Origin of the sequence: Peristeroidobacter agariperforans (assembly GCF_004138335.1) — a bacterium.
In the GTDB taxonomy this organism is placed as follows: Bacteria; Pseudomonadota; Gammaproteobacteria; order Steroidobacterales; family Steroidobacteraceae; genus Steroidobacter; species Steroidobacter agariperforans.
In genome coordinates this window covers 2,762,456-2,993,141 of record NZ_RYFW01000001.1, presented here as the reverse complement: position 1 = coordinate 2,993,141, position 230,686 = coordinate 2,762,456, and the positions used below count along the sequence as shown (strand labels likewise).

The following is a 230,686-nucleotide window of genomic DNA, read 5'->3' as shown; positions in this document are numbered from 1 at the left end:
CCGACTCAGTGCAAAGTGAAGGACGCTGCGCCCGCGACCGCACCTTGATTTTTTCTTTGCAGGATCACGGCCACCGCGCTCGCATCGCGTGGCAGCTCCGCCAGCGGCGTGACCATTCGCTGTGGCCTGCCGTTCCAGGTGCCGAGCTTCTGGAACGAACGCACCACGTTGAAATGCTTGAGCGTGCGATGCGCGTTCTCGCCGCCGTCGATCCGGGCTGTCGCTTCCTTCAAATAGCTGACCAGAAACACGTCCATGGATTCGCGCCAGGCTTCGAGGAAGTAGATGTGCAGACTGTTGCCTTCCTTCGACAGCGACATTCGCAGCGCATCCCGATCGCCGGCAACCGCCTTTTCCACAGCGGTGCGATTCGACCCCACCAGGCTGGTGTCGCCGCTGACGACGATCTGCGGCGTGAAGGCGCCGGATTTCTCGAGGCGCCGTACGTAGCCACGCTGTCGTTGCGTGGCCTCAGGAAGGGAGAACCGATCCTGCCAGCCCCGGTCATCCCAGTAGTCGACGTGATAGGCCAGCGCGATGACGCCGGGACGCCTGGCGAGCTCACCTATTAATACATCCGCCGGCGGACACGAGCTGCAGCCCTGCGACGTAAACAGCTCCACGACGACGGGTTGCGCAATTGCGACCGCCGACACTACGAGGCCGAGCAACACTAGCCACGCTCTAACTATGCTTCTCACGAATCGGATTCCGTGATCCCCTGCCGCTCACTCAACGCTCGATGCGGGCGCCTTGTTGCATACGGCCGCACGGCGGAATCCTGACACGGATCGCAGCCAGAGGCGAACGGTGGATTTGCCCACGATATTGATCAGGAAGGACAGTCCGATGATCCAGATATCGAGCAGCGCGCTCTGCCGCCGCAAATAAAGACGATCCAGGCGCGCGCTGTGTCGGCCACTGCGCCCGCCCCCAATTTGTGCGATCCCCGTGATGCCCGGTTTGCCGGCAAATCGCCAGTTGTGGCGATCAGACGACCAATCGAGCCGCACGATGTCCTCGGCCGTCAGCGGACGCGGGCCGACGATACTCATCTCACCGCGCAAAACATTCACGAACTGCAGCAACTCATCCAATCCAGTGTTGCGAAGCCAGCGGCCAACGCGGGTTACCGCGCCACGCTCCATGGTGCGAAACTTGAGAATGCGAAACGTCCGGCGCGCCAGACCGATTCGGGTTTGGGTGAAGAAGGGCGAATGGCGATCCTCCAACCAGATCGCCAGCGCGATGATTGCAACGGCCGGCGCAAACCCAATGCAAGCCAGGAGCGCGAACGCCACGTCCACGGCGCGTTTGCCCCGGTACGCGGTCATCACACACCAGGGCTCACGTATTGGCTGGCTCGCTGCGCAGTCGGAGCCGCGTCATACAGGGTATTTCGTGCCAATCTCGATCGGAACTTCAAATGGCGCCGTCGCGAGTGCTCGATGAGGGGGCGCCACATCGCGCCCGTCAGTCGATGTTTGATTAGTAGATGCCAGATGCGATTCGAGCGCTTGTACAGATAACTCATGGCCAGATACGACAGCACTGCACGCGGATCTTCCGGCCGACGCCGCCAGATCGAGGCGTGCGAGAACAATCGGTCGTAGCACCACGCGTAACCGCGATCGAGCTCCTCGGCACTCATGTGCTTCGGCTGAAACACGACGTGCGCGGTGTCGTACTTGTCCCAATCCCGATGCAGGATGCGCGCTTCCGTTTCCAGCTGTCGAAAAAAAGGCGTTCCCGGATACGGCGTCAGGATATGAAACGTGGCGCACTCGAGCCGGTTCGCCTCGATCCACTCCACCGTCCGCTCGAACACATCGGGGCGGTCATGATCGAAACCGAGCACGAAGCTGCCGTTGACCTGGATTCCATATCGATGCAGTAACGCGACTCGCCGCGCATAATCGTCCGGCGCCGGCGAGCGTTTGCGCGCATCGCTCAGATTGCCCGCATTGAGCGACTCGAAACCGACGAACACGCCCGTGCAGCCCGCCAGCGCCATCTCCCGAACGAGCGATGGATCGTCTGTCACATCGATGGTGACCGCCGCGCTCCAGATGATTCCAAGCGGCTTCAAGGCGGCGCACAGACGCTTTAGATAATCCGGCCGCGATCCAAGATTGTTGTCGACGAAGACCGTGTACGGCTGACCGTCGGCTGCGATCTCATCGACCACCTGCTCCACATCGCGCATCCGATAAGGCATGTGCAGGCCATCGGTCGCGAGATAACAAAAGCCGCAACGATTGTGACAGCCGCGAGTGGCGATCACGCTGGTCGTCGTGAGAAAGGACTCGCGCGGCAACACGCGACGACGAGGCGCTGGATCGAGGCGATACGCCCGTGCGTAGTTCGCCGTGTAGCGCGGTCGCAAGGCGTCCCGTTCGATATCCTTCAGAATCTGCGGCCAAAGCTGCACACCGTCGCCAATCGCAATGGCATGCGCGTGCGAGGCCGCTTCGTCAGGGCACGACAGCACATGCAAGCCACCAAGAACAACTATCGAGCCTTGCATTCGATACCACCGCGCCAACTCGTAAGCGCGCTTCGCGAATGTGAGATGCACCGTGATCCCAACGACGTGCGGCACCGGCTCGCGCGGCGGCGGGCCCTGGAGCAAATTCTCGTCCCAGTAACGAATCTCCCAATGGTCGGGCGTCGCGCCCGCAATGCTCGTCAGCGCCAAGGTCGGTGTCAGAACGTGTTTGCCGTAACTGGCGCGCGGATCCTTGGCGTAAAACGGATTGATGAGCAGCGCGAAGTTCCGCCGAGGCGTCGCTTTCGTCATCGGCATCGGCAGCTCCGGCGCAATGGCCATTTCCGCCGGCACAGGCGTCGTGCGCATGCGAACTGCTGCAAAGTCAGCCATGTTGAACCCTCACGGAATCCGTCGTGCCGATCGCTCCAAAGCGTCGATCTCTGCGCGAGAACTCGGCCAGCGCCGCTTCGAAGTCTTGCTCATCGAAGTCCGGCCACAATCGCGACACGAAATGCAGCTCTGCGTAGGCACACTCCCATAACATGAAGTCGCTCATGCGCCGCTCGCCGCCGGTGCGAATCAACAAGTCCACTTCGCTGACTGGAATGGCATGGTCGACCGCCGCCAACTGCCGCGCGAAGCGTTGCAGATCGATCGAGACCGGCACGTGCAGTGAGTGACACACCTGCATCAAACTCCACTGCGCGGAGTAGTCGATCGCGATCCGCAAAGTCATTCGAGTGCAATGCTTCGTGGCTTGCTCCGCCTCCTCGATGAGCGAGAGCAGTCGCGGATCGAGGCGGTCGCGCCGCCCGATGACGTTGAGCCGGATCGACTGTTCGACGCAGCGACTGGTCTGATCTTTCAAATAAATGCGGAACAATCGAAACAATCCGCGCACTTCGGGCAGCGGACGTTGCCAGTTCGCCTGCGAGAACGCGTACAGCGTTAGAGCAGCGATGCCGCTGCGCGCTGCCGCTGTGACCACGCGATCGACGGCCTGCGCTCCGGCACGATGCCCCGCGGTTCGCGGCAAGCCGCGCTGAGTTGCCCAGCGCCCATTGCCATCCATGATGATTGCCACATGCATTGTCGAGTACTCTACGTTGCAGAGTGAATGGACCAAAGATCAGCCGCGGGTCGCGCGAATGACCGCCTCCACATGATCGAGGTAACGATTCAGCGCAGCCCTGCCCTGCTCGGTGATCTGATAAGCAGTGCGCGGCCGCCGATCCTCGAACGATTTGGTGCACGTCAGATAGCCCGCATCCTCGAGCTTGCGAGCATGCCCGCCCAGATTGCCGTCGCTGATGTTGAACAGGTTCTTGAGCTCGTTGAACGTCATTTCTTCGCGGACCGCCAGCGCACTCATGATGCCGAGCCGGACGCGCTCATAGATCAGACGCTCGAACTTCGACTCGCCATCGTCGCGGGTCGTCGAGGCCACCGTCGCTAGCTTGCGCTGTTGATGTGCGCTCGCGGTGGCGGGAGTACGCACTTTGACTTTAGTGGCCATGGGCGCCTCGTGCGATCAGAAAGCCGAAAGTGATGTGCAAACCGCCGAAGCCGAGGCCGAGCAGCGGAATCTGCAACTGCGCCGGAGTCACGAGCGCAAGCAGACCCAACGCAACGAAACATCCGCCCATCCACCGCACGATCACCTTGGTGAACACGCCCGCTGAAATCAGCGCACAGCCATACAACAGCAACCAGATTCCCGGCGCAGCGCCGAGGTAGTTCGCTTGCCACAACACGGCGGTCATCACCGCACCGGCGAACAAACTCGGCATCAGCCCCAGCAAAAGCTTGCGCCCTGGCTTACCGCTGCCGATGAACGAAACCAACGACGCCGACCGAGTCATCAACGATGCACCCGCAAGCGCGGCGATAGGAGCAGCGACCAACCAGATAGCGAGCCAATGGGACGCGAGATTCGGAATCAGCGATAACGCCGTCGCAGCCAAACCAACGGCGCCCATGGCGATGCCTGCCGATCCCGGCACCGCCACACTGCCGGCCGCATCCATCGATTCGCGGATATAGCGCAGCGTCGCCATCGCATGGCTATCGAGATTGACGGTTTTAGCTGGCGGCATGGGTGTGCCTCGTGGTGCCAGCCGCCAAGTTACGGGCCGGTCCTCATGCCGTCAAGTACTCTGCGATGCAGAGTTTATGATCGATTGTGGCAGCGTCCGTGCTGGCATTTTGCCGGTCAACCGGGAACAGCGTCGCGAGGAGCCATCCCTGGCTACGCGATCTCTCGACTATTCCAACGCTTCCATCGGGCCGAAGAATTCGAAACGGATGCGCTCGGCCGCGACGCGCAGGTCACGCAGCATCCGGTTGACGTGCACCATGAATGGCTTGGGGCCCAGGAAATAGATATCCGCGTCAGCGGGCGCGTATCGCTGCAGGATCTCGGGGGTCACAAAGCCACGATAGTGAGGCTCGTCGCCGGGCAGCGGCTCGCTATAGATATAAACGTGCCGCAGATTTGGATGTTCGGTCGCCAGCGAGTCGACGCGCTTGCGGAACGCATGGACAGCGCTGTTGAGCGCGGCGTGTACGTACACGACCTGTCGGCCTTCGGCCAATGCGCGATCCAGCATCGGCAACGCCGGCGTTTGGCCGACGCCTGCGGTCAGCAGCACGACCGGCTTGGAATTCTGCGCCAGAGTGAACTCGCCCGCAGGAGCAAACGCGTCGAGCTCGAATCCTTCCTGCACCCGATCGTGCAGATAGTTCGATACCAAGCCGCCGGGCTCGCGCTTCACGGAGATCCGATATGTCTTGCCGTTCGGTGCGTCGGACAGGCTGTAATTGCGCTGAACCGTCGTGCCATCGATGTCCAGCCGGAGTCCCAGATACTGTCCGGGCGTGAAGTCCATCAACGGACCGCTATCGACCGGAGCCAGCCAGAACGAAGTGATGACCTCGCTTTCGAACGCTCGTCGCACCACACGCAGGCGACGCGTGCCACGCCAGCCGCCGGTGAGCTCCGCCTTACGGCGATATTCCTTTTCTTCGGCTGCGATCAACAGATTGGCAAGCTGCCAGTAAGCCGCAGTCCACGCCGCCCCGATCTCGGGCGTAACAGCATCGCCCAACACGCGACCGATGGCTTCGAGCAGGCACTCGCCCACGATCTGATACTGCGGCGGAGTAATGTTCAACGAGACATGTTTCTGCACGATCCGCTCGACGGCGGCGCCCAGCGCACCGAGATTGTCGATGTTGCTGGCGTAGGCGACGACGGCGTTGGCGAGCGCACGCGGCTGCGATCCGCCGTGCTGGTGCGCCTGGTTGAAAACCTCGCGCACTTCGGGATAACGCTCGAACATCAACGGATAGAAGACGCTGGTGATGCGCTCGGCGTGCTGAGCGACTACCGGGGCAGTGGCCTTGATGATGGCGGTCTGGTCTGGCGTAAGCATTGAACCTCTGTCGAATCGACCTCGATGGAACACTTCTGATGGAGCAATGTCCGTGCCAGATCACAACTCATTGATTCGTCGACGCCCGGAGCGATGTCGAGTCAAAATGACACCAGCAGCTCCCGAGTCGGTATGACATCATTCGAGTCATTATGACGACGCCGATGACTGCCGCCTGCGAGCGGGTACTGCGCGAGGCGCTGCAGGGGAATCCCTCCCCACCCTGGCAGCTCTGGCTGGAAGCACTGACCGAAGCCACGCACGCCGATTCGTGCTCGATACTCCAACTTCGCGGCGCCGACCTGGTGCCGCTCGCCGTTCACGGCCTGAGTCCAGATGCGCTGGGCCGTCGTTTTCCAGTGGTCGAGCATCCCCGTCTGCAAGCCATCATGCGCAGCGCCGATGTGCTTCGCTTCCCTGCCACGAGCCCGCTGCCCGATCCATTCGACGGCCTCATTCCCAATGCCGCCGATCGTCTGCACGTGCACGATTGCGCCGGCGTGCCGATCAAAGGCACAAGCGGACCGCTTGGAGTGTTGACCATCGACGCCTTGCGACGAGGCACCTTCAATCAGAAATCGCTCGACGCGCTTCGCACCTGCGCGAATCTCGCCGGCGCGTGTCTCGAAATCATCGAGCGCTTGTCACGCATGCAAGACGCGATGGAGCGGCAGAACCTGGTCAGCAGCGCGCTGCTCGAAGAATTGCGACCGGATCAGCAGTTCATCGGCCGTAGCGCGCCGATTCGCGCGCTGCTCAAGGAAATCGACACCGTCGCGAGCAGCGACCTGACGGTGTTGATCACTGGAGAAACCGGTACCGGCAAGGAGTTGGTGGCACGCGCGATTCACTATGGCTCTCCTCGCAACGACCGGCCGCTGATCTCGGTGAACTGCGCCGCGCTGCCTGAATCGCTGGTGGAAAGCGAGCTGTTCGGCCACGTCGCCGGCGCATTCTCGGGCGCAACGTCGAACCGTCGCGGCAAGTTCGAGATCGCCGACGGCGGCACGCTGTTCCTCGATGAGATCGGCGAGCTGCCGATGACGGTGCAGCCCAAGCTGTTGCGCATATTGCAGAGTGGCGAGATTCAACGCGTCGGCTCGGATGCGAATATCAAAGTGAACGTCCGCATCGTCGCCGCGACCAATCGCGACCTCGCCGAAGAAGTTCGCGCCGGCCGCTTTCGGGCCGATCTGTATCACCGCATCAGCATCTATCCGGTGCAAGTGCCGCCACTGCGACAGCGCGGACGTGACATTTTGCTGCTGGCGGGCAACGCGCTGGAGCGCAATCGTGCGAGCCTGCACCTCAGAGGCTTGCGATTGGCCCCCGCTTCACAGCAGGCGTTGCTGTCAGCGAGCTGGCCCGGCAACGTGCGCGAGCTCGAACACACGATCAGCCGTGCGGCATTGAAGGCAGCTGCGGGTGGCGCCGGCAGCGATCGCATCGTGACGATCGAGCCGCTCCACCTGGATCTCGCCAAACCTCGTCTCGAACAAGCGGCGCTCGTGCCCGAGCAGGAAGAACCCGTCGACACCGGGGGACTCACTCTCGCACAAGCGTCGGCGAAGTTTCAGCGCAGTCTGATCGAGCGGGCCCTCGCCGCTCAGCAAGGAAATTGGGCCGCAGCCGCGCGCGATCTGGGATTGGATCGCGGCAATCTGCGCCGCCTCGCCAAGCGCCTGGGCGTCGGCCACTGAGCATCTCATCCGATTCCAATCGGCGGGCAGCATATTTGACGACCGCCGCGCCGCTCGCGCCTCTATCCTCGAAGCTCGAATTCCGATATCCGCAGGGTGAGCAGTGGCCGTAGTCGAATTAGAAGGCGCGGAAACCGGTCAGAACGCGGTGGCGACGCCGAAATTGACCCAGCCGCAATGATGCGCTGGGGCACGCTGACGCTGCTCGCGCTGGCGGCCTGATCGCGTTTGTCGATCGCATCAACACCTCCTCCGCGCTCGCCGTCGAGCCATTCAAGGACCACTTCGCGCTGTCCAACCCCGACGCTGATCTTCGGCTTTCGCGTGCTGGGCGCGGCGACGGTTCTGTTGGTATTGCGGCCGGAGTGGGCGCCGAAGGTTCCGGACGCTTCTGCCAAGGGCTCAGAGACTACTCCAACTTCAACTCCATCCTGACCTGCTCGGACTGCGTTTTCCCTTCGCTGCGCTCGGCCGTGATGAAGACGCGCTCGGGACTCAGCTCGGTGTTGGCGAGCAGCGTGTCTTGCACGGCGCGGGCGCGCTTCTGAGCGAGCGCCGTCAAGGCCGCATCGTCGGGCTTGAAGCGGTCGAGCAGTGACTGATCGAGGAATTTCAGGCGCGCGTCGACGTCGATGCCCTTCTCGCTCTGCGTCTCGGGCGGATAAGCCGGGGCGGACTTAGCTACTTCCTTGTAGACCTTCTCCAGCACCGCCATTCTCTGACGTTTCGCAGCGTCGTTGTTCGGCGGCTCGGCCGATGTATCGGGCGGCAATTTTTCTTTCAACGCAGCGCGAGCGATCGCTTCACTGTCCTGCGCCGAAACGACAGTCAGCGGCACGCTGAGCTTCAACTGCGGTCGCTCGATCAGGGCGCTGGCGAGCTTGTTCAACTTCTCTGTTTGCGCTACCGGCAGCTCTGCCTTGCCGGCGTCGAAATCCACGAACTGCATTTCTTCACCGCCACCGATCAGAGCACCTAGCGCGGCGAACGGTGCGGTGACGATCTTGGTCAGCAGGTTCAGCACCGCTTTCCAGATAATCGGGCCGAGCCGGAACTCCGGATCGTCGAGCGTGCCGCTCACCGGCAGGTTGAGATCGATGATGCCCTGACGATCCTTCAGCAACGCCACAGCGAGCTTCAACGGAATCGGCGCGGCGTCTTTCGAATCGGTCTTGTCGCCGAACTCCAGGTTGTCGATGACGATGTGATGGGACGCGTCCAGCTTGCGATCCTGCACCAGGTATTTCAGCTCGGTCGACAGCTTGCCCTTGCTGATGTTGTAGCCGGCGAACTTGCCCGAGTAGGGATTGAACGTGGTCAGCTCCATGTTTCGGAAGTTCATCGCGAGGTCCGTGTACACGGCGGCGGACAGCAGATTCACTTCGCCGCCGATGTCGACCGGAGCGTATTTGTCGACCTTGCCGTCGAGCTTCACTTTGGCGCGAGAGCTTGGATCGCTCGAGAGGCCGGTGACGGTGCCGTTGAGCTCCAGAATGCCGGTGGCGAACGAGGGTTCGATGGAGTAGTCGGCGAAGTTGGCGGAGCCGTCGATGAACTGAATCGATTTGATGCGGACGGGGAACATGGGCTCGGACGCCTGCTTGGTGTCGCCGGCTTCCCGCGCGCTCTGAGCTGTCTCTGGCTGCTCGGTTTTGGACGGCTGCGTGTCGGGCGTCGATGTCCCCGGCGGACTCAACACCTTCGTCACATTCAGCGTCGTGTCCTGTGCGATGACCACCTTTCCGTACGGCTGCCTCGCGACGATGCGGTTGATATCGAGCTTGTCCGGGTTCATCGAGAAGTCGATGCCGGTCACGCTGAGGCTGCGCCACTTGACGAAGTCCTCGTTCACCAGCTGATCCGTCGTGCGCAGATCCGCCACTCGAACCTCGCCCTTGAACTTCATCGGCGGCGCCGACTCCGGCTCCGCCGCATAGGAAACATCGCCTTTTGCGCCCAGCCGGCCCGAGTGCAGCGTCATCGCCGTCGCCTCGTTGAGATACGGCTGAATCGCCGGCAACTCGAAGTCTGTCAGCTCGACCGCCAGCTGCGCTGCCAGCGGCTCCAGCTGCACATCGCCTTTGCCGAGCAACTTAGCCTTCTTATCGATCGTGACATCCGCATCGACTTGCACCTTCGCCGACGCATCCGTGCTCCATCCATTGACCGTCAGTGCGATGGGCGAGAGATCGAACTTCGCGACTGGCTCAACGCTGCGATCCTCGGCAACAACGGTGGCCTCGCTCAGCTGAATCGTGTCCGCATGAACACGCCACTCGTCCGACTCACTCTGCGCATCTTCGGGCGCCGAATCTCCCGCTGCCGGCGCGGATGACGTTGCCGGAGTCGCCACTTGCGGGCTCGCACTCGACTCTTCGCCGAACAAGCGCATCAGGCTGATCGACCCATCGGGCTCGACAGCCACGTCGATGTGTGCACCTTTCACATCGATGCGCTTCATGCCGACATCCTGCTTCTCATAAGACAGCGCGATCTCGTGAATATCCACTTCCGGCAATGTCACCGGCGCGCTCTTCGCCTGGCGCTCCTTGACGGAAAGCTCGCGAACCTGCAGCAACGGCAAGGTCGCCTCAAATCCGAGCGCGGGCGTCATGGCCAAACGATAGTTGCCTGCAAGCGTCGCGCTGCCCGAGGCCAACTGAAACGGCAGCATGTCCTTGGCGTACGAATCGACGGTCGCGGCCTTGAGATCCTGCACCCGAAACCGCCCGCTCGATCCCAACGGCTGCACCGTGAACGCACCGACCCACTCCAATCGCTCGCCAGCGAGCGTGGAGCCGGAGAAGTCATAGGCGTTTTCGTAGTTGGCGTCGGTCTTGAAATTCGTAAGCGTGAATTTGATCGGCGCCACGACTGCGGTGAACGGCTGCGTGTGCGTGTTGTCCGTGAAGCCGATGCGACCGTCGCGAATGTCCAGCCTGTCGATGCGCACTCTCGGCAGCGAGGTCGGCTCCTCGGCGCTCTCCGCTTTCGACTCCGGAGCCAGCTTCGCGAGATTCACTGTGCCGTCCTTCGCGACGATCACATCGACGTCGGGCGCGGACAGCTCCACTTCTTTGAGCACGACCGCGCGCTGCCAGATCGAGGCAAGCTCCGCGTTGACATAAAGATGTCTGAAGCCGACGACGGGCGAGCCATCCGCCTCGCGCAAAGCGAGACCCGCGACACTGGCATCGAGAGCAAACGGATTGAAACGGATCTCGCCGACCGAAACTTGCCGGTGCATCTGCTCGGTGGCGTAGCTTTGCAATTGCGCGCGAGCAATTCGTGGGACTGCAAAGAAGCCGAACAGCGTGTAAATCAGCAGCAGCGCCGCGACGACGACGATCGCGACGAGGTGCAGCCGGATTAGCGCGACCAAGGGAGCGGCGAACCGCTTGACTGTGCTCATGGCCGGCATTTTCGCCGACACCGCCATGCAGCCGCCACCTTATCAGGGGCACCGGGTCCCCGGCGCCCCCAAGTCAATACGTCACGGGTGTTCGCTGCCGTGCCCGCTCTACAGCGCCGCGTTCAACAACAGTACGAAAACCAACCCCAGGCTGCCGACCAATGTTTCCATCATGGTCCAGGAACGGAACGTGTCGCGCAGGCTGACCTGGAAGTACTCCTTGAACATCCAGAACGCCGAGTCGTTGACGTGAGAGCACATCAAGCTGCCCGCGCCGACCGCGAGCACCATCAGATTCGCATCGACACCGCTGATCTGGATCAACGGCGCAACGATGCCCGCCGCCGTCAGGCCCGCCACCGTCGCCGAGCCGAGCGCAATCCGGATCGCGAAAGCCACCAGCCAGCCGAGCACCAGCGGATGAATGGGGGCGCTACCGAGCAAACTTCCCAACTCTGTGTTCACGCCGCTGTCGACGAATACCTGCTTCAGCGCGCCAGCGCCGCCGATGATGAGCAGGATGCCGGCGATGTCGCGAATGGCGTGCCCATAGCTTTCCATCAATTGCCAGAGCTTGCGTCCCCTCGAGACGCCGAGCGTGATCGAGCCCACGAACAGCGACACCAGCATCACGAGCATCGGATTGCCGAGGAAATCGATCAGCGTTCGGGTCGAAGCATCGAAGTTTCCGTAGCTGAGCAAGGTCGCGCCGCTGATCAACACCACCGGCAGCAGTGCGCAAGCGAAGCTGTTGAACGTGCCGGGCAACTGGTCATCGGTCAGCGTCGTCGGCTTGAACAGATCCAACGACCCGACCGCGATGCGCTTCAGACTGCGAGCGAACAATGGACCGGCAATGAGCAGCGTCGGCACGCTGATCACGCAACCGTACATCAGTGTCTTGCCCATGTCGGCGCCGAACTGTGCGACCAGCGCGGTCGGCGACGGGTGCGGCGGCAGAAAGCCATGAGCGATCGACAGGCCGGACAACATCGGAATGCCCACCAGCATCGGCGGCAGTTTGGAGCGATAGACCACCGAGAAGACCAGCGGCACCATCAGCACGAAGCCGACGTTGTAGAACAACGGAATGCCGACGATGAAGCCGGTGAGCGCCATCGCCAGCGGCACGCGCGACGGGCCGAACAAATTCATCAGCGCCTCGGCAATGCGCTGCGCGGCGCCGCTGTCTGCGATCAATTTGCCGAACATCGCGCCCAGGCAAATCACGATCGACAGCGAGCCGAGCATGTCGCCGATGCCGCGCTCGATGGTTCTTGGAATTTTCTCGATCGGCAGTCCGAGCACCAGCGCTGCGACCAGCGAGGTGACGATGAACGCCACGAAGGGCTGAACGCGCAGGATCGCGATCAACGCGATCAGCAGCGCGACGGCAAACACAACGCCGAGAATGGTCATGCGCCTGCGGCGCCTGTCTGATCGATGCGCAATGAGCCCCCGTTGCACGCGGCGGCAACCGACGTGCGGATCGATGTTTCTTGCAGGTGTTGGCCAGCGCAGCTGGCCCTTTGTGTACGCATGATGATACCGCTACCAGTCCTAGTCAATCGGTGTTAGCGTGGCTGCGCCGAAGAGCCCGATTCAACGCTACAAAACAAGCTTGGGGGATATGCCATGAGCATGGATCCGCGTGCGTTCCTTGGTGCGTTTGTAATCTTGGCCGTGCCGCTCACCGCGGCGGCACAGACCGAGCCAATCATCGTCGAAGCGGAATCAGCCAGCATCAGCTCTGCCTATAGTGTCGGCGCCACCGAAGGCGCCACCTACGTCACCATCGTCAACGATTCGCCCGGCTTCGGGCCGCCCGCGACCGCCGACGGTGCGCTCACCTACTCCGTCACGTTTCCAGCAGCGGGGAATTATGACTTGTACGCGCGCTTCCGGGTCGGTCCCGGCGGCGGCAGCGACGACAGCTTCTATGTCGGCAACGGCTTTGGCAACAAGGTCGGCACCGGCGAATGGGTGCTGATCAATCAAGTCGACGGCGGCGGCTTCACGGCACCGGCCGACACGGTTCGCAATGGCGGTCCGGCGACCACTGGTGTGTTCAAGTGGTTCAGGATCACGGGCTTCGCCGGGCCCGCGACCTGGTCTGTGCCGGCCGACAATCTCACGCAGACTTTTTCGGTCGGCGGCCGCGAGACCGGCAACTTCATCGACAAGTTCGCGTTCGGCCGGCAAGGCTCGTGGTACACGGTGAACAATCTGGACACCGGCTCCGCCGCGACCGGCACGCCGCCGCCTCCACCTCCGCCACCCTATACGCCGCCTGGTCCGCCGATCGCCACGGGCAAGTCGAAGTTCCTGGGCAGCGCCCACAGTCCGGCGCAGACAGCCAACTTTGCCGCGTATTGGAATCAAGTGACGCCGGAGAACGGCGGTAAGTGGGCCTCGGTGGAAGGCACCCGCGATGTGATGAACTGGACGCAGGCGGATGCGGCTTATCAAATGGCGCGCACCAATGGCTTCATCTTCAAATGGCACGTGCTGTTCTGGGGCAATCAGCAGCCGGAGTGGCTGCAGAATCTGCCGCCGGCCGAGCAACTCGAAGAAATTCGCGAGTGGCTGGCCGCCATTGCCGAGCGCTATCCCGATCTCGAGCAAATCGAAGTCGTGAACGAGCCGTTGCACGATCCGCCGCTCACACCAGCGAACACTCCGCCGGGCCAGTCCTGCGGCGGCTGTGGCAATTATTACGAAGCACTCGGCGGCGCAGGCGCAACCGGCTGGGATTGGATCATCACTGCGTTCACGCTGGCGCGCGAATATTTCCCGAACGCCAAGCTGATGCTCAATGACTACAGCATCGTCAACGATCGGAGCGCGACGGAAACCTACATCGGCATCATCAAGCTGTTGAAGGCCCGCAGATTGATCGATCTGGTCGGCATCCAGGGCCATGCGTTCTCGACCACCGAGGCCGCCCCGATGCCGAACCTGCGCGCCAATCTCGACTATCTGGCGGGCAAGACCCGGCTGCCGATCTACGTGACCGAGCTCGACATCGACGGCAACGACGATCCCGTGCAACTCGCGGGCTACCAGAAAATCTTTCCGGTGTTCTGGGAGCACCCGGCCGTGCGCGGCATTACGTTGTGGGGCTATCGCCCCGGCCACTGGCGAACAGCACAAGGCGCATGGCTGACTTATGAGAACGGCGCCGAACGTCCGGCAATGCAGTGGCTGCAACGTTACGTTCAGAACGAGCGCGCTGAGATTCCGGTTCAGTTCTTCTCGGTCCCCAAGAAGGCGGCCGAGGGAACGGTCGTCGGTACGGCGATAGCGACGGATGCCGACGCGGGCACCACGTTCTCGCAGTGGCAAACGGAACATTGTAGCGCCGCAGGCATATTCGCGATCGACCCGGACACCGGCGCGATCACCGTTGCCGATGCCGCTGCCTTCCGCGCTGTGAAGAAGGGAACAACTCTGAAATTGTTCCTGTCCGTCTGGGATGGCTATCGACGCAGTGAGACCGGTGTAGTCTTCATCGTAGTCAGATAACTGTTGCCCTTGCAGGGCCGGCCGCGCCGGTCGGCCCTGTTTCGTTTCGTGTACAGGAGCCCGTTGTGATCACTCTTCGCGATATGACTATTGCCGCTGTGTCCGTGACCGCGACGATCGGCGTTGCCACACTCGCCACCTCGAATCCCAAAGTCATGAGCTCGACGGCTCTCGACTGGGACGACGTGCCCGTCAACCAAGAGGAAGTCCGCGCCGTCCGTCAATTCTTCCGCGCGCCGACCGCGACGCTCGATGAGCTCGAACTGCACGTCACGACGCTGCCCGCCGGCGCCACCTCGCACGCACCTCACAAGCATCCCAACGAAGAGCTGGTGATCGTGAAGGAAGGCACGGTCGAAGTGCTGGTCGATGGCAAGATGAAGCGCGTCGGCCCGGGCGCCGTCGTCTTCAACGCCTCGAACCAGATGCACTCGCTGCGCAACGTCGGCAACGGCCCGGCGACTTATCACGTGATCAACTGGACGACGGCGGCGACGCCCCGCTGATTACTCACAGCCCGAGCTCGCTCAACCCCGGGTGATCGTCCGGCCGCCGTCCTTGCGGCCAACGATACTTGCGCTCCGATTCGGCGATCGGCAGATCGTTGATGCTGGCGTAACGGCGCTGCATGAGCCCGTTCGCATCGAACTCCCAGTTCTCGTTGCCGTAAGAGCGATACCAGTTGTTGGCATCGTCGCGCCATTCGTAGGCGAAGCGCACGGCGATGCGATTGTCGCCGAACGTCCACAGCTCTTTGATGAGTCGATACTCGAGCTCGCGGCGCCACTTGCGCGTCAGGAACTCGACGATCTGCTCTCGTCCCTGCGGAAACTCGGAACGGTTTCGCCACTGGCTGTCGACCGTGTATGCGAGCGCGACGCGCGCCGGATCGCGGCTGTTCCACGCGTCCTCAGCTAAGCGAACTTTCTGAATCGCGGTCTCGCGAGTGAAGGGCGGCAAAGGGGGACGTGCGTCGCTCATGAGATTGGCCTCCGTTGTCACAAGAAGAATCTACTCACTCGCACACGCGCGCAAGCATCAATCCAAATCACGCATCGCGCGATCCACAACGGCACTGAATAAAGCGGATTCGCGGGGTTGTCACCGGTGTCAGCGTTCAATAGGCTAGTTCTGAAACCGCGTTCAGTTATGAAAACGCGCGTTGTCGCGACAAGAGAATCAAGCTCAGGGGATTGGATGATGCGCAAGGGTTCGAAACGCGGTCTCGCTCATTGGGCCGTTCGTTCGGCGGCGGCAGCTGCTCTCACCACCACAGCCGCCACACAGGTCACCGCTCAGGAAGTCGAAGAAGTCGTCGTCACCGGCTTTCGCCAGAGCTTGAACAAAGCGCTGGACGTGAAGCGCGAAGAAATCGCCGCCGTCGACTCCATCGTTGCCGAAGACATCGCCGACTTTCCCGATTTGAACCTGGCCGAAGCGATTCAGCGCATTCCGGGCGTGACGATCAATCGCGAAGGCGGCCAGGGCCGCACGATCACGGTTCGCGGTCTCGGCGGCGACTTCACGCGCACCAATATCAACGGCATGGAAACTGTGGCCGGCTCCACCGGCAATCGCGGTCGCGGCTTCGACTTCAACGTGTTCGCCTCCGAGCTGTTCCAGAGCATCGTGGTTCGCAAAACGCAGACAGCCGACCTGGACGAAGGCTCGCTCGGCGCCACCGTCGATCTGCAAACCGCGCGGCCCTTCGATTACCAGGGCTTTCGCACGGCGCTGTCCGGCCAGGCGAGCTTCAACGACGTGACCGAAAACACTAACCCACGCGCGGCCGGGCTCATCAGCTGGTCGAACGACGATCGCACCTTCGGCGCCCTCTTCTCCGCGGCGTACAGCGAGCGCAATCCTTTCGATGAAGGCTTCGGCACCACTCGCTGGGGCGACAACGGCCAGGCAATCATCGATCGCACGCCCGGCAGCACTTCGAATCCCACCGGCAACTTCGGCAGCTGTCTGCCTTGTGCGTCACCCGACGAGTTCACTGCCGTGAATGAAGGCTTCCATCCGCGTATTCCGCGATATGCGGAGAGCCTGCTCGAACAGAAGCGCTACGGACTGACTGCCGCGCTTCAATGGGCGCCGACCGAAAAGACGCTGCTCAACTTCGACGCTCTATACGCCTACTACAGCAGCCAGACCGAGAACGCGAACGCCGGCTCCATCTCCTTCAGCCGCACCAATGCGACAGGCATCAACGAGACCGTGGTGCGCGACTACGCGCTGGAAGGCGACAATCTCGTCTACGGCGTGTTCGACAACGTGGATCTGCGCTCCGAGAACGGCTTCGAGCGCCACATCACCAAGTATCACCAGTTCACGCTCAGCGGCACGCACGAGTTCAGCGACACGTTCCGGCTCAGAGCGCTGGTCGGCACGAGCGAGAACGACCTCGACACGCCCTATAACTTCTCGTTCGCTTACGACGCGCTCAACGTCGACGGCTACACCTATGACTTCCGCAACGGCCAGGACCGCATGCCGTACCTGGTTCACGGCATCGACATGACCAATCCGGCGCTGTGGACGCTCACCGAAGCGCGTCGGCGCGAGAGCTCGGTCGTCAACAGCTACGACACCGGCAAATTCTCGCTCGAGTTCGACGTGACCGACGGCCTGACGTTGAAAGGCGGCGCACTGGCCAAGAAGTTCGAAGTCGACATGCAGGACTTCTCTTCGGGCGGAGCGCTGGCGGCGGATCGACGGCTGGTCGGGGTCGGCAGCATCGCTCGCAACCTGCCCGTAGGTCGCGATCTGAACATTCCTGCAGGCTCGGACCGCAACTACATCGTGCCGGACGTGTGGAAATCTGCCGGCTACGTCGGGCTGTTCACCGATCCGACCTACGCACTGACAGTCTCGACCGGCGACACGCGCAACGTCTCCGAAGAGGATGCCAGCGCGTTCCTCGCCGTCGATTTCGAGTACGACGTGTTCGACATGCCACTGCGTGGCACGACCGGCGTTCGCTACGCTCAAACCGAAGTGACTTCCACAGGCATTCTGAACCGCACCGGCGTCGGCAATGAAGTCGTGCGTGTCGACAACGAGTACACGGACACGCTGCCGTCGCTGAACCTGGTGCTCGAGCCCAGTCAGGATTTTCTGGTGCGCTTCGGCGCAGCCAAGGTGATGGCGCGGCCGTCGCTCGGGGATCTGACGCCCGGCGGTACCGTCAACGTGGGCTCGCGCACGGTGAGCTTCGGCAATCCATTGCTCGATCCGTTCCGCGCGACCAACTACGACCTCGGCGCCGAGTGGTACTTCAAGGATGAGGCGTTGCTGGCCCTCGGATTGTTCTACAAGGACATCAAGTCTTTCAGCGTGAAAGAAACCCGCGGCCTGCCGTTCACAGAAACCGGCTTGCCGATCGATCTGCTCGCCGGCATCGATCCGGCGACTGCGTTCGAGGTCACCCGCAATATCAACGGCGAGGGCGGATGGATCCGCGGCCTCGAGTTCCAATATCAGCAGCCGTTCTCGTTTCTGCCGGGCGCCTGGAGCAACTTCGGCTTCATCGGCAACTACACTTACATCGAATCCAGCGTGAAGTACGGCGTGGATCCGAATGGTCACGGAATTCGCAACGACCTGCTCAATCTCTCACGCAACACGTACAACCTGACGTTGTACTATGAAACGCAGAAGTTCAGCGCGCGGGTCTCGTCTGCGTTCCGAGGCAAGTACCTCACCGCCTTCCCGGGCGGCAATGGCACCACCGAGGAAGGCGTGAACGATGCGACCAACATCGACGCGTCCGTCTCGTACAACGTCACCGACACGCTCACGGTGTCGCTGGAAGGCATCAACCTGACGGACGAATACACGGACTCTTATGTCGACCAGGACAACCTCGTGTCCCGCTATCGCCATACTGGTCGGGAATTGTTGCTGGGCGTACGCTGGACGTACTGACCTCGAGGACCCTCATGTTCGCCCGACGTAACGCAGGAGTCATCGCGACGCTCATCTCCAGCGTCGCGATGTTGGCAGGATGCTCTACCGCTTCGGACGCGCCTCAGCGCGCGTTCGATCCGACCATCGCCACGAAAAGCTACTTCTCCAATTGGCCGGAGGGAGCCGATCCCGCGGTCGTCGGCCGCCGGATCGCAAACAACTTCGCCGCGCGCGGTTTCGACTTTCAGGTGAACTCCTTCCACCGCTGGATCATCTATCCAGAGGTCTGCGCCTGGTACGGCGCGTTGCAAGTCGCCCAGATCACCGAAGACCAGAGCTTGCAACGGCAGCTCATCGGCAAGTTCGATCAGTTCCGCACGCCCGAAGGCGCGAGACGGCTCAGCCCGCGCTCGCACGTCGATTACCGCATCACCGGCGTCGTTCCGTTGGAGATCTACCAGATCAATGGCGACCCGTCGTACCTCACGCTCGGCCGCGACTTCGCCGATAAGCAGTGGGAGAACACGACGCCCGATGGCATCACGACCGAGGCGCGCTACTGGTCGGATGACCTTTATATGTTGCCGGTATTGCAGGTGCAGGCGTATCGCGCGACCAAGGATGCAAAGTATCTGGATCGCGTATCCATGACCATGGTCGCGTACCTGGACAAGCTGCAACAGCCGAACGGCTTGTTCCTGCACAGCCCCGACTCTCCTTTCTACTGGGGGCGCGGCAATGGCTGGGTCGCGGCCGGCATGGCTGAAGTGCTGTCGGTGCTGCCGCCAGAACATCCGCACTACAACCGCATCATGCAAGGCTATCGATTGATGATGGCTGGCCTGCTGAAGTATCAGAGCGCGGACGGGTTGTGGCTGCAGCTGATCGATCAGCCGGACTTCTGGCCCGAGACCTCGGGCAGCGCCATGTTTGCCTTCGCGCTGGTCGAAGGCGTGAAGCGCGGCTGGCTCGATGCATCGGCTTACGGTCCGGCCGCTCGCAAAGCCTGGCTCGGTCTCGTTCCCTACGTCGATGCTGCGGCTAACGTTCGCGAGACCGTCGTAGGCACCAACAAGGCTTCGAAAGAAGTCGGACCGGATCTCGAGGTGCAGAAGAAATTCTACTTCGACCGTCCGCGCAAGACCGGCGATCTGCACGGCCAGTCGCCGATGCTGTGGACCGCCGCAGCGCTGCTGCGATGATCGAACGTACTGCGCTGGCGATCGGCATCGCCGTAGCGCTGAGCCTGTCTGCGCAGGCCGCACTCGCAGCGAAGGCAACTATCGTTCTTCACAACGACGCCAGGCTTGCGCGACCGGCGGAAACCATCGTCATCCCATTCACCGAAGTGAAGAAGGCGCTGCCCGACTTGACGTTCGATCAGGTGATCGTTCGCGACGCGAAGGGCGCGGTCATCCCGTCGCAAGTCACGGCGATGAAGCACATCCATCGCGGGCCCGCCGAGTATGACGACCTGATCTTCCAACGTGACTTTCGCGCGAACGAATCGCGCGTGACCGTCACCATCGAATCCGCCTCCAAACCGCAGCCGCCCTTCCCCAGCAAAGTGTGGGCGGGCCACGTGCCGGAACGGTGGGATGACTTTGCGTGGGAAAACGACGTAGTAGCTCATCGCGCCTACGGCCCTGCTCTCGCGCAGCCAGTTGCTGGCAAAGATCAGATGACCAGCAGTGGCATCGATCTGTGGACCAAGAAGGTCCCGTACCTCGTGACGGATCGCTGGTATCGCAAGGGCCATGACGGCTTGCACACGGATACGGGTGAAGGCCTGGATTTCTACGAAGTCGGCCGGGGTCGTGGTGTCGGCGGCGTGGGCATTTGGGATGGCCAGCAGTTGGCAGTCTCGGGCAACTGGCAGACGAACCATGTCTACGCAAATGGTCCCGTGCGCGCGATCTTCGAGCTCACCTACGAACCCTGGGACGCCGGCAACGGTGTGAAGATCACCGAACGTAAGCGCTTCATCGTTGACGCCGGCCAACAGCTCGATGAGGTGCACAGCACGTTCGATTTCACGGGCGACCCGCTGACGGTGGCGATCGGCCTCACCGAGCATCCCGCCGCCGCAAACGTTCAAGTGAGTTCCGACGCACGCAGCAAGCTCATCGCGCTGTGGGAAAAATACCAAGATCACCCATCTCACGATGAGCTCGGCACCGGCGTCGTGTTGGCGCCCGAAGCCGAGTTTGCGGGCTTCGCGCGCACCACTCCGGCCGCGAAAGGTCGGCCCGATAGCTTGGTGCTCGTGAAAGTCAAACCGGGCGAGACCATTCGTTACTTCGTGGGTGGCGCGTGGAGGCCGGCCGGCAAGTTCAAGTCAGCCGCGGATTGGAATACCTATCTCACATCGAAAGCAGCGCGGATCGCCGCGCCGATTCGAGCGGAGATCAATGGCGTGCAAGTGACGCTTGGAGGTAGTTGATGCGATTCAGTTTGAGCGCGGCGCTGGTGCTGTTGCCAGCCGTCCTTTCAGCCACGCTACAGGTTGCCGCGGCCGCCGAGCCGGAGCCTCCCACCGAATGGATCGATCAGGAAACCGGCCATCGTGTGATTCGCCTGTCGAAAGAGCCCGGCACGGCGAGCTTGTATTTTCACCAGAACAGCTACTCGCCCGACGGCAAAAAGCTGGTCGTCACCACCGAGCACGGCATCTCGACCATCGATCTGGCTACGCGCAAGATCGCGGAAGTCGCCAGGGGCGACAACTTGCGCATCATGATGACAGGCCGCAAGAGCGGCAATGTTTACTACACGCGCCAGGACGAGAAGGACAGCAAGGCGCGCTGGGTCTATGCCACTCACATGGACACGCACAAGACGCGCAGGATCGCGAAAATACCCCGCGGCAGCCTGGTGTCCGTGAATGCCGATGAAACCCTGCTGCTCGGCTCCTGGGTCAATGGCGAAGAAATCCAGGTCGGCGAGGCGCCGAAGGAGCCGCAGGTCGGTCCGGACGGCAAGCCCATCACCTATCACCAGGCCCGCGGCCTGCGCATCCGGCAAGTGTTCGAGCAGCGGCTCGAGCGCACCATTTTCACGGTCAACATTGCGACGGGCGAGCTCAAGAACGTTCATACCGCGCGCGACTGGCTGAACCATCTGCAATTCTCGCCCACCGATCCGAACATGATCATGTTCTGCCACGAAGGGCCGTGGCACGAAGTGGATCGTATCTGGACGATTCGCACCGACGGCTCGCAACTCACCAGGATCCATGAGCGCACCATGCACATGGAAATCGCCGGCCACGAGTTCTTCTCGGCGGACGGCAAGACGATCTGGTACGACCTGCAAACGCCGCGCAGCGAAGTGTTCTGGGTCGCTGGCTACAACCTCGAGACCCGACAGCGCACCTGGTACAACCTGACGCGCGATCAGTGGTCCATTCATTTCAACGTGAGCCCCGACGGTACGATGTTCGCGGGCGACGGCGGCGACGAGGCACAGGTCGCCGAGGCGAAGGACGGCAGGTGGATTTATCTGTTCCGTCCCAAGCTCGCGGAGAATCGCGCGACCGGTCCGGTCTCGAAGCAGAACCTGATTCACGCAGGACACTTCGAAGCCGAGAAGCTGGTCAGCATGAAGTCGCACCACTACCGCCTGGAGCCCAACGTCACCTTTACGCCGGATCAGAAGTGGGTGGTGTTCCGCTCCAACATGCACGGTCCGACGCACGTGTATGCGGTAGAGATCGCGAAGGCCGACGGCACGGCGACCACGAGCAGCAACGAAGCAGCTCGCATCGATCGTCGCGCGCTCACGCAACGTCACAACCCGACGCTGACCCAGATCGACCCTTCCGCCCCGCTCATGGTCGGCAACGGCAACATTGCATTCACTGCCGACATCACCGGACTGCAGACTTTCCAGGATCAGTACTCGGCGCTCGTACCGCTGATGACCCAAGCGCAGTGGGCCTGGCACAGCTTTCCGAATCCGCAAGGCTTCAAAGAAGCGGATGGCTTCACGCAGATCGACGTGCGCGGCAAGAAATATCCATACGCATACTATTCGGATTGGCAGGACGCCTCTAAACCCGCCATAGCATGGCTGCGCGAGAACCCGCACCGATTCTCACTCGGCCGACTATCGCTCTATCTAACATCGAGCGACGGCAAGCCGGCAAAATTCACCGAGCTTGCCGAGCCCCGGCAGACCCTGGACCTCTGGAGCGGCTCACTCACGAGCCGCTTCTCGTTTGAGGGCAACGAGATTCAAGTGCAGACACGCGTGCACCCGACGCTCGATATGGTGATGGTCGAGCTCACCTCGCCGCTGCTCGCGACGGGCCGGCTCGGCGTGGATGTGAAATTTCCGGGCGTGTCGGCCAAGCTCAATCCCGATCCGGCGGACTGGAACCATCCTGACAAGCATGAAACGATCGAGCGCGCTCGTGACACACGCCGCCTGAAACTCGACCGCGCCCTCGACGACACTCGCTACTACGTCGCCGCGCAGGCCGACACCGATGTGAAATTCACTCCGTCGGGCCCGCACACCTATCGCGTCCTTCCCACCGGCCGGCCCGATCGATTGACGCTGATGGTTCAGTTTGCTCCCGAGGCGATTCGCGAAACGCTTCCTGACGCAGCGACGGCGAAGAATGACACGACCACGCACTGGAAGAACTATTGGTCCCAGGGCGCGATGGTGGATTTCACAGGCAGCACCGATCCACGCGCGAGCGAGTTGGAGCGTCGTGTCGTGTTGTCGCAATACCTGATGGCGCTGAACGGTGCCGGCACGTTGCCGCCGCAGGAAGAAGGATTGTTCTCCAACAGCTGGAACGGCAAGTTCCACATGGAAATGCATCCTTGGCATTCGGCGCACTTCGCGCTTTGGGGCCGGCCGGAGCTGCTCGAACGCAGCATGTCCTGGTATCTGCAGCACCTGCCCGCGGCGAAGAAGCTCGCTGCCGAGCACGACGTTCGCGGCGCCTGGTGGCCCAAGATGGTCGGCCCCGAAGGTCGCAACAGCCCGAGCAAGGTGTCGCCGTTCATCATGTGGCAACAGCCCCATCCGATTTATCTGGCCGAGCTGCTGTATCGCGCTCAGCCTTCTCGCGACACGCTCGCCAGGTATCAGGAGCTGGTGTTCGCGACGGCGGACCTGCTCGCTTCGTTCCCACATTTCGATGAGCAACGCGGTCAATACGTCATCGGTCCACCGATCATTCCGGCCCAGGAAGTGTGGGCCCCGCTGGCGACGTTCAATCCAACCTTCGAGCTGGAGTACTTTCGGTTCGGGTTGACGACGGCCCAGAAATGGCGCGAGCGGCTGGGCCTGCCGCGCAATGCCGATTGGGACCGCGTGCTCGCGAAGTTGTCGCCGCTGCCGGCGAAGGATGGTTTGTATGTCGCGACGGAGTCATTCCCGTCCCTCTGGGATCAAGCGCGCAGCACGGAGTGTTCGAATGGGCGTACTACGCATGACTGCTTCAATCGGGATCATCCCTCGTTCCTCGGCGCGTTTGGATTGTTGCCAGGAGAGAGCGTGGATCGACCGACGATGAAGCGCACTTTGAACGCGGTCGCAACGTTGTGGGATCTACGACAGACCTGGGGCTGGGATTATCCGCTGATCGCTATGACCGCCGCGCGCTTGCACGAACCCGAGACCGCGATGAGCTTTCTTTTGTTCAACGGGAAGAACAACCAGTACGGATTGAGTGGCATGACGCCACGCGTACACCTCGACGAACACGCCGACAGCTTCGTGCCCACCGCCGATGGTTCAGCGAAACCTGTCGGGCCAGATGGTCCGGGATACACGCGGGCCGCGGAAACTTATTTCCCATCGAACGGCGGATTGCTGCTGGCAGTCGGAATGATGGCCGGTGGCTGGGACGGCTCCACCGGCAACGCGCCCGGATTTCCAAAGCAAGGCTGGGTTGTTCGGGCAGAGGGGCTTCGCCCCTTGCCCTGAATGATCGAGTCCAGACTGGACTGGACAAAACTCATCGAACATAGGACGGATGCGACCGCGTTCGTCCGGGTGCTTGAAAACCAGCACGGACGCGTCGGCACGTCGCCGAGGCGGCGTGCGAACCACCGAGGCCTCTCCTCTCCGGCCTCAACGTCAATGCAGCTAGGGCACGAGACCGTTGAGATACACCTCAATGTTCGAATACCCGCGCTTATCGATGCTAGCGGCATCAGCCGGATCACGCGGATTCAACTTCTGCGCCTTCTCCCAAGCATCCGGCATCCCATCACTGTCCGCGTCCGGCGCGGCTACGCCAGCGCGAAGCTCAGGCCACCCACCTACTTCTTTCTGACTGTTGATCAGCTTCCCAGTCTTGTCGCGCACCGACGCGACGATACGCTCATCAACCGCATCACGCGCCTTCGACGCCCCCGCCGACTCCAGCACACGCTTGTACGCCTGCGGCGCCGTCTCCGTCTTCACCGGCCCAAACTTGAACGGCTGTTCCGCCTTGAAGACGACCGGCTTCTGTGAAGTCACAACCAGCGACCACTGATCCTTCACCAGCTTGCCATCCATGTAGTTGCCCGCGAAGTGCGTCTTACCGCTCGCGTTGCGAATGTACAGCGCGACCGGTCCGCCGGTCGCCGAGCCCTGCTGGTACCAGTTATTGACGAAGTTCGAATGCGTGTTCGCGTTACTGTTCAGGTCCGCACCGGCAGCGAAGCGCGAAGTGTTGTCGGGCCGACCGTAGAACGGATCCATGTTGTAGCCCCGCTCCAACCCCGGCTGCCAGTTATAGAAATCGGTCGTCGCACCCGGCCCCCAGTTGTAGAAAACGTTGTTCCTGAAGTCCATCACGATGCCTTCCGGATCGTCCTTCGCGCCGGCGTAGTTACCGATGCGCGGCATGCGCGCCTCGTGATGCGCCCACAGATTGTGATGGAAGGAATAGCGCGCGCCGTACGAGCCCTGAATCAAGCTGCCATAACCGTGTTGCCCCTTCTCATGGCCGGCATCGTTCAACGACTCGGAGATGATGGACCACTGCACGGTCACATCCGTCAAATGTTTCAAACCCGGCTCGACCCGCTGCGTCACCGACAGCGTCTCATCGTTCGACCAACTCACCGAGCAATGGTCGATGACGATGTTGCGCCCCTGCCCCACGGAAACCGCATCGGCTTCGAGCTTCATCTCATCGCCCATACGCGCACGGATGTAGCGCACGATGACTTCATTCGCACTGATCTGCAGCGGGTAATCACGCACCGTAATGCCGCCGCCCGGCGCGGATTGGCCGGCGATGGTGATGAAATCGTTGCGGATCTGCAGCGGGCTCTTCAGTCGGATCGTGCCATCGACGTCGAATACGACGATGCGCGGCCCTTCCGCTTCCACGGCTTCTCTGAGCGAACCCGCACCAGCATCGTTCAGATTCGTGACTTTGTAGACCTTGCCGCCGCGACCGCCTTTGGTAAAGCGCCCGAAACCTTCCGCGCCCGGGAACGCAACTACCTCCGCCGATTGAACATCCGCCAGCGCGATCCGAGCCGAGGGCAAACACGCAACCGCGACGGCGGCAGCAACGGCAGCACGGACTCTGTTTTCAACTCGACACTTCATCAAAGCCCCCGCACATTCTTGGACTGCTTCAGATCCACCGGCTTGCCGTCGAGCGACAGAATGGTCACGTCCTTGAACGAAAAGTCCTCGGCATTCGCAATGCTGCCAGCCGCCCACGCGTCCAGGTGCAGCCGCTCGAAGCGGAAGTTCTTCAGTGGCTTCTCCGGATACGCCGAGATCTCGAACGCCGTCTTCGCACCCACCGCCTGCACATCGTGCACGTACACATCGCTCAGCTGCGGAATGCCGCGCTCTTTCGGCACGGGGGTCGACAATGTCTTCCAATAACCGGGGTAGTCTTTGATGCCTTCCGGAATCTTGGCGTAGCTGTACGCCGGGTACCAATTCAAGTTCACGCGCATCACGACCGGCACGTCCTGCATGAACACGTCGGAGATTTCGATGCCGGAGATCGAACCGCCGCGCGTCTGAGCCGACTTGAACAGAATGCCCACGGGCGTCGGGTGATACACCTTGATCCCGGAGACTTTGACGTTCCTGAAGCCGCCGGAAGTTTCGCTCCCGAATGTCACGCCAGCAGCCGCATCGCGAATGATGCAATCCCGGATCACCACGTCCTCGGTCGGCCGCGAGACGCGCAAGCCATCGGAGTCGCGTCCCGCCTTCATGCACAACGCATCGTCGTTGCATGTGATGTCGGCCTTCTCGACCAGCACCTGGCGCGAGGAATCGATGTCGATGCCGTCGGTGCTCGGACCGCGTCCACCTTCGTTGTTGCGAATGATGACGTTGTAGACCGTCACATCCTGGGAATAGCAAATGTGCACGGTCCAGAAGCCCGCGCGATACAGCGACAGATTCTCGAGCCGCACGTTCTGTGCTTCGAAGAACTGGATCAGACGCGGACGCCGGCAATCGTAGTCGGCAGCCCAGCGAATGCCCTTCGGATCGTACTGACGGCGCAAATTCCAGTAGCTGTCCCAGAACACCTTGCCGTTGCCGTCGATGATGCCGTCGCCCGTCAGCTTGACGTTCTGCTCTTTGTAAACGTTGATGAGCGCCGCTGGCCACGTCATCTCGATGCCGGCCGCGCGCGTCGGCAGCAAGGGATAGTCTTCGATGTTCTGCGAGCCCTGCAGCCGCACGCCCTGGTCGACCTGGAAGGTCACGCCATTCTTGAGGAACAGCGAGCCGGTCAAGTACACCCCGCCGTCGAAGATCACCGTACCCTGCGTCTTCGCCGCCGCGTCGATCGCCGCTTGAATGGCCTGGGTGTCGAGCGTCGTGCCGTCGCCCCTCGCGCCGAAGTCCTTTGCTTGATACGTGTTTGGCTGCTTCGGGCTCGAGCCGGCGGCGCTGCTGGCCATGGGGACGAGCGAACTCGTTACCCCCGTGAGCACTGGCATTGCAACCGGCGCAGCCGCCAGAGCCTGCAGCAATGAGCGACGCTGTATCGACATAGGACTCAGATCCGGGAGGTGCTTGGGAGGATTGCGAGCGCGGCGGCGAATGCTTCTGGGGGGCTTAACTCATCCACGCGCCGCGCTCGACTTACTTGATGAACGATCGATTGTAGGCCGGCATGCTCGTGGATCAATTTAAAGAGCGTCCCGAGGCATGCACACTTTGGATTGATCGTCGCGTGCCAGCGTCACTGCCATCAGCCCGATGACCACATCGTTGGCGAGCGCCCGAACCGTGAGCGATTTGAGCGTGCGCTGCTCTTCCAGCGGGAAATCCAGAACGGTGGCCGCGCCGCCAGCGACGGGGCCGCCCGCGGCGGTTTGCTCGGACGAGGCCGGGCGCACACGACCCGACTGCAGGTCGATTCGCGTCGCTCGCGTGGCATGCAGTGGGAACTGATAGCCGTCGGTCAGATAGTCCTGATCGATGGGCCACCATGTCGAGGGATTGCGCAACGGAAACCGCGTGGTTGTTCCATCGGTGTAGGCAATCACGATTTCGCCGTTGTCGAGCCGACTCTGCATGTGATTCGTCGAGCCGGCCATGAGCAGGTGCGCGTGCCTCGCTCGGCCGCACAAGGGAATCGCCGCTTCACGCGGGTAATTGTCCCATTGAGAAGTAAAAATGGCATTCGCCGCACCGGGCTGCCCCGGCGTCCTGAAGACGATGCCGTCCGGAAGTACGAACTGATTATTCGACGCCGTCGCGAGTCGGCGCAGGCCGGAGTCGTCGATCTGCGCCATCGCGTTCACGTGTCCTGCCCAGGCACCGATGCCTTGCGCAGGCAAAGCAAGCGATACGTACGGCGAACGCGGTGTCCTGTACTTGCCCTTGCGGAAGATCTCGGTGACGCGATCGTTGAACTTCGCATCCAAGTTGATCGGCTGGAACTGCATCTGCGCCGAACGCTGATATGCCGTCGTCGGCGAGGGTTCCGAGGTGACCGGCACGTCGAGCGACGGCTGCCACCATGTGAACGCACCTTGCTTCGACCGGGTGAACCGATTGCCGGGAGCATCCTTCAGCTGCAGCCTCGCGCCAAACCATTCGATCTGCACGACCGCCGCTTGGTTTGCCTTCAACGGCGTCAGGATCTCGAGCATCGGTCGGCCGACGGATTCCGAATCTGCATGCCACTGAGCTTGCCGACCGTTGACCGTGACACTCGCAACTTTCTCGTGTGTCGCCGGCACTCGCAGCTTCACTGACTTGAACTGGTGTGCGTCGGATGGATCCACCGTCCACCGATCCACCAGGCCCTCACGCGCGAATGCGAGTTTGAGATTGGCATGCGCGAGGCTCGCGCGTTGCCAGTGCGACGGTAGTCCGGGTCGTAGCTCCAGAACGCCGCTCAGTGCGTCCGGCTTGACTCCGAACAGCCCTTCGACGATCGCACGCGCCATCACACCGGAGCCGTCTGCGAAATCGCGCTGAGCTTCGCGGCGATATACGTCGAGGTGATTCATCGAGCCCACGTTGCCCGGCGAGATGCCCATGTACATGCTCGCGAGCAGAGCACTCTTCGCCAGCCGATAAGCCGCATCGGCGCGACCCGCCTGCCAGAAGCCGAGCGCCGTGTGCAGGTTCTCACCCATGACGACGTTGTTGATCGACCAGGAATAAGGCATCCAGTTCGTCGTGGCAAACATTTCATACCGCTGATCGTCGGGCACGCCGCGGCCCGTCACAGGCAGTCGAGGATTGAGTCGCTCGACGGCGCTCGCCATCGACCACGCCTCACTTGGTGTCGGCACGCCGGAATCCATCGTGTGATAGAAGCTCCAGAGCCCGGCGCTCGGATGCACGAGCTGTAAACCCAGAAGATCCTTGTACTCGGCAAATGCTCCCTCCTGGTCCTGCCACAGGTAATGGCGCATGGCACTGCCAATTGCGTCGGCCTCCGCTTCGTATGGCCTCGCATCTTGGCCGAGCAACTTTGCGAGCTTCGCCGCCATTCGGTTGTGATACAGGTTGTACGCGGAGGCATAGGCAACGCCGCCACCGCTGTACTGCAGATCGTCGCTTGCCCAGATCTGCGCGTACGCTTCATACAAAGGCAGATCTCGCTTGTCGGCGAACTGGCGCCGGAACAAACGTTTCTCCCAGGCAAGATGCCGCTCAACGACCGGCCAGGCTCGTCGAGCAAACTCGAGATCGCCCGTCCATGCAAGATGGCGGAACAGGGCGTCGATGAACCCCGCATTCATATCGTAGTGCGCGTTGGCCATATCGCCGTTCGAATGCAGGCCGGCCTCACTACGGGCGAGATTTGCGCTTTCATCCGCCGGTGGCAGCTGGCCCGGAATCGGGTCCGTGTTTTGCCGCCCGAACCAGTGTTCGAAGTTTGCTCGTGCGCGCTCATGCCATCCCAACGCATCTAGCGCATACGGCCCGCGCCAGCCGAGCAACTTTGCGCGCCACGCGATCGCTCCGTGCATGATGGCTTGCTGAGGCTCGTCCCAAACGGCATCGGCTGCCACATTTAGAGCACCGACCGCTGCGTTCAAGAATGGATCGGGCGTATCGATGGTCACGCGCGTGCGCAGAGCTGCGAAGTGCTGACGCGTAGATCGGAAACGCGACGGCAATTCAGCTGCTTTGAATTCCGCGGCGAGCTGAGCGCGGGCGGCTGGAGCATCCGCGTTCTTTCGCTCGGCGGTTACTGAGCTGTAGACATCGAGTTCTTTGGTCGCGTCGGTATCGCTCGCCAGACGCTGGATAGATAAGTATGCCGGCGCTTTCGTGAGCGGCAGAGCACCTACGACCAATGGCTTCGACGCAGCGGTACCTGGCGTGTGATCGCGTACCGCGAACAGCGACTCGATCCGCTCCCAATACTCCGCATCGGCAACGCTCATCCGGCCCGATGGCGAAGCAACGCCGACCAGTGTCGCCGCCTTCGCTTCGAGTCTGAACCGCCCTGGCGGACCTGTTTCGATTCGATTGTCAGCAGCGAACTCTGGCTTCGGCTGAAACCACTCACTGATCGGCATAGGTTCGGTGCCGATGTCACCGTCGCGCTTGCCGCGTTCTCCGTTGACACCGCCAAATGCCCACAGCAGCTCGACTCCGGCCGTTACATTCTCCGGCGTAACTTGCAGGATCAGACCTTCGGTGTCGTGATAGGCGAGCGCGACGATTCTCAACACACCGGCCGCGCCGAGCAGAGGATCGCGAATCTCGTAGAACAACTCGCCAGGGCGATAGCCGCTTGTGATATCGGCTGCCGAGTGCAGCCAGCGCGTTTCGCCTCGCGCGCGCAGCGCCAAACGCAAATTGCCGCCGCGCCCCGGTAGATACAAAACGAACTCCGGCCTGTCGCCACCGTCGAGCCGAAACGCGGTATTGCCACCGTAAAGCGGGCGATTGAACCGTTCGGCCCCGTTATGGATGACGAACGCATCTCCCTGCGGCTGGTACCGCAGGGGGCGTTCGATCAGCGCCTTGGTGTTCGGATGAATCCCACCGACAGCAGACGGCGCCTGCGCATGCGCAACCACAGCGGCACACGCGGCGAGAACTCCTACTGCAATGACCCTCCATCTGTGGATCGACCGACACTCGCCCGACAACGATGACTCTCCAATCAAAAGCTATAGCGAAACCCGGCCGTGTACTGACGCCCGAAGTTGCGGTAGTACTCGTTACGCTCTGCCCGCGTATCGTTGTAGAGGTGCTCGTACGTATCGCCAAGGTTCTGGCCTTCCAACGAAATCTGATAATGACCGCCGAACGAGTAGCTCAGCGAAGCATCGACATACACGCTGCCCTTGGTGGCATCGGCATCCTGACCATTCAAGCCGGGCACGATGCGCAGGTAGTCGTCGCGATACGCGGCTGACACCCGCGCCTCGAATCCTGCCTGACTGTAATAGAGTGTGGCATTCGCCGACTCCTTCGACAGATTGATGAGCGGCAACACCGCCGTTCTTCCCGGCGCGCCTTCGGGCAGCGCCGGATTGACGATGTAGGTGATATCGGAGCTGACGTGCGTGTAGTTGCCGAGCACGCCAAAGTTCTGCAGCCATCCGGGCAGGAAACTCAGCGGCATCTGCACGTTGAACTCGAAGCCCCGCAGTGGACCGCCATCGCTATTCACCGGCCGCGAGAAAACGAAGTCATCGCTCGGCGTGACGCCGGTGCCCGCCAACACTGCCTCCGGGATGCCCAGCGTGTTGAAAGGTTGAGTCGTTCGCAAGGTAGCGATGTAAGTCTTCACGTCCTTATAGAAGAAGCCCAAGGACACGACGGACTCCGGTGCGAAATACCATTCCACACCAACATCGAACGCATCGGCCTCGATGGGATCCAGATTGGGATTGCCCTGGTTCACAGTGCGCGTACCGCCAGCCACGTTCACCGCACCGCCGGGCGTCAACTGTGCCAGTGGCGGACGCGTCATCACGCGAGATGCCGCGAGCCGCAAGAGCACATCGTTGCTCAGTTCAAAGGCCACATTGGCGGCCGGCAGCCAGTCATCGTAGCTGCGCGACACCTGCAGCAGCTGAGTATTGACGCCTGCTTCGGCGAAACCCACGGCGTCCTGATCGGTGCGAACGAACCTGACGCCGATATCGCCGCGCGTCGGCAATCCAAACACCTCGGTGTTGAAATCGCCCTGGATGTAAGCGGCCGAATCCTTCTCGTCGACTGAATAGATATTGCTGCGCGCCGATGCCACATCGCGCCTCAGCGCGAACACACCTGTGTTGCCGTAGATGTCGAAAATATCGATGTAGGCCTGCTCGTCGGGGACGACCCAGGCAGTAGCGGTTTCAGCCGGCACGCCGAAGCCCTCGAATCCCGAGAACCGGTGCACCAGATCGGCCACTGTTACGCCAGCCGGCAGTGCTGGAATATTCCGCTCGTTGGTCATTCGACGCGAGTCCGAGTCGAAGGTGTATTTTCGGACGTTGATACCGCCCTTCAACGTCCAGACCTGCGACAGGTCGAACTCGACGCTCAACGCGCCCTGTCTGAAAGTATTCTCGACACCCTGCGGCCGCAGCCGGATCTCCGGCCCCGTCGCCCCGCCAGTGAATCCAGGCACGGCCGGACCGTAGTAATAGTTGTTCGGATCGGTCGTGTCGAACCCCCACACGATGCGCGGCCGGGTCTGGCTGTCGCGGAAGTCATAAATGAAACCGTCCGTGTTGAGCCGATCCACCTGCAGCGTCGTCTCGCGCGGCTCGTCGAAGTCGGAGTCGGAGCCGCCCAACTGCAGCTGCGCGCGCCATCGGTCGTTGAGCTCTTGTTTGACCGTCAAGCCCGCCTGTTTGAACACCGTGTTGAAGTCGAAGATGGAGTTCTCGGCGCGCAGATCGACGTTGTCGAGCACTGCATAGACCAGGTCGTTGCCGCGGACCTCGGCTTCCCGCACGATGGTTTCAGGCTTGCCTTGCTGGGACTGCGCGCGAAACAGCCCGATGGGCGTCAGCAGATTCTCCTGACGCAATCCTTCGTGACGTGAGTACAACAGATCCAGCGACACCTCCGTCCCCGCTCTCGGCTTCCATTGCAGCGCCGACGTGATGCCGAGCCTTTCATTCTCGACTGCGAACTGCGCGAGGCGCGGAATGCGCGGATGATAGATGGAGGTCGAGCGCAGCTGCTCGTAGCTGATACCCACGGGATACTGGCCGAAGCAAACGCCGGCGGGGTTCGCAGGGTCGCACCAGCCGCCGTTCTCGCTCATGCGATCCCAGTTGAGATTGTGACTGGCCTGACTGATCTTGCGACTCTTCGAATACGCTGCAGAGACCAGTACGCCGAAGGTATCGTCGAAGAATGTGTCGGAGGCAAGCAGCGCAAAGCGCGGATCGGTCTTCTCGCTCAGATCGTTGAAACTCACCTTGGACGAAAACGCGAATTGGGTGCCGGAATTGTCGAACGGCCGCGCAGTCTGCAGATCGACGGTCGCGCCCAGCGAGCCCTCCTCCGTTTCGGCCGACGGCGTCTTGCGCACCGTCAGACTATTGAACAGCTCGGAGGCGAACACGTTGAAATCGAAGCCTCGCGAGCGATTGATGCCTTCGAAACCATTGGATGTGGTCTGCGCCTCCAACCCATTCAAACGAACTCGTGTGTAGTCGGGCCCGAGGCCGCGAACCGAAATGCTCCGCCCTTCGCCGCCGTCGCGAGCGACCACGACACCGGGCAAACGTTGCAGCGATTCCGCGAGATTCGCGTCTGGAAACTTCGCGACGTCCTCGGCCTTGATCACATCCACCACGCCGCTCTGCTCACGCTTCTCTTCCAGCGCGAGCGCCAGACTGCCGCGATAGCCCGTGACGACGACTTCCTCGACCGCCGGCGCGGCCCCGGATGTTTTATCCGCCTGTTGCTGAGGTTCGGCGACCGCGCTCACCGATAGCAGCACCGACACGCTCGCCCATAGTTTCCTTGCCGCCATGTAAATCTTCCTGATTATTGTCGGACGCAGGCAGCCGCATGCACGGCGCGAATCCGTTCATGTTGATCCTCGACTTCGCTCGCTAAAGCGTCGTCCCCCTGCCCAGCGGAACTGCAAAATTCTGCGATTGCCACCGGTGTCAACCGAGCATCGCTCCATCGCCCGGGCACTGTCAAGAGAGCGGCCCGGGTCGTCCGCTTGTAATCTGTCGGCTCTACACTCGGCCGGCACGACAACCAAACGAGCCCACTGTGACCCGGAAGATCCGCCGACAACTCCCCTGGCTCAACGTTCTGCTGTGGCTGGTCGGCTGCACGCTGACGGCGCTGCCGGTGCACGCACAGCCGCTGCGAGTCATGACATTCAACGTTCGTTTGCTCACTCCCAACGATGGAGCAAACAACTGGGACGCCCGACGCGACGTGGTCGTGGCAATGCTTCGTGCCGAAGATCCCGATGTCATCGGCACGCAGGAACTCTTCAAACGCCAGGGCGATGAGATCGTCGAACGTCTGCCTCAGTTTGTCTGGTTCGGCGAAGGCCGCGGCGGCGACCATGTCGACGAACACATGGGCGTGTTCTATCGCAAGGATCGCCTGCGTGTGCGCGAGTCCGGCAACTTCTGGCTCTCGGACACGCCCGATGTTGCCGGTAGCCGCACGTGGGGCAATTTGTATCCGCGCATGGTGACGTGGGCACGCTTCGAGCGCCTCGCCGACGGCGCAACATTCACGCTCTACAACACGCACTTGCCCTATCGCGATAGCGACGAGCCCATTCGCGTTCGATGTGCCGAGCTCATTCGCGATCGCTTGGGGAAGCTGGCAGCGACGGAACCTGTCATTCTCCTCGGGGACTTCAACACGACAGCAGAGAGCCGCGCCTACTCGAGCCTCACGAAGTCGCTGACCGACGCCTGGACCGCAGCCCCAGAACGCAGCGGCCCGCAAGGCACCTTCCACGGCTTCACGGGCAAACCAGAACGACGCATCGACTGGATATTGGTTCGCGGCCTGAAGGTAAACCGGGTGGAGACCGTCACGACGCAACGCGAGGGGCGCTATCCGTCAGATCATTTTCCCCTCATCGCGGAGCTCGACCTGGCCGCGCATTAATTATGTAGCGCACCTGCAGGGATTCCGCCTTTACCCGACTCTAACTCGCCGCTGCACGCCGGAATTCGCCCGCCGGTTCGGGTATGATCGTCTACGGTATTCCATATGGACCGTGTTCCCGCCGCCATGAGCATCGTCGTCCGCACGCTTTCCGATCGCGTGTTCGAAGTCGTCCGTGAGCAGATCCTCAAGGGTCGGCTGCGCAATGGCGAGCCCATCCGGCAGGATGCCTTGGCCACCGAGCTCGGCATCAGCAAGATCCCATTGCGCGAGGCGCTGGCGCGGCTGGAGCAGGAAGGTCTGCTCATCAATCACCCGAATCGGGGTTATTACGTGCAGGCGATGTCGCGCGAGCAGGTCGACGAGATCTACGCGCTGCGGCTGTCAATCGAGCCGCAAGCGGCGGCATATGCATCGAGTGTGGCAACGGACGACGATCGGGCGATTGCGATGCGAGCCTTCACCGCGCTCGATACTGCTGCGCACAGCAACCTGGCCGACGTGGCCGTTCGCAATCGAGAGTTTCACATCGCGCTGGTGGAGCCGGGCCGCCGCCCTCTTACCACGCAGCTGGTCGAACGACTGGAAGTACTGGCCGAGCGCTATGTCATTGCTCATCTCGAGCCGGCCGGCCGCGACGCACGCGCGCACATCGAGCATCAAGCGCTGTTCAACGCCTGGCTCGAACGAGACAAGCGCAAAGTCGAGAAGCTGCTGAAGGAACACATTCAAGGCACGCTCAAGGATCTGCGAGCTCAGCTCAAAGACCCCGACTGAGCCTTACCCTCGCCCTGAACCCGCCTCGACACGGCGCCACGCGCCGGCAAATCGAAACATCGAGATAAGACGGCGCGCTGTCGAAGACAACGCGCCGTCCCTTTCTCAGATCAGAACTCCACCGTCATACCGAAGTACACCAGGCGGCCCATCGGGTCGTAGACACCCGGATAGGTGTTGCCGTTGCCGAACGAGCTGAGCAGGCCCGCGGCGATCACCGGCGGATCCCGATCGAACACGTTGTTGATGCCGGCACGGAACTCGACGGATTCCACCCACTTCCAGGTCGCCGCCAGATCCAGGTAGCTGTAACCCGTGATACGGCGGTTCATCGAGATGTAATCTTCCTGATCATCCAGCAGGAAGTCGTTGCTGGAGAGCCCGACCGAGCCGAAATATCGCCAGTTGGCCGACACGGTGGTCGATTGCTGCGGCGAGGTCCAGGTCATACGGACGTTGTGGCGCCACTTCGGCGAAGGCTGACCGCAGGTCGGACCAAACAAACCGACGCAGTTGTAGCTGTCCAGGCCCGGCAAGGGCTCGGTGCGACGGCTGTTCAACCAGGTGCCGACGAAAGAAATGTCGATCGAGCCCAGCTCAGGAGCGCCCGGCAGGATGTTGCCCAGGTCGAAGTTATAGCCGGACGTGAAGTCCATGCCCGAGGTCTGCAGGTAGCCGGTGTTCTGGTTGGTGGCCGTGAGATAGCCGTTCGTGCCGAACAGCACGCCGGACACCGGATCGCGATGGAACAGGCTGCAGAAGTACGGCGAGCCGCCATCCACACACTCGTTGATGATCGTCGGAGCATCGACCGGGCTGATGTAACCATCCACGAAGATGTCGAAGTAGTCCGCCGAGAACGTGAAGCTCGGCAGGAAGCTCGGCGTGAACACGAAGCCGTATGTGTAGGTATCGGCGATCTCCGGCTGCAGACCGAGGTTGCCGCCGCCGAGCGTCACGCAAGTATCGGCCGGGCACTCGGGAATCAACCCGTACTGAGCCTGTGTGACACCGCTGCGAATACAGTCATCGAGGCTTGCATCGGGGTTGGCTCCGGAGCACGGATCCTGCGCCGCCACGTTGCCGAGCGCCTGCGCGGCGAACAGCTCTGTGATGTTAGGAGCACGCACTGCGCGGTTATAACTGCTACGCAGCTTGAACGAAGACACCGGCGCATAGCGCAGCTCGAACTTGTACGTGTCCGCGGTGAAGCCCGTGCCACCCTGGATCGAATAGTCCGAATAACGATAGCCGAGGTTGACCGCCAGCTCATCGACGAACGGCTTGCTCGAAACCAGCGGCACGTCCGCCTCGATGTACAGCTCTTTGACGTTGAACTCGCCGGCGTTCTCCTTCGTGCCCTTCTGCTGAGCGAGCGCATCGGCCTCGAAGGTCAGGTCTTCAGTGCGGTGTTCCACACCGGTCGCAATCGCCACACCGGCTGACGCGAACGGGCTGCGGATGCCGTACTGATCCAGATCGCCGTTGACGGTCAGGTTGGCGACCTTCTCGGTCTGCACGCCGTGCGTGAAGGTCGGCGTCAGCAGGTAGCCATAGGCTTCGTCGCTGATGCCGAACGCAGAGAACACGTTGGCGGGGACGCAGTCCGGATCGGTGCCATCGACGACCGAGCGACAGGTCGGCACGCCGTTCACATTCACGACCTGCAGCGCCCGGGCGCCCTTGTTCAGATCCAGATCGTTCTTGTAGCTCTCGTCGTAAATGACTCGAGAGAACAGATAGCTCACATCGTAGGTCCAGCCGCTGGCGATGTCGCCTCGCGAACCGAAGTTCATGCGGTAGTCGGTGTGACGCAAATCATCGATACGCGCGCCGCCGGCACCCGCAAAGCGATAGCCGATGAACGTGTTGATGTTGGTCGGCGTGCCCGCCGCCGCTCCGCAAAGGATCGACGCCTGCTGAGCCGACATCAACGGATTGTCACAGTTGATCGGATACACATTGCCCTGGAAGTACGCGCTCGGCGCAGCCTGCGAGTACGTCTGGTCATCCATGAACATCACGCCGCCGTACAGCTTCATGTGATCGCTGTAGTCGTAGTGGGCGAAGCCACCCGCCGTGAGGCGCCGGTCCTGGCGCTGGATGTAGTTGGTCGGCGCGTAGTTGTACAGGAACGAACTGTCGTAAGGCACCCAGGTCTGCTGGCCGTCCTTCGTGTTGTTGAAGCTGCGGCCGTTGTTCGGACCGCCCAGCATCACGAAGCTGCCCCACTGGTTGTTGCTCGATCCGCCGCACACCAGCTCATCGGCGTTTGCGCCGCCGAGGTTCAGGCCGCAGGCCGAAAAGTCACGCGTGTCCTGAGTTACCGGCTCGAGCTTGCGATAGCCGAGATAGAAGGTCGCATTGCCCTTGCCATCCGCGCTGTTCATGCCCATGGCGATGTTGAAATCGGCGCGTCCACCGTCCCACACCGAGGAGTCCGCCAGCTCGTAGTTCGCGTCCCGCACGACCTGGCGCGCGTAAGAGTTGTCGTTGCGATGCCAGGCAGAACCGTACTGCGCGGAGATCCGTACGCCTTCGAGATTCTTGTCCAGCACGAAGTTGACGACGCCCGAGACCGCATCGGATCCGTACACGGCCGATGCGCCGCCGGTCACGACGTCGACGCGCTCGATCAGCGCGCTCGGAATGAAATTCACGTCGTTGCCTTCGACCGGCAGCATTCGCTGGCCGTCGATCAGCACCAGCACGCGCGAGGGGCCGAGATTACGCAGGTTCACACGCGCGGTGCCGTCTGAACCGTTCGAGCCGTTCTCGTTCGAATCCGCAGTGAACTGCGGCATGCGATTGAGCACGCCCTCGACCGTCGAGGTGCCCTGATACTTGAACTCTTCCTGCGGCAGGGCCGTGATCGGGCTCGCCGTTTCCAGATTGGCTCGCTTGATGCGCGTGCCGGTGATGACCACTTCCTCGAGCGGAGCCCCCTCGGCTCCCTGCTCTTGCGCGTGACCGCCAATCGGACCGAACAGTCCAATGGCGCACGCGACGACCGCGGCCTTCCCACTCCGCGACGTCAGTTTCAAACGGTCTGCCGATCCCGGCAAACCAGGTGTTTTGCTACGCATGTCAGCCCCCACGATGTTGTTTTCAGCCAGATGAAGGTTGCCGACATTTAAAACATGTCTGAGTTAATAAATCAAATACGTTATACGATATAACTCCGTGCAATTTACAAGTTGTTGTTTTTATTGGCGCGGCGGAAGCCGACAGCGTAGCGAATCACAGACGTGGGAGCGCGAACAACGACTCAGAGCTGCTGTTTCACCCAGCGCTGCACGTGGCGTTCGAGGATGTCCAGGGGCATCGGGCCGCTGCCGATCACGGCGTCGTGAAACTCACGAATTTCGAAGCGCGCGCCGAGCGCCTGCTCCGCTTCGCTGCGAATTTTTCTGATCCTGATCTCGCCGATCTTGTAAGCCAGCGCCTGGCCCGGCCACGAGATGTAACGTTGAGTCTCCCCAGCCACGGAGCCCGGCGACAACGCGGTGTTGTCTTTCAGGCAAGCGGCGGCTTGCTCGGCGGACCAATGTTTCCAATGGATCCCGACATCCATCACCAGTCGGCAGGCGCGCCACATCTCCATCGAGAGCTGATTGACGCGTTCCTCACGCGTCCGATAAATGCCCATCTCCGCGCCCAGTCGCTCCGCGTAAAGCGCCCAGCCCTCGACAAAGGCCGTCACATCGTCTCGACGCCGAAACTTCGGCAGATCGAGCCGCTCTTGTCCGAGCGCAATCTGCAGATGATGTCCGGGGATTCCTTCGTGCAGCATCCAGGCCGTCAGCCCGTACACCGAACTGCGATAGGCCTGCCGGCCTACGACCACGGCGCCAGCGACACCTTTTTCCGGATCGCCCAGGTTGTAGGCGCCGGAAGCCGCTTCCAATTCCGGGGGCTTGATACGAACGCCCCAAGGCAATCTCGGCAGCGTCTTGAACCAGCGCGGCAGCTCGAGCGCGACACGATTGCCGATGCCCGCCGCCTTGTCGACGTAGCTCTCGATGTCGGGCACATGGCTGCCGGGCCGACGATTCAAGTCGTCCAGATACTCTCGCAAGGTTCCCTGGAAGCCGTCAGCTCGCTGCGCGCTGATCATCTCGGCCCGAATGCGCTCAACCTCCGCGGCACCGATGTCGAACACTTCGTCCGGCGTCAGATCGGTCGTTGTCGAGCGCCTCACCGCGAACTCGTAGTACGCCCTGCCCTCCGGAAGCGTCGACGCGCCGAGCTTCGGGCGCGCCTTGGGCAAGTATTCCTCCTCGAAGAACGTCACGAGCGAGCGCTGAGCCGGCTTGACCGCACGCTCGATGACCGCGAGCGCCTGCGCTCGCAATTCTTTCTGTCGCGCTTCTGGAATGGTTGCCGGCAATGACGCCAGCGGCTTCAACAGCGGACTGTCTGCCGCCGCCTGATCGGCCGCGACTTTCATCGAGCTCAGCGCCGATTCGGCAGTAGAGCGCGGCTGCGTGAATCCCGTGGCGATACCCCGGCGCAGATTCGCAATTTGCCCGTCATAGTAGGACGGCAGCGCTTGCAGCCTGGCGATCCACGCCATCGCGTCAGCATCGCTCGCGATGCGCGTGACCTGCGCCGCATACGTTCCGGCGTTGAAGAAGCCGTCGCCGCTATCGAAAGGCGTTCGATCCTCATCGAAGCGCGCGCCGTCGATCAAGACCTGCAGCCGCCACTGAAGCAGCTCGCGGGTCAGCGCATCTTCTTCGCCTGGCGCATCGACCTTTCCCAGTCGGTCGCGCAGCTCGAGGTATTTTTCCTGTCGTTTCTTGGCGGCCGCGAAACTCACATCCGGCCAGCCCGGGCCTTCGTTGGTATCCGTGGCGCGCGCGAGGGTTTCGTATTCGGCGATGACGTCGTTCAACGTGTCCGCAACGCCAGCTGCCGCCGGCATCGCAGCCAGCAGCGTGCAAGCAATCAGACGCTTCAGCGACAACATCAGGCCGGTACGGCGACTCGCGCCCGCAACCACTGCAACAGCAGATAGATGGCGAAGCCCACCGCGTTCCACAACAGGAAGCGTTGAATCGTCAGGCCCGGCAGGCTCAGGAACAGATAGAAGCAGCCGAGGATCGCCAGCATGCCGACCACATTCGGCGCAGGGCACCGGAACACGCGCGGCGCATCGGGCGCCGACTTACGCAACACCATCATCGACGCCGCGGTCGTTACGAACGCGAGCAGGGTGCCCGCGTTGGCCAACTCGGCGATCTCGTCGAGACGGAAAAAGCCCGCAGTCAGTGCGACGAACACTCCGGTGACGGCGGTAATCAACACCGGCGTGCCAGTGCGAGCCGAGACCGTGCTCAAGCGTTTCGGCAACAGCCCGTCGCGCGCCATCACGAAGAAGATGCGACTCTGGCCGTACATCATCACCAGGATCACCGACGGCAACGCGATGAGCGCCGCCAATCCCACCGCCCACGCGGCGACCGGATGCTCGAGTGTTCGCAAGACATACGCGAGCGGCTCGGCCGACGCGGCCAACTCGGTGTGCTTGACCGCGCCAACGGCAGATACCGCGACCAGCATGTAGATGAGCGTGCAAACAGCCATCGAGCCGACGATGCCAATCTTCAAATCGCGGCCTGGATTTTTGGCCTCCTCCGCAGAGGTGGCGACCGCATCGAATCCGTAGAACGCAAAGAACACGATAGCGGCGGCAGCCATCACGCCCCGCTTCGCTCCACCATCTTCGTGGCTCGCGAAACCATACGGCATGAACGGCTCGAGATTGCCGGCGTTGAACGCGGGCAAAGCGAGCGCAACGAAGCAAGCCAACGCAGTCAGCTTGATGACGACCAAGAGAATATTGAACGTCGCGCTCTCGCGCGTGCCGGCGATCAGCATGCCAGCAATGAGCGCTGCGACCAGCACCGCAGGAAGATTGATGATGCCGCCGGCATGTGGCCCACTTAATAGCGCGGGCGGTAGATGTATGCCCGCAGCTTGCAGCCACCCAACGAGGTAAGCCGACCAGCCAACGGCAACGGTGCTGCAGGCGAGCGAATATTCCAGGATCAAGCTCCAGCCCACGATCCAGGCCAGACGCTCGCCGATGGCAACGTATGTATATGTATAAGCGCCGCCTGCCGCTGGCATGAGCGTCGCCACTTCGGCATACGCGAGCGCGGCGCAGGCACAGACTGCGCCGGCAATCGCGAATGCGAAGATCACTGCGGGCCCGGCTCGGTCGGCGCCTACACCGGTCAGGGTGTAGATGCCGGTGCCGACGATGGCGCCGACGCCGAGTGCGATCAGGTGCGGCCAGCTCAAGGTCTTTGCGAGCCGCTTGCCCTCGTCTATGCCGTGCGAGTGCTGTAGCGACTTACGCTGGCCGAATATTCCCATGCTCGCTCCCCTTCAAGTCGTGCCGGGCGATATCAACGGCTCAGGCGGCCGATGCACGCAATGTGGGCCGGGTGGCGGCCGCGCGTTCGACCATTGCGATCACCTCGCGACGCCGCTCCCCAGCCAACGGCAAGCGTGGCGGACGCACTCGTTCCGAGCCGCGCCCCATGATGGATTCCGCCAGCTTGATCGATTGCACGAGGTCATGCTCGGCATCCAGATGTAACAACGGCATGAACCAGCGATAGATGGCGCGCGCGCGATCCAGATCGCCAGCGTTGACCGCCTCGATCAACTGAGTCGATTCGCGCGGGAACGCGCTCGTGAGTCCGGACACCCAGCCCGTCGCGCCCAGCAGCAAGCCTTCCAGTGCAACGTCGTCCAAACCGGCCATCAGCGTGTAGCGATCGCCGAACGCATTGATGAGATCGGTGAAGCGGCGCGGATCCGGCGCCGATTCCTTGACCGCAACGATGTTGGGCACATCGCGCAGTGCTTCGAGCACCTTGACGCCGATGTTCACTCGATACGCCGGCGGATTGTTGTACAACATGACCGGCAGATCGGTCGCCTGCGCCACCGTGCGGAAGTGCATGACCAGCTCTTCTTCGGTCGGCACATAAACCATCGCGGGCAGCACCATCAGGCCATCGGCACCCGCCTGCTTCGCATCTTTGGCAAAGGCCACGGCGCGGCGCGTATCGAATTCGGAAACGCCGGTTACGACCGGCACGCGGCCAGCGACGACTTCGACGATTGCGCGCAGCAATGTTTGTTTCTCGGCGGCATCGAGCGAGTTGTTCTCGCCGCAGGTGCCCATCGCGATGATGCCGTGGACGCCGTCTTTGATCAGGTTGTCGATGACCCGCTGGCTCTGCGCCAGGTCGATGGACAGGTCCTCCTTGAACTGAGTGGTCGCCGCCGGATAAACGCCCTGCCAAGTCGGTGTCATGATAGCCTCGTCTACTGGAGCTTTAAGTATATCGTATACTATTCGCCCATCGCCAGTGTAATCTGCGGGTCTATGCAAAGGGCAGTAGTTCTAGGTGGCGGCGTCGTCGGTCTGAGCATCGCGACCGGTCTGCAACGCGTGGGCGTCGAGATTACTGTAATCGACGCCGCGCCTGCAGCCGGTGCTGCGTCATGGGGGAACGCCGGACACATCGCGATCGAGCAAGTCGAGCCGCTGGCCTCGTGGCCGGTGTTGCGCTCCGGTCCTCGCAGACTATTCTGTCGAGGCGGCGCACTCGGCCTGCCGCCCTCTCAGATCAAGCGCTGGTTGCCGTTTGCTCTGCGAATGGCGAGCGCGGCACGACGAGTCGATCGCGGACGCGAGGCCCTTCGCTCGCTACTCGCCAACGCGCTGCCTGCCTGGAAATCTTTGAGCGAACAGCTCGGCGTGCCGGACCTGGTGCGCGAGACGGGACATTTTGTCGTCTGGGAATCCGCAGCCAGTGCCGCCGCGGGGCTCGCGGCATGGCGCTCCGCTGACATTGGCAACGCTCGCTTTCATGAATGCGACGCCGATGAAATGCGCCTGCTTGCGGGTCTTATGACACAGGCCCCTGCGGGTGCGATTCGATTCGAGAACACCGCGCAGATCGCAGATTTGCCCAAGCTTGCCGATGCGTTGCGAACGTTCATCACAGCGCGAAACGGCCGCATCGTGAACGCCAAGGTACGCGCCGTCGCTCATCGCGAACGATCGGTCAGCGTGACGCTGGATGACGGCAGCTCAGTCGAAGCTGACTTCGCGGTGATCGCAGCCGGGGTTCGCTCGCGCGAGTTGATTGAGCCCTACTGCAACCCCGTGCCGATCATTGCCGAGCGCGGCTATCACCTGCAGATGACCGAGCATGGCTGGCCCGATCTGCCGCCGGTGGTGTTCGAAGATCGTTCCATGATCGTCACGCGCTTCGATTCCGGCCTGCGTGCGGCGAGCTTCGTGGAATTCAGCGACATCGATGCGCCGCCTGACGATCGCAAGTGGCAGCGTCTGCGCAGTCACGTCGCGGCGCTCGGCCTGCCCTGCGACGCTCCGACTCGCCAGTGGATGGGCGCACGTCCAACGTTGCCGGACTATCTTCCTGCAATCGGGCGGCTGCCGCACGCACCCAACATTCTGTACGGATTCGGCCACCAACATCTCGGCCTGACGCTCGCGGCCATCACCGGCGAACTGATCGCGCAGCTCGCGACGAGCTCGCCGACGGCCGTGAGCTTGAAGCCTTTCGATCTACAACGTTTCTCTTAAGGAGCACCGATGACTCGACCTCCGCTGATCACCGATCGTCGCGCACTGTTGAAGGGCGCCGCGGCCGGTGCGCTCTGCGCCGGACTGCCATGGAGCGCCGCTTTGGCCAGCACTGGCACGCTGCCGGGAACCGCGAAGGCGCTGTCTCTGAGCGATGTGCGCTTGTTGCCCTCGCCGTTCGCCGATGCGGTCGAAGCGAATCGCAAATATCTGCTGGCGCTGGAGCCGGATCGCCTGCTCCACAACTTCCGTAAGTTCGCCGGGCTGACGCCGAAGGGAGAGGTCTACGGCGGCTGGGAAGCAGACACGATCGCAGGTCACAGCCTCGGTCACTATCTCACCGCACTCGCACTGATTTATGCGCAAACGGGCGAGCCCCAAGCCAAGCAGCGCGCCGAATATATCGTCGCCGAGCTGGCCGAAGCTCAGGCCAAGCAAGGCGACGGCTACGTTGCGGGCTTCACCCGCAAGCGCAAGGACGGCACGATCGTCGACGGCAAGGAGATCTTCCCCGAGATCATGCGCGGCGAGATCCGTTCGGCCGGCTTCGATCTCAACGGCTGCTGGGTGCCGCTCTACAACTGGCACAAGCTGTTCGCCGGCTTGATGGACGTGGACACTTACTGCGGTGGCAACAAGCGCGCAATCGAAGTGGCCGTCGGTCTCGGTGGTTACATCGAGAAGGTCTTCAACGCGCTGAATGACGAGCAGGTGCAGACCGTGCTCGACTGCGAGCACGGCGGCATCAACGAAAGCTTCGCCGAGCTCTACACGCGCACCAACGATCGACGCTGGCTGGTGCTGGCGGAGCGTCTCTATCACAAGCGCATTCTCGATCCTCTGACGGCCGAACGCGACGAGCTCGCGCAGCGCCATGCGAACACGCAGATCCCCAAGCTGATCGGTCTCGCGCGTCTGCACGAAATCACCGGCAAGTCGGCGCAGGCGGTAGCGCCGCGCTTCTTCTGGAAGACCGTCACCACCGATCACAGCTACGTGATCGGCGGCAACTCGGATCGCGAATATTTCTCCGAGCCGCGCACGGTCGCAAGACACATCACCGAGCAGACCTGCGAGGCCTGCAACACCTACAACATGCTCAAGCTGACGCGCCATCTGTTTGCGTGGCAGCCGTCGGGCGCGTTGTTCGACTACTACGAGCGCGCGCATCTGAACCACATCCTCGCGCATCAGGATCCAGCAACCGGCATGTTCACCTACATGACCCCGCTGATGTCGGGCATCAAGCGCGAGTTCTCCTCGCCCACCGACAGCTTCTGGTGTTGCGTGGGCTCCGGCATGGAAAGTCATTCCAAGCACGGCGATTCGATCTGGTGGGAGAGCGAGGATACGCTGGTCGTAAACTTGTTCATTCCTTCGCGCGCGACCTGGAAGGCCCGCGACGCGCAGCTGGAACTGACGACTCGATATCCGTACGAGAACACGGTCAACCTCAAAGTGGCTTCATTGCGGAAGCCGCAGCAGTTCGCCGTCGCGCTTCGCGTTCCTGGCTGGGCCAAGGATGCGCAGCTGACCGTCAACGGCAAGCCCGCTGAAACCACGAAGGATGCGGGTTATCTCATCGTTCGCCGTCGCTGGCGCGAAGGAGATACGGTGGCGTTCACGTTGCCGCTGGAACTCCGCCTCGAAGCCGCACCGGGAGATGACAAGACGATCGCTGTGTTGCGCGGACCGATGGTGCTCGCCGCTGATCTCGGTCCCGCGGATCAGCCGTTCGAAGCTGCCGCACCTGCGCTCGTCGGCGCAGACTTGCTCGCAGATTTCAAACCCGTCGAGCCTCAGAATGCGGTGTATCGGGCCAGCACAATTGTTCGTCCCGCCGCGCTCACGTTCTCCCCGTTCTACAAGAACTATCACCGGCGCAGCGCGGTTTACTTCCGACGCTTCACCGATGCCGAGTGGGTCCAGGAAGAACAAGCGTTCAAAGCCGAGCAGGCTCGCCAGAAAGAGCTCGCTGCCCGCTCTGTCGACGTGATGCACCTGGGTGAGATGCAGCCCGAGCGCGATCACCAGCTGACCTCGGATATTTCCTATCCCGTGGTCTATCGCGGTCGCCAGGGACGTGACGCCCGCACCGGCGGCTTCTTCGCGTTCCGCATGAAGGTCAAGCCGGGTCCGCTGATTCTGCAGGCGACTTACTGGGCCGACGAGCGCGCGCGCAAGTTCCACATCCTGGTCGAAGGCCAGCGGATCGCGACGCAGGCGCTGCGTCCGGACAAGCCGGTGTTCTTCGACGTGGATTACGAGATCCCGGAGGCGCTCACCAAGGGCAAGGAAAGTGTGCTGGTGCGCTTCGAGCCCGAGCCCGGCAACACCGCCGGCCCGGTGTTCGGCTGCCGCATCTACACCAAGAACGCCAACATCACGGCGTGATCGATTCGTTCCGGCGCGCTGAAGATCTCAGCGCGCCGGCCGCAGATTCATCGACGTTCTGTTCTCAGCGCATCGGCGCCAGCTGCACCCGCGCTTCGTTCTGGCTGAGCGGAATCACATAACGACCGCGCTGCTTGCTCAGCGTCGCGCTCGGCCGATAGCCGGCGCCTGACTTCGTGCTCTCGACTCGAAGCTGAGCCTTCGATGTGAATTCATCGGCGCGATCCAGATACACGCTCACGCTCCCGCTGCTGCGGTCATAGTCCACGCGCGCGAACTTGCCGGCATCCAGCGTGAGCCAAAGTCCAGCTTCAGCGAGAAACACTCGGGTCCGGAAACCATCACGCGGCACGAAGCTGACGATCGATCCCTGCTCTTGCGTCGATCCGCCGAAGCCGACAGCGCCGAACACGGGATGACGCGCCAGATAGCTGCCAATGCCGTAGGCGTAACCATAGAACGCGGAGCCATAGTCGCCGTTGTAGCCGTCGAACCGGAGCAGATCCGGATTGGAATGAAACGCCGCCGAGCCGAAGCCGTCCTGATCGATGTTCGTCAGCGTGCCCATCAAGCCGCCATATGCGACGCGTAACAAATGAATGTCTCGCGGATCGCGGCGGAAGGAGTCGAGCAGCGGCAGCGCGTTGTTCGCCGAGCCGTAGTGGTGCAGCTGACGTTCCAGCTGCGCAGTCTTGCCGGCGTACATGAAATCCCAATAGCGCCGCGCATTACCGTTGTAGCCCCAGCTGGGAATCGTAGGGTCGTAGCCAAGGATCACTTCGCGGGTCAGGTCGGCCTTCGCCGAATTGCCGAAGTAGCGCATCCACGCATACACCTCGGGCTGACCGGTCGAGTCCCAGGGCATTTCGCTGCCGAACGGATATTCCTCGGCGGCCCAGTGATCGGCCCGCTGACGCATCGCCTGCTCGAGTTGCGACGCTTCGGCCTTCATGCCCTCATCCTGCAGATCGCGCAGGATTTCGATGAACACCTCGCCTTCCATCTGACCGAACTTCGCGTACTCGGGTGCGAGCCGCGGCATCGCGAGCGCCGTTTGATAAGCCCGATCCAGATACCAACGCCAGTCGTGCGCCTTCACCAGCCCGTCGTGATAACGAGCGAGGCGATACAACACCCAATGCGCGGCAGCGACGTGCACGTAGTTGAATGAGCGCACGACGGAATCGGCTTGTGACTTTCGCCACGCCGACCATTTCGTCCAATCGATGGCGGGGTCATAGCGCACGCCCTGCGGAGCCTGCGGCTCGTAGTAGAACAGGCTCTTACGGACGCCGAACTTCTCGGGCCCCTGGTTGACCTGCAAACGACCATCCAGGGTCTCAGTGACGAAGCGCTCGAACTTCTGGATTTCCGACGCATTCGGGGCGCCGAGTTGTTTCATGACGAGCGCGAGCCAGGCGCCAGCACCGCCCTCATCGCTCAAGCCCGCCATCCACACTCGCTGATCCTGCAGCACGACGGCGTTGCGCTCGCGATCGAACGTCATGAACGACGGCCCGCGCTTGAATGGATCCGATGGGTCGTCGTACCAATGCTTCGTAGCAATGAATCGGCCCAGATCGTCGAGCACCGTGGCGCTCGGCTTGGTCACGAAGTAATGAACCGCCTGCCGCGTGCCGTCCGCATAGGTGATCGTCAAGCGAGAACGTCCCCATTGCTTGCCTGTCACTCGATATCTGGACCAGCCGTGCACACCTTCAGCGGCCGCAATCTCCAGCGCACCGCTGGGGTTGGCGATGACGGAACGAATTGCGTGCTGCGAGGACAGCCACAGATCTCCCGTGAGATCGGTCGGCAGCACGTACCCTGGAATGCCCACCGCCACTGGGCGGGCGTTGGCAGTCAACGTGCTCTCGATAGCGCGAATCGACTTCGAAACCAGGAATTGCACGCCGAACGTACGCCTCTCGCCGCGACGAAGCGTGACAGTCGTCGGCTCATTCCACTGCTCGGCGCCCTTCCATTCGCGCTCCGCGAAGCCGCGACTTGCCGCCATCCAGGTGTAGAAGCCTTCGAACGTTTGGCCTCGCTGAGTCGCATCGTTGAGTAGCAGCGCTTTGCCGCTCTCATCTTTCTTGTCGGCGATGGGTCGATACGCTTCGAACGGCGTGCCGCTCTCGCCGGTAACGATCAGAGCTGGGCCCTGGCCATTGAGTCGTGTGACCTGCAGGTATCCAGCATCGAGGCCGATGTAGGGATCCGCGAAGCTGGCTTCGGTGTGCGCCTCCGCCAGCGAGCGTTTCGACAGCACGTTGTCGAACACCATCGCGAGCCCGACGCCGCCGAGCTCGATGTCTCGCGGTCCGGCATTGGTCAGCTCGAAGCGCAACGAGAGATTGCCGTTGTCACCGATCTGCCACCGGCGAACGACGCGCAGGCCGAGCTCGCTTGGCACTCCCAGCGATATTTCAGCAGCAGCCAGAGTCTTCGCATCGCGCGTCAGCTCACGCGCGGGTTCGCGTCGAAAGGCCGTCGAGTAATCCTGCCACTGCGACTCGCCTGCCGCGCGCAGGCGCAGGTCGATATCGCCGAGTTGGTAATAACCATCGCCGCTGCGAGCGGCTTGCAGCTTCGAGGGAGCAAAGTCGAAGCCGTCGCCCTGTTTCGGTTTCAGCGACACCAGCGTCTGCGAAGGCCCGTCGAGCGCGACGTCGAAGTCACGGCTCTGCACTGTGAGTGCCGTGCTTGCCATCGCAAACGGGTGAACGAACAACAACACCGCACCGACACGCAGCGCGGCGCTCACGACATTCCTCATCGCTCAGCCTCGCATGGCATCCATGTTCTTATCGTCGCGGATGCCCCAGCAGAATGGATCATTGGGATCGAGCAGCAACTTCGCATCGGCGGTCACGTGCGCCGTGCCCATGATGGTTGGCGCAATCGTCCCCTTGGCGCGATCGAGCCAGCGATAACGCGCCTTGAAAACGCTGCCGAGCACGCTTTCTTGGGTCCACTCCTCGCCTTCGGCGAGCTTACCGTCAGCAGCAAGACACGCGAGCTTGGCGCTGGTGCCCGTGCCGCAAGGAGAGCGGTCATACGCTTTGCCGGGACAGAGCACGAAGTTCCGACTGCGCGCCGTCGGCGTCGCACCGAGCAGTTCGACGTGATCGATCTCGGGATAGCCCTGCGCGTTCACCGCCTGACGAATGCGCCACGACAGATCGGTGAGCGACTCGACATTCGTCAGTCGGATGGGAATGCGCTCCTGCTCGACCAGGAAGAACCAGTTGCCGCCCCAAGCGACGTCGCCGGTCACCGGACCCACGCCAGAGACATCGACGGTCACAGCGTGCGCCTTGCGATAGCTTGGAACATTCGCAACGGCGACTGATCCGTCGGGCAACAGCTGCGCTTCGACGACGCCAACGGGCGTATCGATCTTCACCGTGCCCGGCTTGAGCATGCCCAGATGCGCCAAGGACACGATCACACCGATGGTGCCGTGCCCGCACATGCCCAGATAGCCGACGTTGTTGAAGAAGATGACGCCGATGTCGCACTCCTCGCGATGAGGCTTGCACAACAGCGCGCCGACGACCGTATCACTGCCACGCGGCTCGTTGACGATCGCGGAACGGAAGGCGTCGAAGCTCTCGCGAAAGCGTCGCAAGCGCAGCTCGAGCGGCCCTTCGCCAAGATCGGGGCCACCTTCGAGCACGAGCCGCGTCGGCTCGCCGCCGGTGTGAGAATCCAGGATTCGGATGCTGTCCATAAGTGCGTCGATCAGTTGCTGTGATCAGCAGGATCGCGCGACGGCGTGGACGGATTCTCGCCGCCATCCGCGATGAACTGCGCCATACGCTGCTCCAGCACCGGCAGCGGCACTGCGCCGAGTGCGAGAATCGCGTCGTGGAACTTGCGCTGATCGAACTTCGGTCCGAGCGCCTGCTCCGCTTCACGACGGTGCCGGCGGATCTGCAGCTCGCCGAGCTTGTAAGCGACCGCCTGACCCGGCCAGGCGATGTAGCGATCGACTTCGGTGGTGATCTCGTGCGTCGACAGCGCGACGTTGTCCTTCATGTATTGAAGCGCCTGATCGCGGGTCCAACCATAGTGATGAATACCGGTGTCGACGACGAGGCGCGCGGCGCGCCACATTTCGTACGTGAGCTGACCGAACTCTTCGTACGGCGTCTCGTAAATGCCCATCACGCGGCCGAGCCATTCGGTGTACAGGCCCCAGCCTTCGCCGTAGCCCGAGAAGTAAACATCGTTGCGGAACTTCGGACGCTCCGGTGCTTCCAGCGCCAGCGCAGCCTGGAAACTGTGGCCGGGCGTGCACTCGTGCAGCACCAGCGACGGCAGCGTATAAAGCGGGCGCGCCGGCAGGTTATATGTATTGAACAGACAGCTCTCCAGGCCGCCGCGACCGCCGGTATAGATCGGCGCCAACGCATCGGGCACGGGCAGAATGCCGTGCCGGAAACGAGGCAACGTGCCGATCGTGTCCTTGAGCTTCAGGTCGGACTTCTTGACGATGTAAGCGGCTTCGGCAATCAGCTGGTGCGGCGTCTTCGCATAGAACTGCGGATCGGTGCGCAGGAATTGATAGAACTCGGGCAACGTGCCCTTGAAGTCCGCCTTTTGCATGGTGACCTGCATCTCTTCCTTGATGCGCGCCACCTCGCTCAACCCGATCTGGTGAATCTCCGGGGCCGTCAGCTTGAGCGTCGTGAACTTCTCGATACGCGCCTGATAGAACTTTGCGCCATCCGGCAGGGCCGATGCGGAGATCGTGGTGCGCGCCTTCGCCAGATATTCTTTGCGAATGAAATCCAGCAGCTTCGTGTACGCCGGCGCGATCTGCTTGGCGATCACGGCCCGGGCTTCGCTGCGCAGACGCTCCTGATCGCCGGTCGCGATGCTCGTCGGCATCTGCGTGAACGGCAGGAACAATGGATTGGTATCGTCGGTGGCGAGATACGGCTCGATCGTCTTATCGCGCCCCAGGACCGAAACTTTCGGCACCGTGAAGCCGCGTTTCAGCCCCGCACGCATGTTGGCGATGTGCTCGTCGAAGTAACGGGGCACGTCCGCGAGGCGGCCGAGGTAGCGCCGATAGGCTTCCTGATCGGGAAACCCTTCGCGCGGCGTGAATTCGGTCCAGAAGAACGAGTCGGCGTTGAACGGGGTCTGGTAGGTCTTGAAGCGCAGGTCGGAAATGCGCTCTTCGAGAATCGTGCGGAATATTTCCGCGTTGATTTTATCTTCGCCCGACAGCGACGCCGTGTCGATCCGACTCACATCTGCGAGCACCGCCTGCAGATGCGCCAGCCGCGCTTGCTGGCTGGCTTCGTCGACGCGCGCCAGATGGTCCGATTCTTCGCCCGGACGCTCGTCGTCGGGCTCCTCGGCCATCTCGTTCTTCCACCATTCCCACTCGGCCTGGTAGGTCGCATTGAGTTTGGCAACCGCGTCCGTCGGCCCGGTCTGGGCCAGGACTCCGGGCGCGCCAAGGAACCAGAGGGCTCCGGCCATCGCAACCATTCCGCGCATGCCGATCGCTCCTCTCTGGCATTTAGTATACGAAATACTATCCAGCCAGGAGGAGCATGGCAAGGCCAGGACAGGCCGCGGGCTAGCTGGCCTCGGCGAGCAGGAAGTAGTCGCGCACCGAGCGGGCGATCTCGGCGATCACTCGCTCGCGCGCTTCCATCGGCTTGTCGCTCTCTTTTATGAAGACGGCGATGACGACCTGGCCCTTGCCATCGGGCAGAGTCATGACGCCGACGTCGTTCACGGTGCCCCCGATGGTGCCGGTCTTGTGAGCGATGACGGTACCCGCGGGCATCCGTCCGGGCAGGCGCCCGGCGCCGGTGTGGCAACGTTGCATGATGTCGATCAGAACCTTGGTGCTCGAAACGCTCAGTGCCTGCTGATTGAAGATCCTGGTCAGCAACTGCCCCATCGCAGCCGGCGTCGACGTATCGCGAACGTCTTTATCGAACGCCGCATTCGGATGGTTGCCGCGCTCCTCGAGTTGCGGATCCTTCTTCACCGCCTCGTCCAGCACCTCGTTGAACGGCCCAGGCGGCAGGTTGAAGAACTCACGTAACAGGCCCGCAGTGTCGCGATCGATGCGCTGTTCTTCGACCCCCTGCCTGCGCACCCACGCCGTCACTGCTTGCGGACCGCCAGCGAGCCGCGTCAGTACATCGGTCGCGGTGTTGTCGCTCAACGTGAGCATCAGCTCCAGCAAGTTGTGGACTGACAGGCTGATGCCCGGATGAATCGCCAGGCTGGCGATGCCGTCGGAGGGCACGATGTCGTTCGGTTGCACGGCGACCAGCTGATCGAGCTTCAACTTGCCGGCATCCACGTTGGCGAGAATCGCTCCGGCGACGGCGATCTTGAAGGTGCTCGCCATCGGGAAGCGCTCGTTCGCGTTCACCATGACGCGCCCGCCTTTGCCATCGAGCTGCCAGGCGGCGACACCGACCTTGCCGCCGATGGGAGCGGATACTCTCGCGATCTCCGCTTCCAGCACTGGCGCGGCGACGACTGTTTGCAGCGATGCCATGACCCACAGCATGAGAGCCAGCTGCCCGCGACGCAATCCGTGTTTCATTTCCCTGCTCCTCTAAGCCGTCGCCACACGCCACAGATCTTCGCCCGAAAGCTTCAGCCGCATGCACCGGCCATTGACGACCTCGCCGAACTGAATCCACTCGGGACTGTGCGGCTGGTCGCGCAGGTTGAAACGATCGCCCGCGGCTTCCAGCGGCATCATGCCGTCGATCCACAGCCGGCCCTTGCGAAGCACGATGCGGATGCTGCCGATCCAGGGATTCTCGTTGCGATAGTGACCGACGTAGCTCTGCCATTCCTTGGGCACGTTGAATTGTTTCTCTCCTTGATACTTCGCGTTCGTATACCAGTCGCCACCCCAGGTCGCTTCGACGACCGCGCTCTTGGGATCTTTCGCATCGGCACGACCGAATACGAGCAGGAACTGACTCTTGCCGCCATCTGCGACGACAAATGCTCCAGGCGCACCGGCCGGTTGCAAAGGCACCTTGCCGCTGGTGCGCACGAGGAACAGTTTGTCGCCGCTCGCCTCGATCTCCAATTTGCCACCACCGCTCTGTTGATAAGAGCCCGCGTAGTCAGCGGCATTGGGCACCTGCAGCGCCGGGTTGGCGGCCGGAACGTTTGGCATTGGCTTCGATGCCTGCTGCTCACGCATGAGTTGCACGGCGAACTGAGTGACAGCCGTCGGACGATATCCCTGCTGAGCGTTGATCGAAGCAAATGCGCCGACGCCGTTGTCGATATCGACCAGCAGCGAAGACATGAAGGACACCATGCCGCCGGTGTGACGCACGACCGTGTGGCCGTCGAGTTTGTCGACGGCGATGCCGTATCCATAGCTCGCGGTCGGACCGAACTCCGGCGCGACGATGTGCGCCTTGGTAAATAGCGCGAACGAATCCTTCGACATCAACCGGCGACCGTTCGGACCTTCGCCGCCGTTCGCGATCATGCGCAGATACGCGCCCATGTCTTTTGCTGTTGCGAGCACGCATCCGGCGCCCCCGGTGTAGATGATGCCGGGAGCTTCCGCCAGGCGCGCATCCCGTGTGCCCGGACGATCGCTCTGAAACGGCTGATAGTTCTTCACGATGCGATCGCGAATATCGTGCGTGATCACCGGCTCCGACCGAGTCATGCCGAGCGGCTCGAAAATGCGCTTGCGAATGATCTCGGGCAGCTCCCGGCCATCGAGCGTCCAGGCCAGGTCCCCCAAGGCCTGGTAACCCATGTTGCAGTAGTGGAAGTGCGCGCCAGGCGCATACGCCGCCCGATGACGCATCGATGGATCCGACGGCAGCAAGGGCGCATTGCCCGGCAAACCTGCGCCGTGCGTCAACAAGTGATGTGTAGTGATCGGCGCGAATGCCGAGTCGATGCGAAACCACGGCAGGTATTCCACGATCGGCTTGTGCAGATCCAGCTTGCCTTCGTCATGGAGCTGCAGCAGGCAGATTGCGACGAACGATTTGCTGATCGAGCCGATCTCGAACAACTCATCGTCCTGCACCGGCGCGCGATGCTCGACATCGCCGAATCCGTAGTGAACGACCCGTCGCAGACCTTTGCGATCGGCGAGCGCCAGCGTCATCCCCGGGGCCTTCATTTCTTCCATGTATTGGCGCGCGTATTCGTCCAGGCGCGCAAAGAGATTCGCATCCGCGCCGGATTTCGTCGTGCCTGACGAATCGGCGACCGCGAAGCGGCCCATCGCGGTCACCCCAGCCAGCAACCCCGTGTGCAACAACATCTCACGGCGACTGATCGACATTGTTTTCTCCTCAGGTACCAGGCTGCTGCAGGTAACGATCGATGAATTCGTGCGTCGTTTCGAACACGCGGCGCCAGCTTCGGTGCAGGATGAAATCGTGCACTTCGTTGGGAATCACCAGCAACTCGGGCTCGACGTTCGTATGCTCGCGCAAGCCGCGAACCAACTCCACACTCTGCGAAAAGAGCACCGCCCGGTCGTCGTCGCCGTGCACGATCAGCACGGGCGTGCGCCAGTCCTTGATCGTGGCCATCGCGGATGACTGGAACGCCACCTCGGCAACTTCGGGGGACGCGCCAGGCGCCGTCAGATCGGCAAGGAACGATTTCCAGTTGTGCACGCCCGCCATGTCGACGCCGACCGCGAAGTCCTGCGGATAGCGTGCGAGCGCCAGCGAGGTCATGATGCCACCGTAGCTCATTCCATAGACGCCGATGCGAGCGGGATCGATGTCGCCGCGACTCTTCAAGTACGCAACCGCCCCGGCGATATCACGAGCCTCACTGCCGCCGCCCGCAGCGAATTCGTCAGGCTCACGGAAGTTCAGGCCGTAGCCCGTGCCGCCGCGGAAGTTCACCGAGAGAACCACATATCCCTTGGAGGCAAGGAACTGGTTCATCGCATACATATGAGTGTAGGCGCCCATCGGGTGCCAGCCGAGCAGCATCTGACGCTGCGGCCCGCCATGGAAGAACAGCACCGCCGGCTGCTTCGCACTCTTCTTGCCGGACGGTTCGAACAGCTGACCGTGCACCGACAAACCGTCGGGGCTCTTGAAGACGACACGCTGCGGGACTACCAGACGATCGCTCGGGAAGGACACCGCCTTGCCGCTCGCGGGTAGCGTCTTGAACGCGCCATCTGCTTGAATCAGCGCCGGCGCCATCGGATTGCGAGCGGTGCTGTGCATGGCGAACAACGAGCCCTGCGGCGTCACCACCGGAAAGTCTTCGATGCTCTCGCCCTTGGTCGCGCGCTGTGGCTTGCCGCCTTTGGCCGAAACGCGCCAGAGATGACGATGATCATCATCCTCGGCATTGGACGAATAAACCACCTCGCGCCCGGTCTGATCCAAGGTCATCGCAAAGACTTCCGCGCCGTCTTGTGACAACGCCACCGGGCGCGCGCCCTTCTGGCTCAGATCCAGCGAATAGAGCCGCAACCAACCGGTTTGCTCCCAAGGAAACAACAGGCGATTGTCCACGGTCCACAACAGGCTCGTGCTGCCCTCGATGGGCTGAAAAATGCTGCCGGGCCCGGCATCGGCGGTCCACACCCTGTTGCCCGTGCCGGTGGCGACTTCGGCAACCCAAATCGACCAGGGCTCGCCCGCACGCTTCGCGAAGAACGCATCGGTCCAGAAAGATTCCCCGAGCGACGGATAACGAACCCACGCGAGCCGCTTGCTGTCGCGAGACCAGCGCAGGCTCATGTCCCAATCGACGCCCGGGCTCATCCATTGAATGTTCCTGGACGCGAGCTCGATGACACCGACGACCGAGAAGTCTTTGCGATTGCTGATGAACGCGAGGCGCTTGCCATCCGGCGACCACGACAGCTCGCTCGCGGCGCCGGCGTCTTGAAGCAACTGAGTCGCAGCGTCGCTGCGGGCCAGATTGCCGATCCAGATCTGCCCGCCGCGCACGAATACGACGTCATCGTTCACGGGCGAGGGCACGGCGTTGCTGCCTTGCCCGAACGAACGAATCTCTCCCGAATCGAGCCGCACCGAAGCGATTTCCATCGCAGTCGGTCCGGACGCGGCGCTCGATGGATTGACCGGGCCGCCACCTTCGAGACTGCCGCCGCGCGAGAATACGAGCATGGAAGCATCGTGCGACCACTGCAGATCGGCGAGCTCGATGCCGTTGTCTCCTTCTTGAAGCGTAAGCGCGCGAACGGCGAACTTTCCGTCGCTGCCGGCCTGTCCCAAATAGATATTCCGAGCGCCGAGGTGATTGGCGATCCACGCAACTTGCTCGGCCTTCGGCGACGCAGTCAACCCATACGGAAACGGCGCGCTCAACAGATCTGCGATGGTGATCGATTTATCGGCAGCCTCGGCTCGAGGACCAGTGACGAACGCGCCGAGCAAAAGACATAGAGACAGCAGCGCCGCGCCATAGCCACGGGCAAGCCAGTGGGATTGCGTCATACGACTCCCGGATTGTTGTATCCCCCGCGAGCCAGTCTAGGGAGCCCCATATTCCTGTCAAGAGAATTTTCTCCATACAGGATAAACTACTCCGAATGGAGACGACCGAGGCGAAATTCTCCCGCGCGCGCCCGAAGCGGAAAAAGCTACGCAGCGCCGACGCGGCGCCTGGCTTTCGCGGAGGACTTCCTGTGCGTGGAAGATTTGAGCGCCTTCGGCTTTTCGGCGTTGCCAGCCACGGCGGTCTTGGTAGTCTTGGGCGCTTCGCCACGCGCCTGAGAAATCAACTCCTGCTGGAGGTTGGCCGCGGCCGAAGCGCAGACCGCGAGAATCGTCGCTTCCGCGAAGCCGCCGGCAACGAGGTAGCCGTGGCCCATCTCGCTGTCCAGATAGGCGTACTCACCCGCACGCAACGTAATGGGATCGTAGAACTCCGAGTGCACCTCGATGGCGCCTTCGAGCACGTACACGAATTCCTCGCCGGCATGACGCAGCAGCTCACCGAATTCCTGCATGGTCCTGGAGCGCACGCGGCTGATGATCGGAATCATGATCTTGCCGCGCAGCTCGGTGCACAGATAGCGATAGTCGTAGTTCTGGGTTTCTACGCTCAGACCGTCGGCAGCGGTTTTACCGACGCTCCGCCGCGCCATGCCCTTGGGCTGCGCAGTGAGCGTCGACGAATTCAAGAAGTCCGACAAGCCCATGCCGAGCTTGTCGCTCAGGTCCACCAGCTTGTCATAGGTCAGCGTGAGATGACCCTTCTCCACCTTGGCCAGCGTCGACAGCGGGATGGCGACGCGCTGGCTCATCTCGGCGAGCGTCCAGCCGTTGCTGTTGCGGATGTGCCTGACGATATTTCCGAGGCTGGGCTTGGCCTTTACCATACAATGCAAATCATAGCGTCAGCGCTGCTTCGGTGCAGCTTGCTCCGCGTTCTCGAGGATCACACATGACTTTCACGATCACACCGCACGCTTCGCCCGTCAGCACGCAGGCCAGAGAGAAAACCCTCGAAGATCCCGGCTTCGGTCGCGTCTTCACCGATCATATGGTGACGCTGCGCTGGAGCACGGACCGCGGCTGGCACGACGGCAAAGTCACGGCACGCGCGCCGCTCGCGATCGACCCGGCCTGCGCAGTCCTGCACTACGCACAGGAAATCTTCGAAGGCATGAAAGCGTATCGCACGGCCCAAGGCGAAATCGTGCTATTTCGTCCCGAAATGAATGCGACCCGCTTCGCTCGCTCGGCAGAGCGCCTGGCGATGCCCGTCCTGCCGGAGTCGATGTTCATCCAGGCGGTCGAAGAGCTGGTGAAGATCGACAAGCACTGGGTGCCGAGCGGCGCGGGCAGCTTGTACTTGCGCCCCTTCATGTTCGCGAGCGAAGCGTTCCTCGGCGTGCGTCCGGCGCAGGAGTACATCTTCTGCGTGATCGCCTGCCCCGTCGGTCCGTATTTCAAGGGCGGCGACAAGCCGCTGAAACTCTGGGTCTCGGACCAATACACTCGCGCGGCTCCCGGTGGCACCGGAGCCGCGAAGTGCGGCGGCAATTATGCGGCCAGCCTCATCGCTCAAGCCGAAGCGACCGAGCACAGTTGCGATCAGGTCGTGTTCCTCGACGCGGCCGAGCATCGCTGGATCGAAGAGCTGGGCGGCATGAACCTGTTCTTCGTGATGAACGACGGCTCGATCGTCACGCCGCCGCTCACCGGCACCATCCTCCCGGGCATCACTCGCACCAGCATCATCGATATCGCGCGCGAGCTGGGAATGAAGGTTTCGGAAGCGCCCTATGCGTTGGAGCAATGGCGCGCGGATGCTCAGAGTGGAAAGCTCAGCGAAGCGTTTGCGTGCGGCACGGCTGCAGTGATTGCGAGCATCGGAGAGATCGTCAGCTCCTCCGGTTCGTTCCGACTCAACAAAGCGCACGAGTCGCCCGTCGCGAAGCAGCTCAAGGAGCAGTTGGTCGGCATTCAGCGCGGCAGCATTGCCGACTCACGCGGGTGGGTTCGCAAGGTCTGAACCAGACTGCATCGGTTGTGTCACTCGGCTGCACGGCAGAGTCCGTGCAGTCGATTAGATTGTTTCTTGAGTTATTCGAACACGACCATACCGAAACTCGCCACGCCGGCGCCGGCTCCGGGAGCGGACGGCTGTCCCATGTTCGGTCCGGTTTGCTCGATGACCAAGGTCGACCCGTTGATCGGCGCGGCCGGATCGAACGTGCCTGCCGGCTTGTTACTTCCCACGAACAGAAATTTTCCCGATGCATCGCTCGCCAGCGAACGAAGCGGCGCTTGCACGAGCACTGGCGTTCCGAGGTTGCTCAGGGCGCCGGTGGTCTGATCGATCGCAAACGTGTCGATGTGGTTGTCCGATGGCCGGTAGTTGAAGGTACCCAGCAAGTAAGCGTATCGACCGGAGGGATCGATGAGCATGTTACTGCCGCTGCTGGTCACGGTCCGATTGATGTTCAGTGGCGTCACCGTTCCCGTCCCCGGGTCGATGGAATAGGGGTAAAGCGTCGTCTCCTGCGTATAGGACACGTTCACAACGTAACGCAGGTACAGGAACCGGCCCGTGGGATCGATAGTCAGCCCCCAGCGGGTTGATGCATCCGCGATCAGCCCCCCCGAATCGGCCAGCGCAATCGTTGTGCCCGCCGTGAGCGCACCGGTGGCGCCGTCGATGGAATAGACCCACAGCTCCGCCGGCGTGAGCGGCTTGGCCCCCGAATAGCTCAGCAAGTAAAGGAACTCTCCGTCCGGCGTGATGGCGATGTGCTGGATGGCGCTCGAGCCAGAATAAGGCGCCGTTGCCACGATAGTTTGCGAAGACAACTCGCCTCCGGAGCCGATGCTGAACATCGCGATCGTGCCCGAGGAGTGACTGACAGCATAAAGGAAGTCTTCCGACGGTGTGAGCGCGAGCTGGCCCGCGATGCTACCGCCCGTGGACACAGGTGCGCCCAGAGAGCTCAAGGCCCCTGTGCTCGCGTCCACCGAGAATGAATAGACCGATGTAAAGTCGCTCGCGTACAGCGCTCTTTTGTTCCGCGCCACCGCTAAATTTCCCGTCGTAGTGCTGACGGTCGCAGCCGTCCCCATCGGCAGCAAAGCACCGCTAGCTGGATGAATGCCGAATTGAAGGAGCCGCTGGTTACCGCCAGGGGCATAGACGAAGCCGGGCACGACCGCGCAATCGATCCTGACACTGGTGATGTCCGTAGTCGTGCCGGATCCAGTGGCGTTACGAGCCGAACATACCTCGCGATGAGCGCCCGTCTGCGAGGCGACCGTCACGCTGTATAGTTCTCCGCTCAGCAGCGGAAACGGAAACACGAAGCTGCCGTCGCCGGCGATCGACAGGTCCTGATCGCCATTGAGTCGCAGGACCAGCCCCGTTCCAGTCAGTCCGGATACCGACCCGCCGACCGAGTACCTGTCCGTCGTGCAATTCACTGAAACGTCCGGAGCGACTCCGCCGATGACGCCGGACGAATTCGTCGCAACGCATGTCTGCCGCGGACCCGCCGGCTGCGAAACGATCGTCACCGAATAATTGGAACCGCTCGCCAGAAGCGAAGGAAACGCAAAAGCGCCGTTCGCGCTGACCGGCAGGTCGGTGCCATTCAAGCGCAACGCCAGCCCCGAGCCGACCAGTCCCGTGACCGTGCCGCCTACGGCATAGGTGGTCGTGGTGCAGCTCACTGAAACGTTGCTGATGACGCTGCCCGCGACGGTGCCGGAGGAGTTCGCGACGGCGCAATTCTGATGTGGTGTGCTCGGCTGCGTCTTCACCGTCACCGCGTAGCTGAGGCCGCTCGCGAGCGCATCGGGGAACTTAAAGTTACCGCTGACGCCGACCGCCAGTTCCATATCGTCATTGAGCGAGAGCACCAGGCCAGAGCCCGTCAGGCCGCTGACGGCACCGCCGACGTTATAGGTGTTGGTCGAACAACTCACCGCAACGTTGCCGATATCGCTGCTGATGGAACCCGAGGCAGCCGTGGCAACGCACGTCTGATGCGGGTTGACGGGTTGACTCTTCACCGCCACCGAGTAGCTGGCGCCACTCTCGAGCTCATTGGAGAATGTGAAGTTGCCACTGCCGCTGACGGCGAGGTCGGTGCCGCCATTTAGCGTGAGCACGAGGCCAGAACCCGTTAGACCGCTGACAGCCCCGCCGACGCTGTACGTTGCCGGCGATGGCGGTGGTGGTGGTGGTGGCGGTGGCGCTGGTGCTTCGCTATCCCCGCCTCCTCCGCCGCCGCATCCATACAAAGAAACCAACGCCGCTGTGAAAGCGACCCACCGTACGAGCATCTGCATTTTTTGGAAAGATCCGTTGTCCCAAGGCGGCCCGATTCTATCCCCGGCCCGGCATGCTCATGGTAGACATTTCAAAATCAACAAAGCGTGAGCCGGCGAGATTCTGTCAAGTGCCCACCACTGGATATCCCGCCTCGCGCCAGGCTTTCATTCCGCCATCCAACGCGACTGCGCCTTTGAATCCCATCTGTCGCAGCGTTGCGGTCGCCAGCGTCGATACTCTGCCGAATTCACAATAGACCAGGATCCTGCGCGTGGGATCCGGCAGCTCCTGATTCACCCGCAATTCCAACTGCCCGCGAGGCAGATGTTGTGCGCCTTGAATGTGACCTTCCATGAAAGCGTCCCGCTCGCGCACGTCGAGCACGAGGAAATCGCAACGGTTGGATTCGATGCATCCCTTCAGCTCGGCAAGCGACATGAACGGTACGATCGCGGCCGCTTCGGCCAGCATCTGCGCAACCGTCTTGCCGCCCGTCATGTTCGTGCGCAGCGCTTCCGTGATGTGCGTGGGCATCGTCAAGTTGAGGTTCTGCATCATCTCGACGAACGCCCCGCGATCACGTTGCTGAAGCCGCGGATTCTCGGCCAGCTCCTGGCCGATGGTGGTATGCGTGCGGCCTTTGTACTCGTGCGCCGGAAATACTTTCGTCGCCGCGTCCAGTCTCAATAATCCGTTGAAGAGACTGTCGTAGAGCGCGCTCGCATCGCCACTGGGCAAGTCGGTTCGGCCGGTCGCGCCGATGAGCAACGTGTCGCCCGTAAAGACGCGATCCTCCACCGTCAAACACATTGAATCGCGCGTGTGCCCGGGCGTGTGCATCGCCTGCAGCCGAAGCTTGCCGACCACCAGCAACTCGCCACTCTGCAATCGCAGGTCGACGAACGGCGCCGGACTCGATCCGTGCATCACCACCGGCACATTGAGTTGCTTCGCCAGCTGTTGCGTGGCAGAGAAATGATCGGCGTGGGTGTGAGTATCGACCAGATATTTGATCCGCAATCCATCGCGCGCCGCCAGCGCGACATAGCGATCCGCCTGGCTCAACTCAGGATCGATCAACGCTGCCGCGCAAGTCTCCTCGCAACCGATGAGATAGGAACGACAACCCCCAGACGCCACGGTTTCGAACAACATGACACGCTCCAGGCCGACGGGCACTGGCGTTCATCGTAGTAGCAGGCTGGCGAGCGCCGCAATAGCGGGGAACGGCGACCGCTTCAGCGCCTGAGGGCCGCGCCGCTGACGCCTTTCAATGAGAAGTCAGTTGAGGTTGCAGCGGTGTCGCAATCGCCTGCCGCGTCAACCAACTCGCCAGGATCGCGAAATACTCGACGGCTTGCGGTGCCTGCTCACTGATGCGCTCAGGGTCCATCTGGACTTGCGGCGGCACTGATACTTGCATCGAGTGATCGGCGCCGGCAATCACCACGACGTCGAGCTTCGGATACTCGGCTCGCAGCCGTTCCACCGAAACGGCGACCGGCACGACCGGATCGGCGGCCCCGTAAATCACCAGTGCCGGAACCTTGACGTCTGCCATCGTTCGCAAGGGATCGAACTCGATCTCCTTGCGCCAGCGTGAGACCGCGCGGTCCGTCACCGTCTGGCCCATGTAGAGGAGCTTGAACCAGGGCTTGATCTTGGCTGCGTCGACCAGGCGCTGCGCCGTCGCGCGATCGCCCGAACCGCGCATGTAGTCGTCGACTGCCTTACGTGTTGCGATCATTTGATCGATGTCGGCTTGGGGGTAGCCGTTCACGCGCATGACGTTGATGGAGCGGAACATCATCTGTACGTCGGGGCTCACGAGCGGAGCCGACGCGGCAATGATGAAGGCCGGCTCGGGGCTGCGCGACGCGGCCAGGAGCGCAAGCCATCCACCCTGGCTCAACCCCCAGATACCGACACGCCGAGGATCGATACGAGCATCGGACTTCAGCATTCGTATGGCTGCAATCGCATCATCGGCGAGCAACGTATAGTCGCTGGTCTGCAGATCCCCGCCCGATTTGCCGCTGCCGCGACGGTCATAGATGAAGACGGCAATGCCGAGCGCCGGCAGCATCTCTTTCAAATGCTGGTAAAGCGGCAAGTCGCGCAGCGGGAAGGCGGCTGCATGCGTTACCACGATGGCCGACTGCGGCTTGCGGCTGCGAGCCAAATAGAGCGTGCCGCTGAGTTTGGTGGGACCATTCTCGAAAGTCTTTTCTTCTTCCACCACGCTCACTGTGGCTGGCGCGCTCCAAGGTACGGCGGGGTCACTGGTCGCGTCCTGCGCATACGAGCCGGCGCTCAACGCCAATCCCAACAAGTACATTGCCGCCGCCATGGCCCGCGTGGCGGACTCGGGATGATGTTGCTTCATTGACGGGCTATCTCCATCGCCGCACATTTACCCGCCCACAATACATCGGTTGCTGGTTTCCTGGCCGCCGCGGAACTAAGATCGCGCACGCTGCGACAGGGATGAGGGAAATAATGTCAAACCGCACTGGCGGACTTATGGGAATCGTTGCGATCACGCTCTCGATGCTGACGGGATGCGCATCCAACGTTACGCAAGTACGCACCCGCAGCGCCCTGGATCTGGGTTGCGATGCTTCGGATATCGACGTGCAATTGATCGAAAGGCGGTACGTCGGAGTCACTCGCTACGAGGCGACAGGATGCGGCATCACCCGCCCCTACGAATGCCGCGCACGTTTTTATTTCCTGGGCCTGCCCATGGGCGAGAGAACCTGCAAGCGGCCCGGGTCGCCCGGGCCGGTTGGCTCACCGCGCGGGGTATCGTTCTAGACAGCCGCAGATGCAGTCCTCCGCTGGGCGCCATTCCTTTCTGCGGCGAATCGCCTTGAACCTCACAAATGATGCATCAGGCTGCGGATTCGCTCTCTGCGTTCAACGCATCCAGGTAGCGTGCATAGGCAAACACTGACCTCGCGCCCTCCCCGTCGTCTCCCGCACGATGCCGAGCTTTTCCAGCTCGCGTAGTGCCTGGGTCACAGTGGGCGTAGTCAGCGCGGTGGCTTCAGTCAGCGCGGCAATCGTTGCAAGCGGCTTCGCCTGCAAGGCTTCCTGGATCAGCAGCGCCGTCGGCGCCTGGCGCCCGATACCCTTCAACTCGCGCACCGCGTTCAACTCCGCATAGTACTGCTGGCGATGCTGCTGCGAGCGTAATGAGCAAACGACCGATGCGTCCGTTGCCGTCAAGGAAAGGATGAATTGTTTCGAACTGCACGTGCGCCAGCGCTGCCTTCACTATCGCGGACACATTTGAATGCAGAAAGCGCGCCCGGTCGAGCGCATCACGAACGGTTCCCTCCAGATGCAGCGGCGGTTCGGCGGAAGCGGCGCAGGAACAAACGCGCGGACGCTCTCGCTTCCAGCGACACTGACTGCGTATTGGCCGACTTCGATGCGCCTCATAGGGCTCCCTTATTAAGGCCGGCCGCTTAAATAGTTGAAAAGTTTAATCTTTTTTCCGCCTTGAAAGGCGGGAACAGCTCGACGCGGAATCGGTTGCAATAGGACCTCGCCTTTGCAGTCCGCGGCCTAGACGCCTCGCGGAAACGGGTGGTTCACCACTCCCCTGCGCACGAATCGACTGCCCCACGATACCCGCATAGTCACCGGACAACTCGTCGTGCGGAGCGGTCATGAAGAAAAGTGCCGGGAAACCCAACGGAAATGCGCATCCCTCCAACAGTCATGGCACGCCGGAAGTCCTGCCGCGTCCCGACTTTCACTTCAAAGGCGAGGTCGGTCGCACTTATCTCGATTCCGATCCGGCCAGGTTTCCCCAACCAGTGCGGGCGCCGGCCAGTGCGCCCAATATCCTGCTGATCCTGATCGACGACTGCGGCTTCGGTCAGTACAGCACGTTCGGCGGCGGCATCCCGTCGCCGACGATGGATAGGCTGGCCACGGAAGGGCTGCGCTACAACCGCTTCCATACCACCGCGCTGTGCAGCCCGACGCGCGCGGCGTTGATCACGGGCCGCAATCATCATTCGACGTCGTTTGCCGGCATCACCGAGGTCGCGACCGGTTACGACGGTTACACCTGCATCTTGCCTCGCAGCTGCGGGACCATCGGCGAAGTGCTCCGACAGAACGGTTACATGACGGCGTGGATCGGCAAGAATCACAACACGCCGCCGTGGGAGACGAGCGCAGTCGGGCCGTTCGATCGTTGGGCCAACGGGCTGGGCTTCGATTATTTCTATGGGTTCAATGCCGGCGACATGAATCACTGGAATCCGGTGTTGTTCGAGAATCGGAACCTGGTGGCCGCTTCGCGCGATCCGAACTATCACCTGACCACCGATCTTGCCGACAAATCGATTGCGTGGGTGCGCCACGCGAAGGCCATTGCGCCCGATAAACCGTTCTTCTTATATGTCGCCACCGGTGCGACGCATGCGCCTCACCAGACGCCGCAGGAATGGATCGACAAGTTCAAGGGTAAGTTCGACGACGGTTGGGATGCCTACCGGCAACAGACCATCGCGCGACAAAAGAAACTCGGCGTCGTTCCCGAGAACACCGAGCTGACGGAGCGCTCGAAAGGCCTGCCCGCCTGGGACTCGCTCAATGCCGATCAGAAGCGCCTCTATGCGCGAATGATGGAAGTGTTCGCCGGCTACGCCGCGCAATGCGACTACGAACTCGGGCGCATCGTCGAGGCCGTCAAGCAGCTGCCCGATGCCGACAACACACTCATCATCTACATCGCGGGCGACAACGGCGCGAGCGCCGAAGGCGGCCTCGAAGGCTCGCTGTGCGAGAACATGTTTTTCAACGGTTTCCTGGAAAAGTGGCAGGACAATATCAAGGCCATCGACGAGCTCGGCGGCCCGAAGCACTTCAATCATTTTCCGTCCGCCTGGGCGCATGCCATGAACACGCCGTTCCAGTGGACCAAGCAGGTCGCGAGTCATTTCGGCGGCACCCGCAATCCGATGATCATCTCGTGGCCCGCACGCATCAAGGACAAAGGCGGGCTGCGCGATCAGTTCATTCACACCATCGACATCGTTCCGACACTCTACGAGCTGTGCCATGTCACGCCGCCGACCGATCTGAACGGCGTCAAACAAAAGCCCATCGAAGGCGTGAGCTTCGCCGCCACGCTCGACGATGCGCAGGCCAAGAGCGCCCGCAAAACGCAGTATTTCGAGCTGGCGTGCAATCGCGGCCTGTATCACGAAGGCTGGATGGCTTCGTCGCCTTCATTCGTTCCCTGGGATCCGAATCGGCAGGAATGGGATCCGGACAAAGCGCCCTGGGAGCTCTACAACGTCGACGAGGATTTCTCGCAGGCTCACGACCTCGCCCAGCAATATCCCGAGAAGCTTCGGCAATTGCAGGATCTGTGGTGGGTCGAAGCCTCGAAGTACAACGTCCTGCCGCTGGACTGGCGCGGCACGGTTCGCATGAACGCGGAATTGATGGGACGCCCTAGCTTGATTCGTGGGCGTAACTCCATCACTTACTATCCCGGCACCGTCGGCTTGCCCGACGCCGCGTCACCGCCGATGTGCAACAAGTCATGGAAGATCACGGCGGAGATCGAAACAACGGACGACAAAGCCGAGGGCATGATCATCACCCACGGCGGGCTCGAAGGCGGCTACGGCCTGTATCTCAAACAAGGCAAGCCGACGTTTGTTTACAACTTCCTGAGCGTCGAACGCACGACGTTCGAGGCGAAGGAACCTTTGTCCGCGGGCAAGAGCACGCTGGTCGTCGAGTTCAAATATGACGGCGGCGGCTTCGGCAAAGGCGGCGAGATCACGATGAGTGCGAACCAGAACACCATCGCGAGCGGCCGCCTGGCACGCACCATCCCGATTCAGTTGTCGCTCGGCGAGGGCATCGATGTCGGCATGGACATGGGGTCGCCCATCGACTTCACGTATCAACTGCCTTTCGCCTTCACCGGCAAGATCTCGCACGTGACTATCGATCTGGGGCCGCTCGAGGCCGGCGAGAAGGCAGCTGCCGAGGCGGGTTGAGCACGCGGACGTTTCAGCGCTTCAGGATGAACTCCCGGTCCACCGTCTTGCCCACCGGAAAACCGTATTCGCCGACCTTGCTGAACCCATAGCGCTCATAGAAACGCTGCGCGCCGTAGTTCTCGGACCAGACGCCGATATAGAGAGGTGCGCGGCCCTGCGAGGCCAGCCACTCGAGGCCCAGATCCATCAAGCGTCGGCCGAGACGAAGATTGTGGAACTCGGCAAGCACATACAGCTGCTGTATTTCGCCCGACTGCGCTTCCAGGTTCTCGACCGGAAGTTTGCAGGCGCCGACCACGATGAAACCGATCTTGCGTCCGCTCGGGTGCTCGACGACGAACACGCCACGATTGGGATCGCCGAGCGTGCGGGCCCAGCTTTGTGGCGTGTGGCTTCTGGTGAGGAACTCCTGCAGATCTTCGGGCGGATACAAGTGCCCGAATGTTTCCGTGAACGTCGCCCCTCCCAACTCGGCCATTACTACGGCGTCTTCGGGAGTGGCTCTGCGGATGGACGGGGTATCGGAACTGATGGACATGGTCGTCAATGGCAACGGAACTGGCGCTAACTATGCCACGCCCCCCGTCCCCTGGGGCCGTCAAAGCGGGTTTCTGTCAATTCATGCCATCTGCAGCCTTCTGCGCACAAGCGCCTGCTCGGCGTGAGTCGGGGCCGCTCCGAGCGCACGCGTTAAATGCATGATCGCTCGCTCGCGATCTCCGCGGCGGCGATAAAGCTCGCCGAGCGTCGCGTCCCACAGGTAATAACCGAGCAGCCAGGTCGGAGGATTGATCGCTTCGAGCAAGGCGAGCCCCGCATCGGGGCCCTGCCACTCGGCCATCGCGATCGCTCGGTTCAATGTGTTGATGGGCGAGGGACTGATGCCGTCGAGCATTCGATACAGACGCGCAATCTCTTCCCATCGGGTCTCCCGATAAGACGGCGCCAGGCAATGCTCGGCAGCAATGGCAGCTTCGGCGTGATATCGAGAGAAGACATCGCCGCGAGCCGCACGATGCAGGTAAGAAACTCCGATGCGAATGAGCTCGCCATCCCATAACGAGCGATCTTGCTCCTCCAACAGAAGCAGCCCGCCGGCCCCATCGACGCGCGATTCGAAACGCGCGGCGTCCATATACATGAGTGCGAGCAACGCAGCGGTCTCAGGCACAGCGCCTATCGGATGCGCGTCGAGCAGCCTCCCCAGACGAATCGCTTCCTCGCACAGCTCGTGACGTATCACTTCGTCCGGTTGCGCCGAGCTATAACCTTCGGTGAACAGCAAATAGAGAATCTCGAGAACTGCGGGCAAGCGCGTCGCAAGCTCATCGATACCGGGCGTTTCCAACTCTTCGACATGTTCGCGCAGCGCCGCGCGCGCCCGCTGCAGCCGTTTGTAAATCGCTTCATGACTTTGGAACAGGCGAAGCGCGATCTCCTCGGTGCTGAACCCGCAAAGGATTTTTAGCGCAAACACGATCTGCGATTCGCGCGGGATCGCGGGATTCGCGCAAACGAACAGCATGCGAAGCTGGTCATCCCTGACCTCGTGTTCCAGAAAAACAGGCTCCTCGGCCCCAGCCTCTGCGGCCGCTTGTTCGGTGCTGTCGATCGAGGCATCGGTGCGCTTCTCACGTCGAAGCGCACCGAGCATCTCATTCACTGCCACACGATAGAGCCATGCGCCCTTGTCGTCCGGCTGGCCGCGCTCGGCCCATAACTGCACCGCGCGGAGCAGCGCCGTCTGCACGGCATCCTCACAAAGCTCCACCCGGTGCACGCCGAATCGACGCGACAGAACCGAGACCAACCGTCCGGACTCGTGCCGGAAGTAGTGCTCAGGAAGCGCAGCCGTCGAATCGATCACGTGCTCAACGCCAACCGAGCTCGCGGATCTCGACGCTTGCCCCAGGCACTTGGTTGATCGGGCATTCCTTCGCGATCTCGATGGCTTGCGCGAGCGAGCCGGTCTCGACGAAGGCGTAGCTGCCCATCACTTCCTTGGCTTCGATATAGGGCCCATCCGTCACGTTGCCGCCGCGAACGACCGCGCCACCGGCCTTCAAGCCCTCGCCCGGAATGACTTCCTTCTCGAACCTGGCGCGCCAGGCGGCCCAGGCCTTGTACTGGGCCTGCATTGCCTCGGGTGACGCCGGCTCCGGCGCGCCGCTGGCGGGAAATCGATACAGAAACAGAAACTTGGTTTTGGTCGTGGACATGGTTTCTCCGGGTCTGCCCGCCGACTTGACGGGCTTGCCTACCTGAGATGCTCGAGCCAGGCCTGATTGGACACGCGCCGGGAAGAAATGTGCGCAGCAGTCGGGATCCGCCTATGAGCCTCTATTTCTCGTTGGCGCACAACTTGGGCCAGGCGCTCTTCGGCAGACTCTCGCTGAATGCCGTGCCCCGGCAGTACTCCACGCTCAAACCGGAGGGTTCCGAGATCAGCGCGCCAGCAAACGGGCCGCCGACGAAGATGCTCGTGTAACGCCCGGTCTCCACGTCGCGTAACGTTCTCCAGCCAAGCACATCGACGTCGTTTCTAACCTGGACGGCATTGAAATCCGTCAGGTCCTTGGCCATCAACTCAACCACCTTGGCAGTGCCGAGCTTCAGCGCGTCGTGCAGCCTGGCTCCACCGTTGGCCAGCCAGGCCTCCATGAGCGGTGCGCGCCATTCCTCCAGGGTCGTGCCATTTTTCGCGTCGCGCAGCTCGATGGTCTGCTGAGCTCGCTCCTCTTTCGTGAGCTGGCGTCCCTGGTACTTCGCCTTCACGGCCTCGACGTCGGCCTTGATCTCCTCAGGCGTCTTGATGTGAGGCGCCGGCAGCAAGTCGCTCACGTAATCGAACCGGTTTCGATACACCCGGCCGACCAGCGGCGACTTGGGATTCGCGACCTGTTCCGCCGCGCTGAATTCGTACACCAGCGCTGTGACCTGCAGCCCCCGATAATCGGTGATCAGCGAGGAGTGCAGCTCGACGATGAGCGAAGGATCCTCGAAGACGGTTGCAGTCCGGGGCGAACCGTCGGCGAGTTGCTTGATCACCGCCGGGCTCGCGAACAGAGTGTGCGTGCTCAGAACTTCCGCGAGCACCTTCTCGAGCTCGCGTTGCGTAACTTCACGATCGTAAAGCGGCGCGAGTTTCTCCGCGTCGCCCTGTGCCAGGGCCGGCGTGCCCGAATTGGCGAGTTGCTCCATTCCCTTGGCGATCACAAAACCGGAAAGTCCACCGACCATTGAGCCGACTCTGCCCCAGGTAGCCGACGGCCCCCACCAGTGTTGTACGCCAAAGCCCTGCTCGCCGACGCGGGCATACACGACCGGCTGCTTCGACTGGACGCTGGCCTTCATGACCTCCTTGTACGGCAAGGTCACTTTCAAGGGCGAACTCGCCAAGGACGTGACCGGTGCGAGGAAGGCTGCAAGCAATACCGCGAGGTGAGGTTTCATACGCCGCATTCTAGCGAGCCACTGAATGCTACGTGCCAACGTGCGTCACCAAGCCGCGCATCGAGTTGGACTTCGGTCGCTGATTTAACAGTTGACTCGTCTGCGGAGACTGCTGCTGCCCTCGATCCAGCTGTGAAATGAACCCACGAAAGCCGAAAGTGAGCTACGCACGCGCTCATCCGTCAAAGCGCCGTCACTATCGAACGCATTGGCCGCCTCGCGCACATACATTTGCGGCTGTGGCATCACGATGGCGCCGCAGGCCGCGAGGGTGTGCCGAAGCGATGCTTGAGCGAGGCGAGTTCCCCACGGCCCGGCGCTCGCCCCGAGAATCGCGGTGGGCTTGCCGTCAAGCAGGTCGGGCTCGCTTCGCGACAGCCAATCGATTGCGTTTTTCAGCACTCCCGGCACTCCCTGGTTGTATTCAGGCGTGGCGATCAACAAAGCATCCGACTGCACGAGCGCAGCCGCCAGCCTCACGACGCCGTCCGGCGGATCGTGTGCTTCGATATCTTCATTGAACAACGGCACCGACGCCAGGTCGTCGTAGATTCGAATCGCAAGCGTTGGCCGTGCGTGCAACTCTGCGGCCGCCAGCAGTTGTTTGTTATAGGACCGTCGACGAAGACTTCCAGCCAGCGCCAGTACGACCGGCCTCATGGCGACGTCGACCACTTTTTCTCTTGCTGAGTTGGGCAAGCTCCACATCCTCAAACCCTCCGCTTTCGACTCAAGTGCTCAATAACTCGGCGGCGATGCCCACTGCTGAAAGCACGAGAACCGGGCCGAGGATTCGATCGATGACGCGACGCGCCGCGGGGCGAGCAAAAAAATGCGTAGCTGCCGTACCCGCCAACGCCCACAGCATCAAGCAAGCGCCGGTCACCGCTACCATCAGCAGAGCCAGCAGCGCCAGGCTTCTCTCCCGAGGCATCGCCGCAACTGCGGTGGCAACCAAGATCCATGCCTTGGGATTCAACAGCTGAAAGGCGGCAATACCCAAAGGGTTCGACGGAACCGCAGCGTCCGCCGCAGCTGTCTGCTCTCGCGTTAGCAGCGCAACGCCCATCCACGCAAGGTATGCGGCGCAGAAAATGTGCAGAACGAGCGTAAGTGCGGGCGCCACCGACGTTGCGAGTCCGAACCCGAACCAGGTGAAGATGAGCAGCACCATCGAGCCGCAAACAACACCAAGTACGGCGCGTATCGCCGGCGCCATGCCGCGTGCACCGGCTTGCATGACAATGATGTTGTTGGGACCCGGTGTGATCGCCGCAGCGAATAGCACGCCGATCACTGGCAGTAGGGAGCTCATAGGCCCCTAGTATGAGGAGCGCGGCCCGCGTACCCTGTTGCAAAACTCGATGCAGATGGTTTCTTTTTTAGACCATGCGAAAGCTTCCACTCTCCGCCCTGCGCGCCTTCGCTCATGTTTTTGAAACGGGAGGTGTGCGCCCTGCCGCTCGCGTATTGCAAGTCACTCACTCGGCAATCAGCAGACAGGTACACGAGCTCGAAGCGTGGCTCGGTGTCGCGCTCATCGAGAAGCCCGGACGACAACGTCGCTTTGCACTGACGATTCAAGGACAGGCGCTCGGTAAAGCGCTCATCTCCGGACTGAACGATCTTGAGCGCGCGGTCGAGAGCGTCCGCGAGCTGCGGGCTCCGAACTCCATCGTGATCACGACGACCCCGTCGCTCGCCGCGCGGTGGCTGATGCCGCGTCTGCCTGTGCTTGCAAAAGCTCATCCTTCGATCGAACTGTCGATCGTGACTGAGCCGTCGGTGAAAGATCTCGCCGCGCAAGGCGCAGACCTGGCGCTTCGCATGGGCAGCGGCCCGTGGCCGGATGGGATCTGCGAACCGCTGATGGATGAGCTGCTGTATCCGGTTGCAACCCGCAGCTATTGGAAAAGCATTGGAGAGCGCACACCGGTGCGGGCGCTGGCAAAAGCCAGGCTGCTGCACGATCGCGATCCCGATAGCGGATGGGATCGCTGGTTCGACGTCTATCCGGCGAAGAACATCGACCTGCGGGTCGGACCGCGCTTCACCTCATCCGATCTGGTATTGCAGGCGGCAGCGCAGGGGCTCGGCGTCGCACTGGCGAGAGGATCCTTGGCAGAAATGGATGTGTCGCGCGGACTACTCTTTCGGCCCTTTAACGACGCCCATGTTCAGATAGCGAACGCCTACTGGCTCGTCCGGCGTCGAGACGATGCTGCTGGCCGACCCGCGCTGCTTGCGGTCGTCGAATGGCTCAAGTCTGGTGCGGCGAAGAGCGCTATTTAGGCGCCGGCAGACGAGCTATATAGGCTTGCGCCTGCCCGGGCTGCTGAAATTCAACCCAGCGCAAGTGCGGGTAGTGGTTGCTGGCGCGCAGACCGGTAAACTCCTCGCGCCGGCGGCGATGGGTAGTGATGACCCACCAGAGAATCGATTCTCGCGAGAAGAACGATCGTCGGATCGACTCACGATTGCCATTCCACAACTCTTCTCCGGTGACGGCGCGACGCATCGTTCTTCGCAATGCCCTCGCGAAGGTCACTGCGAATCCGTAGTTCAGCCAGATCACCATCGTGGCGCGCGACCAGAGTGCGTCACGAACCGTTCCATAGTTGCCAACGACGATCCAGCCCTCGCCGCGCGTGCTCTCGAGGACGCGTTGTCGGAAGCTCTCGGGCCCCGCAGGCGTCCAGCCGGGCTCCCAGTACAAAGCGTCGAGCTCAACGATGGGCAGTTCGATTTTAGACGCCAGCGAGCGTGCGAACGTCGACTTCCCCGTGCAGCTCGTCCCGATAACGAGGATCCTTTCCCCGATCGAAGCGCTCGCAGTGCTCAAGGCGTTGCAAGCTCTACCAGCTTTGCGATCGTATTCATGTTCCGTGCGGTGCCGGCATTCGCAACCGGAATCTTCAACTTGGAATGCGCCATGTTTGCGCCGTAGTACACATAAATTTCCCGCTTGCCCAAACGGACCTCTTCGTCCTGTGCACCCTTAACCGTGCGCAACGTATCCTGCGGCGGCGGATCGTCGAGAAAGCAGGCCACGGTTCGATTGGGCTCAAGCTTCTCGAATGGATTGGATGCGAGCACCTGCTGCATCTCCTTCGCCGTGCGCACCAGTACGCCAACGTCCTTACCGGCGTACTCACGCAACGCCGCCTCCAGCGCGGCCTTCACAGGGCCTTCGCGCTTCGTGCTTTCGAAGATCACATTGCCACTTGCGATATATGTGCGCACGTTCGCAAACCCCTGCTGCTCGCAAAGGCGCTTGAGATCCTGCATGGGCAGCTTTCCAGTGCCACCCACGTTCACGGCGCGCAGCAGAGCGATAAAGGTAGTCATGTTCCTTGCCCAGCCTTCTGTACGTCGTAACGCAATTCAGCCATGCCCGAGCCGATCTGACGAACGGACGCCAGGCGCAAAACCGGACTGAGCAGCCGGCGGGGTAATAGCGGCTTGCCGGCGCCCAGCGTGCACGAGCCGATCTGGATGATGAGTTGATCCAGCAGGCCGCAATCGTAGAACTGGCCGACCAGATCTCCGCCCCCGACCAGCCAGATGTTACTGGCGCCAGCCGCCGCTCTCATCTCGGCATGAGCCTGTCGAACATCTCCGCTGACGAAGCGAATGTCGGCTCCGGCGATTGCAGGAAGCTTGCGAGTGGAGAATATCCATGCGGGCTGCGTGTAGGGCCACGCAGAACCTGACTGCGCGGCCACACTTTCTGCGTTCCTGAGCATCCATTCATAAGTGGCCGAGCCCATCGCCAACGCACCTACGCTAGAAATGAACTCGGGATAGCTGGTGTCATTCAAGTTCCCGAGCGAGAACAGCCAGTCCAACGAGTCGTCCTCGGTCGCAATGAAGCCATCGAGGCTGGCTGCTGCGTAGTAAATGGTTTTCATGTTTTACTGCCGCTCAAATGAAGGATCGTGCGGACGAATAAACTCCGCCTGCGCATGATAGCGCCAGGTCGCTGACACGCCGTGTCATGGAATCGAATTGCCGTAGCGACGAAGTCGCCCTAGCCCAGCTCTCCCCACGCCTGTCGAAACTCCCGATGCGCCCGTAGCACGTCGTCGTCAGCTTCACTCGCGAGCTGCGCTTCCCGGAACCCGGACGCGATCGAGGCAACACGCACCTCCCGCCCCTCGACACTAAACCGAACGCGCCACTCTTTCACCGCTAGTTGCATTCCATCATCGAGCCGACGAATGCGCCGATACGGGTGCGGCTCCGGGCCGAGCGCCAGGGTGGAGCGAATTCGCTCGTCGATACCAAGACCGGTCCGCGTCTCGATCCAATGGGCTTGCTCCGCCGCCCTCGGCGTGAATGTCACTGCGTAGGCAGCGACGGGATCGGCTGGCTGGTCATCGAGCCAGCCATTGCCCGCATCTGGGTGCGAGTCGGTGTAGGCAACGTAGGGTTTGAGATCGAGCACCGGCGTGCCGTCGAGAATATCGGCGTCCAGGATGTGGACATTCAAACCCTCGATCTTCTCCAATCTGACGACGGACAGGCCGATGGGATTGGGTCGATGCGGCGAGCGCGTGGCAAACACGCCCTTGCGGCCCGAAGTGCTTCGCGGCGGCAGCACCTTGGGGCGCCAGCCGGGATTGTGGTGAAACCAGAAAATCACCCAGATCAATTTCCAGCGCGACAGATCTTCGAGCGCGTGCTCGAAGTTGCGACCGGGAAATAACTCGATGTGCGCACTCGCCCCCTGCGCCGCCCGCGGCTGCCGTGCCGCCTCGACTTTGGTGGCCAGTGAAGTGCGAACGATTCCGATGGGCTCGACGACGAGGCGCGAGAGATCTTTATCAAGGTCGGACGACATGGGCGCAGGATACGCCAATGCGTCGTCCGAATGACCGGCAGTCACGTCAGATCGAATTCAAGAACCCGCCATCGACCGCAATCGCCTGGCCGGTGATGTACGAGGCGCGCTCGGATGCAAGGAACGCCGCAAGCGCTGCGAACTCCTCCGGCCGGCCGATTCGCCCGACCGGGATCTTGGGCCCCATGGTCGCGTCGTCCACGCCGAGCTCCGTCAGCCGCTCGGTGGCGGTGTAACCGGGCAACAGTGCATTCATCGTGATCCCGTCTTTCGCGATATCGCGGCTGACAGAATTGATCAAGCCGAGCAACCCGGCGCGCAAGCTGTTTGAAATCACCAAACCTGGCTGCGGTTCGCGCGCGGAGATCGAGGTGATCGCGAGGATGCGACCCCATTTGCGTTGACGCATGTGAGGCAGCACTGCGAGCACGCTTTCCACCGTGCTCATCCACAAGTTGTCGAAACCCTTTTGCCAGTCGGCAGCGGACATGCGCTCGAAGGAGCCAGCCGGCGGGCCGCCGGTGTTGGTGACGAGAATATCGATGGGTGCGCCAAGCGCCTTCGTGGCCTGTGCCACCAGCGCCTCAGAGTTGCCAGGAGAAGAAACATCGCCGGCAATGCCGATGGCTCCGATCTCCGCCGCCGTTGCCGCGATTCGATCCGGATCGCGAGAAACGATCGCAACCTGTACGCCCTCTGCAATCAGCTCACGCGCGACTGCTCTGCCAAGCCCTTTGGACGCGCCGAATACCAGCGCGCGACGTCCGGAAATCTTCAGATCCATAACAAGCTCCAGCGGGAATCAAACGCGAGGATCCGGCGCGACGTGATCGGCTCGGCCTTCCTGAAGAATCATTCGACCGTTCGTCGTGGCCGCGCGCCGGAATTCGGATAGGCGTTGATACTCGGGATCGTTGTACCAGGCTTCGGCCGAAGCGCGGTCTGGAAACTCCAGAATGACCATGCGCTCCGAGAATGCCGCGCCTTCGGACGTCGTCACCTCGTCGCCTCGCGTCAAAAATCGACCGCCATATTTTTGCAGCGTCTTGGGCGTGTGGTCCGAGTACTTTCGAAAGGTCACCGGATCGTGGACCTGCATCGTGCATATCATGTAGGCAGCCATACGCTCTCCTCGAATCCCAAACGCAGTGTACTGCCGCGGACGCAGAAATTTTTCCTAAATGGCCTGTGCTAGGATCCAAAACCCCGAGTGTCGAGGCACAACAATGCACGCCGACCAGGTTCGCGCCATCGTCGATCGATTCGAAGCCGATGTGAAGAATCGCGCCCGCTTCCAGCTCTACCGAATCGACGGCCGCCCGGCGACGCTCGAGGATGCCTATGCCATTCAATCTGAGATCCTGGCGCGTGCGCTGCGTTCCGGCAGCGACAGCGTCGCGGGGTACAAGGTCGGCCTGACCACCGCGAAGATGCAAACATTCTGCGGCGTCGCCGAGCCGATCGGCGGCCGCATCCTGAAGAGCAACGTTCGCGCGAGCGGCGCCAAGATCCGGAAGTCGGAGTTCCATCGGCTGGGCATCGAAAGCGAGCTCGCATTGCGCGTCGGCAAGGCAGTGCCCTCCGATGCCAACGCCGAGGATTTGATCGCGTGTGTCGACGCCATTGCGGCCGCGTTCGAAGTCATCGACGATCGCGACGCCGACTATGACCATCTCGAGGCAAGCTCGATCGCGGCGGAGAACAGCTGGAACAGAGGCATCGTGCTCGGCGAGGCCGCATCGCCCTCCGCTTTCGGCGATCTCCGGGGCTTGCCAGGCCGATTGCTGGTCAATGGCGAGCCGGTGGCCACCGGCTCCAGCGACGATGTGATGAATGGTCCGCTCTGGGTGCTCGCCTGGGTGGCTCGCTTCGCCGAGCAAGCTGGAACGCCGCTGCAGCCCGCTCAGTGGATCATGACCGGCTCCATCATCCCGACCAAATTCGCCGTCGCAGGCGACGCCTACTCGTTCGAACTCGGCACGCTGCCGCCCGTGACGGTGACGATCGGCTGATACAACGCTGCGCTACTTGCCGTTGAGACTGAAGCGCCCCGGGCCGAGCAGCGCCAGCGCGATGGCCGTGAATAGAAACATTCCTTGCAGCTCGAGCGCCCAGCCACCGGTCTTGCCGATGACGGTCAATTCGGCTTGGTGCACCAGGGCGATGGCAAACAACATATTGATTGCTATCAAGCCCGCGCCGATGCGGCAGTACCAGCCGAGCAGCACCAGGATCGGCGCCAGCACCTCGCCCACGTACACGCCATAGGTGACAAAAGCCGGGAGACCGGCTGCAGTGACCGCGCCCGACAGGCCGCCGACACCGCCTTTGATTTTGGCGATGCCGTGCAACAGGATCAGGATGCCCAGCGCCAGCCGCAGAATCAGTTTGCCGGTATTGTCGTTCATAGGAACTCCCGTATTCCGCTTCGGCCCATTGTAGCCCGCGAGCAATGGCTGCTGCGACACTCGGTCGGCGGCGGGAGACAGGATGTCGCATCTTGACGGCATCGGCCAAGCGCGGCTGGCAGCACCTTGCTACAACCTGGACGCGACGAGCTTGTCTTGAGTTTTCGTCTGAAAATCGCTGGCGTCGTGCCGCTCGTGCAACTGATTGGCGGGATCGCCGCTCGTGCGATTCACCATGCGGCCGCGAACGACGGCGGGGCGAGCCAGCAACGTGTCGGCCCAACGGAGCACGTTCTTGTACTCGTGCACGGACAGGAACTCGCCTGCGTTGTACAGCCAGCCTTTGACCATTCCGCCGTACCACGGGAACACGGCGATGTCGGCGATCGTGTATTCGTCGCCGGCGAGATACGCGCTCTGCGCCAGTCGCTTATCGAGCACATCGAGCTGGCGCTTGGTCTCCATGGCGTAGCGATCGATCGCATACTCGATTTTCGCCGGCGCATACGCGTAGAAATGCCCGAACCCGCCGCCGAGGAACGGCGCGCTGCCCATCTGCCAGAACAGCCACGAGAGACACTCGGCCCGGGCTTGCGGCTGAGAGGGCAGGAACGCACCGAATTTTTCGGCGAGGTAGACCAGAATCGCGCCGGACTCGAACACACGTATCGGCTGCGCGCCCGAACGATCCACCAGCGCGGGAATCTTCGAGTTGGGATTGATTTCCACGAACCCGCTGCCGAACTGATCTCCTGCGCCGATGCGAATCAACCACGCATCGTACTCGGCGCCGCTGTGTCCCAGCGCGAGCAGCTCTTCCAACAGAATCGTGACTTTCTGGCCGTTCGGCGTGCCCTGCGAATACAGCTGCAGCGGATGGCGCCCGACCGGCAGCACCTTCTCGTGCGTGGCACCCGCGACCGGCCGATTGATATTCGAGAACTGGCCCCCGTTCGGCTTGCTCCACGCCCAGACTTTCGGGGGCGTGTAGTCGGCAATCGCGTAGTCAGTCATGGGGCACCTTCATCAGCTTGCGCAATCCACAGGCTGAAGAATGAAAGAGCGGGCGCCGCGTTCCAAGCACGGCAATTCAGTCGTGCCGGTCAGGCAAGGATCCCCCTCCTTCCCGGTTAGGCACGAATCTGGCGCCCGCCGAGGCGCCCAGCCACGGACAGTCGGAGTGGTCTAATTCGGCAACAGCGTCCCCGTATCCGCGACCGCAAGCCACTTGCCGTGACGATAGGTGTAGGTCACGCCGGTGAGAGCGCGCTGGTGGTAGCCGTTCGAGGGAATGTCGTAGGTCGTTTCATAGAGGATGAACGCTGTCTTGCAGCCATCGACGACGCGATATTTCTCGGTCCAGGCCCACACGGCCTCACGGTTCTCGAAGTGTGAACGCAAGGCCTCCATGACCGCATCGATGCCGTAGCGGGCGGCGCCGCTGGCGAAGACCGTTACGGTGTCGGAGATGTGCCCTGCCCTGAATGTTTCAGCGTCGTAGTCGCGGAAGGATTCCATGTCGACTCGCTGTGCACGCTCGAATTGACGAGCGCAGCCCGCTGCGACCGCGGGTGCATCGAGTTGTTCGGGTGCGGATCCGTTGTTCGCGGCCCAGGCGCCGACGCCGACCGCGATCAAGCCGAGTGCCAGATAACTGCCGTTGGCTCGCATGCTCTGCTCCTGAAAAAGTGCCCGAGACGTTGTATGTCATCGGGCACTCGGAACTCGCACACGAAGCGATGCTCGGCGATACAAAGCGCTCAGTTTTCTACCACAGGTACTTGGCCTGGAAGTTGATCTCGCTGCCCTCGATCGGACGCGCCAGCAACACGCCGCCGGTGCCTGCCGCTGCGCCGAAGATGCGTGAATTGGTTTCGGTGATGCCGAGCTCATCCGATATGTTGGTGCCGCGCACGGCGAACTGCCAGTTCTCGCCGACGTTCGCGATCACGGCGAAGTCCCAGGTGTAGTACGAGCCCAGTTCTTGCAGTCCGGATTGATCCTGAGTGCGGTCGCCGATGTGGGTGTAGGTCACCTGCGCATCGATGCCGCCCCAGTCGAAGGGGAAGTGATAGCTCGGGGTGAGCATATACCGCAGCTTGGGCTGACGTTGCAGTTGCTGGCCTTCGATCCGCGCGCAGCCGTTGCCGGTCACGACGTTTGTGAAAGGGACGCAAGCGTCGTAGTCCGTGTACTCGCCATCGAGATAGTTCGCCACGGCCTGGAACCTGAAGTTCTCCCACAGCGTGAGCGCGCCGATGAAGTTCAAGCCCTTGGACTCCGAGCCGTAATACAGCCTCGCGCCGGTCGGTGCGCCCAACCGGTCCGTTTGTTGATACTGCAGACCGGTGAAGTCGCGGTAGTAGCCGCTGATGTCCGCATAGATGAATTCGTTCTGGAATTTGAAGCCGATCTCATAGTTGCGCACCACCTGGATGGGCGGCGTGTTGCCAGTGGTACTGCCGCGGATGCCGTTGTCGAAATCGGCAAAGTGCCCGCCACGATTCGCGCGCACATACGACGACATCGTATCGGTGAAGCTGTAATTCGCGCCCACCGTCCACGAGGTGAAGTCCTCGTCGTAATCCGTGATCGCCAGCGTACCGTTACACTGAGGCACGGCATTGTCATAGATCGTCAGCGGATTGCCGTCGAGGTTCACGTTGGTCCGGTTGCACACGCGATTGGTGGCGTCCTGGTTCTCGAAGCGCACCGACGCGTCCAGCAACCACTTGTCGATGCGCCATGAATCGGACAGGTAGATCGCGCGGTTGAACGCATGACCGCGTTGGGCGATGTTGAAACCGCCATAGTCCAGGAAGCCTTGATCGTCGGTCAGTTGAAACGTCTGACCGCCCGAAACGTAGCTCACCGCGATCGGCCGCGCGTTCGGTTCATTCGTCATCAACATGCCAAGGCCGCCCTGGGCCCATTCGTCATCCATCTCGTAGTAGGCCAGATACAGGCCCACCGTCAGCGTGTTGTCCTGGAAAATTTCCTTGCTCAGGCGAAAGTCATTGTTGATGTTCTGCAGTTCCTTGTGAACGAACCACCAGCCTTGATTGATGACATCCTGGGTGGGCGCAACCGCGCCGCCGCCCACGAAGGTCGCGGTCGCCGATCCCGCCGGCAGCAGGAAGCCGTCGAGAGTGGTGGGCACGGTATACAACTTGTCCGCCAGCAGCGCAGGATTGCTGCGCGAGAACAGCGCATTCGTATCCACGTCGCCGGCATTGGCGAGGAACTTGTTGCTGATCGACCAGCCGTTGTCGAACTCATGATCGTAGTTCGCACCCACGAACCACATGTCCGCGCCGCGGCCATCGGCTAGATCGGCAGTCGTGCCGCCGTTCGGATAGCCGGGCAGGCGCACGTGCCGGATCGCTTCACTGTAAAAAGTATCCGTGAGCGGATCGAAGCCCGGATACGCGTGGAAGTTATCGGTGCCGGTCTGGATCACCGGAATCGGCGTGATGAACTGATTCTTGTCGTTCAGATAGCGCGCATACAGGATCAGCTCACCCTTCTCGAACTCGCGCTTCAAGGTGGCGGTCAGTTGTCCACCTTCGTCCGCGGTGAACTCCGGATCGCGCACGCCATCGGAAGTTCGATAGAAGCCACCGACGCTGCCGTACCAGCCTTCGCCTACTTTGAAACCCGTGAAGCCATCGAAACGCCAGAGATTCTCATCGCCATAGGTCAGGCCGAGGCTTCCGGAGGGCTCGTCGGTGCCAGTCTTCAACAGAAAGTTCGCCGTCGCGCCCATCTGGCCGCCGGCGAACACCACCGAAGGTCCGCCTTGCAGGATTTCCACGGCGCGCACCGTGTCGTCGAGACGAATGATGCTGGTCGTTTCGAAGAACGACAGAGTCGGCATGCCATACAGCGGCGAGCCCATCAGCAACGTCGTGAAGAACGGCGCGTCGCCGCCGCTCGGAAAGCCCGCGATCGCGATGTTTGCGCCAGTCTGACCGCCTGAGCTTTCCGGCCACATGCCCGGCGATATCTTCAACAAGTCCGCGGTGCTTTTCGGATTCGACTGGCGAATCTGTTCCTCATTCGCGGTGACAATGTTGTAACTGGCTTCGAGTTTCTTCACGCCACCCAGCGCGCTGCCTGTAACAACTACAGTTTCGAGACCGGACGGCGGCGCTTCCGGCGCCGCCGGTGCTTGTTGTGCCTGAACGAGAACGGGTGTGAACACCGTGGCCACGGTGACCCAACCGGCCCGTCGACGGTAGCAATTCCTGCTCATGATCCCCCCTTCGATTGGCGCGCGTGTAGCGGCGGCGATACGTGTAAACGAGTGATTGACAATGTGGTTTTGTCTATCACCAACAAATGTTGTTGGAAATAGCGTTGTCAACGCACTACGAATGACTACGCGCCAGAGGCGACCGCGGTTTCGGTGGCATCGGCCAGTTTCAAACTCACAGAGAACGTAGCCCCTGCGCCGGGCGTGGCTTCGGCCCACACTTCTCCTTCCATTCGTTGCACGGCCTTGCGGACCAGCGCCAGACCGATGCCGGTGCCCTCATAGCCAGAGGCGTGCAGCCGATTGAAGATCTCGAAGATCTTGTCGCGATAGGCAACGTCGAAGCCGATGCCGTTGTCGCGCACCTTCAGCAGATAGCGGCCGTATTCGATGCTCGATTCGATGCCGATGCGCGGCTGCCCGGTCTCCCGGGAGAACTTCAGCGCGTTCTCGATGAGATTGGTGAGAGCGATCCGCAGTCCTTCGCTGTCCGCCATGACCGGCCGTGAGTCGAGTTCGACATGGACTTGCGCGCCAGCCTCCTTGATCTCCTCCTTCATCGAGTCGAGCAGCCCCCGGACGAAAGCTCGGCAGTCGATGGGCTGCAAGCGCTGCTCGCGATGCTCCAGTCGAGAGTAGTCGAGCAGATCGTCGATCAACGCGGACATGCGCATCGCGCCCTGACGAGCGCGGTCGATATAGCCGTGCTCGATATCGCTCAACTTGCTCGACGCGCTTTCGTCCAGCAATGCACAGAAGCCATTGATCGCCCGCAGGGGCGCTTTCAAGTCGTGCGCCACTGCATGGGCGAAGTTGCGCGACTCACGATATGCATCGGACAGCTCGCGGGTACGTTGGGCCACGCGGCATTCGAGCACATCGGCCAGCTCCCGGTAGCGGCGCTCACTGTCACGCAACGATTGCTCCAGCTCCTTGAAGGGAGTGATATCGACCAGCGAGCCCAGGGCGCGCACCGGCCGCCCTTGCGAATCCAACAACGCCGAGCCTCGTGACAGCACCCAGCGATACGAGCCGTCGTGGTGACGCAAGCGATGTTCCAAGACGAACTCGCGTTCCGGGTGGCGAATGAACTCGTCCAGTTTGGCCATGGCCCTGGCCTCGTCGTCGGGATGCACTCGCTCGCGCCAGGCCTCGAACGTATCCGGCAGCTCGTCCTCGCCGAGCTGCTGCTTCCAGTGCGGGGAGTAGCGAACTGAGTTCGATGAGGGATTCCACTCCCAAAGTCCGACGCTGCCGGCGCGTGCGGTCATGTCAATTACCCGCTCGAGCTCGCTGCGTTGACTGTCGAGATCGTGCAGTCGCTCGTGGGCTCGCCTCAAGGCATTTGCCGAGCTCTCGAGAGCGAACCGCAGCTGTTGTCCTCGCCAATACAGCCAGCCCTCGCGCGAGGCCAGAACGATCGCGAATGCAATGAGCACAACCGTGCGCAAATAGACCGAGCTCTCGCTCGTTTCCCCCGCGAACCAGGTCGCGGACACGGCCACACAAAACAACAGGATCGAGGGCACGAGCGCTTCGATCCAGCCCTGGCTCTGGCGGATCGCCAGCGATCCCATGTGGCCGTTCGCCTTGGATGTCACCTGCGCCTCTGCGCCCCATTGATGAAGCGCAAATGCCAGCACCCAGCCGACGTTGAAGAGCTTCGTCGTGTCGTAGCTCTCTCCGATCAGCTCGCGGGTGTACAGAATTCCCGTGACCATGTGCGCGCCCAGTGAGAGCGTCACCAGCCCGTAGGCCAGCAGGCGATCGCCCCATCGATAGGACCACAGGAAATACACGGCCACGATGAATGCGATCGCAATCGTTGCGTTCTCGATGACCACGATCAACGCATCGCCGATGGGGCCGGGCATCTGCTCGAACGGCCCTGCCAGGGTCGTGACCAGGACGGCCGCGAGACTGCAAAGAATCAAACCCAGATTGGCCACGCGTAGCCAGGTCATCCGTCGCTCCTCCTGCGTGGCGCGCAGGGCGAACAACCCGACCAGCATTACCGGGCCGAACAACAGATAACCGATATCGGCGTAGCTCGGAAAGGGCACTCGCTGCCCGAGATACAACTCGAAGACATTCCAGACGATCTGGCCCAGCAGCCACGCGACGCACGCGAACGCGAAGATCAGCCACGCCACCCGATCGCGTCCGTGCAAGGAAAACGCCGCGCGAAAACTGCTGAACGCGGCCAGCGCTGCAGCGATGGTCCAGACGACGTCATTCACCAAGGTCGTTGTTTTGTCGCTGGCCTGGCCGCTCGCGATGAAAGCCGTGTGCAATATCAGGGCAATAGCCCAGATTTTCACGAGCGGCCTGACACCCTTGGAGCTGCTGTCGTGCTCAATCGATTCCGACGCGGCGGCCGCGTCTGGAAACTTACCCTCACCCGCTACCATTGATGCCAGCTTGCGTTGACGAGTGGCGTACAAGAGTAATCGTCGCGCTCGCCCCCGGTTCCCTGCAGCGCGTTAATCACGATTGTGCTTAGCAGCAGCGTGGCGGACGGACGCCCGCCCGCCAGGCACTGCTCCTATTTATTCTTCCTCGGGCTCCTGGATCGGCGGCAGGTTCGCACTGATGTCCGAGACGGTGTCCTCGCCGGCGATGGCGCAGATCGGGTGCGAGAAATCGTTCGCCAGGCTCGGCTCGGTCACCAGACCGATGTAGTTGATGTTGTCGTCGCCCTGCGCACTGACGCCGGCGGGCACGAAATCCAGATTCAATGTGTGCCGGGTTCGCCACGCGATATTGTGATCGGCGCACGAAGTATCGCCGCTCACGCCGATCGCTCCGATCAACTGCTGATTCTGGTCGTAGAGCGCGAGGCCGCCGCCGAACACATTCACACCGCCGATGCGGGAGCCGACCATCGGATCGTTCGCCAGACCGAAACGCGACGCGTTGCCTTGATAGGCGACCAGCGTGTCGACGGGGTTGCTGTGCTGTAGGCCGTACAGCGAACCGCCGGGCTGCACCGCTGCGTACAGATTCGCTGTGGACAGCGCCAGCGTCGGCAGACTGAAAGCGTTCGCGGTGTTTGCTTTCTGCGCGGAGATGACTCTGCTGCCGGGCCACTGCGAGCCGCGATCGTCGCCGGTGAACGCGACCGCACACACGATGCCGTCCCGACTGACAACCGTGCCCCACATGTCGAGGTTGAAACCACCATTGGCTTGTTCGCGCGCCGCCGTCAATGCCGTTTTCAACTGGGAATACGCTGGCAAAGCCGCACAGGCGCTGCCCTGTCCCTCGCCCTGGGCGACAGCCGTCGTTGTAACTACAGTCAAAGCAGTCAGGCACGATGTCCGTAGAAGAATCGTGTTCATGGCAGGCTCCTGTTGTTGCTGCGGAGTGATGGGACGATCGATCACGCAGAAAGGACGTGAGCGGCGTGGCTGCTACGCTCCGGGTAATCCTGCTGACAAACTCCCAAGGTGCGCCCTGCACATGAACTGAGCGGGCCGAAGAATCACGCTCGGCGATGACCGCCGCCTCTTATACGCCTGGCACTCGCAACAAAACAAACGCGCGTCGACTCGCAATGCCGCTTGTTTACTACGTAAAACGGGAAGGCGTTGAAGTTGTTCTAGGCTAATCCGGTCGTCGTCGCAGCGGCACGAATCGCACCGGCGCCACGACGGTCGAAGTAACCTTACCGACCGCATTCTTTTCCAGCACGCGCAACTGCTGTATGGCGGCGACCGGACCGACGGGCACGACCATTCGGCCGCCGGGCTTGAGTTGTTCGATCAACGGCTGCGGTATGTGATCTGGCGCCGCCGTGATGACGATGACGTCGAACGGCGCATGCTCCGCCCAACCGGCATAACCATCGCCGGCTCGAACAGTAACGTTGTCGTAACCGAGTCTGCGCAGGACTTCGCTGGCTCTTTGCGCGAGCGTGCTTTCGATCTCGATGGAATAAACGTGCTCGACGAGCTCTGCGAGCACCGCCGCTTGATAGCCCGACCCGGTGCCGACCTCGAGCACGCGGTGGTTCCTGGCAGGCCGCGCCAGTTCGGTCATCAGCGCCACGATGTAGGGCTGGGAGATCGTCTGGCCTTCGCCGATGGGCAACGGCGTGTCGTGATAGGCCGAGCGTTTCTCGCTGTCCGGCACGAACTCGTGCCGGGGCACTTTGCGCATCGCTGCCAGCACACGCTCATCGCTAACACCGCGCTCCGCGATTTGCCGACTCACCATCTGGGCCCGCGCGGAAGCATAGTCGTCCGAACCCGAGCCAGCGGCGCCCGCTTCGGGAGCACAGAGTAAAGAGAACATGATGGCTCGAGAGAGCAGGCCGCAAGGCATGCGCGTGAACCTCCGCAGCCGATCATATCGACCCCGGCAGCACGAAGACACCCGCTAAATTCGGACAACTATCGGGGCGGTGCAGGAACGTATTTGCCGCTTACAGGATCGATCAGCTGGCCTCGGTCGCGCAGACGCGCCGCCAGCATTTCATAGGGAAGGTCCTGCACGCGAATTCCCTGCTCGATCGCCAACACCGCCGCCTCGCCCACGGATTGACCCAGGATCATGAAAACCGGCTCCATGCGGATCGAGCCATAAGCGATGTGAGAAGCGGACACGGCAACCGGCACGAACAGATTGGTGGCTTCGGCGGCGCGCGGCACGATGGCGTCGTAACTGATCTCGTAGGTGCGATCGAGGTGGATCTGCACATCGCCTTCGTTGCGCGCAAAGCCGTCCGCATTCACGTAGCGCTGCACGTTGTGCGAATCCATCGTGTACGAGCCGAGCCCGACGGAACGCGGCGTCGGCAGTTGACCTTCCAGGTGCCGCTCGGTCATGACGAAGTCGGACACCATGCGTCGCGCTTCCCGCACATACATTTCGCGCGGCCAATGACCGTTGTCGACGAACTCATCCGCGCACAATCCCCACTCCGACATCGACTGGCGCACATCGGCGGGCACGCGCGGATCGTTCTGCATGAACCAGATCAAGCCCGACTGATAGTTCCTGTGCGCCTCGAAAATCTGGCGGCGTCGTTCGTAGTCGGCAGTCGGATAGTCGTAATTGCCGCCGATGAAATCGGTCGAGATCGCGCCGTAATTGTTGACGTCGGTCTTGTGATTTGGAATCGGGTCGAACTTGCGGAACCTGTGCCGCCAGCCGGCATCGAGATAGCGGCCCAGCAGTTCATATGTCCAGGCGTCGTAGTCCGGCGGCTTCGGCACGGGCGCGCGGTTCGCCGGATCCTTCGTCATGCACAGGCGGAAGTTATACGCTTGAATGCGCTTGTCGCCTGCGCCCTGCTCGCCTGGCGGACCAGACTCGATCAGAGGCACGAGGCCACTGGAGCGATCGCCGGGCTTCACGTACGGATCGATGTTCAACTCGAAATTGTGTTGCTCGGCGTTCGCCGTCTGCACGCCGTTGTAGTCCTCGCCATACATGGCGTTGCCTTCGCGGCCGGTCGTAAAGGTCACGCCAGCCATCGCCATCAAATCGCCCTCGTAGGTTGCATCGACGAACATGCGACCGTTGTAGCGCGCACCGTCGAGCATTTGGATGGAGACGATCTGCCGGTCACGCTTTTCGATGGCAGCGGGATCGAGGCGCAGCTTCGCGTTGAACACAGGTTTGACGCCCGCGTCCTTCAGCCATCGCAAGTAGATCGTCTCGGCGACGTGCGGCTCGAACACCCACATCGCATCTTCCTCGCCTTCGGTTTTGGATTGCGAGGTGGCGACGCCCTTGAAGCCGACGCCTTGGTAGTGCGCCTTCACGTCTTGATAGAAACGTCGCGCCATGCCGCCAATCGCGGCGTGATTTCCCGTGTCCGCCCAGCCCAGGCCGTTGGTCGTCATCCCGCCCACGTGCCCCTCGGGGCAAAGCAGGACAACACTGCGGTCGCGCGACTTGGCAGTGATTGCAGCTGTGAGACCGGCGGGCGTGCAGCCGTAGATGACGAGGTCCGTCCCGGCCGAAGCCGCGACCGGCACGCTGGCATCGCCATGCCCGCCTGAGCCAGCGCAACCGGCAATGCAAGCCAGGGACGCAACGCCGACAACGAACCGGGCAGCTGGATAGTGAGCCATTTGTATCTTGGAGTCAGCGGGCAAGGAACAGGGTTACATCAGAACGTAGCCGCCACGCCGAAGTAGATGCGGCGGTCGTCGAGGTACGAGCTGTACAACCGGCCGGGGTTGGTGCGATAGAAACTGTTGATCTCGCGTGTGAGATTCACACCTTCGAACGTCAGCTGGAAATTGTCGTTGATCCTGAACGACGCCGACGCGTCGACCTGCCCGCGGGCATCGGCGTAGTTGCTGCCGCCGGAGGCAATCGAGCCGCCGTTGGTCATGTACTCGCTGCGGTAGTTGTACGCGACGCGTCCGCTGAACGGGCCCTTCTCGTAGTACACGACAGCGTTCGCGCTGTGCTCGGACGAGTTTGGAATGGGCAGCGTCTGCCCGGTCAGCTCGTCCTTCTCCGGCGTCTCGCTATCGGCATACGTGTAAGTGAACGCGTAACCGAAACCATCGAAGGGCTGCGGCAGCATGGTCAGCGCGTGCTGATAGTTGACCTCGACGCCTTGAATCTTGCCGTCCTTGCCATTCACCGGCCGGCCAATGATGTACGTGTACGCCGCCGGTCCCGTGAGCGTGTTGTTCGGCGCTTCCGGATGTTCCTCGACGACTTCCACCGAGGTCGTGAACGCGGACACGTCTTTATAGAATGCGCCGACCGCAATGAGGCTGGCCGGCGCGAAGTACCACTCGACCGTGGTATCGAACTGCGTGGCGCGGAACGGATCGAGATCCGGGTTGCCCGAGAAGCCCGTCATCGAAACCGGCTGCAGCGAGATGCCCACGCCCGTGCTGGTGAGATCCGGACGCGCCACCACCTTGGCCGCGGCGAATCGCAATCTCAGATCGTCGCGCAGGTCGAAGATGAGATTGAGGTTGGGCAAGGTATCCGAGAACGATTTGCCTGCGCGCGCCTCGATCGCTTGATTGCCGACGATGGTGTAGCCGAACGATTCGCGGTCCACGTTCACCTGGCGCACGCCGAGATCGCCCGTCATCGGCACGCCAAACACATCGCTGCCGAATCTCACCATCGCAAAGAATGCGTCAGTGGTCTGCTCCACCTGGTTGATGGTGGCCTTGGCGCCCGGAGTGTCGAACGAAATCGGCGTCGCGCCGAGCGCGCTGCGGATCTGGTTGAAATCGGCCGACCCTGTGAGCACGCGCCGTGGAAAGCTGCCGCTTTCACCAGGAAACATTCCACCGATGACGCCCGAGTAGTTCAGCCCCGGCACCTCGGTCGCGAGCAACGGGCTGCCCGGCGTCGGATCGTGGCTGGACAGCGCCGGATAGCTCGAGAGCGGATTGCCGCCGAACACTTCGATGTTTTCGGTGCGCGCGCCGACCTTCACGGACTTGAAGAACCCATCGAGCTCATACTCGACATCGAAGTCGGCGTCGTGACCTTTGTTCTCGGCAACATAGTCGACATCGAACGTCGTATAGATCTCGTACTGCGACGGATCGTAGATGTCGTAGTTCGCGTCGAAGCCGTAATTCGGCGAGACGTTCGAGCCGGCGGCGTCGTAGGAAACACTGGCGAGGTTGCCCGCGCGCTGGCGAGCCACGAGCACGTTATCGTTGCCCGAATTGTTGTTGCCGCCGTCACCGCCAAGACCTGCACCGTCGCCTTCGCTCACCGAGGCGTTGAAGTTCGCGGTCCAACGATCCTTGGCCCAGTGGACATTGCCGCTCAGATACTCGTTGTCGGAGTACGAATCGCCGCCGTAAATCAGCGGACGCACGGTGACGCCGGAGAAGTTGCCGGAGACCAGCGTGCCGCTCGCATCGATGACGCCGTTGGTAATGTTGTTGGTGAGAATGGCCTGCTGCGTCGAGCGGAGCCGATCGGTTTCGCGGCGCGACTTCACGCCTTCGAGCGTGAATGTCAGCTCGTCAATCGGACGCCACTGCGCCGACGCGTTCACCGAGTAGCGCTCGTCCTCGTAGGTATTCGCCCAGCTCATCAGGCGCAGGGGCCGGAAGAACGTGTCGTTGACACCATCACCCGTCGCATCGACGTTGGACACTCGAGTCCAGCTGCCGGATTGATAGACATCGCTCGCGCCCGTCGAATTGGAATACGAGCCGCTGAGCAACACGCCGAACTTGCGATCCGCGAATGTGTGCGCGACGAAGCCCGATACCTTCTCTCCCCACTCTTCGGCGCGATCGGCGTACGAGCTCTGCAGTCGGCCGGAGATGACCGAATCGGCCAGGTCCAGCGGCCGCTTGGTGCGCAGGTTGATGACCGCACCCAGCCAGCCTTCGACCAGATCCGCCGACGGCGCCTTGATCACGTCGACACCCGCCAGCAGCTCCGGCGAAACGTCCGACAGATTGGGATCGCCGTTGCGAGCGCTGCCGATGAAGCTCTTGCCGTTGAGCAACAGTTTGTTGAGGCCGAGTCCGCGCACCGTGATGGACTTGCCTTCGCCTTCGACCCGCGTCACCTGCACGCCGGGAATCCGGCTCAACGTCTCGGCGATGTTTTGATCGGGCAGCTTGCCGATATCTTCGGCCGAGATCGAATCCATGATGCGCGTGGCTTCGCGCTTCACTTCGATGGCGTCGGCAATGGATTTTCTGATGCCGACGACAGTGATCGATTCGAGCACAGGTTCCGACGTCGACGCGCTTTCCTGGCCGCCGCCATATCCGCCGCTATCTTCGGCGGGCTGTTCTTGCGCACGCTCCGAAGGTGCCGAGGACGACTGCTGCGCACTCGCGAGCACCAGCACGACATCGGAAGAAGTGCGCTCGTGACGCAACCCTGTTCCCGATAACAGATATTCCAGCGCCTGGTCGGCCGTCATCGAGCCGCGGACGCTGGGCGCCTTGCGATCAGCAACGACGGTGGGATCGAACACCAGTTCCGTTTGAGTTTGCCGGCCGAGCGCCGTCAGCGATTGCGCGAGGTTGCCGCTCTCGATCTCGATCGCTGTTTGCTCGCTCACTTGAGCGAAAGCATTGCTGGCCAGCGCGAGCGCGCAGACGCCACCGGTGGCCCATTGAACCTTGTGCACTCTTCCCCCTTCGCTGCTGACGGCCATACGGCTCTATATTCCAAAGAACGCGTAACGCTGGAAAAACCGCCAGCGTTGTCAGCGGGGAACCAGGGCGAACCGGTCGGCGCCGCGATACTCGATCATGACCGGGTGCAAACTGGTCACGGCTTCCAGGAACTTGCGCTGGCTGTTGGTGCGAAACACGCCCGAGATCGGCAGCGTCGCGATCTTCGGATCCTCGATGCTGATGGTCTGCGCGGAATAACGATTGAACTCCGCGACTGCATCGGCGAGCGACGTGTTGTCGAACTCGATGAGCCCGTCGCGCCATTTCAGCAAACGTTGTTGATCTTCCGCGGCGGCACGTACGACTTCCTCGTCGGTCGCCACCAGCGCCTCCCCGGGATTGAGATGAACGCTTTCCCTGGAATCGCGAGCCGGCGGCGACGCGGACCCGGCGGGCTCGGCATTCTCGACGACGACGTGGCCTTCGACCAGTTGCACCTCGACCCGTCCCTGATCGAGCCGGACGTCGAAGGCGGTGCCCACCGCGACTATCTGCTTGCCGCCCGCCACGACGACGAACGGTCGCGACGAATCCTTCGCGACATTGAAAAATGCCTGGCCGCGCAGGACTTCGACCGTTCGCCGGCGACCATCGAAAACGACATCGAGGTCGGTCTCCGTATTGAGCGTGAGCGCCGAGCCGTCCGGCAATGTGACATCGAGTTTCTCGCCGCGCCGGGTGACGTAGTCCGCCGCGCCCTTCTCATAGAGTGAAGCAGCGGGGGCGTCGTCGCGAAGGACAAACGTCCCTACGCCTGCCATCAGCAACACCAGTGCCGCCGCAGCCGCTCTCAATCCGAACCATGAGCGTTCCGATTGATAACGCAGCGCCGCCCGACGAAGCGCATCCAACGATGCATCTTCGGGCGAGGCATCGAAGACATGCATCGCCGCGAGCGCACGCTCGTAAGCCGCGGCATGCTCCGGAGATCGGGCGCGCCAGGCTTCGAAGGCACGACGCTCTTCGTCGGAGACATTGTCGCGATCGAGGCGCACGACCCAGCGTGCGGCCGCTTCGGCGGAAGAAAGATCTGCAGGGACGGGACGAGCGCGCATCATGACTTCCCGTTCAGACGCAAATCGAGATGAGCCACGGCGCGGGCCATGTGCTTCTCGACCGTACTCATCGGCATTTGCAAACGTTTTGCGATGTCGGCGTAACGCATGCCCTCGAGCCGTCGCAGAAGGAAGATCGTGCGCGTGACCTCCGGCAGTTCGAGCACCGCCGCCGTCGCGCTCGCCAGGCTCTGCTTGCCTGCGAGATCGCGCTCGGGTGTGGCATCGTCCTCGAGGTTCGGCAGCTCGACCTCGATCTGCTCGTGCGCGGACGACTGCCGCACCTGGCGCTTGCGCAGCCAGTCGTTGAGCACGCTCTGCGCGGTCTGGAAGACGTAACCGGCAACGATCTGCGAACCGTCGGCCTGCACTTTGCGCACCAGGCGCACGAACACGTCCTGAACCAGGTCCTCGATGTCGTGCTGTTCCTTGACGCGTTTACTGAAAAAACGCCGCAGCGCCGGGCGAAACTGCCTCGACAACAGCGCTATTTGTTCCGCCTCCGCGCGCTCGCCGCGGCGTGCCTGTCCCGGCGCATCCATCTCGACCCGACTCTCCAACTCGACCGGCGTAGCCCGCCATAATAGATAAGAACGCACGCCGCTCGAAAACCCGCCGCCAATCTGCTATCAAGTGCGCCAAATTCTCCGGCTGCCTAACACGGCAAGATAACTCTCAGCGGGAGCTGCGCGAAACCGGGGAGCGCGCGCAAACGGAATTCATTATGCGATCGATCCGGTCGGGAGCCTGCGTGTTGCTGTGGTTGGTGGCCTGTGCCGCCCACGGCGGGGTCAACAGTTGGTCTGCGCGCGGGCCGTCTGGCGGCTCCATCTACCGGCTCGCCATGCATCCTTCGCAGCCGGATCTCGCGTTCGCAGTAGGGGGCACCGCCGCGCTTTACAGAACAACCGACGGGGGCAGCAGCTGGAGCCAGTTGTTCCAACTCGACCCGTTCTTTGCCAACTACGGCCCGATTCAGTTCGATCCTGCCAATCCGAACCGGATCTACGCCATAGCGGGGGACTCCGGCCTGTGGCGCTCGACCGATGCCGGCGCCACGTTCGTGAATATCAGTCCATACGCGCCTGAAGGCATCAACTACGCAGCTGGTCTGGCGATTTCCGCCGATGGCAATACCATCTATTACTCGACCGACGCACAGCAGTTCTTCCGCAGCACCGATGGCGGCGCGAACTTTTCGGAGCGCCCCGCCATGCCGGCACGCGGTACCAGGCTGGTCGTGGATCCAGCCAACAGCTCGGTCGTCTATGCCGGGTGGTTCAGCACACTGTTGAAAACCCAGAATGGCGGCGATACCTGGCTCACGCTGACGCTGCCCAACGGCAGCAGCGACTTCGCGGTGACTCCGGGTTCACCCAATATTTTGTGGGCAAACACGCCCGGGGGCGTGTATTCCAAGCCGGATGACGGCTCTGCATGGCCGTCGAGCCCCACCCTGCCCGGATACGCCGTACATTCGGATCCCGCCGTTCCATCCACTCTGTACGCCAGCCCGATCAATGGCATCGGCGTCGTGCGCCGCTATTCGGCGGGCAGCTGGACAGATGTTGGCGACTTGCCGGCCCGCATGTATTCCGTCGCCATTTCGGCCAGCAACCCTCAGGTGGTGCTCGCGGGCACAGGGATCGGAGTGTTTCGAACCGCCAATGCAGGCGCTACCTGGACGCGCTCGGACGACGGGCTCAGCGCAGCCCATGTGCGCCACCTGGCCACCGGTGGCGGTCGAGTCTATGCGTCCACGGGAAGAGTCGAGATCGGCATCGGCGATGCGGACGAGGGCCCCCTGCAACGATCGATTGTGACCGCTCCGGGCCTGACGATCAGCTCGCTCGCCGCGCATCCCACGGATCCAAACATCATCCTGGCCGGCACGGCCAGGGGCGTGCGCTACTCCAACAACGGTGGCGCTTCGTGGAACGTGGGCCCTGCCAACCTTGCGCTGACCCGGATCGATGCGCTCGCGTTCGATCCGCAGGATCCGCAGAACATTTATCTGGCCCTGTCTCCGCAAGGGACCTCTGAGGCAATCATCCAGCGCAGCACCGATGGCGGCGCCACGTTCACACCGGTCGGTGGGAGTGGGCTGAACGACATTGAAGCCACGCACCTGCTGGTCGATCCACACAACTCCGCACGAATGCTGCTCACGTCGTTGAAAATAGGCGGCAACAACAACGGCGTCTTCCGCTCGGTCGACGGCGGCGCTACCTGGAACAGAGTCCTGCCCCACAACGCGCCCTTCGACATTGCGATCGATCCGGCCGATTCCAGCCGCATGTATTCGGTGTCCGCCAGCACTCTGAATGTCAGCAACAATGGCGGGGCCAGCTTCGCGCCGCTGCCTTCTTTCGTGGGCTCCATTTATGGCAGCCCCCTCGCGATCGCGCTGGACCCGGCGGCGCCTGATGTCATGTACGTCCTGAGCTCGGGCGTCGCCGGAGATTTGTTGCTTCGCTCTGTCGATGCGGGCGCCTCGTGGGAGCGCATGCCCACCCCGCATCTGTTCCCGTGGTGGTCATCGCGCATGCTGACAATCAATGCCGCCGCACCAACCACGATAATTGTCGCCACCGGCGACGCCGGCTTGCACTCTTTTGAAACCGCACCGGATCTGGAAGTCAGCATCCACGACCACACCGACAATCGCGCCAACGGCGCCCCGAATCGCTTCGACGTGCGCGTTCATAACATCGGTCCGCTGGCGGCGACCGGAGTCGCGCTGGATATCCAGGCGCCGGCCGGCGCGAGCGCTGTGTCGGCGGAATTGCCCGGCGGCACGTGCACGACCGCCGCAACGACGGTGCGTTGTTCGCTGCCATTCGTGAAACTGGACGCCGATGCAACGGCGCGAGTCACTTACACATTGCCTGCAGCGGCCCAATTGAACGTGCAAGCAAATGTGACTGCGCGTGAGCGCGATACGGTTGCTGGGAATAACACTGCGACTGACCCCGTGATTGCCCCCCCGCCCGGCTCCGGCGGAGGTGGCGATAACGGTGGTGGTGGCAGTGGTGGCGGTGGTAGCAGTAGTGGTGGCAGCAGTAGCGGCGGCGGCAGTAGCGGCGGCGGCGGCGGCATGTCACTTCATTTCATGCTCTGCCTTGCGTTGCTGGCTTTGATCGCGCCGCCTCGGCGGCGCTCGCCACGCTGAATCAGGAGGCGTCGATCTCGATCGTGTTGCCGGCCACGACGCGATCTTCTTCGCATTTGACTTTATCAATCGGCGTCAATGTCACCTTACCCGACGCGCGCACGGTGGCGACGCGCGATTGATCGAGCTGGTACTCGCTGTGGAACTCGACCGCGTTCTCGGGAACCACTTCCCACTGGACGCTGTGCGCCACTTCGGGCTCGACTTCGACCGGCGGCCGATACACCCAGCACTGGCCGGGCCTGAGCTCGCTGCGCGAAACCTTCTTCCACTGCCCGGTGGTGCGGCGCTCGACATGTAACACCACCTGCCCGCCCGGTTGCACCTTCATGGGCGATGCCGTTGCTTTCAACTCGACCGTTTGCTGTCCCTCGAGGACATAGACGGTTGGGCCGCGTTGTTCGCCGCAGCCGGCGGCCAGGGCGAGGATGCCGGGAACGAGCAGGATGAATACGGATCGCATGGTGGCTTCTTTACCTCGCCGCTATGGTGACGGAATCATCCGCGGCAGGCCAGCTTGACACTGCCCTTTCACCGATGGCCGTGATACTTCCGGGCCTGCGCCGTATATACCTTTCATGGTCTCGCAACAGATGGACATGGCCAACGCCCGCTCCCGGGAGCCGGCGGACAAAGTGGACTGGGACGCGGTGTACGCGGATCAGCTGCCACGCATTTACAACTATTTCCGGTTCAGGCTGGGTGGCGGAGCCGAGGTCGAGGACCTGACCGCACGTACCTTCGAGAAGGCCTGGTCGGCCCGCGCCCGCTATCGTCGCGACCTGGCCGGATTCTCGACGTGGCTGTTCCGCATCGCCCAGAACGTGGGCATCGACTACTTGCGCTCCCGCCGCCCGCACGCGCCGCTGGATGCCGCCGTCGATCTTGCCGCCGAGATCACGCCGGAACTGGAGGCCGTGCGAGATTCCGATTTGTCACGACTGGGCCGGCTCACCGCCCGACTCCCCGAACGCGAGCAAGAGCTGATCGCACTGAAGTATGGCGCCGCTCTCAACAATCGCGAGATCGCGCGCCTCACCGGGTTGAGCGAATCGAACGTCGGTACCTCGTTGTATCGAATCGTTCAGACGCTGCGTTCGCAATGGTGATGACAGGAAGCAGCGATGAATGACGAATTCTTGAAAGCACTTCGACGCGACCCGCCGCCTCAGTTCGCGCGTCGGCTCAAGCAGCAGCTGCAGGCGCAGGACGCACGAGCAAAGCGGCGCTCCTGGTCGCTGCGGACCCGCGCCCTGGTGTTTCTCATCGTGGGGTCGGCGTTCGCCGGCGGAATGTTAGTTCTTGAAAAGCATTCCTCCGAGCGTGCAGAACCCGCGCAGTCGCAAGCGCAGATCGCCGCTGCAAAGTCGGACCCGGCCGCGTATCGACCGCGATCGCTCGGCCCGGGGTTCGTGCCCGAAGGAAACGACGCGGCCCCGCTTGGCATCGACAACGCACACGAACCGGCAGGCTCGCCCGCAAACACCGGCTTCCCCGCTCAGTCGGGACCGGCAGCAGCAGGTTCCGCCGCGGCTGTACCGAGCCCCTCGGAGCAGACGATGCAGGGCGGGCTGATTCGATCGCAACAGGCAGCGCGTATTGCAGTGTCGCCGCTCACGGATGCGCTGGTACGAAGCGTTATAAACCGTCAGCCACCCCGCAAATCCGGCGCCACGCCCCGTGTAGAGACGATCGAAGCAGACGCGGCTCTTGCAGCGCTGTGCGCACCTGGCAACGCTCGGCAGTTCGATATGGTGGTAGCGTCCCGGCGCATTGCTCATGCTGAATTTGCGACCTGCCGTCGCAATGGCATCGACAGAATTATCGAGTCGAAACTCGGCTATCAGGCGCTGGTACTCACGAGCGGTCGCGACAGCACGCCAATGAAGTTGTCAGCCAGCGATGTGTATCTTGCGGCCGCGAAACGCATCCCCGATCCCCTCGAGCCGGCGCGCTTCATCGACAACTCGAACGTCACCTGGGACCAGGTCGATTTCAAACTCGAGTACCGCCCCATCGCGCTGTTTGGACCCGCTCGCGCCACTCCCCTGCACCAGCTGTTCGCAACGGCGCTGCTCGAGCCTGGCTGCAACGCGCAGCGATCTATCGAAAGGCTGCGCATCGCCAACCCGACCCTGCACGCGGAGCTCTGCCACACGGTGCGTGGCGATCGTCTCTACTCGGAAGTCGAACAAACCGCATCGCTGATTCCACAGAACCTTTGGGCCGACCCGAATGCCTTCGTGCTCGTGGACTACGAGTTCTATCGCGAGAACCGAGACCAACTCTCCGCCAGCGCCCTCGAAGGCCCGGAGCCCTCCACCGCGGCGTTTGCAGACGGCAGTTATCCGCTCGCCCGGCCGATTTATCTGTATGTGGACCTGACACACCTCACTCGCGTGACTGAAGCCTATGACGTCATGCGCGAGCTGCAGTCACTGGAGCGTTTCGCTCGCGGCGGCTCCGGGTTCGTCGGCCTCGAGGAGCATGAAGCGAAGGCACAGCGGTCCCGCCCCTGGCAGACACTTTCCGAGTCCGACCTCATCCCTGAAAGGAGTGTTCCCCGATGAAGTCCCGTTTCCGCATCTTCTCGCACGCGTGCGCTGTTCTCGCGCTGCTGCTCGCACCTCACGCGCAAGCGCAAAGCTCGCCCTCCACCAGCAAAGATGCCGTTCCCATTGCACAAGTGATCGCGGGCACGGCCAAGAAAACCGGCAAGAAGTTTCTTGTCGACCCACGCGTTGCCGGCGACGTGACCGTGATCGGCCTCGATCCCGATGGCCTCGACTATCCCACGCTGCTGTCCGTGCTACAGGTGCACGGATTCACCGCGGTCGACGACGGCAAATATGTCCGTGTCGTGCCTGACGCGAGCGCGCGCCAACTGGCCATTCCCATGCTGACCAACGATGGCTCTTACGCCAGCGCCGAATACGTCACCCGGGTCTTCTCCATCAAGAACGTATCGGCGGCGATGCTGGTCCCCATTCTGCGCCCCTTGCTGCCCCAACAAGCCCATCTGGTAGCCTTGCCCTGCAAGAACAATCTGCTGCTCGTGGACACCTACGCCAACGTGAAGCGCCTGGAAAAAATCGTGACCGCGCTCGATACCGGGGAGCCTTACACGCCCGAGAAATGCGCTTCGCCCGCCACCAAGTCAAACTGAACTGGCGTGTAAGAAAACCCGGGCAGCGCGTACTAACTGTGCATGGACGGACTTTCACCCGATAGGCCCTGGGACGCGCTGCCTCGATCTGCCGAAACCGCCGACGCCGCGGATCGGTTGTTTGCTCGCGCCGTGGCCGAGTTCGGGCCAGCCATTGCACGCATCGCCTACGCGAACGAAGCCAATCGCGAGCTGCGCGCGGATCTCCAACAAGAGATCTATTTTGAACTGTGGCGAAGCTTTGCGATTTTCGATGGCCGCTGCTCGCTCGGCACCTGGGTGTATCGGGTGGCGCACAACATGGCGGCCCGGCACGTCACTCGACGCCAGCGCCTGAGCCATCGCGAGCTGTGCAACCTGGAAGAAATCATCGAGCCCATCGATCCTCACGATGCGGCTCGTCAGCTCGACGATGAACAGCGGCTCGGGCTGCTGAACACGCTGATCGGCCAGCTCAAACCGCTCGATCGCCAGATCGTGCTGCTGTATCTGGATGACCTGGACACCGCACAGATCAGCGAGGTGACCGGCCTGTCCATGAGCCACGTCGGCGTCAAGATCCATCGAGCCAAACGCCTGCTCGTACAGTTGTACGAGGGACATCAGTCATGACCGAGCACAACGACGCTCCCATCAAAGCTCTCTGGCGCGCGCAATCCACGGGGGTACCCGCGATGTCTGTTTCCTATGTTCGCCATCGCACTGGCGAGTTGCACCGAGCCTTTCGCATCCGTAACTGGCTGGAACAAGGCGCGGGCCTGCTGGCGCTGGCCGGGTGCTCGGTAGTGATCCTCTTGGCGCCCCATCCCTGGGTCAAATCGGCGGCGGCGCTGTTATTGATCGGCGCCGCTTACGGCATGTGGCAGTGGCGCCGGCGGACTGCCCCGTTCAGGACCGACCCGTCCGAATCCAGTGCAGCCAGCCTGTCGTTTTATAAGCGCGAGCTGGAGCGCAAGCGCGATATCCATCGAACGCTATGGCGTTGGTACGTGCTGCCTATGGCGCCCGGAGTCATCGCCATGCTCGGCTGGAACTTCTTCGGCGATCCGCAGACTCGAGGAACATCGGCGCCGTGGGGCGTACTCGGCATGCTGGTCGCATGGCTCGTCGTTTCCATGATCTACGAGCGATACAAGGCGGCGCAGTGCCAGCGGGAGATCGACGCTCTGTCGGCGTTGGGGGAACCGGAGCGCTGATTCGGCGCTTCTTGTAAGATCGGCCCATCCTGGCCTGTGGGGACCGTCCATGAAATATTCAGCGCTGCTTCTGACGTTGATGCTGGCGGGGTGCGTAGCGCAGCCGACGGTCAAGTCATGGATGGATCCCAAGTCATCCGTCACGATCACCGCCCAGACCGAACCGCTCGTGCTCATTCGAGCTGAACCAGCACCGAGTCTGAACGCGCGGGACTACGCCCAGCTGACCGCGATCGAAGTAAATCGCATGGGCGAGCGCAAGCTCTACCTGGTCGCCATTCTGTGGGGCGCGACCGAACCGTGGTCCGACCCGGCTGGCGCATTCCAACAGGCGTTCAAACAGATCGAAGTGAACCTGGGCGATCGCACCGTCGCCCTCACGCGCCACCCCGGCGAAGTCTCGGAGCTGGGCATCAGCCAGGCGCTGCCCTTGCCGATTCCCGGATCGAGTCCCATCTATTTCCCGATCAGCCGCGACGAGCTGCGCGCCATCTCCCACTCGACTCGCATCGAGCTCACTGCCAGCGGCAATCCCGAGGCGCCGCGACGCTACGAAGAATGGCAGGACGGCCGCCGCAGCCTCAATGACTTTCTCGGTCAGCTCCCGGAAGGGAGCCGGCCGCAATCCTGACTTGGACGCGCTGGCCCCGGTCTGCAACATCCTCGCGGCATACCTCGCTCCCTGGTGGATTGCAGGAGGCTGGGCACTCGACCTGCATCGAGGCGCGAGCCATCGCGCTCATCAGGACATCGACGTAGCAGTGCTGCGGCGGGATCAGCAAAGCCTTCGGCAATTTCTATCCGGCTGGTCTGTACACAAGATGGTCGATGGACAACAGCAGCCTTGGACGGAGCCTGAAGAGCTCGCGCTGCCGATTCACGAAGTACACGCGGAGCGTAACGGGACACGACTGGAATTGCTGTTGAACGAAGCGTCCCAGACTCACTGGCAGTTCCGCCGCAACCCTTCCATCTCGCTGCCGCTGTCGGCGATGAGTCGCCGAACGACGCGCGGCATCCCCTATCTCTGCCCGCAGGTAGTACTGCTCTACAAAGCAAAGAATCCGCGCACGAAGGATCAGGACGACTTCGAACAAACCTTGCCGACACTACCTCCGGCGGACCGCCTTTGGCTGGCGCAAGCCCTCGAGGTTTGCCACCCCGGGCACGCCTGGCTCCGCAGCCTCTAGCGCTGGATGCCGGGCACGCGAATGGCGCGCTCGTCGCCGATGTCCAGCGGGATGAGCCCGAACTGACGGCGCCACGGCGAAGTCACGTCGTTGCCGAACATCGTCGACCAGTAGCGACCTTCCTTGTCTCGGAACGGCGTGCCGTGCCCCGCGTGCGGAGCGCCGAGCCTGCGCTTGGTGTAGGGACCGAATAGAGACTTCGAGCTGCCGTACATCATGTCGTAGGTTCCATGGGTGCGCAGCGGACCATTCCACTCGGCGCCGGTCACGAAATAGGTGTCGCCAATCTTGATGAGTGCGTTGCCTTCGTAGCCGATGTGCTCGCCGTCGGTATCGACGAGCCGACGCACCGGTCCGTCGAATGCGTCGCGCTTGGCATTCAGCTTGCCGAGATTGCCGCCGCCCCACAGCAGATAAAGATCGCCGCCATCTTCGAACAGGAACCCGTCGATGCCCTGCACGAAGTTTTCGCGCGCGACGTTTTCATACGGGCCTTCCGCTTTGCCCGTCTTGGAGCGATAGATCCAGGTCTTGCCGCCGACGTCACGTTCCATGATGGAGAACGCGATGTAGTAGGTCTGATCGCTGTCCACCCAGGTGATTTCTGGCGCCCACAGCTCTGCAGTGTTCTTGAACGTGCGCCCCAGACCTTTCCAATTGAAGACTGTCGCGCCCTTCTCCCAGGTCTTCAGATCCTGCGAACGGAACAACGTAATGCCGCCGTTGGGATATGCGTAGCCGAATCCGCCTTGCGTGCCGACCAGATAGTATTGACCGTCGCCGCCGAGCGCGACGGACGGATCGCGCATCATCTCACTGGTGAGCAGCGGACGCGCAGACGCGACGGCACTGTTCTCGGTGAGAATGTTTGCTGACTGTCGCAGACGCCCATCCGGCGAGCGCTCGAGCGGCACCAGGCCGACCTGCTCGCAGAACAACGAGAAGTCGTCTTCACATTTCGGGTTGTAGCTCGCGTACAGCGCGCCCTGATCATCCCGCACGATCGAGGATTGACCAGCGTGAGGAACTGCGAGATAGCGCAGGGAGAACGGACCATACGGCGTCGGCGCTTCGGCCATGAACACATCGTCGGTCGGGCTGCGCATCCGTCCCGTGACTTCGTTGGCCAGCAGCACATAGCGGCCGTTGTCCTTGAACATCGCAGCCCCCGCCGAGCCAACGCGCGTTCGCACCGGCCAATCCTTGCCCGGCGGCGGATTGGTCGCAAGCAGCGCTGGATCCGGCTTCAGGAAACGCGGCGTCTCGGCCAGGCGCTGCATGTCCGTCTGCAGCCGCGCGATCATGCCTGCACCCCAGAGCAGATACGCCGAGCCATCGTCATCGATGAACAACGAGGCGTCGGCAGCATTCTTGACGAGACAGGGCGAACCGACGTAAGGCTCGGCTGGCTTTGCCGCCGATCCACGCGCCACGCGAGCGCAGCCCGCCGCATCCGTATAGGTGAGATAAAGCGAGTCACCGTGAACTGCAATGTCCGGCGCCGTGACTCGCTCGCCCTTCGCATGAACGATGCCGAGCGAGCGCCAGCTACGTCGATCCCTCGACGTCCAAAGTTGAATGCCATCGCGTGGCAACGCACGCAGCACCGTGCCCGTCAAAAACCACTCGTTGTTCGAGGAGCGGGCAATCGACGCATCCAGCAACGCGCGCGAAGCGAACAAGGATTCGACTGGCCGCGCGTTCGCCGACGGCATCACCGTCGCGTTCTTATCCTGGGACGGGTGATCGAGAAAGATATCGTCGGCGGGCGGTCTGCGCTTCGTCTGACCGAGTGCGGTCGACGCGCACAGCGCCAACATCACCGCCAGCGCTGCAGCTCGCTGTCCCACTCGAGGTGTCATCAGGGCTCGCTTCGTTGACGTGCGTGAACGGACGTAGACCATTCGTTCCAAAGCTTCGCCATCGTCGCCGCGCGCTTTGGCTCTGCTTTGATCAGATCGCGCGTTTCGGTGCGATCCGTCTTCAGATGGTAGAGCGACCACGGCGCATAAACCTTCGACTTCGGTCCCGGCGCTCGCGCCACCAGTTTCCAGTCGTCGAGAATCACGGCCCGTGAGCCTTCGTGCTCGAAGAACAGCGGCTTGCCACGTGACGTCTTCTTGCCGGCCAATGCTGACGCCAGCGAGATACCATCGATCGGCGGCTGACCCTCGGTGCGTGGCTGCACGCCGGCCAGCTCAAAGAACGTCGGCGCGATGTCCATGATGTGACCGAGCGTGTCCACTCGGGTGCCTGGCTTCAGCTTGAGGCCCTTCGGCCAGCTGACGATGAACGGCGTATGCACGCCACCATCGTATGCTTCGGCTTTCCAATAGCGCCACGGCGTGTTGGCCGCATTCGCCCAGTACGCGCCGATGCCGGCCATGCTGGTCTCCGATCCCAAGGCCGGTTGATCGGCGCCATAGTGAATCTTTCTGCCGTCACGCGTTTCGCTCTGACGATCGTAGCCGGGCTGATAGCCCTGAGTGCCCGTCATCGTTTCCGGCGAAGCGCCGTTGTCCGCGAGGAACACGACCACTGTGTTCTCATATTGGCCGGTGCGTTTCAGCGCATCGATGACTCGTCCGATGCCCTGGTCCATGACATCGATCATGGCCGCGTGCACAGGCATCTTCGCGGCTGCTTGCGCGCGCTCAGCCTGGCTCAGTTGAGCCCACGGCTTCTCAGGATTCTGCGCCCAATCACCGGACAGTTGCGCCTTCGGCGCGGTCTTTGGATCGATGAGGCCGAGCTTCACCTGCCTGGCGTAACGCGCCTCGTGCAATTGTTCCCAGCCCCCGTCGTACCGGCCGCGATACTTCGCGATGGCCTGCTCGGGTGCGTGCAACGGCCAGTGCGGCGCGGTGTAGGCGAGATACATGAAGAACGGACGCTCGTCCTTGGCGAACGACTCGATATCGCTCACGGCGCGATCGCTCAGCGCGTCGGTGAGATAAAAATCTTTCGGCACGGTGCGCACCGGCTCGAAGCCTTCGACCAGCGAGAACGGATCGAAATAGCTGGAGACGCCCCAGATCAAACCATAGTGAGTTTCGAAGCCACGCGCCGCCGGATAGGTCGAGCGATCGCCGAAGTCACGCTCGAGGTAGGCCTGGTGATTGATCCACTTCAAATGCTCCGCCGGATCGGCGAGCGGTGTGGCGCGGGTGAGATGCCACTTGCCGACCATCGCGGTCCGGTAGTGAGCATCTTTGAGCTCCTGCGCCACCGTGCGCACGTCGACCGACATGCTGCCGCCGTTCTCGCCCATGCCCACGCGATGCGCATAGCGTCCGGTGAGCAGGTTGGCGCGAGAAGGCGAGCAGCGAGCCGAGTTGTAGAAGTTCGTGAACTGCAGCCCGCCCGACGCGAGACGGTCGATGTTGGGAGTATCGATCTCGCCGCCATAGGCGCCGACATCGGAATAGCCGAGGTCGTCGGCCATGATGATCAGAAAGTTCGGACGCTCATCGGCGGCCGGCGCCGCCGATGAGGTCTGTGCCCAAAGCGCGGCGCCGATTGCCAGCGCCGCTCCAACCTGCTTGAGCAAGCTCTTCACTGCCATCGCTTACATCCGGACTCGGACGCCGAGCGTGTAGATCGTGTCGTCGTACCGGAAGTCGCGATTGAGCCAATCGAGGTCGAAGTAGCTCTTGTACTGGTTGCGCAGGATGTTGCTGCCGCCGACATCGACTCGGATGGCGTCCGTGATGTCGTAGCCGATGCTGAAGTCCAGACGGCCACCCGGCCGCACATAGTTCAGCGCCGTCGGGATGTACTCCAGATCATTCACGCGATCCGCTTCGATCGGACGGGCGATGTTGGTACCCGTCATATCCGCATCGTAGTAACGCGAACGTGCCGTGTACACCAGACGCCCCGACACGCCGAACTTGTCGTACAGCAAGCCGACGGTGAAGTTGTCCTTGGACACGCCCTGCAGCGGGAAGCCTGCCAGCACATCGTCACCCTTCACTTCGGTGTCCGCATACGTGTAGTTCGCGAACGCACCGAAGCCGGACCAGGCTCCGGGCAGGAAGTCGAAGAACGTTTGGCCGCTCACCTCGATACCCTGCAACGTGGCGGCGCCGACGTTACGCGGACGGCTGATGTTGTAGTCGATGCCATCGATCGTTTCCGTGTTCGGGGCGGTGATCACGCGATCCTTGAGATCGCGGTAGTACACCGCGGCCGACACCATGCTCGGCCCGAAGTAATACTCGAGCGTTGCATCGTAGCTGTCCGAGATCTGCGACTTCAGATTCGGGTTGCCTGCGTTGCCGGAGTTGATCACGGAAGGATTGGTCGCAACGATGTAGTTGAGACCGGGATTCAGCGCGGTGAACTCCGGACGGCGCATCGTCTTCGCGTACGACACGCGAGCCTGCAGGCCGTTGTTGAAGTCGATGCGAGCGCTCGCGTTCGGCAGAACCTCCGTGTCGGTCGTGTCCGCAATGCGCGGAATCACCACGCCGCTCACCACACCGGCGCCCTCGATGTGCCGCTCGGTGCGCGTCGGACGCGCGCCGATCAGACCATCGATGGTCAGACCACCGACCGGGACCGAATAATCCAACTGGAAGTAAGCTGCGTAGGTGTCTTCGGACGCATCGAAGCGACGCTGCGGCTGGAACGCCGGATTGCCCGTCGGGGCACCATAGATCTGGCGCAGGACATCGCGACCCGCCGCCGAGCGCAGGTAATCCGGATTCGGCGTGAGGACCGACGCGCCGTTGTTGATGCGATCGATACCGGGCGAGCGCACCAGGAAGTCAGCCGGCAGCGGCAGACCGTCCAGCGACGTGACCAGGTCGCCGCCAGGCGCCCCCACATTGAGCTGCGCCTGTTCGAACAGCGCGCTGCGATCGGCGTAACGAACGCCAGCCTCGATGGCGCGGATGAAGCCGAACGCGCCATCGAGCTCGTGACGAAAATCGAGCCGCGTCTGCCACAACTCGCCGGTGGATTCTTCGAAGTTCTGGTTCAAGCCATTGCGCAGGAACCAGCCGCCTTCCGTGCCGAGCGGATTGCCGGGGTGCCAGGTCATGCCGCCCTCGTTCACATCGGTGTCGATGTCGACGGTGATGTGTTTGCCGATGTCGACGATGACGTTGGAAAACTCCCGCTCGGACTTCTGGTACGCGGTATCGAACTTCACGCTGGTCGGGCCGTTGTTCCACTTGAAGCCGATCGCGCCGAGATAGTTATCGACGTCCTGCTGCTTGGCCTGCGTGCTCGTCAAACCGCGAACGTTGGAGAAACGCGCGGACTCCATATTGCACAGCGTGTCCGTCGTGAAATTGGGGTCGGGATTGCCCTCTGCGTCCTTCCTACCGAGGTCGTTCAGATTGGGATTGAATCCACCCGGCGTCACGCGCGACAGGAAGCAGCGACTCTCATCGACCTCCAGGCTCTCCAGCTGCGTCTCGGCGAAGAAGAACGGCGTCGCGACGAATGCCGACTGTTGCTCGTCGCGGTAACCCGCATAGAGGCCGTCCATGTAGACCTCGAGGTTGTCGGTGGCCTGCCACTGAATGGCGAGGTTCGCCTGCGGACGCTCGTACCAACCGTAGTCGTTCAAGCCGCCGAATGTATTCGGCGCCAGCACGCCAGTTTCTCCGTGCGGCGCGCCGACCAGGCTGCGGCGCTCGGCGACGAACGAGATCGGCCGATCGAAATCGTTCTTGTACCAGGTCACGTTGAGCAGCGCGCCGATTTCGCCGTTGCCGACATCCCAGCGATCGGTCGCGAGGAAGCCGAACTGCGGGTTCACTTCATCGACGTTGTCGGGATAGTTCGCGCGCGCCGTGGTAACGAACGTGCGTTCATTGAAGTTGAACGGCTTGTGCAGACGCAGATCGGTCACGCCGGCGATGCCGCCTTCGATCAGGTTCGAGGTGCTGCTCTTGATCACGTCGACGCGCGACAGCGCTTCGGCCGGCAGATCCTGCACGGCGAAGCCGCGGCCGGTTGTCGAGAAGATCTCGCGACCGTCCAGCGTCGTCAGAATATCGCCCAGGCCACGGATCAAAACGCCCGTGATTTCGTTATTGGAACCGACGGTGACCTGCACGCCCGGCACGCGCTGAAGCGCCGCCGCGGTGGTCGCGTCCGGGAACTTGCCGATGTCCTCGGCGACGATGGAATCGAGGACCTGCGCCGATTCCCGCTTGATCTCCGCGGCACGCTCGAGGCTCTGACGGATGCCGGTGACGACAACTTCTTCGAGTTGCTCGGCGCCCGCGGCCGGCGCGGCTTCCTGCGCAAATGCAGCGCTCGCCGAGCCGAGCAGCGTCACCGCCGACATCGAATACAGGAATGAATTTCTGAGCCTCATGCTGCCTTTAACCCCCAAAGGACGACGTGATGGCGCGCTCGATGCGCGTATGGCCGGATACTGAAACACACAGCCTAAAATCTGACAAGTATTATTTGTCTTATAAATCCGTTCGAGCTAGTCTTTGCCCGTACTGACGGGGGAACTGCCATGATTGCACTGAAGATTTTTCGACGGCTCCTGTTGGCAGCGACGCTGTTCGCGGCCGCCGCGTTGGCGCGTCAACCGGATCCGCCGGGCCAGGTGCGTCCCGGTGACAAGCCGGTCAACGAGGCCTATCTGTTCGCGCACATGACGCACGCCGACTACGGTCGCCTCTACTACAGCGTCAGTCTGGATGGCCTGCACTGGTATCGCTTGAACGACGGCAAGCGCATCACCGATGACTATCGCGGCCATCCCGATATCGCGCGCGGCCCCGACGGCACTTACTACATCGCGGGCAACGAAAGCGATTCATCGCCGACCATCAACATCTGGTCCTCGCGCGACCTGATCGAATGGCAACGTTTCAGCACCTACACGCCCGACTTGAAAGCAACGCCCGGCTACTCGCAGGCGCTGCAGAGAATCGGCGCGCCGAAGATCTACTACGACGAGCCTTCGAAGCAGTTCGTGATGACGTGGCACACGCCGCATCTGGAAGGCACGCCGGAGGATGCCGAGCGGTACTGGGCGAGCCAGCGCACGCTGTATGTGACTTCCAAGGACATGAAACAATTCTCGGCGCCGCCGCAGCGCTTGCTGCCATGGGAGATGGGCACGATCGACGTGTTCCTGAGAAAGGCCGAAGGCAAGTACTGGGCGATCATCAAGGACGAAACCTATCCGACGCTCGACTGGGTCACCGGCAAGACCATCCGCATCGCCAGCTCCGACAACCTGCTCGGTCCCTACGAAAACCTGAGCCCGCCGCTCAGCCCGAATTTCCGTGAAGCGCCGATGCTGATCCCCTCGCCGAACGGCGAGATCTGGTACCTCTACTACGAGCAGTATCCGGGCGTGTCCTACGGCCTCTCGGTCGCCGACAAGCTCTCCGGCCCGTGGTATCAGATCTCCGGCTACACGTTCTTTTCGACCTGGGACAAGTACAGCCTGCCGCCGAAGGTCCGCCATGGCGCCATGATCACGATCTCGCGCAAGCAATATGACGCGCTGGTCGAGCGCTTCGGCATCGAGCAGCCCGCGCCGCAGCCGACCGCGAAACAGTGAGGCTCGCGGGGCCCAACCTGAACGGGAGCTGATCAGGCTGGGCCCCGACCTTGATTCTGTGCGCAAAAAACCCGCCCCGGGGGCTGTCAAGCGGGTTGGCCCTGCCCGCGCTCTGCCCTACGATTCGCCCCCATGAGCTTGCGACTTTGCCGATGGCTTTCGACCCTTGCGGTTCTCTCGGTCACCTCCGCCCACGCGGCCACGAACGCCCCGTTCGACCTGCGCGGGCCGACGCTCGAAGTCACTGTTTCCCGGGATAAAACCACGCTGCCGATCGCCCAGGTGCCGCACCTGGCCGAGGGCGACAAGCTGTGGATCAAGGCCGATTTTCCGCAGACGCAGTCCGAGCACTATCTGCTGGTGCTCAGCTTCCTGCGCGGCCCGACCAATCCGCCGCCGAAGGATTGGTTCTTCAGATGCGAGACGTGGAAAAAAGCCTGCGCGAAAGGGCTCACCGTCAGCGTTCCCGAGGGCGCGCAACAGGCCCTCATCTTCCTCGCGCCCGAAGACGGCGGCGATTTCAAGACACTGGTCAACGCGGTTCGCGGCCGGCCCGGCGCGTTCGTGCGCTCGACGCAGGATCTGAACCAGGCAACGCTCGATCGCTCGCGGCTGGAGCGTTATCTCACTTCGATCCGCCATCTGAACGCCGCGAATCCGGCGGTGCTCAAAGACACTACGCCGCTGCTGGCGCGCAGTCTCGGCATTCGGGTCGATGAGAAATGTCTCGACCGCCTCCCGCAGCTGCAGGCGCCCTGCCTCATGGAGGGACAGGAAACATTGATCCTCAACGACGGCCACAGCATGTCCATCGTCGAGGCGCTCACGACCGGTCCGGCGAGCGACCTGGTAATGGCGGCCAGCCACACGCCACAAGCGGACTATGGCTACTACAGCCCGTATATTTCTTCGCTGCTGGACCTGGGGCGGCTGTTCGACTCGTTCCGCGTCGCCAACTATCAATACATTCCTGCGCTCGCCACCGCGGTGGACAAAGAGCTCACGCTGACGCTCAACACGCCACCGTCATTTCAGAATCCAAAGTCCGTGCTCGTCGCAGCATTGCCCGCCGTGGAAGATGCTCTGCCGCCGCCGCTGCACGCAGTGAGCCCGAAAGATATTTATTGTGCGCGCAAGGACCGGCTCGTGCTTCCAGTCGAAGGTGCGCCGCTCGTGTTCGCAACCGAATACGCGCACAACACGGTCCTCCGCGTCACCGGCAAGAATGGCGAAGTGATCGAACTGCCCGCGACCGCGGACGCCACTCAAGGCGGCTTCCTCATCGATACCTCTTCGCTCGGTGCCGCGACTCTCACCGACCGCTTCCGAGGCTCGTTGCACGGCTACTGGGGTTTCGACAAATTCGACGGCCCGGGCTTTCAGCTGGTCAACACGCACTCGCAAACCTGGACTCCCGCTTCGCAGGACGACAGCTCGCTGATCGTCGGCCGCGCCAACACCATTCACCTGCAAGCGGGCAGCGTCGCGTGCATCGATCGCATCATGGTGAAAGATCCCACCGGCAAGGAGCTGCGGGTGGACTGGTCGCCGGTCAAGGCGAACGAGGTCGAGATCACCCTACCCTTGCAGCAGGCGCAGCCCGGCGCGTTGACGCTGTTCGTCAAACAATTCGGCTCGAGCGAGCCGCATCCGGTCGAGCTGCGCGCCTATCCCGAAGCCGGACGTTTCGAAAGTTTCACTCTGCACGAAGGCGAATCGCACGGCGTGCTCAAAGGCAGCCGGCTCAGCGACGTGGCCAGCCTGTCGTTGAAGGGGCTCGAGTTCGTTCCTTCGACTGCCATCGACAATCCGCAGAGCGATCAGCTGCAGCTGGAAGTGAAGCTTGCCGAAGGAACTGACGCATCGAACGCGCCGGCGCCGAGCTTGCAGCAAGGTGAGACTGCGAAAGGAAAGGTCACCCTTCACGATGGCCGCAGCTACCCAGTGAACGTCGCAGTAGCCGCGCCACGGCCGCGGGTCGAACTGGTCGGTAAGAGTGTGCAAGTCGCCTCGGGTGGCAACACGAGCAACATCCAGCTCGCGAGCGAGAACCAATTGCCGCAAGACGCGCAGCTCATCTTCTCGGTGCGCGCGAAGTCGCCGGCCATCTTCAGCCGTGAAGCAAACATTGAAGTCGCCAGCGCCGATGAAGCGCTCTCGACCACGCTGAGCTTCGCCAACCGCACCCTCACGCTGGCCGACAGCAAGGTTGCGATCGCAACGTTCGATCCCACCAAGGCCTTCGGGTTCTCCGCGTTCGGACCATTGAAGTTCCGGGTCGTGAACAAAGGTGTCGCGGGCGACTGGCAGCCGCTCGTGACGTTGGTGCGACTGCCTGTGCTGAAGGAACTGGAATGTCCCGCGGATACGACGCAGTCCTGCAAGCTCACCGGCGCCAATCTGTTCCTGGTCGATTCGATCGCCAGCACGCCCGAGTTCAAAGAGCCGGTCGCCGTACCCGTCGGCTTTCCCGGCCGCGCCCTGCCCGTGCCGCGTCCGAGCAAAGACGGGCTGTATCTGAAACTTCGCGACGATCCGAGCGTCATCAACGTCGCTGCTTTGGTTGCCGAAGAGCCGCCTGCTCCGCCGCCGGCGGAGGTCGCTCCTGCTCCGACGTCAGCAGCCGCGCCGGCGGATCAATCCGTGACGGCAGCGAATCCCGCGCCGATTTCCAATCCCTAGAGTCGAAACGACGCAGGAAACCGCCCTCTATGCACCTGCTTGGGCAGCGCCGCGGCCGCGAATAAGTCGAGGAACAACTCACCCTCAGAAGCCCTTACTCGGAGATATGCAACCCTCCACCTGGGCGCTGGTTCCTCTCAAGTCAAGCGAGCGCGCCAAGTCGCGCCTTGCCGGCACGCTTGATGCCGAGCAGCGCCAGCGCCTGTTCTTCGCAATGGCGCGACGAGTAATCCTCGCTTTGCGCGAAAGCCGGAATATCGATGCTGTTGCCGTAGTCACATCCAGTCTCGAAGTGCGCGCCTTCGCCGAGTCGTTGAATGCACTACCGGTCGTGCAGCAGGAGGACGCAGGCATGTCGCCAGCGATCGAAGCGGCCCTGCGAATCCTGAATGGGATGCACCCCGAACGCGTATTGATCGTGGCTGGCGATCTACCCCTGGTCTGCGCCAGCGCAGTTGATGAGATTTTCACCGGCCAGGTTTGTCGCGAGCACGTGGTTGTTGTACCGGATCGTCATCGCGATGGCACAAACGCTTTGCTCTGCTCCCCGCCGCAAGCGATTGCGCCCTGCTTCGGTTCTTCGAGTTTCAGGCGGCATTTGGCCGCCGCCCGCGCCGCGAATCTTGCCACGCGAGTCGCAGAGATCGAGCGACTTGCTCTCGACCTGGATTGCGCCGACGACTTGGAGCATCTGCGAAGCCGCGCAGGAGCACAGCCCTGGGGCCTCTCGATGTCATCTGGGCCAGCCGGCGACACTTTCAGCGGCGCAGCACCTCGCGGGTGATGCGATGAATCTTCTGTCATGCGACGCTCGCCCAAGCTCGGAGCAATGCTACGAGGTGCTGGGGCACTTGGACTGGCGCGAACTCGCACCGCTCGCCAGCAAGCTTCGCAAGCAAGGCTGGGGAACATGCGTCAGCTATTCACGGAAGGTCTTCGTGCCGCTGACACAACTGTGTCGCGACGTGTGCCACTACTGTGCGTTTGCCAAAACTCCCAGTCGTCTGACGAAGCCCTATCTCAGTCCTGACGACGTCCTGCGAATTGCCCGAGACGGGGCGGCACTCGGTTGCAAGGAACTGCTATTCACGCTGGGCGATCGGCCGGAGCTGCGCTATGCGCAGGCGCGCGCAGCCCTGGCGGAGCTCGGCTTTCCATCCACACTTGCTTATCTCGAACACGTCTCGGCGCGAGCCCTGCGCGAGACCGGGCTGCTCCCTCATCTCAATCCAGGGCTGATGGCCGCGGCAGATCTAGCTCGGCTCAGACACGTCGCCCCATCCATGGGCATCATGCTGGAGTCCGCCTCGGAGCGCTTGTGCCAGCGTGGCGGCCCGCACTTCGGCTCGCCCGACAAAGAGCCGTCGAAAAGATTGGCAACGCTCAGTCAAGCTGGCGAAGCTCGTATTCCGATGACTAGTGGCATTCTCATCGGAATCGGTGAAACGCGGCGTGAGCGCATCCATGCGTTGCTCGCGCTGCGCGACTTGTCCGACCGATATGGACACATACAAGAAATCATCATCCAGAACTTCCGTTCCAAACCGGGCACGAAAATGCAACAGGCGCCGGAGCCTTCCAGCAATGAATTGTGCTGGACCATAGCCGCGGCGCGCTGGATATTCGGCCCGCAAATGTCGATCCAGGCGCCGCCCAACTTGTACCGAGGCGACCTCGCGGATCTCATCGCCGCAGGCTGCAACGACTGGGGCGGTGTATCGCCGCTCACTCCGGATCACGTCAATCCTGAAGCGCCCTGGCCCCATCTGCAGCAACTCGCTGCACACACGGCTCGTGCCGGCTGCGAGCTTGTCGAACGGCTTACAATCTATCCGAGATACGTGCAAGCTCGACATGAATGGCTCGCCGACGAACTGCATGCGGCGGTGTTGAGGCTGTCCGATGGCGGAGGATGGGCACGCGTCGGGCGGTGGTGTGCCGGCGCCGCCACAGCCCTACATGAAGACGATCTACGCGACGTGCCGTCGTCAGGACCAGGCACACGATCACGAATAGCTGATCTGGTACAGCGAGCCCGGTTTGGCCATGAGCTCGAAGAAAGCGAGATTGCCGAGTTGTTCACGGCCCGAGGCTCTGACTTCGTGGGCATCTGCCGTGCGGCCGACGAGCTGCGCCACGATGTGGTCGGCAACACCGTGACGTATGTCGTAGCTCGCAATATCAACTACACGAACATTTGTATGTACAAGTGTCGGTTCTGCGCCTTCTCCAAGGGGCGCACGCACCGGCAGCTTCGTGGTCCTGCCTACCTGATCGACCTCGATGAAATCAGCTGCCGCGTGCAAGAAGCCTGGCAGCGCGGCGGCACCGAAGTGTGCATGCAAGGGGGAATCCATCCTTCGTTCACCGGGCACACCTATCTCGAGATCTGCCGCGCGGCGAAACAGGCGCAACCGGAAATTCACATTCATGCGTTCTCGCCGCTGGAGGTCAGTCACGGCGCGCGAACCCTGGGCATCTCGATTCCAGAATTTCTTTCGGAACTCAGGCGTGCGGGCCTGGGGTCCCTGCCAGGAACAGCTGCCGAGATCCTGGATGACGATATCCGCCGCTTCCTCGCGCCCGACAAGCTCAACACACAAGAATGGCTGGATGTGGTCGCTCACGCCCATCGAGCAGGACTGCCGACCACGGCGACGATCATGTTTGGACACATCGAAGGATACGAGCACTGGGCGAGACACCTGCTGCTGTTGCGGCGATTGCAACAGCGAACTGGCGGGCTTACCGAGTTCGTGCCGCTACCGTTCGTGCACATGGCAGCGCCCATGTACCTTCGCGGTCGGGCCCGCAAGGGCCCGACACTCAGAGAAGCCTTGCTGATGCACGCAGTGAGTCGCCTGGCGCTACATCCGCTCGTCCGCAATGTGCAGGCATCTTGGGTGAAACTCGGGCCGAGGTGGGCGCAGCGATGCCTCGAAGCGGGAGCCAACGACCTCGGCGGCACACTCATGAACGAATCGATCAGCCGCGCTGCCGGCGGTGAGCACGGACAGGAGCTCGAGCCCGGGCGAATGCAGCAAATCAGCACAGAGTTGGGACGCCCCAGCCGGCAGCGAACTACGCTCTACGGCCGGGCCTGCGCTGAGCAGATTGCGCGAGCGCAGTCCTCGCGCGCTGATGCACTCCGCGGGGCGACCCGCTTGGCTTGCAATGTGAATGCGCAACCTTGAGTGGAAACGACATTTTTTCGCCGGGTGCTCGCCACACACCGCTACCAATTGCGCCCGGGCGGTTCCCTCGCCATTCTTGCCGGTGACGCTGTCGTCCTGTTGACCGAAGATTCCGCCGATGTTACTCACCGCCACGCAGCAAGCCATTGCAGATTCCGTCCGCGAGTTCGCCCAGGAGCGTATTCGCCCGAATGCCTTGAGCTACGAAACCGCCCGAGCTTATCCATCCGAGTTGTTCCAGGAGCTCGCCGAGCTGGGCTTGATGGGCATGACCGCGCCCGAGGATAAAGGCGGCGCCGGCGCCGACTATGTGTCGTATGCGCTCGCGCTGATGGAAATCGCCGCCGCCGATGGCGCGTTATCCACCATCCTGTCGATTCAAAACAGCCTGATCGTTTCTGCCTTGCTGAAGGATGGCAACTCCGAACAGCAGAATCGCTTCCTGCCCGAGCTGCTCAGCGGCCGCATGATCGGCGCTTTCGCGTTGACCGAAGCGGATGCCGGCTCGGACGCGTCTGCTCTTCGCACGCGCGCGACCAGGACTGCCGATGGCTATGTGATCAACGGCAGCAAACAATTCATCAGCTCGGGAAAGATCGGCGGACTGGCGCTGGTGTTCGCGGTCACCGATCCGGATGCGGGCAAGAAAGGCATCTCCGCGTTCCTGGTGCCGACCGATCGTCCGGGTTACGTGGTCGACAAGGTCGAGCACAAACTGGGGCAACTCGCCTCGGACACCTGCAGCCTGCGCTTCGACGATCTGCACATCGAAAGCTCTCTGCGACTCGGCGCCGAAGGCCAGGGCTATAGGATTGCCTTGTCGAATCTGGAGGCGGGCCGCATCGGCATCTCTTCGCAATGTATCGGCATGGCGCAGGCCGCGCTGGACATCGCGATCGGCTATGCGAAAGAACGTCGCTCGATGGGCAAGGCGATCATCGAGCATCAGGCCGTGGGCTTCCGGCTCGCCGATCTCGCGGCAAAGCTCGAAGCTGCTCGCCAGCTCGTCCTGCACGCTGCAAGCATCAAAGACACCGGTGCTCCATGCTTGAAAGAAGCATCGATGGCCAAGCTCGTTGCCTCCGAAACCGCCGAAGCCGTGTGCTCCGGCGCCATCCAGACGCTCGGCGGCTATGGCTACCTCGAAGAGTTCGGCCTGGCCAAGATCTACCGCGACGTGCGCGTGTGCCAGATCTACGAAGGCACGTCCGACATCCAACGCATGGTCATCGCGCGCTCGCTTTAGAGCGCCAGCTCCAATGGGCGCGGCAGCCCGGATACGGCCGATTCCCGGGCCTGTACACCTTGGCCACGCACGGTGATAACGTAACGGGCGATCGCGGGCATTTCGATCCGGGCGAAACCAGGGGGCACACGTGCGCAGCTACGGCACTTTGGCACTGACACGGAAGGATCGGGTACTGACCATTACTTTGAGTCGTCCCGCGTTCCTCAACGCGGTCAATCTGGAGATGCACGACGAACTGGCGGACGCATTCGACTTTGCGCGCGCCGACGAGCAATCCGACATTGTCGTGCTCACCGGCGCTGGTCGCGCCTTCTGCGCGGGCGGTGATATACAGGATCTTGCGCGCAATATCGCCGACCCTGCGCTGTTCGACCACGAGACGCGCATCGCGAAACGCATCGTGTTGTCCATGTTGGATCTGGACAAGCCGCTGATTTGCCGAATGAATGGTAATGCCATCGGCCTCGGCGCGACGCTGGCACTTTTGTGCGATGTGATCTATGCGATCGACGGTTCGAAAATCGGCGATCCGCATATCTGCGTCGGTTTAGTGGCCGCAGACGGTGGCGCCGTACTCTGGACTCACCGTATCGGGCTGGGGCGGGCCAAGGAATATTTGCTGACAGGTGAGCCGCTCGCTGCAAAGCACGCTGAGCAAATCGGACTGGTCAATCACTGCGTATGTCCCAGCCAGCTGGATGACGCCGTCACAGCGTATTGCAATCGGCTGAAACACGGCTCGATGCAGGCGATTCGCTGGACCAAAGTATTGATGAACGTCGAGTTGAAACGCGCAGTGCTGGCAGTTATGGATGCAGGGACAACATACGAATCGACCACGGCGCGCTCCGCCGACCACCGCGAAGCGGTCAATGCCATGCAGGAAAAGCGCCGACCGGTGTTCTGCACAGACAGCGCCAAGGCCTGACCCTGCAGGTTACTTGCGCTTTTTGCCGCCGACCTTGGCGCAGGTCGGCTAATTTTTCCGGGCGCAGCGCCCCCCTGGAGCGACACTAGCGCGCTTCAAAGCGCTTCGACGATGGTGACGTTCGCGATGCCACCGCCCTCGCACATGGCCTGCAGCCCGTAGCGCTTGCCGCGCTTGCGCAGAGCGTGGACGAGCGTCGCCATCAGCTTGGCGCCCGTTGCCCCGAGCGGATGACCCAGCGCGATTGCGCCGCCGTTGACATTCATCCGGTCCGGATCCGCGCCGGTGGCTTTCAACCATGCCAACACCACCGAAGCGAACGCTTCGTTGATTTCAAACAAGTCGATATCGCCGGTGCGCAGGCCGGCTCGCTGCAACGCGCGCTTGGTCGCAGGAATCGGCTCTTCCAGCATGATCACCGGATCGCCGGCGGTGACGGTGAGATTGTGAATTCGCGCGAGCGGCTTCAAGTTATGAGTCTTCAAGCCGCGTTCGTTGAAAACGAGCACCGCGGACGCGCCGTCGCAAACCTGGCTCGAGTTCGCCGCGCTCAACACCCCGCCTTCCTGCAGAAGTTTCACCGAGCTGATTGCCTCGATGCTCGCATCGAAGCGCACGCCTTCGTCCGCAGTGTGCAAGCTTCCGTCCGCGACTTTCAGCGGCACGATCTCGTCCTTGAACGCGTCGGCTCGAATCGCGGCGATGGCACGCTGATGACTGCTCAGTGCATATTGATCCAGCTGCTCGCGACTGAAGCCATATTTCTCGGCGAGCATCTGCGCCCCCGTGAACTGACTGAACTGCTGCACGCCATAACGCTTGCGAATGCGCTCACTCCAAGGGCCCGTGCCCACGCCCGCTGTCTCGGCCAACGCAACTGGCGAACCCATCGGCACGCGGCTCATGCTTTCAACGCCCGCAGCAATCACTACGTCTTGCGTACCGGACATCACAGCCTGCGCGGCGAAATGCACCGCTTGCTGCGAAGAGCCGCACTGACGGTCGATGGAAACGGCGGGCACGCTGTCCGGCAGCTTGGAAGCCAGCACGACGTTTCGACCGACGTGAAAGCTCTGTTCGCCCACCTGACTGACACAACCCACGATCACGTCCTCGACAGCGCGCGGATCGATGCCAGTGCGATCGACCAGCGCGTTGAGAACTTCACCGCCCATATCGGCGGGATGCCAGGTGGAGAGCTTGCCATTGCGCCGGCCACCGGCCGTGCGCACCGCCGCTACGATATATGCTTCGCCCATAGTGCTTCTCTCATTGACTGCTAACTGAGTTTCAATCGGCAAGCACAGCATCTGTCGCGAGACGATTCTCTCGCAGTGTACGGAATGCCATGCTCTGGACTAGAATTTTCGACATTGAATCACAGGTGTTCGATGAGCCCCACCGAGCCGATGAATTCGTCTGATCCGACGAAGCGCACAGCCACGAACGGCCCACTGCAGGGCGTGCGTGTGCTGGAGTTCGCCGGCCTGGGCCCGGCGCCCTTCTGCGGCATGTTGCTCTCCGATCTCGGCGCACAAGTCATCCGCATCTCGCGGCCCGGTGCACCGGCTCAACCCTTCGACGCGATTCTCGATCGCGGCCGCGTCACGCTCACTGTCGATCTGAAACAAAGCGTCGGGGTCGAGACGTGCCGAGCACTCGCCAAGAGCGCGGATGTCCTGATCGAAGGCTTCCGCCCCGGTGTGCTGGAAAAGCTCGGCCTGGGACCGGACACGCTGCTCAAAGACAATCCCAAGCTGGTTTATGGACGCATGACGGGCTGGGGACAATACGGGCCGAACGCGCACACTGCGGGCCATGACATCAACTACATCGCACTGTCCGGCGCATTGCACTCGATCGGCGACGCTGCGAAGCCGACGCCCCCGCTGAACCTCGTCGGTGACTTCGGTGGCGGCGCTCTGTATCTCGCGATGGGCGTTCTCGCAGCGCTGCTGAATGCGCGCAGCACAGGCGTCGGGCAAGTTGTCGATTGCGCAATGACCGACGGCGCCGCGTCGTTGATGAGCATGATGTTCGCCATGCGAGCCAGTGGCGATTGGCGCGAGCAGCGGCATGCGAATCTGCTCGACGGCGGCGCGCCGTTCTACGACACCTATCGCTGCGCCGACGACAAATGGATCTGCGTCGGAGCGCTGGAAATCCAGTTCTTCACGGTACTGCTCGACAAACTTGGAATTCCGGTGAGCGATTATCCCAATCATTGGGATCCCGCTTGCTGGCCGGGCATGCGCGCGCGCTTCGAGAACGTTTTTCAAACCCAGACGCAGGCTCACTGGTGCGAGCTGCTGGCGAACAGCGATGCGTGCTTCGCGCCGGTGCTGCCCATGAGCGAAGCCATCAACCATCCGCATAACGTCGCGCGAGGCACCTTCACCACCCATTCCGGAATCGTTCAACCTGCGCCGGCGCCGCGCTTCTCGCACACACCGACGACGATTCAGGACAGTGCCCGAGTCGACGTGAATACGCTGCGCGCGTGGCGAGTGCCAAACACTCTCATCGACCAGCTTCTGCCTTCGCGCGGTTTCACCTGATCGCTTCCGGTGGGTTCGGCGATGAGCGCGGCCTGGTCGCGGCGCTGAGCCTGGGCGCCGATGGAATCAACATGGGCACCCGCTTCTGTGCAATCGTCGAAGCGCCGACTGCCGCGTTTCCGCGGCTAGTTACGAAGCGCGATTCAGCGCGACACGGCCGTGCTCGACGAGGAAACTGCTCGAGATCGTCGAGTGGCCGCCCCGCTCCGAAACCTTATCCATCGTCCATACATCGGTTCGCCACGAGTCACGGCCGATGTCGAAGACTTGATAGCCACGGCGTCCGTCGTGGAGCTGGCAATGAGGATTGTCAGCCGGCGTGTCCTTCCAGCCTTTGCTCAGCGGCTCGCCGTCACCACCCGAGCTGATCGACGTGCACACGAACTCCGTTGCGGCAGCCGGCCCCTCCAGCGCACCTTCACGCACCGGCACGACACCCGCGTGATGCTTGTGGACATCGCCGGTCGCGATCACAACGTTCTTCAAATCGCGTTCGACGATCTGCGCGACCAAACGTTCGCGAGCCTGCGGGTAGCCGCTCCACGAATCGACATTGGTGCGTCCAGCGTCACGGCTCGCGGGATAGTTGAAAGGCATGACCATCACCTGCTGTGCCAGCAGGTTCCAACGCACTGACGAGCTCAGTCCGGCGGCCAGCCACTGTTCCTGCTGCGAGCCCAGCATGGTCACCGGCCCGACTGTCTGCGTCCTGCAGCCTTTCGGGGGCTTGTTCGTCTGTGGCAAGCCGCCGTGACGGTATTGCCGCGTGTCCAGCACCTGCACCCGCAACAGATCGCCGTAGTCGAAGCGACGATACATTCTCATTCCAGCGCCGGTCGGATACTGAGCCTGACGCACGGGCATATGCTCGTACCAAGCCTGCATCGCCACCGCACGCCGCAGCTGGAAGACCTCCGCGGGCGAGCCGTCTTGATCGCATTCGCCAAACCAGTTGTTGTCGACTTCGTGGTCGTCGTAAGACACGAGGAACAGCGCGGCCGCGTGCGCAAACTGCAGATCGGGGTCGAGCTTGTATTGAGCGTAGCGTCGGCGATAGTCATCGAGCGAATAGATCTCATCGCCCACGTGCGAACGAACGCAGTTCTTCAGCCTGGTGCAGTCTCGCGGCCGGCCTTCATAGATGTAATCGCCGTAATGAAAGATTGCATCGAGCTCCGACACTTCGCCGAGCCGTCGATATGCAGTGTAAAAGCCCTCTTCGTAGTGTTGACAGCCTGCCACGCCGATACGCAGGCGATCGACTGCGACTCCTGCAGGCGTCGCGGTCCGGGCCGTGCCAATAGGGCTCATTTCGCCGTTCGCGCGGAAGCGATACCAGTAGCGCCAGCCCGGCTTCAGTCCTTTTGCCTCGACATGCACCGAATGCCCAAGCTCCGGCCGAGCTTCGGCGACGCCGGATTTCACGATCCGAGTGAAGCGCTCGTCCTCGGCGACTTCCCAGTCGACGGACACGACACGCATGGGCATGCCACCGTGTGGCTCGAGAGGCGCTGGCGCGAGCCGCGTCCACAACACGAAGCCGTCGGGCCAGGGATCGCCAGATGCAACACCGAGCGAGAAGGGATATTCGCTCGACGGACTGCTGGCCCAGGCGCGTTGACCAAGCCCCGACAGCAGCAGGCCGCTGGAAGCCGCGAGCTTGAGAACCTCCCGGCGTGCAATCGTTCGATGGATCATGGCTTGTAGATGATGTTGAAGTAGAACGTCAGGCCTTTCTTCATCTCGGCGCGACGCATGCTGAGATCTTCGCCATAGCCCAGGTTCAGATTGTCGTCGAGCAGGTTCACGGCGCTCAGCTTGACGATCCAATCGTCGAGCACGCGATAACGAACCGTGAAATCCAATTGTCCCCGCTCTTGCGGGCCACGATGCAGCCAGGGGCTGGCGCCAATGCCGTCGTAGTACTCATCGCCGTAGTTGTACGCGACGCGCACTTCGCCGCCGCGCGGCAGCTGATAGAACAGCGCGCCGTTGGCGAGCCAATCGCGCTGGAACAGCAGACGATCGACATGCAAGGGCGCACCGTCCACGATGTAATCCATCTCGCCCCACATGCGGGACACATTGATCGACGCCCCCAGCTTGCCGGCAAGGAAACCGGGCATGCCGGGCAGGCTGTTTTCGATGTACTGGAACTCCAGGCCGCGCAGCTTCGACTCGTTGGCATTCATCGGCGTGCTGACGACGTACGTGAATCCATCGATGAGCTGCTCCTCCTTCAACTCATAGATGTCGTCCTTGATCTTCTTCATGAAGCCGCCGAGGCTGACCATGCCGCTGCCGTTTTCCGTGTAGTACTCGAGCGCCAGGTCGATGTTGTCGGCGATGCGTGGAGCGAGCGTCGGGTTGCCACGGCCGATGGTGAACGATGTGTCGTTGCGAGTCTCCGCCTGCGCGATATCCTCCGGCGCTGGGCGACCCAGCGTGCGGCTGTAGCCCGCCTTCAAGCGCCACTGATCGCTCAGGTCGTGCAGCACATTGAGGGACGGCAACAGATAGGCATAGTCGCCCGAGTAGTGTTGGAAGGCGTTCTGGAACACGCCGCCCAGGCTCACCGGCACGTCCGCTTGGTAATCCGCCGAGTCCGCGCGCAAGCCTGCGATCACGCGCGTGCTCTCGGTCGCATACGTGCCCGAGACATAACCATAGGTCACCGTCTCATCGTATGAGTAGTCCGAGCTCAGCGAGCTCGACGCCGACGTCGCGGTGTTGACAGTCTGATGCGGTCGAACGTAAGCGTTGTAAGCATCATAGTCGACCCACAGCACCGGATAGCCCCACATCCACGGTGTGTAGTGCGGATCGTAGGCCGCGAGTGCGAGCGAAGACTTGTCGACGTTGTACGTTATGTTCGTGAGGTCTCGCTCCATGTTGAAGTCACGCAGACCGAGACCAGCCTTCAAGCCCCAGCCGAGACTATCCGGGTCGAAGTTCAACGAGTAATCGAGACGCGCTTCGGCCGACTCGCCCTTGGCGCTCGTGGTGATGTCGGTCGCCTGATACAACGAATAGTTGCCCGGCACCATCAAAGCCTGCGGATCGGACAGCGTAAACGACACCGAATCGCCGGAGGTATCGTAGCTCACGAAAGAATTCGTGGGCTTGTATTGGTAGCTGACCAGGTTTTCCGGATTGTCGAAGGTGTTGTCGTTATAGCCCGTCCGGAACTCCAGCCGCGACTCGTTCTGGAACTCGTAGCGGGATTTGAAGATGATGCCGCGGCTCTCCGTCTCGAAGCGGTCGTACCAGAATATGGCGCGCGCATCTGGAATACGCAGCGTGCCGGTGTGCTGCGTCTGGTCGCTCAATCCGGTAAAGGCGCGCAGCGTCGGGCCGTTCGTCGTCTGATCTTCCTTCTGCCGATAGTCATACAGCATCAGCGAGCTGTACCACGACGAGGACGGCGAGAACTCGAGCAGCGCCGAGCCGCCGTAGTTCTCCACGAAACTGGTGAAGTCATAGCTGACGAACGCCTGTGGCGCGGCGTCGTAGCCGTTGTAGTCAGGGCTGATTGGCGTCGTGGCGGCGCCCATGGCCGTGTAATACGTGCGGCCGTTCGGATTGCGCTTGGTTTCGTCATAGGTGCGCTGCTGGTACACGCTGCTGATGACGACGCCGAACTGATCGTTCGAACCGAGCCGCCTCGACCACAGCTGCTTGATGCCGCCGCCCCACGGCGTATCGTCGTAGCCGCCGGGGCTATTGCCACCGGGAACTTTGTCGTAAGTGCTGTAGCTGGCGAACGTGTCGACGTAGAACTTGTCGTCACCGTCGAACGCACTGTAAGGCACGATGTTGATGATGCCGCCGATGGCGCCCGAATCCAGATCGGCGGTGAACGTCTTGAATACTTCAGTAGTGCGCGCCGCCTGGCTCGGAATGAGCGCCAGGTCGATACGGCGCTGGCCGGAGCCTTGGTTGGCCACCGAGATCATGCCGATACCGTCCACCGACACGTAGTTCAGATCGGGCGTGATGCCGCGCACGGCGACGTATTGGCTTTCCTGCTCACCGTACAACACCTGCATCGTGCTCACGCCGGACACGCGACTGAGCGCATCTGCAAGCGACTTGTCGGCCAGGTCGCCGGTGTCGTCCTGAGTCAGCGTGTCGACGATGGTCAGCGAGTTGCGCCGATTCGCGACGGCTTCCTGATTTTGCAGGGCTGTGCCAGTGACAACGACCTCCTCCACCTCGCTCGCCGCGGACGACGTAGCCGCCGCGGCATCCGCCGCAAGCGCCACTCGCAGCATCTCCTTCCGACGCACAATCAAAGCGCGAGAAGACGTCGTTACGACTTCCAACGGCGTGCCGGCAATGAGCATCTGCACTGCTTGCAAGGCGCTCATCTCGCCGTTCAGCGCCGGCGCCTGCTGCCCAGCCACGTCTGTCGGGCTGAACAGAATGTCTACGCCGCTCTGCTGAGCGATGGCGTTCAGCGCCGAGTCGAGTGCCTGAATCGACGTCGAGATGCTGATCGCTTCCGTCTGCGCCTGAGAGGGAGCCGAAAGACCGATGGCAATGGCCGCGACGAGCGCGGGCAGGCCGGAGCGATAAAGAGACAGCTGCATGATGTTCCGAAGTTGGCTGGCCGTGCTGGCCGGTCACGCACTCGACGACGCCGCGTGCGAATTCCTCAGAGGAGTTTCATGAATGTTTTATGACGCCGACCCGCGGGGGGTCAGATGCAGGATCTCGTCGCTCGCTTCGACCTCCAGAGGCAGCATCGCTTTCAATGCTTCGGCGAACGCCGCGTTGTCGCCGACACGGAACGTGCCGCTGATTCGCAAGTCGACCGTGCCCGCATCTTCAAGGGTGAGCCGCTGACGGTCGTAACGGTTCATGATCTGAACGGCCGCGGCCAGACTGTCGTTGTTGAAGATCGCTCGCCCATCCTGCCACGCTGTCAGGCGCTCCACTTCCGTTGCTGGCATCGGCGCTACGCTGGTCGATGTCTCGTCGAACAGATGCCCGGTTGCCAAGGTCTTGATCTGACTTTCGCTCTGGCGCACGGCGCCGGCGCCCGACAGCATCAGGATGCGAGCGGCGCTGCCCTCGCCCGTTTCGATCTCGAAGGTCCCACGCTCGATGCTCAGATGGCAGTTGCCGGCGCGCACCACGAGCGAACCTGTCGTCCGAGCTTGAAGATCGAAGTGGGCACGGCCGCGTTCGAGCGTTGCTTCACATCCGGTGTCTCGATTGCGCACACGCAGTTCCGAGTCCGCATCCAGCAAGACTTTCGACCGGTCGGCGAGCACGAGCGAGCGAAGCTCGCCGACGTCGGTTCGATAAACCTCAGCACCGGCGCTTTGCGCAAAGAATCCGCCAGCAACTGCGGTCAGCGTTGCGCCACCACCGAGAAGCAAGCGTCTGCGTGTAACTTGCATCGGCCGAGGCGCGTGGACCGGAACACGCGCGCCGACCAACTCCCACACTGCTGTCAGTTCTTCGAACACCGTCGCATGTTTCGGATCGACTCGCAGCCACTGTCTGAACCGCACACGTTCGCGCTCATCGCAATCGTCGGCGTGCAACCGGGCCAGCCAGCGAGCGGCCTCCCGTTCGAGCCAGGCTAGTGCGACGCGTTCGATGATGTTTCTCACCACCATCAGAATGCCTTGCTCGCGCGCAGCAACCCCAGCGCGGCCTTCGCTACGTGCTTCTCAACGGCGCTTTCGCTTATGCCCAAGCGTTCGGCGATCTCGCGGTAACGCAATCCATCCAGCCGATGCATCAGCAGAATCTGCCGCGTGCGTGGATGCAGGCGGGACAGCGTGGCTTGCACGGCGCTGAGACGTTGCCGCACATCGAGCATTTCCTCGGGCGTGGGACCTGCATCGGCGATCGCGTTCAAGTCCTCGTCGCCGCTGACGTTGCGGCGACGCTGGCGGCGATGGTCGTCGCGCGCCAGATTGACGGCGATGCGCACCACGAACGCTTCGAAGTTGCGGATGGACGAGCCGCCGTGCTCGGACATGCGAACATAGGCATCGTTCAAGTAATCGCTCGCATCCTGCGGCCGGCCGGACAACGTGGCGATCTGCCGCAACAGGCGGCTCCACACGGCCCGGTCCTTCGCTACGCCAGGCTTCTCGGAAAACATCGCTTCGCCACGAACCCCAATTGCCACTACACCCACGTTGCGGGCGCGCCAGAGTAAGTCAGGCGTTTGACGGTTTCGTGACGGTTGCGCGGCAATCCGGGAACAATTGCCCACACCACGAATTGAACGCGCTAGAGCGTCGCTCTATTCCAACGACAGCCCCGCTCCGCATCTTCAGGACGGTGCGCATGACGATGACGGACGCCCTGCATCTATTCCTTGGCCACAGCGCCTGCGGGCAGGCCGTTCGACGCTTGGACTGGGCCCGCACTCCGCTCGGACCGATCGATGGCTGGTCGCACTCCCTGCGCACCGTGGTCGGCGCCATTCTCGATTCCGCGTTCCCGCAGTGTCTGTTGTGGGGTCCACAACACATCACGATTCACAACGATGCTTTTTTGCCGATCCTCGGCAACAAGCCGCCTGCGATCGGGCAACCCTTCGAGGTGGTGTGGGCGGAAGCGTGGCACATGATCGAGCCCCTCGTGGAGCGCGCATATGGAGGCGAGCCTACGTTCATCGAGGATTATCCGCTCGTCATCCACCGCGGCGGCCGTCTGGAGCAGGCATACTTCACGTTCTGCTACAGCCCGATCCGCGACGACGATGGTCGCATCGCCGGCATGCTGGACACGGTGATCGAAACGACGTCGAAGGTGCAAGCGCAACAACAGGCGAGATTGATCAACGCGGAACTGGCCCATCGCATCCAGAACACGCTCGCCATCGTCAACTCCATCTTCGATCAAACGTTCCGTGCAGCAACCTCGCTCGATGAAGCGCGCGTCACCTTCGCTCGCCGCCTCAAAGCGCTCGGTCAGGCTCACATCGTACTGACGCAGTCGAGCTGGATCAGCGCGCCGATGGCGGCGATCATAGAAGGCGCGCTGCTTCCACACAGCACCGCGCCGGGTGAAATATGCGCACAGGGGCCGCCGGTGAATCTGTCGGCGCGCCAGGCGCTCTCGCTGAGCATGGCGATACACGAGCTCGCCACCAACTCGATGAAGTATGGCGCGTTGTCCATGGCCGGCGGCGAAGTCACGGTGCGCTGGCGGCTCGAGCCGATCAACGGCGACCAATGTTTGCGGCTGCGCTGGACCGAATCGGGCGGACCTCGAGTTGCGCCTCCTGAGCGCCGCGGCTTCGGCTCGCGGCTGATCGAACAAGTGCTGGCCGATGACTTTGGCGGCAAAGTCAGCCTGTGCTACGCGCCGGAGGGCTTGCGTTTCGAGCTGGCCACCAAACTCAGCAACCTGCCCGATCAAGGGGCGCGCATCGGCGTGTAGAAGTCAGCAACAACCATTCTCGCGGGAACGTAATGCCGCGCCGCGTGTTTGCTTTACACGAGCTGGATTCGAGCATTACTGGATGGCCAAGAAGACCGCGAAGAAGACCGACGAGACGCCAACGCCGCTGCTTGCCCATGGCGGCAAGGTGTTGAGCCTGGTGACCGTAGATGCTTACAACGCGGAGATGCGCAGCCCCGAGGGTTTCCTCGGCGATCGCGCCAGTCGCCGCGCCTTCCAGGCCATCCTGGACGATTGGCGCGATCGAGTCAGCCGCGCTGGGGACGATCCGCTGGGCGACGCGCCTAGCGAACAAATCGGTAAGAAACAACTCGACAAACTACTGGTCGAGGGCGACGCCGAAGCCGCCGGCGTGATTCACGGCGCGATCGAGGAATTCGCGCAGGAATTCGCTCAGGTCATCCGGCGCTTCCTGAAACTGAAGGACTGGAAAGACACCGAAGCCCTGGTGATCGGCGGCGGCTTCCGCACCAGTCGCATCGGCGAGCTGGCGATCGGTCGCACCTCGGTGCTGCTCAAGGCCGACGGCATCGATCTGGACATCAAGCCGATTCGCAATCACTCCGACCATGCGGGATTGATCGGCTGCATCCAGCTGGTGCCGTCATGGATCCTGACGGGGCATGACAGCATCCTCGCCGTCGATATCGGCGGCACGAATATCCGCGCCGGAATCGTCGAGCTTCGACGCAGGAAGAGCGCGGACCTTTCACAGGCCGCGGTCAAGCACTTCGAGCTCTGGCGTCACCGCGACGACGAGCCGGAGCGCGAAGACGCCGTCCAGCGCCTGATCGATATGTTGATCGGGCTGATCAAGCGGGCCGAGAAAGAAGGGGCGAATCTGGCGCCGTTCATCGGCATCGGCTGCCCGGGCGTGATTGACGCGGATGGCTCGATCGAGCGCGGCGGCCAGAACTTGCCGGGCGATTGGGAGCACAAGAGTTTCAACCTGCCGGAGAAACTGTGCGCCGCCATTCCCAAGATCGGCGATCACGAAACCGTCATCGTGATGCACAACGACGCGGTCGTGCAGGGACTCAGCGAGGTGCCGATGATGCGCGAGTACGAGCACTGGGGCGCGCTCACGATCGGCACCGGGCTGGGAAACGCCCGGTTTACCAATCGGTTCAGTGAGGATGAGAAGCAAGAAGAAGAGGACGAATCTGAGGACAACGAATAACGCAGCAGCAGCTTATTTTGAGCTGCGCTATGAGCCGTTCAGTAGCTCCTTCGCCGCTCTCTGTCCGGTGCTTAGTGCGCCGCCCACGCTCGAGGACTCCTCTACATCCAGCGCCTCGCCCGCGAAAAACAAGGTTTGCTCCACCGATTTCGCCAACTGCTTTTTAGCCGGGCCGCCGCCGACGCCTGAGTAACTGTAAGCACCGCTCGAATACGGATCGCTCTGCCAATCGTGCCAATAGACCGCTTCGAGCATCTTCCGATAATCGCGCCGCTTGCCGAATATCTCCGTCACACTCGACAACGCCGCCCGCAGAACTTCGTCCGTACTTCGCGAAAGGAGCTGCGCTGCTTTCGGCCCACCACTCCACGCCGTGATTACCGGCGCTCGCACCGGCAGCGTCGTCCAGAACGTCGGGAACGGTGCGCCCTGCGCATGGAAGAACGCGACATCACGATGCCGGCCTTCGTCGATCTCCGACCAGAACGGTCTGGAGAAACACAGCACCAACTTCACCACCGGCCCCATCAACAACCGCGACAGCGGCACCTGCCGCCGCGGCAACGTGGGGGTAAACAGAACACTTCCGGGCGTCATTGCCGGCAGCTGCAACACCGATAGCGGCAACGTGATGATCGCTCGAGCCGCGCGGACAGCGCCGGGCTCTCCATGCCGACTGTACGAAACGTTGACCTCGCCACGTCGCCAGCGCACCTCATGGACCGCACATTCCAACTGCACACACGTCTTCGCAGGATCGAGACTACCGGCCAGCGAATCCATCAACGCGCCATAGCCTCGCTGCGGCCGGAACGTCGGCGCATCCGCTGCACTTCCGCCGGCCCATTCCTTCAATATTTCGATGGCGCTCGCCCGGGTCGAGTCGGCAGCGTCGAACCCTTCCACCAGCATGGTGGCAAACGCCCGGACCGTCGGCGACAACTGCCGTCGATGTTTCTCCAGGAACTCGGCGAACGGCAGATCGACGCGCGGCTTGGGAATGCGCTCCAGCCGCTGCTTCATGGTTTCGAATAAATCTTCGCTGCGTTTCATCCGACCGGGCTGCGGCACGCGATAGCGCGTCTGCACGGTGTCGACCGCGACGTCACCGGCCAAGCGCAACTGCTCGAAGATTGCCGGCGATTCTCCATGGATGAATTCGGCGCCGAGCTCCAGCGGAATCGCCGCGCCGCGCGGACGCACGGTGAGAATGCGACCGCCGATGCGATCGCGCGCTTCGAGAACGCAAACGGATTTGCCGTTGCGACTGAGATGCGCAGCCGCTGCCAGGCCCGCTGCACCCGCTCCTACGACGATGACGTCGTATTCGTCCTTCGCTCTACTCATGCAACCGCTTCAAGGGCTGTTCTGCCGGCCCGCCCAGCACTTCGCCGGTCGGGCGGAAGCGCGAGCCATGGCAAGGACAATCCCAAGTGCGGTCTGCACTGTTCCATTTGACCAGACATTTCAGGTGCGTGCATTGAGGCGCCAACAACGTCAACTGGCCCGAGTCGTCGCGATACGCGGCGACTTTCTTGCTTTGATAGCTGACGATCCGGCCTTCGCCCCTGCCCACCTGGTCGGGCGAATCGAGCTCGGGCCGTCGCAACCGGTCACGCACGAAATAATAGGGGAAGTCGGCATTCTCTTGCACGTACCGCCATGCGCCGCCATGGAATGGCGAGCGTCCGACGGCGAGCAGGCTGCGCCACGGGTTGTCGCGGCCGAGGAATCGATCCCGCGCCATTAGCGCGCTCAGCGTGCCGAGCGTCCAACCGTTGCCACTGAAGCCGGTCGCAACGAACTCCCGTTCCTCGTTCTCGCCGATGAAAGGCATGCCATCATCTGTTTCGACGACTTGACCCAGCCAGCGCCGCTCGACCTGCGCCTGCGGCAGCACCTCACGCAAGCGCGCGGTCAATCGGTCGAACACACGCTCGGGATCGTCTTCCTGCCCGGTCTTGACGTCCTGGCCGCCGAAGATTGCGTACTGATGATCGTCGCGCTGCTCGATGCGCAGGTACTCATACGGATCGCCGGTATCCCAATACACGCCCTCGGGCACCGCACCGTCTGGCACGCGAGCACCGAGCACATAACTCGTATAGAGCGCGAGCTTGGTTTGAAACAGGGTCGCGGTCACCGCACCCTTCTTGCCCATCCGGGGATTGTGAGTGGCGATGACCAGATACTTGCAACGGATCTTGTGTCCGTTCGCGTGCGCCGTCATCGGGTCGCCGTCATCCACCGACTCGAACGCGGTGTTCTCGAACACCAGGCCGCCTTGCTGCTGGATCACAGTCAACAGGCCTGCGAGATACCGACGCGGATGAAACTTCGCCTGCTGCGCAAAGCGCACGCCAGGCATGTTGCTGTAAGCGGTGCGGTCGGCAAAAGTGGCGTCGATGCCGAATGACTGCGCCAGCTCGGCGTCCTTGCGCAGCCCCTCGACATCCTTGGGATCCAATGGCTGACCGATGCGAGCGTGCAAATATCCCGGCACGCGCACGAACTCGGCGTCACTGCCGATCTCCTCGGTGATGCGCTCGATGGCATCGATCGCGACGATACCGCCTTCCCAGAACTTACGCGCCGCTTCCACCCCAAATTTACCTGCCAGGTGATGCAGACGTTCGTCAGTTACGTAGGTGAGATGTGCAGTCGTGCGCGCCGAGTCCGCACTGGCGACTTTTTCGCGCTCGATCAACGCGACGCGAACGCCTTCCTGGCCCAGGAGATAGGCCGTCGTGATACCTGTGACGCCCGCCCCGACGATCAGCACGTCGACATCGATGTCCCGCTGTAGCGCCGGAAATTCCGGCAGCGTGACGTTCATCCAGAGCGACTGATGCGTGGGGGCCGATGACATAGCTCAGGAACGTGCCTGTTTTCGGCAAGTTCCGCGCCGCCGGGCGGCCGTGCGGCATTCACGCACATACAACATCGCAACTCTGTCACCGCTGTAGTGCGCATTGCTTTTAGCAATGCAACTGCAAGGCAAATCAACGTGCAACATGAACTATTGACGCGCATGCGCGCTGTCGCCGCAAGCACGGGTGGTCGAGCGGCACTCATGCTCCGGTCAGGGACAATGACATCAGGGAGCGTGTCGACATGGAAAGTCTGTTTGTGAGAACCGGCCCGTTGCTGGCGCTGACCAGCTACCCGCAGTGGCTGCAGGAAATCGTTTCGGAATGCGATGACGCGCGACACACCGTGATCGCTCACGAGATCTTTCAGCAGATGCACGCCGGCGTGTTGCCGGCGACGGCGATGCGATGCTTCCTCGCCAGTTTCTGGCCGGTCATCGAGCAGTTCCCGCAGTACATGGCGATGAATCTGCTCAAGGTGCAGTACGGCCTCGGCGCGGGACATGCGATGGCGAGGAAATATCTGATCCGAAATATTCGCGTGGAGCAGAATCACGTCGAATACTGGATCGACTGGTCGCAGGGCCACGGCCTGACGCGCGACAACCTGCTCTCGGGCTGGCGTTCCGATTCAGCCGATGCGCTCAGCCACTGGTGCTGGCACACCTGCGAGCGCGACCCGCTGGCCATTGCGATGGCGGCGACGAACTATGCGATCGAAGGCGCGACGGGCGAGTGGGCCGCATTCGTGTGCGGCTCGTCAGCGTACGAAAATGGGTTTCCGGACGACGTGCGCAAGCAGGCGATGAAATGGCTGCGCGTTCACGCGCACTACGACGACACTCATCCGTGGGAAGCGCTCGAGATCATCGCCACCCTGCTCGGCCACCAGCCGCAAGCACGCGACATCGCGAACGTCAGATCGGCGATCGTGAAGAGCTACCACTATATGAGCGCGGCGTTCGACGATTGCCTGACCGAAGACAAAAGGAGAGCGCCGAGGCGGCAGCACCGCCCCGGCGTTCCGGCTTTACAGCTAGCTGAAGACCTCAGTTAGGCGGCTTTGACGCCCGACTCGATCTTCGGCGCATCGGCCTTCGGCAAGCTGAGATCGCCCTTGATGTCGATCCGACGCGGCTTCATCGCCTCGGGGATCTCACGCTTCAGGTCGATGGTCAGCAAACCATTGGCGAGATTGGCGCCAGCGACGCGAACATGATCCGCGAGCTCGAAGCGACGCTGGAACGAACGCCCGGCGATGCCACGGTGCAGATACTGAGTGTCCTCGCTCGCAGCCTTCTCGCCGCTCACCAGCAGCAGGTTGCGCTCCTGGGTGACGTTCAGCTCGCTCTCACCGAAGCCGGCCACGGCGAGCGTGACGCGGTACTGGTCCTCACCGGTCTTGACGATGTCATACGGAGGCCAGTTATCGATCGTAGAAACGCGCTGAGCGTTGTCGAGCAGATCGAAAATGCGGTCGAAACCGACGGTGGAACGGAACAGAGGGGAAAAATCGAATGCAGTTCTCATAGCCATATCCTCAATGAGCGAAATGGAAAACATTTCACGGCCCCGAGTAGCTCAGCGGCCGCGCGAGAGCTATTTAGGGGCGCTCAAATGGGGTTCAAGGGCTATTTTTCGCGGTGTTTTTTGGGGTGTGGGGTCGTGGTCCTCGGAGCCGGCCGGAGCGTCGGCGGTTCGCGCCGCCTCGAGGGGTCGGTGGTCCTTCCGGCGACGCGGACCACCGACGCCTCCGGCAACAACGTGGAGCTACAACTTCCCGCCGACAAAGACCGCCGGATTCTCAGCTGCGCCGCCAGGTAGTCGTCCCGTCCGGCTTGTCTTCCAAAACAATGCCCGCATCAGACAATTGCTGCCTGATCCGATCCGCCTCTTTGAAGTTCCGTCCGGCGCGCGCAGCCTTGCGATCAGCGATGAGTTGCTCGATGTCAGCGTCGCCGAGCGACGAGGCACCGACGCCCTTCTGCAGAAACTCTTCTGGCGCGAGCCGCAACAGCCCAAGCACGCCGGCCAACTTCTTCAGCTCAGCGGCAAGCGAGCTCGCGACAGCGGCGTCGCCGGAGCTCTTCGCCCGGTTGATCTCCGTCGCCAATGTTTGTAACGCGGCAATCGCGTCGGGCGTGTTGAAGTCGTCATCCATTGCCGCTTCGAAGCGCCTCGTCGCCTCGCTCGGCTCGAAGCCAGCAGCCGGCGTCACATCGCGTAGCGCCGTATAGAGCCGACCCAGCGCCGCATCCGCCTGCTCGATCTGCACCAGCGAATAATTGATCGGGCCCCGATACTGGCTCGATACGAGGAAGAACCGCAGCACTTCCGGATCGCGCAGCTTGCCCGAGTCGAGCACATCTCGAATGCGGAAGAAATTGTTGAGCGACTTCGACATCTTCTCGTCGTCGACGTTCACGAAGCCGTTGTGCATCCAGAACGTCGCAAACGTATCGCCCGTCGCCGCGCACGACTGCGCGATCTCGTTTTCGTGGTGCGGGAACTTCAAGTCCATGCCGCCGCCGTGGATGTCGAAGTGCGAGCCGAGCAGATCGAGCGACATTGCCGAGCACTCGATGTGCCAGCCCGGCCGGCCATCGCCCCACGGCGAGGGCCAGAACGGCTCGCCCGGCTTGGCGCGCTTCCATAAAACGAAGTCCGCCGGATCGTGCTTCGCCTCGTCGACCGCCACGCGCGCACCCGCTCGCATATCCTCCAGGTCACGACCCGACAGCTTTCCATACGGCGCAAATTTCGACACCGAATACAGAACGTCACCATTGCTTGCGAGGTACGCGTACCCCTTGTCGATGAGCTGCTGCGTCATCGCGATGATGCCCGCGATGTGCTCCGTAGCCTTCGGCTCGTGCGTCGGGCGCAGAATGCCGAGGCGGTCGTAGTCCTCGTGCATGTATTTGGTGAAGCGGTCCGTCAGCGACTGAATCGACTCACCGTTCTCCGCCGCCCGCTTGATGATCTTGTCGTCGATGTCCGTGATGTTACGAACGAAGACCACCTGGTAGCCGCGGTACTCGAGGTACCGGCGCACGATGTCGAAGGCGACCTTGGAGCGCGCATGGCCGATGTGGCAGAAGTCATAAACCGTATCGCCGCACACATACATGCGAACGACGTTCGGCTGGTGAGTGTGGAGCTCGTCCTTGCGACCGGTCAGTGAGTTGAATATCTGCATAGCCTGATTCTGTCAGACCGCGAGCCGGCGGGCATGCTCGAGACGCGCCTGCACCTCGGCGAACGGCAGCAATGACAGCATGGGGGCCAGTTCCGGCCCGTGGGTGAAGCCCGTCAACGCGGCGCGTAACGGCATGAACAACGCCGGGCCTTTCTTGCCGGCGGCCTGCCCCAGCGCTTTCACGGCCTGTTTGAATTCCGAGCCCGGGTGGCCGATGACCTTCAGCGCCTCGGTGAAAAAGCCCTCGCCCGCTTCGCGGATCGCCGCATGAGCGGCGGGCTCGAATTCGTCGAGCTTGCCGAAAACGACTTTCGCCCAGGTCCGGGCGTCCGACGGCAGCTCGATGTTCGCTCGCACGACGCTGACGAACTGCGCCTGCTGCTGCGGGTCCAGTCCCGGCGGCAACTCGGCTGCAATCCAGTTCACGAATTCTTCCGTCGACAGGTGCGCGACCGTTTCTTTCTGCCAGTGGCGCAGCTGCGCCTCGTCGAACTTGGCGGCGGCGCGGCCCAGGCGGTTCAGGTCGAAGTCCGCGATCAGTGCGGCATCGTCCAGCCAGCCATCGCTCACGCAGGAATGCCCCAGTCGCACCAGATGATTGCGCAGCGCGCCCGGCAAATACCCGTGCTCGCGCAGGTCTCGCAAGCTCGTGTCGCCATGACGCTTGGACAGCGGCGCGCCATCCATGCCGAGCAAGAGTGCGACGTGCGCGTACTGAGGAATTCGCAGGTTCAGCGCCTGCAGAATCAGGATCTGACGCGGTGTGTTGGTCATGTGATCGTCGCCACGCAGCACCAGTGTCACGCCCATCAACGCATCGTCCACCGCATTCGAGAAAAAGAACGCGGTGCTGCCGTCGGTGCGGCGAATGATGAAGTCGCCGATGTCGTCGCTGTTGAAACGCTGCTCGCCGTGGACCACATCCACGAACGACACCACCTGCCCCTCCGGCACGCGAAAGCGCAGCGCTGCGGGCAAGCCTCGAGCCAAACGTTCGCTGCGCTCCTCGGTCGTGAGGTTCCGGCAGGTGCCCGCATAACGCGGCGGCTGACCGGCACCGAGCTGGCGCTTGCGAGAAATACTCAGCTCGGCGGGCGTGCAGAAACACGGATACGTCAGCCCCGCCGCGTCCAGCCGCGACAGATACTCGTCATATATGGAGCGGCGCTGCTGCTGGCGGTAGCTCGCGTGCGGGCCGCCAATGTCCGGTCCTTCGTCCCAGTCCATGCCCAGCCATTTCAGGTCGGCAAACAGCGCGACCATGAATTCTTCGCTGGAGCGCGCCTCGTCGGTATCCTCGACGCGCAGGATGAAGCGCCCGCCGGCCTTGCGGGCCGCGAGATAACTCAGCAGCGCGGTGCGTGCATTGCCTAAGTGCAGGTACCCAGTAGGACTGGGGGCGAAGCGCGTGACGAGCGGATCAGGGGTATCTGAAGCCATCGAATCCGAGGACATTTAAGGACTTGCGTCCATGTAGCCGCGCATTCTATACGGCCGCCGCGGTCAGTGCTGTAAGACCGGGTTTTGATAAGATCGCCGGCCTTATCCCTACGGCGGTCACTATGCGCATTCCTGGATTTGCTCGCCTCCTCGCCCTGTCGGCGGCCCTGCTGTTCGGTTTCTCCTCGCTGGCTCTGGCCCAATCTGCGCCGCGCGTCCGGGTCGAGACGTCCCTGGGCAACTTCGTCATCGAGTTGGATCCGCAGCGCGCGCCGCTGACGGTGGCCTCGTTCCTCGAATACGTGAAAGCCGGCCACTACACCGACACGGTGTTCCATCGGGTGATCGGTAATTTCGTGGTCCAGGGTGGCGGTTACGACGCCAAATATGTCGAAAAGCCCACTCGCCCCGGCACGCCCAACGAGTCCGGCAACGGCCTGTCGAACCGTCGCGGCACAGTCGGCCTCGCGCGCACGGGCGAACCTCACAGCGGCACGGCTCAGTTCTATGTGAACCTGGCCGATAACGCGGCGCTCGATCCGCAGCCCAGCCGCTGGGGTTACACCGTGTTCGGGCACGTCGTCGACGGCATGAACGTGGTCGATGACATTGGCGCCGTGGCGACTGGCACTCTCGGACCGTTCGATCGCGACGCGCCGCTGCAGCCGATCATGATCAAGCGAGTCGAAGTGTTGCAATGAGCGCTGGCGCGCCGACGCTGTTCATTTCCGATCTGCACCTGGATGGCGAGCGGCCCGACATCACGGCGCAATTCCTTTGCTTCCTCGAACACGAGGCCCGGCGCGCGGCTGGGCTGTACATCCTGGGCGATCTGTTCGAGGCCTGGATTGGCGATGACGATCCGGACCCGGATAAACAACGCGTCGTTGCCGCGCTGAAGTCACTGACTAGCAGCGGGGTGCCGGTCTATTTCATCCACGGCAATCGTGATTTTCTGATCGGGCGCCGCTTCGCCAGGGAAACCGGCGTGAAGCTGCTACCGGATGGCACGATGATCGAGCTGTACGGCAAGCGCGTCCTGCTCATGCACGGCGATACGCTGTGTATCGACGATCCGGACTATCAGCGGCTGCGGCGGATCGTTCGAAATCCGCTCGTGCAGTTTGTCTTGCGATGTTTGTCGCTGGGGCAGAGGCAGAAGCTGGCGGCGAAGATGCGGGCGGGCAGCAAGAAGCACATCGAGTCGATGGATCGGACGCAGCCGCAGATCATGGACGTGAATCAAGGGGCGGTGTGTCGCACGTTCGAGCAGGAACGTGCGGATGTGATCGTGCACGGGCACACGCACCGGCCGGCGATTCACGATGTTACGGTCGGCGGCCATGTCGCCAAGCGCATTGTGCTGGGCGATTGGTATGAGCAAGGGAGCGTGCTCAGGTGGAATGAGCAGGGGTTCGAGCTGGCGGGATTGGGACGCTGACGTCGGCGCGCTTCGGATACAGCAGTTTGTTCTTTGCCTGCGTCGCTGGTCCGATCCGGAGTAGGAATATCAGAGGTTCGGTGGGCTGCGTCGCGGGAGCGCCGCCGCAAGGTCGGTGTAGATGCGGGCTCTTCTTCCCTTGCTGAACTTCTTGTCCGTTTGCAGCGCTTGCTTTACTCAGGTTGCGGGCAGGCCGGAGTGGAAGCGGAACTGCGGGTCCGGCGATGTTGCGAGCTCAGCTTCAATAGTTGCCAGTTGCTGCAGGCGAGCGCGCCAGTCGATGTCGTTGGCTCGTTGTTCTGCGAGGCGCAGATACAAACTTTGATGCCTCGCCTCTGAAACAGCGAGACCTGTATAGAAGCCACGCAGCGGCTCGGACAACATCGGCCCCAGTCCTTCGAAGCGCTCGCAGGAGCGGGCTTCGATGAGCGCACCACACAACAACAAATCCAGCAACCTCGCCGGCTCGGCGCGACTGATGGCCGATCGCAAACCTTCTGCGTAACGTGACGGCTGCATGCGTGCGAACGGAACATTCAGCTCTTGCATCAGCTTCTGCACCTGCTCGAAGTGGCGCAGCTCTTCGCGGGCCAAGCGAGACAGCTTGTCTGTCAGCGCCATGTCTTCGGGATAGGAGAAGATCAAGCTCAGCGCGGTGGACGCAGCCTTCTTCTCACAATTGGCATGATCGACCAGCAGCTCGCGCCAGCGCTCGCACGCAACCTCGAACCAACGAGCCGGAGTCGCAGCCAGCAGGACGCCAGCAAAGCGCGTCGGCGCGCCAGATACGCCGGTCTCATCGTGAGCCGCACTATCGGCTGCACGCAACGCTTCTTCGCCACCGTTACGCGCAGCCACAATCTTGTTATCTCTGGTCGCGGCGTTCATGCGTGCGCAGCCTCGAGCTGCTGTATCTCAGCCAACAACTCGCGCGCAGACGCAAACCGCTCCGCCGGCTCGGTGGCCAGCAGCTTGCTCAGCAGCGGCTGATAAATACCAAGCTCCCCGCTCAGTTCGGGGCGCGGCGCATTGCCGTGGAGATAGATCACACCCATCGGCGTCGGCGCGAGGAACGGTTTCTTGCCCGTCAGCATCTCGTAGAAAATCACGCCCAGACTATACAGGTCGCTGCGCTCGTCCAGCGACTGGCCGTGGCCCTGCTCCGGGCTCATGTAGTACGGCGTGCCGAAGATTTCGCCCGTGCCCGTCATCTCCACATTGACCTCGGTGTGTTTGGCGAGCCCGAAGTCGATGATGGCGAGCGAGCCGTCGGCGCGCTCCATGATGTTGCCCGGCTTCAGATCCCGGTGCAGCACACCGACCTCGTGCACCACCTGCAACGCCGCCGCCATTTCCGACAGATACTGCAGCGCCTGCCGCGGCTCGATGCCTTTCGCGATGTGCCCACGCAAATCGCCGCGTTGGAAATATTCCATGGCGATGTAGGCGTGATCGTCGGAAATGCCCAGGTCGTAGATGCGCACCACGTTGGGATGGCGGATCTTCGAGATCAGCTCGTATTCCTGCAGGAAACGCGAGAACTGCATGTGCTGATCGCCCGTTTCCGGCGCATCGCGCAGCACCTTCAACACGACCAGCTCGCCGGCACGCTCGCTCTCGGCGAGATAAACCATCGACGTGCCGCCGATGGCGAGCTCGCGAATGAAACGATGGCCGAGAATGCTCACCGGCCCGAAGCGCGACAGCTGCTGAGCCTGCGCGCTGGTACGCCTCAACGCCAGCTCCTGGCGACGACGCTGAACGGCATCGCGGAGTGAGTTCGCCAATAGTCGATGATCGATGCGCTCACGCACGACACATTCGACAGCGCCTCGTTCGACAACGCGCCCAGCGAGCGCAGGATCGTCGCCTGGCGCGAGATAGATCACGGGCGGAAAACCGGGACGATAGAGGAAGTTCTCCAACCACTCCTCGCCTCGCCCACGCTCGCTGCGGCCGTCGAGCAATACGGCGTCATAACCCACGGCCGTGAACCCCGAGTGCAAGCGCCCGGAAATGAGCGGCGCGTGAATGCGGCACTCGGCATCCGACCAGACGATGGAAATGTGGTGCTCGAGCGCGCGCGCCAGCTCGATGTGATCGGTGACGATCATGAGACGCGGCGCCAGCGTAGCGGACGCCGCTGCGAGCGGTCGGGAGGCCGGGCCGGCAGGCAGAGCCATGATGTCAGCTCACATTGCCGGCCAGTCGATCACACTGCGCGGATGGCTTTCAGCGAAGGCGACGCACGACGCTTTGCCTTGGCCTGATCCGAACGCTCGTCTTCCAGGCGCTGCAGATACGCCGGCGTGATGTCGCCCGTGACGTACTCGCCCGAGAAGCACGAAGTATCGAACTGCTCGATGTGAGAGTCGTGGTGCAAGCATGCGCGTACCAGGTCGTCGAGGTCCTGATAGATCAGCTTGTCGGCGCCGATGGACTTGGCGACTTCCTCTTCGGTCTTGTTGCTGGCGACCAGCTCGGAGGCGGTCGGCATGTCGATGCCATAGACGTTGGCGTGGCGCACCGGCGGGGCGGCCGACGCGAAATACACGCGGCGAGCACCGGCCTCGCGCGCCAGATCGATGATCTGCGCGGACGTCGTGCCTCGCACGATGGAGTCGTCGATCAGCAGCACATTCTTGCCGCGGAACTCGAGGTCGATGACGTTCAACTTGGAACGCACGGACTTCTTACGCTGCTCCTGTCCCGGCATGATGAACGTACGGCCGATGTAGCGATTCTTCACGAAGCCTTCGCGGTACTTCACGCCGAGCAATTGCGCGACCTGCACGGCTGCCGTGCGGCTCGTGTCCGGAATCGGGATGACCACGTCGATGTCGTGATCCGCCCAGACACGCTTGATCTTCTCCGCGAGCAGATCGCCCATGCGCAGCCGCGCTTTGTGCACGGAGATATTGTCCATCTTCGAATCGGGCCGCGCGAAGTAAACGTATTCGAAAATGCACGGCGTATGTTTCGCCGCCGGCGCGCACTGCTGCGAGTACAAGCGACCGTGCTCATCGATGAACACCGCCTCGCCCGGATTCACATCGCGCTCCAGCGTGAAGCCCAGCATGTCGAGCGCCACGCTCTCGGACGCCAGCATGTACTCAGGGCCCTGCGCGGAATCGCGCTTGCCGAGCACCAGCGGACGAATGCCGTGCGGATCGCGGAAGCCGAGCAGGCCGTGACCGACGATCATCGTGACTACAGCGAAACCGCCACGTACGCGGCGATAAACAGCGCTGAGGGCGGAGAAAATGTCCGCAGCCGAAGCACGCGGCGTGCGCACACGCGACAACTCGCTCGCGAGCACATTGAGCAGGACTTCGGAGTCCGAGGTGGTATTCAGGTGACGCAGATCTTCACGCGTCAGGACTTCGGCGAGCTCCGCGGTGTTGGTGAGATTGCCGTTGTGGCCGAGGCAGATGCCGTAGGGAGAATTGACGAAGAACGGTTGCGCTTCGGAGGCGCTATCGCAGCCCGCAGTGGGATAGCGCACGTGGCCGATGCCGACGTTGCCTTTCAGTTTCAGCATGTGCTGTTCCTGGAAGACATCGCGCACCAGGCCGGTCTTCTTGCGCATGAACAGCTCGCCGTCGTGGTACGTCATGATGCCCGCGGCATCCTGACCACGGTGCTGCAAGACCGTGAGCGCGTCGTAGATCTGTTGATTGACCGGACTGTGTCCGACGATGCCAACGATGCCACACATGCTCAGACTCCTGCTTTGCTCAACGCGGAACCCTTCTGAGCCTGCTTATCGAGCACGCTCATGCCGGTCTCCGCAAACGACTGCAGCCAACCCGCCGCTTCCGATGCGTATGGGATCAGCTGCGAGCTTTTCCACCAGCTGGTGCTGGTGAGCTGCACGAACTGTCCCAACAACACGAACACCGCGACGACCACCGCGCCGCGCACGAAGCCGGTGACCAGCCCGAGCAGGCGGTCCACCATGATGCTCAGGCCCGAATGCCTCAGCAGGTAACTGAGCAGGCCCGCCACGATCCAGCCAACGATCAACACTGCGAGCACGATCAGCGTGCGCGCGGCCCAGGTGCTTACCGGTGGATCGCCGACCCTGCCGGCGAGCAGCGGCTCCACCATCGGAGCATAACGCCAGGCGAGCCACAGACCGCCCAGCCAGGCGATCACGCCAATGGCTTCTCGGACGAATCCGCGGATGAACCCCAATAACATCGAAAGAAACAGCACGCCGAGAATCAGGTAGTCAGCACCATTCATAAGCGCAACAACGATTTACGGCCTCGCGACCTGGGGCGCGCGGATTCTATCAGCGCGGCGCAGTTTGGAAACAACGGCCTGCGCACAATCACAAGAGCGGTCCCGCCGGATGACCGCAGCCGTGCTCATTTCACGCGCACAGCCTTCCCGGCCGTTTTTCCTCACGGATGCGCCACCACGGCGGCGCTCGGTATGGAAGCTCTTACCACCTTCAATACCGCGTCGGCGCTGGCGCGATCCTTGGTGGGGCCGATACGGACTCGGTAAAGCGTCTTGCCGCCCGTAGTTACCGGCATGACGAATGCGCTTTGACCCTTGCCGCGCCATTCATTCATGACCCGTTCCGCCGTCGCCTCGCTGGCATAACTTGCCAATTGGACCGCCCAGCCTTTGCCCGTGGGAACGGCCGACTTGGGGGCGACCGGGGCAGAAGCAACGGCTCGCGGCTCCGGTTTGGGCGATTCAGGTTTTGGCTCAGGTTTCGGCGGCGTCTCGCGCGGCGCCGGCTTCGGGGTTTCGGCGGGTGCAGGTGTTATCTGCGCAGACGGTTCAGGGGAAGCCTGAGTCACGGCTGGCGGCTCCGCAGGCAGTTGCGCGGGCATTTCAACCGGCGGTGTTTCTTCAGGCGGTGGCGCGCGGTTGTCCGTTTGCTCGACCGGCGTCGGCGGCTGCGAGCCGGGGGCCTTGTTCAGATCGATGGTGTAGGTCTTGATCGCGGCCTCGCCGCTGCCCTCACCCTCTGACGCCGCCTGCGCCGGTTGCTCGGCGGAATCGCGGCCGGGTCCCGAGAGCATCTCGGGAATCAGGATGATGGCCGCGGCCATCAACACAGCCGCGCCGATCAAGCGTTCTTTAACAGGGCGTTCCACGGCGCGAAGTATAAAAGGCGCGGCGTGCGAACGACACGGCCAACTACATTTAAGTCAACGCCTGAACGTCAACTTCTCGCTTGCAACCATTCCAGCGCCGGGCCGACGGTGAGAAACGAGCCGAATACGACGATGCGATCGCCGGCGCTCGCCATCGTCTGCGCGACTTCGCAGCCTTCTGCGACAGTTGCGGCGGTCTTCGCAATTCTCGCGCCCGTATTGGCAAGTCGCGACGCCAAGTCGTCGACCGGCACCGACCGAGCGCTTTGCAGCCCCACGATGACCCACGCATCGAACGAATCGCGCAGCGTGGTCGCAATGCCTTCGATGTCCTTGTCGCCGAGAATGCCGCACACGGCGATGGTTCGTCCGCTCGAGGGCCGCGATGCGAGTTGCCCGGCGAGCGCCTGTGCCGCGGCGGGATTGTGTGCGACATCGAGAATCCACTCGACATCCGCTGGCTCGCGCCTGCGCACCACTTGAAAGCGACCGGGCAGTGTCACTTTCTGCAGACCCGTCTCGATCGCTTCGCGCGTGATCGGCAGCTGCGACGATAAGCATTCCATCGCGCACAACACGGCAGCCGCGTTGTCGAACTGCAGCTCGCCGTGAAGCGCGGGTCGTGGGAGCTTGCTGTAACTCGAGTGCCGGCCGCGCCAGAACCAGCCTTCGCCCTCAGGCCGCCAGTTGAAGTCCCGACCGAGGCGGTACAACGGTGTGCCGAGATCGCCCGCGACCGCATCGATGGACGCCGGCATGTCGCGCGAGCCGAAGATCGCGGGCTTTCCCGCACGGAAAATGCCAGCCTTCTCGCGACCGATGCTTTCCACATCCGAGCCCAGCCAGTCGCAATGATCGAGCGCAATCGAGGTGACGATGGCTACGTCGGCATCGACCGCGTTGACGCTGTCGAGACGTCCGCCGAGCCCCACTTCGAGCACCATCGCATCGACACGCTCGGTTTCGAACACCAGCAGTGCGGCGAGGGTGTTGAATTCGAAGAAGGTAAGCGTGTCGCTGCCGCGCGCCGCATCGATGCGCTCGAACGCGGCGACCAGCGACTCATCGGACGCCTCGCGCCCGTCGATGACGATGCGCTCGTTGTAGCGAATCAGATGCGGCGAGGTGAACGTGCCGACGCGATAGCCGGCGGCACGAAGAATCTGCGAGGTGAGCGCGACCGTGGAGCCTTTGCCGTTGGTGCCTGCGACCGTGATTACCGGGCAGGACGGCTGCCGCCACTGCAGCCGCTGCAACGTGCGGTGCATGCGCTCCAGACCGAGGTCGATAGCGCTCGGGTGCAGCGTTTCCTGCCAGCGCAGCCAATCGGCCAAGGATCTCATTGCGGAACTGCCACCGTGCCAACGGAAAATATCGGCGGCATCCGGTGACGCCGCCGATCGGAATCAAACGATGCTCAGGCAGCGACCTTGGGCTGCGGTGCGGGCTTGTGCAAGAAGATGGTCAGCAGACCGGCGATGCGCTCACGCATGTCGCGACGGTCGACGATCATGTCCAGCGCGCCATGCTCGAGCAGGAACTCGCTGCGTTGGAAACCTTCCGGCAGCGTCTCGCGCACGGTTTGTTGAATGACGCGCGCACCGGCAAAACCGATCAGCGCCTTGGGCTCGCCGATGTTCACATCGCCGAGCATCGCGAGGCTGGCGGAAACGCCACCGGTCGTCGGGTCCGTCAGCACGGAGATGTACGGCAAGCGCTCCTTCGCCATGCGCGCCAGCGCGGAGCTGGTCTTCGCCATCTGCAGCAGCGACAACAGGGCTTCCTGCATACGCGCGCCGCCGCTGGCCGAGAAACAAATGAGCGGCTTGCGATGCTCGAGACAATGCTCGGCCGCGCGCACGAAACGTTCGCCGACAACGGAGCCCATCGAGCCGCCGAGGAACGAGAACTCGAACGCGCACGCCACCACGGGCTCGCCCATCAACGTGCCGGTCATGACGATCAGCGCGTCCTTCTCCTGCGTGGTCTTCTGCGCGGCCTGCACGCGGTCGCGGTACTTCTTGGTGTCGCGGAATTTGAGCGGATCTTCCGGCTCGATGTTGTCGGCCAGCTCCACCTGCCCTTCCGGATCGAGGAACGCTTCCAGGCGATCGCGCGCGCCAATGCGCATGTGATGACCGCATTTCGGACAAACGTGGAGATTGCGCTCCAGCTCGGCGCGGTACAGGACCGCGTCGCAGGCGGAGCACTTCATCCACAGGCCTTCGGGGACGGAGCGCGTACGGCGCTCGGTCTTGATCCGCGAAGGCATGATCTTTTCGAACCAGGTCATGGTGACAGCCTGAATTTAGAGGGGTGCATCTATACTTGGTCCGGAACCTGCCGGCAAGTTGCCGGAGAACTCGCCGATCGACTGCCAACCCTCAAAGTCGGCAACTTCGTTTATCGGAGCATCCAGCTGCAGCGGCAAACCGGCTGAGGTCAGGGAACTCGACTGCTCCCAGCTTCCGTAGGCGCCAAAACACTGAATTCCGGCTCACTGGGCAGATTCAAGGCCGGGGCATACCGGATGCCCGCCAGGTACAGCCCGTTCGGCACGGCGGTGACGCCGCCCAGCTTCCGATCCTTGTACGCCAGAACCTGCGCGGTCCAGTCCAACGGCCGCTCGCCGGTGCCGATCGCCATCAGCACGCCCGCGATGTTCCGCACCATGTGGTGCAGGAAGGCGTTCGCGCAGACCGTCAGAACGACCAGTTCGCCATGCCGCGTCACTGCGATTTCATGCAGGTTGCGCATCGGCGTCCGCGCCTGGCACTGCGCGGCGCGAAACGAAGAGAAATCGTGCTCGCCGACCAGGTATTGAGCGGCCTCGTGCATCCGCCGCTCGTCCAGCGGCTCGCGGATCCAGGCCACTCGCTCGGCGTTCAGCGCCGGCCGCGGCACGCGGTTCAGAATCACGTATCGATAGCGACGCGCCACTGCTGAGTATCGGGCGTGGAATCCTTCCGGTACTTCGCGCGCCCAGAGGACGCTGACCGTCTTCGGCATGTTCGAGACAGCGCCCAGCATCCAGGAGCGCTCGGTGCGCTCGGCCGGCGTATCGAAATGAACGACTTGCATCGCCGCGTGCACGCCGGCATCGGTGCGGCCGGCCGCAACCACTTCCACCGGATGATCGGCAACCACAGACAAGCCCTTCTCCACCACGGACTGGACACCGCAGGCGTGCTCCTGCGATTGCCAGCCGGCGAAGCTGCTACCGTCATATTCGATGCCGAGGGCGATTCGGGGCATTCAGGAAAGTCGTGTCAGCCGCGAGAAAGCGGCTCGGAAGGCGAAGGATAGCGAAATCAACACCGGCCCCACGAGCGGGGGCCGGTGTCGTACGGTCGACTAGCGGATCGAGTCCATCAGCCGCTGGGCTTCCTGCTTCTGGCTCGGATTACCTTCCGAGAGCACCTCATCGAGGATGCTGCGGGCGCCGTCCGGGTCGCCCATGTCCATGTAGGCGCGAGCCAGGTCGAGCTTGGTGCCGACTTCGCTCATGGTCACCGGCTCGAGCTCGGACAGCTCCATTTCCGTGGTCAGCGCGTGGGTGGCCTGACGCTGCGTGGGCTCGTGATCGTCGCCGCCGAGCGGGTCGCCCACGTCGAGATCGAGACCGCCGCCGCGCGACACTTCCCGCGTGCGCTCGTCGTTGCCGAACACGTCGCTCGAGAAAATATCCTCGTCCTTGCGCACATCACGCACGGTATCGGAGCCCGGACGCGCATCGCTCAGATCCTCCAGATCCAGGTCGATGTCGGTCATCGCCAGCGGCTTCTTCAGCGACGCCGTCGAGTCGATGTCGGGGCGCGGATGCTCGGCGGTGTCGCCACCGGCGCCGCTCAGATCCACTTGATCGATATAGATCGTGCCGGTGCTCTCGATGTCGCCATCGAAGCGCTCCGCGACTCGCGGCGCTTCCATGGTGCGATCGAAGCTGCTCAGCGACGGCGCCAGCTGCGTCATCTCGTCGTCGCGCAACGGACGCACGTCTTCGATCGTGTCCTTGTCGAGGGAATGCGTGTCTTCCAGCGCGCGGCCTTGGTCGAGCGAATCGGCATCCAGGCCCAGATCGTCGATCGACAGCTCGGCGGTATCGCCGGTGCTGGAGCCCTTGTTGGACAGCGCAAGGTCGATCTTCTCGCGCACGGTCTGCGCGCTGCGATCGATCATCGGCGATTCGATGGTCGGCGTTTCCTGCGTGCGGGCCAGCGCGTCGATTTCACGCGTGCGCTGTTCCTGCGTGTCGTCGTCGTTCGGCTCATCGAGCAGGAAGTCCAGCTCGCTGGCGACCTGCGTGGCGTCGTTCGGGCCACGGCGCTCGCCGCTTGCGAACTCCAGATCCAGGCCCTGGCGCTCTTCGCCATTCGGCTCGGCGAACAGATCGACATCGACGCGGTTCTCGCCGCCTTCGAGGTTCACGTCGACCAGATCGACCGGGCTGGCCTCGCCCTGGAACATCTCGTTCTCGGCGGCGATCTGCTTGCCCATGATCGCGACCTTGTCCCACTCGCCGGGCGCCGCTTCGGCACGCGACTCGTACAGATCGCGCGCGGTGTCGAGGAACAGATCCTTGTTGCCCCAGACGAAGTAGATCTCGAGCAGCTTCAACTTCAGGTCGCGGCGCGCCGGCTCGCGATCGATGGCGATCTTCACCAGATCTGCGGCCTGGTCGTACAGACCGTACGCCATGTGGAAGTCGGCCTCGGCGAGCGCGTCCTGCTGATCGAAGCGGACCGCGGACTCGCTGCTCATCGTGTCTTCGACAGCACGAGCAGCGGCCGGAGCCGCGGCAGCCGCAGGCTCGAAGCCACGACCCGGCTCGCGACGTGTGGTCGGAGCGGGCGCGTCGAAGTCCAGATCCTCGTCGAGGTTGGTCTTCACCAGACCAGCGTCGTCCTCGCCTTCCACGAGGAACGCATCGGCGCGACCACCTTTGCTCGACGGCGCGAGCGCACGGGCCGGACGCTCCGACGGCGGCTCGAAGGCGAGCGGCGAATCCAACGAATCGAGCGATTCCTCTTCGGCCTCACGACGGCGGCGCATGAAGAACAAGCCGCCCACGATGGCCAGGCCGAGCACGACCAGCGCCCACGCGTATTCGCCGATACGTTCTGCCAGCGTCGGCTCGGGAGCAGCCGGAGCCTCAGCGCGCGGCGCTTGCGGCGCCGGTTCCGCGGCAGCAGCCGGCTCTTCAGCAGTCGGGGTCGGCTCTTCGGCGGGCGTCGGTGCCTGAGCTTCCGTCGGCGGCGTCTGCTCGACCGGCGGCTGCTCGGCAGGCGTCGGCTCGACATTGCGTTGAGCCTGGGCCAAGCCAGGGTTTTCGACTTCGAGACGACGATCCGAGGCTGCCGGCGCGCCCGGAGCGGCCGACTGCGACGGCTGCTGTTGAGCCTGCGTCTGCGAGCTCGGCGCCGGCGTCGGCGGAGTCGGGGTTTCTTGCGGCGTCACCAGGCGCAGGCGATCGGCTTCGGGCGTGGTGTCGGCGACAACGCCGCCGCTCCACTCCGCCGTCTGCCGCGCCACTTCGGCGGAGGCCTCGTCGGTGGAGATCGCTTCGATCTCGGCCAATTCAGGAATGCGCAGCACGCTGCCGGCGCGCAGACGATTGATGTTGTTGCCGCTGAACGCGTCTGGGTTCGCGCGGAACAACGCGATCATCGTGCGGTTGTTGACGCGACGGTTGCCGGGATTCGCGGCGGCCGCGATCTTCGACAACGTGTCGTTGCGCTGAACGGTGTATTCGCTACCCGGCGATGCAATGACCTGCTGATCGCCCGATGGTTCTTCGGTGCGCTGAGCCGTTGGCTCAGGCGTGCGCTCGGGAGCCGGCGTCGTGGCGCGCGGCGTCGGCGCAGGAGCTTGTTCGGGTGCGGGAGTCGGAGCACGCTCGATGCGACCTTCCGCGGTGGTCGCCGACTGCGGCGTCGTGACCGGAGCAGGCGCCTGGTTCTGCGATGGCATGAACACCGGCGGATCGAGCAGTACGGTGTACTCGCGAACCAGCCGACCTCGGGCCCAGCTCGCCTCGACCAGCAATGTCACATACGGCTCGGTAACCGATCGATTCGAGGTGACCTTGATGGCGGCCTTGCCGTCGCGGTTGCGGCTGACCGAGAAGTCGAAGTTGCTCAGGTACGCGGGACGGTCGATGCCATAGCGGGAGAACACGTCGTTGCTAGCGAGCGTGACCTTCAGGCTGCCCAGTTCCTCCGCGGTCGGAGCCAGCAGCTCGATTTCCGCATCGAAAGGCTGATTCAGGGCGGAATTGAGGCGGATCTCCCCCAGACCCAGCGCATACAGCGTCGCAGGGGACAGCAGGGCGCCCGTCAGCAGCAGGCGCGGCAGGTGTCTTCTCATCAGCACTCCCGGTACGTGTCCCGAAGCATCCTTTAGCTATTTTAGGGAGCTTGCCCCAAGACGTTATGCAACGACCTTATGACAAGCGCCCTTGCTACAGATGACTAGCACGCCGCGCCTCGAAGACCATGAAAAGCTCATGTGCTTCTTGACCTTAGGCGTGCAACTATAGCTTACAAATACTCTTTCACCAAAATCTCGGCGATTTGGACGCTATTTAACGCTGCTCCCTTGCGAACGTTATCGGACACAATCCACAGATTTAGACCCCGGTCGTGACTGATGTCCTCCCGGATGCGTCCCACGAACACCGGATCGGTCCCGGCGGCCTCGGTGACGGGTGTTGGATACCCGCCCGGCTTGCGCTCGTCCATCAGCACCACCCCAGGCGCCTTGCTCAGCAATTCCCTGGCTTCGCCCTCGGTCAGCTTCCGCTTGGTCTCGATGCTGACCGCTTCGGAGTGGCCGACGAACACGCCCACCCGCACCGCCGTGGCATTCACCTTGATGCTCTTGTCTTCGAGGATCTTCTGGGTCTCCCAGAACATCTTCATCTCTTCTTTGGTGTAGCCGTTGTCCAGGAACACGTCGATCTGCGGCACGCAGTTGAACGCGATCTGCTTGGCAATCACTTTCGGGGTCACGGCGCCGCCCTTGAGCAGGGTCTCGGTCTGGCCCTGCAGCTCGTCGATGGCCTTCTGGCCGCCGCCCGATACCGACTGATAGGTCGCCACATTGATGCGCTCGATGCCGGCGGCATCGTGCAACGGCTTCAGCGCCACCAGCATCTGCATGGTCGAGCAGTTCGGGTTGGCGATGATGTTGTGCTTCTTGTAGCCCGCGATCGCGTGCGGATTCACCTCGGTGACCACCAGCGGGATGTCATCCTGATAGCGGAACTGCGAGGTGTTATCGACCACGACGCAGCCGGCCTGGCCGGCGCGCACGGCATGCACCTTGGAAACACTGGCGCCCGCCGAGAACAGCCCGACCTGCGCCTTGCTGAAGTCGAATGTTTCGACGTCCAGCACTGGAATGTCTTTGCCTTTGAAGCGAATGGTTTTGCCGACGGATTTGGCGCTCGCCAGGGGATACAGCTCGCCCACGGGAAAATTGCGCTGTTCCAGAATCGACAGCATGTTGCTGCCGACCAGACCAGTCGCACCCAAAACCGCCACATTCCAACGCTTGCTCATGACTCCAGACTCAGTTGCTCGCCAATGCTGCCATCCCGCCCCATGCCGAATGGCCAGTATTACGTTCAGTAAATAGGGCCGCGCACACTACCTCAATCGCCGCCCGGAAGCAGCGTCCCGAGCGCGAATTTGGAGCGCACGTCGGCATTCTGCGCGCGCTGTCGGAGGTAATGATCGATGAGCACCAGCGCCAGCATGGCCTCGGCGATGGGCGTGGCACGCAGTCCTACACACGGGTCGTGGCGCCCGGTCGTGACCACCTCGACCGGATTGCCATCCACATCGATCGAGCGCCCCGGCACGATGATGCTGGACGTGGGCTTGAGCGCGATGCTCACCAGGATGTCCTGGCCCGAGGAGATGCCGCCCAACACGCCGCCGGCATTGTTGGAGAGAAAGCCCTGCGGCGTGATCTCGTCGCGATGCTCGCTGCCCTTCTGGCTCACGCTCGCAAAGCCGGCGCCGATCTCCACGCCCTTCACCGCGTTGATGCTCATCATGGCGAAGGCGATCTCGGCGTCCAGGCGGTCGAATACCGGCTCGCCGAGCCCCGCCGGCACACCGCTCGCGATCACGTTGACTCGCGCGCCGACGGAATCGCCTTCGCGACGCAGGGCGACCATGTACTCCTCCAGCTCTTCCAACCGCGACGGGTCGGGGCTGAAGAACGGATTGTCGTAAACCGTCGCCAACGACTTCGGCTCGAGCACCAGCGGTCCGAGCTGCGCGAGGTATCCCTGAATGCTCACACCGAGGCGCTCGCGCAGATATTTGCGAGCAATCGCGCCGGCGGCGACACGCATGACCGTCTCGCGGGCCGAGGAGCGTCCGCCGCCGCGATAGTCACGAAAACCGTATTTCTGCTGATAGGTGTAGTCCGCGTGCCCGGGGCGGAAACGATCTTTGATCTTTTCGTAGTCGCGCGAGCGCTGATCGGCGTTCTCGATCAGCAGCCCGATCGGCGTGCCGGTGGTGCGGCCTTCGAACACGCCGGACAGGATCTTCACCTGATCCGGCTCCTTGCGCTGGCTGGTGTGACGCGAGGTGCCGGTGCGGCGTCGCTCCAACTCCGGCTGAATGTCGGCTTCCGACAATTCCAGTCCCGGCGGGCAGCCATCGACGATGCAACCGAGCGCGGGCCCGTGGCTTTCGCCGAAAGTGGTGACAGTGAAGAGCTTGCCTAAGGTGTTGCCGGACATGGGAAGCGCGCGCGTTCGTCAAATTTGAGCAAGCCGTGATTCTACCCACAGACCGCACCGGCCCGCGCTGCGCCCTGCGCGCGATTTACAGACTTTTTTATGACTTTGCGACGAGTTGTTCTCTGGTAAGCAGGAAGACCCCGCCGCCGCCGCGCTCGAATTCGAGCCAGGTGAACGGCATTCGAGGCCGCGCTTCGACCAGCACATCCTCGGTATTGCCCACTTCGACGATCAATATTCCGTGCGGCTGCAGGTGCGCCGCCGCCTGATCGATGATCCGGTGCACGATGTCGAGCCCGTCGCGCCCGCCGTGCAAGCCCATCGCCGGCTCGCGGCGATATTCCTCGGGCAAGCCCGCCAGCTCTTCGTCGCCCACATACGGCGGATTGGAAACGATCACGTCGTAGCGCTCGCCCTTCAACCCGTCGAACACGTCCGACTTCACCGCCCGCACGCGCTCCTGAACGGCATGACGCTCGATGTTCTTGCGCGTCACCGTGAGCGCCTCGGGCGACAGATCTGCCGCGTCGACCTTGGCCTTGGGAAATTCCAGCGCGCTCGCGATTGCGATACAGCCCGAGCCCGTACCGATATCCAGAATACGGCGGACCTTGCCGGGATCGATCCAGGGACGAAAGCGCGCTTGGATCAGCTCCGCGATCGGCGAGCGCGGCACCAGCACACGATCGTCGACATAGAACTCATGGCCCGCGAACCACATGCGATGCGTGAGATAAGCGGCCGGTACGCGCTCGCGAATGCGCCGCTCGATCAGGCCCAGGGCCTTGGTTCGCTGCGCAGCTTTGAGCGTCTGGCCGTACACTTCTTCGGCTTCGTCGTGCCGCAGTCCGGCCGCGAAAAACACCAGCTCGGCGGCCTCGTCGACGGCATTGTCGGTGCCGTGCCCGAACCAAAGCTCGGCGTGCGCAAAGCGTTCGGCGGCGAAGCTGATCAGCTGTGCAACTGTTGCAGGCTCCGGCGCGCCGGCGACCGGCGAGGTCGCTTTCGATCGTGCCGGGACGGCGCGCAGTTTCGGGGTGGACTTCCTGGAGGCGGATTTCTTGGCGGGCATGCGATACTTCGCACCACGAGGAGACAAATGAGTCGAGCAAAATCGATAGGACTCGCGGCGTTGGTCGCTATTGTAGCGATAGCGGCAGGCATGCTGTTGTCGCGCGCGCTGCTGGATCGCTCCGGGGGACCGACCCTGGCCAAGGCCACGTTGATCGATCCGGCCCGGCCGCTGCCGCCGATGGCGTTCGTCGATCAGAACGGTCAGTCGTTCGGGCCGGAGCAGCTGCGCGGCCACTGGAGCATTTTGTTTTTCGGCTTCACCTACTGCCCCGACATCTGTCCAACGACGCTCGCGCTGCTGGCCCAGGTCGAAAAGAAGCTCACCGATCTGCCGGCTGAGCAGCGGCCGCACATCGTGCTCGTGTCCGTCGATGCCAAGCGCGACACGCCCGAGAGACTGGCGCAGTACGTGAAATCGTTCAGCCCGACGTTCACCGGCATCACCGCCGGCGACCAGGCGGCCGTTGAAGAATTCGCGCTCAAGTTGGGCGTGCCGGTGGCGATCTCGGAGCAGCCCGGCGGCAATTACACCGTCGATCATTCCGCGGCGATTTTCGTGGTCGATCCGAACGGCGCACTACGAGCCTTGTCCTCGACGCCGCACGAAGTGTCCATCATTGCCGAAGACTACCGCAGCATCGTCGCCGCCCAGCCAGTCTCATGACAGAAGTCCCCGCCGTCAGTACTGGCGACCGGCTGTTCGCCGCGCTTCAGTACGTCCTGCCCAAACATCTGATGTCACGCGCGATCTATGCGATCACGCGCAGCCAGTCGACGTTCGTCAAGAACACGTTCCTGCGCATCTTCCTGAACCTGTTCGATATCAACATGGCCGAGGCGGCGCAGCCCGATCCATTTGCTTATCGCACGTTCAACGATTTCTTCACTCGCGCGCTCAAGCCCGGCGCCCGCCCGATCGCCATCGAGCAGGAATTCATCGTCAGTCCGGTCGATGGCACGGTGAGCCAGGTCGGCGAGCTGCTGAACGAATCGATCCTGCAGGCCAAGGGCCAGCACTACACGCTGCAGGAACTGCTGGCCGGCGATGAGGAATCCATCACGACCTATCGCAACGGCAGCTTTGCGTGCATCTATCTCGCGCCGTACAACTATCATCGCATTCACATGCCGTACGCGGGCGAGGCCGTCAAGAACATCTACGTGCCGGGCGAATTGTTCAGCGTGAACGCATCGACCGCGCGCGCGGTGCCCCGAGTGTTCGCTCGTAACGAGCGTCTGATCTGTGAGTTCACGACGCCGGTCGGTCGAGTCGCCGTCATTCTGGTCGGCGCGCTGCACGTCGGCAGCATCGAGACCGTGCACTGTGGGGAAGTGAATCCGCCGCCGCGACGAAACAAACGTCCGGAGATCGTCGCCAAGGGTGTCGGCCGCGAGTTCGACAAAGGCGAAGAGCTCGGCCGCTTCAACATGGGCTCGACCGTCGTGCTGCTGTTCGAGCGCGGCCGGATCCACTGGGATTCGTCGCTGCACCCGAACACGACCGTGCAGCTCGGCCGCCCCATTGCTCGAGTCCTGCAATGAACAAGCACTGGCGTCCGACCGCGGCCATTGCGACGCTCGAAATTCGCGCCTCGATGCTGCGAGCCGCGCGCGAATACTTCACGGCCACTCGTGCGCTAGAAGTGGACACGCCGACAATCAGCTCAGCTGCCGTCACAGATGTGCATCTGGCCAGCGTCGCCGCAACCACCATCGGCCGCCAGACCTTCCTGCAGACATCGCCCGAGTACGCGATGAAACGCCTGCTCGCCGCGGGCTGCGGCGACATCTGGCAGATCTGCAAGGTGTATCGCGACGGCGAGAGCGGCCGCTCGCACAATCCCGAGTTCACCATGATCGAGTGGTATCGGCTCGGCATGGACCATCACGCCTTGATGTCGGATGTCGAGCGCTTGATCGGTACGATGCTGCCGCCGTCGCGCGCGTTCGATCGGTCCGAACGGCTCACCTATCGGGAAGCGGTGCATTTGCACGCTGGCATCGATCCGTTCGACGATCCGCTCGCGGTGCTGATCGCACGGCTGGAAAGCGCCGAAATCGAAGTGCCGCGCGATGTGAAGAACGATCGCGACGCGTGCCTGGACCTGATCATGGGCATCCTGGTCGGGCCGCAGCTCGGTCACGATCGTTTGACCTTTATTTACGACTATCCCGCTTCGCAAGCGGCGCTTGCGCAAATTCGCGGACCCGTCGCCTCCCGTTTCGAGGCATATATGGACGGGCTCGAGCTGTGCAATGGCTTTCACGAGCTGGCGAATGCAGCCGAGCAGCGCACCCGGTTCGAACGCGATCTCGCCGAGCGCGCCAAACGCGGCCTGCCGCCGATGCCGATCGATGAACGTTTCCTCGCGGCGCTCGAACACGGGCTGCCGGAGTGTTCCGGCGTCGCCTTGGGCTTCGACCGCCTGGTGATGTGCGCGACCGGCGCCAAACATATCGACGCCGTGCTCGCGTTCCCGTTCGATCGGGCCTGATCAGCGGTCGACCAGCTTCATGAACGTGTCGTTATAGCGCGGACCTGCGACCTGTTCGCCGCCGAGGGCGTCGAGCTGCTGCATCTCCTGCGGCGAGAGCGAGATCGACGCGGCGGCCACGTTCTCTTCGAGATATTTGCGACGCTTCGTGCCCGGGATGGGAACGATGTCGTTGCCTTTCTGCAGCACCCAGGCGAGCGCCACCTGTGCTGCGGTCACGCCCTTCTTCCGGGCAGCCGCCTTCACTTCTTCGACGAGGTGCAGATTGCGATCGTAGTTCTCGCCCTGAAAGCGCGGATCGCGACGACGGAAATCGCCTTCGATCGTCGTCTCCAAACGCGGCGCGTTGCCCGTGAGGAAGCCGCGGCCCAGCGGACAATACGGCACCAGACCGATGCCCAACTCGCGGATCAACGGAATGATCTCTGGCTCGAGGTTGCGCTCCCACAGCGAATATTCACTCTGCAGCGCCGAGATCGGATGCACCGCGTGCGCGCGACGGATATTCGCTGCGCCCGCCTCGGACAAGCCCAGGTAACGCACCTTGCCCTGTTTCACCAGTTCCGCCATCGCACCGACCGTCTCCTCGATCGGCACGGCCGGATCGACGCGGTGCTGATAAAACAAATCGATGTAATCGGTGCCGAGGCGTTGCAGACTTTCGTTCGCGACCTTGAAGACATTTTCCGGACGGCTGTTGACGGCGCCGAGGCGATCCTTCGCGGTCAAATCGAAACCGAACTTGGTCGCGATCACAGCCTGCTGGCGCTTGCCCTCGAGCGCTTTGCCGAGCAGCTCTTCGTTGATGTACGGCCCATACACTTCGGCCGTATCGAAAAAATTCACGCCCAGCTCGAGGGCGCGGTGAATGGTCGCGATGGACTCGGCGTCGTCGCTCGCGCCGTAGACCTGAGCCATGCCCATGCAGCCCAGACCGAGCGCGGACACCGTCAGACCTTGAGAACCCAATTTACGTTGTTGCATGGTGGTGACCTCGATACTCAACGAATCATCGCTGAGCATTATTGCCGATGGGCTGCGGCACAGGGTGCCCGAAGCCGCACGATGATTGCCTGAAAGCGCAACTCGACGCAGCCCGCGACAACTCGCTCGAGCTTACGGGGCGACAGACTGAGTTAAGTCCAGGGCCCGCAACTGACGTTGTACTGCTGCCAGTGCAGGATGCGCCGGCGGCATGATCTTTCTACGCAAAGTCTCGGCCTCGTCGAGCAACACTCGTGCGCCGTCACCGTCACCGGCGTTCGAGCGAATCTCAGCCAATGTGCAGAGTGCTTCGGCCAGTCGTACTGGTTCGTCCTGCTTGCGCAGGCTCGCAACAGCGTCTTCGAGATCCTTGCTCGCTTCCGTGGTTTTTCCGCTGGCGAGATTCAAGCGACCCCGTTCGATAGTAATCATCACGTGACGCCGATCCTTCTGATCGAAGCGCTGAGCCGCAATCGTTTCCGCTTCCGCCAGCGCGACGCGCGCTTCCGCAAATCTTTCTAGTTCGCGCAGGGCTCCCGATTTCTCGAGCAACGAGCTGACCAGCTGTGGACTACCCGGCCCGACCGCATCACGCTTCAGCGCAACCGCCCGATCTGCCTGCTCCAACGCACGCGCGAAATCGCCTGCCTCGCGGTAGACGCCCGCGAGATTGTGGTGCGAGATGGCGAGGTCGAGCTGATCCGGCTCGCGACCCGAATGGTAAATGCGCAGTGCCTCCAGCAGCGCGTTCTCGGCGCCGTCGTAGTCAGCCTTCGCTCGCAACAGCGTCGCGAGATTGTTCTGCGCACGCGCTACCAGGAAATGATTCTTGCCGAGCATCTCGGTCTGCCGCTGGACGAAGCGACGAAACAACGGCTCGGCCTCCTCGAGTTTGAACTGCCGACGCAGGATGTGAGCCAGCGTATTCAGGCCATTGGCGTACAGGTCATGACCTTCATAGACCGCGCCTTCGAGCAGCGGCAAGGCTTCGCGCGCGTAGCGCTCGGCATTCGCGTAATCACCCGACTCGCCGTACGTAAACGCAAGACCTTGCAACACGTTGCCAAGCGTTGCGCGCTCAGACTCGGGCAGCGCTCGCGCGCCCTCCTCGGCTCGCAAGTGATATTTGATCGCGTCCTGAAAGCGCTGTTCGGCGCGCAGGTTCGCCGCGATGGAGTGCAGCAAGCGAGCCCATTCGGCATCGTGCTCCAGACCCAGGCGAATTCGGATCAGCTCGGCTTCACCAAAGGCCTGCTCGGCGAGCGTGAACTTCGACATCGAGTGATGCACATGGCCGAGCGCTTCCAACGCTCGCGCCAACTCGACATCGGTCTCGCCGAACAGCTCCCGCGCGACACTGACTTGCCGCTCCATCAAGCCCAGCGCTTCCGGCATCAATCCCAAGCCGCTGTACGACTGCCCCATCTTGCGCATGAGCGCCAGCCGCAGTCGCGGCTCGTTCGTGAGATCCCGATCGACGCGAGCGGCGGCGGCGTCGAGCGCATCGCGCGCTGTGACTTCAGCGCCGCGCGTTTCGTTCGGATTGGCCCGACGGAACACGTCGATCATGAATTCGGCGACAGTGTCGGCGGCCTTGCGCTCGCGTTGCGCGATATCGCGCTCTTCTGAAAGCCGCTCGGTGTAGAAAGCAATGACAGTGGCGAACATCAACACCGACGCCGCCGCGCCGCTGACGGCCCAGACGTTTCGACGCAAGAACTTGCGGGTGCGATACGTCCAGGTGTCCGGCCGGGCGTGCACCGGCCTGCCATTGAGATAATTCTGAATATCCGCCGCGAGCGCTGCCGCGGACGCATATCGGCGGTTCGGATCGCGGTGCATGGCTTTGAGTACGATGTTGTCGAGATCGCCACGCAATTCAGCAGCGAGTCCGCGTCTGTCCGGCTCGGTGCGAATCCGTGCACTCGGCGGTGCGGGGCTGGTGAGCCCGACGATTCGCGTGATCTCGCTCAACGACAGGTTTGCGAACTCGAACGGGCGCTTGCCACTCAACAGCTCATACATCAACACGCCCAGCGCATAGATGTCGGATGTCGTGCCCACCGGTTGGCCGAGCAACTGCTCGGGGCTGGCGTGATCCGGCGTCAACACGCGGTCGATCTGTTGGGTCATCGAATGATCGGCGCCCTGATCCGCGCTCAGCAGCTTGGCGACACCGAAATCCAGCAGCTTCACAACGCCTTCATCGGTCACCAGGATGTTCGACGGCTTCAGGTCGCGATGGATCACCAGGTTCTGGTGCGCGTACTGCACGCTCGCGCAGACCTGCTGCATCAACTTGAGCTTGGCTTCGGTGCTGAGCCTGCCGAGCTTGCAGTAATGATCGATGCGCGTGCCAGCGATGTGCTCCATCACCAGATACGGCGTGCCGTTCGGCATCTGCCCGCCATCGAGCAGGCGTGCGATGTTCTCGTGCGAAAGGCGAGCGAGAATCTGGCGCTCTGCGCGAAAGCGCCCGGCGAGATCCGTGACAGCGGGACACCACTCGACGACCTTCAACGCCACCGACTGTTGATACTCTTCATCGGCGCGCTCGGCGAAATACACCGACCCCATGCCGCCGCGTCCGAGCAGGCGCACAATCCGATAGCGCCCGATGATCTCTCCAGGCGGCAGATCGCGTCGCACGATTCCGGCGGAATCCGGATGATCTATTGTGGGATCGAGGGCCGCGCTGGGCGGCGCAGGCTCGGGGCTGACTCCCGGCTCCATAGTTCGTCCGCTGATGTTTGTTACTGAGCCTCGCGCAGCGTACACGCGTGGACTGCTTTGCTGAAGAAGCAGGATCACACTGCGGAGTACAATGGGCTCACTTGTAATCTTCGAGCCGCGCCATGCACGAGAGCCACATCGACCCGACCCAACCAAAGTCAGTGCTTTATCGGCAACTAGTCGAGGAGCTGCGCGGTTTGATCGCCGGCGAGCCGGATTGGATTGCGAATCTGGCCAACAGCGCCGCGTTGATCTATCACTCGCTGCCGGATTTGAACTGGGCGGGTTTCTATCTGCTCAAGGACGGCGAGCTGGTGGTCGGTCCATTTCAGGGAAAACCCGCGTGCGTGCGCATCGCGATGGGGAAAGGCGTGTGCGGAACCGCCGCGGCTCAACGCAAGACGCAGGTCGTCCGCGACGTGCACGAGTTCCCTGGCCACATTGCGTGTGATTCAGCGTCGAATTCGGAAATCGTCGTGCCGATGATTCGCAACGGCGAGTTGCTCGGCGTGCTCGACCTCGACAGCCCGAGCCTGGCGCGATTCGATCAGGAAGATCGACAGGGACTGGAAGCTTTCGTGGCGGCGCTGCTCGCCGCCACGTGATCTTTGCTTTCGGCGGGAAACTGCTGACGCTTAGGTGGGCGCCTTGGCGCGAGCGATGTACTCGCCGGTGCGGGTGTCGACGCGGATGTACTCGCCTTCGTCGATGAACAACGGGACGCGCACCGTGGCGCCGGTCTCCAGCTTGGCGGGCTTGCCGCCGCCGGTTGCGGTGTCACCGCGCAGGCCCGGGTCGGTTTGGACAATTTTCAGCTCGACGTGAGCCGGCGGCGTCACGTTGAGCGGCTCGCCGTTCCACAGCATGACGGTGCAGTTCATGCCGTCCTTCAGCCAGATCGCGCCGTCGCCCAGCGCTTCCTTGCCGGCGGTGTACTGCTCGAACGACTCCGGATTCATGAAGGTCCAGAACTCGCCGTCCGTGTAGAGATATTGCATTTCGGTTTCGACCACGTCCGCGGCCTCGGCGGTGTCGCCGGACTTGAACGTGCGCTCGGTCACCTTGCCGTTCTTCAGATTGCGCACTTTGACGCGATTGAACGCCTGGCCCTTGCCGGGCTTGACCATCTCGTTCTCGACGATGGAGTACGGGACACCCTCGAGCAAGATCTTGACGCCCGACTTGAATTCATTGGTTGAGTAACTGGCCATTGGGCACCGCGGCTGAAAGTCTGCGAAAATGGACCGGCCCCGTGATCCAACGGGGTCCCCGGCAAAGGGCGCAGATGATAGCCGCAACCTCCTACGCAAACCAGTTGGCCCATTCGGCCGACCCCATTCCGTTCGCTTCCGCGGCCCGAAAAGGGTCGGATGGACCCGGCTGGCAGCAATTGCTGGCGGACGCGGTGACCGATCCTCAGGAGCTGTGCACCCTGCTGGAGCTCGATCCGGCGCTGGTCCTGCCCGCGGTGGACGCCGCGAAAGACTTCGCTCTGCGCGTGCCCCGCAGCTATGTGGCCCGCATGCGCAAGGGCGATCCGAACGATCCGTTGCTGCTGCAAATCCTGCCGGTTGGCGCGGAAACCGAGGTCGTCGAGGGCTTCGTCACCGACCCGGTCGGCGACATGGACCGCCGTGCCGCTCAGGGATTACTGCATAAATACCGGGGCCGGGCGCTGCTCGTGGCCACCGGCGCCTGCGCCGTGCATTGCCGCTACTGTTTTCGCCGACATTTCCCCTATGGCGAAGAGTCAGCCTTACAACAGGGCTGGCTCGGCGCCATCGAGCACCTGCGCGCCGACCCGACCATCAGCGAGGTGATCCTGAGCGGCGGCGACCCCTGGAGCCTGAGCGATCGCAGGCTCAAGCAACTGACCGATGCGCTTCAGGCAATCCCTCATATCCGCCGCCTGCGCGTCCATACCCGCTACCCCATCGTGCTGCCAGAACGCGTCGATTACGGCTTGCTCGACTGGCTGCAGGGGCTACGGCTGCAGAAAGTAGTGGTCATGCACGCCAATCACGCCCGAGAAATCGACGCCTCGGTCCGTGACGCCTGCGCGAAATTGTCGGCGGCCGGAGTCACACTCCTGAACCAGTCGGTGCTGCTCCAAGGGGTGAACGACAACGTCGACACCCTGGCCGAATTAAGTGAAGCGCTATTCGAGACGCACGTCCTTCCTTATTACCTCCATGTATTGGACAAGGTGCGGGGCGCCGCGCATTTCGACCTGCCCGAAGCCCGGGCGCTACAGCTTCACCGGGAGCTGACGACACAGCTCCCCGGGTATCTCGTGCCGAAGCTGGTGCGGGAGGTCGCCGGCGCTGCCGCGAAGACCGCGGTGGTAGGCCCTGAAGCGAAGTTTTTGTTGGAGCAGAACGTTGGCCGAATCTAGCGCCGTGCCGATGATCGTCCTGACCCGTCATCAGGACAACGTCGAGGCGATCAACAGCAACCTGCGTAATGCCGGCATGGCCGTGCGTTGCAATTGGATCAAGGAGCTGACCGACCTCGGCGAAGCCTTGCAGCAGATCAATGCGCACATGCTGGTCGCGTTCGTCGGGCCGGACCCGGCCGACATGACCAAAGTCATGACGGTGGCCAAACAGTACGGCGCCGATGTGCCGGTGCTGTTCGCGCGCGATCAGGTCGACGAGGAGATCATCTCCAACGCCATGCAACAGGGCGCGCGCGACGTCGTCACGTTGATGAATCCCAGTCGCTTGCGGGGCGTCGTCGCCCGCGAGCTCGAAGCGAATCGCCAGGCCCGCGCGCTCAACAGCACCATCAGCTCGGCGCGTGAGTATCGCGATCAATTGAAATCTTTCATGGCCGGCTCCGCCGACGCCATTGCCCACGTGCAGGAAGGCATCATCGTCGACGCCAATCCGGCATGGCTGGATCTGTATGGATTCAAAGATGCCGATGCGCTGGTCGGCACGCCGTTGATGGATGCGTTCGAAGCCGAAGTGCACGCTGCGCTCAAGGGAGCGCTGGTCGCCTGCCTGCAAGGCAAATGGTCCAATCACACGCTCAAAGCGAATGCGCTGTTGAACGATGGCTCGAGTGTGCCGCTGGAAATGGAGCTGTCGCGCACGGAGTTCGAAGGCGAACCGGCCGTGCGCCTGTGTTTCGCTGCGCGCAAACGTGAGTCCGGCAATCTCAACGATCAGCTCACCGAAGCGCTGGAGCGCGACGCCAGCACCGGCGCCTTGCAGCGCAAGTTCTTCATCGAGCATCTGAAGAAAGCGCTGGCGCAGCCCATCAAGGCGGGCGTGCGCGAGCTGGTTGCGATTCAAGCCGACAAGCTCGACGCCATCGCCGAGGACATCGGCCCGCTGGTCGTCGAAGATTTCATTGCCCAGTTCGCCGGCCTGGTCTCCGAGACGCGTCAGGCGTCCGATCTGGTGGGCCGCTTCGGCGACGGCACGTTGGTGTTGCTGATGGAGCGCGGCACCGCCCGCGACGTCGAAGTGTGGGCAACGAACCTGATCCGCAAAGTCGGCACGCAGGTGTTCCGTCTCGGTGAGAAACAAATCTCCTGCACCTGCAGCGTCGGCGTCGGCCTGATCGATGCCCGCTCGCCCAACGCCAGCAGCGCGATCGCCGATGCGCTGTCCGCTCGCCGTGCTGCCGAAACTGCCGGCGGCGCGCGAGTGAACATCGTCGATCATCGCGAGGAAGACACCAAACGCGAAGCGGCAGACGAGCTGTGGGTCAAGCGCATCCGCGCCGCGCTCATGGAAAATCGCTTCCGCCTGATGCAACAGCCCATCGCCAGCCTGCTCGGCGAAGACAAGGGCATGTTCGACGTGCTGGTGCGCATGGTCGATGAGCAAGGCGAAGAGCTGCTGCCCGGCGAATTCATGGCCGCCGCCGAACGCAACGATTTAATGAAGAACATCGATCGCTGGGTCATCGGCGCATCCATGACCTTCATTGCCAGCCGCCCGGTAAAACAGTTGTTCGTGCGCCTGTCGAAAGACTCGGTGCGCGACAAGTCGCTGCTGCAGTGGCTGTTGAATCAGCTCAAGTCATCGCGCATCGAACCGGGCCGCCTCGCCTTCCAGGTCAGCGAGCAGATCGCGACCGAATATCTGGCCGACACCAGCGAACTGGCGAACGGCCTGCGCAAGATCGGCTACCGCTTCGCCATCGAACACTTCGGCACCGGCCGCGATCCGCAACGACTGATCGCGCATCTGCCCATCGACTATCTCAAGGTCGACGGCACGCTGATGCAAGGTCTCGCCGTGGATCAAGCATTGCAGGGCCGCGTGCGCGAACTGGTCGATCAGGCCAAGGGCCGAAACATCGGCACGATTGCGGAGCGCGTGGAAGATGCGAACACGATGGCCGTGCTGTGGCAGCTCGGCATCGAGTTCATTCAGGGCTACTTCGTGAACGAGCCCGAGCAGGTGGTGATGGGCTAAGGATGGGCAGCTTGAGCGCGCTGCCGCCGGATGATCGAAGGACAGCCTTCGTTCCTTGATTTGCACGCGATATAGTCAGCGCTCGCGGCGACACTTCTCACATTACTTGCCGCAGACGAACACGCAGAAGGTTTTGACATGGACCTGTTCAAGATCACCGCTGCGCGCGCGGCAATCCTATCGTTCGTCCTCCTGCTCTCTGCCTGCGGTGGCGGTGGCGGTGACGGTGGGGGTGGCGGTGGCGGGACCCCGGCACCCGCGCCCTCAGGTCTGAGTTACAGCCCTCCGCCAGGTTTGCGGATGAACACGCCGATGAATTCGCTCTCGCCCTCCGTGAGCGGGACGGTCACCTCGTACAGCGTGAACCCGTCGCTACCCCCGGGCCTGAACCTGAACGCGACCACGGGCGTGATCTCCGGCACGCCCACTGAGCCCGTGGCGCAGACGAACTACACCATCACAGCGCGCAACGCCTCAGGCACATCGACGTTTGTATTGTCGTTGCGGGTATTCACCCTCGCTGTGCAGACCGACAATATCGTTCGTCTGGCCGCCAACGGAGTGTCGATCAACCCTGGCGTCATCGTCCGACCGATCAACATCGATGTGGGCATCCTGACCGCCCGTGCGGTGGACACGGCTGGCTTCATTCTGCCGGAGGTACAGGTGATTGCTGGTGACGATGGCCGCTACACGCTGCTATTGACCAGCAACCCGAGCGTCTCGCCCGGTTCGTTTTCGGGCGCGGTGACGTTGAATTTATGCCGCGACACCGCTTGCACCACCCCGCTGGAAGAGCCGTCCGTGTCGGTGCCATTCGAAGTGCGCGTGCTCGGCTCGAACTCCGAGTGGCCGGGAGATCACACCACCACGCTGACGGCGTGGGAAGGCGTGAGCGACTGGGCCATGTTCCAAGGAAATGCCTCTCACACCGGCTTCGTACCGGCGACGGTGGATCCGGACGCGGTGACGCCGCGATGGCGATCTGCGGGATATCAGGTGCCGAGCACGTGGACGCCCTATCGAGCGAATCTCGCCACCGCGGACGGCTTGTTCTACGCAGTGACTTCGAACTACATGGACGGCGGCGTGCTCTATGCGAAACGAGAGCATGACGGCAGCGAGGTGTGGCGCCGTGCTTTCGCCGATCCGGCGAATCCGCCGGCGGTCAAGAACGGCGCCGTGTATCTGGCAACCGGTCACCAGGAATACACCCAGATGTTCGGCCTTGCCGCGAACGACGGCTCGGTCCTGTTCAGCGCGCCGATGACGTCACAATGGGAGACATACTTCGCGCCCACCATCGGCCCGAACGGCATGGTGTACGCGAACGGTGGCACCTACGGCGGAATGTACGCTTTCAACCCCGCGGGCAACCAATTGTTCTTCGTCTACCAGGCCCAGGTTTCGAACTGGAGCCCGGCAGTCGATGCGAACTACGCCTACTCGTACACCGGCGGCGTGCTGCGAGTCCATGACGTGCTCACCGGCTCTCTGGCTCGCGAAATCGTCGACCCGATGTACATGGAGCACGTTGGGGAACATCTGGGCTCGCCAGTGCTCGGCAGCGACGGTTCGATCACCGTGGCTCACTACTCTCGCGCCGTGCTCGCTTCCTCGACGGGCAACTCTCTGATCAATTTTCGCGTCAGCGATGGCACGATCGCCTGGCGCAGCACTGGGGCGTATCCGACGACGCCTGGCTACCGCGCAGGCGTCGTTTACGCAACCAACAATATGCCCTTCCGGCTGGAGGCCCGTGCCGAAAGCGACGGTGACTTGCTGTGGGAATGGTCGCCCTCGACCGCAGTCGGTGACACCGCCTTCGTCAGCGAGGTCATCGTTACCAACAACCTGGCGTTCGTCAGTACGGATCGCGCCACCTACGCGGTCGATCTCGAGACACACCGGCCCGTGTTCAGCTATCCCGCCGCCGGGAAACTGGCGCTCTCCGCCAATGGTGTGTTGTATATCCAGAACGCCGACTTCCTCACCGCCTTGAACTTGAAGTGACGCAAGCGGCGCTGGAAGTCGTCGATCCTACGCTGGCTCGACGTCCAGCTTATCCACCTTTCTCCAGCCGCGCGGCAACACCGCGCCGCGCTGAGCACGCTCGCCCTTGTATTCCTTGAGGTCGGCGTACTTGATGGTCATCTTGCGCTCGCCGGAATAGACCACCAGGTTCTGCGTCGAGGTGATGACCGCGATGGCGGTCATGGTCTCGTCGCCCTTGCCGGAAACACCGAAGATCTTGTTGCCCTTGCCCTTCGGCAGCTCGGGCAGATCCTTCACCGGGAACACCAGCATCTTGCCTTCGCTGCTGGTCGCGCAAATCAACGCTTTTTCATCGGCTGGCACGAGCGCCGGCGCGAGCGCCTTGCTGCCATCGGGCACCTTGAGCACCGCCTTGCCGGCTTTGTTACGAGAGTGCAGCTCGCCGAGATTCACGACGAAGCCATAACCCGCGTCCGAAGCCAGCACGCACTTCTCTTCCGCTTCGCCGATGAGCACGCCCGAGAACGTCGCACCTTCCGGCGGATCGAGCCGGCCGGACAACGGCTCGCCGTTACCACGCGCCGACGGTAACGAATGCGCGATCAACGTGTACGTGCGGCCGGTGCTATCCAGGAACACTGCCTGCTGCGTGTTCTTGCCCCTCGCAGCGGCGAGGAACGCGTCGCCGGTCTTGTACGAAATCGACGTCGGATCGATTTCGTGGCCCTTCGCGGCGCGCACCCAGCCACGCTCGGACAGGATCACCGTCGTCGGCTCGGTCGTCACCAGCTCGGTCTCGTCGATCGCAACGGCGGCCGCGCGCTCGACGATCTTGGTGCGACGGTCGTCGCCGAATTCCTTCGCGGCTGCTTCCAACTCGTCGCGCACCAGCTTCTTCAGCTTGGCCTTGCTGCCGAGCAGCTTATCGAGCCGGTCCTGCTCCGCCGCCAATTCGTCCTGCTCGCCGCGGATCTTCATTTCTTCCAGCTTGGCGAGGTGGCGCAGACGCGTGTCGAGAATCGCATCGGCCTGGATCTCGGTGATCTTGAAGCGCTTCATCAAGACCGGCTTCGGCTCGTCCTCGCGACGAATGATGCGGATCACTTCGTCGAGATTCAGAAACGCGACCAGCAAGCCTTCCAAGATATGCAGGCGCGACTTCACCTTCTCCAGGCGCCACTGCAAGCGGCGCGTGACGGTGTCGATGCGGTACTTGAGCCATTCCTCGAGCAGATCCTTCAACCCCATCACCCGCGGCTTGCCGTCGAGGCCGATGATGTTCAGGTTGACGCGATAGGTGCGCTCGAGATCGGTGGTCGCGAACAGGTGATTCATCACCTGCACCAGGTCCACCCGGTTCGACTTCGGCACGATCACGATGCGCGTCGGGTGCTCATGGTCGGACTCGTCGCGAATGTTCTCGACCATCGGCAGCTTCTTGGCGGTGATCTGCGCCGCGACCTGCTCCTGGATCTTCGAGCCCGAGACCTGGTAGGGCAGCTCGGTGATGACGATCTCGCCATCTTCCAGCTCATAAGTCGCACGCGCGCGGAATGTGCCGTTGCCAGTCTCGTAGATTTGTTTCAGATCGGCTTTGGGCGAAATGATCTCGGCGCCGGTCGGAAAGTCCGGGCCCTTCACATCCTTCATCAGCTCGCGCAGCGGCGTGTCCGGATCTTCGAGCAACTTGATGCAGGCATTCACGACTTCGCGCAGGTTGTGCGGCGGAATGTCGGTGGCCATGCCGACCGCGATGCCGGTCGCGCCATTCAACAAGATGTTCGGCACGCGCGCGGGCAACAATCGCGGCTCTTCCATCGTGCCGTCGAAATTCGGGACCCACTCGACCGTGCCCTGTCCCAGCTCGGACAGCAGCAGCTCGGAATATCGGGTCAGGCGCGCTTCGGTGTACCGATAGGCGGCGAACGACTTCGGATCGTCGGAGGAGCCGAAGTTGCCCTGTCCATCCACCAAGGGATAGCGGTAGGAGAAGGGTTGCGCCATCAGCACCATCGCCTCATAGCAGGCAGAGTCGCCATGAGGGTGGTACTTGCCGATCACGTCGCCGATCGCACGCGCCGCTTTCTTGTGTTTCGCGGCCTGCCACGAGCCCTGCTCGCTCATGACGTAAACGATGCGACGCTGCACCGGCTTCAAGCCGTCGCCGATGTGGGGCAATGCGCGGTCGAGAATGACGTACATCGAATAGTCGAGATACGCCTTCTCGGTGAACGTGCGGAGCGGCTGGCGCTCGACGCCTTCGAAGTTCAAAGGAGGTTGCGTGGGCATATGTCCAAACTATGTTTTATTGAATGACGGGCAAGCGCGCGGATCAGGGCACGACTTCGGCAAGGTTGCCCTTCGTCTCCAGCCATTCGCGGCGGTCGCTTGCGCGCTTTTTCGCCAGCAGCATGTCCATCGTCGAGTCGGCCTCGTCCTTGGCATCGACGGTGAGCTGCACCAGCCGGCGCGTTTCCGGCGCCATCGTTGTTTCGCGCAACTGCAGAGCGCTCATTTCACCGAGACCTTTGAATCGAGTCACCGTCGGCTTGCCGCGCGGATGCTCGGCCGCGAGCCGATCGATCACGCCCTGACGCTCGGCGTCGTCGAGCGCGTAGTACACCTGTTTGCCCAGGTCGATGCGATACAACGGCGGCATCGCGACGTACACGTGCCCCGCCAGCACCAGCGGGCGGAAGTGACGCAGGAACAGCGCGCACAGCAGCGTGGCGATGTGCTGACCGTCGGAGTCGGCGTCCGCGAGGATGCAAACCTTGTGATAGCGCAGGCCGTCGAGCTTGTCCGAACCCGGATCGACGCCCAGCGCGATGGCGATGTGGTGCACTTCCTGAGACGAAAGCACGTCGCTGGCATCGACTTCCCAGGTGTTCAGGATTTTGCCGCGCAAGGGCATGACAGCCTGGAACTCGCGATCGCGCGCCTGCTTGGCCGAGCCGCCTGCGGAATCACCTTCGACCAGAAACAATTCGCCGCGCTCGGGCTGCTCCGAAGAACAGTCCGCGAGCTTGCCCGGCAACGCCGGCCCGGAGGTCACGCGCTTACGCGCGACGGCCTTGGAAGCTTTCAAGCGAGTCTGGGCACTCTGGATTGCCAGCTGTGCAATCTTCTCGCCCGATTCCGGATGCTGGTTCAGCCAATGGCCGAACTGATCCTTGACGATGCCGGACACGAATGCGGCCGCCTCGCGTGAGGACAGACGCTCCTTGGTCTGGCCGGCGAACTGCGCCTCTTTCATCTTCATCGACAGCACGTAAGTGACGCCGTCCCAGACGTCTTCGGGCGCCAGCTTCAAGCCCTTGGGCAGCAGGTTGCGGAACTCGCAGAACTCGCGGATGGCGTCGGTGAGGCCGACGCGCAGGCCGTTGACGTGCGTGCCGCCCTGCTCGGTCGGAATGAGGTTGACGTAGCTTTCTTCGATGCGCGTGCCTTCATCGACGCGCCAGCCCAACGCCCATTCGACGGCTTCCTTCTCGCCCTCGATGCTGCCGACGAACAATTCCTGCGGCAGCCACTCGCCCTGGCCGAGCGATTCGGTCAGGTACTCCTTCAGGCCGCCTGAGTACTGCCACTCTTCCTTCTCGCCGCCTTCGACTTCCAGCGTGACGTGCAGGCCGGGACACAACACCGCCTTGGCCTTGAGCACGTGCTTCAGTTTCGGAACCGAGAACACCGCGGAGTCGAAATAGCTGGCGTCCGGCCAGAAGCGCACGCGCGTGCCCGTGTTGCGACCGCCGACATCGCCGACGACTTTGAGCTTGGAGGTCGCCTTACCGGAGGCGAAACCGATGTGGTACTCCTTGCCGCCGCGCTTGACCCACGTCTCCAGCTTCTTGGAGAGCGCGTTCACGACCGACACGCCGACGCCGTGCAAGCCGCCGGCGAACTTGTAGTTCTGGTCGTTGAACTTACCGCCCGCGTGCAGCTTGGTCAGGATCAGCTCGACGCCGCTGACCTTCTCCTTCGGATGGATGTCGACCGGCATGCCGCGACCGTCGTCGGCGACCTCCAGCGAGCCATCCTTGTACACCTTGACGTCGATGCGCTTGGCATGGCCGGACATGGCTTCATCGACGGAGTTGTCGATGACTTCATGGGCGAGATGGTTGGGGCGACTCGTGTCCGTGTACATGCCGGGACGCCGGCGTACGGGGTCGAGACCGCTGAGAACTTCAATGTCGGACGCGTTATACGATTGTGCCATCGGGTAACGAGCTGATTTCGTTAGGGGCGGAAATTGGAGGCGGCGGATCATAGCACGCAGGGTCGGCTGTACATCCACCCAGCGTTTTTCTTCAGGGTCGGCGGGGTGCGACGGTGCTTCGCCCCATCGGAGGGCCCAGTGGTCCGCGTCGCCGGGAGCGACCTACCTCCTTCCGGCACCAGGCGCCCGCCGGAGCGCAGCGCGCTCCTCGCGTCACGTCCATGATGAGCCCTGCTGTTTCGGGCCCGTCCCTGTGTCCGAAAAGCTGCCGGAAGGAGGTAGGTCGCTCCCGTCGTCGCCGCAAACGTCAGCTGCACATTCGCGCGTGACTCTCGAGTTAAGCCAGGTCCCGAGCCAGCGAATCGCGCTGAGCCGAACTTAGCTGAACTTCAAAGGTGTACTGCGGATGATCGATGCCGACTTTGACTGGAGAGCCGGACTTAACTTTGGAAGCCATCTCCGCACTCAGCTCGAACCGGAGGAAGTGGACCGACGAGGTCTTCTCGTCGTTCTCGCGCTCGAGGTCTTCATCCGCGATCGCAAATGAGCGATCCAGGCCCTCGACCTGAACCCAGCACCGATCCTCAATCCCCTTCATTACGGCGAGCCGCTGCTTGCGCTCTTCCGGATCCGGAAACTCGATCAGAAACGTCACCTTCCAGTTCGAGCCATCCGGGATCAGCGGGTTGTAAGCATCCAGCTCATCCTGAATGCCAGCCGCCTCGAAGATGCGCTCGACGCGCAGCATCTCCTGCACTTGATACTGAATGGTGAGCCGGTCCTCGAACGCCCAAGTCACATTCGGCCCGATGGCAATCAACCGATTGCGCTTGTGATCGAGCACGCGGTCGCGAAAATCCTTCCTTGCCGTCGAGTACTGTTCGAGGCTCATCAAATCGGCGCGGCTCAAGCGGCCGCGCTGCACGGAATCAGATCCCATAGGCCCTCCGCAACAGAGTGAGGGGATGTACTGGCGGCGTGGCCGTGCCCGCGTCTGCGCCGGGGAGACCGGACTCGATCTGGTGGCCGGCCATCGGACAGTCGCTGGAGTAATAGTCGGCGCCCGAGTCGCTGACGCGCCGGATCACCGGCTTGCCGATCTTCATCGACACGTCGCGATATTCCTTTTTCACCCCGTACGTGCCGTTGTGCCCCGAGCAGCGCTCGATCGCCTCGACCTGCGTCTCTGGCACCAGCATGAGCACATCGCGCGTCTTCAACCCGAGATTCTGCACGCGCAAGTGACACGGCACGTGATAACTGATCTTGCCGAGCTTGTGCGGGAAGTCGGTGCTCAGCAGGTTCTCTCGGTAGCGGGCCCACAGATATTCGAAGGGATCGAACATCGCGTCGCGCACTTTGATGACTTCCGGATCATCCGGAAACATCAGCGGCAGCTCCTGCTTGAACATCAGCGTGCAGGAAGGCACGGGCGTGACGATGTCCCAGCCCTGGTCCACCAATTTCGCCAGTTCCGGAATGTTCTCGTTCTTCAGCTGTTCTATGGCTTTCAGATCGCCCAGCTCGAGCTTCGGCATGCCACAACATTTCTCGCGGCCGGCGAGCCGGACCGGGATGCCGTTGTGCTCGAAGATTGCGGTCAGATCTTCGCCGAGCTGCGGCTCGTTGCGATTGCCGTAACAGGTAGCAAACAACACCACTTTGCCGCGGGTGTCACCGGCCGGCTTCGGGTCGAACGTCGGATGTTCATTCGCCGCGTGGCGTTTGCGATAGGTGTTGCTGTGATATTCCGGCACCGGCGCCTTCGGATGCACGCCGAGCGTCTTATCCAGCATCTTGCGACCGAATTCGGTCTTGTTGATGGCGTTGACCGCCTCGGCCACCACCGGAATGCCGGCGATGCTGCCGACCAGATCGGTCGAGCTCAGAATCTTGTCGCGCGCCGTGATTGGCTTGGAGCCTTCAGGCGCATTGTTGAACTTGAATGCCTTGGCTCTGAGCATCAAGTGCGGGAAGTCGACGTTCCAGGGGTGCGGCGGCACGTACGGACACTTGGTCATGTAGCACATGTCGCACAGGTAACAATGGTCGACCACGTCCCAATAGACCTTCTTGTCGACGCCATCGACTTCACCGGTCGAAGACTCATCGACCGCGTCGAACAAGGTGGGAAACGAATTGCACAGGCTGAAGCAGCGCCGACAGCCGTGGCAGATATCGAAGACGCGCTCCAGTTCTTTGAACAGCGAGGCCTCGTTGCCGAACTCAGGATCCTTCCAGGCGATCGGATGGCGCGTCGGCGCTTCGAGGCTGCCTTCGCGGGCGGCCGTTGTGTTTTTTGGTTCGGACACGCAGTTACCTGGCGACTGGCTGGGACTGAGTGAAGCAAATGAAACGCGTGAAATGAATGATCCGTAAAGCCAACGGCCGGCAGAGTTCTCCCTGCCGGCCGGCTTTATTGAATCAACCGCACTCGCGCTCGGGCGACTACAGCGTGTCGAGCGCCTTCTGGAAGCGATTGGCGTGCGAGCGCTCGGCCTTGGCCAGCGTCTCGAACCAGTCGGCGATTTCCTCGAAGCCTTCGTCGCGGGCCTGCTTGGCCATGCCCGGGTACATGTCGGTGTACTCGTGCGTCTCGCCGGCGATTGCCGCCTTCAGATTCGCACCAGTCGGCCCGATCGGCAGGCCCGTGGCCGGATCGCCCACCGCCTCGAGATATTCCAGGTGGCCGTGCGCATGGCCGGTCTCACCTTCGGCAGTCGAGCGGAATACCGCGGCAACATCGTTGAAGCCTTCGACGTCCGCCTTGGCTGCGAAATAAAGATAGCGACGGTTTGCCTGGGATTCGCCCGCAAACGCGTCCTTCAGATTCTTTTCGGTGCTCGTACCTTTCAGACTCTTCATTGCAGCTCACCTCAATTGCCGGCGGGTAGGAAGTGGCGAAACTCGTTGTCGGTAGGGTTCTGACCTGCGTCTTCAACGAGGGTCACTGAACAAGCTCCATTAGACATAGTCTAATCAATGTCAATCTAGTCCTGGCTGCTCGCGGAGTCAACGCCGCGAGCACGGTCGGGAGCAACTGTCGCAGCCGACCAAGAAGCTATAAGCTTGCCGCGCCGCCAATGACGCCCACGCCCATCGTGACCAGCAAAACCACTCCCGCCGAAACCGCCGTCGAGCCTACCGCCGACTTCGAACGCTCGCTTGCCGAGCTCGAAGCCATCGTCGACAAGCTCGAGCACGGCGATCTGTCGCTGGATGACTCGCTGCGTCACTTCGAGCGCGGCGTACAACTGACGCGCTCGTGCCAGAGTGCTCTCAAGCAGGCCGAGCAGAAAGTGGAGATTCTCCTTCGACGCAGCGGCGCCGAGGGCGAGTTCGCGGCAGCCCCGTTCGATACGGACACGGACGACGAGCGTTAACCGCATGGCGGTCCAATCCAGCGCAATCCAGCCCTCGCCCACCGCGGGCCGGCACCCCGATTTCGCCGCTCAGCTCCAACAATGGCAGGCCCGCATCGAGCGTGAACTGTCGGCCCGGCTGCCGGCGGTCGATGTTCAACCGAACCGTCTGCACGCAGCGATCCGCTACAGCGTGCTCGGCGGCGGCAAACGCGTGCGCCCGGCGCTCGTCTATGCGACCGGCGCGGCAATCGGCGTTCCCGAATCGATACTCGACGGCGCTGCGTGTGCGGTCGAATTGATCCATGCCTATTCGCTGGTCCATGACGACCTGCCCGCCATGGACAACGACGACCTGCGCCGCGGGCGACCGACATGTCACAAACAGTTCGATGAAGCGACGGCGATCCTGGTGGGCGACTCGCTGCAATGTCTGGCGTTCGAGTTGCTCGCCGAGGGTCCCGGCTTGCCGGCCGATCCCAGCGTGCGACTGAAGCTGGTTCGCTTGCTCGCAATCGCCAGCGGCACCGGTGGCATGGCGGGCGGACAGGCGCTCGATCTAGCCGCGATCGGTCGCAAGCTCTCGCTGGCCGAAGTCGAGGAAATGCACGTCCGCAAAACCGGCGCGCTGATCCATGCCTGCGTGATGATGGGCGCGGCTTGCGCTCCACAGCTCCCCGAAAACATCACGCGCGCCTTGGATGAATATGCTCGCGCCATCGGCCTGGCATTTCAGATTCAGGACGATCTGCTGGACGTCGAAGGCGATGTCGCCGTCATTGGCAAAGCCACCGGCGCGGATCGCGCGCTCGACAAACCAACCTATCCCTCTGTCGCCGGCGTCGAACCGTCACGTCAACGCATGCACGAGCTGCACACTCGAGCGCTGTCGGCACTGGCCAGGCTGGATGCCGCCGGCCTGCAGAGCGCGCCGCTCGCCGCGATGTCGGACTGGCTGGTCCTGCGGAAATACTGATCTTGGGCGCCACAATTCATCCATCGCCTGCCCCGACTGCGCCAGCAATCGCCCACCCTGTTTCCTGTAGACTTCGCCGGCCATGAATTCAGCCACGCCTCACCCGTTGCTGGCAGCGATCGGCTCACCGGCCGATCTGCGCAAGCTTGCGGCCAGCGAACTGCCGCAGGTCGCCACGGAGCTGCGCCAATATCTGATCGATACCGTCAGCCAGATGGGCGGCCATTTCGCCGCCGGCCTCGGCACGGTCGAGCTCACGGTCGCTCTGCATTATGTATTCGATACGCCGAACGACCGGCTGGTATGGGACGTGGGTCATCAGGCCTATCCGCACAAGGTGCTGACGGGCCGTCGCGATCAGCTGCACACCATCAAACAAAAAGACGGCCTCGCGCCGTTCCCAACCCGCAGCGAAAGTGAATACGACACATTCGGCGTCGGGCATTCCAGCACCTCGATCAGCGCTGCGCTCGGTATGGCCATCGGCGCCGCTGCGAAGAAAGAAGATCGCCGCGTCGTTGCCGTGATCGGCGATGGCGCGATGAGCGCCGGCATGGCGTTCGAAGCGCTCAATCATGCCGGCAGCCTCGATGTCGACATGCTCGTCATCCTGAACGACAACGACATGTCGATCTCGGAGAACGTCGGCGCGTTCTCGAATTACTTCGCGCGCGTGCTGTCCGGCAAGTTGTATGCAACGCTGCGTGAAGGCAGCAAGAAAGTGCTGAGCCGCATGCCGACCGTGTGGGAGCTGGCACGCCGCTCCGAAGAGCACATGAAAGGCATGGTGTTGCCGGGCACGATCTTCGAGGAAATGGGCTTCAACTACATCGGGCCCATCGACGGCCACGATGTGAACGCGCTGGTCGCGACGCTGCGCAACCTGCGTGGTCTGAAAGGTCCGCAGTTCCTGCACGTGATCACACGCAAGGGCAAAGGCTATGCGCCTGCCGAAGCCGATCCGATCAAATGGCACGGCCCGGGTCCGTTCGATCCCAAGAGCGGCGTGATCTTCAAAGAGAAGGCCAGCGGCCCGAGCTACTCTCAAGTGTTCGGCCAGTGGCTGTGCGATATGGCGGCGGCCGATCCGAAAGTGGTCGCGATCACGCCGGCGATGCGCGAGGGCTCCGGCCTGGTCGAATATTCCAAACGTTTCGCCGCGCGTTACTTCGACGTCGCGATTGCCGAACAGCATGCGGTGACGCTGGCTGCGGGCATGGCGTGCGAAGGGCTGCGGCCGGTGGTCGCGATCTATTCGACATTTCTGCAGCGTGCGTACGATCAATTGATTCACGACGTAGCGATTCAAAACCTGCCCGTGACATTTGCGATCGATCGCGCCGGCCTGGTCGGCGGCGACGGCGCCACGCACCAGGGCAGCTATGACCTGTCGTTCATGCGCTGTATTCCGAACCTGATCGTGATGGCGCCGGCCGACGAGAATGAATGCCGTCAGATGCTGTACACCGCCGTGCAGTCGAATGTCCCGGCCGCGGTTCGCTATCCGCGCGGCCAGGGAACGGGCGCGGCAATCGAACAGACCATGCGTGCCCTGCCGATCGGCAAGGCTCAGATCCGCCGCGAGGGCCGCAGTGGGCTGGCGATCTTCGCCGTCGGCGCCATGGTCCCGCTCTGCGAACGGATTGCCGAGAAGATCGACGCGACCGTCGTGAACCTGCGCTTCATCAAACCGCTGGATGAGGAGCTGATCGTGCGAGTCGCGGCCAATCACCGCGCGATCGTGACAGTTGAAGAGAATGTCGTGGCGGGCGGCGCCGGCTCGGCCATTACCGAATGCCTGGCCGCGCACGGCCATATCCCACCGACCCTCAATCTGGGCATCCCGGACCGCTTCATGGAGCACGGCTCCCGCGAGGACTGCCTGGCAGCAGCCGGGCTGGACCTGGCGTCGGTGGAAAGCGCCATCACCCGCTGGTGGCACGGGGAGAAGCGGTTGGCGGTTGGCGGTTAGCGGTTGGTGAAGACTCCGGAATCTCCGAACTAACCGCCAACCGCGAACCGCCATCCGCTAACCGCTTCATTTTCGGCATTTCAGTATTTCCAGGGCGGGGGAACGGCATTCCCGCCCCTTGATCTATACTGCGGCCGACCAAATCGATGAGCCCTTAGGCCGGTGCTCCGGCCCGGTCCGGAAATCCTGTATGTCGACATTGCCCAAAAGCGTCGCCTCGCCGCCCCCAACCTCCATCGAGGACGTGCAGGCCCGCGCCGATTCCCGCCGCATTCCGATCAACAAGGTCGGCATCAAGGACGTCTATCACCCGGTGCGGGTGAAGGACCGCTCCGCGGGCGAACAGCACACGATCGCGAACTTCAACATGTACGTGGCCCTGCCCCACAACTTCAAGGGCACGCACATGTCACGCTTCGTCGAGCTGCTCCACGGCAACGAACGTGAAATCTCCGTCGAATCGTTCCGCGACATCCTCGCCCAGATGACCGAGAAGCTGAACGCGCAGACCGGTCACATCGAAATGGAATTTCCGTTCTTCGTGATGAAGAAGGCGCCGGTGTCGGGGGTCGAGAGCCTGATGAACTATCAGGCATCCTTGATCGGCGAGCTGCACAACGGCGTGTCCGAGCTGTGGCTCAAGGTCGTCGTGGCCGCCACCAGTCTCTGTCCCTGCTCCAAAGACATTTCCAAGTACGGCGCCCACAACCAGCGCTCGCACATCACCATCAAGGCCAAGGTCGATGGTCACATGTGGCTGGAAGAACTGATCGACATCGCCGAGTCGGAAGCCTCGTGCGAGGTCTACGGCATCTTGAAGCGCGCCGACGAAAAGCACGTCACCGAACGCGCCTACGAGAATCCCAAGTTCGTCGAAGACATCGTGCGCGACGTCGCCGTCCGCATGAACAACGAAGACCGCGTGCGCGCCTATGTCGTCGAAGCGGAGAACTTCGAGTCCATCCACAATCACTCGGCATACGCGCTGATCGAAAAAGACAAGGACGAAGTGGTCGGCCTGTAACGCGCCACTGGACGTTAGCGCCTTGTAAGCCGTTTCCTCACAGGGCATAAACCCTGGATGGACATCTCAGCGCTTCAGAGCCGCCTGCCTGCCATCCGCAAGTGGATCGATACCACGGTCGAGGAGTATCGCCCGACGGCGCGGCCGCTGATCTCGCTGGGGTTCTCGAGGCTTGCGCATTACTTCGATACCGAGACGCTGAAGCGAGCGTCGGTGGTCGAGGTGGATGCGGTGCCGAAGCCGCCGCTCACTGCGCTTGGGCTGCACCAGTTCTCCGAGTTCGAACAGATGAATGGCGCCGGCGTGACGTATGGCGACATCTATTTCGTCGAAAGGTCACGAGCGAGGGATGAGTCGTTGCACTTCCATGAGCTCGTGCACACGATCCAGTGGCAGCTCCTGGGGACCGAACGTTTCATCCTTGCGTACGCGCTCGGCCATCTGGCCGGCGGTGGCTACGAGAACAATCCCCTGGAAGAAGTGGCCCACACGCTCGAAGGGATGTTTGCTCGCGAGCCTCGGCTGTTCCGGGCGGAACCCATCGTCAGCCAGCATCTGGAGCGCGTCGTGCCTTCGTTGATGAAGGCCGCGGGGCTGTAGATGAATCAGCTGGCGCTTTGCAGTCGGCTGATCAAGCTGCGCAAGAACACCTTGTTGAAGCGCAGCTGACACGCCGCCGAGCTCTGCTCCAGCAGCGTCGAGCTCACTTTCATCAGTGTCACACCGCTCAGCGCCTTGATCGTCGCGAGACGCTTGGCGCCGCGCACATAGCTGGTCTCGCCGAAACAATCGCCCGCTTCGAGCTGGCCGACGAGATTGCCGGCGCGCATCACGGCGACGCTGCCGGAAACGATGACGTAGAAGCGATCGTCCATCTCGCCTTCCTTGACGATCTCCTCGCCCTGGTCGTAGTCCTGCCATGTGCTCGCGCGCAGCACTTCGAGAATCTCGGACTGCGAGAAATCATGGAAGAACTTGAGCGTACGCAGAATCGAAAACTGTTCCTGACGATCCAGCTTCGACGTGCCATCGCGCAGCGCCTGGTGGACGCGAGTGAGATCGGCCGCCAGCTCCAGACCGTTGCGATAACGCTTGGCCGGATCCTTCTGCAGCGCCTTGGCGACCGAAGTCTCCAGCACTTCCGGAATGTCCGGGCGCAACGCGTGAATCGGCTGCGCGGTGGCGTAAACGATCTGGTGCAACAGCTTGGAAAGATTGCCGCCGCGGAACGGACGAAAGCCCGTCAACATTTCGTACAGCACCGCGCCGAGCGAATACAGATCGGAACGGTTGGTGATCTCCAACGACTGCACCTGCTCGGGCGACATATACGACGGACTGCCCGCGATGCCTTCGATGCGCGAGATATCGGAATCGGCGACCAGTGCGATGCCGAAGTCGATGATGCGCACGTCGTTGGCCTGCGTGAGCATGATATTCGACGGCTTGATGTCGCGATGAATGACGCCGCGGCTGTGGGCGTAGTGCAGCGCCTTGGCGCACTTGTACATGATCTCCGCCACGTCATCGACGGGCAGCAGATTGTCCGGTTTGCAGTAAGCCGACAGCGTGCGCGCGCCGTGCACGTGCTCGGTGACGATATAGTAGTGGCCGTTTTCCTCGCCGGCGTCGAAGATGGGCAGGATGTTCGGATGCTGGAGCATACCGACCATGTGCGCTTCGGAAAGGAACATCTTGCGCGTGACGCGCGCGCGATCCTCGTCGTGCGACTCGAGGTTGTAGACCTTGATCGCCACGTCGCGACGGTAGTAAGGATCGTGAGAAAGGTAGACGACGCCGGTGCTGCCGCGACCGACTTCCTTGACGATGACATATTTCCCGATCTTCTCGGGAATGCGCTGTTCGCGTGTGGCGCTGCGCTGTGCCATCAGACTGCCCATCTCACTGCTCGGGCTCACTTCGGGCTCACTGACTTGTTCGTCGTTACTACACAGCCCCCCAAGGGCGCCGTGTATCAAAGGATGTGTCGAATACCTAGCAGGATCGCTGCTGCGAAAATGCCTGCAATAACGTCATCAAGCATAATTCCCAGCCCCCCGGAGAGACTGTGATCAGCCTCGCGGATCGGCCAGGGTTTCCAGATATCGAACAGCCGGAACAAAGCGAAACCGGCCACCACCCAGGACGTCTTGGCCGGCACCGTCAACATCGTGACGGCGAAGCCGGTGATCTCATCCCACACGATACCAGGATGATCGTGCACGCCGAGCCGCTTCGCGCTCTCGCCGCACACGTAGATACCGAAGATAGCGGCCAGGATGGCAAAAGCTAGATGCACGGCGAATCCAAACTGCATCACAAAAAGCACGATTGGGATTGCGATCAGCGTGCCCGCCGTGCCCGGCGCGATCGGCACAAGGCCGCTGCCGAAGCCAAATGCGAAGAGATGCACGGGGTGGCGCATCAGCGCCGGATCCGCCGTCCACTTCAGCTCCGCAGAGGCCTGGGTCATGGATCAACCGCCCGTATCGCCCGAGGCGAAATGGTCATACCCGGCTCGCTTGATTCTGAACGGCTGGCCGTTGCGCAAGCACACGACGTCCGTATCGCCCGTAATGACGCCAATTTGCGTCACTCGTTGCTGAAGCTGCAGCGTGCTCAACACGGCGGCGGCCCGCTCGGCCGGCAAAGTGAACAGCAACTCATAGTCGTCGCCGCCGGCGAGGGCGTACTGCAATCCATCGTCTGCTTCGAACAACTCGCGCATGGCCGCGGACTCAGGCAATAGATCGACATTCAGCTGCGCCCCCACTCCACTCGCAGCACATAGTTTCTTCAGATCGGTCAGCAGGCCATCGGAAACATCCATGGCCGCTGTTGCTACGGTTCGCAACTGCCGGCCCAATTCGATTCGCGGCCGTGGCCGTAGGAAACGATGAGTGAGAAACGCTGCGGATTCGCCGCCCAGGATGCGTCGCTGAATCACCCCGAGACCGGCAGCCGCCTCGCCCGGGATTCCTGAAACAAACAACAGATCACCGGGCTTCGCGCCCGACCGCGTGAGCCATGCCTGGGATTCCACCCAGCCACCGACCTGCACGGTGATCACCAACGGCCCGCGCACGGTGTCGCCGCCAACCAGCGCGACGTTGTATTCATCTGCCAGCTCGAACAGACCGGTCGCGAAACCGGTGAGCCACTGTTCATTGGCACGAGGCAGAGACAAGGACAGCGTCATCCAGGCGGGCTCGGCCCCCATCGCGGCGAGGTCGCTCAGGTTCACGGCGAGCGCGCGATAACCCACGTCGGCGGCATCGCTGTCGGCCAGAAAATGAACGCCCTCGACGATGGTGTCCATCGCAACCACGAGCTTGCGGCCCGCGTGCGTATCGAGCACGGCCGCATCGTCGCCGACACCGAGCAAGACGTCGCCTCGCCCGCTGCTGCGCGCAAAATAACGAGCGATAATGTCGAACTCTCCGAGGCCCATACCGAAAGAGTAGCCTCAGTTCGAAGTGGCGGCTATTGCCGTTCGGCGGCGCGGATCTCGCGCGCGGCGCGATCGAGCACGGCGTTGATGTACTTGTGCGCATCGGTGGCGCCGAAGCGCTTGCACAGGTCGACGCCCTCGTTGATCACCACCCGATAAGGAATATCCAGGCGCCGCTGCAACTCATACATGCCGATCATCAGGATCGCGGCTTCGACCGGGTCGAGCTGCTCCAGCGGGCGATCGACGAACGGCTTCAACGCGGTCGTGATCTCTTCATGCCGCGCAATCGTCTGCGTGACGAGCTCGACGAAATGATCCTCGTCGACGCCCGCCGAATCCTCGCTTTCCAGATACTGCTGCTTGATCTCGACGGCGTCCTGCTGCGTCAGCTGCCATTGATACAGCGCCTGCATCGCCAGCTTGCGGGCGAGCGAGCGCGCGCGAGAGCCAGTGCCACGAGCGATTTGTTTGGGTGCCTCGTCAGTCATCAAGCTTCGATCTTACGTAACAGATTGGCGAGCTCGATCGCGGTCACGGCCGCATCGCTACCCTTGTTACCTGCCTTGGTTCCGGCGCGCTCCACGGCCTGCTCGATCGTGTCGGTCGTGAGCACGCCGAACGAGACGGGAATGCCGGTGTCGTTTGCTACCCGGGCGAGGCCGCCAGCGCATTCACCTGCGACATAATCGAAGTGCGCAGTAGCGCCCTTGATCACGGCGCCGAGCGCGATGATGGCGTCATAGCGCTTGCTCAGCGCCAGCTTGCGGGCCACGACCGGCAGGTCGAACGCACCCGGCGCGCGCACGATCTCGATCTGCTTGTCGCTGGCGCCATGGCGACGCAACGAGTCGACCGCGCCCTTCACCAGCTGATCGACGATGAACTCGTTGAAGCGCGATGCCAGGATGGCAAAGCGCAGCTCGCGACACTGCAGGTCGCCCTCGAGGGTCTTGATGGAATCCATGGAATACACGCGGACGGCGCCGGAGATGGGGGGCGAAGTATACGGAAATAGGCCATCCGGGCCTAGGATGCGCTAGGCCCCTCTTTCGCGGATGGCGGTCGGGCGTCGCCTGCTAGTCGTGGACGTACTCGACCACTTCCAGGTCGAAACCCGACAAGCCCTGCATCTGCTTCGGCGCCGACAGCACCCGCATCCGGCTCACGCCCAGATCGCGCAGGATCTGGGCGCCAATGCCGTAGGTTCGCAGCACTTCGGGGCCGACACGACGCGGCGCGCTGGCCGGGTCGGCGTGGTTGATAGCCTGCACGGCGTCCATCAGGTCGCGAGCCGTTTCGTCGGGCCGCAAGATGACGATCACGCCGTTGCCTTCCTTCGCGACGCGGGCCATGGCCGAGCGCAGCGGCCAGCCGAGCGCCGGATCGTGGATGCCCACCACATCGCCCAGCGTGTTCTTCAAGTGCACGCGCACCAGCGGCGGCTTGCCGTTGGACAACTCCCCCGCCACCAGCGCCAGGTGCACGGTGCGATTCACGTGATCTTCGTAGCAGAACATGCGGAACGGACCGAACTCGGTCTGCACCTGCTGCTCGGCGATGCGCTCCACCGAACGTTCCTTCTCCAGCCGGTAGCGGATCAAGTCGGCGATGGTGCCGATCTTGAGATTGTGTTGCTGGGCGAACTTCTCCAGATCCGGACGACGCGCCATGGTGCCGTCGTCATTCAAGATCTCGACAATGGCGGCCGCCGGCTCCAGACCCGCCAGGCGCGTGAGATCGCAGCCCGCTTCGGTGTGACCGGCGCGCGTGAGCACGCCGCCGAGCTGCGCCATGATGGGAAAGATATGACCCGGCTGACGCAGATCTTCCGGCTTCGCGTCCTTGCGCACGGCCGCGCGAATCGTCGCAGCCCGATCGTGCGCCGAAATGCCGGTAGTCACGCCTTCAGCCGCTTCGATGGACAACGTGAAATTGGTGCGATGATCGATGTGCGTCTCGCTCACCATCAGCGGCAGGCGCAGTTGTTTGCAGCGCTCGCGAGTCAGCGTGAGACAGATCAGGCCGCGCGCGTAACGCACCATGAAATTCACATCTTCGGGACGGACGAACTCGCCCGCCATCACGAGGTCGCCCTCGTTCTCGCGGTCCTCATCGTCCATGATGATGACCATCTTGCCGGCACGGATGTCGGCCAGGATCTCATCGATAGTGTTCAGCTTCATGCGACTCTCAAGCAGGAGCGTTCAATCGTTCAAGGTAGCGCGCGATGATATCCACTTCGAGATTCACGCGCGTGCCGGCGCGGTACTCGTTCAACGTGGTGACTTCGAGCGTATGCGGAATCAGGTTGACGGAGAATTTCGCGCCGTCGACGTCGTTCACCGTGAGGCTGACGCCGTCGACGCAAACGGAACCTTTGCGAGCGATGTAACGAGCGAGCTGCTTCGGCACTTCGAATTGCACGCGGATCGAGCGCGCATCGTTGAGGCGTTCGGTGACGCTGGCGATGCCGTCGACATGACCCGTCACATAGTGGCCGCCGAGCGGCTGCCCGGCGCACAGCGCCTTTTCCAGATTGAGTTTCTGGCCGGGGCGCCATTGACCGAGCGTCGTTACGTTCAATGTTTCCAAAGAAGCGTCGGCCGCAAACGCATGGCCTTCGATGCGCGTCACGGTCAAACAGCAGCCGCTGCAACTGATGCTATCGCCGATGGCAACGGACTTCAGATCCAGCCCGGCCGCGCCGATGAGCAATTCAACATCGCCACCCCGCGACGTGACCGCTCGCACTTCGCCAACAGATTGCACTATTCCGGTAAACATCTCGGGAAACCGCTTGTAAACAGCCACTCGCGCACTTTGCAGCAGACTGGACTACTCCGCGCAACATTTCGAGCAGTGGCTGATAAAAAATGACTATCAGGCTGGCGAGCGCCGCCGCAGCGTCAGTCGCACGTCGTCTCCAATCCGCTCGACGGAATGCATTGTATATCGTTGCGCCTGGTCCAGCGCCTGGAGTGCCGCCAGATTCGCCATCGGTCGCGCGTCGGGGCCGAGCAGTACGGGCGCGATGTAGGCGATTATCTCGTCGGCCAGGCCGAGTTGCAGAATTCGCCCGACCAGCGTCGGCCCGGCCTCGACCAGCACGTCGTTACACATCCGGCGCCCCAGCTCGGCCAGTACGAAATCGAGGTCGATGCGGCCCTCGGCGTCCGACTCCGCCACAACCAATTCAGCGCCCGCGTCGCGCAAGTGATCGGCAGCGTTTGCCTGACTGCCGCCGGCCGCGGTAAACACCAGTGTCTCGCCCGCCAACTTCAACATCGCCGCGCCACGCGGCATGCGCAATTTGCTGTCGAGGACGACTCGCAACGGCTGGCGACCGAGCATCTCGATCGACGGGTCTCTCACATTCAACTGCGGATCATCGGCCAGCACCGTCTCGATGCCGGTCAGCACCGCGCTCATTCGCGAACGCAACCGCTGCACATCGGCGCGTGCCGCCGCGCCAGTGATCCATTTGCTCTGGCCGTTTGCGAGCGCGATGCGACCATCCAGACTGATCGCGGATTTCACGATCACCCGCGGCCGGCCCGTGATCATGCGTGTCTCGAAACCCAGGTTCAGCTCGCGAGCTGCCTCCGCAAGCAAGCCAACCTGCACATCGATGCCGGCCGCCTGCAGCTGACGTACGCCGTCGCCACTGACTTTCGGATTTGCATCGAGCACACCGATGACGACACGACGCACTCCGGCGCGAATCAGCGCATCCGTACACGGCGGAGTGCGCCCCTGATACGAATGCGGCTCGAGCGTGACATACACCGTCGCGCCCTTCGTCTCGGCGCCCGCCGCCTGTAACGCCAATGGCTCGGCGTGAGGCTCGCCCCACTTGCGATGCCAGCCCTCGCCGACGATGCGCTCGCCTTGGGCGAGGATACAACCGACGCAGGGATTGGGCTGAGTCGTGTGACGACCGAGCGCCGCGAGCTCGATCGCCCGCTGCATCATTCGTTCGTCGAAAGCGGAAAACACGGCTATTTCTTCTTGGCGTCGCCGCCCGCCCACAGCGGCAGCTGCCCTTCGGTGTCGCGAACGCGGGCACGCATGCGCTCGATCTCTTCGCGAAACGCGTCCACGTCCTGAAAGCTGCGATACACGGAAGCAAACCGCACGTACGCGACTTCATCCAGCGAGTGCAGCTCTTCCATGGCCATCTCGCCAATCTGTCGAGCGGCCACTTCACGCTCGCCGAGCGCACGCAGTTTGTGACAGATGTGCACCACGGCAGCATCCAGCGCCTCGCTCGACACCGGCCGTTTTTCCAGGGCCTTGAGCAGGCTGTTGCGCAGCTTCTGCTCATCGAACGGCGCGCGACTGCCGTCGCTCTTGATGATGCGAGGCATGACCAGCTCGGCGGTCTCGAAGGTCGTGAAGCGCTCGCCGCACTTCAAACATTCGCGGCGACGGCGAATCTGCTGTCCTTCGCCCGCCAGCCGCGAATCGATGACCTTTGTTTCTTCGTGATTACAAAACGGACAGTGCATATGCCGAAGAAACCGCCGAGCTGTTCTTTGTTACTTCGCCTGCGAGTACACCGGGAACTTGCGGCAGATCTCTTCGACCTTGGCCCGGGTCCGGTTGACGGCGGCCTCGCTGCCATTCTCGTCGAGGATGTCGGCGATCCAGTTCGCCACTTCGGTCACTTCCGCTTCCTTGAAGCCGCGCGTGGTCGAGGCCGGCGTGCCGATGCGCAGACCGCTGGTCACGAACGGCGAGCGCGGATCGTTCGGCACGGCGTTCTTGTTCACGGTGATATGAGCACGGCCCAACGCCGCGTCCGCATCCTTACCCGTGATGTCACGGCCGATCAGATCCAGCAGGAACAAATGATTGTCCGTGCCGCCGGACACCACCTTGTAGTTGCGCTTGATGAAAGCAGCAGCCATGGCGCGCGCGTTGGCGACGACCTGCTTCTGGTAAGTGGCGAACTCGGGCTGCAACGCTTCCAGCAGCGCCACTGCCTTCGCGGCGATCACGTGCATCAGCGGGCCGCCCTGCGTGCCCGGGAACACCAGCGAGTTGAGCTTCTTCTGAATCTCTTCGTTTTCGCGAGCGAGGATCAAACCACCGCGCGGACCGCGCAAAGTCTTGTGCGTGGTCGTGGTCGTCACGTCAGCGATGCCCACCGGGCTCGGATACACGCCAGCCGCGACCAAGCCTGCGATGTGCGCCATGTCGACGAGGAAATAAGCGCCGACGCCGTCAGCGATCTTGCGGAAACGCTCCCAATCGATGACGCGCGAGTAGGCGGAAAAGCCGGCGATGACCAGGCGCGGACGATGTTCCTGCGCCAGACGCTCGACCTGGTCGTAGTCGATTTCACCGGTCGCGGGATTCAGACCGTACTGCACGGCCTTGAACAGCTTGCCGGAGAAATTGACCTTGGCGCCGTGCGTGAGGTGGCCGCCGTGATCCAGGCTCATGCCGAGGATGGTGTCGCCCGGGTTGATCAGCGCCAGATAGGCCGCGGCATTGGCCTGCGAGCCGGAATGCGGCTGCACGTTGGCATAAGCGGCGCCGAACAGTTTCTTGGCGCGATCGATGGCCAGTTGCTCGGCCACATCCACGTGCTCGCAGCCGCCGTAATAGCGCTTGCCCGGGTACCCTTCGGCGTACTTGTTCGTGAGCACCGAGCCTTGCGCCTCGAGGACGCGGGGGCTGGCGTAATTCTCGGACGCGATCAGCTCGATGTGGGCTTCCTGGCGGGCGCGCTCGGCGTTGAGCGCGGCCTGCAACTCCGGGTCGAAACCGGCGATGTTGGCGTTGGCGGGGAACATGGATACCTCGGCAGTGGGGGCGCCGATTGTACGGGAAAGCGGCTGGCGGTTGGCGCCTACGACGCTTCCCGATGGGCCGCTTCGAACTGTTCTTCGCTGTCCAGGAAGGACTCGACGACGCGGGTCCAGGCCCGGGCCAGATTGCGGCGGTTATAGCCCCCGCCGCCCATGGCGACGACCCGGCCGTGGCCGAGCTCGTCGGCGATGGCGCACAACCGGGCCGCGGCATGCGCATGAGCCGCCTCGCTGAAGCGCAGATGGGTGATCGGATCCCCGGCCAGGCTGTCGGCGCCGCATTGGAGCAGGATGAATTCAGGCCGGCCGGCCAGCAGATACTCTTCGACGCGCGCCCAGGCCTGGTGATATTCGTCGTCGTCCGCGCCCGGCGGCAACGGCAGGTTGAGCTTGGTGCCGCGAGCCTGCCCCGCCCCGGTTTCGTTCGCATGGCCCGTGCCGGGATAGAGATACCGGCCGTCTTCGTGCAGGTCCGCGAACAGCAGCTCCGGATCGTCCTCGAACGCATAGAACACGCCGTCGCCGTGGTGGGCGTCGATATCCACATAGGCGATGCGTTTGAGCTGGTGGCGCTGTCGCAGGTAGTGAACAGCCACACCGCAGTCGTTGAAAACGCAGAAGCCCGCGGCCCGCTCGGGCGCCGCGTGGTGCAAACCTGCGATGGGAATGAAGGCACGCCGGGCCTTGCCGGCCATGACGGCCTCGACTGCGGTCAGGGTGCCGCCGACGACACTGCTGGCAGCTTCGTAAACGCCTCGGAATGCCGGGGTATCGCCCGCGTCGAGGTAACCATGACCGGTCACCGAGCGTTCACGCACCAGATCGACATAGGCCGGCGCGTGAAACCATTCGAGCTCTTCGCGGGTGGCAGGCCGGGCGCTGGCCCGCAGGACCCGACCGTCCATGCCGCAGTTGTGCAGCTCTCGCATGAACGCTTCGTGCCGATCGGTCCCGAACGGGTGGCCGTCGCCGAAACCATAGCGGGCGATTTCGTCGCCGGAGACGAGCAGGACGCTACGGCTGGCCTCAGTCACGGCGAATTCCCCGAGCAAACATCGAATCCACGCTAAGGCCAATGATGCCGCACTCTACCCGGAACGTCGCAGCCATAGCCATAGCGTAGCCATAGCGGCGCGGGGCAAATTATTGCTTCGGCGGCTTGGTTCTTCGGATTGCGGCCTGCATCAGCACGATGGCGGTGATGGGCGCGGTGAATACCACGAACAGGGTAATCAACAGTTCATGAATGACCGGCCGGTGCGCCACGGCAGAAGCGATCAGCATCGATGCCACCAGCACGCAGCCCACGCCGAGCGTGTTGCCCATGGAAACACTGTGGATGCGCATGAAAAAGTTTGGCATCCGCAGCAGCCCGATTGAGCCCACCAGCGTCAGCAGCCCGCCGACGATGAGCAGCACCGTGGCCGGCAGAGCGATCCAGGCAGGGATTTCCGGCATCATGGCTCGATCACCTCGCCCCGATATAGAAACATTGCCAGCGACGCCGAGCCGACGAAGCCGAACAGCGCAATCAGCATGGCGACCTCGAAGTGCACGAACGACGCCCAGCGCACGCCGAACAGCAACAGCGTCAACATGCCGTTGATATAGAGCGTGTCGAGCGCGAGCACCCGATCCTGCGCCGTCGGTCCTCGCATCACCGCGATGGCGGCATTCACCATCGCCAGTGCGAAACACAACTGCGCGAACCACACCGCCGCATGCAGTACGGTGTTCATTCGAAAATCTCCAGTAGCGGCCGCTCGTAGCGTTGCTTGATCGTGCGGATCCATGCTTCCGGATCCTGCAGATCCAGAATGTGCAATCTCAACATCGATGAATCGTCCGCCAATCCCGACCAGACCGTGCCTGGCGTGGCCGTGACGATCATGGCGAGCACCGCAAGGCCGTGCGGATCGCGCATATCCAGAGGAATGTCGAGAAAGCCGCTTCTCACTTCGCGACCGTGAGTGAGGCCGAGCACGATCCGGCCGACCGCGATGTTGGATTTGACGATGTCCACCAGCACCTTGAACAGCAAGCCGAACCCGACGTGCACGCGCCGAAAGCGCGGCGTGACAGGTCGCAGGTTCTGAAAGCTGAGCACCATGCCGAAGCCCAACACCAGGCCCAGCGCAACGTTGCCCCAGCTCAGCGATTCGGTGAGCACCAGCCACAACACCGCCAGCCCGAGCGGCAACAGCACAGGAATGCGCTTCACGGCGACACCTCCCTGGTGGGCAGAACCGCGTGAATATAAGCGTTCGGCTCGTGCAGCCACTCCGCCGCGGAGTCGAGATAGTTCATCACCGGGCCGGCAGCGATGGTCATCGTCACGCACAGCAGGATCAGAAATGCGACCGGCATGGCCTCGATGAAGCGCAGTCGCGGCGTCGTACGTCCCGTCGACCAAAAGCTGCGCATGCCACGCTTGGTCAACGCGATCAGCCCCGCGAACCCCGCCGCCAGCAAAGAAACAATCAACAACCACGCATCCAGGGAAGATTGATCCATGGCCGCGCCGAGCAGCGCCGAGATTATCGAAAACTTGGCCATGAAGCCCACCAACGGCGGCATACCGGTCGTGAGAAGCGTACAGCTCACGAACGCCATGCCCAGGAACGCCAGCGCCGCCGGAATCGCGACGCCGACCTCGTCGAGCTCGTTGTCACCGACCTCATGAGGCTCACCCGCCATGAAGGCCGTGTAAGTCGTCGGTTGCGGGGCCCTTGTCTCTTCAGTGACTGAGTTGACCCGCAGCCGTTCGGTCATACCGGCGATGAGAAAGAACGCTGTCCCCGCAGGCACCGACGCAATCAGATACAACAGCACCGGCGCGGTCGCCGAGGTAACACCGAGCGCGATGACTGCCAGCAATGTTCCGGAAGAAGCAATCACGGAGAACGCAACCAGCCGAGTCAGCTGTCGCGCCGCGAGCATACCGACGATGCCGAACCACATCGTCGCCACCGTTCCGTAAAACAGCCACGGACCGGCAAATGGCGCCGGCGCCTCGGGGATCGCCAGCAGCGAGCCCATGCGCAACAGCGCGTAGACGCCGACCTTGGTCATGATCGCGAACATCGCCGCGACCGGCGGACTGGCGGCGGTATAAGTCTTCGGCAACCAGAAGTTGAGCGGCCAGATGCCAGCCTTGATCAGAAACGCGATACCGAGGATGCCGACGCCGGCCTCGAACAAACTGCGACGCTCCGGCGCCATCGCGGCCCATTGCACGCCCAGATCGGCCATGTTCAACGTGCCAGCGACACCGTAGATCAGCGCCACGCCGATCAGGAATATCAGCGAGCCCGCCAGGTTCACCGCGACATAGTGCAGGCCGGCCTTCACACGCACCGCGTTCGAGCCGTGCAACAACAGGCCGTAAGACGCCGACAGCAGGATCTCGAAGAACACGAACAGGTTGAACAGATCGCCGGTGAGAAACGCGCCGTTCAGTCCCATCAACAGGAACTGCAGCATCGAGTGGTAGTGCACTCCGACACGATCCCAATGCGCCAGCGAATAAACGTGTACGGGCAGCGCGATTGCGGCGTTCAGCGCCAGCATCAACGCCGATAGGCGATCGACGACCAGCACGATGCCGTACGGCGCGACCCACCCGCCGAGTACATAGACCTCAACGCCGTGCTCGAGCAACCCGGGCTGCGGATCGATCAGCCGGTGCAGCAGGTACGCAGCGATCGCCACTTGGGCAAGCGTAGACAGCAGTGCGATCGACGAGCGCAACACCGTGCGCTGCTGCGGCAGGAACAACAGCAACGCGCCACTGATGAGCGGCAGCACGATGGGCAACACTGGCAAATGGCGAAGCAGAGTGCTCACTCGTCCTTCTCCACGCCGTCGACATGATCCGTGCCGGTGAAGCCGCGCGAGGCGATCAACATCACCAGGAACAACGCCGTGGTCGCAAACCCGATCACGATGGCCGTCAACACCAGCGCCTGCGGGATGGGATCGTCATAGAGCGACGCATCGGCCACCACGTTGGGATCGATCAGCGGCGGCCGATCCAGCGTCAGCCGGCCCATCGCGAAAATAAACAGGTTGGTCGCATAGGACAGCAGCGCGAGGCCGAGAATCACCTGGAAGGTACGCGGCCGCAGTAGCAGCCACACGCCGCACGCACAGAAAATCCCAACCGCGAGGGAATAAATCAGCTCCATCAGCGAACCATCCTCACGCTGGTCAACTCCTCGGCTTCCGCCACCCGTCGATGACTGCGCAACGACTGGTGCGCCAGCGCGATCAACATCAGCGTCGTGGTGCCCACGACGAGCAAATAAACGCCCAGATCGAACACCAGCACGCTCGACAGGTGCAACTTGCCCAGCAACGGTAGCTTGGGCTCCCAAACGATCGCGGACATGTAGGGCAGCGAGGCGAACCAGGCCAGACAACCTGCGCCGGCCGCACACAGCAGGCCTCCACCGATCCAGTATTGAGGATGAATGCGCAGGCGCGACTCCACCCACAACGTTCCGTTCACCAGGTACTGCGCGATGAATCCCGTCGCCATCACCAAGCCGCCGACGAAACCGCCGCCCGGCGCGTTGTGACCTCGTAACAGAAAGAACACCGAGACCACGCCAGCCATCGGCAACAACAGTCGCCCGATGATGGCCGGTACGAGCATCACCCCCTTGGGCACGGCATCGCGCGGGTCAGGCAGCTCACGGCCAGGATCCCGCTTCTGCCCTGACGAAGCCATGACTTCTGGCGCGGGACGGAATCGACGCAGCAGCTTGTAGATCGTGAGCGCGACGATGCCGACCACGGTGATCTCGCCGAACGTATCGAAGCCACGGAAGTCCACCAGAATGACGTTGACGATGTTGTGCCCGCCTCCGCCCGGCAGCGCGTTCTTCACGATGAAATCCCGGATGCCCGGCCCGGCCGGTTGAGTCAGCACCACGTAAGCGAGCACAGCCATACCGACGCCGGCGACGATCGCAAGCGTGGCATCGCGAACGCGACGAGCACGCGCACGCGCCGTATCGCGGTTCTTCAGATCCATCGCCAACCGCTTCGGCATCCAGCGCAATCCGAGCAGCAGCAATACTGTCGTCACGACTTCCACGCTCACTTGAGTCAGCGCCAGATCAGGCGCGGAGAACCACGCGAACGTGAGCGATGTGACCAAACCCGCGCAGCCGACCATGATCAGCGCGGCGAGGCGATGGAACTTAGCCTGCAATGCCGCGCCGATCGCGCAAGCACCACCCACTACCCACAACAACGCAAACGCTGGATCGATTTGCGCCAGGTCGGTGGTGAGATCGAGGTTCAACCGCCCCAGCGTCGCGACTGCAGCGGCTGTGATGACGGCAACGACGATCAACGCCAGCTGCGTCTGCAATCGAGTGGACGAGATGCCGTTCACCAACCGGGTCGCGCCGCGGATCAGTCGCACCTGCAAGACCGAGAATGCACGCTTGCCGTCGAAGCGACGGAACAGCGGTTTCAACACGCCTTCGGGATGACCGAGATGGGTCATCCACGCATGAATCGCCAGGCCGCCGATGAATGCCGCCGCGCTCATCAGCAACGGCATGTTCAACCCGTGCCACACCTTGAGGCTGTACACCGGCATGCGGCCGTCACTTAGAATGGCTCGGGTCGCAAGATCCAGCACCGGACCGATCGTCCGGCCCGGCAACACGCCCACCAGCAAACAGAGCAACACCAGGGTGGCGCTCGGCAGCAGCATCCATCGCGTCGGCTCATGCGGCGTGCGCGGCAGCTCACCGGGGGCGGTGCCAAGGAAGACCTGACGAATCAGACGCGCCGAGTAGGCGACGCTGAACATGCCGGCCAGGATTGCAGTCGCGGGCAACAAGATACGCAACCACAGCGCTTCGCCCGCGAACATGGTTTCAGCGAAGAACATTTCCTTCGACAAGAATCCGTTCAGCAGCGGCACACCGGCCATGGCTGCCGCGGCGACCATCGCCAGCGTCGCGGTAATCGGCATCGCGTGATACAGGCCGCCGAGGCGTTTCAAATCGCGCGTGCCGGTCTCGTGATCCACGATGCCTGCCGCCATGAACAACGACGCCTTGAAAGTCGCGTGGTTGAGCATGTGGAACACCGCCGCCACCAGCGCGAGCGTGCTGTTCATGCCGAGCAGCAGCGTGATGAGCCCCAGGTGACTGATGGTGGAATACGCCAGCACGCCCTTCATGTCGCGCTGAAAAGTAGCGGCATAGGCACCGACCAGCAGCGAAGCGAGGCCGGCGCTGCAGACGATCGCAAACCAAAGATCCGTGCCCGACAGCACCGGCCACAGTCGGGCCAGCAGGAACACGCCGGCTTTGACCATGGTCGCCGAGTGCAGGTACGACGACACCGGCGTCGGCGCAGCCATCGCGCGAGGCAACCAGAAGTGGAACGGAAACTGCGCGCTCTTGGTGAAGGCGCCGAGCAGCACCATGGTCAACAACCATGGATAGAGCGAGTGCGCCCGGATCGTATCCGCCGCCGCAAGCACCCGATCCAGGTCATAACTGCCCGCGATGTGCCCCATCATCAGCACGCCGGCGAGCAAACACATGCCGCCCGCGGCAGTTACTGTCAGCGCCATACGCGCACCGGCCCTCGCGTCAGTGCGGTGATACCAATAAGCAATCAGCACGAACGAGGTGAAGCTGGTCAACTCCCAGAACATCACCAGCTGAATCAGGTTGCCCGACAGCACCACGCCGAGCATCGAGCCCATGAAGGCCAGCAGGAACGAGAAAAAGCGCGGCACCGGATCGGCCGGCGACATGTAGTAGCGCGCATAGACGACCACCAGCGCGCCGATCACGGTCACCAGCATGGCGAACATCCATGCGTAGCCGTCGAGGCGCAGCCCGAAGGTGAGGCCATATTGCGGCAGCCAGTCGACGGCGACCTGCACTACCCTGCCGGCGAGCATGTCCGGATAGTACGTCGCCAGGATGGCCGCGCAGGAAATCGCGACCGCCCCGGCAAGCCATGCTTCCACGTTACGGGCGGTGGCTCGCAGAAGTCCTGCGCCCAACGCGCCGACAAACGGTAAGAGAAGTACGAGGTATAGCGTCATCGGGCCCAATGCTGCACGACTCGGCCCGATGTCGGTAGTATCATTCTGCCCCCTTGCGCGTTTCCGCGCCCGTATCGACCGAGCCCTGCAGAGAGCTTATGGCCCAATTCATCTACACCATGAACCGCGTCTCCAAGGTGGTGCCGCCCAAGCGCATCATCCTGCGGGACATCTCCCTGTCATTTTTTCCGGGCGCCAAGATCGGCGTGCTCGGCTTGAACGGCTCGGGCAAATCCTCGCTCCTGCGCATCATGGCGGGCGAGGACAAAGAGATCGACGGCGAAGCCCGCCCGCAGCCGGGCATCAAGATCGGCTTCTTGAAGCAGGAGCCGGGGCTGGATCCGAACAAGGATGTGCGCGGCAACGTGCTCGAAGGCGTCGGCGACGTGCAGTCGCTGATCGACCGCTTCAACGCCGTCAGCGACAAGTTCGCCGATCCCGATCTCGATCCGGACGAAATGAACAAGCTGCTCGAGGAGCAGGCCAAGCTGCAGGATGCCATCGACGCCAAAGGCGGCTGGGAGCTGGAGCGCACGCTCGAAGTCGCTGCCGACGCCCTGCGCCTGCCGCCCTGGGACGCGGACGTGACCAAGATCTCCGGCGGCGAGCGCCGGCGCGTCGCGCTGTGCCGTTTGCTGCTGTCGAAGCCCGACATGCTGTTGCTCGACGAGCCTACCAACCATCTCGACGCCGAATCGGTCGCGTGGCTGGAACGCTTCCTCGAGCAATATCCCGGCACCGTCATCGCGGTGACCCACGATCGTTACTTCCTCGACAACGCCGCCGGCTGGATCCTCGAGCTCGATCGCGGTCACGGCATTCCCTGGCAGGGCAACTATTCCTCGTGGCTCGACCAGAAGGAAAAGCGCCTCGCCGTGGAAGAGAAGCAACAGGAAGGTCTGCGCAAGACCCTGGAACGCGAACTGGAGTGGGTGCGCTCGAATCCGAAGGCGCGCCAGGCCAAGAGCAAGGCCCGCATGCAGCGCTTCGAAGAGCTGTCTTCGCAGGAATTCCAGAAGCGCAACGAGACCAACGAAATCTACATCCCGCCCGGCCCGCGCCTGGGCGAGCTGGTGATCGAAGCGAAGAACGTGAAGAAGAGCTTCGGCGACCGCCTGCTGTTCGACAACCTGAGCTTCAACCTGCCGGCTGGCGGCATCGTCGGCGTCATCGGCCCGAACGGCGCCGGTAAAACCACCCTGTTCCGCATGATCACCGGCCAGGAAAAACCAGATAGCGGCGAGATCCGCATCGGTCCGTCGGTGCAGCTGGCTTACGTCGATCAATCGCGCCAGTCGCTGACCGACAGCAACACGGTGTGGCAGGAGATCTCGGGCGGCCTCGACATGATCAAGGTCGGCAACTACGAAACCGCGTCGCGCGGCTACGTCGGTCGCTTCAACTTCCGCGGCACGCAGCAACAGCAGTTGATCGGCGAGCTGTCGGGCGGCGAGCGCAATCGCGTGCATCTGGCGAAAGTGCTGAAGAGCGGCGGCAACGTCCTGATGCTCGACGAGCCCACCAACGACCTCGACGTGGAAACCTTGCGCGCGCTCGAAGAAGCGCTGCTGGGCTTCCCGGGCTGCGCCATCGTGATCTCGCACGATCGCTGGTTCCTGGACCGCATCGCCACGCACATCCTGGCCTTCGAAGGCAACTCCGAAGTGGTCTGGTTCGAAGGCAATTACGCGGAATACGTCGAAGACTTCAAACGTCGCAAGGGCGATGATGCGGACCGTCCGCATCGCATCCGCTACAAGAAGCTCGACGCGTAAGGAGTTACCAAGATGGCGCAGACAAGGACGGCTAACGCGTGATCTCGAACGCAGTCATTCTGGTCATCGCCATCTTCGGACTGTTGCTGCTGATACTCGCGTGTCAGCGGCTGTTCCGCGCCCGCTTCCTCGCCGCTGGCGGCAGCGCCTTCACTGGAGCGCTGCTGCTAGCCATCGCCGCTTTGTTGTTCGTCGTGTCCTCGAATCTGCACACCTACGCGCGTTTGACGTTCGAGCGTCCGGTTGCCGAGATCGTGTTCCAACAGCGCGCACCGCAGTCGTTCAACGCCACGCTCACGCAGGTGCCGAACGGCGAGATTCAAATGTTTGTTCTGGCCGGCGACGAGTGGCAGCTCGACGCGCGCGTGCTGAAGTGGAAAGGCTGGGCGAACTTGTTCGGCCTGGATGCGCAGTATCGTTTGGAGCGCGTCAGCGGCCGCTATCGCGACATCACACAGGAACGCACTGCCGAGCGCACGGTGTATCCGCTCGCTGAAAATCCCGGCTTGGATTTGTGGCAGATCACGCTCGACAGGCCCGATCGCCTGCCCTTCGTGGACGCCGTCTACGGCAATGCTGCTTATATGCCGATGTCCGACGGCGCCCGTTACGAGATTTCGATCACCCAGACGGGCTTGATCGCCCGTCCGGTGAATGCAGCGGCCCAGCAGGCCGCCGGCAGCTGGCAATAACCTTCCTTTAGTGCGTTAGCTTTCCGAGCACCGAGCTCAGATCGCTCTGTGAGGGCAGCTTGCCGTCGGGAGTGAGCTTGTCGATGACTTGCGGCAACATGCCCGCGAGCTGATTGGACGCGTCCGATTCGCTGAGCCCGGCGCGTGCGCCGAGGTCAGCGACGTTGCCCGATCCGAGCACCTGCTTCACTTGATCGCCGGTGATGGGCAGGTTCTGGCCGGTCCCGACCCAGGACTGCAATACGTTATCGAGTCCGGCGCCGTGAAAACCTTTGGTGATGTTGCTCATCGCGCCGGGTGTGCCGAGCATGCCGATCACTTGTTGCAACAGACCCGAGTTCACACCCGAGCCCTGAGCACCGGCCTGTCCCTGTCCGAGCATGCCGCCGACCGCACCGCTGATTTGATCCAGCAAACCCATAGCCGAACCCTCCAGGTTGGGAAGAGGGTCGGACTATATGCCCGCGATGCTAGCGGCCCATCCGCAGATGGTGCATCAACCGACCCACACGCGGGCGTTCCGGAAGATGCGCATCCACGGGCTGTCCTCGCTCCATCCATCCGGATGCCACGAGTTCTGGAACGTGCGATACACGCGCTCCGGATGCGGCATCAGCAACGTCACGCGCCCGTCCGGCGTCGTGATGCCGGTGAGACCGCGCGGCGAGCCGTTGGGATTTGCGGGATAACGTTCGGTCGCATTGCCGTGGTTGTCGACGAAGCGCAGCGACATGAGGTTTGCGCCGATCAGCGCATCGATATTGCCGCGACCTGCGAAGTCCGCATAACCCTCACCGTGCGCGACGGCGATCGGCATGCGAGAGCCTTCCATGCCGGCGAAGAACAGCGACGGCGATTTCACCACCTCGACCAGCGACAGGCGGCCCTCGAACTGTTCGGAGCGATTGCGCACGAACTTCGGCCAGTGTTCCGTGCCCGGAATCAGCTCGCGCAGCGCCGCCATCATCTGACAGCCGTTGCAAACACCGAGCGAGAATGTTTCCGACCGATGGAAGAACCTGGTGAACGAATCGCGCAGCTGCGAGTGGAACAGAATGGACTTCGCCCAGCCCTCGCCGGCGCCGAGCACGTCACCGTAAGAGAAGCCGCCGCAGATGACCATGCCGCGGAACTCGTTCAGATCGAAGCGGCCCGCGACCAGGTCGGTCATGTGAACGTCGAACGGTGAGAATCCGGCGCGATGGAACGCAGCCGCCATCTCGACGTGGCTGTTCACGCCCTGCTCGCGCAGGATCGCAACTTTTGGCCGCGCGCCCTTGGCGATGAACGGCGCGGCAACGTCCTGATTCAGGTCGAAGCTGAGCTTGACGTTCAAGCCAGGATTGTTCGGATCGGTGACCGTCTCGAACTGTTCCTGCGCGCCGCGCGGGTTATCGCGCAGCTGCGTCATACGGAAGCTGGTTTCAGACCACGCGCGATGCAGATCGGTTCGCGACTCATCCAACAGCGACTCGCCGCCGGACCGGATGCGCAGACGATCTTCTTGCGTCACCTTGCCGATGACGCGACTCATCGTCGCGAGCCCGTGACGATCGAGGGCGCCAAGCACGGACTTCACGTCGCTGGAACGAACCTGCAGCACCGCGCCCAACTCTTCGCTGAACAACGCGGCGTTCGGATCGCGGACTTCCACGCCCAGATCGACGTCCATGCCGCAGTGACCGGCAAAAGCCATCTCGGCGAGCGTTGCAAACAAACCGCCGTCAGAGCGGTCGTGATACGCGACGATCGAACCCGCAGCGCGCAGCTCGACGATCGCGGCGAAGAAATTCGCGAGCACCTTCGGATCGTCACAATCCGGCGCTTCGTGACCGAGCCTGCCGAACACCTGCGCGAGACACGAGCCACCGAGCCGATCGCGCCCTGCGCCCAGATCGATCAACACGAGCGCGCTGTCGATCTCCGGCCGCAGTTGCGGCGTGAGCGTGCGGCTGACATCGCGCACCGGCGCGAATGCCGAAACAATCAACGACAGCGGCGCGACCATGCGGCGAGCGCCCTTCTCGCCCTGCCAGGTCGTCTTCATCGACAGCGAGTCCTTGCCGACCGGAATCGTAATTCCCAACGCCGGGCAGAATTCTTCGCCGACGGCCTTCACCGTCGCATACAGATCCGCATCTTCACCGGGCTCGCCGCACGCGGCCATCCAGTTTGCAGACAAACGGACCTGATCGAGCGCGGCCACATCGGCCGCAGCAATGTTTGTAACGGCCTCGGCGACCGCCATCCGCCCCGACGCGGGAGCGTTCAGCAGCGCAAGCGGTGTGCGCTCGCCCATTGCCATCGCTTCACCCGTTGCCGATGTGTAATCGCTGATCGTCACGGCCACGTCGCTGACTGGCACCTGCCACGGACCGACCATCGGATCGCGACTGATCAAACCGCCGACGGTGCGGTCGCCAATCGTGATCAGGAATGTTTTGTCGGCAATCGGCGGGAAGCGCAGCAACCGATAAGCGGCGTCGCGCACATCGAGTTTGGAGCCGGTGAAGTCGTCACCGAGCGGCGGCAGTTGCTTCACATCGCGCGTCATCTTCGGCGGCTTGCCGAGCATGACGTTGAGCGGCAGATCCACCGGCGGATCCTTGAGCAACGGATCGCCGACCTTCAGCCAGCCGTCGTCGGTGATGTCGCCGACCACCGAGAACGGGCAGCGCTCGCGCTCGCACAGCTCGGCGAAACGTTTCACATCTTTGGCATCGATCAGCAGCACGTAGCGCTCTTGCGCTTCGTTACACCAGATCTCGACCGGCGACATGCCCGGCTCGACCGAGGGCACGGTGCGCAGATCGATGCGACCGCCGCGACCTTCGCTGTGTGCGATCGACTCGGGGATGGCATTGGATATACCACCCGCGCCGACGTCGTGAATCAGCAGGATGGGATTGTCCTTGCCCATCGCCCAGCACTGGTCGATGACTTCCTGCGCGCGACGCTGGATTTCCGGGTTGCCTCGCTGCACGGAGGCGAAGTCCAGATCTTCCGTACTCGCACCGCTGCCGACGGACGAAGCGGCGCCGCCGCCCAGACCGATGAGCATCGCCGGCCCGCCAAGCACGACGATCTTCGCGCCCGCAGGAATTTCCGACTTCTCGACGTGCATGCGACGCACGTTGCCGACGCCGCCCGCGATCATGATGGGCTTGTGATAGCCACGCAGCGTCGCTCGCGAGCCGGACTTGTCAGCCGCGGCTTCGAGCTCGAACGTGCGGAAGTAACCGAGAATGTTCGGCCGGCCGAACTCGTTGTTGAAGGCGGCCGCGCCGAGCGGGCCTTCGACCATGATGTCGAGCGCCGACGCGATGCGCCCCGGCTTGCCGAAATCGTTTTCCCACGGCTGTTCGAAACCGGGAATGCGCAAGTGAGAAACCGAGAATCCCGCGAGGCCCGCCTTGGGTTTGCCGCCGCGACCGGTCGCGCCTTCGTCACGAATCTCACCGCCCGAGCCGGTCGCCGCGCCCGGGAATGGCGAGATCGCGGTCGGATGGTTGTGAGTCTCCACCTTCATCAGGATGTCGATGGGCTCGTCGTTGAACGCGTACGCGTGCTGATTCACGTCGGCGAACCAGCGCCGGCCAACGGGTCCCTCGATCACCGCCGCGTTGTCACGATAGGCAGAGAGCACGCCTCGCGAGTTCTTCGCGTAGGTGTTCTTGATCATGGCGAACAGCGACTTGGGTTGACGCTCGCCATCGATGATCCAGTCGGCGTTGAAGATCTTGTGCCGGCAGTGCTCGGAATTCGCCTGCGCGAACATCATCAATTCAACGTCGGTGGGATCGCGATTCAGCTTCTTGAAATTGTCGGCGAGATAGTCGATCTCGTCGGCCGACAAGGCCAGGCCGAGCGATTCGTTCGCTTCGACCAGCGCGTCACGGCCACGAGCCAACAGCGGCACGGTGTTCAACCGGCGCGGCGACTGGTGATCGAACAACTGCGCCGCGTCGTCATAGGAGAACACCGCCGCTTCGGTCATCCGGTCATAGAGCGCCGGCGCCATGGCCTCGAGCTCGGCCTTCGACAGCGGCTGCGAGCCGCGCACGAAATAAGCGATGCCGCGCTCGATACGCTCGACGGCCTCCAGGCCGCAGACCTGCGCGATATCGGTGGCCTTGCTCGACCAGGGTGAAATCGTGCCCGGACGCGGGATGACGACGATCAGTTGATCGCTGGCACCCGGCGCCGAGCTCGGCTGGGTCGAGCCGTACGTCAGCAGCGCCTCCAGAACGCGCCGTTCTTCAGCGCTAAGTTCCCGTCGCACTTGAACAAAGTGCGTAAAGCGCGTGGTCAGCGATTCGACCGAGGGGACTCGCGAACGAAGGGCGGCAAGCAGGCGAGCGGAACGGAAATCGGACAGTGCAGGCGCGCCAGACAGTGTCAGCATGCGGTGCGGAGGGGGCAGCGGAACGGGCGCGAATCATACAGGAAAACGGGCCCACCCTGGTGCCCGAAACCGGGCAGACCGCTGCGCTTACTTCTTGTCGCCGGGCGTGTACACGGGCATCGGGAACGGGGTGACGTTCGAGCCCTCGAAATTGCTGATCTTGCTCACGCCCTGCTGCCGCACCTCGTCGATGCGCAGCACCGAGTGCATGGGCAAATAGGTGCGTTTTACGCCCTCGAATTCGGCCTTTACCTTTTCTTCCGTAGGGTCGACCACTACGGCCGAACGCTCGCCGAACACCAGCTCCTCGACCTCCACGAAGCCGAACAACGAGCCGTGGCTGACCTTGCGGGCGTAGATCTCGTAGACCTTGCCCTGGTTGACAAACACGACCTTGAAAATGTGACTGGCTGCCATCTTGCTCTTGGGCCTCGTTGGTAGGCTGCGGGTCCAGGCTATGTAACATTCCTGATCACATTCCTGACGCCACCGCGATCGCTACCGCGTAAGCAATCTCCTGAATTCTCGGTCCATGGCACTGAAACTCCGCATCATCAGCGATCACTACAAGGCGCTCGGCAAGCGCAGCTCGCGCCTGTTCGGCGTCACCGGCGGGCGGATCGGCCGCGCCGCGGACAACGACTGGATCCTGCCGGACCCCGATCGCTACATCTCCAGCCACCACTGCAAGGTGGAGTTTCGTGCCGGTCAATGGATGCTGGAGGATACCAGCACCAACGGAGTCTTCATCAACGGCTCCGATGTGCCCGCCTCGGTCGCGGGCGCCTATGCTCTCAAAGACGGCGATCGGCTGCGGCTCGGCGACTATGAAATCATTGTCAGCGTGGACGAGCGCCAGGACTTCCCCTCGGATGCCAGCGGCCAGATGCCCGCGCCCGCCCGCTCCTCTTCTGGTTCGCGCCGCAGATCGCCCGCGCCGGAGATGGACCTTGGCGAAGAGCTGGACATCACCGACCTGTTGACCGACGCGGCCATCAAGCCGGCCCCTGTGCCAAGCCCTGCCGCCGCCACGGTCAGTGCCGGCAACTCGAGCCCCAGCATGTTCGATCTCAACAAGGCGTTGGGCATCGACCTGCAGTCGACCCGGCCGGGTGTTCCGAACAACAACACCGTGCCCGGCAAGCCCGCGCGCAGTGGCTTTGCTTCGCTGTTGGATGCGCCCGAGGAAATCGAGCAGCGCACCGTCGTGCCCAATGGTAAGCCCGACGACTGGCAGATGCAGACCAAGCCGTACGATCGAAAGTCGTTGCAGGCGTTGACCAATCCCGCGTCGCTAGCTCGTCCGGCCGAGAAGCCCGCTGCTGCGCCGACGCCGGAGCCCCGCACCGGCCGCCGCGCAACCGATGCAGTGCTCGAGCCGGCCAATGGCGTCGAAGCGTTCTGCCGGGGCGCCGGCATCGATCCGGCGTCGATTCCGCTGGAAACCCAGCACGCGCTGCTGCAACTCGCCGGTCAAATGACTCGCGAGGTCGTGCTCGGTTTGATGGATGTGCTCAAGGGTCGCGCCGATCAGAAGAATCGTCTGCGCCTCAGCCAGACGACGATTCAGCCGGCGGACAACAATCCGCTGAAATTCTCGCCGAGCGTCGATGAAGCTTTGGTGAAGCTGTTCGACGGCCATAACAACACGCGTTATCTCGGGCCGGTAGACGCGATCCGCGATTCGTTCGCGGATCTGCGCGCCCACCAGCAATCGTTGTCTGCGGCCATCCAGGCGGCAATCGACGAAGTGATGAATCGCATCGAGCCGGGCGAGCTGCAGGAAAAGTTCGATCGCGGCTTGAAGCGCGGCGCGCTGCTCGGCGCGGCCAACAAGATGAAGTACTGGGACCTCTACACCGAGTTCTATCAGGTACTCAATCAGCGCAACGAGCAGAACCTGCCGACGCTGTTCGCCGAAGAGCTGGCACGCACCTACGCCGAGAAGGCGCAGCAGAAGAAGCGCTGATTCGCAGCTCGACACAAGTCACGCCTTTTGGCGAGCGTATCGAAAGGACCTTGGCCGCTTTCGATCCTTGGATCATTCAGCGCCTCGGCGTCAGCATGCTGTTCGGATTCGTTGGCGCGACGACGGTGCTGGTCGCGCTCGTCGCCGACGCACCTGCCTCACGCTGTGCCGCCGGACCCGAGTCGGTCGCCACCCAGTCCAGAATATCGATGTAGCCGCGGATGTTCTCCACGAAGCGCACCGGCTCCCAGCCTCTCGCATAGCCGCGCTTCACTCGCGAATACCATTTCTCCTGCGTCAGCAGCGGCAAATGCTCGCGCACGTCGTTCCATGCATCCGGATTCTTGCCGTGCATCTGCGTCAGGATGCGCGCATCTTCGAGATGGCCGACGCCGACGTTATAGGCGGCCAGCGTAAACCAGGTTCGATCCGGCTCCAGGATTCGCTTGGGAATCTGGTCGCGCAGCCAGGCGAAATATTTCGCCCCTCCGAAAATACTGTCGCGCGGATCCAATCGATCGTCGATGTTCAGTGACTGCGCGGTTTCTTCGGTGAGCATCATCAAACCGCGCACGCCGGTGTGAGAAGTCGCGGCCGGATCCCAATGTGACTCCTGATAACCCACAGCCGCCAGCAGCCGCCAATCGATACCGACCTCGCCAGCCGCCTCCTTGAACCAGTGACGGTACTGCGGCAAGCGCGATTCGATATGTTCCATGAACACGCGCGCCTGGATGTAGTCGAACCGGTCCGTCGCTCCATAATAAGTATCGAGAATGGAAGCGAGCCGCCCTTCGGCGCGCGCGGATGAGAAGAACGCGGTGACGCGCTTGAGCAAAGTCGAATCGCGCGAATCGACGGCCCACGCCAGCGCCTTGCCCCCGGACAAATCGAAGGCGATCCGAATTTCAGGATGGAACGCGCGACCGATGGCGAATTCGTTCGAATCCGCGACCGTGTAATCGAACTCGCGCCGGGACAATCGATACAACAACTCTTCCGTTTCGACGGCGGGATTCTCGACCCACGACAGATTGGCGTAGTGAACGCGAAGTTGTTCGAGCGTGGCGGCGTGCGCGGTCCCGGCGACGACTTCGATGTGACCGTCGTAGGTTTGGTCGAGCCGTCGCGGTCGCGGATCGCCTTGCCGGAAAATCAGATGCTCGCGCACCTGCTGATAGGGCGGACCGAAGCCCGTTTGCGGCGGCAAGCGCAGGCCACGCGTCAGACCGGCCGCGGCGATGTGAGCCCGGCGTGACTCGAGCTCGCGCATCGCGTCGGCGACGTTGGGCACGGAATAGATGAAGAGCTTGACGCCCAGCTCGGCGGCAAAGCGCGCGGCCAGATCGAATTCGGGCCCCTGCGGACCATCCGCGCCGAGGTAATAGGCGCTCGGCAGGTTGCGGGTCACGACGCGCAGCTCCCCACTGCGCAATATCTGCTCCATGACGCTCGGCGGCTGGGAACACGTGCCCAGCAGCAGCATCGCGATGATGGCGAGGGTGATCTTCAACCCCGCTCCTTAATGGCAACCCGCAAGGCCCGGCATTGGACCCGAAAGCGGCCTCCGGGGCAATGTCGGCAGCTCCTGCACGTCCATGTGCCCGCTGCATCAGGGCCTCCCTGCCCAAGTCAGCTCCTGCACGTCCATGTGCCCGCTGCATCAGGGCCTCCCTGCCCAAGTCAGCTGGCTACTGTGAGCGAAGTCCCCAATCCCTCGATGAGGGTTTCCCCGCGTGCGTCCCGTGGCAGACTCAGCTCATGCAAACACTCGAAGATCTGGCCCGGGCGCTGGCCAGCGGCGCCCTGCGTGCCCGGCAACTCGTCGACGAAGCGCTCGACCGGATCGCCGATCCGGACGGCGAAGGCTCGCGCGCCTTCATGACCGTCGCTTCGCAAACCGCCCGAGCCCAGGCGGACGAGGTGGACCGGAAGCGAGCGGCCGGGGTAGCCCTGCCCGAGTTCGCCGGCATTCCGATCGCGATCAAAGATCTGTTCGATGTGGCCGGTGAGGTCACCCGCGCCGGCTCTCGCATTCTGGCGAACGAGCCACCGGCGCTGCGCGATGCTCCCGTCATCGCTCGACTGCGCGCCGCCGGTTTCATATTTATCGGTCGCAATACCATGACCGAGTTTGCGTTCTCCGGCTTGGGACTGAATCCCCACTACGGCACACCCGCGAGTCCGTTCGATCGCGCCACCGGCCGAATTCCAGGCGGCTCTACGTCGGGCGGCGCGGTCGCGGTTGCGGACGGCATGGCGGCGGCGAGCTTGGGCACGGACACCGGCGGCTCGTGTCGAATTCCCGCCGCGTTCTGCGGCATCGTCGGTTTCAAACCGACAGCACATCGAGTGCCGCGCGATGGCGTAACACCGCTGGCGCATTCGCTGGATTCGATTGGACCGCTCGCAAACAGCGTTTCTTGCTGTGTGACGCTCGATGCCCTCGTGAGAGGAGTCACGCCGCGACCAGTCGCTTCTGCTTCGCTTAGTGATATTCGACTGCTGCTGCCAACATCCCTCGCGCTGAATGATCTGGACGAACATGTGACCAAAGCGTTCGAACGCGGTGTCGATGAGCTGGCGCGTGCGGGCGTTTCGATTTCGCAGCAGCCGTTGCCCGAGCTGATGCGCATTCCAGAGATAAACTCACGGGGCGGGATCGCGACGGCCGAAGCTTATGCGTGGCATCGACCGCTCCTCGAACGCTTCCGCGATCGATACGACCCGCGAGTCGCGAACCGGATTCTCAAAGCCGCCGACTTCACCGACCAATACGTGCGCGAGATGCACGATGCCCGAGCGGAAGTCATTGCCGGTTTCGAGCGAGCCGCCGGCGACGTGGATGCCCTGGTGTTGCCGACCACGCCGATCATTCCGCCGCCGTTCGCAGCTTTTGCGCACGATGCTGACTATGCGCGGCTGAATGTGCTCGTACTTCGCAACCCATCGCTGGCAAACTTCCTCGATGGTTGTGCGATCTCTCTGCCGATCCATCGCCAAGGCGAGCCGCCCGTCGGCTTGATGCTGATCGGACGGCGCGGGACCGATGAACGTCTACTGGCCATCGCGCAAGGCATCGAGGGCGCCCTCGATCGGCGGCGACTCTGCTAAGGTTGAGCTCACTACACATAGGACAGGGGCGTCGGCATGAGATCTATCAGCTGGACGGTCACATTGGCAATGTTTGCACTGGCCGGCTGCGGTTCCGATGTGCCCCCTGCGCCTCCCCCTGACGCGGCCGCCGCCGCACAACAAGCCACAGCATTCGTCGAAGCCATCAAGCCACGGCGTGAAGGCAGGCCCGTCATCGCCGTCGTTGCGCGGAACGAAGGCACTGAAACCACGGACTTTCTGCTGACTCATGCAGTCCTACAGCGCGCCGGCATCGCCGATGTGCACGCCGTCGCCGTGCGCTCCGGCCGCGTCTCGTTATATCCAGCGTTTGAGATCGAAGTCGCTCAAGACCTCGCCAGCTTCGACCAGGCCTATCCCAACGGCGCCGACTACGTGATCGTGCCGGCCATGAACGAGCCGAGGATGGATGCAACCAACGGCGGCGCGATCCTGACCTGGCTGAAACAACAATCGGAGCGCGGCGCACGCATCATTGGCGTCTGCGTCGGCGGGCTCGTCGTGGGAAACGCCGGGCTGCTGGATGATCGTCGCTTCACGACGCACTGGTATTACCTCGACGAATTGCGCGAGAACCATCCGACAGCCGTGTATGTTCCTCATCAGCGATATGTGATCGAGGACAACATTGCCACCACCACCGGCATCACTGCTTCGGTGCCAACGATGCTCTCGCTGGTCGAAGCGATCGGCGGACGCGAGAAAGCACAGGCGCTCGCGACCGAGTTCGGCGTGGAGTCATGGACACCCGTGCACGACAGCTCGCTCTTCGGCCTCAACTTCTCACGCGGGCTGAGCTTTATCCTCAACAAGATGGCGTTCTGGCGCGACGAACCGATGCGCGTCGATGTCGCGAACGGCATGGACGACATCACCCTCGCGTTCACCGCCGACGCCTGGTCTCGCACCGGCCATATCACAGTACAGGCCGCCGCACCGGCGCCGGTGCAACTTCGCAGCGGCATCACCCTCCTCCCGAGCGCCGCCACCACTGATGATGCCGCTGCCCTGCCGCTCGCTCCCGAGCTCAAGCCGATGGAACAACTCGACCGCACGCTCTGCGAGATCGGCTCGCGCTTCGGCACGTCGCGCCGGGAGTGGGTGATGATGGAGCTGGAATATCCCGGCCAGCCGGCGTGCGACGCAAAGCTCTGAAGCTCAATCCAACGTCGTTCGCAAATCCAGCAGCGCCTGATCGAACCGATCGACGCGAATGAACCCTAGGCGGGGAAACTCGAGATCCAGGATCAAATAGATGGACGAGCTCAAGATGGCCGCGAACGCCACCACGTGCAGCCGGCTTTGCGAGGCCGCCTTGGCCATGCTGAAGCCGGCTAACAACGAACTCACCAACACCAGCAATCCCAGCATCAGATAGACCGCGAGCGGCGGATGCTGGCGGGTTGCCAGTATTCGCGTTTGTGCGATATCGAACATCGAATTGACGGCGGGCACGATGCTTGCCACCAATGCCAATTGGGTCTCGGCCTTCAGTGCCGCAGACATGCGGGACCACAACGCGGCCTGCGCATCCTGCGTTCGCTGCAGAGCCTCCCGCACCGCCGATTCATCCGTTACGTTTGCGTAAGTTGCGATGCGCGCGTCGACGTACTGGCGCATCAGCACTCTCAGGTCGTCACGAGCATCAGGTTGCAGCAGATCGAGCCGGAGGTAGGCCGTTCCGATCGCGTTGACTTCTTCCACGATGAGATCGCGTCGATGGTCGAACCGCGCCGCGGCGCCTGTGAACGTGAATGCGAGCAATAGCCCCATCAAGCCGAACACAGCGCCGTCCACGGCGCCCAGCCCAGCGCCGGCGTCGGCATCGCGCAACCGTTCACGCCCGATATGCCAACCGACTCGGAGACAGACGAGCGTGCCGATGAAGAGCGCCAGCGCGAACAGCGCGGATTGCAGAACTAGCATGCGCGCCTGTTGGAGCCGTTGGACTTGGTCATGACTGGTCACGCGCAACGGAGTTGAGGCGAGTAAATGCTCCGGTCGGCTGTCCGAGCATCGTCGCCACGGGCACAGCTTGTGCCTGCATTCCTTAGCTGTGCCCATTGCGCGTATGTGCGCTATCACATCGCCATTCCAGACTGACAATTCAACAGCAGGAGTTCCCCATGGCATACGCCGGCAGCACGGCCCGCTACACCTTCGAGCGCGGCTTTCCCACGCTCGACACCGTGAAACAAGCCTATGACGATGCGGATCTCGAGCGCGCGATTCAGGCCTACAAGTTTTTCTATCCGACCGTCTCGGGTGCGGCCATCGTTCGAGGCAATGAGCAGATCGGCATCGTCACCAACAAGGTCTTTGGCATTCTCGACTGCGCGCCCGAGCAGTTGGTTTACACGGCGAACTCGGATACGCCCTACGGTCCGCTGCTGCTCGATCTGAGCATCGGCCCGCTGGTGGTCGAGCTGGCGCCCGGACCGTTGATCGTTTGCTCCATGGACGTGAACCAACGCTGGGTCGCGGACATGGGTTTGCCGGGCCCCGATGCCGGCAATGGCGGCAAACATTTGCTGATCGGGCCGGACTACGACGGCGCCGTGCCCGCAAGCGGCTACTACGTGCACCGTGCGAGCAGCAATCGCCAGATCGTCGGCGTGCGCTCGCTGCCCGTCGAAGGCGACGTGAAAGGGGCGAAGGAACGAATCAAGACAGTAAAGGTATATCCACTGAATTCGACAACGCCGTGGCAGCAGCCGCAGTGGCTCGATGTCACCGGCAAGACGCAGGACACCACGCCGCTCGATTGGGAAGACAACATCCAATTCTGGGAAGTGCTGCACCAGACGCTCGACACCGAGCCCCTGTTCGAGGGCTATCACAACGAATATGGCGAGCTCGCCGCGCTCGGCATCGAAAAAGGCAAACCGTTCAAGCCCGACGGACGCATGAAATCGATTCTCGAGGAGGCGGCGCGCACGGCCAACTCGCAGATGCGCGTGCAGGCGTTCGGGGATCGTCGGCCGGACCGGCTGCCGTGGCCGGATCGCAAATGGCAGTGGGTGAGCTTGCGTTACGAGGATGGCGACTTCAACACGCACGACCGGCTGGACCTCGAGGCCCGTGAGAAATGGTTCTATCAAGCGATCGGCGCCTCGCCCGCGATGTTTCGACGGGACCCGCAAGCCGGTTCGTTATATTGGCTGGCTCAGAGCGATCAGGCTGGCGCCTATCTCGATGGCGGCAGCACGTACAAACTCAGCGTTCCTCTGCCGGTCCCTGGCAAGCTGTTCTGGTCGGTCACCGTCTACGATACGGACACTCGCTCACAGATCCAGACCGAGCAGCAGAAAGCCGCGCTGCGCTCGCTGTTCGAGCTGACGGACGCTACAGGGAAAAGCGTAGATCTTTATTTCGGTCCGAACGCACCCAAGGGTCAGGAAAAACGCTGGATCAAGACCCTGCCCGGCAAAGGCTGGTTCGCCTATTTCCGCATCTACGGCCCGCAGCGAGCCGCATTCGACGGCACGTGGCGACCAGGCGACTTCGAAAAAGCGCGCTGAGCAAGTCGACGAACCCGTACCGCTTAGATCGTTCCGGACTGAGCACATTCGCCCCGCCGGCCGGGATGCGAATTACTGCTCGTGCGGAATCAAATAAGTGCGCGGCAGCTCATGTTTCCGCAGGTCGGTCGCGATTAAGGTAGCGCCCCTTTCGAAATCCACCTGTAGAGCTGTCATGAAGTCACATTTCATTTTGATTACTGCGATCCTGGCCGCGACGGCGGGCTTCGGCGTTTCCAGCAATGCGATTGCGGATTCGTCTGATGCCCGGGCGAGTGCAACGCTGGGCGATCACCCTGCCGTGGTCGTCGCGCGCACTCAGGCCAAGCGCGGCATCGATCCGAACACATTCATCGTCGCGCATCCAGCCCGCCTGCAGCTGCTCGCTGCTTCGCCGACTGCCAAGGCTTCGACGCAGACCGCGAGCGCGGGTCGCTAACGGTTCATTCGTTCCGCAGCGATGTGATGGGCCGCGCTCGCGCCATGAGCAGCGAATGGCCCAGCACAGTCGCGATCGCCACACTGACGATGAGCACGCAGGCGCCGGCGAACATCCAGGGCTCGAGGTCGATCCGATCTTCGAAGCCCTCGAGCCAGCGCCTCATCAGCGGCAAGGCAATCAAGCAGCCGATGATGCCGGCAGCGGCAGCGAGCTTGGTGAACTGCCACAGGATCAAACGCACGATCGCCGACGTGCCGGCGCCAAAGGCCTTGCGAACGCCGATCTCCAGGCGCCGTTCCTCCGCGGCCGAGGACGCAAGCCCCAGCAAGCCGACAATCGCCAGACTCACCGCGAGCACCGCGAATGCACCGAAGATCCAGCGCTGCCGGACGATCGAGCGGTGCATGAACTCGATGGACTCACTGAGAAACTGACGGTTGATCGGTCTTGGGTCGCCGAGGCGCCGCCACAGATCGTCGATCCGATCGAGCGTCTCCGGCAGCTGCTCGCCCTGGAGGCGCACACACAACAGTTGAGCGCGGGATGGTTCCGCCACGTACACCGTCGAGTACATGGGCTCGGCGAAACGTCCGAGGCGAAAGTCATCCACGACGCCGATGATTTCCATCGGCGAACCCGAGCCGGGGAAAGGATCGCGCCCGATCGCAGCCTCGGCGGACTCGAATCCGAACTCACGCACCGCTGTAGCACTGATGACAACCCGTCGCAGCGCCGTCGAATCGCCGTCGGTGATATCGCCGGGCTGATCGGCCCGAAAGAAACGACCGGCGAGCGGACGAAAGCCAAAGAGCTCGAGAAAGCCCGCATCGATTCGCGCCACTTCGAACGACCGCCGCGTACCGTCTGCCCGTTTAGCGGCCGCATTGTTAGTCACAACGTTGATCGGCGCCGACTGCGTGCACGCCGCGCCGACGACGCCCGGCAGCATGCGCAACTCATCGACGAAGGCCCGCCGGCAGGTGGCATGATGGATGAGCAGCATGTGCTCGCCGTCGAAGCGCTGTGTCTTTTTCAGCAAATGATCGATCTGCTGGCCGGCGACGATGACCGAGACGACGAGCGAGGCCAGCATTGCAAACTGGAAGATCACCAGCGCCTGACGCACTCCCCGGCTCTGCCCGGTACGACTGCGGCCGCCATTGAGGATCGACGCGGGATTCAAGCGTGACAGCAGCACTGCCGGATAAAAGCCGGACAGCAGCGCAGCAAGTAAGGTGATTACCACGACCGCCCCTACCAGCGTCGGGTTTCGCCAATACTCAAAGGTCATCGGCACATCCAGCAAAGTGCGAGCCACAGGCAGCGCCAGCTCGCACAACGACAAAGCAATCAGCATACCGACTGCACTCAAGATCAACGCTTCACCCATGAACTGCGCGACCAGGCTGCCACGACCGGCGCCGGCGGCTTTGCGCACACCCACCTCAGTACTGCGATGGATGGATCGCGCGGTGGTGAGATTGACGAAGTTCATGCACGAGATCAGCAGCACGAGCCCGGCAAGCAAAGGCATCGCATACACCACTGCTTGCCGATCCCGCGAGTAGACCAGTTGGTCGAGCGGAACAGCCCGCAGCTGCACCTTTACCGAGGATCCTTTGAGACCGTAGCGGCTCACTCCGGCATTGAGCTGCTCTATCGTCACCGCTGGCTCGGTGCGCACGAAGCTGAAAGTGCTCCATTCGCCGCGCGCCAGACTCATGGGAGAATGTGCAGCGCTCCCGGCGCCGAACATTCCGATGACGCCATCGCCGGTGATGCGAGTGTTTGCCGGAAGATCTTCGAGCACCGCGCGCACCACCATCGGATGCTTGCGATCGATCTCGAGCGTCTTGCCTACGGCATCCTCGGTACCGAAATATTTGCGCGCCAACGTTCGAGTCAGCACCACCGAGTCCGGCCGGTCGAGCGCGTGCTGCAAATCTCCCGAATATACGGGCATCGGCAAAACGCGAAACAAGTTGCTATCGGCCCAACCTATTTCCTCGAAGCCCTCGACGTCGCCATGTCGCACGACCGGACGCCGTTTCGCGATACGCGTCGCTTCAATCACGCCGTGCACGTTCGCTTCGGTCCAGGGCGCAACGTCCAGCGGCGTCGTCTCCAGATCGAGGGGCGCCAGGCCGGGCAACGTATAAGACAGCGAAATGCCATAGACCTGCCGATGGCCGGCGATCCAGCGATTATAGGAATGCAGGTGATCGAGATAGGCCACGGCCAGAAAGGTGGCCGCGAGCCCTACGGCAATACAGGCAATGCTCACCATGGCGTAGAAGCGATTGCGCCTCAGATTGCGCAGCGCCGCGGCCAGGAAGTTACGAAGCATGCGTGCGACCTACGCGGCCAGCAACGTCTCGCTCACCACCCGCCCATCGAGAAATTTGATCGTGCGCTTTGCATGAGCGGCGTGCGCAAGCGAGTGCGTCACCATCACCACCGTCGTGCCGGCCTGGTTGATCTCACCGAGCATGGTCATCACCTCCGCGCCATTCTCCGTATCGAGATTGCCGGTGGGCTCGTCGGCGAGAATCAATTTGGGATTTGCTACCAGAGCGCGCGCAATCGCCACGCGCTGCTGCTGACCTCCGGAAAGCTGATGCGGCAGATGCCTCGCGCGATGACTCAGCCCCACACGATCGAGCGCAGCCGCAATTCGCTTGACGCGCTCGCCGCGGCTCATGCCCTGATACAGCAAGGACACTTCGACGTTCTCGGTGACGTTCAGATCGTCGATGAGGTTGAAGCTTTGAAACACAAAGCCGATGCCGCTCCGGCGTCGCTGCGTCAGCTGCTTCTCCGAGTGACGCGCCACTTCCTCGCCGAAGAACCAATACGAGCCGCTGGTGGGACTGTCGAGCAGCCCGAGAATATTCAACAGCGAGGATTTGCCGCAGCCCGACGGCCCCATGATGGCGACGAACTCGCCGGCCTGGATCTCCAACGACACATCGCTCAAGGCGCGTGTTTCCACTTCGTCCGTGCGATACGTCTTGCAAACGTTGTCCAGCTTCAGCATGCGTGCTCCTACTACGCCGACACCTACCGCACCAGCTCGATGCGATCGATGCGTGCGAAACCGCTGTAATTTGAAGTGATGACCTGTTCGCCAGCGACCAGGCCGCTCAGGATCTCGATCTGCTCGGCATTGCGCCTGCCGGTTTTGATCCGTCGCCGCTGCGCCTCGCCGAGCTCGCCGTCGAGCACGAAGACCCAATCGCCTCCGGTCTCCGCGAGGAAGGCGCCGGCGGGCAACACCAATGCGGGCGTGTCGTTGCCGAGCGCCAGTTTGCCTTGCAGCCCCTGTCCCGCGAGCAAACCACGCGGCGGCTCCCCCTCGAATGCCAATTCAACTTTGAACGTCCCCTCCGTGACCTGCGGAAGGACGCGCTTCACTCGTACGGTCACCTGCTGCTCATCGAACTCGATCGTCCCCGTCTGATCGACGCGCAGCCGGCCGAGATAATACTCGTCGATGTCTGCAGAGAGCTTGTAGCCAGTGTCCGGCGTGATTTCGCCCAAGCGAGCACCACGCGCCGGATTCTCGCCGACCTTCAAATCGATTGCCGTCATCAGTCCGTCCACTGGCGCACGCACCGTGAGCTGATCCAATTTGTGCCGAGTGATTTCGATGTCCTGCTGCAATTTGCTCAGTTGCGCAGCGATCTGCGGCAGCTGCTGGACGCGCAGTTGATTCTGCTGCTCGTTGCTACGGGCCTGCAAAGGCCGCAGCTTGCGCATGAAGCCGAGCTCGTCGCTCACCGTATCGCTGGCCTCCCGCGGGAGCATGCCGCTGTTCGTCAACGCCTGCCGTCGTTCCAGGGCGCGCGTCAGCCTCGCGATATCGTAATCGATTGATGCAAGCGCCTTGTCGTTGCTCAGCCGGTTCTGTTCCAGCTGGGTCTGATACGCCTGCAGCTGGGTGATCGATTCCACCAGCCGCGCCTCACGATCCAGCACATCCAGCTCGAGCTGCGTATTGGTCAGCTCCACCAATGGCTGCCCGGCGGTCACAACATCTCCTGGTTCCACCAGCACGCGCTCGACACGCCCGCCCTCCAACGCGTCCAAATAGATTACGTCACGCGGCACGACCTTGCTTCGCAGGGGTACGAAGTCGCGAAACATATCCTGCGCTACCGTCGAGATCTCCACATTGACCGCGGGCACCCGCAGAGTCCGCTGCGCCCCGCCGAACCAAGCGCTCAGCATGAATGCAACGAGCACACCGGCCGCGGGAATCGCGATGAGCCGTAGGGTCCTCGGTTTGCGCCACCAAGGCCGCACGATCGCAATATCCATCGCCGCCGTCATGCCAACCTCCGCGCTCAGTGTACGAAACCCACACCGGAGTACAAACATTCGGCTGAACAACGATTTGTGTTGCTTTCGCGCGGCTCGGGCCGGCCCAGGGTGTCCGGAATCGGACAACCGCGGGCCGCTTGTCGAGGCCGCATGCGACGGACTACGCTTCGTGCATGAACAACGATGGCATCGTGCTGATCGTCGAGGACGATGTAGATGTATTGCGAGCCGCACGGCTGGCTTTGCAGCCCCATGTGCAGCGTATCGAGACCGCCACGTCTGCCGACGGGCTACGCGACACTTTGACTGCCACACCCTACGACGCCGTTCTGCTCGATATGAATTTCACTCGAGGCGCGCGCAATGGCGCTGAGGGACTGGATGCATTGGCGATCATCCGGGAAGCCGACCCGACCCTGGCGGTCGTGCTAATGACGGCCTACGGCGGCGTAGCACTGGCGGTCGATTCGCTCAAGCGCGGCGCCGCCGATTTCGTCCTCAAGCCCTGGCGCAACGAAGCTCTGGTCGAAGCCGTGCTCGGGGGGATGGATCTCACCCGCTCCCGACGTGGCAGCGAAGCGCGGGATCTCGAAACCATCGAACGCCAGGCGATCGAAAAGGCGCTGGCTCGCCATGCCGGCAATATTTCTCTCACCGCCTCGGCACTGGGCCTGAGTCGCCCGGCACTGTATCGACGCATGTCGAAGCATGGACTCTAGAGCGACGCGCTCGAGCGGTCTCGCGTTCGGCCTGGCGGCTCGTGCGATCGCTATCGGCGGGCTGACCTGGCTCGCTGCGTTTCTCCTGATGCGGACACAGTTCTACGCGACCCTGACGATCGTCATCGCCGTGCTGCTGCTGATCAGCTTCGAGTTCGTGCGCGCAGTGAAACGGAGTGTCGATGCGCCCGCCGGCGTTTCCACCGAGAGAAGCGACAGCCATGCACAGCACCGGCGGGTCGAATATTTGCAAACACTGCTCGATACCGTCGCCGCGGCACTGATCATCGTCGATTCGAATGGCGGCATTCGACGCTTGAATCGCGCGGCCCACAGCTTGCTCCGGGGAACCGCCACCCACCTGCGCGACATTGCGGAATTCGACGCCGCCGCCGTGCAGACGTTGCTGTCGCTCGTACCTGGAGCACGACAGATCGTGCAGTTCACCGATGGTCGGCATCTGTTGTGCACGGCTGCACAATTCTCGGCGCCGGGCTCCGCACCCGAACGGCTGATTTCTCTGCAACGTGTCGCCGGCGAGCTCGATGCGGTCGAGGTGAAGGCGTGGCAAGACATGGCGCGCGTGATCGCGCATGAAATGATGAACTCGCTGACGCCCATCGCCTCGCTCTCGGAAAGTCTCGAGACGCAACTTCGAGATCAGACCACCGCTGGCACGAGCGATGTGGCGAAATCGATCGACGCGATCCGACGCCGCAGCCTCGGCCTGATGAGCTTCATCGAGCGCTACCGACGCGTGGCCGACCTGCCGCCGCCGGTGATTGAACCCATCTCCGCCGCAACCTTGATCGATGACATCCGCAAGCTCGTGAACGCCGAGGCCGAGCGGCACAACATTCGATTGCTCACCCGAGTGGCGCCACCCGACGCCACCTTCCCGGCCGATGCCGCACTGTTGGAACACTCCATCCTCAACCTGCTGCAAAACGCTCTGGAAGCGACCGAACACACTACCGATGCGAAGGTGATGCTGGAGTGCACGGTGGAAGCCAGCCAGGTCACCATCACCGTCACCGACAATGGCCTCGGCTTGCCTCAGCGCGAGCGCGACCGGATTCTTTTGCCCTTCTATTCCACGAAGCCCGAGGGCTCGGGCATCGGCCTCGCCCTGGTCCGCCAAGTGGCGCTAGCGCACCAGGGAAGACTGGAGATCCGAAGCAACGAGCCTCGCGGAGCGATCGTGTGCATCGTGCTGCCGATGCCGTCGAGCTGACCTGGGGCCGAAAAAAGCCGCTGCGGCAAGGCCGCAGCGGCACAGGTTTCCAACTCTCGCAGGAGATGTATTGGAAATTCTCAGATCGGCGGGGATTACTGGAATGAATACCTGAGCCCCACGCCGAAAGCGCGGCCGATCGCGCCCTGCTGGTGGAACACCGGGTTGTAGTTCAAGCCGCCATACGTGTACGGATCAAACGGCGGTTTCTCATCGAGCAGATTCTTGACGCTCGCGTTGAACTCCCACGCCTTGCCGTACAGATAAGTGGCGCGCAGATCGACGGTCGTGAACGAATCGACTTTGCAGTTGTTGGGAACCGTGCCGTCGGGGTTGTAGACGCCGCAGACTTTTCCGTTCGGATCGGCCACTACATAGGCGCCTTCGCCAGTGGTCGTCACATACGTGCCGTCTTCGTTATCGACCAGCGTCTCGCCCTTGTGATCGATCATCTCCATGCTGCTGACGTAGCTGACGGCGCCGGTGATAGACAAATCGCCGTAGTCCCACGTGATTTGCAGACGCCCGCGATCCGCTGGCGTGCCGCCGGCCGCGCTCAGCACATATGGCCCGTGCGTGCCGGCGTATTCGAGCGTGCGTCCGCCGGCATCGCGCTCGAAGTTCAGTACGTGCGTCCACACGAGCGCCGCCGTCAGTGCACCAGCGCCGCCGAGCTCGAAGCGCTGGCGCACGTCGAAGTCGAGGCCGTCGGTGACGGTTTGGTTCGCGTTGACGTAAGGCGCCGAGATCGTCGCGAGATCGCCGAACTCGTCGTAATAGAGCACCGAGTTCGGCAACAGACCCGGTAGCTGAGAGTTCGGCTCGCCATTGGTGGGCAGGTCGCCGACGACGAGCGCCTGATCCGCTGAGACGATTTCGTTCTCGCGATCGATTCGATAGTAGTCGACGGACAGACTCGTCCCTTGCAGCGGCTCATAAACGACGCCCAGCGTGTATGCCTTCGCTTCCTCGGGTTGCAGATCCGGATTGCCGATGGTGAGGATGCCGATGTTCGTGAACCCGAAAGATGCGCTGTTGCCGCTCTCGGCCGGGCCGGGTGCGCGAAAGGCTTCCTGATACGTGCCGCGCACGAGCAGCTGCGACACCGGCTTCAACGTCACCCCGAGCTTCGGCGTGGTCGATGAACCATAGTCATCGTAGTGGTCGTAGCGCAACGCCGCGTTGAGTCCGAGCCAGGAAGTTACCGGCGCATCGACTTCGGCATACCCTGCGTACACCTTGCGCTCTTTCGAATACGCCGAATAGCCGAGTCCGACGATGTCGCCAACGTCGGTGAAGGGCAGCGGCGGAGTGTCGACTTCCTCGCGACGCCATTCGCTGCCGAACGCCACGCCGAGCGCGCCGCCCGGCAGATCGAGCAGCGAGCCCGAAATGCGCGCATCCATCATCAACACCGAGCTCGTCGGCTCGCGCTCGAGCGTGGGTGATATCGCGCCGAGCAGCGCCTTCGAGTTGAGCGAGGGATCGATGCGGAATTCGCCGGAGTTGATTGCCGCCTGCAGCAACGAATGACGCACGTAACCGGTGCGCGTATCGGTCAGTTTGCTGTCGATGTAGCCGGCGCCGACGTCCCACTCCCACGCCTCGCTCAACTCGCCCTTGAGTCCCACGATGCCGCGGAACACTTCGGACTCCGTCTCGCCGTTGCGGCCGCCGAGACGCGTTGTCAGCAGACTCAGTGTGCGATTCACGCCCGTCGGATTGTCAGGATGTGCGGCGGGCAGCGTCGTGGTGTGGACGACCGGGCTGGCCGGATCCGCGGGGTTGAACACGCCGCTGTCGTTCACACTGCCAGGCGTGCCGATAGCCGTCACGCGCGAAGTGAAGTATCCGAGCTCGGCATAGCCTTCGAGCGAATCGCTGAAGCGTACGCTGCCTCGCGCGAGTGCGTTCAAGCGCTCGACCTCCGGTGCGATCTGGATGTAGTCGATCGTATCGAACACGCACATGCCGGTAGCGCTCGAAGTCTCGGGGCACGGCAGCAGGTTGATACGTTGCTCGAGGGTGCCGCCGGGAACACGGACCGAACCGTACGGCGTAGTGCCGCTGAACGCCGGAACGCCGGGTGAGAAATTACCGAAGCCGGCCGCCGGAGCGCCGTTGCGATTGTCGAAAAAGCCGAAACGGCGCAGATCGTGCGTCCCGAGGAAGCCGCCGCGATCGCCTTGCGCGATCTCACCTTCCCGCAGTCCCTCGACCGCGAAATATGTGCTGTAACGATCGCCGGTCGCGCCGCCCATGACCGAAAGCCGATAGCTTTCGCCATCGCCTCGTTGCGTGATGCCGCTCTCGCCGGAGATCGCGAGGCCGTCGAACTTCTCGCGCAGGATGATGTTCACGACGCCGGCAACGGCGTCAGACCCATAGATCGCCGAGCCGCCGTCCTTGAGCACTTCGATGCGCTCGACGGCATCGAACGGAATCGAGTTCAGGTCGACGAACGTGCGGACGCCGTCGTCGGCCAGTCCATAGGACGCCATGCGCCGACCGTTGAGGAGCACCAGCGTCGAGTTCACGCCCAGTCCGCGCAGGGAAATTGCAGAAGAGCCGACGGCGAAGCCGCCAGTCGCCGCCGTCGGAATCGAGCCCTGGTTGTCCGCCTGAATCACGGTTCGGACGACATCCGCGATGTTCGTCGCGCCCGTGCGCTCGATGTCCGCGCGGTCGACAATCTGCACTGGCGAGGCCGTTTCGTCATTGACGCGTCGGATGCGCGAGCCGGTGACGACGATCTCCTGCATCGATGGGTCCTGCGCGTGCACAGGTGTCGTAGTCGCGGCGCCGGCGCCAGCTAGCAACGCGCACTGAATCGCGAGTATCAGCGGACGAGATTTTGTATACATGCTGCTCCCCTATTTGCGTGGCTGATACACAGGTCAGCGCAAGTGGAGCGCAAATCGGCTCATGCAAATTTTTTTGTTCCTGCATGAGCCGATTTGTCCATGATTTGCGCTTACGTCGGGCCGGCGATCGGCGCCGAGCACCCTCGGGCGCGTCCGTGGCATACTTTCAACGGCTCACTTCTGGCTGGATGCCCGATGCCCACTTCCGCACTCAGCGTGACTCAATTGCTCGCGCACTGGCGCGGCGGCGACGCCGCCGCACTCTCGCAGTTGATGACGCTGCTCTATCAGGAACTGCGCTCTATGGCGCATGAGCATGTACGCCGCGAGCGGCGCGATCACACGCTGCAGGGGACTGCGCTCGTGAACGAAGCGTTCGTGCGGCTGATCAACCTGGAATCGGTGAGCGTGAAAGACCGTGCGCATTTCTTCGCCGTCGCGTCCACAGTCATGCGCCGCATTCTCGTCGACTACGCACGCGCGCGCCTGAGCGCAAAGCGTGGCGGGGAAGCGCAACGGATCTCGAGCGATGCAATCGAAGACGCGAGGCACTCGCAACGCCCGCATGACGAAGCGCAGCCATCCGCAGCTGACGATGACGTGCCGCTGATCGATGCGCGCGCAAGCGAGGAGATCAGCGCACTGGACGATCTGTTGTCACGGCTTGCGATCCTCGACGAGCGCCAGGCACGAGTCGTGGAAATGCGTTACTTCGGCGGTCTCACCGTAGAACAGACTGCCCAAGCGCTGAGCATTTCCGAAGCTACGGTCAAGCGCGAATGGGTGGCGGCTCGCGCGTGGCTGCGGCGCGAACTGGCGCGCGCAGAGCAATGACACCCGATCGCTGGAGTCGTGTGAAAGATCTGCTGTGCGAGGCGCTCGAGCAGGAGCAGCACGCGCGCGAAGCATGGCTTGAACAGGCCTGCGCGGATGATGAAGAACTCCATCGCGAGCTACGCTCGCTGATCGCGGCACACGAAGGACCACCGAGCTTCATCGACTCCCCTGCGATCGAACATGCGCCACTCGCATCACTGGCGCCGCTGGTGCGACCGCAGTGGATCGGACGGACCGTCGGGCGCTATCGCATTCTGGAGGAGATCGGCCGAGGCGGCATGAGCGTCGTATTCCGCGCGGCGCGCAGCGAAGAACAGTTCGAACACGAAGTCGCCATCAAGCTGCTCCACCCGAGCCACGATAACGACATTCTCATGCGACGCTTTCGCGCCGAGCGCCAGATGCTCGCGCGCCTGAGCCACCCGAACATCGCTCATCTTCTGGATGGTGGGACAACCGAGGAAGGCGTGCCCTATCTCGTGATGGAGTACGTCCGCGGCGAGCCTGTCGATGTGTATTGCAAGCGCCGCCAACTCGATCTCGCCGCGCGATTGCGGCTGTTTCACACGCTGTGCGACGCCGTGCATTACGTGCATCGCCACCTCATGGTTCACGGCGACCTCAAGTGCAGCAACGTGCTGGTAAACGAGGACGGCGTCGTCAAGCTGCTCGACTTCGGCATCGCTCGCTTGCTCGATCCGACAGACGGCTACGCGCACGCACACACCACGCGAACGGTGGCGCTCACGCCGGAATCCGCCAGTCCCGAGCAGATCCGCGGCGAGCCGCTGACCACCGCAAGCGACGTCTACGCGCTCGGCGTGCTGCTGTATCGATTGTTGACCGGCGAGCCCGTGTATCGACCGCTCTCCCACGCCTACTACGATGTGGCGCGCCTCATCTGCGAACGGACGCCACGCCGTCCGAGCATCGTCGTTCAAGAAGTCGCGAATGCGCCCGCCACGACCGCACAGCTGCGCGGCGATCTCGACACCATCATTCTCAAAGCGCTGGAGAAGGACCCCGAGCGTCGTTACGCCTCGGTGGAACAGCTGTCACAGGATATTGCCTGGCATCTGAGCGGCTTTCCGGTCCTCGCCGCACCCGACAGCGTCCGCTATCGACTGCGCAAGTTCGTCGGGCGCAATCGCACGCTCGCAGCCGCCGCAGTGATGCTCACGCTCTCGCTGATCGCAGGCATCGTCGCGACCGCCTGGCAGGCGCACCGTGCCGAACGCGAGCGTCAGCGCGCCGAGCGTCACTTCGATGACGTACGCAGCCTTGCGCAGACGTTCATGGTGGACGTGCACGATTCCATCACTTCGCTGCCCGGAACGTTGCCGGCGCGCGAAAGGATCATCAGTCACTCGCTGCGCTACCTCGACGCGCTCGCGCAGGAGAACACCAGCGATCCGGAAGTGAAACGCGATCTGGCGCGGGCCTACGAGCGCGTCGGCGACTTGCAGAGCGACTTCCTCGCCTCGAATCTACAGAACAATGAAACCGCGCTCGCCAGCTATCGCAAGTCATCGGAGCTGCTCACTTCGCTATGGGAGCAGGGAGCACGCGACCATGCACTGCTGCGCGAACGACTGGTGGTGAACCTCAAGCTCGCGCAGTACAGCCAGTCCAATCGGTTGATGGATGATGCCTCACGCTATGCGTCCGAAGCGCTGGCGCTCGCCAGCGCACTGACGAAGCAAGCTGGCGCAACTGCAGATGATTCTCGCCTGCTAGCGAACGTATATGTCGTGCAAGGCGCGCTGCGAGCGATGACCGGCGCGCTCGATGAAGGCATCGAACAAATAAATCGCGGCGTGAGCATGTTCGAACAAATCATCAGGGACGGCGATACGGGCGTCAAAGTTCGCCGCAATCTTGCGGGCGCCCACAGCCGCAGCGGCGACCTGTTGGCGAACATCGGCGGCCAGTATGAGCCGGCCTATGCTTTCCATGTGCGCGCGCTGGAGATCTACGAATCGCTGTCGCGCGATCATCCGCTCGATGCCGAGTTGCGCAAGGAGGCGGCGTACGTGCTGATGGATGTCGGCGAAGCGGCGGCGCATACCGGTCGCGCGCAGGAGGGTTTGCGCAAGCGGCAGGAGGCCGTCGATCGTCTGCGCGCGCTGTCGGATGCGGATCCTGAACGTGAAGAGCTGCGCTTCACGCTCGGGTGGGCACTGGGAGACCTCGCCGATTCGTTGAACGATCACCACCGCACCGCAGATGCCGCTCGCCGTCTCCAGGAAGCCCAATCGCTGCTCCGCGCCCTTTCGGGTGCGCGCGCCGATCGTCTCAACACCACACAGTTCCTCATCGCGATGAACGATATGAAACTTGGCCAGTTGCTGATATCGCAGGCCGACGACGCGAGCGGCGCTCGAGAGAAAACTCTGCTGCGCGAGGCGTGTTCGTTGTTGAACAAATCGGAGCAGGTGTTCGTCGCTGCGAACAGCGATGCAGTGCTCGCCGCCGAAGCTGCTCAGCACCTGCGATCGGTGCAAACGGCGTTACAAAGGTGCGCGAGCACGCCATTGGAGCGAGTCACATCCGCAAGCTCCAGCTCGATTCCGTAGCACAGCAGGGAATGAAGAGGCAAATCGGTGCAATGGATATGCGTCGCACCCAGGCCCCTAGCTTTCGGCGTCATCCCATACTGAAAAACTGAAAGCCCCGCCGTAACAAAACTCAGTGAATTCATCGAATGTACCCGCCAACAGCTCGACGGATCGTGCTGCGACAATCGCCGCGAGGTGCGGCGATGCCTTTGCTGCCTCGAGCGCACGCGCCCACGCCACGGCGTCTTGCTCATCCACCAGCTTATGATCCTGCGAGCCGCCCGGCCGGTAGTTGCGGCGGGCCGCCACTTGCACGCCGCTGTTGGCCGGCCTGACGTAAGTGGTTCCGGCGGGCTGCCAACCGAACGCGTGACCGATCTCCCATAGCAGCTCCCAGATCGGCAGCGGGCAGGAGAATCGGTTCCGTCCCTTGGGAACCCGCGCCTCTCGAAACATTTCCACTCTTGGGTTCAAGTGCGGATCCAAATGAGTTGGCATAGACCGGCGTTGCGGCCTCTGGCAAAACCTGCAGCCGCAGAGCAGGGTTCCATATGAGACAACCCGCCGCAAATCGCACTACACAGATAGCCCTGAAAACCCACGATCGCGAATCGTGGGTCGACCTAGCCGGGCCTTGATCGATTCGGCGCGGGCGTTCCGCGTCTGACCGTTTCCGCGAGCGGTGGTTTCGTCCCGGTTTCCTCGGCGCCATCCTCGTCCTGGTCCGTTTCGACCTGATCTGCCTCCGTGCCTCGTCCTGGGCACCAGCAAGGAGTGACCTTGCCTTCCTTGCGGCGCGCTTCTAGGCCAGGCGCGCCCTTCGACGCACTAGTAACAGCAAAATCAGCCCCGCAGCGCCGATGATCAACGGCATCGGCCTGCGACCGAGCTCGGTGCACATCGACGCCCAGTTCGCTGCCACACGTAACCGAGTTTGTTGGCCGCGATCGAACCGTTGGTCACTTGCACGCGGCGTCTGTGGTGATTGCATGCGGGCTCTCCTGTGGTGATGTGCTCGCCCGCGAACAACTAAGTTCAGGAACACTTCGCAAACGTTATTCGCCAGAAATGGTTCCCGGAAGGGTTCCGGTAGCTCACTCGCACAGGATCTTATTGGCCGCTGGAAAGTTATCGAAACACCCTTCCAACGGATCTAGCCATGATCGGCATGCATGTTCCTAAAGTCGTCTTCAAGACGCGCGTTCGCGACGCAACCATGGACGCCTCGAACCCCTACCGATGGCAAGATCTCCCCAGCGAGGTAGTCTTCGCGGGCAAGCGCGTCGCCGTATTCTCCCTACCCGGCGCGTTCACTCCAGTGTGCTCTACCCGCCAATGCCCCGCGTACGAAGAACTCCATGACGAACTGCGCGCTCTCGGCCTCGATGAGGTGTACTGCGTCAGCGTCAATGACGCATTCGTGATGTTCCAGTGGGCGAAGCATCTATCGATCACCAAGACGCGTTTGCTGCCGGACGGTTCGGGTCATTTCACCCGCCGCATGGGCATGCTGGTCAACAAGGAGCACCTCGGCTTCGGATATCGCAGCTGGCGCTACTCGATGGTGGTGGCCGATTCGGTGATCGAGCAGTTCTTTTGCGAACCGGGCATCAATGACACGGGAAGCGACGACGATCCCTACACCGTGACCTCACCTGAGGTCATGATCGAGTACCTGCGGTCGCGGGCCTGACCTTTCGCCGCCCTACTGCACTCGACTGCACTCGGCGCATATGTACGCTAGCGCACCGAGCCGCGCTCAGCACCGGCGCATCCTCACCACACTGGCAAGAATCTGAGGATCAAGGCATGGGCCGCGACGAGATGGCGTATCGGCGAGCGGGCGAAAACGAGCAGGTGCACACGGGCACACTGAAGGTCGTCCTCGTAGCCCATCAGACTGCGTCGACGAAGCGCGCGCTCTGGCAGCTCGCGAACACTTTGGTGCCGTATTTTCTCTTGTGGTATGCGATGTACTGGGCAATGGCAGTGTCTTTGTGGCTCACCGTTCCCCTTGCAGTCCTGTCCGGCGCGCTCCTCGTGCGCATCTTCATCATCTTTCATGACTGCTCGCATGGCTCTTATCTCCGCTCCCGACGTGCGAACGATATCGTCGGATGCATCACCGGCGCGTTGACCTTCAGCCCGTACCAGCACTGGCGCTGGGAGCACGCCATCCATCACGGCACTGCCGGCAATCTCGACAGACGCGGAACCGGAGACATATGGACCATGACGGTTGAGGAATATCTCAGCGCGTCGCGCTGGCGACGGTTGCACTACCGGCTGGTGCGCAATCCGCTGGTGCTGTTCGTGCTGGCTCCCTTGTTCGTCTTCGTGTTCAAGCAGCGCTTCGCGTCGGCGAAGGCCGAGCTGCGACAACGCCGATCCGTACGGCGGTTGAATGTGACGCTCCTGGCCAGCACGATCCTGCTGAGCTGGATATACGGTGTGGCCTCATATCTGCTGATTCAGTCGATCGCGATGACCATTGCCGGCGCAACCGGCCTGTGGCTGTTCTATGTCCAGCATCAGTTCAAGGGGGTGTACTGGGAACGCAACGACAAGTGGAGTTACACGGCAGCGGCGCTGCGTGGCAGCTCCTACTACAAGCTGCCGAAAGTACTGCAGTGGATCTCAGGAAACATCGGCTTTCATCATATCCACCATCTCAGCCCGCGTATTCCCAACTACAACTTGCAGAAGTGCCATGACAGCGACCCGCGGTTCTCAGAGGCGACATCGATCTCGCTGCGCTCCAGTCTGCAATCCCTGAAATTCCGCTTCTGGGATGAGCAAGGCAAAGAGCTCGTCGGCTTTGCACACCTGCGCAAGCTCGAGACGGAGCGGCGCGCGAACCTTGCAAGATCTGATCGCACCATCGCCCGCTATGTCGAGCTTGGCCTGGAGCGCTCGCCACATGGCTGAACCCCTGCACTCGCCCGTGCGACCATCGCAACCATGAGATGTCCCTCGGCGAAGAAATGCACAGACTCGGCCCGCGACCGCGGCCAGGCAGAGTGAAGCGATGGCAGCCACGTGGCCGCCATGCCTTCCATCGCAATGATGGTTCCGTTACGCAGATGGTTCCGTTACGCACGTTTGCGAGCCGCTTTGGATCGTGAGACCGGCTGCGCGACCGCGCTTTGCAGTTCTTCCGCCTCGGCTTCAGCTGCACCTTCGTCATCCGAGTCCATGGCGCTGTCGTCGTCCGCTGCTTCGACTGCCGATTCCGCCAGCAACTCAGCTTTGCGCTCGGCGAGCTGCGTGCCCATCTCGTCCAGATCGAGATCCGAGCCCTCCAGCAACGGAAACAGTTCGTCCTCTTCCTCCTGCACGTGATGCTTGACGTATTCGGCCAGCACTTTGACCGTCGCCTTGTAGGATTCGTCGCTGACATCCATGGCTTCGATCTTGGCGATCAGATCCTTGGCGGAGGCATGTTCGACTTCCGCTTCGTTCACCAGGTCGACGTCCTCTGCCTCGAGAGCGCCCTTCGCCGCCGGGTAGAGAATCTCCTCTTCGATCTGCGCGTGCACGGTGAGCTTCTGGCAGATTTCTCGGGCGAGCACCTCCTGTTCGGCGGGCTCGGCGGCGGCGAACTCATCGAACAACAATGTCACTTCCTGATGTTCGCTCTTCAGCAGTTCGATGGCGTTGGCCATCTCTGACTCATCTGTTACTTTCGATTTGACCACGGGCTGGCTCCTGGAGGACTGGCTGGCCCATAGAAAGCCGAGCGCTCAAAAGTAGTTCCTCGATGCGATTGGCGAACAGAAATAAAGCCGCGCCCCTTGAACGAAACGTGCTCGGACGCCTACAGCGAAGCGCGCCGCGCGCAGCAATGCGTCTCACACGGATCGTCTCCAGTTGGAATAACCGAGGGGTTCTCGGACCTTTCAGGATTCGATGACAGAGGAACGCTCCGGGCCACCCCGCGTTAGGAAGCGTGGACGTTCCGGACAAAGCCTTGGTCATTGGTGCCTCGACTGGAGGCCTCGAAGCGCTGCGCCCGATTGTGCGAGAACTGCCGGCACGAACCAGCGCCGCGATATTCATCGTGCTGCACGTAGGGTCACACAAGAGCGATCTGCCACGCCTGTTGTCGCATCGAAGTCAATTGCCAGCAGTCCACCCGCGCTCGGGCGAGCCAGTTGAAGCCGGCAGGATCTACGTAGCCCCGCCTGACCATCATATGATCGTGGACTCCGGGCGCATTGTTTTGACAAGAGGGCCTCGGGAGAATCGCGCCCGCCCGGCCATCGATCCTTTGTTTCGCAGTGCCGCGCGCGCCTATGGCGAATCAGCCATAGGCGTAATCCTCACAGGCGCGCTCAACGATGGCACGGCCGGCCTGTTCGAGATCAAAGCTCGTGGGGGTACGACGGTTGTTCAAGATCCGCGCGACGCTCTATGCGCAGACATGCCTCAAAGCGCACTGACCCACGTCGAGATCGATCACATCGCCCCAGCCTCGTCCCTTGGCGCGTTGCTCGCTGATTTGCTTACGCGGCAGCCAGTGACTTCACGACCCATCCCATCACCTGAGGAACAGGAGATGACTACCGAATTCAAACTCGCCCGCCCACGGGCCATGACCTGCCCGGACTGCGGTGGCGCGCTCAGTCAATCGCAGGCAGGACAGTTAACCCGATTCACGTGCCACATCGGACACGCATACACGGCTGAAGTGATGCTTGCAGCTCAGTTCGTCGTAATGGAGCAGTTCATCGAGACTGCGCTGCGTGCGCTCAATGAACGCGCGGCGCTGTGTCACTTTATGGGCCAGAAGGCGGACGATAAGCAACAATGCCGGTGGCTGGCCGCGCACGACGAGGCGTTGAGCCGGACCGCAGTGTTGAAGCAGCTGCTGGAAAGTGAGTGGCTACAGCCAAGCGCCCAGGCTTGCGAAGCGGATAGTTGACGATTGCCGGTACCTCCACTGCCCATGGAAAATGCATGAATCCTCCCAAGCCGGTGAGCAGCGAGAACACTCAGATTCTCCCCACCGAGGAGACTCTCCCAGCGCAGATGGACGGAGAAGCGCAAGAGGACTCCCGCTCCGGGCACCTCATTGCCGGCATCGGTGCGTCTGCAGGAGGCCTGGAGGCGTTCAAAGCGTTTTTCTCAGCGATGCCTCCCGATACGGGCATCGCTTTCGTGCTGGTCCAGCACCTGGATCCCGAGTACCACAGCACGCTTGCGGAGATCCTCGCCGACTTCACATCGATGCCTGTCTATCGGGCAGCGGACGGCACTGTAGCCGAGCCAAATACCGTCTCCGTCATTCCGCCCAATTCGATGTTGAGAATCTCCGGCGGTGTGCTGCGAGTCGCCAAGCTGGAAACGATGGCCGCTCGACGTTCCACAGTCGATATCTTCCTGACTTCGCTGGCGGAAGATCAGGCCGAGAACGCCATCGGCATCATTCTGTCCGGATACGGCAGTGATGGCACCGCTGGCGTTGCCGCGATCAAAGAACGCGGCGGCTTCACCATCAGCGAAGCAGAGTTCGATCACTATGCAAAGCTCGGCATGCCGCGTAGCGCGGCTGCCGGCGGATTCGTCGATCGCGTGCTGAAGGTCGAAGAGATGCCCGCGGCGCTCGTCGAGCTTGCGCGGCTGAAGGCGTCGTTGCCGGTTGCTCACCTGGCGGAAGCCAAGCCCGATGTTGGGCGCCAGCTGAATACCATCTGCGCAATCCTCCATAGCCGCCTGGGACGCGACTTCAGCGAATACAAAGTCAACACATTGGTCCGCAGAGTGCGGCGGCGCATGCAGGTCCTGCGCGTGGCAGACGTGGGTGAGTACATCGAGCTGCTCCGGGCACGCCCCGACGAACCGGAACTGCTGTTCCGGGAATTCCTGATCGGAGTGACGCGATTCTTCCGCGACCCTTCGATGTTCGAGTCGCTCACCGCGACCGTGATCAGAACGCTGGTCGCGGATCATTCCGTCAGCGGCATACCGATCCGAATCTGGGTCGCCGGATGTGCAACCGGCGAGGAGGCCTACTCGCTTGCCATATTGTTCAGCGAGGAGATGCTACGCGCCGAGTCGCGCGTGACTGCCACAATCTTTGCAACGGATATCGACGAACGCTCCATCACCTTTGCGCGCGCTGGTCTTTATACCGAGGCCATCGAATCGGATGTAACGACGGAGCGCCTGCGCAGATACTTTATTCGTGACGGTGCACGCTATTGCGTTTCGAAACAGATACGCGACATGTGCGTGTTCTCGGTGCACGACCTGGTAAAAGATCCGCCGTTCTCGAAGCTCAATTTGGTATCGTGCCGAAACCTGCTGATCTACTTCGGCACCCGCCTGCAGCGGCGCGTGATCGCGACGTTCCACTACGCGTTGCGACCGCACGGCATCCTGTGGTTCGGCCCCTCCGAGGCCGTGGTGAGCAGCGAACGTTTGTTCACGGTCATCGACAAGCGCAGCCGGCTGTTCCGCAGACTGGATGTCGCAGGTGAAGTGCAAGTGCCCGCGCTGCGTTCGCGGCCTACCTCGTCCGTAGCGGCTCGCCCGCCCGAGGTCGATGAACTGGATCGCGAGCTCGTACGGATCATGGACCCCCATACGCCTGCTCACATCCTGGTGGATGCGCACCTGGAGATTCACAAGTTTTCCGGTCCGATCGCCAGATTCCTGGAGCCGGTGAGCGGCGAGGCAAAGCTCAACATCGCCAAATTGCTCCATCGTGCACTCCGCCCATCCGCCGCAACGCTGGTGCGAAGAGCCATCGAGAGCCAGCGCGTTGCCCACGATCGTGTCAACATCGTGATCGCAGGTTCGACCCTGGCGCTCGATCTCATCGCAGAGCCAGTCGCGGTGCTCATCGGCGCAGAGCAGTACGCAGTCCTGATCTTTCGCGAGCGTGGAACTGCGGCCCCGCCCCCTGCTGCGCAGAGCGGCGATGCCAATGCGAACGAACTGGACACACAGCGCGAGCTCATTGCCGCACGCGAGAAGCTGCAGACGATCACGGAAGAGCTGGCGAATGCGAACGAAGAGCTGCAGAGCTCCAACGAGGAATTTCAGTCGGTCAACGAAGAACTGCACTCCACTGTCGAGGAACTGGAAACTTCGAAGGAAGAGCTCCAGTCGATCAACGAGGAGCTGCACACAGTCAATGCCGAACTGAGCAGCCGCGCGGAAAGCCTGCAACGCTCCAACAGCGACCTCAACAATCTTTTCGAGAGCACGTCGGTCGCGACGCTGTTTCTGGACAGCGACCTGAGGATCCGGCGATTCACGCCGACGGTCGGCGAGATTTTCAACATCCGCGACGGCGACGAGGAGCGGCTGATCACCGACTTCGCTTGCAAACTCACCGGTGAGCCCATCGTCGAGACCGCGAGCACCGTGCTGCGCACCTTGATCCCCGTCGAGCGCGAGATCGATTCCGAGGGCGCAAACCAAACCTTCCTGGTTCGCATCACACCGTACCGAGCCACGAGTACCGTGATCGATGGCGTAGTGATCACGATGGTGGACATCTCGGAGCGCAAGCGACTCGAGCGAGACCGGGCTCACCTGGCAGCCATCGTCGAGTCCTCCGAAGACGCGATCCTGAGCCAGGACCTGCAGGGAACCATTACCAGCTGGAATCGCGGCGCCCAAACCATCTTTGGCTACAGCGAAGCGGAGATGCTGGGCAAGCCGATGACCAAACTGCTGGCCAAAAATCAGATAGACGACTGGCCGAAGTATCTTCGACTTCTGCAAGAAGGCGAGTCGATCTCGGATCTGGATGTGAGCCGCACCACCAAGGACCAGAAGACGGTGCATGTCTCGCTCAAGATTTCGCCCATTCGCAATGAGCAGGGGTCGATCGTTGGAGCGTCAGCCGTCGCGCGTAACATAACTGAGCGCAAGGCAGCGGAGGAACGCCTGGGGCTGTTGATGGCTGAATTGGACCATCGAGTCAGAAACATTCTCGCCGTGGTGCGCTCGGTCGTTGGGCAAACGTTGAAGGCCCGGGACGCACCCGATGCCACTTGCCAGGATGTCGAGGGGAGGATTTCGGCGATCGCGCGTGCGCAGAGCTTGGTGACTCGCCACGGCGGGTTTGAAGGCTCGCTCAAGAGCCTCATCGAGACTGAGCTGGCTCCTTTTCGAACCGAATCCAACGTTCTGATCACTTCGGACTTGAGTAAAGAAGTATGGTTGTGTTCGGACGCGAGCTTGACGCTGGGCCTTGCCCTGCACGAGCTCGCAACCAACGCCGCGAAGTATGGCGCGCTCTCGGCGCCAGGCGGACAGCTCGAAGTGATCTGGCGCGTTGCGACCATGGAGCAGCAGACGCAGGTTGAAATCCAGTGGATCGAACGTGGTGGCCCCCCGGTCGCCGTACCCTCGCGACGCGGTTTCGGCACGGTCCTCATCGAGCGCAGCCTGGTACATCGGTTAGCTGCCGTCGTGCAGCGAAACTTCCTCGAGACGGGCATGCATTGCCTCATCAGGTTTGCCCTTGCAGCCGATCTCGGACGCGTGGCCCCAGTCAACTCACAGGCTCGAGAGATATCATGACTCGGCACAAGATCCTGGTAGTGGAAGACGAGCCCATCCTCGCCTTCGATATCGAGACTACGTTGGAAGACATGGGCCATGAGACAGTCGGGCCGGTCGGTCGGCTGTCCGAAGCGGCCGCGCTGATCGACGAGAAGCAATTTGATTGCGCCATCCTTGACGTAAATATTCTCGGCGGACACATCACGTCCCTTGCAGAATCGCTGCTCGATCGCGGCGTGCCAATCTTGCTCGCAACCGGCTACGACAACTTTGCGCTGTCGGAACGCTTGATGCAGTTGCCTCGATTACACAAGCCGTACAGCTCGGAGGAGCTGCAAACTGAAGTGCGCCGCCTGTGTGATCGAACTGAGGCCAGAGCTGCTGAATGACTTCAGGGCTCTGGCATGAAGGTCCCGCGCGACAGTCCTGCTAGCCGCTGCGTCCGGTGCGATTGGCCAGGCGAACGATGGCCTCGGATATCGTGCGCAGTTGCGTTTGCAGATCCTGCAACGTATCAGCAATCCTTTCGAGCGCGATGGTCCGTCTCTCTTGCTGGGCAACTTCTAGCGAATGATCGGCCCCATTTTCGGGTTGGACGTTGCTATCCATCGTGCGCCTCCAGCCAGAGTTTTCCGATCAACAATAGCGGTATCACTACGGTCCAAGTGTCGGGCGTCTGATTGCGCCATGGGACTGGCTGCAGAGTCTAGTTGCAGCAGTTCAGCCGCGGCAGCCCAGCTCGCTCCCGCTCGACCGTTAAAGCAAGGGACTCGTGGCGAGCCCCTCCGAGTGCCGGGTCAACTGCTCCGATCAGTGCTTCGCATGCGCCTGTCGCTTGAGGTCGCGTGCCTGGTCGTGACCCGTCTTCACCGAAGCATAAGCTTGCACGACCGCATCGCGCACGGCGGCAGACAGTTCTTCATCTT

The 230,686-nt window shown here is 62.4% G+C and carries 179 protein-coding genes and 4 pseudogenes (1 of these 183 only partly in view); 66 read left to right on the top strand and 117 right to left on the bottom strand.

Going from position 1 to position 230,686, the window contains the following annotated elements:
- Positions 1-5 precede the first annotated feature (5 nt).
- The 7 genes from EK373_RS12970 to hmpA all read right to left on the bottom strand — a co-directional run bounded on the left by EK373_RS12970 (position 6) and on the right by hmpA (position 5,925).
- Positions 6-701 carry a DUF1223 domain-containing protein gene (locus EK373_RS12970; RefSeq protein ID WP_157994345.1) on the bottom strand — a complete coding sequence of 232 codons (696 nt, stop codon included), beginning with the start codon at positions 699-701 and terminating at the stop codon, positions 6-8.
- Between the two features lie 27 nt (positions 702-728).
- Positions 729-1,307 carry a sugar transferase gene (locus EK373_RS12965; RefSeq protein ID WP_198683258.1) on the bottom strand — a complete coding sequence of 193 codons (579 nt, stop codon included), beginning with the start codon at positions 1,305-1,307 and terminating at the stop codon, positions 729-731.
- A gap of 26 nt (positions 1,308-1,333) precedes the next feature.
- The gene (locus EK373_RS12960) at positions 1,334-2,857 is read right to left on the bottom strand and encodes a B12-binding domain-containing radical SAM protein (protein WP_157994344.1); all 1,524 of its coding nucleotides are present in this window, start codon (positions 2,855-2,857) and stop codon (positions 1,334-1,336) included.
- Between the two features lie 16 nt (positions 2,858-2,873).
- Positions 2,874-3,581 (bottom strand): polyprenyl diphosphate synthase, encoded by a 708-nt coding sequence (uppS, locus tag EK373_RS12955; RefSeq protein WP_129643048.1) that lies wholly within the window; start codon positions 3,579-3,581, stop codon positions 2,874-2,876.
- Positions 3,582-3,620: 39 nt separating this feature from the next.
- Positions 3,621-4,007 carry a winged helix-turn-helix domain-containing protein gene (locus tag EK373_RS12950; RefSeq protein WP_129643047.1) on the bottom strand — a complete coding sequence of 129 codons (387 nt, stop codon included), beginning with the start codon at positions 4,005-4,007 and terminating at the stop codon, positions 3,621-3,623.
- Positions 3,997-4,587 carry a hypothetical protein gene (locus tag EK373_RS12945; protein ID WP_129643046.1) on the bottom strand — a complete coding sequence of 197 codons (591 nt, stop codon included), beginning with the start codon at positions 4,585-4,587 and terminating at the stop codon, positions 3,997-3,999. The genes EK373_RS12950 and EK373_RS12945 overlap by 11 nt, the downstream gene beginning before the upstream one ends.
- A gap of 168 nt (positions 4,588-4,755) precedes the next feature.
- Positions 4,756-5,925, bottom strand: coding sequence for an NO-inducible flavohemoprotein (gene hmpA / locus EK373_RS12940; RefSeq protein WP_129643045.1), 1,170 nt, complete (start codon positions 5,923-5,925; stop codon positions 4,756-4,758).
- Positions 5,926-6,077: 152 nt separating this feature from the next.
- Here hmpA and norR point away from each other — a divergent pair, with 152 nt between their 5' ends.
- Positions 6,078-7,625 carry a nitric oxide reductase transcriptional regulator NorR gene (gene norR / locus EK373_RS12935; RefSeq protein ID WP_129643044.1) on the top strand — a complete coding sequence of 516 codons (1,548 nt, stop codon included), beginning with the start codon at positions 6,078-6,080 and terminating at the stop codon, positions 7,623-7,625.
- Positions 7,626-8,034: 409 nt separating this feature from the next.
- Here norR and EK373_RS12925 read toward each other — a convergent pair whose 3' ends face one another.
- Positions 8,035-11,037 (bottom strand): DUF748 domain-containing protein, encoded by a 3,003-nt coding sequence (locus EK373_RS12925; RefSeq protein WP_198683257.1) that lies wholly within the window; start codon positions 11,035-11,037, stop codon positions 8,035-8,037.
- Positions 11,038-11,145: 108 nt separating this feature from the next.
- Complete coding sequence (locus EK373_RS12920) at positions 11,146-12,456, bottom strand: gluconate:H+ symporter (protein ID WP_129643041.1); 1,311 nt, start codon at positions 12,454-12,456, stop codon at positions 11,146-11,148.
- Between the two features lie 216 nt (positions 12,457-12,672).
- Between EK373_RS12920 and EK373_RS12915 the strand changes: the two genes are divergently transcribed.
- Together EK373_RS12915 and EK373_RS12910 are read left to right on the top strand one after the other, a co-directional pair.
- Complete coding sequence (locus tag EK373_RS12915; RefSeq protein WP_129643040.1) at positions 12,673-14,562, top strand: endo-1,4-beta-xylanase; 1,890 nt, start codon at positions 12,673-12,675, stop codon at positions 14,560-14,562.
- Positions 14,563-14,627: 65 nt separating this feature from the next.
- On the top strand, positions 14,628-15,068 hold the full coding sequence (locus EK373_RS12910) for a cupin domain-containing protein (RefSeq protein ID WP_198683256.1): 441 nt from the start codon (positions 14,628-14,630) through the stop codon (positions 15,066-15,068).
- A gap of 4 nt (positions 15,069-15,072) precedes the next feature.
- Here the strand turns inward: EK373_RS12910 and EK373_RS12905 are convergent, their stop codons facing one another.
- The gene (locus EK373_RS12905; RefSeq protein ID WP_129643039.1) at positions 15,073-15,543 is read right to left on the bottom strand and encodes a nuclear transport factor 2 family protein; all 471 of its coding nucleotides are present in this window, start codon (positions 15,541-15,543) and stop codon (positions 15,073-15,075) included.
- Between the two features lie 219 nt (positions 15,544-15,762).
- Here EK373_RS12905 and EK373_RS12900 point away from each other — a divergent pair, with 219 nt between their 5' ends.
- From EK373_RS12900 to EK373_RS33345, 4 genes are read left to right on the top strand one after another with little or no spacing between them, the layout of a single operon-like run.
- Positions 15,763-18,492, top strand: a complete 2,730-nt coding sequence (locus EK373_RS12900) for a TonB-dependent receptor (RefSeq protein ID WP_157994343.1) — start codon at positions 15,763-15,765, stop codon at positions 18,490-18,492.
- Positions 18,493-18,506: 14 nt separating this feature from the next.
- Positions 18,507-19,676 carry a glycoside hydrolase family 88/105 protein gene (locus EK373_RS12895; protein WP_129643037.1) on the top strand — a complete coding sequence of 390 codons (1,170 nt, stop codon included), beginning with the start codon at positions 18,507-18,509 and terminating at the stop codon, positions 19,674-19,676.
- The gene (locus EK373_RS12890; RefSeq protein ID WP_129643036.1) at positions 19,673-20,917 is read left to right on the top strand and encodes a DUF4861 family protein; all 1,245 of its coding nucleotides are present in this window, start codon (positions 19,673-19,675) and stop codon (positions 20,915-20,917) included. Before EK373_RS12895 ends, EK373_RS12890 begins: the two co-directional genes overlap by 4 nt.
- A complete protein-coding gene (locus EK373_RS33345) occupies positions 20,917-24,420 on the top strand; it encodes an oligogalacturonate lyase family protein (RefSeq protein WP_198683255.1) in 3,504 nt (1,167 codons plus the stop codon). Before EK373_RS12890 ends, EK373_RS33345 begins: the two co-directional genes overlap by 1 nt.
- A gap of 162 nt (positions 24,421-24,582) precedes the next feature.
- Here EK373_RS33345 and EK373_RS12880 read toward each other — a convergent pair whose 3' ends face one another.
- The 4 genes from EK373_RS12880 to EK373_RS12865 all read right to left on the bottom strand — a co-directional run bounded on the left by EK373_RS12880 (position 24,583) and on the right by EK373_RS12865 (position 33,883).
- Positions 24,583-26,046 (bottom strand): pectate lyase family protein, encoded by a 1,464-nt coding sequence (locus EK373_RS12880; RefSeq protein WP_129643035.1) that lies wholly within the window; start codon positions 26,044-26,046, stop codon positions 24,583-24,585.
- Positions 26,046-27,374, bottom strand: coding sequence for a glycoside hydrolase family 28 protein (locus EK373_RS12875; RefSeq protein WP_198683254.1), 1,329 nt, complete (start codon positions 27,372-27,374; stop codon positions 26,046-26,048). The genes EK373_RS12880 and EK373_RS12875 overlap by 1 nt, the downstream gene beginning before the upstream one ends.
- A gap of 231 nt (positions 27,375-27,605) precedes the next feature.
- Positions 27,606-30,971: a DUF4450 domain-containing protein gene (locus tag EK373_RS12870; protein ID WP_198683253.1), complete on the bottom strand. Its 3,366-nt coding sequence runs from the start codon at positions 30,969-30,971 to the stop codon at positions 27,606-27,608.
- 86 nt (positions 30,972-31,057) lie between these two features.
- Positions 31,058-33,883 (bottom strand): TonB-dependent receptor, encoded by a 2,826-nt coding sequence (locus EK373_RS12865; protein WP_129643034.1) that lies wholly within the window; start codon positions 33,881-33,883, stop codon positions 31,058-31,060.
- 251 nt (positions 33,884-34,134) lie between these two features.
- Here EK373_RS12865 and EK373_RS12860 point away from each other — a divergent pair, with 251 nt between their 5' ends.
- Both EK373_RS12860 and EK373_RS12855 read left to right on the top strand, forming a co-directional pair.
- Positions 34,135-34,998 (top strand): endonuclease/exonuclease/phosphatase family protein, encoded by an 864-nt coding sequence (locus EK373_RS12860; RefSeq protein ID WP_198683252.1) that lies wholly within the window; start codon positions 34,135-34,137, stop codon positions 34,996-34,998.
- A gap of 105 nt (positions 34,999-35,103) precedes the next feature.
- Positions 35,104-35,775: a GntR family transcriptional regulator gene (locus EK373_RS12855; RefSeq protein WP_198683251.1), complete on the top strand. Its 672-nt coding sequence runs from the start codon at positions 35,104-35,106 to the stop codon at positions 35,773-35,775.
- A gap of 110 nt (positions 35,776-35,885) precedes the next feature.
- Here EK373_RS12855 and EK373_RS12850 read toward each other — a convergent pair whose 3' ends face one another.
- The 4 genes from EK373_RS12850 to EK373_RS12835 all read right to left on the bottom strand — a co-directional run bounded on the left by EK373_RS12850 (position 35,886) and on the right by EK373_RS12835 (position 43,111).
- Positions 35,886-38,861: a TonB-dependent receptor plug domain-containing protein gene (locus EK373_RS12850; protein WP_129643033.1), complete on the bottom strand. Its 2,976-nt coding sequence runs from the start codon at positions 38,859-38,861 to the stop codon at positions 35,886-35,888.
- 182 nt (positions 38,862-39,043) lie between these two features.
- Positions 39,044-40,747 (bottom strand): DUF885 domain-containing protein, encoded by a 1,704-nt coding sequence (locus tag EK373_RS12845; RefSeq protein ID WP_129643032.1) that lies wholly within the window; start codon positions 40,745-40,747, stop codon positions 39,044-39,046.
- On the bottom strand, positions 40,747-42,159 hold the full coding sequence (locus EK373_RS12840; RefSeq protein ID WP_129643031.1) for an amino acid permease: 1,413 nt from the start codon (positions 42,157-42,159) through the stop codon (positions 40,747-40,749). The genes EK373_RS12845 and EK373_RS12840 overlap by 1 nt, the downstream gene beginning before the upstream one ends.
- Before the next feature lie 40 nt (positions 42,160-42,199).
- Entirely contained in the window at positions 42,200-43,111 is a 912-nt protein-coding gene (locus EK373_RS12835) for a dihydrodipicolinate synthase family protein (protein ID WP_129643030.1), read from the bottom strand.
- A 72-nt stretch (positions 43,112-43,183) separates the two neighbouring features.
- On the opposite strand from EK373_RS12835, the gene EK373_RS12830 reads away from it, so the two are divergent.
- Positions 43,184-44,413 carry an NAD(P)/FAD-dependent oxidoreductase gene (locus tag EK373_RS12830; RefSeq protein ID WP_129643029.1) on the top strand — a complete coding sequence of 410 codons (1,230 nt, stop codon included), beginning with the start codon at positions 43,184-43,186 and terminating at the stop codon, positions 44,411-44,413.
- A gap of 9 nt (positions 44,414-44,422) precedes the next feature.
- Positions 44,423-46,807: a beta-L-arabinofuranosidase domain-containing protein gene (locus EK373_RS12825; RefSeq protein ID WP_129643028.1), complete on the top strand. Its 2,385-nt coding sequence runs from the start codon at positions 44,423-44,425 to the stop codon at positions 46,805-46,807.
- A gap of 64 nt (positions 46,808-46,871) precedes the next feature.
- On the opposite strand, the gene EK373_RS12820 is transcribed toward EK373_RS12825, so the two are convergent.
- From EK373_RS12820 to EK373_RS12790, 7 genes are all read right to left on the bottom strand, one after another.
- The gene (locus EK373_RS12820) at positions 46,872-49,574 is read right to left on the bottom strand and encodes a DUF5695 domain-containing protein (RefSeq protein ID WP_198683250.1); all 2,703 of its coding nucleotides are present in this window, start codon (positions 49,572-49,574) and stop codon (positions 46,872-46,874) included.
- A gap of 15 nt (positions 49,575-49,589) precedes the next feature.
- Complete coding sequence (locus EK373_RS12815) at positions 49,590-50,543, bottom strand: proline racemase family protein (protein WP_129643026.1); 954 nt, start codon at positions 50,541-50,543, stop codon at positions 49,590-49,592.
- Positions 50,544-50,554: 11 nt separating this feature from the next.
- A complete protein-coding gene (locus tag EK373_RS12810) occupies positions 50,555-52,327 on the bottom strand; it encodes a DUF885 domain-containing protein (protein WP_129643025.1) in 1,773 nt (590 codons plus the stop codon).
- Between the two features lie 82 nt (positions 52,328-52,409).
- Positions 52,410-53,399, bottom strand: coding sequence for a class A beta-lactamase (bla, locus tag EK373_RS12805; RefSeq protein WP_129643024.1), 990 nt, complete (start codon positions 53,397-53,399; stop codon positions 52,410-52,412).
- Positions 53,400-53,411: 12 nt separating this feature from the next.
- Positions 53,412-55,133, bottom strand: coding sequence for a serine hydrolase domain-containing protein (locus tag EK373_RS12800; RefSeq protein ID WP_129643023.1), 1,722 nt, complete (start codon positions 55,131-55,133; stop codon positions 53,412-53,414).
- Positions 55,134-55,143: 10 nt separating this feature from the next.
- Positions 55,144-57,288 carry a S9 family peptidase gene (locus tag EK373_RS12795; RefSeq protein ID WP_129643022.1) on the bottom strand — a complete coding sequence of 715 codons (2,145 nt, stop codon included), beginning with the start codon at positions 57,286-57,288 and terminating at the stop codon, positions 55,144-55,146.
- 146 nt (positions 57,289-57,434) lie between these two features.
- Entirely contained in the window at positions 57,435-58,175 is a 741-nt protein-coding gene (locus EK373_RS12790; protein WP_129643021.1) for a helix-turn-helix domain-containing protein, read from the bottom strand.
- Positions 58,176-58,240: 65 nt separating this feature from the next.
- On the opposite strand from EK373_RS12790, the gene EK373_RS12785 reads away from it, so the two are divergent.
- Entirely contained in the window at positions 58,241-59,314 is a 1,074-nt protein-coding gene (locus tag EK373_RS12785; protein WP_129643020.1) for a branched-chain amino acid aminotransferase, read from the top strand.
- Positions 59,315-59,385: 71 nt separating this feature from the next.
- Here EK373_RS12785 and EK373_RS12780 read toward each other — a convergent pair whose 3' ends face one another.
- From EK373_RS12780 to EK373_RS12770, 3 genes are all read right to left on the bottom strand, one after another.
- Entirely contained in the window at positions 59,386-61,443 is a 2,058-nt protein-coding gene (locus EK373_RS12780; RefSeq protein WP_129643019.1) for a lactonase family protein, read from the bottom strand.
- A gap of 286 nt (positions 61,444-61,729) precedes the next feature.
- The gene (locus EK373_RS12775; protein WP_129643018.1) at positions 61,730-62,761 is read right to left on the bottom strand and encodes an MBL fold metallo-hydrolase; all 1,032 of its coding nucleotides are present in this window, start codon (positions 62,759-62,761) and stop codon (positions 61,730-61,732) included.
- Between the two features lie 115 nt (positions 62,762-62,876).
- Positions 62,877-63,992, bottom strand: coding sequence for an alpha/beta hydrolase family protein (locus EK373_RS12770; protein WP_157994342.1), 1,116 nt, complete (start codon positions 63,990-63,992; stop codon positions 62,877-62,879).
- Between the two features lie 113 nt (positions 63,993-64,105).
- Between EK373_RS12770 and EK373_RS12765 the strand changes: the two genes are divergently transcribed.
- Positions 64,106-64,423, top strand: a complete 318-nt coding sequence (locus tag EK373_RS12765) for a hypothetical protein (RefSeq protein ID WP_129643016.1) — start codon at positions 64,106-64,108, stop codon at positions 64,421-64,423.
- Positions 64,424-64,525: 102 nt separating this feature from the next.
- On the opposite strand, the gene EK373_RS33715 is transcribed toward EK373_RS12765, so the two are convergent.
- Positions 64,526-64,837, bottom strand: coding sequence for a winged helix-turn-helix domain-containing protein (locus EK373_RS33715; protein ID WP_269813493.1), 312 nt, complete (start codon positions 64,835-64,837; stop codon positions 64,526-64,528).
- A 19-nt stretch (positions 64,838-64,856) separates the two neighbouring features.
- Positions 64,857-64,952 (bottom strand): annotated as a pseudogene (locus EK373_RS34250) (hypothetical protein); the annotation flags it as partial.
- A gap of 331 nt (positions 64,953-65,283) precedes the next feature.
- Here EK373_RS34250 and EK373_RS12755 point away from each other — a divergent pair.
- The gene (locus EK373_RS12755) at positions 65,284-67,644 is read left to right on the top strand and encodes an arylsulfatase (protein ID WP_129643014.1); all 2,361 of its coding nucleotides are present in this window, start codon (positions 65,284-65,286) and stop codon (positions 67,642-67,644) included.
- Between the two features lie 13 nt (positions 67,645-67,657).
- Here the strand turns inward: EK373_RS12755 and EK373_RS12750 are convergent, their stop codons facing one another.
- The 6 genes from EK373_RS12750 to EK373_RS12725 all read right to left on the bottom strand — a co-directional run bounded on the left by EK373_RS12750 (position 67,658) and on the right by EK373_RS12725 (position 72,415).
- Positions 67,658-68,185, bottom strand: coding sequence for a GNAT family N-acetyltransferase (locus EK373_RS12750; RefSeq protein WP_129643013.1), 528 nt, complete (start codon positions 68,183-68,185; stop codon positions 67,658-67,660).
- Positions 68,186-68,266: 81 nt separating this feature from the next.
- Positions 68,267-69,514 (bottom strand): RNA polymerase sigma factor, encoded by a 1,248-nt coding sequence (locus EK373_RS12745; protein WP_157994340.1) that lies wholly within the window; start codon positions 69,512-69,514, stop codon positions 68,267-68,269.
- A 4-nt stretch (positions 69,515-69,518) separates the two neighbouring features.
- Positions 69,519-69,866, bottom strand: a complete 348-nt coding sequence (locus EK373_RS12740) for a YciI family protein (RefSeq protein ID WP_129643011.1) — start codon at positions 69,864-69,866, stop codon at positions 69,519-69,521.
- 121 nt (positions 69,867-69,987) lie between these two features.
- Complete coding sequence (locus EK373_RS12735) at positions 69,988-71,100, bottom strand: hypothetical protein (protein WP_129643010.1); 1,113 nt, start codon at positions 71,098-71,100, stop codon at positions 69,988-69,990.
- 84 nt (positions 71,101-71,184) lie between these two features.
- The gene (locus EK373_RS12730; RefSeq protein ID WP_198683249.1) at positions 71,185-71,799 is read right to left on the bottom strand and encodes an NADPH-dependent FMN reductase; all 615 of its coding nucleotides are present in this window, start codon (positions 71,797-71,799) and stop codon (positions 71,185-71,187) included.
- Between the two features lie 31 nt (positions 71,800-71,830).
- The gene (locus tag EK373_RS12725) at positions 71,831-72,415 is read right to left on the bottom strand and encodes a LysE family translocator (RefSeq protein WP_129643009.1); all 585 of its coding nucleotides are present in this window, start codon (positions 72,413-72,415) and stop codon (positions 71,831-71,833) included.
- A gap of 74 nt (positions 72,416-72,489) precedes the next feature.
- On the opposite strand from EK373_RS12725, the pseudogene EK373_RS34245 reads away from it, so the two are divergent.
- Both EK373_RS34245 and EK373_RS12720 read left to right on the top strand, forming a co-directional pair.
- Positions 72,490-72,678: pseudogene (locus EK373_RS34245) on the top strand (helix-turn-helix domain-containing protein); the annotation flags it as partial.
- Positions 72,679-72,777: 99 nt separating this feature from the next.
- Positions 72,778-73,392, top strand: a complete 615-nt coding sequence (locus EK373_RS12720; RefSeq protein ID WP_232831081.1) for a LysR substrate-binding domain-containing protein — start codon at positions 72,778-72,780, stop codon at positions 73,390-73,392.
- On the opposite strand, the gene EK373_RS12715 is transcribed toward EK373_RS12720, so the two are convergent.
- The 6 genes from EK373_RS12715 to EK373_RS12690 all read right to left on the bottom strand — a co-directional run bounded on the left by EK373_RS12715 (position 73,385) and on the right by EK373_RS12690 (position 77,066).
- Entirely contained in the window at positions 73,385-73,942 is a 558-nt protein-coding gene (locus EK373_RS12715; protein WP_198683248.1) for a P-loop NTPase family protein, read from the bottom strand. The genes EK373_RS12720 and EK373_RS12715 overlap by 8 nt on opposite strands.
- Positions 73,939-74,448 (bottom strand): DUF1697 domain-containing protein, encoded by a 510-nt coding sequence (locus EK373_RS12710; protein WP_129643007.1) that lies wholly within the window; start codon positions 74,446-74,448, stop codon positions 73,939-73,941. The genes EK373_RS12715 and EK373_RS12710 overlap by 4 nt, the downstream gene beginning before the upstream one ends.
- Positions 74,445-75,011 carry a dihydrofolate reductase family protein gene (locus EK373_RS12705; RefSeq protein ID WP_129643006.1) on the bottom strand — a complete coding sequence of 189 codons (567 nt, stop codon included), beginning with the start codon at positions 75,009-75,011 and terminating at the stop codon, positions 74,445-74,447. Before EK373_RS12705 ends, EK373_RS12710 begins: the two co-directional genes overlap by 4 nt.
- Before the next feature lie 119 nt (positions 75,012-75,130).
- Positions 75,131-75,943 (bottom strand): tRNA (N6-threonylcarbamoyladenosine(37)-N6)-methyltransferase TrmO, encoded by an 813-nt coding sequence (gene tsaA / locus EK373_RS12700; RefSeq protein ID WP_129643005.1) that lies wholly within the window; start codon positions 75,941-75,943, stop codon positions 75,131-75,133.
- Between the two features lie 46 nt (positions 75,944-75,989).
- On the bottom strand, positions 75,990-76,727 hold the full coding sequence (locus EK373_RS12695; RefSeq protein ID WP_129643004.1) for an SDR family oxidoreductase: 738 nt from the start codon (positions 76,725-76,727) through the stop codon (positions 75,990-75,992).
- An 18-nt stretch (positions 76,728-76,745) separates the two neighbouring features.
- A complete protein-coding gene (locus EK373_RS12690; RefSeq protein ID WP_129643003.1) occupies positions 76,746-77,066 on the bottom strand; it encodes a DUF1330 domain-containing protein in 321 nt (106 codons plus the stop codon).
- Positions 77,067-77,169: 103 nt separating this feature from the next.
- Between EK373_RS12690 and EK373_RS12685 the strand changes: the two genes are divergently transcribed.
- Positions 77,170-77,955 carry a 2-keto-4-pentenoate hydratase gene (locus EK373_RS12685; RefSeq protein ID WP_157994339.1) on the top strand — a complete coding sequence of 262 codons (786 nt, stop codon included), beginning with the start codon at positions 77,170-77,172 and terminating at the stop codon, positions 77,953-77,955.
- A 12-nt stretch (positions 77,956-77,967) separates the two neighbouring features.
- Here EK373_RS12685 and EK373_RS12680 read toward each other — a convergent pair whose 3' ends face one another.
- From EK373_RS12680 to EK373_RS12630, 11 genes are all read right to left on the bottom strand, one after another.
- Complete coding sequence (locus EK373_RS12680) at positions 77,968-78,351, bottom strand: DoxX family protein (RefSeq protein WP_129643001.1); 384 nt, start codon at positions 78,349-78,351, stop codon at positions 77,968-77,970.
- A 129-nt stretch (positions 78,352-78,480) separates the two neighbouring features.
- Entirely contained in the window at positions 78,481-79,365 is an 885-nt protein-coding gene (gene yghU, locus EK373_RS12675; protein WP_129643000.1) for a glutathione-dependent disulfide-bond oxidoreductase, read from the bottom strand.
- A gap of 171 nt (positions 79,366-79,536) precedes the next feature.
- Positions 79,537-80,022, bottom strand: a complete 486-nt coding sequence (locus EK373_RS12670) for a hypothetical protein (RefSeq protein WP_129642999.1) — start codon at positions 80,020-80,022, stop codon at positions 79,537-79,539.
- A gap of 97 nt (positions 80,023-80,119) precedes the next feature.
- Positions 80,120-82,606, bottom strand: coding sequence for a TonB-dependent receptor (locus EK373_RS12665; RefSeq protein WP_129642998.1), 2,487 nt, complete (start codon positions 82,604-82,606; stop codon positions 80,120-80,122).
- A 125-nt stretch (positions 82,607-82,731) separates the two neighbouring features.
- Positions 82,732-84,927 carry a sensor histidine kinase gene (locus EK373_RS12660; RefSeq protein ID WP_198683247.1) on the bottom strand — a complete coding sequence of 732 codons (2,196 nt, stop codon included), beginning with the start codon at positions 84,925-84,927 and terminating at the stop codon, positions 82,732-82,734.
- A gap of 228 nt (positions 84,928-85,155) precedes the next feature.
- Positions 85,156-85,947, bottom strand: coding sequence for a GlcG/HbpS family heme-binding protein (locus EK373_RS12655; protein ID WP_129642996.1), 792 nt, complete (start codon positions 85,945-85,947; stop codon positions 85,156-85,158).
- 265 nt (positions 85,948-86,212) lie between these two features.
- A complete protein-coding gene (locus EK373_RS12650; protein ID WP_129642995.1) occupies positions 86,213-86,902 on the bottom strand; it encodes a protein-L-isoaspartate(D-aspartate) O-methyltransferase in 690 nt (229 codons plus the stop codon).
- A gap of 98 nt (positions 86,903-87,000) precedes the next feature.
- Positions 87,001-88,689 (bottom strand): FAD-dependent oxidoreductase, encoded by a 1,689-nt coding sequence (locus tag EK373_RS12645; protein ID WP_129642994.1) that lies wholly within the window; start codon positions 88,687-88,689, stop codon positions 87,001-87,003.
- A 38-nt stretch (positions 88,690-88,727) separates the two neighbouring features.
- On the bottom strand, positions 88,728-91,706 hold the full coding sequence (locus EK373_RS12640) for a TonB-dependent receptor (protein ID WP_198683246.1): 2,979 nt from the start codon (positions 91,704-91,706) through the stop codon (positions 88,728-88,730).
- 78 nt (positions 91,707-91,784) lie between these two features.
- Positions 91,785-92,810, bottom strand: a complete 1,026-nt coding sequence (locus tag EK373_RS12635; protein WP_198683245.1) for a FecR family protein — start codon at positions 92,808-92,810, stop codon at positions 91,785-91,787.
- Positions 92,810-93,409, bottom strand: coding sequence for an RNA polymerase sigma factor (locus tag EK373_RS12630; RefSeq protein ID WP_129642991.1), 600 nt, complete (start codon positions 93,407-93,409; stop codon positions 92,810-92,812). Before EK373_RS12630 ends, EK373_RS12635 begins: the two co-directional genes overlap by 1 nt.
- 152 nt (positions 93,410-93,561) lie before the next feature.
- Between EK373_RS12630 and EK373_RS12625 the strand changes: the two genes are divergently transcribed.
- Positions 93,562-95,982, top strand: a complete 2,421-nt coding sequence (locus EK373_RS12625) for a DUF11 domain-containing protein (protein ID WP_129642990.1) — start codon at positions 93,562-93,564, stop codon at positions 95,980-95,982.
- 1 nt (position 95,983) lies between these two features.
- Here the strand turns inward: EK373_RS12625 and EK373_RS12620 are convergent, their stop codons facing one another.
- Positions 95,984-96,445: a hypothetical protein gene (locus EK373_RS12620; protein WP_129642989.1), complete on the bottom strand. Its 462-nt coding sequence runs from the start codon at positions 96,443-96,445 to the stop codon at positions 95,984-95,986.
- A 136-nt stretch (positions 96,446-96,581) separates the two neighbouring features.
- Between EK373_RS12620 and EK373_RS12615 the strand changes: the two genes are divergently transcribed.
- From EK373_RS12615 to EK373_RS12585, 7 genes are read left to right on the top strand one after another with little or no spacing between them, the layout of a single operon-like run.
- Positions 96,582-97,091 (top strand): RNA polymerase sigma factor, encoded by a 510-nt coding sequence (locus EK373_RS12615; RefSeq protein WP_157994338.1) that lies wholly within the window; start codon positions 96,582-96,584, stop codon positions 97,089-97,091.
- Positions 97,092-97,106: 15 nt separating this feature from the next.
- Positions 97,107-98,552: a substrate-binding domain-containing protein gene (locus EK373_RS12610; protein ID WP_129642987.1), complete on the top strand. Its 1,446-nt coding sequence runs from the start codon at positions 97,107-97,109 to the stop codon at positions 98,550-98,552.
- On the top strand, positions 98,549-99,148 hold the full coding sequence (locus tag EK373_RS12605) for a secretin N-terminal domain-containing protein (RefSeq protein ID WP_129642986.1): 600 nt from the start codon (positions 98,549-98,551) through the stop codon (positions 99,146-99,148). The genes EK373_RS12610 and EK373_RS12605 overlap by 4 nt, the downstream gene beginning before the upstream one ends.
- Before the next feature lie 42 nt (positions 99,149-99,190).
- Positions 99,191-99,760 carry an RNA polymerase sigma factor gene (locus EK373_RS12600; protein ID WP_129642985.1) on the top strand — a complete coding sequence of 190 codons (570 nt, stop codon included), beginning with the start codon at positions 99,191-99,193 and terminating at the stop codon, positions 99,758-99,760.
- Positions 99,757-100,344, top strand: a complete 588-nt coding sequence (locus tag EK373_RS12595) for a hypothetical protein (RefSeq protein WP_129642984.1) — start codon at positions 99,757-99,759, stop codon at positions 100,342-100,344. Before EK373_RS12600 ends, EK373_RS12595 begins: the two co-directional genes overlap by 4 nt.
- 49 nt (positions 100,345-100,393) lie before the next feature.
- On the top strand, positions 100,394-100,975 hold the full coding sequence (locus tag EK373_RS12590; RefSeq protein WP_129642983.1) for a hypothetical protein: 582 nt from the start codon (positions 100,394-100,396) through the stop codon (positions 100,973-100,975).
- Position 100,976: 1 nt separating this feature from the next.
- A complete protein-coding gene (locus EK373_RS12585) occupies positions 100,977-101,534 on the top strand; it encodes a nucleotidyltransferase domain-containing protein (RefSeq protein ID WP_129642982.1) in 558 nt (185 codons plus the stop codon).
- Here the strand turns inward: EK373_RS12585 and EK373_RS12580 are convergent.
- From EK373_RS12580 to EK373_RS12570, 3 genes are read right to left on the bottom strand one after another with little or no spacing between them, the layout of a single operon-like run.
- Positions 101,531-103,396 (bottom strand): family 43 glycosylhydrolase, encoded by a 1,866-nt coding sequence (locus tag EK373_RS12580; protein WP_198683244.1) that lies wholly within the window; start codon positions 103,394-103,396, stop codon positions 101,531-101,533. The genes EK373_RS12585 and EK373_RS12580 overlap by 4 nt on opposite strands.
- On the bottom strand, positions 103,396-105,099 hold the full coding sequence (locus EK373_RS12575; protein WP_129642981.1) for an arylsulfatase: 1,704 nt from the start codon (positions 105,097-105,099) through the stop codon (positions 103,396-103,398). Before EK373_RS12575 ends, EK373_RS12580 begins: the two co-directional genes overlap by 1 nt.
- 3 nt (positions 105,100-105,102) lie before the next feature.
- A complete protein-coding gene (locus EK373_RS12570) occupies positions 105,103-107,871 on the bottom strand; it encodes a TonB-dependent receptor (RefSeq protein ID WP_129642980.1) in 2,769 nt (922 codons plus the stop codon).
- 150 nt (positions 107,872-108,021) lie between these two features.
- Between EK373_RS12570 and EK373_RS12565 the strand changes: the two genes are divergently transcribed.
- The 6 genes from EK373_RS12565 (at position 108,022) to EK373_RS12540 (ending at position 117,136) form a co-directional block, all read left to right on the top strand.
- Positions 108,022-109,083: a glycoside hydrolase family protein gene (locus tag EK373_RS12565; protein WP_129642979.1), complete on the top strand. Its 1,062-nt coding sequence runs from the start codon at positions 108,022-108,024 to the stop codon at positions 109,081-109,083.
- A 132-nt stretch (positions 109,084-109,215) separates the two neighbouring features.
- Positions 109,216-111,765: a hypothetical protein gene (locus EK373_RS12560; RefSeq protein ID WP_129642978.1), complete on the top strand. Its 2,550-nt coding sequence runs from the start codon at positions 109,216-109,218 to the stop codon at positions 111,763-111,765.
- Positions 111,766-111,871: 106 nt separating this feature from the next.
- Positions 111,872-112,549, top strand: a complete 678-nt coding sequence (cofC, locus tag EK373_RS12555) for a 2-phospho-L-lactate guanylyltransferase (protein WP_129642977.1) — start codon at positions 111,872-111,874, stop codon at positions 112,547-112,549.
- 4 nt (positions 112,550-112,553) lie between these two features.
- On the top strand, positions 112,554-114,959 hold the full coding sequence (gene cofH, locus EK373_RS12550) for a 5-amino-6-(D-ribitylamino)uracil--L-tyrosine 4-hydroxyphenyl transferase CofH (RefSeq protein WP_129642976.1): 2,406 nt from the start codon (positions 112,554-112,556) through the stop codon (positions 114,957-114,959).
- A 118-nt stretch (positions 114,960-115,077) separates the two neighbouring features.
- Positions 115,078-116,205, top strand: coding sequence for an acyl-CoA dehydrogenase family protein (locus tag EK373_RS12545; RefSeq protein ID WP_129642975.1), 1,128 nt, complete (start codon positions 115,078-115,080; stop codon positions 116,203-116,205).
- 130 nt (positions 116,206-116,335) lie between these two features.
- Positions 116,336-117,136: an enoyl-CoA hydratase/isomerase family protein gene (locus EK373_RS12540; protein WP_198683242.1), complete on the top strand. Its 801-nt coding sequence runs from the start codon at positions 116,336-116,338 to the stop codon at positions 117,134-117,136.
- Between the two features lie 95 nt (positions 117,137-117,231).
- Here the strand turns inward: EK373_RS12540 and EK373_RS12535 are convergent, their stop codons facing one another.
- A complete protein-coding gene (locus tag EK373_RS12535; protein ID WP_129642974.1) occupies positions 117,232-118,395 on the bottom strand; it encodes an acetyl-CoA C-acetyltransferase in 1,164 nt (387 codons plus the stop codon).
- 132 nt (positions 118,396-118,527) lie between these two features.
- On the opposite strand from EK373_RS12535, the gene EK373_RS12530 reads away from it, so the two are divergent.
- Entirely contained in the window at positions 118,528-119,694 is a 1,167-nt protein-coding gene (locus EK373_RS12530) for a CaiB/BaiF CoA transferase family protein (protein WP_198683241.1), read from the top strand.
- Positions 119,682-119,801 (top strand): annotated as a pseudogene (locus EK373_RS34240) (nitronate monooxygenase); the annotation flags it as partial. The gene EK373_RS12530 and the pseudogene EK373_RS34240, both read left to right, overlap by 13 nt.
- Positions 119,802-119,823: 22 nt before the next feature.
- Here EK373_RS34240 and EK373_RS12520 read toward each other — a convergent pair.
- The 4 genes from EK373_RS12520 to EK373_RS12505 all read right to left on the bottom strand — a co-directional run bounded on the left by EK373_RS12520 (position 119,824) and on the right by EK373_RS12505 (position 125,818).
- Entirely contained in the window at positions 119,824-121,392 is a 1,569-nt protein-coding gene (locus EK373_RS12520) for an alkaline phosphatase D family protein (RefSeq protein WP_129642973.1), read from the bottom strand.
- Complete coding sequence (locus tag EK373_RS12515; RefSeq protein WP_129642972.1) at positions 121,389-124,286, bottom strand: TonB-dependent receptor; 2,898 nt, start codon at positions 124,284-124,286, stop codon at positions 121,389-121,391. The genes EK373_RS12520 and EK373_RS12515 overlap by 4 nt, the downstream gene beginning before the upstream one ends.
- A gap of 87 nt (positions 124,287-124,373) precedes the next feature.
- Positions 124,374-125,324, bottom strand: coding sequence for a FecR family protein (locus tag EK373_RS12510; protein WP_129642971.1), 951 nt, complete (start codon positions 125,322-125,324; stop codon positions 124,374-124,376).
- Positions 125,324-125,818 carry an RNA polymerase sigma factor gene (locus EK373_RS12505; protein WP_129642970.1) on the bottom strand — a complete coding sequence of 165 codons (495 nt, stop codon included), beginning with the start codon at positions 125,816-125,818 and terminating at the stop codon, positions 125,324-125,326. The genes EK373_RS12510 and EK373_RS12505 overlap by 1 nt, the downstream gene beginning before the upstream one ends.
- 188 nt (positions 125,819-126,006) lie before the next feature.
- On the opposite strand from EK373_RS12505, the gene EK373_RS12500 reads away from it, so the two are divergent.
- A complete protein-coding gene (locus EK373_RS12500; RefSeq protein WP_198683240.1) occupies positions 126,007-127,107 on the top strand; it encodes a sensor histidine kinase in 1,101 nt (366 codons plus the stop codon).
- Positions 127,108-127,189: 82 nt separating this feature from the next.
- The gene (locus EK373_RS12495) at positions 127,190-128,308 is read left to right on the top strand and encodes an ROK family protein (RefSeq protein WP_129642969.1); all 1,119 of its coding nucleotides are present in this window, start codon (positions 127,190-127,192) and stop codon (positions 128,306-128,308) included.
- A gap of 27 nt (positions 128,309-128,335) precedes the next feature.
- Here EK373_RS12495 and EK373_RS12490 read toward each other — a convergent pair whose 3' ends face one another.
- Positions 128,336-129,655 carry a flavin monoamine oxidase family protein gene (locus tag EK373_RS12490; protein WP_129642968.1) on the bottom strand — a complete coding sequence of 440 codons (1,320 nt, stop codon included), beginning with the start codon at positions 129,653-129,655 and terminating at the stop codon, positions 128,336-128,338.
- The gene (locus EK373_RS12485) at positions 129,648-131,177 is read right to left on the bottom strand and encodes an FAD-dependent oxidoreductase (protein WP_129642967.1); all 1,530 of its coding nucleotides are present in this window, start codon (positions 131,175-131,177) and stop codon (positions 129,648-129,650) included. Before EK373_RS12485 ends, EK373_RS12490 begins: the two co-directional genes overlap by 8 nt.
- 245 nt (positions 131,178-131,422) lie before the next feature.
- Here EK373_RS12485 and EK373_RS12480 point away from each other — a divergent pair, with 245 nt between their 5' ends.
- On the top strand, positions 131,423-132,235 hold the full coding sequence (locus tag EK373_RS12480) for a TenA family transcriptional regulator (protein ID WP_129642966.1): 813 nt from the start codon (positions 131,423-131,425) through the stop codon (positions 132,233-132,235).
- Here EK373_RS12480 and EK373_RS12475 read toward each other — a convergent pair.
- The 3 genes from EK373_RS12475 to gltX form a co-directional block, all read right to left on the bottom strand.
- Positions 132,232-132,708: an Hsp20 family protein gene (locus tag EK373_RS12475; RefSeq protein WP_129642965.1), complete on the bottom strand. Its 477-nt coding sequence runs from the start codon at positions 132,706-132,708 to the stop codon at positions 132,232-132,234. The genes EK373_RS12480 and EK373_RS12475 overlap by 4 nt on opposite strands.
- Positions 132,709-132,982: 274 nt before the next feature.
- Positions 132,983-134,377, bottom strand: a complete 1,395-nt coding sequence (gene cysS, locus EK373_RS12470) for a cysteine--tRNA ligase (RefSeq protein ID WP_129642964.1) — start codon at positions 134,375-134,377, stop codon at positions 132,983-132,985.
- A 12-nt stretch (positions 134,378-134,389) separates the two neighbouring features.
- Positions 134,390-135,817 (bottom strand): glutamate--tRNA ligase, encoded by a 1,428-nt coding sequence (gltX, locus tag EK373_RS12465; RefSeq protein WP_129642963.1) that lies wholly within the window; start codon positions 135,815-135,817, stop codon positions 134,390-134,392.
- A gap of 122 nt (positions 135,818-135,939) precedes the next feature.
- On the opposite strand from gltX, the gene EK373_RS12460 reads away from it, so the two are divergent.
- Together EK373_RS12460 and lpxH are read left to right on the top strand one after the other, a co-directional pair.
- Complete coding sequence (locus EK373_RS12460) at positions 135,940-136,518, top strand: peptidylprolyl isomerase (protein WP_129642962.1); 579 nt, start codon at positions 135,940-135,942, stop codon at positions 136,516-136,518.
- On the top strand, positions 136,515-137,258 hold the full coding sequence (gene lpxH, locus EK373_RS12455) for a UDP-2,3-diacylglucosamine diphosphatase (RefSeq protein WP_129642961.1): 744 nt from the start codon (positions 136,515-136,517) through the stop codon (positions 137,256-137,258). Before EK373_RS12460 ends, lpxH begins: the two co-directional genes overlap by 4 nt.
- A 177-nt stretch (positions 137,259-137,435) precedes the next feature.
- Here lpxH and miaE read toward each other — a convergent pair whose 3' ends face one another.
- The 12 genes and pseudogenes from miaE to prmB form a co-directional block, all read right to left on the bottom strand.
- Positions 137,436-138,146 carry a tRNA-(ms[2]io[6]A)-hydroxylase gene (gene miaE, locus EK373_RS12450; protein WP_129642960.1) on the bottom strand — a complete coding sequence of 237 codons (711 nt, stop codon included), beginning with the start codon at positions 138,144-138,146 and terminating at the stop codon, positions 137,436-137,438.
- Positions 138,143-139,441 carry a serine/threonine-protein kinase gene (locus tag EK373_RS12445; protein ID WP_129642959.1) on the bottom strand — a complete coding sequence of 433 codons (1,299 nt, stop codon included), beginning with the start codon at positions 139,439-139,441 and terminating at the stop codon, positions 138,143-138,145. Before EK373_RS12445 ends, miaE begins: the two co-directional genes overlap by 4 nt.
- A gap of 29 nt (positions 139,442-139,470) precedes the next feature.
- Positions 139,471-140,976, bottom strand: coding sequence for an amidophosphoribosyltransferase (purF, locus tag EK373_RS12440; protein ID WP_129642958.1), 1,506 nt, complete (start codon positions 140,974-140,976; stop codon positions 139,471-139,473).
- 2 nt (positions 140,977-140,978) lie between these two features.
- Complete coding sequence (locus EK373_RS12435) at positions 140,979-141,506, bottom strand: CvpA family protein (protein WP_129642957.1); 528 nt, start codon at positions 141,504-141,506, stop codon at positions 140,979-140,981.
- 161 nt (positions 141,507-141,667) lie between these two features.
- Positions 141,668-142,375 (bottom strand): SPOR domain-containing protein, encoded by a 708-nt coding sequence (locus tag EK373_RS12430; RefSeq protein WP_129642956.1) that lies wholly within the window; start codon positions 142,373-142,375, stop codon positions 141,668-141,670.
- A 68-nt stretch (positions 142,376-142,443) separates the two neighbouring features.
- The gene (folC, locus tag EK373_RS12425; RefSeq protein WP_129642955.1) at positions 142,444-143,718 is read right to left on the bottom strand and encodes a bifunctional tetrahydrofolate synthase/dihydrofolate synthase; all 1,275 of its coding nucleotides are present in this window, start codon (positions 143,716-143,718) and stop codon (positions 142,444-142,446) included.
- Positions 143,719-143,813: 95 nt separating this feature from the next.
- Positions 143,814-144,668 (bottom strand): annotated as a pseudogene (gene accD / locus EK373_RS12420) (acetyl-CoA carboxylase, carboxyltransferase subunit beta); the annotation flags it as partial.
- 149 nt (positions 144,669-144,817) lie between these two features.
- Complete coding sequence (gene truA, locus EK373_RS12415) at positions 144,818-145,630, bottom strand: tRNA pseudouridine(38-40) synthase TruA (protein ID WP_129642953.1); 813 nt, start codon at positions 145,628-145,630, stop codon at positions 144,818-144,820.
- 99 nt (positions 145,631-145,729) lie between these two features.
- Complete coding sequence (locus EK373_RS12410) at positions 145,730-148,741, bottom strand: FimV/HubP family polar landmark protein (RefSeq protein WP_129642952.1); 3,012 nt, start codon at positions 148,739-148,741, stop codon at positions 145,730-145,732.
- Positions 148,742-148,914: 173 nt separating this feature from the next.
- Positions 148,915-149,937, bottom strand: a complete 1,023-nt coding sequence (locus EK373_RS12405) for an aspartate-semialdehyde dehydrogenase (protein ID WP_129642951.1) — start codon at positions 149,935-149,937, stop codon at positions 148,915-148,917.
- A gap of 92 nt (positions 149,938-150,029) precedes the next feature.
- A complete protein-coding gene (aroC, locus tag EK373_RS12400) occupies positions 150,030-151,136 on the bottom strand; it encodes a chorismate synthase (RefSeq protein WP_129642950.1) in 1,107 nt (368 codons plus the stop codon).
- 97 nt (positions 151,137-151,233) lie between these two features.
- A complete protein-coding gene (gene prmB, locus EK373_RS12395; protein WP_129642949.1) occupies positions 151,234-152,208 on the bottom strand; it encodes a 50S ribosomal protein L3 N(5)-glutamine methyltransferase in 975 nt (324 codons plus the stop codon).
- A gap of 27 nt (positions 152,209-152,235) precedes the next feature.
- Here prmB and EK373_RS12390 point away from each other — a divergent pair, with 27 nt between their 5' ends.
- Genes EK373_RS12390 through epmA form a run of 3 tightly spaced genes read left to right on the top strand, consistent with a single transcriptional unit; the run spans position 152,236 to position 154,705 of the window.
- A complete protein-coding gene (locus tag EK373_RS12390; RefSeq protein WP_129642948.1) occupies positions 152,236-152,874 on the top strand; it encodes an SCO family protein in 639 nt (212 codons plus the stop codon).
- A complete protein-coding gene (gene asd, locus EK373_RS12385; RefSeq protein WP_129642947.1) occupies positions 152,871-153,752 on the top strand; it encodes an archaetidylserine decarboxylase in 882 nt (293 codons plus the stop codon). The genes EK373_RS12390 and asd overlap by 4 nt, the downstream gene beginning before the upstream one ends.
- On the top strand, positions 153,749-154,705 hold the full coding sequence (gene epmA, locus EK373_RS12380) for an EF-P lysine aminoacylase EpmA (protein ID WP_129642946.1): 957 nt from the start codon (positions 153,749-153,751) through the stop codon (positions 154,703-154,705). Before asd ends, epmA begins: the two co-directional genes overlap by 4 nt.
- On the opposite strand, the gene EK373_RS12375 is transcribed toward epmA, so the two are convergent.
- Both EK373_RS12375 and EK373_RS12370 read right to left on the bottom strand, forming a co-directional pair.
- The gene (locus EK373_RS12375; protein WP_129642945.1) at positions 154,706-155,689 is read right to left on the bottom strand and encodes an aldo/keto reductase; all 984 of its coding nucleotides are present in this window, start codon (positions 155,687-155,689) and stop codon (positions 154,706-154,708) included.
- A 132-nt stretch (positions 155,690-155,821) separates the two neighbouring features.
- Positions 155,822-158,338, bottom strand: a complete 2,517-nt coding sequence (locus tag EK373_RS12370) for a serine/threonine-protein kinase (RefSeq protein WP_198683239.1) — start codon at positions 158,336-158,338, stop codon at positions 155,822-155,824.
- Positions 158,339-158,544: 206 nt separating this feature from the next.
- Between EK373_RS12370 and EK373_RS12365 the strand changes: the two genes are divergently transcribed.
- Positions 158,545-159,027, top strand: coding sequence for a GAF domain-containing protein (locus EK373_RS12365; protein ID WP_129642943.1), 483 nt, complete (start codon positions 158,545-158,547; stop codon positions 159,025-159,027).
- A 30-nt stretch (positions 159,028-159,057) separates the two neighbouring features.
- Here the strand turns inward: EK373_RS12365 and efp are convergent, their stop codons facing one another.
- Complete coding sequence (gene efp / locus EK373_RS12360) at positions 159,058-159,633, bottom strand: elongation factor P (protein ID WP_129642942.1); 576 nt, start codon at positions 159,631-159,633, stop codon at positions 159,058-159,060.
- Between the two features lie 74 nt (positions 159,634-159,707).
- On the opposite strand from efp, the gene epmB reads away from it, so the two are divergent.
- The 3 genes from epmB (at position 159,708) to EK373_RS12345 (ending at position 164,868) form a co-directional block, all read left to right on the top strand.
- A complete protein-coding gene (gene epmB / locus EK373_RS12355) occupies positions 159,708-160,817 on the top strand; it encodes an EF-P beta-lysylation protein EpmB (RefSeq protein WP_129642941.1) in 1,110 nt (369 codons plus the stop codon).
- Positions 160,804-162,855, top strand: a complete 2,052-nt coding sequence (locus tag EK373_RS12350) for an EAL domain-containing protein (RefSeq protein ID WP_129642940.1) — start codon at positions 160,804-160,806, stop codon at positions 162,853-162,855. Before epmB ends, EK373_RS12350 begins: the two co-directional genes overlap by 14 nt.
- Before the next feature lie 312 nt (positions 162,856-163,167).
- On the top strand, positions 163,168-164,868 hold the full coding sequence (locus EK373_RS12345; RefSeq protein WP_232831079.1) for an outer membrane protein assembly factor BamB family protein: 1,701 nt from the start codon (positions 163,168-163,170) through the stop codon (positions 164,866-164,868).
- Positions 164,869-164,895: 27 nt separating this feature from the next.
- Here EK373_RS12345 and parC read toward each other — a convergent pair whose 3' ends face one another.
- From parC to EK373_RS12320, 5 genes are all read right to left on the bottom strand, one after another.
- Positions 164,896-167,139 carry a DNA topoisomerase IV subunit A gene (gene parC, locus EK373_RS12340; protein ID WP_129642938.1) on the bottom strand — a complete coding sequence of 748 codons (2,244 nt, stop codon included), beginning with the start codon at positions 167,137-167,139 and terminating at the stop codon, positions 164,896-164,898.
- 43 nt (positions 167,140-167,182) lie between these two features.
- Positions 167,183-169,072 carry a DNA topoisomerase IV subunit B gene (gene parE, locus EK373_RS12335; RefSeq protein WP_129642937.1) on the bottom strand — a complete coding sequence of 630 codons (1,890 nt, stop codon included), beginning with the start codon at positions 169,070-169,072 and terminating at the stop codon, positions 167,183-167,185.
- Positions 169,073-169,409: 337 nt separating this feature from the next.
- Positions 169,410-170,012 carry a DUF3501 family protein gene (locus tag EK373_RS12330; RefSeq protein WP_129642936.1) on the bottom strand — a complete coding sequence of 201 codons (603 nt, stop codon included), beginning with the start codon at positions 170,010-170,012 and terminating at the stop codon, positions 169,410-169,412.
- Positions 170,002-171,384: a heterodisulfide reductase-related iron-sulfur binding cluster gene (locus EK373_RS12325; RefSeq protein ID WP_129642935.1), complete on the bottom strand. Its 1,383-nt coding sequence runs from the start codon at positions 171,382-171,384 to the stop codon at positions 170,002-170,004. Before EK373_RS12325 ends, EK373_RS12330 begins: the two co-directional genes overlap by 11 nt.
- A gap of 136 nt (positions 171,385-171,520) precedes the next feature.
- Entirely contained in the window at positions 171,521-171,937 is a 417-nt protein-coding gene (locus EK373_RS12320; protein WP_129642934.1) for a rubrerythrin family protein, read from the bottom strand.
- A gap of 218 nt (positions 171,938-172,155) precedes the next feature.
- Between EK373_RS12320 and EK373_RS12315 the strand changes: the two genes are divergently transcribed.
- The 5 genes from EK373_RS12315 (at position 172,156) to EK373_RS12295 (ending at position 177,006) form a co-directional block, all read left to right on the top strand.
- Positions 172,156-172,455 carry an exodeoxyribonuclease VII small subunit gene (locus tag EK373_RS12315; protein WP_129642933.1) on the top strand — a complete coding sequence of 100 codons (300 nt, stop codon included), beginning with the start codon at positions 172,156-172,158 and terminating at the stop codon, positions 172,453-172,455.
- A 4-nt stretch (positions 172,456-172,459) separates the two neighbouring features.
- A complete protein-coding gene (locus EK373_RS12310) occupies positions 172,460-173,410 on the top strand; it encodes a polyprenyl synthetase family protein (protein WP_129642932.1) in 951 nt (316 codons plus the stop codon).
- Positions 173,411-173,492: 82 nt separating this feature from the next.
- The gene (dxs, locus tag EK373_RS12305; RefSeq protein ID WP_129642931.1) at positions 173,493-175,382 is read left to right on the top strand and encodes a 1-deoxy-D-xylulose-5-phosphate synthase; all 1,890 of its coding nucleotides are present in this window, start codon (positions 173,493-173,495) and stop codon (positions 175,380-175,382) included.
- A 190-nt stretch (positions 175,383-175,572) separates the two neighbouring features.
- Positions 175,573-176,406 carry a GTP cyclohydrolase FolE2 gene (gene folE2, locus EK373_RS12300; protein ID WP_129642930.1) on the top strand — a complete coding sequence of 278 codons (834 nt, stop codon included), beginning with the start codon at positions 175,573-175,575 and terminating at the stop codon, positions 176,404-176,406.
- 57 nt (positions 176,407-176,463) lie between these two features.
- A complete protein-coding gene (locus EK373_RS12295; protein ID WP_129642929.1) occupies positions 176,464-177,006 on the top strand; it encodes a hypothetical protein in 543 nt (180 codons plus the stop codon).
- A 5-nt stretch (positions 177,007-177,011) separates the two neighbouring features.
- Here the strand turns inward: EK373_RS12295 and EK373_RS12290 are convergent, their stop codons facing one another.
- The 17 genes from EK373_RS12290 to EK373_RS12210 form a co-directional block, all read right to left on the bottom strand.
- On the bottom strand, positions 177,012-178,325 hold the full coding sequence (locus EK373_RS12290) for a protein kinase domain-containing protein (RefSeq protein ID WP_129642928.1): 1,314 nt from the start codon (positions 178,323-178,325) through the stop codon (positions 177,012-177,014).
- 56 nt (positions 178,326-178,381) lie between these two features.
- Positions 178,382-178,879 carry a phosphatidylglycerophosphatase A family protein gene (locus tag EK373_RS12285; protein ID WP_198683237.1) on the bottom strand — a complete coding sequence of 166 codons (498 nt, stop codon included), beginning with the start codon at positions 178,877-178,879 and terminating at the stop codon, positions 178,382-178,384.
- Positions 178,880-178,882: 3 nt separating this feature from the next.
- On the bottom strand, positions 178,883-179,857 hold the full coding sequence (gene thiL / locus EK373_RS12280) for a thiamine-phosphate kinase (RefSeq protein WP_129642927.1): 975 nt from the start codon (positions 179,855-179,857) through the stop codon (positions 178,883-178,885).
- 32 nt (positions 179,858-179,889) lie between these two features.
- Positions 179,890-180,348: a transcription antitermination factor NusB gene (nusB, locus tag EK373_RS12275; RefSeq protein WP_129642926.1), complete on the bottom strand. Its 459-nt coding sequence runs from the start codon at positions 180,346-180,348 to the stop codon at positions 179,890-179,892.
- Entirely contained in the window at positions 180,348-180,824 is a 477-nt protein-coding gene (gene ribH / locus EK373_RS12270) for a 6,7-dimethyl-8-ribityllumazine synthase (RefSeq protein WP_129642925.1), read from the bottom strand. The genes nusB and ribH overlap by 1 nt, the downstream gene beginning before the upstream one ends.
- 112 nt (positions 180,825-180,936) lie before the next feature.
- Positions 180,937-182,043, bottom strand: coding sequence for a bifunctional 3,4-dihydroxy-2-butanone-4-phosphate synthase/GTP cyclohydrolase II (ribBA, locus tag EK373_RS12265; protein WP_129642924.1), 1,107 nt, complete (start codon positions 182,041-182,043; stop codon positions 180,937-180,939).
- A 7-nt stretch (positions 182,044-182,050) separates the two neighbouring features.
- Positions 182,051-182,644 carry a riboflavin synthase gene (locus EK373_RS12260; protein WP_129642923.1) on the bottom strand — a complete coding sequence of 198 codons (594 nt, stop codon included), beginning with the start codon at positions 182,642-182,644 and terminating at the stop codon, positions 182,051-182,053.
- 96 nt (positions 182,645-182,740) lie between these two features.
- The gene (gene ribD, locus EK373_RS12255) at positions 182,741-183,856 is read right to left on the bottom strand and encodes a bifunctional diaminohydroxyphosphoribosylaminopyrimidine deaminase/5-amino-6-(5-phosphoribosylamino)uracil reductase RibD (protein ID WP_232831078.1); all 1,116 of its coding nucleotides are present in this window, start codon (positions 183,854-183,856) and stop codon (positions 182,741-182,743) included.
- Between the two features lie 2 nt (positions 183,857-183,858).
- A complete protein-coding gene (gene nrdR, locus EK373_RS12250) occupies positions 183,859-184,368 on the bottom strand; it encodes a transcriptional regulator NrdR (RefSeq protein WP_129642922.1) in 510 nt (169 codons plus the stop codon).
- A gap of 30 nt (positions 184,369-184,398) precedes the next feature.
- Positions 184,399-185,661, bottom strand: coding sequence for a serine hydroxymethyltransferase (gene glyA, locus EK373_RS12245; protein ID WP_129642921.1), 1,263 nt, complete (start codon positions 185,659-185,661; stop codon positions 184,399-184,401).
- Between the two features lie 56 nt (positions 185,662-185,717).
- On the bottom strand, positions 185,718-186,710 hold the full coding sequence (locus tag EK373_RS12240; protein ID WP_129642920.1) for an acetoin utilization protein AcuC: 993 nt from the start codon (positions 186,708-186,710) through the stop codon (positions 185,718-185,720).
- 109 nt (positions 186,711-186,819) lie between these two features.
- Positions 186,820-187,137, bottom strand: coding sequence for a monovalent cation/H(+) antiporter subunit G (mnhG, locus tag EK373_RS12235; RefSeq protein WP_129642919.1), 318 nt, complete (start codon positions 187,135-187,137; stop codon positions 186,820-186,822).
- Positions 187,134-187,415: a K+/H+ antiporter subunit F gene (locus tag EK373_RS12230; protein WP_129642918.1), complete on the bottom strand. Its 282-nt coding sequence runs from the start codon at positions 187,413-187,415 to the stop codon at positions 187,134-187,136. Before EK373_RS12230 ends, mnhG begins: the two co-directional genes overlap by 4 nt.
- Positions 187,412-187,897, bottom strand: coding sequence for a Na+/H+ antiporter subunit E (locus EK373_RS12225; protein ID WP_129642917.1), 486 nt, complete (start codon positions 187,895-187,897; stop codon positions 187,412-187,414). The genes EK373_RS12230 and EK373_RS12225 overlap by 4 nt, the downstream gene beginning before the upstream one ends.
- On the bottom strand, positions 187,894-189,522 hold the full coding sequence (locus tag EK373_RS12220; RefSeq protein WP_129642916.1) for a monovalent cation/H+ antiporter subunit D: 1,629 nt from the start codon (positions 189,520-189,522) through the stop codon (positions 187,894-187,896). The genes EK373_RS12225 and EK373_RS12220 overlap by 4 nt, the downstream gene beginning before the upstream one ends.
- Positions 189,519-189,863, bottom strand: coding sequence for a Na+/H+ antiporter subunit C (locus tag EK373_RS12215; RefSeq protein WP_129642915.1), 345 nt, complete (start codon positions 189,861-189,863; stop codon positions 189,519-189,521). The genes EK373_RS12220 and EK373_RS12215 overlap by 4 nt, the downstream gene beginning before the upstream one ends.
- Complete coding sequence (locus EK373_RS12210; RefSeq protein WP_129642914.1) at positions 189,863-192,763, bottom strand: monovalent cation/H+ antiporter subunit A; 2,901 nt, start codon at positions 192,761-192,763, stop codon at positions 189,863-189,865. The genes EK373_RS12215 and EK373_RS12210 overlap by 1 nt, the downstream gene beginning before the upstream one ends.
- Positions 192,764-192,861: 98 nt before the next feature.
- Between EK373_RS12210 and ettA the strand changes: the two genes are divergently transcribed.
- Both ettA and EK373_RS12200 read left to right on the top strand, forming a co-directional pair.
- A complete protein-coding gene (gene ettA / locus EK373_RS12205) occupies positions 192,862-194,538 on the top strand; it encodes an energy-dependent translational throttle protein EttA (RefSeq protein ID WP_129642913.1) in 1,677 nt (558 codons plus the stop codon).
- 38 nt (positions 194,539-194,576) lie between these two features.
- The gene (locus tag EK373_RS12200; protein WP_129642912.1) at positions 194,577-195,230 is read left to right on the top strand and encodes a cation/multidrug efflux pump; all 654 of its coding nucleotides are present in this window, start codon (positions 194,577-194,579) and stop codon (positions 195,228-195,230) included.
- A gap of 7 nt (positions 195,231-195,237) precedes the next feature.
- On the opposite strand, the gene EK373_RS12195 is transcribed toward EK373_RS12200, so the two are convergent.
- From EK373_RS12195 to EK373_RS12185, 3 genes are all read right to left on the bottom strand, one after another.
- Positions 195,238-195,666, bottom strand: coding sequence for a YidB family protein (locus tag EK373_RS12195; protein WP_407676194.1), 429 nt, complete (start codon positions 195,664-195,666; stop codon positions 195,238-195,240).
- A gap of 60 nt (positions 195,667-195,726) precedes the next feature.
- Positions 195,727-199,635 (bottom strand): phosphoribosylformylglycinamidine synthase, encoded by a 3,909-nt coding sequence (purL, locus tag EK373_RS12190; protein ID WP_129642910.1) that lies wholly within the window; start codon positions 199,633-199,635, stop codon positions 195,727-195,729.
- Positions 199,636-199,722: 87 nt separating this feature from the next.
- Complete coding sequence (locus tag EK373_RS12185) at positions 199,723-200,052, bottom strand: DUF1820 family protein (RefSeq protein WP_129642909.1); 330 nt, start codon at positions 200,050-200,052, stop codon at positions 199,723-199,725.
- A 115-nt stretch (positions 200,053-200,167) separates the two neighbouring features.
- Between EK373_RS12185 and tagH the strand changes: the two genes are divergently transcribed.
- Positions 200,168-201,604: a type VI secretion system-associated FHA domain protein TagH gene (tagH, locus tag EK373_RS12180; RefSeq protein ID WP_129642908.1), complete on the top strand. Its 1,437-nt coding sequence runs from the start codon at positions 200,168-200,170 to the stop codon at positions 201,602-201,604.
- 76 nt (positions 201,605-201,680) lie between these two features.
- Here the strand turns inward: tagH and mltF are convergent, their stop codons facing one another.
- Positions 201,681-203,117, bottom strand: a complete 1,437-nt coding sequence (mltF, locus tag EK373_RS12175; RefSeq protein WP_129642907.1) for a membrane-bound lytic murein transglycosylase MltF — start codon at positions 203,115-203,117, stop codon at positions 201,681-201,683.
- Between the two features lie 248 nt (positions 203,118-203,365).
- Between mltF and EK373_RS12170 the strand changes: the two genes are divergently transcribed.
- Positions 203,366-204,718, top strand: a complete 1,353-nt coding sequence (locus tag EK373_RS12170) for an amidase (RefSeq protein WP_129642906.1) — start codon at positions 203,366-203,368, stop codon at positions 204,716-204,718.
- A gap of 36 nt (positions 204,719-204,754) precedes the next feature.
- On the top strand, positions 204,755-205,894 hold the full coding sequence (locus tag EK373_RS12165; protein ID WP_129642905.1) for a DJ-1/PfpI family protein: 1,140 nt from the start codon (positions 204,755-204,757) through the stop codon (positions 205,892-205,894).
- Between the two features lie 3 nt (positions 205,895-205,897).
- On the opposite strand, the gene EK373_RS12160 is transcribed toward EK373_RS12165, so the two are convergent.
- On the bottom strand, positions 205,898-206,665 hold the full coding sequence (locus EK373_RS12160) for a bestrophin-like domain (protein ID WP_129642904.1): 768 nt from the start codon (positions 206,663-206,665) through the stop codon (positions 205,898-205,900).
- A gap of 200 nt (positions 206,666-206,865) precedes the next feature.
- Between EK373_RS12160 and EK373_RS12155 the strand changes: the two genes are divergently transcribed.
- Positions 206,866-208,260, top strand: a complete 1,395-nt coding sequence (locus EK373_RS12155) for a DUF1254 domain-containing protein (RefSeq protein WP_129642903.1) — start codon at positions 206,866-206,868, stop codon at positions 208,258-208,260.
- Positions 208,261-208,435: 175 nt separating this feature from the next.
- Positions 208,436-208,699 carry a hypothetical protein gene (locus tag EK373_RS12150; RefSeq protein ID WP_129642902.1) on the top strand — a complete coding sequence of 88 codons (264 nt, stop codon included), beginning with the start codon at positions 208,436-208,438 and terminating at the stop codon, positions 208,697-208,699.
- Positions 208,700-208,703: 4 nt separating this feature from the next.
- Here the strand turns inward: EK373_RS12150 and EK373_RS12145 are convergent, their stop codons facing one another.
- Genes EK373_RS12145 through EK373_RS12135 form a run of 3 tightly spaced genes read right to left on the bottom strand, consistent with a single transcriptional unit; the run spans position 208,704 to position 213,034 of the window.
- Positions 208,704-211,049, bottom strand: coding sequence for an FtsX-like permease family protein (locus tag EK373_RS12145; RefSeq protein ID WP_129642901.1), 2,346 nt, complete (start codon positions 211,047-211,049; stop codon positions 208,704-208,706).
- Between the two features lie 9 nt (positions 211,050-211,058).
- Complete coding sequence (locus EK373_RS12140) at positions 211,059-211,739, bottom strand: ABC transporter ATP-binding protein (protein WP_129642900.1); 681 nt, start codon at positions 211,737-211,739, stop codon at positions 211,059-211,061.
- Positions 211,740-211,762: 23 nt separating this feature from the next.
- Positions 211,763-213,034, bottom strand: a complete 1,272-nt coding sequence (locus EK373_RS12135; protein ID WP_157994336.1) for an efflux RND transporter periplasmic adaptor subunit — start codon at positions 213,032-213,034, stop codon at positions 211,763-211,765.
- Positions 213,035-213,198: 164 nt separating this feature from the next.
- On the opposite strand from EK373_RS12135, the gene EK373_RS12130 reads away from it, so the two are divergent.
- Together EK373_RS12130 and EK373_RS12125 are read left to right on the top strand one after the other, a co-directional pair.
- Entirely contained in the window at positions 213,199-213,744 is a 546-nt protein-coding gene (locus EK373_RS12130; protein WP_129642898.1) for a response regulator, read from the top strand.
- Entirely contained in the window at positions 213,734-214,978 is a 1,245-nt protein-coding gene (locus EK373_RS12125; RefSeq protein WP_129642897.1) for a sensor histidine kinase, read from the top strand. Before EK373_RS12130 ends, EK373_RS12125 begins: the two co-directional genes overlap by 11 nt.
- A gap of 95 nt (positions 214,979-215,073) precedes the next feature.
- On the opposite strand, the gene EK373_RS12120 is transcribed toward EK373_RS12125, so the two are convergent.
- Positions 215,074-217,842 (bottom strand): TonB-dependent receptor, encoded by a 2,769-nt coding sequence (locus tag EK373_RS12120; protein ID WP_232831077.1) that lies wholly within the window; start codon positions 217,840-217,842, stop codon positions 215,074-215,076.
- Between the two features lie 195 nt (positions 217,843-218,037).
- Between EK373_RS12120 and EK373_RS12115 the strand changes: the two genes are divergently transcribed.
- Positions 218,038-218,676 (top strand): sigma-70 family RNA polymerase sigma factor, encoded by a 639-nt coding sequence (locus EK373_RS12115; RefSeq protein ID WP_129642896.1) that lies wholly within the window; start codon positions 218,038-218,040, stop codon positions 218,674-218,676.
- Positions 218,673-221,255, top strand: a complete 2,583-nt coding sequence (locus EK373_RS12110) for a serine/threonine-protein kinase (RefSeq protein WP_157994335.1) — start codon at positions 218,673-218,675, stop codon at positions 221,253-221,255. Before EK373_RS12115 ends, EK373_RS12110 begins: the two co-directional genes overlap by 4 nt.
- 57 nt (positions 221,256-221,312) lie before the next feature.
- On the opposite strand, the gene EK373_RS12105 is transcribed toward EK373_RS12110, so the two are convergent.
- Positions 221,313-221,711: a hypothetical protein gene (locus tag EK373_RS12105; RefSeq protein WP_129642894.1), complete on the bottom strand. Its 399-nt coding sequence runs from the start codon at positions 221,709-221,711 to the stop codon at positions 221,313-221,315.
- Between the two features lie 685 nt (positions 221,712-222,396).
- Between EK373_RS12105 and EK373_RS12100 the strand changes: the two genes are divergently transcribed.
- Positions 222,397-222,930: a peroxiredoxin gene (locus EK373_RS12100; protein WP_129642893.1), complete on the top strand. Its 534-nt coding sequence runs from the start codon at positions 222,397-222,399 to the stop codon at positions 222,928-222,930.
- 116 nt (positions 222,931-223,046) lie between these two features.
- Positions 223,047-224,165, top strand: coding sequence for a fatty acid desaturase (locus tag EK373_RS12095; RefSeq protein ID WP_198683236.1), 1,119 nt, complete (start codon positions 223,047-223,049; stop codon positions 224,163-224,165).
- 164 nt (positions 224,166-224,329) lie between these two features.
- Here the strand turns inward: EK373_RS12095 and EK373_RS12090 are convergent, their stop codons facing one another.
- Complete coding sequence (locus EK373_RS12090) at positions 224,330-224,935, bottom strand: hemerythrin domain-containing protein (protein WP_198683235.1); 606 nt, start codon at positions 224,933-224,935, stop codon at positions 224,330-224,332.
- A gap of 251 nt (positions 224,936-225,186) precedes the next feature.
- Here EK373_RS12090 and EK373_RS12085 point away from each other — a divergent pair, with 251 nt between their 5' ends.
- The 3 genes from EK373_RS12085 to EK373_RS12075 are packed head-to-tail and all read left to right on the top strand — an operon-like array spanning position 225,187 to position 230,149.
- Entirely contained in the window at positions 225,187-226,161 is a 975-nt protein-coding gene (locus EK373_RS12085) for a chemotaxis protein CheB (protein WP_129642892.1), read from the top strand.
- Between the two features lie 35 nt (positions 226,162-226,196).
- Positions 226,197-229,778, top strand: coding sequence for a CheR family methyltransferase (locus EK373_RS12080; protein ID WP_129642891.1), 3,582 nt, complete (start codon positions 226,197-226,199; stop codon positions 229,776-229,778).
- Positions 229,775-230,149: a response regulator gene (locus EK373_RS12075; protein ID WP_129642890.1), complete on the top strand. Its 375-nt coding sequence runs from the start codon at positions 229,775-229,777 to the stop codon at positions 230,147-230,149. The genes EK373_RS12080 and EK373_RS12075 overlap by 4 nt, the downstream gene beginning before the upstream one ends.
- A 40-nt stretch (positions 230,150-230,189) precedes the next feature.
- Here EK373_RS12075 and EK373_RS12070 read toward each other — a convergent pair whose 3' ends face one another.
- Complete coding sequence (locus tag EK373_RS12070) at positions 230,190-230,369, bottom strand: hypothetical protein (protein ID WP_129642889.1); 180 nt, start codon at positions 230,367-230,369, stop codon at positions 230,190-230,192.
- 201 nt (positions 230,370-230,570) lie between these two features.
- A protein-coding gene (locus EK373_RS12065) for a PA2169 family four-helix-bundle protein (protein ID WP_129642888.1) crosses the window boundary here: on the bottom strand, positions 230,571-230,686 show its 3' portion. 340 nt of this gene lie beyond the right edge of the window; the window shows 116 of its 456 coding nt (coding positions 341-456); its start codon lies beyond the right edge, outside the window — the gene reads right to left on this strand; its stop codon occupies positions 230,571-230,573.

Coding starts and splice junctions, on each gene's coding strand:
- EK373_RS12960 (WP_157994344.1), bottom strand. CDS start 2,857: ATGCGCACGACGCCTGTGCCGGCGGAAATGGCCATTGCGCCGGAGCTG.
- uppS (WP_129643048.1), bottom strand. CDS start 3,581: ATGCATGTGGCAATCATCATGGATGGCAATGGGCGCTGGGCAACTCAG.
- EK373_RS12950 (WP_129643047.1), bottom strand. CDS start 4,007: ATGGCCACTAAAGTCAAAGTGCGTACTCCCGCCACCGCGAGCGCACAT.
- EK373_RS12945 (WP_129643046.1), bottom strand. CDS start 4,587: ATGCCGCCAGCTAAAACCGTCAATCTCGATAGCCATGCGATGGCGACG.
- hmpA (WP_129643045.1), bottom strand. CDS start 5,925: ATGCTTACGCCAGACCAGACCGCCATCATCAAGGCCACTGCCCCGGTA.
- norR (WP_129643044.1), top strand. CDS start 6,078: ATGACGACGCCGATGACTGCCGCCTGCGAGCGGGTACTGCGCGAGGCG.
- EK373_RS12925 (WP_198683257.1), bottom strand. CDS start 11,037: ATGAGCACAGTCAAGCGGTTCGCCGCTCCCTTGGTCGCGCTAATCCGG.
- EK373_RS12920 (WP_129643041.1), bottom strand. CDS start 12,456: ATGACCATTCTCGGCGTTGTGTTTGCCGTCGCGCTGCTGATCGCGTTG.
- EK373_RS12915 (WP_129643040.1), top strand. CDS start 12,673: ATGAGCATGGATCCGCGTGCGTTCCTTGGTGCGTTTGTAATCTTGGCC.
- EK373_RS12905 (WP_129643039.1), bottom strand. CDS start 15,543: ATGAGCGACGCACGTCCCCCTTTGCCGCCCTTCACTCGCGAGACCGCG.
- EK373_RS12900 (WP_157994343.1), top strand. CDS start 15,763: ATGCGCAAGGGTTCGAAACGCGGTCTCGCTCATTGGGCCGTTCGTTCG.
- EK373_RS12895 (WP_129643037.1), top strand. CDS start 18,507: ATGTTCGCCCGACGTAACGCAGGAGTCATCGCGACGCTCATCTCCAGC.
- EK373_RS12890 (WP_129643036.1), top strand. CDS start 19,673: ATGATCGAACGTACTGCGCTGGCGATCGGCATCGCCGTAGCGCTGAGC.
- EK373_RS33345 (WP_198683255.1), top strand. CDS start 20,917: ATGCGATTCAGTTTGAGCGCGGCGCTGGTGCTGTTGCCAGCCGTCCTT.
- EK373_RS12880 (WP_129643035.1), bottom strand. CDS start 26,046: ATGAAGTGTCGAGTTGAAAACAGAGTCCGTGCTGCCGTTGCTGCCGCC.
- EK373_RS12875 (WP_198683254.1), bottom strand. CDS start 27,374: ATGGCCAGCAGCGCCGCCGGCTCGAGCCCGAAGCAGCCAAACACGTAT.
- EK373_RS12865 (WP_129643034.1), bottom strand. CDS start 33,883: ATGGCGGCAAGGAAACTATGGGCGAGCGTGTCGGTGCTGCTATCGGTG.
- EK373_RS12855 (WP_198683251.1), top strand. CDS start 35,104: ATGGACCGTGTTCCCGCCGCCATGAGCATCGTCGTCCGCACGCTTTCC.
- EK373_RS12850 (WP_129643033.1), bottom strand. CDS start 38,861: ATGCGTAGCAAAACACCTGGTTTGCCGGGATCGGCAGACCGTTTGAAA.
- EK373_RS12845 (WP_129643032.1), bottom strand. CDS start 40,747: ATGTTGTCGCTGAAGCGTCTGATTGCTTGCACGCTGCTGGCTGCGATG.
- EK373_RS12840 (WP_129643031.1), bottom strand. CDS start 42,159: ATGGGAATATTCGGCCAGCGTAAGTCGCTACAGCACTCGCACGGCATA.
- EK373_RS12835 (WP_129643030.1), bottom strand. CDS start 43,111: ATGACACCGACTTGGCAGGGCGTTTATCCGGCGGCGACCACTCAGTTC.
- EK373_RS12830 (WP_129643029.1), top strand. CDS start 43,184: ATGCAAAGGGCAGTAGTTCTAGGTGGCGGCGTCGTCGGTCTGAGCATC.
- EK373_RS12825 (WP_129643028.1), top strand. CDS start 44,423: ATGACTCGACCTCCGCTGATCACCGATCGTCGCGCACTGTTGAAGGGC.
- EK373_RS12815 (WP_129643026.1), bottom strand. CDS start 50,543: ATGGACAGCATCCGAATCCTGGATTCTCACACCGGCGGCGAGCCGACG.
- EK373_RS12810 (WP_129643025.1), bottom strand. CDS start 52,327: ATGCGCGGAATGGTTGCGATGGCCGGAGCCCTCTGGTTCCTTGGCGCG.
- bla (WP_129643024.1), bottom strand. CDS start 53,399: ATGAAACACGGATTGCGTCGCGGGCAGCTGGCTCTCATGCTGTGGGTC.
- EK373_RS12800 (WP_129643023.1), bottom strand. CDS start 55,133: ATGTCGATCAGTCGCCGTGAGATGTTGTTGCACACGGGGTTGCTGGCT.
- EK373_RS12795 (WP_129643022.1), bottom strand. CDS start 57,288: ATGACGCAATCCCACTGGCTTGCCCGTGGCTATGGCGCGGCGCTGCTG.
- EK373_RS12790 (WP_129643021.1), bottom strand. CDS start 58,175: ATGGTAAAGGCCAAGCCCAGCCTCGGAAATATCGTCAGGCACATCCGC.
- EK373_RS12785 (WP_129643020.1), top strand. CDS start 58,241: ATGACTTTCACGATCACACCGCACGCTTCGCCCGTCAGCACGCAGGCC.
- EK373_RS12775 (WP_129643018.1), bottom strand. CDS start 62,761: ATGTTGTTCGAAACCGTGGCGTCTGGGGGTTGTCGTTCCTATCTCATC.
- EK373_RS12770 (WP_157994342.1), bottom strand. CDS start 63,992: ATGAAGCAACATCATCCCGAGTCCGCCACGCGGGCCATGGCGGCGGCA.
- EK373_RS12765 (WP_129643016.1), top strand. CDS start 64,106: ATGTCAAACCGCACTGGCGGACTTATGGGAATCGTTGCGATCACGCTC.
- EK373_RS12755 (WP_129643014.1), top strand. CDS start 65,284: ATGAAGAAAAGTGCCGGGAAACCCAACGGAAATGCGCATCCCTCCAAC.
- EK373_RS12750 (WP_129643013.1), bottom strand. CDS start 68,185: ATGTCCATCAGTTCCGATACCCCGTCCATCCGCAGAGCCACTCCCGAA.
- EK373_RS12740 (WP_129643011.1), bottom strand. CDS start 69,866: ATGTCCACGACCAAAACCAAGTTTCTGTTTCTGTATCGATTTCCCGCC.
- EK373_RS12735 (WP_129643010.1), bottom strand. CDS start 71,100: ATGAAACCTCACCTCGCGGTATTGCTTGCAGCCTTCCTCGCACCGGTC.
- EK373_RS12725 (WP_129643009.1), bottom strand. CDS start 72,415: ATGAGCTCCCTACTGCCAGTGATCGGCGTGCTATTCGCTGCGGCGATC.
- EK373_RS12710 (WP_129643007.1), bottom strand. CDS start 74,448: ATGACTACCTTTATCGCTCTGCTGCGCGCCGTGAACGTGGGTGGCACT.
- EK373_RS12705 (WP_129643006.1), bottom strand. CDS start 75,011: ATGAAAACCATTTACTACGCAGCAGCCAGCCTCGATGGCTTCATTGCG.
- tsaA (WP_129643005.1), bottom strand. CDS start 75,943: ATGTCGTCCGACCTTGATAAAGATCTCTCGCGCCTCGTCGTCGAGCCC.
- EK373_RS12695 (WP_129643004.1), bottom strand. CDS start 76,727: ATGGATCTGAAGATTTCCGGACGTCGCGCGCTGGTATTCGGCGCGTCC.
- EK373_RS12690 (WP_129643003.1), bottom strand. CDS start 77,066: ATGGCTGCCTACATGATATGCACGATGCAGGTCCACGATCCGGTGACC.
- EK373_RS12685 (WP_157994339.1), top strand. CDS start 77,170: ATGCACGCCGACCAGGTTCGCGCCATCGTCGATCGATTCGAAGCCGAT.
- EK373_RS12680 (WP_129643001.1), bottom strand. CDS start 78,351: ATGAACGACAATACCGGCAAACTGATTCTGCGGCTGGCGCTGGGCATC.
- yghU (WP_129643000.1), bottom strand. CDS start 79,365: ATGACTGACTACGCGATTGCCGACTACACGCCCCCGAAAGTCTGGGCG.
- EK373_RS12670 (WP_129642999.1), bottom strand. CDS start 80,022: ATGCGAGCCAACGGCAGTTATCTGGCACTCGGCTTGATCGCGGTCGGC.
- EK373_RS12665 (WP_129642998.1), bottom strand. CDS start 82,606: ATGAGCAGGAATTGCTACCGTCGACGGGCCGGTTGGGTCACCGTGGCC.
- EK373_RS12655 (WP_129642996.1), bottom strand. CDS start 85,947: ATGAACACGATTCTTCTACGGACATCGTGCCTGACTGCTTTGACTGTA.
- EK373_RS12650 (WP_129642995.1), bottom strand. CDS start 86,902: ATGTTCTCTTTACTCTGTGCTCCCGAAGCGGGCGCCGCTGGCTCGGGT.
- EK373_RS12645 (WP_129642994.1), bottom strand. CDS start 88,689: ATGGCTCACTATCCAGCTGCCCGGTTCGTTGTCGGCGTTGCGTCCCTG.
- EK373_RS12635 (WP_198683245.1), bottom strand. CDS start 92,810: ATGCGCGCTCGTCCCGTCCCTGCAGATCTTTCTTCCGCCGAAGCGGCC.
- EK373_RS12620 (WP_129642989.1), bottom strand. CDS start 96,445: ATGCGATCCGTATTCATCCTGCTCGTTCCCGGCATCCTCGCCCTGGCC.
- EK373_RS12615 (WP_157994338.1), top strand. CDS start 96,582: ATGGCCAACGCCCGCTCCCGGGAGCCGGCGGACAAAGTGGACTGGGAC.
- EK373_RS12610 (WP_129642987.1), top strand. CDS start 97,107: ATGAATGACGAATTCTTGAAAGCACTTCGACGCGACCCGCCGCCTCAG.
- EK373_RS12605 (WP_129642986.1), top strand. CDS start 98,549: ATGAAGTCCCGTTTCCGCATCTTCTCGCACGCGTGCGCTGTTCTCGCG.
- EK373_RS12600 (WP_129642985.1), top strand. CDS start 99,191: ATGGACGGACTTTCACCCGATAGGCCCTGGGACGCGCTGCCTCGATCT.
- EK373_RS12595 (WP_129642984.1), top strand. CDS start 99,757: ATGACCGAGCACAACGACGCTCCCATCAAAGCTCTCTGGCGCGCGCAA.
- EK373_RS12590 (WP_129642983.1), top strand. CDS start 100,394: ATGAAATATTCAGCGCTGCTTCTGACGTTGATGCTGGCGGGGTGCGTA.
- EK373_RS12580 (WP_198683244.1), bottom strand. CDS start 103,396: ATGACACCTCGAGTGGGACAGCGAGCTGCAGCGCTGGCGGTGATGTTG.
- EK373_RS12575 (WP_129642981.1), bottom strand. CDS start 105,099: ATGGCAGTGAAGAGCTTGCTCAAGCAGGTTGGAGCGGCGCTGGCAATC.
- EK373_RS12570 (WP_129642980.1), bottom strand. CDS start 107,871: ATGAGGCTCAGAAATTCATTCCTGTATTCGATGTCGGCGGTGACGCTG.
- EK373_RS12565 (WP_129642979.1), top strand. CDS start 108,022: ATGATTGCACTGAAGATTTTTCGACGGCTCCTGTTGGCAGCGACGCTG.
- EK373_RS12560 (WP_129642978.1), top strand. CDS start 109,216: ATGAGCTTGCGACTTTGCCGATGGCTTTCGACCCTTGCGGTTCTCTCG.
- cofC (WP_129642977.1), top strand. CDS start 111,872: ATGCAACCCTCCACCTGGGCGCTGGTTCCTCTCAAGTCAAGCGAGCGC.
- cofH (WP_129642976.1), top strand. CDS start 112,554: ATGAATCTTCTGTCATGCGACGCTCGCCCAAGCTCGGAGCAATGCTAC.
- EK373_RS12545 (WP_129642975.1), top strand. CDS start 115,078: ATGTTACTCACCGCCACGCAGCAAGCCATTGCAGATTCCGTCCGCGAG.
- EK373_RS12535 (WP_129642974.1), bottom strand. CDS start 118,395: ATGGGCGAAGCATATATCGTAGCGGCGGTGCGCACGGCCGGTGGCCGG.
- EK373_RS12530 (WP_198683241.1), top strand. CDS start 118,528: ATGAGCCCCACCGAGCCGATGAATTCGTCTGATCCGACGAAGCGCACA.
- EK373_RS12520 (WP_129642973.1), bottom strand. CDS start 121,392: ATGATCCATCGAACGATTGCACGCCGGGAGGTTCTCAAGCTCGCGGCT.
- EK373_RS12515 (WP_129642972.1), bottom strand. CDS start 124,286: ATGCAGCTGTCTCTTTATCGCTCCGGCCTGCCCGCGCTCGTCGCGGCC.
- EK373_RS12510 (WP_129642971.1), bottom strand. CDS start 125,324: ATGGTGGTGAGAAACATCATCGAACGCGTCGCACTAGCCTGGCTCGAA.
- EK373_RS12505 (WP_129642970.1), bottom strand. CDS start 125,818: ATGTTTTCCGAGAAGCCTGGCGTAGCGAAGGACCGGGCCGTGTGGAGC.
- EK373_RS12500 (WP_198683240.1), top strand. CDS start 126,007: ATGACGATGACGGACGCCCTGCATCTATTCCTTGGCCACAGCGCCTGC.
- EK373_RS12495 (WP_129642969.1), top strand. CDS start 127,190: ATGGCCAAGAAGACCGCGAAGAAGACCGACGAGACGCCAACGCCGCTG.
- EK373_RS12490 (WP_129642968.1), bottom strand. CDS start 129,655: ATGAGTAGAGCGAAGGACGAATACGACGTCATCGTCGTAGGAGCGGGT.
- EK373_RS12485 (WP_129642967.1), bottom strand. CDS start 131,177: ATGTCATCGGCCCCCACGCATCAGTCGCTCTGGATGAACGTCACGCTG.
- EK373_RS12480 (WP_129642966.1), top strand. CDS start 131,423: ATGGAAAGTCTGTTTGTGAGAACCGGCCCGTTGCTGGCGCTGACCAGC.
- EK373_RS12475 (WP_129642965.1), bottom strand. CDS start 132,708: ATGAGAACTGCATTCGATTTTTCCCCTCTGTTCCGTTCCACCGTCGGT.
- cysS (WP_129642964.1), bottom strand. CDS start 134,377: ATGCAGATATTCAACTCACTGACCGGTCGCAAGGACGAGCTCCACACT.
- gltX (WP_129642963.1), bottom strand. CDS start 135,817: ATGGCTTCAGATACCCCTGATCCGCTCGTCACGCGCTTCGCCCCCAGT.
- EK373_RS12460 (WP_129642962.1), top strand. CDS start 135,940: ATGCGCATTCCTGGATTTGCTCGCCTCCTCGCCCTGTCGGCGGCCCTG.
- lpxH (WP_129642961.1), top strand. CDS start 136,515: ATGAGCGCTGGCGCGCCGACGCTGTTCATTTCCGATCTGCACCTGGAT.
- miaE (WP_129642960.1), bottom strand. CDS start 138,146: ATGAACGCCGCGACCAGAGATAACAAGATTGTGGCTGCGCGTAACGGT.
- EK373_RS12445 (WP_129642959.1), bottom strand. CDS start 139,441: ATGGCTCTGCCTGCCGGCCCGGCCTCCCGACCGCTCGCAGCGGCGTCC.
- purF (WP_129642958.1), bottom strand. CDS start 140,976: ATGTGTGGCATCGTTGGCATCGTCGGACACAGTCCGGTCAATCAACAG.
- EK373_RS12435 (WP_129642957.1), bottom strand. CDS start 141,506: ATGAATGGTGCTGACTACCTGATTCTCGGCGTGCTGTTTCTTTCGATG.
- folC (WP_129642955.1), bottom strand. CDS start 143,718: ATGAGATCCTTGGCCGATTGGCTGCGCTGGCAGGAAACGCTGCACCCG.
- truA (WP_129642953.1), bottom strand. CDS start 145,630: ATGCCCCGAATCGCCCTCGGCATCGAATATGACGGTAGCAGCTTCGCC.
- EK373_RS12410 (WP_129642952.1), bottom strand. CDS start 148,741: ATGAGAAGACACCTGCCGCGCCTGCTGCTGACGGGCGCCCTGCTGTCC.
- EK373_RS12405 (WP_129642951.1), bottom strand. CDS start 149,937: ATGAGCAAGCGTTGGAATGTGGCGGTTTTGGGTGCGACTGGTCTGGTC.
- aroC (WP_129642950.1), bottom strand. CDS start 151,136: ATGTCCGGCAACACCTTAGGCAAGCTCTTCACTGTCACCACTTTCGGC.
- prmB (WP_129642949.1), bottom strand. CDS start 152,208: ATGCCCGCCAAGAAATCCGCCTCCAGGAAGTCCACCCCGAAACTGCGC.
- EK373_RS12390 (WP_129642948.1), top strand. CDS start 152,236: ATGAGTCGAGCAAAATCGATAGGACTCGCGGCGTTGGTCGCTATTGTA.
- asd (WP_129642947.1), top strand. CDS start 152,871: ATGACAGAAGTCCCCGCCGTCAGTACTGGCGACCGGCTGTTCGCCGCG.
- epmA (WP_129642946.1), top strand. CDS start 153,749: ATGAACAAGCACTGGCGTCCGACCGCGGCCATTGCGACGCTCGAAATT.
- EK373_RS12375 (WP_129642945.1), bottom strand. CDS start 155,689: ATGCAACAACGTAAATTGGGTTCTCAAGGTCTGACGGTGTCCGCGCTC.
- EK373_RS12365 (WP_129642943.1), top strand. CDS start 158,545: ATGCACGAGAGCCACATCGACCCGACCCAACCAAAGTCAGTGCTTTAT.
- efp (WP_129642942.1), bottom strand. CDS start 159,633: ATGGCCAGTTACTCAACCAATGAATTCAAGTCGGGCGTCAAGATCTTG.
- epmB (WP_129642941.1), top strand. CDS start 159,708: ATGATAGCCGCAACCTCCTACGCAAACCAGTTGGCCCATTCGGCCGAC.
- EK373_RS12345 (WP_232831079.1), top strand. CDS start 163,168: ATGAATTCGCTCTCGCCCTCCGTGAGCGGGACGGTCACCTCGTACAGC.
- parC (WP_129642938.1), bottom strand. CDS start 167,139: ATGCCCACGCAACCTCCTTTGAACTTCGAAGGCGTCGAGCGCCAGCCG.
- parE (WP_129642937.1), bottom strand. CDS start 169,072: ATGGCACAATCGTATAACGCGTCCGACATTGAAGTTCTCAGCGGTCTC.
- EK373_RS12330 (WP_129642936.1), bottom strand. CDS start 170,012: ATGGGATCTGATTCCGTGCAGCGCGGCCGCTTGAGCCGCGCCGATTTG.
- EK373_RS12320 (WP_129642934.1), bottom strand. CDS start 171,937: ATGAAGAGTCTGAAAGGTACGAGCACCGAAAAGAATCTGAAGGACGCG.
- EK373_RS12315 (WP_129642933.1), top strand. CDS start 172,156: ATGACGCCCACGCCCATCGTGACCAGCAAAACCACTCCCGCCGAAACC.
- EK373_RS12310 (WP_129642932.1), top strand. CDS start 172,460: ATGGCGGTCCAATCCAGCGCAATCCAGCCCTCGCCCACCGCGGGCCGG.
- dxs (WP_129642931.1), top strand. CDS start 173,493: ATGAATTCAGCCACGCCTCACCCGTTGCTGGCAGCGATCGGCTCACCG.
- folE2 (WP_129642930.1), top strand. CDS start 175,573: ATGTCGACATTGCCCAAAAGCGTCGCCTCGCCGCCCCCAACCTCCATC.
- EK373_RS12295 (WP_129642929.1), top strand. CDS start 176,464: ATGGACATCTCAGCGCTTCAGAGCCGCCTGCCTGCCATCCGCAAGTGG.
- EK373_RS12285 (WP_198683237.1), bottom strand. CDS start 178,879: ATGACCCAGGCCTCTGCGGAGCTGAAGTGGACGGCGGATCCGGCGCTG.
- thiL (WP_129642927.1), bottom strand. CDS start 179,857: ATGGGCCTCGGAGAGTTCGACATTATCGCTCGTTATTTTGCGCGCAGC.
- nusB (WP_129642926.1), bottom strand. CDS start 180,348: ATGACTGACGAGGCACCCAAACAAATCGCTCGTGGCACTGGCTCTCGC.
- ribH (WP_129642925.1), bottom strand. CDS start 180,824: ATGGATTCCATCAAGACCCTCGAGGGCGACCTGCAGTGTCGCGAGCTG.
- ribBA (WP_129642924.1), bottom strand. CDS start 182,043: ATGAAGCTGAACACTATCGATGAGATCCTGGCCGACATCCGTGCCGGC.
- EK373_RS12260 (WP_129642923.1), bottom strand. CDS start 182,644: ATGTTTACCGGAATAGTGCAATCTGTTGGCGAAGTGCGAGCGGTCACG.
- nrdR (WP_129642922.1), bottom strand. CDS start 184,368: ATGCACTGTCCGTTTTGTAATCACGAAGAAACAAAGGTCATCGATTCG.
- glyA (WP_129642921.1), bottom strand. CDS start 185,661: ATGTTCCCCGCCAACGCCAACATCGCCGGTTTCGACCCGGAGTTGCAG.
- mnhG (WP_129642919.1), bottom strand. CDS start 187,137: ATGATGCCGGAAATCCCTGCCTGGATCGCTCTGCCGGCCACGGTGCTG.
- EK373_RS12230 (WP_129642918.1), bottom strand. CDS start 187,415: ATGAACACCGTACTGCATGCGGCGGTGTGGTTCGCGCAGTTGTGTTTC.
- EK373_RS12215 (WP_129642915.1), bottom strand. CDS start 189,863: ATGGAGCTGATTTATTCCCTCGCGGTTGGGATTTTCTGTGCGTGCGGC.
- EK373_RS12210 (WP_129642914.1), bottom strand. CDS start 192,763: ATGACGCTATACCTCGTACTTCTCTTACCGTTTGTCGGCGCGTTGGGC.
- ettA (WP_129642913.1), top strand. CDS start 192,862: ATGGCCCAATTCATCTACACCATGAACCGCGTCTCCAAGGTGGTGCCG.
- purL (WP_129642910.1), bottom strand. CDS start 199,635: ATGCTGACACTGTCTGGCGCGCCTGCACTGTCCGATTTCCGTTCCGCT.
- EK373_RS12185 (WP_129642909.1), bottom strand. CDS start 200,052: ATGGCAGCCAGTCACATTTTCAAGGTCGTGTTTGTCAACCAGGGCAAG.
- tagH (WP_129642908.1), top strand. CDS start 200,168: ATGGCACTGAAACTCCGCATCATCAGCGATCACTACAAGGCGCTCGGC.
- EK373_RS12170 (WP_129642906.1), top strand. CDS start 203,366: ATGCAAACACTCGAAGATCTGGCCCGGGCGCTGGCCAGCGGCGCCCTG.
- EK373_RS12165 (WP_129642905.1), top strand. CDS start 204,755: ATGAGATCTATCAGCTGGACGGTCACATTGGCAATGTTTGCACTGGCC.
- EK373_RS12160 (WP_129642904.1), bottom strand. CDS start 206,665: ATGCTAGTTCTGCAATCCGCGCTGTTCGCGCTGGCGCTCTTCATCGGC.
- EK373_RS12155 (WP_129642903.1), top strand. CDS start 206,866: ATGGCATACGCCGGCAGCACGGCCCGCTACACCTTCGAGCGCGGCTTT.
- EK373_RS12150 (WP_129642902.1), top strand. CDS start 208,436: ATGAAGTCACATTTCATTTTGATTACTGCGATCCTGGCCGCGACGGCG.
- EK373_RS12145 (WP_129642901.1), bottom strand. CDS start 211,049: ATGCTTCGTAACTTCCTGGCCGCGGCGCTGCGCAATCTGAGGCGCAAT.
- EK373_RS12140 (WP_129642900.1), bottom strand. CDS start 211,739: ATGCTGAAGCTGGACAACGTTTGCAAGACGTATCGCACGGACGAAGTG.
- EK373_RS12135 (WP_157994336.1), bottom strand. CDS start 213,034: ATGACGGCGGCGATGGATATTGCGATCGTGCGGCCTTGGTGGCGCAAA.
- EK373_RS12130 (WP_129642898.1), top strand. CDS start 213,199: ATGAACAACGATGGCATCGTGCTGATCGTCGAGGACGATGTAGATGTA.
- EK373_RS12125 (WP_129642897.1), top strand. CDS start 213,734: ATGGACTCTAGAGCGACGCGCTCGAGCGGTCTCGCGTTCGGCCTGGCG.
- EK373_RS12120 (WP_232831077.1), bottom strand. CDS start 217,842: ATGTATACAAAATCTCGTCCGCTGATACTCGCGATTCAGTGCGCGTTG.
- EK373_RS12115 (WP_129642896.1), top strand. CDS start 218,038: ATGCCCACTTCCGCACTCAGCGTGACTCAATTGCTCGCGCACTGGCGC.
- EK373_RS12110 (WP_157994335.1), top strand. CDS start 218,673: ATGACACCCGATCGCTGGAGTCGTGTGAAAGATCTGCTGTGCGAGGCG.
- EK373_RS12100 (WP_129642893.1), top strand. CDS start 222,397: ATGATCGGCATGCATGTTCCTAAAGTCGTCTTCAAGACGCGCGTTCGC.
- EK373_RS12095 (WP_198683236.1), top strand. CDS start 223,047: ATGGGCCGCGACGAGATGGCGTATCGGCGAGCGGGCGAAAACGAGCAG.
- EK373_RS12080 (WP_129642891.1), top strand. CDS start 226,197: ATGAATCCTCCCAAGCCGGTGAGCAGCGAGAACACTCAGATTCTCCCC.
- EK373_RS12075 (WP_129642890.1), top strand. CDS start 229,775: ATGACTCGGCACAAGATCCTGGTAGTGGAAGACGAGCCCATCCTCGCC.
- EK373_RS12070 (WP_129642889.1), bottom strand. CDS start 230,369: ATGGATAGCAACGTCCAACCCGAAAATGGGGCCGATCATTCGCTAGAA.